This window comes from Streptomyces sp. NBC_00510 (assembly GCA_036013505.1).
Lineage (GTDB): Bacteria > Actinomycetota > Actinomycetes > Streptomycetales > Streptomycetaceae > Actinacidiphila.
In genome coordinates this window covers 2,756,657-2,984,807 of sequence record CP107851.1, presented here as the reverse complement: position 1 = coordinate 2,984,807, position 228,151 = coordinate 2,756,657, and the positions used below count along the sequence as shown (strand labels likewise).

Here is a 228,151-nt window from a genome sequence, read left to right as displayed (position 1 = left end):
CCGTGTCACCGGGCCCGACCCGCTGACCGCCGAGCAGCGCCCGGTGCGCAGGGTGACCGCCGCCCCGCAGGGCTTCGAGGGTGAGGGCTTCCCGGTGTACCGCGCCTTCGCAGGCGTGCCGACGCGGGAGCTCGACCCCTTCATCCACATGGACCAGATGGGTGAGGTCGAGTACGCGCCGGGCGAGCCCAAGGGCACGGCGTGGCACCCGCACCGCGGCTTCGAGACCGTCACGTACATGATCGACGGCCGCATGGAGCACCAGGACTCGCACGGCGGCGGAGGCACGATCACCGACGGCGCCACGCAGTGGATGACGGCCGGCAGCGGCATCCTCCACATCGAGGCGCCGCCGGAGGAACTGGTCGTCTCCGGCGGGCTGTTCCACGGCGTCCAGCTGTGGGTGAACCTGCCGCGGGCGAACAAGTGGAACGCGCCCCGCTACCAGAGCATCGAGGGCCCGGAGGCGGCGCTGCTGTCCTCGCCCGACGGAGGCGCGCTGGTCCGCGTCATCGCCGGCGAGGTCGCGGGCCACGCGGGACCGGGGAGCACCTTCACCCCGATCACGCTGGTCCACGCCACCGTCAGTCCCGGCGCGCGCCTGGTCCTGCCCTGGCGGCCGGACTTCAACGCCCTGGCCTACGTGCTGTCCGGGCGCGGTACCGCCGGAGCCGAACGGCGCCCGCTGGACGTGCACCAGCTGGCCGTGTTCGGCAGCGGCGACACCCTGACCCTGGAGGCCACCGACCACCCCGACAGCCGCACCCCCGCCCTGGACGTCCTGATCCTGGGCGGTCGCCCGATCCGCGAACCGGTCGCACACTTCGGCCCGTTCGTCATGAACACCAAGGCCGAGGTCATGCAGGCCGTCGAGGACTTCGAGCGGGGCCGGTTCGGACGGGAGCCGGCCGGCCGCATGCCGCACACCGCACCCGGAGAGGAGCTCGCGTGAACACCACCACCAACCACGGGTCCTACGCCTCCTACGAGGAGACCACGGCGGAGCGCTGGGCGCGCGCCGGGCTCTACTTCGAGGCCAAGGAGTACACCGAGGCGGCCCGGCTGCTCACGGCCGTCGTCGACGAGGTGCCCGAGCAGGTCGCCCCGCGCCTCCTGCTCGCCCGCGCCTACTACCACTCCGCCCAGCTCCGCCGTGCCGAGGAGCAGTTGCGCGTGGTCGTCGAGCGCGACCCGGTCGAGCACTACGCGCACCTGATGCTGGGCCGCACCCTCCAGCGGCAGGGTCGCGAGGCCGAGGCCGCGCCCTGGCTGCGGCTCGCCGCGGCCTTCGCCGGCGAGCTGCCCCCGGAGGACTGAGCCGGTGCCGGGCCCCGCTCCGGGGCCCGGTGGCACACGCGGCGCCGCCGTCCTAAAGCCTGGGCAAAGAGCCTGGCCGGGGCGGCGGCGCCGGGCGTATGTTCCCCTGCGGCTTCGGCAACTACTACGGGGGGAAAGCCGTGTCCGCACGTTCCGGCACGTCGTCCGCGCTCGGCTGGGCGCTCACCATCACCTTCAACATCGTCCTGCCCATCCTCACCTACGGCCGGCTCACCGACGCCGGCTGGAGCGAGTTCTCCGCCCTGCTCGTCTCCGGTGTGTGGCCGGTGCTCGACACCGCCATCACGCTCGCCTGGCGCCGCAAGGTGGACGAGTTCGCCGTCATCACCCTCGTGTTCCTGGTGATCACCGTGGTCGTCACCGTCGTGGGCCCGCACTCCACGCGCCTGCTGCTGGTCAAGGACTCCGCGGTCACCGGCCTGTTCGGGGTGGTCTGCCTGGCCAGCCTGCTCGCGCCGCGGCCGCTGATGTTCTACTTCGGGCGCAAGTTCGGCACCAACGGCACCAAGGAGGACGCCGAGCGGTTCGACGGCCTGTGGCAGTACGAGGGCTTCCGCCACGTCATCCGCACCATGACCGTCGCCTGGGGGGTCGGCTACATCCTCGAGGCACTCACCAGGATCGGCCTTTCGTACAAGCTGTCGACCGCCACCATGGTGACGGTCAACTCGGTGATGGCGTACGCCGTCACCGGTGTCCTCATCGCGTGGACGATCCTCTACGGTCGGCGCGCCGCCGCCCGCGGCCAGGAGCGGGAACGGCAGGCCGCGGAGGAGGAGGCAGCCGTCCGGGCCGGGGCCGGCGAGGCCGCAGGGGCGCCCGGCGTACCCGGGGCCTGACGGTAACCGCCGCGCGTCGCGCACGCCCGGCGGTCCGGGCGGCATCGGGGGCACTTGCCGCCGCGTCGGCCGGGCAGGTCGTGGCCGGCGGCCGGTCGTTGCCGGTAGACCGGCTGCCATGGACAGTGAGACCGAAGGACAGCGGCGGCCTGTGGTGGTCACGGAGCGGGGCTCCGTGCGCGGGGTGACCGGGGAGCGCGGCGTGGCGGCCTTCCGCGGGATCCCCTACGCGGCGTCGCCGGTGGACGCGTTGAGGTTCGCCCCGCCTGCACCGCACCCCGGCTGGTCCGGCGTGCGCGACGCGGCCCACGCCGGCCCCGAGGTGCCGCAGGCGCCGTCCCGGCTGGCGGTCGTCATGGGCCCGCGCGAGCCGCACGGGGACGAGGACGGCTGCCTCACCCTCAACGTGTGGGCGCCCGAGGGGGCGCTCGAGGCCGGTGCCGGTCCCCGGGCGGTGCTGGTGTGGTTCCACGGCGGCGGCTTCACCACCGGCTCGGGCGGCTGGGACTGGTACGACGGCACGCGGCTCGCCGCCCTCGGCGGCATCGTCGTCGTCACCGCCAACTACCGCGTCGGCCCGCTGGGCTGGCTGTACCTGCCGGAACTCGGCGCGGACAACCTCGGCAGCCGGGACCAGGCCGCGGTGCTGCGCTGGGTGCGCGACAACATCGCGTCCTTCGGCGGTGACCCCGCGCTGGTCACGGTGGGAGGGCAGTCGGCCGGCGCGTACTGCGCGCTCTGCCTCGCCCTCGACCCGGGCACGCACGGACCCGTCCGGCGGGTGCTCGCCGAGAGCGGGCCGTGGGGGCTCGCACCGCGGGAGCCCGCCGAGGCGGCCGAGGTCACCGCCGCCTATCTGCGGCTCCTGGGCGTCACGCACCCGCCGGAACTGCGGGAACTGCCCGCGGAGCGGCTCGTGTCGGCGTACGGGCGGCTGTCGGCCGAGCGCGCCCGGCCCGGCGACGTCGCCCCGCCGATGTACCCGGTCCTCGGCGGGGCGGGACTGCCCCGCGCCCCGATGGCGGCGGTGGCCGCTGGCGGCCTGGACGGCACGGACGTCCTGCTGGGCAGCACGCAGGACGAGATGACGGCCTTCCGTGCCGCCGCGCCCGCCGACTTCCCCGACGCGGCAGGCACCGAGCGGGTCTTCGGGGCCGGGGTCACCGCGATCGCGGCCCACTGCGCCGAGCAGGGCCGGCCCGCGTACGCCTACCGCTTCACGCGGCGCCCGCCCGGCGACGACGGCACCCTGGGCGCCACGCACTGCGCCGAACTCCCCTTCCTCTTCGGCGATTTCGCGGCGTACGCCGACGCCCCGATGCTGGGCCCGGTGGACGACGCCGACCGCGCCCTCGCCCGGGCCTTCGGCGGGGCGCTCGCCGCGTTCGTGGCGACCGGCCGCCCGGACGGCGCGGAGAACGGGGACGGGGACGGGGTCGGCGGGGAGGGGCGCGGGCCGTGGCGGCCGTACGAGCCGGGGACGGCCGCCTCGGTGAGGCGGTTCGGGCCGCCGGTTCGTTAACTCTTCCGGGGGATCGCACATACATTCGAACACGGGATACGCTGCGGGCATGTCGACTTCAGGCGATGAGCGAGACCTCTTCTCGGATCCCGACCGGACCGCGCCCCTCACGGCGCGCGGTCCGGCACCGGCCCTCGACCCGTTCCGGACCCCTGGCTCCGCGGGCGCGTCCACGGCCCCGGCCGCGCGCGCGGTGGACGGCCCGGGGCGCGGGGCCATAACCCCGCGCCCCGGCGCCGAGCGCTAGGCACGACCCCGCCGGGCGGGCTTGCGCGGGCTTACGGTGGGGGAGTGGCCGCCCGGTCACGCCGCCTCCGACGGGTCGGTGAGGAACATGGGCGAGGCACCGGCCGCCTGCCCGGCGCCGCGGCGCACGGTGCGGGACGAGTTGTTCGGCTCGCTGACCATCACCCTGCCGGGCGATGACGTGGCCCTGGCCCGGGTGGAGGGCCCGGGGCTGCCGACCGCGACGATCGTCCGCGAAGGGGAGGCACGGGACCACGCCCAGGCCCCGGTGGGCACCCGCGACGCGGGCCGGCTGACCATGACGGTCGGCGGCGACGCGCCCGGATTGGTCCTCGGGCCGGGGCGGTTGACCCGCTCCTCGTTCGGCGTCCGTGCCGAGCTTCCGGGCCGGGCCTACCGTTTCGAACCCGTCAGCTCCCACAGCAGTGTGCTGTGGCGCGACGGGCAGCAGGTGGCCGCGTTCGTGAGCGGCCAGGACGAACTGTCGGCGGCCTGGCGGCCCGAGGAGAACTCCCCGTCGCCGCTGGGCGCCGCCGTGGGCTACCTGCTGGCGACCGCCTTCGGCACGGGTGCCGCGAGCACGGGCACGCTCATCGTCGAGGCCCTCATGGGGATGTTCGGCGCCGGCGGGCCCTGAGGCGGGTGGCGGTACGCCGGGGCCCGGCCCCCGTGGCGACGGGGGCCGGGCCGGAGCGTCCGCGTGGCGTCCGCCGGTTCAGCGGCCCACGCCCGAGGGTTCGACCGGTGCCGGGGCGGTGACCGGCCGCACCGGGGCGGGCTCGACGCCGGCCTCGTCGTGGGTCATGTCCGGCAGCCAGCCGAGCCACTTGGGCAGGTACCAGTTGCGCTCGCCCAGCAGGGCCATCACCGCGGGGAGCAGCACACCGCGGATGACGGTGGCGTCGATGAGAACCGCCGCGGCCAGGCCCACGCCCATCTGCTTCATGCTCTGCATGGACAGCGTGCCGAAGATCGCGAAGACCGCCACCATGATGACCGCGGCGCTGGTCACCACACCGGCCGTCGTCGTGATGCCGTGCCGGATCGCGCCCTGCGTGGTCAGCCCCCGCATCCGCGCTTCCCTGATCCGGGAGACCACGAAGACGTGGTAGTCCATGCTCAGCCCGAAGAGGATCACGAACAGGAACAGCGGCAGCCAGGCCACGATCGCGCCCACGCCCTCGGCGCCCACCAGGCCCGCGCCCCAGCCGTGCTGGAAGACGATGGTGAGGATGCCGTAGGCGGCGCCCACCGACAGCAGGTTGAGCACGATCGAGGTGACCGCGATGGTCAGCGACCGGAAGGAGAGCAGCATCAACAGGAAGGCGAAGGCCACGACGAAGGCGAAGACCGGGGGAACCGCGTCGCCGATCTTGTCGGTGAAGTCCATCGAGGCAGCGGTCGAGCCGCCGATCGGCGCCGTGACGCCGGCCACCTCGCCCAGGGTGACCGGGCGCACCTCGTCGCGCAGGACCTTCAGCGAGGCCTCGGCCCTCTCCTCGTCCGTGCCGCCCGTCAGCGGCACCTTGAGGACGGCGACGCCCGCCTTCTCGTGGAGCTCCGTCTCCACCGGCCCGGGGGAGGCGCCCTTGGCCACGGCCTCCCGGGAGAAGGCGTCGATGGCCTGACGGACCTCGGGCGAGGTGATGTCCGCGGCCTTGACGACCACCCGGGCCGGCTCCGGGCCGCCCGGGAACGCCTTGTTGATGTCCTCGTACGCCCGCACGACCGGCAGACCGTCGCCCAACTCCTGGCTCAGCGTCAGGTTCGCGGTGTTCAGGCCGACCGCCGGGACGGCCAGCGCGACCAGTGCCCCGCCGGCGACCGCCGCCGCCACCACCGGGCGGCGCAGCACGCCCGCGAGGACCGCCCGCCAGATGCGGGACTCCCCGCTCGCCCCCTTGCCCCGGCGCCGCAGGAAGGGGATCCGGCCCTTCTCGACCCGCTCGCCCAGCAGGGACAGCAGCGCGGGCAGCACCGTCACCGAGCCGAACATCGCCACGGCCACCACCATCATCGTGGCCAGGCCCATCGCCTTGAAGTCGCCGATGCCGGTGAAGAGCATGCCCGCCATCGCCACGATCACCGTCACGCCGGAGACCAGCACCGCCCGGCCGCTGGTGGCCGCCGCGATCCGCAGCGCGGTCTGCGCGTCGTGTCCCGCCTCCCGCTCCTCGCGCTCACGCCGCAGGTAGAACAGGCAGTAGTCGACGCCGACCGCCAGGCCGACCAGCAGCATCACGGAGTTGGCGGTGTCGCTCATGTGCACCCCGTGGCTCACCACGGCCACCAGGCCGGTCGTCGCGAGGAAGGCCGTCATCGCCAGCGCCACCGGAAGCAGTGCCGCCACCAGCGCGCCGAAGGCGATCAGCAGGATGCCGAGCGCGACCGGCAGCGCCGAGTACTCGGCGCGCTGGAAGTCGCTGCCGAAGGCGTCGTTGAAGACCTTCTCCGAGCTGGCCTCGCCGAACTGCTCGACCTTCAGATCGCGGTGCTGGTCCTGGACGCCCTGCACGGCGTCGACGACCGGCTCGACCCGGTCGGGCGCAGTCTGCGGGTCGCCGCGCAGGTCGAACCTCACCAGTGCGGACCGGCCGTCCTCGGAGATCGCTCCGGCGTCGTACGGCGACTGGACGGAGGCGACCTCGCCGGTGCCCTTCACCGCGGCGACGACCTCCCCGACCACGGCCCGGAACGCCGGGTCGGTGGCCTTCAGGGAGCCCCCGGCCGCCTGGACCAGCACCATCTCACCGGCCGGTCCGTCGTTCAGCCCGGCGTCGTCCAGGATGGCCACCGCCTGCCCGAACTCCCCGGGCACCTCCTCCCGGTCCGTCAGGTCGACCCGCCCGGCCATCGAGCCGATGACCAGCGCGAGTACGACGAAGAGCAGCCAGCTCCCGACCGCCGTCCAGCGGTGCCGGGCGCTCCAGCCGCCCATGGCGGCGGCGATGCCCTGCCCGCGTACCGTCCCCGCGGTACGTACCCTGCCGTGTGCGCTTGCCACGGTTGCGAACCCCCTCGAAGCCGGGCGGTGGAACCTCACCACCGCCTCGCCCTCGACGCTATGGGTCCGCGGGACACCGCCCCATCCGGCTGACAGGTGAACCGGCGGAGGGTTTCTCCTCCCCAGGGAGTGGGGAAAACCCCCGCCCACGGGAGTGTTGCCCCCTACAACGACCGCCGTCGCGGTGCCCGGCGGCACGAAAACGGGATGCGCCGGCCCGGTGTCTCCCCGTTAGGGTGAGCGGCACGCGGGGGCGGCTCCGCGGGGCGCTTCCTTCTCTTCGCTCCTCTGTAAAAGGAATCCCAGCGCACCCACTTCCCGCCCCCGCTTCCCTTCCGGGGCGTCTCTTCCGGCCCCCCGGGCTACTGCCGGTAGCCCGCGAGGAAGCGGCCGATGCGGCTGATGGCGGCGTCCAGGTCGTCGGCGCGGGGGAGGGTCAGGATGCGGAAGTGGTCCGGGCGCGGCCAGCTGAAGCCGGTGCCCTGGACGACCTGGATCTTCTCGCGGAGCAGCAGGTCGAGCACGAACTTCTCGTCGTCGTGGATCCGGTGCACCTTCGGGTCCAGCCGTGGGAAGGCGTAGAGCGCGCCCTTGGGCTTGACGCAGCTGACGCCGGGGATCTCGTTCAGCTTCTCCCAGGCCTTGTCGCGCTGCTCGTGCAGCCGTCCGCCGGGCAGGATCAGGTCCTTGATGCTCTGCCGGCCGCCGAGCGCGGCCTGGATCGCCTGCTGGGCCGGGACGTTGGGGCACAGCCGCATCGAGGCCAGCATCGTCAGGCCCTCCAGGTAGCTCCTGGCGTGCTGCCGGGGCCCGGTGACGACCAGCCAGCCGGAGCGGAAGCCCGCCACGCGGTAGGCCTTGGACAGCCCGCTGAAGGTCAGGCACAGCACGTCGGGGGCGAACTGGGCCGCCGAGTGGTGGACGGAGTCGTCGTAGAGGATCTTGTCGTAGACCTCGTCGGCGAAGACGACCAGGTGGTGCCGCCGTGCCAGGTCGAGCATGCCCTCGAGCAGTTCGCGCGGGTAGACCGCGCCCGTGGGGTTGTTGGGGTTGATGATGACCAGCGCCCGCGTACGGCTGGTGATCTTGGAGGCGATGTCGTCGAGGTCGGGGAACCAGTCCGCCTGCTCGTCGCAGAGGTAGTGCACCGCCTTGCCGCCCGCCAGGTTCGTCACGGCCGTCCACAGCGGGAAGTCGGGGGCCGGGATCAGCACCTCGTCGCCGTCGTCGACGAGGGCCTGGACGGCCATCTGCACCAGCTCGGACACCCCGTTGCCGAGGAAGACGTCGTCCACGCCGACGTCGGCGAGCCCGCGCTCCTGGTAGTGCTGGGCCACCGCCCGGCGGGCCGACAGGATGCCGCGCGAGTCGCTGTAGCCGTGCGACGCGGGGAGCGTGCGGATGATGTCCTGCAGGATCTCCTCGGGCGCCTCGAACCCGAACAGCGCAGGATTGCCCGTGTTGAGGCGCAGGACGCTGTGCCCGGCCTCCTCCAGCGCGTTGGCGTGCTCGATCACCGGCCCGCGGATCTCGTAGCAGACGTCCGCCAGCTTGCCCGACTGCTTGTACTCCATGCGACGGCCTCCCGACCCGGTCCCGCGATCCTGCTCGGTACGCTGCTCTCCTTGGTTTTACCAAGTACGCGCTTGGAAAGTCCAACCACTTGTCTACACTGGGGATCATGCCGCGCCGAAGTTACGACCAGTACTGCGCCGTCGCCCGCGCCCTGGACACTGTCGGGGAGCGCTGGACGCTCCTGATCGTCCGGGAGCTGCTGGCGGGTCCCCGCCGGTACACCGACCTCCACGCCGACCTGCCCGGCGTCAGCACCGACGTCCTCGCCTCCCGGCTCAAGGAGATGGAGCGCGACGGCCTGGTCACCCGCCGCCGTCTCGCGCCGCCCGGTGCCGCGTACGTCTACGAACTCACCCGGCGCGGAGGTGAACTGCTCCCCGTGCTCGGCGCCCTCGCCGAATGGGGCGCGCCGGAACTGCAGGACCCCCGGCCCACCGACGCCGTCCGCGCGCACTGGGCGGCCGTGCCCCTCATGCGGCACCTCGCCGCGCTCCCCGGGGTCCCCGCGGGAGTGGTCGAGGTCCGCCTCGACGAGGGCGCCTTCCACATCGAACTCGGCGGTGAGACCCCCTCGTACGCCGACGGCCCCGCCAAGCGCCCCGACGCGGTGCTCGCCGTGCCCGCGGGCGCCGTCCGCGGCATCGCGGAGTCCCTGCGCGACGGCGGCGCCGAGGTCACCGGCGACGGCCCCCTCGCCGACGCCCTGCGCGGCGCCTGACCGCTGTACGGTGCGGGCATGGAACGTCGGCGCGTCGAACTCGGCCCGGTGCAGGAGACCCTGCTCATACCGCTGCACGCGAGGGCGGCCGAGACGCGCCGCAGGCGGCCGCTGACCTGCGACCCGCGGTCGGTCGAACTGGCCGGCGCCCTCGACTACGACGTCTCGCGCATCGGCGGCGGGCTGAGGCTGCTCGGCCCGGTCTTCCGGGGCGTCGTCCTCGACGGCTGGGTGCGCGAGTTCCTGGACGAGCACCCGTCCGGCACCGTCGTCGAGATCGGCGCCGGTCTGAACACCCGTTACGAGCGGGTCGACAACGGCACCGCCACCTGGGTCGAGGTCGACCTGCCGGACGTCATCGCGCTGCGCCGCGAGCTCTTCGCCGAGCACGCGCGCCGCCGCATGGTCGCCGGTTCGGCCGCGGAACCGGACTGGGCGGCCGCCGTCGCGGCGGCGCCCGGACCCTACCTCTTCGTCTCCGAGGCCGTGCTCATCTACCTCACCGAGGCCGGGGCCCGTTCCGCGGTGGCCGTCATCCGCGACCGGTTCCCCCGATCGGTCCTCCTGATGGACACCGTCGGCTCCGCCGAGGCGCGCCGCCCGCGCGCCGTCGACGTCGGCTGGAGCTGCGACGACCCCCGTGAACTGGCCTCGTGGGGCCTGCGGTTGCGGGACTCCCGCACGCTGTGGGACCTCCCGCCGCAGGCCCGCGCCCGGCTCACCCCGGGCCGCCGCGTCCTGAGCGCACTGCTCGACCGCGCCTCGCGCGCCGGGGGTTCCCGGCTCAACCGCTTCGACGTCGGGGGCTAGGACGCCGGCGGAGCGGTGCCCCAGACCGGCGGTACGGCCGGGCGCCGTTCGCGGAGCCGCGCGACCCGGGCGGTGATCCCCAGGACGAGGCCCGTGATCGCCAGCGTGAGGCCGAGCAGCGCCGCCAGGGCCGGCAGCAGCGCGCTGCCGCGGTCCTCCAGGACCCGGGCCCGCACCCCTGCGGCGGGGAGGGTGCCCGACTGCTCGCGGAGGAACCAGCGGGAGTCCATGGAGTCCGCGCGATGGTCGCCGAGCAGGAAGAGCCGCCCCTCGGGCACCGTGACGTCGAACGCGGGCGCGCCGCCCGACGGATCCCCGCCCTTCACGTACGGCTCGGACAGCTCCTTGCCGTTCACCGTCACCGGCCCGCCGCTCCGCTCCGCGACGTGGTCGCCGCCCGTGCCGATCACGCGCTCCAGCACCAGCCCGCCGTACCGGTTCTGCCCGTCGATCAGCACCACGTCGCCGCGCCGGACCTCGTCCCCGCCCACCCGCTCGAACAGGAGCCGCTCACCGGGGGAGTAGGTCGGCTCCATGGCCGCGCTCGAGACGGTGCCCGTCGTGTAGCCGGTCCGGGCCGTCACCACCGCACCGACCGCGAGCAGCAGCCCCACCGGTCCGAGCACCCACGCCGCGATGCGCCGTCGTCTTCCTGCCGCCTCTGCCATGACCCCTCCCGAATCCGTGCACGGCACACTAGACGACCGCCGTCCGGCCGGAACCGTGGCCCCCCGGGCACCGCCCCGGTACCGTCGTCCGGGAACACCGGGGGGTGGGGGATGTCCGCTACGCACGTCCGCGCGCAGGTGGCGTCCTTCGCCGCGACGCCCGTCCTGGCGGTCGCGGCCGCGGTCGCCGCCGTGCTGACCGCGCTGTCCGGCCGTTACGGCTTCCACCGCGACGAGTTGTACTTCCTCGTCGCCGGCGACCACCTCGCCTGGGGCTACGTGGACCAGCCCCCGCTGACCCCGCTCGCCGCCCGCCTGTCCACCGCGGTCTTCGGCGAGACGCCCGCCGGGCTGCGGGTGGTGGCCACCCTCGCCTGCGCCGCGACGGTCGTGGTCGTCGCCCTCGTCGCCAGGGAACTGGGCGGCGGGCGTTCGGCGCAGGTGCTCGCGGCGGTGTGCACGGCGGTCTCCGGCTTCGTCCTCGCCGTCGGCCACCTGGTCTCCACCGCCACCTTCGACGTGCTCGCGTGGGTGGTCGTCTGCTGGATCCTGCTGAGGCTGCTGCGCACCGGGGACGGCCGGCTGTGGCTCGCGGTGGGCGCGGCCCTGGGCGTCGGCTTGGAGAACAAGTACCTGGTCGCCCTGCTGGCCGTCGCCCTCCTCGCGGCGCTGCTCGCCACCGGCCCCCGGCAGGTGCTGCGCGGTTGGTGGCCGGTCGCCGGAGCCGCCGTCGCGCTCGCGGTGGCCCTGCCCGGCCTGTGGTGGCAGGCGGCGCACGGCTGGCCCCAGCTGACCGTCGCGGGCGGCATCAGCGCGGACGACGGCGCCGAGAACCGCGTCCTGTTCGTGCCCCAGCAGATCCTCTTCCTCTCACCGGTGTTCGTCCCGGTGTGGATCGCGGGCGGGCTGCGGCTGTGGCGCGATCCCGCGCTGCGGTGGGCCCGTGCCTTCGCCCCGGCGTACGTCCTGCTCGCCGTCCTGGTCGTCGCCTCCGGCGGGAAGCCGTACTACTGCCTGCCGTTGCTGCTCGTCCTGCTCGCCGCGGGCTGCGTCACGTCCGTCTCCCGGCCGCGCGCCATGTGGCCGGCCGTCGCGGTGACGGCGGTCATCAGCGCCCTGATCTCGCTGCCGGTGCTCCCGCCGCGCGGCGTGGCCGTCGTGAACGCCGTCAACAAGGAGCAGGGCGAGCAGATCGGCTGGCCGCAACTCGCCGACGCCGTCGCCGACGTCTGGTCGGACGTGCCCGCCGAGGACCGCTCCCGCGCCGTCGTCCTGGCGCAGAACTACGGCGAGGCGGGTGCCCTCGCCCATTACGGCCCCGCCCGGGGCCTGCCCGCCCCCTACTCCGCCCACATGAGCTTCGCCGACTGGGGCCCGCCACCTGACTCCGCCACCGGCCCGGTGCTGCTGGTGCGTCAGGAGGACGCCGACGGCGTCGAACGCCACTTCACCGGCTGCCGCCAGGTCGGCCGCGTCGACAACGGGCAGCACGTCGACAACGAGGAGCAGCACGCCGCGATCGTCCTGTGCACCGGCCCGGACGAACCGTGGTCACGGCTGTGGCCGTCGCTGCGCCACTACTACTAGGCCGGTCCGACACGGGAGAAATGAAGGGGCGGGGCGGGGGGGCGCCGGGTTACGGTGGCAGCACTCGACGCACACGCTCCCTGAAGGACGCCGCAGAACGGGAGCGGCCCGCACGGTCGGTCGTGCGGTCACGGAGGGGCGGCACCACTTGTCCCTGCCCTTCCGGAGGAGTTCCCCATGAAGATCGGTCTCGGCCTTCCCGTCGACGACCCCGCCGTGCTGACGACCTGGGCCCGCCGCGCCGACGACGGTCCGTTCAGCACCCTCGGCCTGCTCGACCGCCTCGTGTACGACAACCCCGAACCACTGGTCACCCTCGCCGTGCTCGCCGGGGCGACCCGCCGGATCCGGCTGCAGACCGAGGTCCTCATCACCCCGTTCCGCGACGGCGCCGTCCTGGCCAAGCAGGCCGCGACGCTGGACCGGCTGTCCGCAGGCCGCTTCACCCTCGGCATCGGCGTGGGCGCCCGCGAGGACGACTTCCGCGCGGCGGGAGCCGACTTCCGCCGCCGCGGCCGCCTGCTCGACGAGCAGATGACCGTGCTGCGCCGCCTCTGGGCGGGTGACCCGTACGGCGACGGGGCCGGGCCGATCGGCCCCGCCCCCGCGACCCCGGGCGGGCCCGAGGTGCTCTTCGGCGGCTTCGCCCCGGCGGCGGTCGACCGGGTCGGCCGCCACGGCGACGGCTTCCTCGGCGCCGGGCTGCCGCCCAAGGCGATGGACCGGCTCTTCCGCGAGGCGGAACGGAGCTGGGAACGGCACGCACGGCCCGGCCGGCCCCGCCTGGTCGCCCAGGCCAACGTCGCGCTCGGTCCGGACGCGGTGGTCACCGCCGCCCGCGGCAACATCCGCGCCTACTACGCCTTCACCGACTTCGCCGACCGTGTGGCGGAGGGCCTCCTGACCACTCCGGAGGAGATCCGCGACGCGGTCGCCGGGTACGCCGGCATCGGTGCCGACGAAGTGATGCTCTACTGCTGGTCGTCGGACCCCGCCCAGGTCGAACGCCTGGCGGACGCCGTGTCCTGACGACGCGCCGCCCGCGGCGCGCCGCGCCTCAGGCCAGCGCCAGCGCGAACCGGGGTCGCAGCGCCTCGTCGAAGCGCCGCAGCAGCAGCCGGGCGACCTCCGGGGCATCGCCGAGGACGTCGGCGAGGACGTCCGCCCCGGAGGCCACGGCGCCACGGGCGATGCGGTCGGGCAGGAAGCCCGGCGCGATGACGTACGGCGCGACGGCGACGTGCCGTACGCCCTCGGCGCGCAGTGCGCGCACCGCCTCGTCCGTGGTGGGAAGGGATGCGGAGGCGAACGCAGGCCGCACGGCGCACCAACCGGTACGCCGCCACTCCCGCGCGATTTCTGCGATCACTGCGATCGCCTCCGGGTCCGAGGAGCCCGCCGACGCCAGGACGATCCCGGTCGAGGGGCGGTCGCCGGGGCCGAGCCCGGCTTCGCGCAGCCGCCGCTCCAGCGCGGCCAGAAGCAGTGGTGAGGGGCCGAGCACGTCGGCCCGGTGCACGCGCATCCGGGCGTGCCGTGCCGCGGACTCGCGCAGCACCGCCGGGATGTCGGCCTTGGCGTGGAAGGCCCGGGTGAGCAGCAGCGGCAGCGCCACCACCTCGCGCACGCCCTCCGCGGCCAGCCGGTCCAGGACCCGCGGCACGCTCGGTGCGCAGTGGTCGAGGAAGGCCGTCTCCACGCGCAGCCCGGGACGGGCCGCCCGGACCCGCTCGGTCAGCGCGTGGACGGTCGCGGCGTGCCGCGGGTCGCGGCTGCCGTGGGCGACGACGAGGAGGACGGGATGCGCGGTCATGGTCAGCCCCGTGCGAACAGGCCGCGGCTGCGCAGCACCGAACGCTCCAGCGGCGCGAACACCAGCAGTTCGATGCCGATGCCGACGATCAGGATCAGCAGGATCGCCGCCAGCACGCTCGGCATGTCGGACAGTTCGCGCCCCTGCTCCAGCAGCTGGCCCAGGCCCACGCCGAGGTCGGGAGAGGTGGCGATGAGCTCGGCGGCCATCAGGGAGCGCCAGGAGAAGGCCCAGCCCTGCTTGAGGCCGGCGAGGTAACCCGGCAGGGCGGCCGGCAGCAGCACGTGCCGCACCGCGTGGATGCCGGTGGCGCCGATGGTGCGGCCGGCCCGCAGGAACAGCGGCGGGATCTGGTCGACGCCCGCGACCAGGCCGTTGGCGATCGAGGGCACCGCGCCCAGCAGCACCACGCAGTAGATCGTGGCGTCCGAGAGCCCGAACCAGATGATCGACGCGGGCACCCACGCCACCGACGGCAGGGACTGCAGGCCCGACAGGATCGGCCCGATCGCGGCCCGCACCACCCGGACCCGCGCCACGAGCAGGCCGAGCGGCGTGCCGATCGCGACGGAGGCCACGAAGCCCAGCGCGCCGCGCGACAGGCTCGTCCAGACGTAGCCGAGCAGCGTGCCGTCGAGCCACTTGTCCTGCAGGGCGCGCCCGACCTCCGCCGGGCTGGGCAGCTGGTAGTGCGGCTTGAGCTCGAAGTGGTACGCGAGCTGCCACACCACCAGCACCAGCGCGATGGCGACGAGCGGGGGAACGGCCTTCTGCAGCAGTACGCGGGCCAGCGGCACGCGGGTGGCGGACCGGGTCTCCAGGGCGTCGAGCCCGGCCTCCAGCCCCGCGAGGTCGCCGCCCGGCCCGACGTCCGCCTTCGTCTCAGTGCTGGCCATGGCGCCGGATCTCCCCCCGGAGGTGTTCGGTGATCTCCACGGAGAGCTCGGCGACCGCCGAGTCCTCGATGCGGCGCGGCTGCGGGATGCCGACCGTCCACTCCCGGGCGATCCGTCCCGGCCGCGAGGAGAGCAGCACGACCCGCTGCGCGAGCCGCACCGCCTCGCGGACGTTGTGGGTCACGAAGAGCACCGACAGGCGGGTCTCGGCCCAGATGCGGGTGAGCTCCTCGTGCAGGACGTCACGGGTGATGGCGTCGAGCGCCGCGAACGGCTCGTCCATCAGCAGCAACTGGCTGTCCTGCGCCAGCGCCCGGGCCAGCGCGACGCGCTGCCGCATGCCGCCGGACAGTTCGTGCACCCGCTTGCCGTACGCGCCCTTCAGACGGACGAGCTCCAGCAGCCGCTCGGCCTCCGGGCGCCGCTCGGCGCGCGGCACGCCGCGCATGCGCAGGGCGAGTTCGATGTTCCTGCCCGCGGTGAGCCACGGGAACAGGGCGTGGTCCTGGAACATCAGGGCCGGGCGGCCGCCGGGGGTCTCGATGCCCCCGGCGGACGGCCGGTCGAGTCCTGCGACCAGGTTGAGCAGTGTGGACTTGCCGCAGCCCGAGGCCCCCAGGAGGCAGACGAACTCGCCCGGGGCGACATCGATGCTGATGTCGTCCAGCACGTGCGTCTCCGCGCCGGGACGGCCGAAGGACTTCGAGACGTGCTCGAGCCGTGCGGCGTACGGGGCCGCGTCGACCGTCACGGCGGGCTGCTTGGTGAGTGCGGTGGCCATGGCGTCACCTCCTGAGGGCTGGGGCTGCGGTCTTCATCGGTGCTGCCGGGCCTCAGCCGCCGAGACCGGCGTCGTCGATCCCGGCCTTGCCCTCGCCCTTGAGGATCTTGTTGAGGATCGTCAGGTCGTAGATGCCCTTGAGCGAGGGCTTCTCCAGCAGGCCGGCGGTGACGGCGTGGTCGGCCTCGGTCTGCAGGGTGGACGCCAGCGGGTCGTCGATGACCTGGATGCTCTGCCACGCCGGGTCGATGACGTCGGCGGGCAGCGGCTTGCCGGAGAGCTTCTCCAACTGCGCGTTGGCGTCGGCCTTGGCCTTGTCGGGGTTGGCGCTGATCCAGGCGTTGGTCTTCACCGAGCCGCGCAGGACGGCTTCGACGACGTCCGGGTGGTCCTTGAGGAACGCCTGGGAGACGATCACGTTCGTGATGACGAACTTCTTGTCCGGCCACAGGTCACGCTCGTCCAGGAGCACCTTCGCGCCCTCGGCGACCAGCTTGGACGCGGTGGGCTCGGGCACCCACGCGCCGTCGATGGAGCCGGTCTTGTAGGCGTCGGGGGTGACCTTGTTGTCCGTGCGGACCACGGAGACATCGCCCTTGCCGCTGGTCGCGTCGACCTTCCAGCCCTGCTCGGCGATCCAGTTGAGGAACGCCACGTCCTGGGTGTTGCCGAGCTGCGGGGTGGCGATCTTCTTGCCCTTGACGTCCTTCAGGGTTTTGATCTTGTCCGGGTTGACGACCAGCTTGACGCCGCCGGAGGCCGAACCGGAGATGATCTTCAGGCTCTTGCCGCCGGACTTCGTCCAGCCGTTGACCGCGGGGGAGGGGCCGATCCAGCCGATGTCGATGGAACCGGCGTTGAGGGCCTCGATCTCGGCGGGCCCGGCGTTGAACACCGACTCCTTGATCGTGGTGCCCGAGCCCAGCTCGTCGGCGAAGAAGCCCTCCTTCAGGCCCACCAGCGGGGTGGCGTGGGTGAGGTTCGCGAAGTAGCCGATCTTCACCGTCGAGGCGGACAGCTTCTTGCTGGTGCCGCTGCTCGCGGCCGCGTTGGTGGTGTCGTCCTTCTTGTCGGAGCCGTAGCCGCAGGCGGCCAGGGCCAGCAGCGGCAGAAGGGCGGCGCCGGCTATGAGGCGGCGACGGGCGGACGTTCTCGGGGCGGTGGTGCGATCGGCAGTCACGGGAGGCGATCCTCTCGATGGCCCCGGCTCGCGCTCTCTACGGCGCGCCGGGGTGGTGGCTGTCTGGTGGTCGGTGGTGCGGTGCCGCGTGCGCGGCGCGGGTGCGGTGCTCGGACGGGGTCAGCGCGCACATCGCGTGACACCGCCCGTGCCGCTGCCCAGACAGCCGCTGCCGACGCGACCGCCCTCCTTGGCGAATCCGGCGAAGGCGTCGTCGAACGCCATCAGAAATCCCACCCCTCGTCGTCACCGGCCGCGTCGCCCGCGGCCGTGGCGGTGCGGGCGGCGAAGGCCTCGCCCGCCATGCCGGCGGTCAGCGTGGTGCCGTCCGCCGGGTCGATCAGCAGGAAGGAGCCGGTGAGCCGGGAGTCGGCGTACGCGTCCAGCGGCAGCGGCTCCGAGGTGCGCAGCACCACCGTGCCGATGTCGTTGACGCCGAACTCGCCCGGCTCGTCCTCGTGCTCCAGCCCCCGGGTCAGGTCGATCCGGTACGGCAGCCGCTTCACGACCGCCTTGACCGTGCGCGTGCTGTGCTTCAGCAGCACGCGCGCGCCCACCTTCAGCGGCCGCTCGTGCAGGTGGCACACGGTCGCCTCGACGTCCTGGGTGGTCGCCGGGGCGGCGTCGGACGGCGCGATCAGGTCGCCGCGCGAGACGTCCAGGTCGTCGCCGAGCAGCAGCGTCACCGACTGCGGCGCCCACGCCACGTCGACCGGGGTGCCGAGCACGTCGATACCGCTGATCGTGCTGGTCAGCCCGGACGGCAGGACCGTCACCGGGTCGCCGACGCGCAGCACGCCCGAGGCGATCTGCCCCGCGTAGCCGCGGTAGTCGGGGTGCTCCGCGGTCTGCGGGCGGATCACGTACTGCACGGGGAAGCGCGCCGGGTGCCCGCCGGGGTCGCTGCCGACGGGGACGGTCTCCAGGTGCTCCAGGATCGTCGGGCCGCCGTACCAGTCCATGTTCGCCGACGGGGACACGACGTTGTCGCCGACCAGGGCCGAGATGGGGATCGTGGTGATCTCCGGGACGCCGATGGAGGCCGCGTAGGCGGTGAACTCCTCGGCGATGGCCGCGAAGACCGGCTCCGACCAGTCGGCCAGGTCCATCTTGTTGACCGCGAGCACCACGTGCGGCACCCGCAGCAGCGCCGCCAGCGCCGCGTGCCGGCGGGTCTGCTCCACGACGCCGTTGCGGGCGTCCACCAGGATCACGGTCAGCTCGGCGGTCGAGGCGCCGGTCACCATGTTCCGCGTGTACTGCACGTGCCCCGGCGTGTCCGCCAGGATGAACCGCCGCCGCGGCGTGGCGAAGTAGCGGTACGCCACGTCGATGGTGATGCCCTGCTCGCGCTCGGCGCGCAGGCCGTCGGTGAGCAGCGCCAGGTCCGGCGCCTCCTGACCGCGGCGGGCGGAGGCCAGTTCGACGGCCTCCAGCTGGTCGGCGAGCACCGACTTGGAGTCGTGCAGCAGCCGGCCGACCAGCGTGGACTTGCCGTCGTCGACGGAACCCGCGGTGGCGAAGCGCAGCAGGGAGGTGGCCGAGAGCTGCTCGGCGGTGGTGCCGGTGGTCATGGCTAGAAGTACCCCTCGCGCTTGCGGTCTTCCATCGCGGCCTCGGAGAGCTTGTCGTCGGCCCGGGTGGCGCCCCGCTCGGTGAGCCGGGACGCGGCGATCTCGGCGATGACCGCGTCGATGGTGGCGGCGTCGGAGTCCACCGCGCCGGTGCAGGACATGTCGCCCACCGTGCGGTAGCGGATCAGCCGGGTCTCCACCGACTCGCCGTCCTTCGGGCCGCCCCAGTCGCCCGCGGTCAGCCACATGCCGCTGCGCCGGAACACCTCGCGCTCGTGGGCGTAGTAGATCTCCGGCAGCTCGATGCCCTCGCGGGCGATGTACTGCCACACGTCCAGCTCGGTCCAGTTGGACAGCGGGAAGACGCGCACGTGCTCGCCGGGGGCGTGCCGGCCGTTGTAGAGCTGCCACAGCTCGGGGCGCTGGCGGCGCGGGTCCCACTGGGAGAACTCGTCGCGCAGCGAGAACACCCGCTCCTTGGCGCGGGCCTTCTCCTCGTCACGGCGGCCGCCGCCGAAGACCGCGTCGAAGCGCAGCTCCTGGATGGCCTCGGTCAGCGGCACCGTCTGCAGCGGGTTGCGGGTGCCGTCGGGGCGCTCGCGCAGCCGGCCGTCGTCGATGTAGTCCTGAACCGAGGCGACGTGCAGCCGCAGGGAGTGCTCCGCGACGGTGCGGTCCCGGTACTCCAGCACCTCGGGGAAGTTGTGACCCGTGTCGACGTGCAGCAGCGAGAAGGGGACCGCCGCGGGGGCGAAGGCCTTCAGCGCCAGGTGGAGCATGACGATGGAGTCCTTGCCGCCGGAGAAGAGGATCACCGGCCGCTCGAACTCTCCCGCCACCTCACGGAAGATGTGCACCGCCTCGGACTCCAGAACGTCCAGGTGCGACAGCGCGAAAGGATTGCCGGTGCTCTCGTCGACCGCGACGACCGTGGTCACGCCAGTCCCCTCTCCATCAGCAACGCCGTGAGCAGCGCCGCTGAGTCCTCGACGGTGTGGTCCTGGGTCTCGATCCGCAGATCGGGGGTCTCGGGTGCCTCGTACGGGTCGTCGACGCCGGTCAGCCCGGATATCTCGCCCGCGGCCTGCTTGGCGTACAGGCCCTTCACGTCACGCACGGTGCAGACCTCCACCGGGGTGGCGACGTGCACCTCCAGGTACGTCGTGCCCCGCGCCTCGTGGCGCTTGCGGACAGCCTCCCGGCTGTCGGCGTACGGCGCGATGACCGGGACCAGCACCTTGACCCCGTTGGCGGCGAGGAGTTCGGCGACGAAACCGATCCGCTGCACATTGGTGTGCCGGTCCTCGCGGCCGAAGCCGAGGCCCGCGGAGAGGAACTCGCGGATCTCGTCGCCGTCCAGGACCTCCACCCGGTGCCCGTCGCCGCGCAGCCGCCCGGCCAGCGCCTGGGCGATCGTGGTCTTGCCCGCGCTCGGCAGACCCGTGAGCCACACCGTGGCCCCTGTGCCCGTCACGCCCATCCGCCCCTCCCGGGAGATCCGTTCCGTCGTCATCAGCCGTGCAGCCCGCACTCGGTCTTGGCCCGTCCCGCCCAGCGGCCGGCCCGGGCGTCCTCGCCCTGAAGCACCCGGCGGGTGCAGGGGGCGCAGCCGACCGAGGCGTAACCGTCCATGAGCAGCGGATTGGTGAGCACCCCGTGCTCCGTGACGTAGGAGTCCACGTCGTCCTGCGTCCAGCGGGCGATGGGGGAGACCTTGACCTTCCCGCGCCGCGCGTCCCAGCCCACGACCGGGGTGTTCGCGCGGGTGGGGGACTCGTCGCGGCGCAGGCCGGTCGCCCAGGCGTCGTAGCCGGTCAGGCCCTCCTCCAGCGGCGTGACCTTGCGCAGCGCGCAGCACAGGTCGGGGTCGCGGTCGTGGAGCTTCGGCCCGTACTCGGCGTCCTGCTCGGCCACGCTCTGACGCGGGGTCAGCGTGATGAGCTGCACGTCCATGACGGCGGCGACCGCGTCACGGGTGCCGATGGTCTCCGGGAAGTGGTAACCGGTGTCGAGGAAGACGACGTCGACACCCGGGGCGACGCGCGAGGCCAGGTGCGCCACGACCGCGTCCTCCATCGAGGAGGTGACGCAGAACCGGGACCCGAAGGTGCCGGTGGCCCAGCGCAGGACGTCGAGCGCGGTGGCGTCCTCCAGGTCCCGGCCCGCCTGCTCGGCCAGCGCCCGCAGTTCGTCCGCGGTGTGCTGCTGCGCGGTGGTCACGAAGGGCCTCCCTCACGGTGCTCGGTCCGCAGCCCCCGGGCCAGCAGGCCCAGGAACTTCAGCTGGAACGCGCGGTTGCACGACCGGCACTCCCAGGCGCCGTGGCCCTGCTCCGCGGGGTGCAGGTCCTCGTCCCCGCAGTAGGGGCAGTAGAACGGTGCGGCGCGTTCGCTCACGACAGCGCCTCCTCGCTCGCCCGCGTCACCCACTGCGCGAAGCGCTCGCCGTCCGTACGCTCGGCCTGGAAGCGCTTCAGGACGCGCTCGACGTAGTCGGGCAGCTCGTCCGCGGTGACCTTCAGCCCCCGGACCTTGCGGCCGAAGCCGGCCTCCAGGCCCAGTGCGCCGCCCAGGTGCACCTGGTAGCCCTCCACCTGGTTGCCCTCGTCGTCCAGCACGAGCTGGCCCTTGAGGCCGATGTCGGCGACCTGGATCCGGGCGCAGGCGTTCGGGCAGCCGTTGATGTTGATCGTGATCGGCTCCTCGAACTCCGGGAGCCGGCGCTCGAGTTCGTCGATCAGTGAGGAGCCGCGCGCCTTGGTCTCGACGATGGCCAGCTTGCAGAACTCGATGCCGGTGCAGGCCATCGTGCCGCGGCGGAACGGGGAGGGCCTCACCTGCAGGTCCAGCGCCTCCAGACCCGAGACGAGGGAGTCGACCCGGTCCTGCTCGACGTCCAGCACGATCATCTTCTGCTCGACGGTGGTCCGCAGCCGGCCGGAGCCGTGCGCCTCCGCCAGCTCGGCGATCTTGCTGAGCGTGGTGCCGTCCACCCGGCCGACGCGCGGCGCGAAGCCGACGTAGTAGCGGCCGTCCTTCTGGCGGTGCACGCCCACGTGGTCCCGCCACTGCTGGACCGGCTGGTCGGGGGCGGGGCCGTCGGCCAGCTCGCGCCCCAGGTACTCGTCCTCCAGCACCTGGCGGAACTTCTCCGCGCCCCAGTCGGCGACCAGGAACTTCAGCCGGGCGCGGGTCCGCAGCCGCCGGTAGCCGTAGTCGCGGAAGATCGAGATGACGCCCTCGAAGACGTCCGGGACCTCCTCCAGCGGCACCCACGCGCCCAGCCGGACGCCGATCTTGGGGTTGGTGGACAGACCGCCGCCGACCCACACGTCGAAGCCCGGCCCGTGCTCGGGGTGGCGGACGCCGACGAAGGCGACGTCGTTGATCTCGTGGGCCACGTCCAGCAGCGGGGAGCCGGAGATCGCCGACTTGAACTTGCGGGGGAGGTTGGAGAACTCCTTGTTGCCGACGATGCGGCGGTGGGCCTCGTCCACGGCCCAGGTGCCGTCGAGGATCTCGTCCTCGGCGATCCCGGCGACGGGGGAGCCGAGGATGACCCGCGGGGTGTCGCCGCACGCCTCGGTGGTGGACAGGCCCACGGCCTCCAGGCGCTGCCAGATCTCGGCGACGTCCTCGATGCGGATCCAGTGCAGCTGGATGTTCTGCCGGTCGGTGATGTCGGCGGTGCCGCGGGCGAACTCCTGGGAGACCTCGCCGATGACGCGCAGCTGCTCGGTGGTGAGCCGGCCGCCGTCGATGCGGACCCGGAGCATGAAGTACTTGTCGTCCAGCTCCTCCGGCTCCAGGATCGCGGTCTTGCCGCCGTCGATCCCGGGCTTGCGCTGGGTGTACAGACCCCACCAGCGCATGCGGCCGCGCAGGTCCGCGCCGTCGATCGCGTCGAAGCCGCGGTACCGGTAGATCGTCTCAATGCGTGTCCGCACGTTGAGACCGTCGTCGTCCCGCTTGAACTGCTCGTTGGCGTTGAGCGGCGTCATGTGGCCGACCGCCCACTGGCCCTCGCCGCGGTGGCGGCTCACCTTGCGGCGCGGCGCGGCGGCGTTCGGCTGGTCAGGGGTGGAAGCCATGGCGATGCGGTCCTTCTGGCAGGCTGGACAGAGTCGGTCGTAGCGCGAAGAGTCCCCTTGGCCTGCGGATACGCCACAGCACTACGAACGGTGCGGGGCGTTGGCGCGTGGTTGCGCCCGCGAGGCCGGGGACGGCCGGGTCAGTCCTGGACGGGACGGCGGCGAGTGCTCAGCACGCCTGACAGATGGCGCTGGACATGCGTCCGAGGTCGACGTGCAGCCGACCTACCAAGGCGATTCCAGTGCGAGACATGTCGAAAGCGTGTCACGCGGATCTCGGGCCAGTCCACCGTTATCCACCATGTGGACGCCTTCATCCCGCATGGCGAGATGCACGGATTGTCCGTCACCTGACAGGACTCGCCGGGCGCAGGAAATCGGCCGCGATGGCCCGGAACCCACCGTGCCCGCGGGTCCCCACATGACGCAGCTTGTGGCCCGCCAGCGCCGAACCCAGCCGCACCCCCGCACCGAGCGGGGCGCGGTCCGCGACCAGCGCCGCCAGCAGCCCCGCCGCGAAGACGTCGCCCGCCCCCGTCGCGTCCTCCACCTCGCGGTCGGGGAGCGGCCGGTGCGCGTAGCGCTCCACGGTGCCGGGCCGGTGCACCTCCACCCGGTCCGGGTACTTCACCACGGCCGCGCCCTCCGCCCGGGTCCGCACCCGGCCCAGCCGCTCGAACTCCCGCCCGTTGACCAGCAGGTAGTCGCTCATCGCCGCCATGGCCAGCACATCGGCGGTCGGCTCCGCCGACCAGACGTGCCCCGGGTCGAAGCTGATCAGCGTCCCCGGCGAACGCCGCCGCACCTCCACCAGCAGCCGGTGCAGCACCGCGCCGCCGTCCGGATCCAGGAACGAGGTGACGTGCACCGCCCGCGCCGCCGCCAGGTAGCCGGCGATCTCCTCGAACCGCTCCCGCACATGGGCGGCGATCCGCGTGTTCGCCCCGGTGTGGGTCAGCAGCGTGCGCTCCCCGCCGTCGTGCACGGACAGGCAGATCCCGCACAGCCGGTCCGGGTCCCGGGCCACCAGCCGCCGGTCGATGCCGAGACCGTCCAGGACGGCGAGGGGGCCGGCCGCGCCCAGCGGGTCGCGGCCCGCCACGCCCACGTACCCGAGCCGCAGCCCGCGGCCCAGACGGCCCAGCGCATGGAGGGTGTTGAAGGCCGAGCCGCCCGGTTCCGGCGTGAGCGGCACCCCCTCGGCCCGCAGCCACTCCAGGCCGGCGCGGACGGCGGGCTCGTCGACCATGCGTTCGCCGCCGCTCTCCGGCGGCGGGCGCAGCCGCATGTGCGCGCCGAGCCGGGCCAGCACCGGGCCGCCGTTCAGGGCGGACGCGCCCGTGATGAGGTCCAGGTTGAGCGCCCCGACCCCGACGACGTCCATGCCCGCCCCTTCCCGTCCGCCGGTCCCTACCGGGCTCCGGGCCAGGGCCCGGTGACGGGCCTCTCCTCCTCTTCCCCCGTCTCGGTGCGGAAGATGCGGAAGCCGCGGTTCTCGTAGTTGGCCAGCGCGTGCGGCCCGTCCAGGCTGCAGGTGTGCACCCACACCCGCTTCGTCGGGGTGCGGTCCGGCCGGCGCTCCGCCAGGTCCCAGGCGCGGGCGATGCCGACGGACAGCAGGTGCCCGCCGATCCGCCGCCCCCGGAAGGCGGGCAGCAGCCCGAAGTACGCGATCTCGACCTGGCCGTCGTCCTGCGGGTCCAGTTCGATGTAGCCGGCCGGGGTGTCCCGGTCGTACGCCACCCAGGTCTCCACGCCCGGGCGCTCCAGGAAGGCCCGCCACTGCTCGTAGGACCACGGCAGGCGGTCCGTCCAGGCGCAGTCCGCGCCCACCGACGTGTAGAGGAAGCGGCTGAACTCCGGGGACGGCACCTCGGCCCGCGCGATGCGGATGCCCGACGTCGCGGGGTCCGGCTCCAGGGAGGGCCGCAGATCGGCGTGGGAGGTCTGCTCCAGTGACCACGTGGTCACCGTGACGCTAGTGCTCATGCGCCACATTCTGCGGCCTCGCGGGCCCGGCGGGTTCCCGGCTCGCTGCCGCGGCCCGTCCGGGTCGCGGCCTCACTCCCCGAAGCGCGCTCCGCGCACCGCCGGCGCCGTCGAGTGCGGCAGCAGGTCAGCGGGGTGGGCGGGGCGGACCACCTCGACCTCGACGCCGTCCGCGAAGCGGTAGGGGCGGTGGTCGAGCACCCCGGCCAGGGTGCGGCGCAGGCGGGACATCTCGGCGCGCACCGTCACCGTGCGGGAGGGGTCGCCGAACAGGTCGCCGGCCAGTTCCGCGGCGGTGCGGCCGTCCCGGTGCAGGGCCAGCACGAAGAGCAGTTCGGCGTGGCGCGGGCTGAGCTCCTGCGACCAGCCGCCGGCCGCACCGGAGACGTTCACCGTCCACGTGCGGGGACGGCCGAGGTCCAGCACCACGTGCCCGGCCCCGGGCACCTCCTCCTCCGGCGTGGCGACCCGCACCAGCCAGCCGCCCGGCAGCGGCTCCAGGGTGCAGGTGCCCAGCGCGGGCACCCACGTACGTCCGGCGCTCGGCGCGGCGGGCAGCGTGATCCGCTCCACCGGCGGCATCCCGGTCACCGCCGCCGTCCAGCCGTTGGGGTCGACGACCGCCGCCCGGCCCGGCATCCGGGCGAGCAGCGGGGCGGAGACCGAGCGCAGCCGGTCCACGGCCGCCCAGTGCAGGCTGCGCAGTTCGGCCTCGGCGACCTTGGTCACCGCGGTCACCAGGGACAGCATCGCGGGGTGCATCCCGGCCGCGGGCCCGCTGACGTCCACCGCGCCCAGCAGCCGGCCGTCCCGCGGGTCGATGAGCGGGGCCGCGGCACAGGTCCACTGGTGGTGCACCCGGACGAAGTGCTCCGAGGAGTGCACCTGCACCGGCCGCCCGGTGACCAGGGCGGTGCCGATCGCGTTGGTGCCGACGGCCTCCTCCGACCACGAGGCGCCCTCGGCGAAGCCGAGCCGGTCCGCGCTCCTGCGGACGGCCAGGCTGCCGTCCCGCCACAGCACCCGGCCCTCGGGGTCGGTGACCACCATGATGTGCCGGGCCTCGTCGGCGACCGAGACCAGGCCGTCGCGCAGCGCGGACATCACGTCGTTCAGCGGGGTGCGGCGCCTGCGCACCTCGATCTCGTCGGCGGTCAGCATGCCGGCGTGGCTGCCGTTGTCCGGGTCGACACCGAGGTCCAGGGCGCGCCGCCAGGAGTCCTGGATCACCGGTCTGGGCACCGTGCCACCCGATCCGCCGCCGAGTGCGGCGTCCCGCATGTCGCCCAGCAGCCGTGCGGAACGGCGCGGTTCCTGGACGGACTGGACCGACAACGACCGTGCGTCGATCGGAACCTGGCTCATGGTGCTCCCCGCGTCCGTGTGCGCAGCGCTTTCTGCGCTCGGGCAGTGGCCGCGCCGGTTCTCCGCTGCCACACCATGTGCATATGGTGCCGCCGGGCCGGTCCCTCCGGTGGGATATCCGGCCAATACCTTGCAACTGTCTGCAACGGTTGCGAATATGCGCGCATTCGACGGACAGTGACGGCGCATCACGCTATTCGTACGGAACCCTGATTCCGTGCGACGGTGAGGCGAGACCGGGGGTGGTGCCGAGTCGGCGCGGCACCACCCTCAGTGCGGCGCGGCGGCGGAACGTTTCCCCGAAGGTCCCGGTCCTTCCGTCGGGACCTCGGGCGGACCGCCGCCGCACCCGCCCCTCACACCTGGGGGCGCGCCCGCTCCACGATCGCCGCCAGGTCCAGCCCGCGCGGCAGCGTGCCGAAGGTCGCGCCCCAGTCCCGGCCGAGCCGCGAGGCGCAGAACGCGTCCGAGACCTCGACCGGGGCGAACCGCACCAGCAACGAACCCTGCAGCACCAGCGCCATGCGCTCCACCACCCGGCGCGCCCGGGCCTCGACGCCCTCCAGATCGGCCAGTTCGGTCAGCAGCGACGTGATCGCGCCGTCCAGCCGGTGGTCCGCGCCGCGCGCCAGGCCGATCTCGCCGAGGAAGGCGTTCAGCGCGCGCGGCTCCCTCTGCAGCACCCGCAGCACGTCCAGGGCCTGCACATTGCCCGAGCCCTCCCACACCGAGTTCAGCGGCGACTCCCGGAACAGCCGCGGCAGCCCCGACTCCTCCACGTAGCCGTTGCCGCCCAGGCACTCCAGCGCCTCCGCCACCAGCGGCGGGCAGCGCTTGGTGACCCAGTACTTGGAGACCGCCACCGCCAGCCGCCGGAAGTGCCGCTCCTGCTCGTCGTCCGCGTCGTACGCCGCCGCCAGCCGCAGCACGGTCGTGGTGGCCGCCTCCGACTCCAGCGCCAGGTCCGCCAGGACGTTCCGCATCAGCGGCTTGTCGACCAGAAGCCCGCCGAACGCGCTGCGGTGCGCCGCGTGGTGCACCGCCTGCGCCACCGCCTGCCGCATCAGCGCGGCGGAACCGGTCGCGCAGTCCAGCCGGGTGGCCGCCACCATCTCGATGATGGTCGCCACCCCCCGCCCCTCCTCGCCGACCCGGCGCGCCCACGTGCCGTCGAACTCCACCTCCGCCGAGGCGTTGGAGCGGTTGCCCAGCTTGTCCTTGAGCCGCTGGATCAGGAAGACGTTGCGGGAGCCGTCCGGTAGCACCCGGGGCAGCAGGAAGCAGGTCAGGCCCCCCTTCCCCGAGGAGGGGGACGCCTGCGCCAGCACGAGGAAGGCGTCCGACATCGGTGCCGAGCAGAACCACTTGTGGCCGGTGAGCAGGTACGTGCCCTCCTCCGCCAGCGGCTCCGCCCGCGTGGTGGTGGCCCGCAGGTCCGAGCCGCCCTGCTTCTCGGTCATCCCCATGCCGAACAGCGCCCCGGGCTTGCCTCCCGGTGCCACCAGCTGCGGGTCGTACACCCGCGACCCCAGCCGGGGCTCCCACTCGGCGGCCAGCGCCGGGTCGGCCCGCAGCGCCGGCACCGCCGCGTGCGTCATCGACACCGGGCAGCCGTGCCCGGCCTCCGCCTGGGACCACACCAGGAAACCCGCCGCGCGCCGCAGATGTCCGCCGGGGCGCGACCAGGCGTCGGTGAGCCCCGACGAGACCGCCCGTCCCAGCAGTCGGTGCCAGGCCGGGTGGAACTCCACCTCGTCGATCCGGTGCCCGTAGCGGTCGTGGGTGCGCAGCACCGGCGGATGGGTGTCGGCGGCCTCCGCCCACCCCCGCGCCTGCGCGGAACCCGCGCCCCGGCCGATCTCGCCGAGCTCCCGGTGGACCTCCTCCCGGAGCCCGGGCGCCACGTGCCGTGCCACCCCCTCCACCAGGGCGGTGTCGGTGGCGTACACGTCATACCCGACCAGGGGCGGAGCCTGGTTGGTCACGGTGTGTGTGGGGGGACTCATGACGGTTACGGTAGGCGCGTGCAGGCAGCAGACGAAACACCCGAGCGGCCCAGGCGAGGCCGACTCCACCGGGCGCGGGCCCTCTACAGGAACGTATCCAAGCGCAAGGTGGGCTGGCTGCTGCTCAAGGACACGGTCGACTCCTGCATGGAGTACCGCGTCACCGGACTCGCCGCCGAGGCCGCCTTCTTCGTGCTGCTCTCCCTGCCGCCGCTGCTGCTGAGCCTCGTCGGCGCCATCGGCTACGTCGACGAGATCATCGGCACCGACACGATCGACAACATCCGCGGCAACATCCTCACGGCCGCCGCGACGGTCCTGTCGGACAAGGGCGTCGACCAGTTGATGCGGCCGCTCGTCGACGACGTCTTCGGCGGCGGACGGCCCGACGTGATCTCCATCGGCTTCGTCATCGCCCTGTGGTCCGGATCGCGGGCCCTCAACGTCTTCGTCGACACGATCACGATCATGTACGGGCTGGAGGGCAGGCGCGGCATCGTCAGGACGCGGCTGCTGGCGCTGCTGCTCTACATCGTCGCCCTGGTGATCGGCGCGGTCGTCATGCCGCTGATGGTCGTCGGTCCGGACGCGGTGGTGTCGTTCCTGCCGTGGAGCGAGGCCGTGATCCGGATACTGTACTGGCCGGTCGTCAGCGTGCTGTCGATCGCGTTCCTCACCACGCTGTACCACGTCTCCGTACCGGTGCGGTCGCCCTGGTACGAGGACATGCCCGGGGCGGCCGTCGCCCTGCTGATGTGGGTCCTCGGCAGCTTCGTGCTGCGCATCTACCTCACCCACACCGTCGAGGGCCCGACCATCTACGGATCGCTGGCGGCGCCCGTCGCCGTCCTGCTGTGGATCTTCGTGTCGGCCTTCGCGGTGCTCGTCGGAGCGGCCGTCAACGCGGCCATCGACCGGGTGTGGCCGTCGATCGAGACCGCGGCCGCCCGCGAGGAGAACGCCCGGGCCAGGGAACGCGCCGCCGCCGACCTCGTCGCGGAGGCCGCCGCCCGTCGCGCCGCGTTCGAGTCCGGCCCGGACGACGAGGTCGGTCCGGAGGACCCGCCCGCCGAATTCCCCGAGCGCTGGGCGGGCTTCCTGCCGCCGGAGGACGTGCGGTCCCGGCTGCGCGGGCGCCGGCCCTCGGGCAAGAACGGCGGCAAGCCCCCGCGCGACTGAGGCGCACCCGGCGCGCTGTCGGTGGCCGGTGCCATGCTGGAGCGGTGTACCGGGAACAGGCCTCGACGGTGCCCGGCGCCGTGCTGTGGACGAGGACAGCGGGTGCCGGGGCGGCCCGCGTGCTGCCCGACGGCTGCATCGACCTGATCTGGGGCGAGGACACCGGTCTGTTCGCGGCGGGCCCCGACACCGCCGCCCACCTCTCCGGCAGCCCGCCCGGCACGCGGTACGCGGGCCTGCGCTTCGCCCCCGGCGTCGGGCCCGCCGTGTTCGGGCTGCCCGCGCACGAACTGCGCGACCGCCGTGTTCCGCTGGACGCGCTGTGGCCCGGCGCGCAGGCACGCCGGGCCACCGAGCGCGTCGCCGCGGCCGCCGACCCCGGCGCCGTCCTGGAGGCCCTGGTGCTCGCACGGGACGTGCGGCGCGCGGCGCCCCCGTGGGGCCCGCGGATCGCCGCGCGCCTGGCGGCCGGCGCGCGCGTCGGCACCGTCGCCGAGGACACCGGGCTGAGCGAACGCCAGCTCCACCGCCGCTGCCTGGAGGCCTTCGGCTACGGGCCCAAGACCCTCGCCCGCATCCTGCGCCTCCAACGCGCACTGGGACTGGCCCGCCGCGGCCATCCCTTCGCCGACGTCGCCGCCCGCGCCGGTTACGCGGACCAGGCCCATCTGGCCCGCGACGTCCGCGCCCTCGCCGGCGTCCCGCTCGGCGACCTGCTCTCCTGACCCCGGCTACCCCTGCGGCAGCGCCGCGAAGAGGTCGACCGGGTTCCCGTCCGGGTCCAGGACCACGGCGTACCGCATCCCCCAGGGCGCGTCGAAGGGCTTCAGGTGTCCCGCGTACCCGGCCCCGGTCAGCTCGGCGAACGTCGCGTCCACCTCCTTCGGCCCGTCGCAGGTGAAGGCCAGCGCCATCCGGTGACCACCCTGCGGCGGCGCCCAGGAGGCGTCGAACGACCGGACGGTCTCCACGGTGTCCCACGCCATCCGCAGCCCCCCGGGCAGCGCCACCTCCACATGCGGGTCCGCCTCCACCCCGGCGGGGATCTCCAGCCCCAGCCTGCGGTAGAAGGCCAGCGAGGCGGCCATGTCGGCCACGACGATCTCGACGACATCCAAACGAAGAGTCATGCCGCAACCGTAGGGTCGCGCCGCCCGGCCCGTCTTGAACGAATCGGACACGCACCGCCCCGGCCTCACACGTCCTCCGTGGCGGAGCCGGTCAGCCGCGGGGGCGGGCCGGGGGGTCGTCCGTGGCACGGCCGAGAGGTGTGGCCGAGACGACGTCGGTCTGGCGGGCGGAGGAGGCTGCGCGGCGCGGATCGGGGGCGGCGGGGGAGCCGGTGCGGCGGTCCGGGCCGGGGGTCTCGGACGGCTCCGGGACGGGTGACGTGGTCGGGCGCGGCGAGGGCGGGGGGTCGGCCGCCGGGGGGACGGACACCGCGGGCACGGCCGGCCCGACCGTGGGGCCCTGCCCCGGGGCGGACAGCAGGTGCAGCGGCACGGCGACGACCGCCGCCACCGCCAGGGACACCCCGGCTCCCGCGGCCGCCCGCAGCAGCTTGCGCCGCGCCGCCACGCGGCGGACCTCCCGGAACCGGCCGGGCGGCGGCCCGAGCAGGACCGTGGCGGGCCGCAGCAGGGCGCTCAGCTCCGGGTCCCGCTCCTCGTCCGGGCCCTCAATGGGTGTGATCAAGGCTTCTCCTCAGTCCGGCTCGCAGCATTTCCCTGGCCGCGTGGAGGTCGGCCTTCACGGTTCCTTCCTTCCGCCCCGTCGCGGCCGCCACCTCCCGGACCGGCATGTCGGCGTAGTAGTACAGCAGGATGGGCACGCGCAGCCGCTCGGGCAGCGACTGGACGAGCATCCGCACCGAAGGGTCGGTCTGCCCGTCGCGTCCCTCGCCCTGCCCGTCGACGAGGACCTCCGCGGTGGCGCGGCGCATGGCCCGGCGTTCGCGCTCCAGCTTCCGCCAGTGGTCGCGCACGATGTTGGCCGCCGTGACGTAGAGGAAGCCGCGCGGTTCGTCCACGCTCGTCCAGCGCGCCCACAGCCGGGTGAAGGCCTCCGAGGCGATCTCGTGGGCCGTCTCGTCGTCGTCGACCAGCCGCCGGCACCAGCCGGCCAGGCGGGGGTAGAGGGCGGCGAACAGCTCGGACGCCGCTTCGTCCCGGGAAGACCGTTTCAACACTCTCCACATTCCGTCGTTCATCATGCCGCAGGCGTGCCACCGGACGGCCGGGCCGGGGGGCGTACCGCCACCCGGCCCGGCCGGCCGTCCCTAGCCGCGGTCCCGCGAGGTCAGGGAGGCGAATACCACGACGTTGTCGCGGTATCCGCTCCCGTCGGCGGTGCGGGGGCCGCCGCAGGTGATCAGGCGCAGCTCGGGGCGGTCCACGTCGCCGTAGACCTCCTGGGCCGGGAAGTGCGCCTTGGCCACCGTCCGCACCCGGTCCACGGTGAACTCCGCCGACGCGCCGTCCCGGAGCCCCGCCACGACCCGGTCGCCCGGGCGCAGCCGTGCCAGGTCGCGGAAGACCCCGTCGCCGAACCGGCCGACGGTGACGTGGGCCAGGAGCACGGACGGGCCGAGCTGCCCCGGCGTGGGGGAGTGGCGGTACCAGCCGGCGGGCGAGTGACGCGCCACCGGCGGGACCTCCACCGTGCCGTCCGGGGCCAGCCCCAGTTCCATGACCGGGGTGTCGACCCCGATCGCCGGGATCCGCAGCCGTACCGGGACCGAGCGGGCGAGCGGGGCCGGCGGGGACGGGCGCGTCGGTGCGGCCGCGGGCGGCGCGGAGACGACGGGCGGCGCGGCGACGGGACCGTCACCGGAGCCGTCCGCGCACCCGCCCGCCCAGGGCAGCACGACCAGGGCCGCCAGGACCGCGGCCCACCTCGCGCCCGGGGTCATCCGGCGGTGGTGCGCCTGCGCCGCGTCACCACGAACGTGCCGCCGGCCAGGAGCAGCAGGCCGCCCCCGGCCGCCGCCACCACCGTGCCGTCCGGCCCGTGCGCGCCGGCCGGGGACTGCACGCCGGTGTCGGGCGCACCCGCCGGCACCCGGTCGACCTGACGCGGGGACGGCACCGCGGACGGCGCTTCGCTCGGCGCGGCGCTGCGCGCCGGCGCGGGCTGCGCGCTCGGCCCGTCGGCGAACGCGGGCGCCGTCCCCGCCAGCACCGCGGCGCACGCGACGGCCGCGGCGATGAGAACACTGCTGCGCATGTATCGCTCTCCTTCGTCACCCCGCCCCGCCCCCGGTGGGGCACGGGCGGGTGGTGGCAACTGATCGCGCGGAGAGACGAGGCGGCCCGGAGGCGGGTTGTAAAGAACAGGCAAAGTCGTCCTCGGAGGCTCCTCGCGGGGCCCTCGGTGAACGGCGGGCGACGCGGCGGCGACCGGCCGGAGCCGCCGTCCGGCCGGGCGTCACGGTTGGGCAACACCCAGCTCACGGCCGTAGCCGCAGGCCCTGGCGAGCGCATCATGAGATCCGGGTGGGGACGTCAAAGGGGGCGGGGAATGGTGGAGTTCACGGTAGAGCGGACGCTCAGGAGACGGGGCCGGCGGTGGCTGATCGGAGGTCTGACCACGGTCGCGCTGGCGCTGGTGTGGCTGGTCGCCTCGCGGAGCGCGACGGGCCCCCTGTTCCTGGGGTTCCTGGGGGCCATGGGGGCCTGGAACGGGGCGAGGGACCTGCGAAGGGCGCGGAAGCCGTTCCGGCTGCGGGTCGACGCGTTCGGCATCACGCTGCACGACGCGGAACTCGCCTGGGAGCAGATCGAGGCGGTCTCCCTGTGGCACCTTCCCCACACCGGTGAGGACAGCGAGACCACCACACCGCCCAAGCCGCGGCTCACGCTCTGGACGGCGCCCGGCGTCACGTTCCCCCGCAAGCCCGACCGCACCTGGGACGGCCGGCTGCGGTACACGCTCGTCGACTGCGAGGACCTCGACCAGAGCGTCCCGGAGCTGACGGCCGCGCTCGCCGAGCACGGCGGCGCCGCCTTCGAGACCGCGCCACGGGCCGTACGCCCGCCGATCCCGGTGACCGTGTCGGGACCGGAACTGCGCGTGCCCGGCGGGGAGCGGCAGTTCGTCGACGCCCGGCAGGCCGGCGCCTGGACCCTGGTCTGGGCGGCGCTCGGCGTCGTCTTCAGCTACTCGTTCTGGGAACTCGTCCACGGCGGCTTCACCGGCCCCGAGCCCTTCGGCGCCTTCGGTCCGCTCGGCGCGATCGGCTGCTGGGTCCTCACGGGCCGCTCGTACCGGCGCTGGCGCAAGCCGCTGCGGCTGCGCGTCGGGCCCGCCGGGATCGGTATGCGCGAGGTCACCGGCGAGGAGTCGTTCTTCTCCTGGAAGGACGTCGCGGCCGTCACGGTCGGCCGCCCGCCGACCACCACCGACACCCGCCCCTGGCTGGTGGTGTGGCCGCTGCCGGGCAGCCGTCCGCACAGCAACCCCTCCTACCTGGTCGACGGTCACCAGGCCTTCGCCCTGGTGCGCCTCGACCGGCTGCCCGGCGGCGCGGAGGCCGTCGTCCCGGTGGTACGGGAGTACGCGGGGGAGCGTTACGCCGAGACGGCGTGAGCCGTCCGCGGAAAACCGGTTGCGGGGTCTCCCGGCACACCGGCTAAGGTGTCGCCGTCGGACCGAGAGCAAACCGGGAGGTGTTGGAACGATGACTGCCGTCGAGCTGGGCGCTGCCCGCATCCAGAAGATCATCACCCCCACCTCAGCGGTCGCCGGCTGACCCTGCCCGTCGCGAAGCACCCGACGGCACAACCGCGCGCGACCGCCCTCCCGAAGGGCTCTCCTCCGTTGACCAACGGATCCGTCCCGCAGCCGTCCACCGCGCTCACCGCCTACGGCTGGGACTCCTCACTCGACTCCGACTTCGCCGTCCACGCGGAGCGGGGACTCGCACCCGGCCGCATCGTCCGCGTCGACCGCGGGCTGTGCGACGTCGTCCTCCCCGACGGCTCCGGCGGCCTCAAGGCCGTCCGCGCCGACACCGAGGACGTCTTCACCCGCGACCCCATGGGGATCGCCTGCACCGGCGACTGGGCCGCCGTCGACGAGACCCCGGACACGGGTCCCGCCGTACGTGCCCTGCTGCCGCGCCGCACGACCTTCGTCCGCTCCACCTCCTCCAAGCGCTCCGAGGGACAGGTCCTGGCGGCCAACGTCGACCTGGCGGTCATCGCCGTGTCGATCGCCGCCGAACTCGACCTCGGACGGCTCGAACGCTTCGTGTCCCTGGCGTGGACCAGCGGCGCGCAGCCGCTGGTCGTCCTCACCAAGGCCGACCTCGTCGACGACCCCGGCCACCTGCTGGACGACGCCCGCGGCGCGGCGCCCGGCGTGGAGGTCCTGGTCGTCAGCGCCGCCACCGGCCAGGGCGTGCCGGAGGTGGCGAACGCGCTGGCCGGCACCACGTCCGTGCTGCTCGGGCAGTCGGGCGCGGGCAAGTCCACGCTCACCAACGCCCTGCTGGGCCGCGAGGTCCAGGAGGTGCAGGCCAACCGCGACAGCGACGGCAAGGGCCGGCACACCACGACCACCCGCGACCTGCTGCCGCTCCCCGGCGGCGGGGTGGTCATCGACACCCCGGGACTGCGCGGCGTCGGGCTGTGGGACGCCGACGCCGGTCTCACCCGGACGTTCTCCGACATCGAGGCGCTGGCCGGTGAATGCCGCTTCCCCGACTGCTCGCACGACTCCGAGCCCGGCTGTGCGGTCCTCGCCGCCCTGGAGGACGGCATCCTGACCCACCGCCGGCTGGACAGCTACCGCAAGCTGCTCCGTGAGAACGCGTGGATCGCCTCCCGCACCGACGCCCGGCTCCGCTCCGAGATGCGCCGGGAGTGGAAGCTGCGCTCCGCCGCGGGGCGCGAGATGTACGAGCGCAAGCGCGGCGGCGGCCACCGCAAGGTGTACTGACCGGACCCGGCCCGGCTCCCCGACGGGGAGCCGGGCCGGCGGTCATCCGGCGCCGTTGTGGCGCTCGCCGCCGCGGCGCAAGGTCAGCGGACTGCCCTCGTGCCAGAAGGTGTAGACGATGCTGCCGAGGCCGAGTGTGACGATGACGATGCCGAGGACGATCGAGTAGACCATGGCTCCTCCAGCCCGTTCGGGGCGCGTTTTACCGCACCTTCACCTTCGATGTCCGAACGTGACCTTCCCGTGGCCGTACCGTCTCACACGCGGTGCGACCCAACTCACCTTCACACGGCCCCAGTTGTCCACATGTGCGGCTCATGTCGACGGCAGGCCGCCCCGGGCGACGACCCCGGCGTACCAGCGGGCGCTGTCCTTCGGCGTACGGCGCTGGCTCGCGAAGTCCACGTGCACCACGCCGAACCGCTTGCCGTAGCCGTAGGCCCATTCGAAGTTGTCCAGCAGCGACCACAGGAAGTAGCCCTGGACGTCGGCACCGTCCGTGATCGCCCGGTGCACCGCGGCCAGGTGCGCGCGCAGGTACGCGATCCGCTCCGGGTCGTGGACCTCGCCCTCGGGATCGGCGTAGTCGTCGTACGCGGCGCCGTTCTCGGTGACCAGCAGCGGCGTGTCCGGCAGTTCGTCCCGCAGACGGAGCAGGAGTTCGTGCAGCCCGTCGGCGTCCACCGGCCAGTCCATCGCCGTCCGCGGCCCCGGCGCCGGCACGAACCGCACGTGCCCCTCGGCCCCCGGCCACGGCGACGGCCCCGCATGGCCGCCCGCGGCCACCACGGTCGGGGCGTAGTAGTTGAGGCCCAGCGCGTCCACCGGACGGGAGATCACCGCCAGGTCGCCGTCCTCCACGAACGACCAGTCCGTCAGCGCGGCCGTGTCCCGCAGCAGGTCCCGCGGGTAGGAGCCGCGGAACACCGGGTCCAGCCAGATCCGGTTGGCCAGCGCGTCGACCCGCCGGGCGGCGTCCCGGTCGGCGGCGCTCCCGGTGTGCGGACGCACCGCCGCGAGGTTCAGCGTTAGCGACACCTGGGCCGGCACGGGGAGCCGTTCACGCAGCACGCCCACCGCGAGGCCGTGCCCCAGCAGCAGGTGGTGCGCCGCCCGCAGCGCCGCCTCCGGCTCCGTCCGGCCCGGCGCGTGCACGCCCTGCGCGTACCCCAGGAACGCCGAGCACCACGGCTCGTTCAGCGTCGTCCACAACGGCACCCGGTCGCCGAGCGCGTCCGCGACGAGCCCCGCGTACTCCGCGAAGCGCTCCGCGGTGCCGCGCACGGGCCAGCCGCCGGCGTCCTCCAGCTCCTGCGGGAGGTCCCAGTGGTACAGCGTCAGGACGGGGCGGATGCGGTGGTCCAGCAGCTCGTCGACCAGGGCGCGGTAGAAGTCGAGCCCCTTCTGCACGGCCGGGCCCCGGCCGGTCGGCTGCACGCGGGGCCACGACACGGAGAAGCGGTAGTCCGTCAGGCCCAGCTCCGCCATCAGCGCGACGTCCTCACGCATGCGGTGGTAGTGGTCGGCGGCGATGTCCCCGGTGTCGCCGTTGCGCACCTTGCCGGGCGTGCGGCTGAAGGTGTCCCAGATCGAGGGGGTGCGGCCGTCCTCGGCGGCAGCGCCCTCGATCTGGTAGGCCGCGGTGGCGGCGCCCCACCGGAACCCTTCGGGGAAGGCCGGTGTCGTGTGCGGGGCGTTGGTGGTCCGGGCTGCGGTCGTGGTCATCGGGGCTCCTTGTGTGCGGTCCGTTGCTGTGTGCGGGTGCGTTGCGCCTGCGGCGGGCGGGTGGGGGAGAAACCCCAACCGCAACCACAACGGCGCCGCAGACGAGGACCTGTTAACCCTTCACCGCCCCCTGCATGATCCCGCCCACGATCTGCCGCCCCAGCACCCCGAAAACCACCAGCACCGGCACCGTCCCCAGCAGCGTGCCTGCCATGATCACCGACTGGTCGTGCACATACCCCCCACCCAGCTGCCGCAAGGCGACCTGCACCGTGGGCTCCTGCGACGTGAGCGCGATGATCGGCCAGAAGAAGTCGTTCCAGGACGCCATGAACGTGAGCATCCCCAGCACCGCCATCCCCGGCCGGGCGACGGGGACGACGATGCTCCAGAAGATCCGCGCCGTCGAGGCGCCGTCGACGCGGCCGGCCTCGATCAGCTCGTCCGGCAGCGACTGCGCGAGGTACTGCCGCATGAAGAAGACCCCGAAGGCCGAGACGAGCCCGGGGAGGATGACGGACTGGAGCTGGTTCACCCAGTGCAGCTCCGCGATGAGCATGAAGAGCGGGATGACGCCCAGCTGGGGCGGGATCATCATCGTCCCGACCGTGAGCGTGAGCAGCGCGTTGCGGCCCCGGAAGCGCAGTTTCGCGAAGGCGAACCCGGCGAGCGTGGAGCACAGGACGGTGCCGACCGTCACCGAACCGGACACGATCAGGGAGTTGAGCAGGGCCTTGCCGATGTCGGCCTGCTCCAGCACCTGCCGGAAGTTGTGCACGAGGTTGCCGCCGGGCAGCAGCGACGGCGGGCTCGCGGCCAGCTCCGCGTTGGACCGGGTCGCGGCGACGATCGTCCAGTAGAAGGGGAAGGCGGAGATCACCGCCGCGACGATCAGGAGGGCGTAGGCGAGGCGGCCGCCGTGGTGCTGCCGGCCCGCCCGGGCGGAACGCAGGCGGGGGAGGGGGCGTGCGGTCCCGGCGTCGCGGCCGGGCCGCGGCCGTGTGAGGAGCGCGCTCATCGACGGGTCCCCTTCCGTGAACGGCGCCGTGCCAGCGCGGTGTTGAGCAGCACGAGCAGGACGATGAGGACGAACATCACCCAGGCGATGGCGGCGGCGCGGCCCAGGTGGAAGTAGCCCCAGCCCTGCTCGTACATGTAGAGGCCGAGGGTCTGGTACTGGTGGGAGATGCCGCCCGAGATGCTCCCCTCGAACAGCAGCGGCTCGCCGAAGAGCTGGGTGGCGCCGATGGTGGAGACCACGATGGTGAAGAGGATCGTGGGCCGCAGGCCGGGCAGGGTGACGTGGAGGAACTGCCGCCACCGCGAGGCGCCGTCGAGTTCGGCGGCCTCGTACAGGTCCCCGGGGATGGACTGCATCCCGGCGAGGTAGATGAGCGCGTTGTACCCGGTCCACCGCCAGGTGACGATCGTGGACACCGCGATCTGCGAGGCGACGGTCCCGGACTGCCAGTCGACGGGCCCGATGCCGGCCAGTCCGAGCAGCCAGTTGACCAGGCCGAAGTCGCGGCCGAAGAGCTGGGCGAAGACCAGGGTCGCGGCGGCCACGGACGTGGCGTACGGCAGGAGCATCGTGACCCGGAAGAAGGTCCGGCCCCGCAGCTTGTAGTTGAGCAGGTGGGCGAGGCCGAGCGCCATGAGCAGCTGCGGCACGGTGGAGACGACCCCGATGGTGAAGGTGTTGCGCAGCGCGGTCCAGAAGAAGTCGTCGCGCAGGAGCGCGGTGTAGTTGTCCAGGCCCCGCCATTCCATCGCGCCGGGGGTCTGGAGCTCGACGCGGTAGAGGGAGACGTACGCGGTGTAGAGCAGCGGGAACAGCCCGAACGCGGCGAAGAGCGCGAAGAACGGCGCGACGTAGGCGTACGGCGACAGCCGGGCGAGCAGTCGCCGCGGGGGCGCCTGGGCTGCCGGGGGCCGGGCGGGGGGCACCGGCGCGGTGGCGGTCAGGGTCATGGGGCGGGACCTTCGGGTCGGGGGCGTACCGGGGCGGGGCGGCCGGGCGCGGAGGACCGGGGAACGGTCCGCCGCGCCCGGCGCCGGCGGGGCGGGGGCCGTCAGCCGACGGCGTTCTCGACGCCCTTCCTGGCGTGGCTCCACGCCGTCGCGGAGTCCGTGCCCTTGCGTTCGACCTCGCCGAGCGCGTTGGTGATCTGCTGGTTGACGTCGCCGTCGTGCACGCCGAGCACCTGCACCGGGGAAGCCTCGGCGGCGGCGCCGAAGATCTGCCCGATGGGCGCGTCGCTGAAGTACGGGTCGGTGACGTCCTTGACGGACTCGATCGCCCCGACGTTGGAGGGGAAGCTGCCCTGCTTCTTGAAGAGCTTGGCCTGCTGTTCCGCGGCCGTCAGCCACTTGACCAGCGCGAAGGCTTCCTTGGCGTGCGCGGAGCCCTTGGGGATGGCCAGGTAGGACCCGCCCCAGTTGCCCGCGGCGCCGCCCGGGAGCGGGGCGACGTCCCACTTGCCCTTGCCGGCGTCCCCGGCCTGGCCCTTGATGTAGCCCAGCATCCAGGCGGGGCAGCCGATGGTGGCGAAGGAGCCGCTGCTGAAGGCCTGGTTCCAGGCGGGGGTCCACTGGGCGAGTTTGGCGCTCAGCCCGTCCTGGGCGGCCTGCACGGACAGGTCCCAGGCCGAGGTGATGGCGGCGTTGTCGTCGTAGATCAACTTGCCGGAGGCGTCGTAGTAACGTTCCTTCTCCTGGCCGACGATGACGGAGTAGAGGCTGCCGACGCTGTCGACCCAGGCGCTCTTGGCCCCGGCCCTCGCCTTGTACTGCTTGCCGAGCTCCAGGTAGCCGTCCCACGTGGACCACTTCTGCGCCAGTTCGGCCCGGTCGGTGGGCAGGCCGGCCTGCCGGAACAGGTCGGTGCGGTAGCAGATCGCCTCGGGGCCGACGTCGGTGCCGAGCCCCAGGGTGCGGCCGTCGGAGGTGGTGGCGGCGGCCCACTTGGCGGCGGAGAAGTCGTCCTTGAGGTCCTTGGCACCCAGGGCGCCCAGGTCCTCGAACTTGTCGGCCTGCTGCTGGGTGACCGACGCGATGCGGCCCACCTCGATGCCCTGGACGTCGGCGAGGCCGCCGCCGCCCGCGAGCCGGGTCTGCAGGGCCTTCCAGTAGTCGGCCTCGTTCTCGGTGCTGCTCTCCTTGACGGTGACGCCGGGGTGGAGCTTCTCGTACTCGTCGTACAGGCCGGCTTCCTTGTAGCCGAAGGTGCCGAACAGGTCGACGGTGATCGTGACCTTGCCGTCCTTGTCCGCGGACGTGCCGGTCGAGCCGGATCCGCAGGCGGCGAGGAGCGCCCCGGCGAGCGCGACCGCCCCGAGTCGGAGGGTGGCGCGTCTGGCGGCTCGGGCGATGGGCATGGAAGCCTCCCATGGCTTCGGGACGGGTGAGAGGGCCCTTGTTCGCGGTTCTTGAGAGCGCTCTCAAGCGATGCCCAGGAGAGTGCCGCCGCACCCGGTGATTCGTCAAGAGTCGAATGGATAACGGCCGGTGGGGCGGCCCCGGGCCCTGCGCGGCTCCAGGTCCTGACGGCATCGCCGGCGTCCTGACCCTTCGCGAACCCCTCCGGGTGCCTCCACCCGTTGGCGCGGAAACGGTCGTGGAACGGCACGGAATTGACATCTGTAGGGCTCAAATACTCGTCCTCGGCCATGTCGTGCGATGGCCGGAGGAGCGTGTCGGAGGGCTGCTAGAAATTACCCGCCGGCGTGATTGTTCGTGCATGAGTACGGCATTTCCGCGCCTCCCGTCCCTATGTCCGCGAGCCCGCCCGCCCGTATGCCCGAATAACCGCAGCAAGGGGAGCGATGACCTCGGCACCATCGGGTTCCGTGCCCGCCCGGAATGCCGCTCACGGTCTGCTCGGCCGCGCGCTGTCCAGGTGCCGCGACGAACGGGCGACCGGGGTGCTGCGCGTGCAGGGCAGCCCCGGCGGGGCCTTCCATCTGCTCGACGGCGCGGTCGTGGCCGTGGAGAGCCCCGGGGCGCCGGGGGTGGGCACCTTGCTGGTGCGCTCCGGGCGCATCGACGCCGACGAGTGGAACGCCGCCCACGACGCCGCCGGGACGGGGCTGTGGCCGGGCGCGCCGATCGCCGCCGGCGGACGGCTGGGCACGGCCGAGTTCCAGGTGCTGCACATGATGGCCGTCCAGGACGCGGTCTTCGCCGTGCTGGCCGGACGTCTGGACAACTGCGCCTTCGACCCCGCCCCGCCGGGAGCGCCGCGCACCGTGCCGCCGCCCGGCCTGGGCAGTGGGGTGGAACCGGAGGAACTGCTGGTGGAGGCGGGGCGCCGGCTCGCCGCGCTGGCCGCCCTGCCGCGATCGGTCTCGCCCGACCGCGACCGGGTCGCCGCCGTGGGGCCGCCCGCGTGGGCGGACGAGCCCCTGGCACCGGTGCGCCGCGAGATCCTCGGCTGCGCCAACGGACGGCGCAGCCCCCGGGACATCGCGTTCCTGATCGGCCGCGGGGTCTACACGATCACCGTGGAGGTCGCCCGGATGTGCGCCGAGGGCCTCGTCGAGACCGTCCCGGCTCCGCCGGCGCACCCGTTGCCGCCGCCGGCCCGGGCGCCGCTGCCCGACCCGTTCGCCACGACACCGGCGGAGCCGGCGGGCCCTGCCGCGCCGAGCCCTCCGGTCGCGTTCCGGGAGGGCGCTGCGGACCCGGACCCGTACCCGCCCGTACCGGAGTGGGAACCGGGGGACGTCCCCGTCGCGGCCCCCGGCGCCGAGGGGCTGCCCCGCCGTGAACCGGGCGCCAGCGGTATTCGCGAGGCGCTCGACGCGAGCCGCCCGCAATCGGGCTGGAAAGGATTTCTCCGGCCGCGAGGACGGAGCCGGACCGATTCCCCGTGACCGAAATCCGCGGGGACCAACGGAACACCGACCGAAGGGAATTCAAGGAGGTGCACGTGCATGAATCATGACGCCCTGGTCGCCGAGATGCGCGCTTTGCGGGACCAGGTGGTCGGCGTCACCGACACGGCCGTGGCGGCCGTCGACGGCCTGCTGATCGCCGCCGACACCGAGGACGCCATCGACCCCAACGGGCTCGCCGCGCTGGCCGCCGCCAGCCTCGGGCTCGCCCGGCGGATCGCCATGGCGGCCCTGCGCGGCCCGCTCCGCAGGACCGTGACCTGCAGCAGCGGCGGCTACACCGCCGTCTACGCGGTCGGCGAGACCGCGCTCCTGGTCGTCGTGGGCGACGAGGGCATGAACGTCCCCCAGCTCCACGTCGAGGCCAGGTCCGCCGTCGAGCGCATCGGCGCGATCCTGCTGGCACCCGGTCCCGGACCGGGCGCCGTGCCCGCGCCGGAGTCCGCGCACGACCCCGAGGGAGTCCTCGGATGACGACCCAAGTCTCAGTGAAGACCGCAGAAGGAGTGCTGTGAGCACCACCGGAAAACGCCCGCACGGCAACCTGTCCGACCAGGTCATGGCCCTGGTGAAGAACCTGCGCCAGGAGGTCCCCGACTGTCTCGCCGCCGGTGTGGTCGACATGTCGACCGGCATGCTGCTCTCCGTCGACACCGTCGACAGCCATCCGCCGGAGGTCCTGGACCTGCTCGCCGCGGCGACCCTCGACCTGTTCCAGGGGCGCACGGTGGTGATGATCGAGGACGTCTTCAAGGAGCGCCGCGGGGTCACCAGTGACGCGCACTACTTCCAGGAGATCCTCGTCAACAGCGACAACCTGACCCACCTGTTCATGCGGAACAACCTGAACGAGGACGTCGTCGCCGTGGTCGTCTGCCGCCGCTCGGTCAACGTGGGCATGCTCTTCGCCCAGGCCCGCCGTGTGGTCAAGGAGCACAGCACGCTCTGAGGCCCGGCCGGTCAGGCGCTGGCGCGCCGCACCAGCCGGGTCGGGGTGACGAGCGAGGACAGCGGACGGCCGCCGCTGTCCTCCTCCGTCCGCCGCTCCAGGCCCCGGACGAGCAGCCTGACCATCAACCGGCCCATCTCCTCGATCTCCTGACGGACCGTCGTCAGCGGGGGGTCGGCCAGCTCCGCCACCGAGACCATGTCGTCGAAGCCGACCACGGCGACGTCCTCCGGCACCCGCCGGCCCCGCTCGCGCAGCACCCGCAGCGCACCGCAGGCCATCAGGTCGGAGGCGACGAAGACGGCGTCGACGTCCGGCGCCCGGTCCAGCAGCACGGCCATGGCACGCGCCCCGCCCGCCTCGGAGAAGTCGCCCTCGACGATCAGTCGCGGGTCGGCGTCCATCAGGATGTCGTGGTAGCCGTCGAGCCGGTCCACCGACGCGGTCTGGTCCAGCGGCCCGGTGACGGTCGCGATGCGTTCCCGCCCCAGCGAGAGCAGGTGGCGCACCGCCTCGCGGGCGCCGCCGCGGTTGTCCGAGTCCACGTAGAGCACGCTGCGGTCCCCCTCCGCCCCCGGCCAGCCGGGGCGCCCGCCGAAGACGGTGGGCAGCGCGATCCGGCGGATGATGCCGGGGAGCGGGTCCTCGGCGTGCAGCGAGAAGACCAGCGCGCCGTCCACGTGCCCGCCGGCCAGGTAGCGGCCCACCCGGTCGTAGTCGGCCGTGCCCTCCACCAGCAGCAGGACGAGCTGCGAGTCGTGCACCGCCAGCTCACGGCTGATGCCGAGCAGCTGCTGTGCGAAGAAGGGGTCCGCGAAGACCCGGCTCTCCGGCTCCGCGACGATGACGGCGACGGCCCCGGTGCGCCGGGTGACCAGCGAGCGGGCGGCCTGGTTGGGCACGTAGCCCAGCTCCTCGACGGCCTTGCGGACCTTGTCCACCAGTGCCTCGCGCACGCCGGTCCCGCCGTTCACGACCCGGGAGACGGTGGCCCGGGAGACCCCGGCCCGTTCGGCGACGGCTTCGAGCGTCGGGCGCGCTCCGGAGATCTGGTCGGACAAGGGGTGCTCCTCTCGGGACGGGAACAGCGTAGTCCCTCCAGGAAGCGTGGAGAGAGCGCTCTCCCCGCAGCTCGCGGGCCGTTTCTGAGAGCGCTCTCTCGCCTGTTCCCGGCCGCCCGCCCGGCGGTCAGCGCACCGGGAAGCCGAAGGTGCGGCCCTGCTGCTTCAGCCAGGGCAGGATCTCCCGCAGCGCCTCGACGGTCTGGCCGCGGTCCCCGCCCGCGTCGTGGAACAGCAGCGTCGGCCCGTTGGAGATCTCGTTCTTGACGGTGGACACCAGCGCGGCGGTGCCCGGCTGCTTGAAGTCCTCGGAGTCGACGTTCCAGCCCAGCGGGCGCATGCCGCGGGAGGCCGCCAGCTGGCGGCTGTACGGGGTGAACGCGCCGCCCGGAGCCCGGTAGTACAGCGGCCTGACGCCCCCCGAGGCCTGGGTGATCATGCGCTCGGCGTCCAGGATCTCCTTCGCCTGGTACGCGCGCGGCTTGCCGTTCATCGTCGTGTCGTGCGTGACGGAGTGGTCGCAGAGCCGGTGCCCGGCGGCCACCACCGCCTTCACCAGGTCGGGGTGGGCCCGGGCCTGCGGGCCCACCATGCAGAAGGTCGCCTTCACGCCGTTGTCCTGCAGCACCTGGAGGATCTGCGGGGTCCACTGCGGGTCGGGCCCGTCGTCGATGGTGATGTTGACACCCCGGGGGCCCTTGTCGGAGGCGTGGGCGATGTCCATGTTCACCACGGGGGCGGGCAGTTCGGCGTCCGGCACGGAGGTCTGCCCGGGTATGGGCCGGGGCTTGGCGGAGGCGGAGGGCTTCGCCGGACGTACCGCCGCCTGCGGCCCGTCGGGGGTGCCGGCCTGGGCGGTCCACACCGATGCCAGCGCGGCCACCCCCGCCACGCCCACTGCCGCCGCCAGCACCCGGCCGTTCGTCCCGCGCATCCCGCTCCACCCCATGTCCGCCCCGCTCCTCGTGTCCGGTGTCCCGTACCTGTGTTCCGTACCTGCACACGGGAGGACGGGGGAGGGGCACCGGGGGATCCGGCTGTTACGGAGCCCTGACAATTCCGCCGGAGGACGGCGACGGAGCGGCCCGAACGGCCGCCGCGCACCCGCCGCTTGCGCGCGGCCGGGCACCGGCGGGCACCGTGGGACCTACGAGGTGACGACGGCCCCCAGCCACGCCCCGGCGACCAGCAGGCACGCGAAGAGCTCGACCAGCAGCGCAGTTCCTGCGGCCCGCATGGCCGTACGGGTGGAGGACCAGGCCGCGCCGTGGCTGCCGAGCCGCATCCGCTCGCCGCCGTAGAGGGACAGCGTGAAACCGGCCGGCGCCCCCACCACCGGCAGCAGGAAGAAACCCGCGACGGCCCACAGCCCGGCGACGAGGAAGGCCCGCCGGGGGAGCCCCGCGTCCCGCACCGACCGGGTGGGCAGCAGCAGTTGGACGGCCTGGTTGAGCAGCAGCACACCGGTGGCCGCCGCCAGGACGCCCCGGGACACCGTGGTGTGCAGATGGGTCGCCCACCACAGGACCGCGGCCCAGCACATCAGCGGGCCCGGCGCGCCCGGTACGAGCACGCCCCACAGTCCGGACAGCATGACGGCACCGATCAGGCACAGCTGTCCGGTCCCCATGGGCCCAGCGTGCCCGAAGCCGGGCCCCGGCGCCCCCTGGTTTTCCGGCCTCGTCGGCGGCGCCCCAAGTCCCCGCGCCTCAGCCGGGGGTGCGCTCCACCCAGCCCCGCTCGTACGCGTGCCAGCCCAGCTGCAGCCGGGTCGACACCTCGGCGAGTTCCATCAGCCGCTTCACCCGGCGCTGCACCGTCCGCAGCCCCAGTTCGAGCTGCTTGGCGACGCTGGCGTCGGTGAGCCCGGCCAGCAGCAGCGACAGGATCTGCAGGTCGACGGCGTCGGGCGCGTCCGGGGGCTCCTCCCGCAGGGCGCCGCCGGTGTCCAGGCGGATCGGCAGGGCCTCGCGCCAGACGTTCTCGAAGAGGGCCATCAGCGAGTCCAGCAGCCCGCTGCCGTGGACGACCAGCGCCGCCGGGCCGGCCGCGTCCCGGGCCATGGGCACCATCGCCAGCGAACGGTCGGCCAGCACCAGCTTGGTCGGGACCCGGTCCACCACCCGCACCTGTTCCTCACGGCCGAGGGCCGCCGTGAGTTCTGCGATGCCGTTGGGCCCGCTGATGACCTCGCGCTCGATGACCACGCGGAAGGTCACCCCGCGTTCCACGGCGCGTTCCTCGGCGGTGTTCTCCATCCCCGACACCACCATCGGGGTGCCCGTCACCAGGGCGCAGACCTCCTTCTCCGCGCCCAGCTGGAGCTGGTTGAAGCGGTGCGCCACCGCGCTCGCCCCGGTCACCACCTCCACCAGGTCGTGCGCCGAGGGCTCCGCGGCCTCGCCCCGGTACTCCTGCGCCAGCACGGCGGCCGTGAGCTCGGCCTGTTCCAGATGGTGCCGCTGCTGGGTGAGCAGGGCGCCGAGCGCCACCGTGGGCGGGGCGGCCACCCAGCGGCCGGGCCGGGCGGAGGACTGCGCGACCAGCCCCTGCCGCTCCAGCAGGCGCAGTATCCTGGCCGCCTCGTCCTCGGGCATGCCGAGCCGGTGCGAGAGGTCGACGACCTCGGCGGCTCCCAGCCCCACGAGGGCGCGGTACGCCGCCTCCTGGGCATCGTCCAGCCCTATGGCACCGAGCACGGGCACCCCTTCCGGATCCGAGGAACGCAAGACGCGGGCATGGCGGAAATGAGCCATGGCGTAATCCCGCCGCCCGCCATCATCCCTGCTCGAACCCCTGTCCTGGCAAGGTGTCCCTACTGGATCGTCCGACGTGCGGCCCGAGGAGGGAGCCGGCCGCCCGTCGGACCATTCGCGTGTCCGAACCCTGTTTCGCCGCGGGCCCGCCGGTGGACAATAGGGGCATGAGTCAGCAGGGGGAGACGGACCGCCGCCAAGAGGACGAGTGGTGGCGGCAGTTGTACGGGCAGCCCGACCCCGCGGGCCGGGAGCCCGGCGACACGCTGGACGACCGCTACAGCTCGGCGCTCTCCGCGCTCGGCGAGGAGGCGGACGGCGAGGAATCGGACGGCGGCGGCACGGCGCCGTGGCGGACCGCCCCGCAGGACACGGCCGCGCCCGGTGACACCTGGTACGTCGGCACCGATGCGGGCACGGCCCCCGGCAGCGGTGCGGCAGGAGAGGCCGGCGGCGCCGCCGCGGACGACGCCGGCCCGCCCGACACCCTGCGGCTGCGCCGCCCCGCCCCGCCCCCGGCCGCCGCCCCGCGCCCCTGGCAGTACCAGGGCCCGCCCCACCCCCAGGCGCTGCCCGAACCGGCCCCGGAGCCGCCCGGCCTGCCTCCGGGCTGGGCCCCCGCCGAACCCGCCCCGGATCCCGCGCGGTCCGCGGCGCCCGCGGCACCCGCCGCCCCGGCCGTCCGGTCCGCACCGGCCGGCCTGCCGGAGCCCACCCTCGCCGAGGTGCCGTACGTCGGCGACGGCCCGCCCACGTACGACCCCGAGCCGACCGCCTGGCCGGCGGCCGACCCGGACGACCTCGACGACCTCGTCCCGGACACGGAGCTCGACGGGGCCCGCTACGGCCTGCTGACGATCCGTACGGCCTCGGTGCGCGGCGACTCCGCCCGCTACCGGGGCGAGCCGCGCCGTGACGCGGTCCTGACCGCCCGCTTCGGCAGCGGCGACGACGCCCTGCTGCTGATCGCCGCCGCCACCGGCCCGCGCACCTCGGACACCGCCCACCGCGCGGCCCGCGACGCCTGCACCTGGATGGCGGCGGCGGTGGGCCGCAGCCAGGCCCGGCTCGGCGAGGACATCCGCGCCTCCCGCCGGGGCTCCCTGAAGTCCGGCCTGCACCGGCTCACCGACCGCTGCTACGGACGGCTGCGCGCCCGCGGCGAGGACCTGGGCCTGGACCCGGCCGAGTACAGCGCCACCCTCCGCTGCCTGCTGCTGCCCGCCGATCCCGACTGCCGCATCCGTCTCTTCTTCGGCGTCGGCGACGGCGGGCTCTACCGCATCCGCGGCGGGGAGTGGCAGGACCTCGACCCCTGGCGGCCCGACGAGCGCGCCGAGACCGAGGACAGCCCGGCCGTACGCTTCCGCTTCCGCGCCTCCGTGGCCCGTTCCGGCGACACCCTGCTGCTGTGCAGTGGCGGACTGGCCGGGCCGCTGCGCGGCGAGCCCGCCCTGGTCGCCCGACTGACACAGCGGTGGGGTGCCGCCGAGCCCCCCGGCCTGCCGGCCTTCCTCGGCGACACCCAGACCCGGGTCAAGGGCTACGCGGACGACCGCACGGCGGTCGCCGTCTGGGACGCCTGACGCGGCCCCGGGGTGAGCCGCAGCGTCAGGATCTGGAACGGGCGGAGCGCGACGGCGACCGCGTCGCCCTCGCGTTCGGCGTCCTCCAGCGGCCGCTCCAGCAGGTCGGTGACCCGGGCGCGGGCGAGCGGGAAGCCCGTGGTGAGCACACCCGAGGCGCGGTCGCCCCGCGACTCGTACAGGCGCACCACCACGTCGCCGGAGCGGTCGTCGGCGAGCTTGACCGACTCCACGGTGATGCCGGGGTGACCGACCCGCAGCAGCGGCTGCAGCGGCGGCAGTGAATCCGCCCGCCGCAGCGGCAGGTTGAGCGCGAGCCCCGCCGCGACCGCGTCGCCCACCGCCGCTCCGGGCAGCAGGGCGTAGGTGAAGCGGTGCGTGCCCTGGTCGGTGTGCGGATCGGGGCTGTGCGGGGCGCGCAGCAGGGTGAGCCGGACGGTGGTGTCGGTGCCGGAACGGCCCGCGTCGTGGCCGTAGGTGGAGTCGTTGAGCAGCGCCACCCCGTAGCCGGGCTCGCCGACGTGCAGCCAGCGGTGGGCGCAGATCTCGAACCGGGCCGCGTCCCAGCCGGTGTTGGCGTGGGTGGGGCGGTGCACGTGCCCGAACTGGATCTCGGCGGTGGAGCGCTCGGCGAGCACGTCGAGCGGGAAGGACGCCTTCAGCACCTTCTCCGACTCGTGCCAGTCGGCTTCGGTGAGCACGTCCAGCCGGCGGCTGCCGGCGGTCAGCCGCAGCTCCTGGACGACCCGGCTGCCGCCGAAGGCCCGTACGACCCGGACGGCGGCCCGCAGCGGGCCCTCCTCGACGAGCTCGACGGACTCCGCCGACGTCAGGTCGGTGTGCTTGCGCCGGTAGTGGCGGTCGATGTCCCAGGCGTCCCACTTGGTGGGGTGGTCGGGGTGCAGCTGCAGCAGGTTGCCGCGCGCCCCCGGCGCCAGCACCTCCCGGCCGGCGGTCAGGTCGCGGACGGAGGTCAGCAGCCCGTCCGCGTCGACGGCGACCCGCAGCAGGCCGTTGCCGAGCACGATCAGCCCGCCCTCCCGCACCGCGCTCACCGGGTCCGCGGCAGCGGCTCCCGCGCGGTCCAGGGCGGCCGCCGTGCCCAGCGCCGGGACGCTCGCGGCCACCACCGCCCGGCCGTCCGCCAGGGGCTGCGCGCCGCTGCCCGCCGGCAGGGCGGCCACCGCGGCGGCGTCCAGCTCGACGACCTCCTCCCGCGCGTACGGCGAGGCGTTGAGCAGGGCGGGGGAGCCCTGGGACCCGTCGCAGGCCAGCGCCCGCACCGCCCCCGCGATCAGGTCCTCCAGCTCCTGCCGCACCACCGCGTAGGTGTCGCGCGCCTCGCGGTGCACCCAGGCGATGGAGCTGCCCGGCAGGATGTCGTGGAACTGGTGCAGCAGCACCGTCTTCCAGATCCGGTCCAGCTCCTCGTACGGGTAGGCGTACGAGGACGGAGCGCCCAGCGCGGCCGTCGTGCACCACAACTCGGCCTCACGCAGCAGGTGCTCGCTGCGCCGGTTGCCCTGCTTGGTCCTGGCCTGCGTGGTGTACGTCGCGCGGTGCAGCTCCAGGTAGAGCTCCCCGGACCACACCGGGGCCCGGTCGCCGTACTCGGCCTCGGCCGCCGTGAAGAAGGCGGCGGGCTTCTCGATCTCGACCCGGGGCGCCCCCTCCAGGGAACGCAGCCGGCGCGCCTTCTCCAGCATCTCCCGGGTGGGACCGCCGCCGCCGTCGCCCCAGCCGAACGGCACCAGGGAGCGGGTGGCGCGCCCCTTCTCGGCGAAGTTGCGCACCGCATGCGCCAGTTCGCGGCCCGCGAGCTGCGAGTTGTAGGTGTCGACGGGCGGGAAGTGGGTGAAGACGCGCGTGCCGTCGATGCCCTCCCACCAGAAGGTGTGGTGCGGCATCTTGTTGGACTGGTTCCAGGACAGCTTCTGGGTGAGGAACCAGCGGACCCCCGCGAGCTTCGCGAGCTGCGGGAAGGCGGCGGTGTAGCCGAAGGTGTCCGGCAGCCAGATCTCCTCGGTCTCCACGCCCAGTTCGTCCAGGAAGAAGCGCTTGCCGTGCACGAGCTGCCGGGCCAGCGCCTCGCCACCGGGCATGTTGGCGTCGGACTCGACCCACATGGAGCCGACGGGCACCCAGTTGCCGTTCCTGACGGCCTGCTGGATGCGCTGCCACACCACCGGCTGGTGCTCCTTCACCCAGGCGTACTGCTGGGCCTGCGAGCAGGAGAAGACCAGCTCGGGGTAGTCGCGGGCGAGCGCGGTGACGTTGGCGAAGGTGCGGGAGGCCTTGCGGACGGTCTCCCGCAGCGGCCACAGCCACGCCGAGTCGATGTGGGCGTGGCCGGTCGCCGAGACGCGGTGCGCGCTGGCGTGCGCGGGCCGGGACAGTGCCCCGGCCAGTTCGCGCCGGGCGTCCGCGGCGGTGCCGTGCACGTCGTGCAGGTCGAGCGCGTCCAGGGCGTCCTCCAGCGAGCGCAGGATCTCGTGGCGGCGCGGATCGTGGAAGTCCAGCTCGTGCATCAGTCCCTCGAGGACCTCGACGTCCAGGACGAGGTGCCAGACGTCCTCGTCCAGGACGGCCAGTTCGGCGGTGTCGAAGCGGTAGAGCGGCTCGGACCCCGCGGTCAGCACGTCGCCGAGCGGGGTCGGACGCCAGTCACGGAGCACGGCGGGGTTGGCCGCGGCCTCGAGCAGCAGGCTCACCCGTTCGCCCCCGGCGGCCGGAGCGGCCACCGGGACATGGCGGTTGAGCGGGTGGACGCCCTTGATCGGCACCCCCTCGGCGTCGTACACCATCCCCTCGGCCACGAAGCCCGGGCCGTCGTTCCCGAACCCCGGGTCGATCACGGCCTCGACCCGGCGGCCCGCCCAGGCCGCCGGCACCGTGCCCTCCAGCCGGAACCAGCTGGTCGACCACGGCGGCCCCCAGGGCGTGCCCACGGAGAACGGTTCGAACGCCCCGTCCGACGAGGCCTTCAGCGCCTCACCGACCGGCACGGGCCCTCCTTTCCCGTCCCCCACATGCCACACCGACATGCCCAGCGGCACCCGGTCGGCGTACCGGGCGGGCCGCACGAACTGGTTCATGGCCCTGGTCAGACGGCCCTCGACCAGCAGACGGTCGTCGTGCATCTCAGCTCCTCGGGTCGGCTCACCGGATGGATTCCCCGTCAATGCGGTGGTGTCCCGTAACGCCCGGAAGGCGGACGGGGTTTTCGGGGCATGAGAAAAATCGCGCGTCCCGGCGGGCTCTCCCGGCGCAGATTGCTCGGTGCCGCCGCACGGCTCGCCCCCCTCGCCGCCGTCCCCTCCGTGTCCCTGCCCGGGACGGCGGCGGCCGCCACCGACCCGTACGCGGCGCTCGCCCGCGCGTCCGTCACCGAGTTCCGCAGCGCCTGGGACGCCTACCGCAGACTCGCGTGGGGACGCGACGAGTTGCTGCCGCTCGCCGGCGCCGGCTCGGACTTCTTCATCCCGGGCAGCACCCTCGGCCTGACGATCGTCGAGGCGCTGGACACCCTCTACCTGATGGAGCTGGACGAGGAGCTGGACGCCGGCGTCCAGTGGGTGCGCGATGACCTCGCGCTCGGCCAGGACGCCCCCGTGCAGGTCTTCGAGACGATCATCCGCCTGGTGGGCGGACTGCTCTCGGGACACCTGGCCACCAAGGAACCGGTCCTGCTCGACCGCGCCCGGGAACTCGCGGACCGGTTGCTGCCCGCCTTCACCCGGTCGCCCACCGGGGCCCCCTACCGCTATGTGAACCTGGCCACCGGCGCGGTCTCCGGCAAGGAGAACTACCTCGCCGAGATCGGCACCTGCATCACCGAGTTCGGCGAGCTGTCCCGGCTCACCGGCGACCGGAAGTACTACGACGCCGCGAAGAAGGCCCTGCGCGCCGTCTACGACCGCCGCTCACGGCTGAACCTGCTCGGCACCGGCATGAACGTCGAGACCGGCGCGTGGACGGGCACCACCGCCACCCTCGACCCGCCCGTCGACTCCTTCTACGAGTACCTCTGGGACGGCTGGGAGCTGTACCGCGACGAGGAGCTGCGCACCTGGTACACCACCCTCACCGCGGCCGTCCTCGAGCACCTGACCGAGCGCCGCTCGGGACGGCTCTGGTTCCGCCAGGCCGACATGCGCACGGGCGCCGGAACCGGGCACGCGCAGTCCGAACTGACCGCCTTCTACGCCGGACTGCTCGCCCAGAGCGGACGCGTCGCCGAGGGCGAGGCCTACCACGACAGCTGGGCCGCCACCCTGCGCTCCTTCCGCCTGCCGCCCGAGAGCCTCGACTACCACGGCATGAGCGCCCTGGACGCCTCCTACCCGCTGCGTCCGGAGTACGTGGACTCCTGCCTCTTCCTGTGGCTCGCCACCGGCAAGGAGCTCTACCGGCAGCGGGCCGCCGAGATGTTCCGGCGGCAGAGGCAGTACTGCAGGGTGGCCAACGGGTACACCGTGGTACGTGACGTGACCGCCCGCCCCATGAAGCTGGGCGACCTGACCCCGGCCTACTGGTTCAGCGAGAACGCCAAGTACTACTACCTGCTGTTCGCCCGGGCGCGCCGCTTCGACTACCGCTCCCACTACCTCACCACCGAGGGCAACGTCCTGCGCGGACTGCGCTGACTGCGCTGACCCGGGCGCCGGACGGGGCGGCGGGCGGTCACGGCGGGCGGTCAGCCGCCCGCCGTGACCGTCACCTCCGCCTCGTGGTCCACGGGGAAGGCCACGGAGTTGGCGATGAAGCACAGCCGGTGGGCGTCCGCGTGCAGTGTGACGGCGGCGTCCACCATGGCGGCGGAGGCCACTTCCACCCGGGGCCGCAGCAGGGCCCGCGTGAAGTGGCCGCCGCCGTCGGCGGTCTCCTCCATCGTGCCCTCCGACCGGTCGGTGTAGGAGGTGACCACCACTCCGGCGACGGTGCACACGTGCAGGTACGACAGCATGTGGCACTGCGACAGCGCGGCCAGCAGCAGCTGTTCGGGGTTCCAGCGCGCCGGGTCGCCGCGGAAGGCGGGGTCGGAGCTGCCGGGTATCGGCGGTACGGGCAGACCGGGCGCGGCGATCTCGTGCTCCCGGCCGTACCCGCGGTACGTGCCGGTGCCCGTGCCCCGGTTCCCCGTCCATACGACCTCGGTGGTGTACGTGTGGCGCTTGCTGATGTCGGGCACGGCTAACGCTCCTCCTCCGCCCCGTCCCGCTCGTAGGCGGCACAGGTGTCCATGACGTGCTCACGGGCGGCCGCGTGGGCCTCCCCGGCGTGGCCGGCGGCGATCGCGGCGAGCAGCCGGCGGTGCTGCGCGGCGACCTGACCGGGGCGCTGCGGTGCGGCCAGCGACCGCCGGGTGGAGACCTGGATCTGGTCCCACAGCCGCTCCAGCGACCCGACGGCCACCGGGTTCGCCGACAGGGCGGCGATCCGGGCGTGGAAGCGCCGGTTGTGCCGGACGGCCTCGACCAGCCGGCCCGCGGCCGTGGCCTCCTCCGCGTCCGCCGCGAGCCGCTCCAGCGCGGTCAGTTCGGCGGGCGCTATCTCCCCGCGCCGCTGCCGCTCCGCGGCCAGCTCCGCCGTCAGGCCTTCCAGCACGCCCCGTACCTGGTACGCGTGACGCAGCGCCTCCGGCCCCATGTCGACCACGCTCACCCCGCGCCCCGCCGAGCGCACCAGCCCGTCGGCGACCAGCGCCCGGAACGCCTCCCGCACCGGCGTACGGCTCATGGCCAGCACCGCCGCGGCCTCGAGCTCGGTCAGGCGCTGGCCGGGCGCGTACACCCCGTCCAGGATCAGTTCCCGCAGCCGCGTGCGCGCGGCGTCCGTCTGCTGCACCCCACCACTGTATCCACTGTATGCATTGCATGCAATGCATACAGTGGATACAAGAGCGCTCCGTCTTCGGACCATGACTGGACGTGGTCACAGTGGGGCATGCATTGCGCGTAGATGTTCGAACCCGAAAGGGCGTCAGCGGCCGGAGCGGAGCCGATGGAACGTCAGCCTGTCCAGCCGGGCGGCAGGGAGGCCGGGGGGCCCGTCGAGGCGCGCCGGCTGCACCGGCCTGTCCAGCACGCCGACCTGCCGGCCGTCGCCGACGTCCGCAGGCTGCTGCGTGAGGCGTTACGGAGCTGGGGCGTGCCCGCCCTCGCCGACACCGCCGAACTCCTCACCACCGAACTCGTCACGAACGCCCTCCGCCACACCGACCGCGGCGCCGTCCTCACCGTGACGCTGCTGCCCGGGGCCGACCACCGCCTGCGCGTCGAGGTCCGTGACTTCACGACCCGTCACCCGCGCTTGCGCGCCCCCTCCGACCGTCGCACCTCCGGCCGCGGACTGCTGCTCGTCCAGTCGCTCGCCGACGCCTGGGGGGTGCGCCCCGACGGGGACGGCACCGGGAAGATCGTCTGGTTCGAACTCGACGCCGGGGCCTGCTGACCCGCAGCCGGCCGCGCCGGCGCCCCCGGACGCGCCGCTGCCCCGGCCGGAGGTCCGGGCCGGGGCAGCGAACTGACGAGACGTCACAGATGTTTCGGGTCAGCCGTACTGGCGCTCCAGGTCGGCGAGCTTGCGCTCCAGCGAGTCCAGCTTGGGGAGTGCCATGGTGTCGTCCTCGGCGGTGAGGTCGATCGTCGCACGGGCGACCTCCTCACGGACGGGCGAGAGGGCGGGCCGGGAGCGCGAGGGCAGTTCGGCCTTCTCCGGTTCTATGGCAGGCTCCGCGCCGGCCTGGGCGCCCGCCGCGGCCGAGGAGGGCAGTTCGTACTTGCTGCCGCCGCGGTTCCAGATCCGGTGCTGCCGGTTGATCGCCTTGATGCGGGCGCGCTCCAGACGCTCGTGCTCGCGGCGGCGCAGGGCTTCCTGCTCCTTGCGGGCGCGGTCGTCGCGGACCTCCTCGACGGCCTCGTCCAGGGTGCGGACGTTCTCGAGCAGCATCAGCGACCAGGCGCCGTACGTCTCGCGGGGCGCGCGCAGCCAGCGGACCATGCGGATCTGCGGCAGCGGCCGCGGGATCAGCCCCTGCTCGCGCAGGGCGGCCCGGCGGGTCTGCTTGAGGGCGCGGTCGAAGAGCACGGCCGCGGAGAGCGACATGCCCGCGAAGAACTCCGGGGCGCCGGCGTGGCCGCCGCCGCGGGGCGCGTGCACCCAGTTGAACCAGGCCGCCGCGCCCGCGAACAGCCACACCAGCAGGCGCGAGCCCAGCGCCGCGTCACCGTGGCTCGCCTCCCGCACGGCGAGCACCGAGCAGAACATGGCCGCGCCGTCGAGCCCGAAGGGCACCAGGTACTCCCAGCCGCCGGAGAGGCCGAGGTTCTGCTGGCCGAAACCGACCAGGCCGTGGAAGGACAGCGCCGCTGCGACCGAGGCGCACCCGAAGAGCAGGACGTAGGAGGCCGTGCCGTACAGGGCCTCCTTCTTGCGGCGCCGCTCCTCCGAGCGCTCCCAGGAATCGGCCTGACCCGTCTCCTCCTTGCGGGCCTTGCGGTTGCGCAGGAACACCGCCGCGGCGGCGAGGACCGCCAGACCCACGGCGCACGGGAGCGCCCAGTCCAGCGTTGTGTCCGTAAGTCTCATCGAGCGATTCCTTGCGTCGCAGTACCGTCGCGCTCGGGCCGCGAGACGGCGTCCGCGCGCCATCCTGGCGAACGCCTGGGGCGCGCGATGCGGTTTCAGGGCAAGAGAACGCCAACGGAGGGGTGGCGTGGGACGAGATCGTCAGAATACTCGAACTGGGGAGCGGGTTTGGTTCAGTTGATCGAGTTGAAACCTGTGACCTGACGGGCCATCGGATGACATGGACGAAAGATCCACACGAGATGTGGCAAGCCTCGGACGATCTTGCCGCGGGAGAGCCGTCGCCCAGGGGGCTCGAAGCCGGTCGCGGAGCGTGTTGCAATAGATGGCGGCGCACGTTCCCCGCGGGAGTGCGCCAGCGCACACGACTGTCCTAAGGAGCCCCTGTGGAGTACGCCCCCCGCGCCGTGCGGCGCCCCGCGGCGCCCGCCGCGGCGGCCCCCGGGCTGCGGCCCGGCCACGACGAACGTGTCCGGGGTGCCCACCCGCACGCCGAGCCCGGCACCGAGGCCGTCCCGGACCGCGCCGAAGGGCTCCCCCGGCCGCGCCGGCTGCCCGAGCGGCACACGGTGCGGGACCAGGTCCTGCGTGCCCTGCGCGGCGCCCTGCTCACCGGCGAGCTGCGCCCGGGGGCCGTGTACTCCGCGCCCGCGCTCGCCGAGCGCTTCGGGGTCTCCGCCACCCCGGTGCGCGAGGCGATGCAGCTGCTGGCCCGCGAGGGCGCGGTGGAGGCCATGCCGAACAAGGGCTTCCGGGTCGCCGAGCGGAGCAGCCGGGACCTCGCCGACCTCGCCGAGGTGCGCGCGCTCCTGGAGGTCCCCGTCGTGCTGCGGCTGGCCCGCACGCTCCCCGCGTCCCGCTGGGAGCAGCTGCGCCCGCTCGCCGAGGCCACGGTGGCCGCCGCGGCCCTGGGCGACCGCGCCGCCTACGCCGAGGCGGACCGCGCCTTCCACCGCGCCCTGCTGGAGCTCTCCGGCAATCGGCAGCTCGTGGCCGTCGCCGACGAGCTGCACCGCAGGTCGCAGTGGCCGGTCACCGAGGACCACGGCCACGCCCGCCCCGGGGCCGCCCCGGTGCGCGGCATCAGCGCCCGGTTGATCGCCGACGCCACGCAGCACGCGGCGCTGCTGGAGGCGCTGGTCTCCGGTGACCTGACCACCGTCGAGGCACTGGTGCGCGCGCACTTCTCCGGGGCGTGACGCTCAGCCGGCGTCCACGTCCAGCTCCCCGGCCAGCCACACGGGCACCCCGCCCAGCATCCGGAACAGCCGCGCCGCCTCGGCGCGCAGCCGCCGCGCCTCGGGGTCCGGCTCCACCCCGGCCAGCGCGGTCAGGGCCGGCGCGACCCCGACGGCGTGGCCGAGCTCCACACGGATCCGCAGCGACTCGGTGAAGCCGTGGCGCGCTTCGGCGAGGTCGCCGTCGCGGGCCGCCAGCCCGGCCAGGTGCCGCCAGGTGTACGAGGTCAGCAGCACGTCGTCGTGGGCCACCGCCCCCGCGTGCGCCCGGCGGTACGCCGCCTTCGCCGCTTCCGGGTCGTCGCCCAGGTTCTCCGCGATCAGGCCGCGCCGGAAGTCCAGCAGCGGCCGCCCCGCAGCACCGGGTGCCAGCAGCGCGGCGCTGCGCATCAGGGCGGCCCGCGCCTCGTCCGCCCGGTCGCGGATCCCGAAGAGCGTCGCCACATACGCGAGGTTGCCGCGTTCGCAGGCGGCCTCGCCGCGCTCGTCGTCCGTACGGGCCAGGGCCTCCGCCGAGCGCAGGGCGTCCTCGGCCTCCGCCCAGCCGTCCAGGGTGAACATGCAGCGCTCGATCAGCAGCGCCGCCCGCTGTGTCGCCGCCGCCGGCAACCGCTCCGCATGGGGCGCGAGCAACTGTGCGGCCTCCGCCCAGCACCCGCGGCCCCGCAGCCGCGACACGTCGGGCGGCGCACCGCCGCCCGGCCCCGTCGGTCCCACCTCTGCGTCCGACATGGCGGTGTCCGCCACTTGCCCTCCCCGAAGCGCGTCATCGAGCCGGTTGGGCCGAAGTCCAGCACGACACCGGGTGCCACGCCAAGAGGGCGGACGCCGCGTGATCGATTTCCTGCCCGCCGCTCCGCCCCCTTCGCCCGCAACCGCGGCGCAACTTCCGCGCATCCGCGCCGCATCCGGTGGGGCGCACGGTGTTCACCGGCCCCGCAGGGGCGCACGTCCGATGAGGTCGGGGAGGGACGCATCCTGCGGACGAACCGTGCCCGTGCGGGCGTCGTCGGCCGACCGGCGCGGCGGTCCGCTGGGCGCAGGACCGCAACGACACGACCGGGGGTGTGGACGGCGAGGTCGCCCGCTGCACCTGGCTCGATCTCGCCATCCCGAACCCCCCGTGCGAGATCGGGAAGTGACCCCGGCGCCACCGCGCACGGCCCTCACCGCCCCGCAGGCCCCGCAGGCCACGGGGACCCCGGGCGGCCACCCAGGGCGAAGGAGATCGCGTCCTCCAGGTCCAGCGCGCCGCCGGCCCCGAACGCCTCCTCGTACGCCGCGTCGCCGATCAGCTTGCGGGCCTGCTCGGCGCACAGGTCCTGGGCGGCACGCAGCTCCGCGGAGCCGAACTGCGCCGGGCCGAACGTCTCCCAGACCCGGCGGCTGACGGCCAGCAGACGGGCGGCGCCTTCGGCGTCGCCCGAGGCGAGCGCGGCGTGCGCCAGGGTGTCGACGCACATGGCCACGCCCAGGGTGTCGCCGAGCATCCGGCGCACCGTCAGGGAGGCCCGTGCGTGGGCGACGGCGGACCCGGTCTCCCCGCGGGCGAGGTCGACGGAGCTGCGCAGGCTGCTGCTCCAGGAGCGCGTCCAGATCTCCCCGCGGGAGGCCGACAGGGCCTGCTGTTCGTCGATGGCCTCGGCGGCCGCGTCCAGGTCGCCGTTCATCAGCAGGGCGAAGGCCTCGCCGACCAGCGCCATGGCCAGCCCGCGCTCCCGGTCGGCGGCCCCGGGCAGCGCGCGGCTGAGGCGGACGGCGTCGGCCGCGAGGGCGACGGCCGTGGTGGTGTCGCCCCGCTGGGCCGCGGCGGCACCGAGCAGATGGGCGGCGAAGGCCGCCGCGACGCCGTCGCCGTGTCCGGCGGCGAGCGACCGGCACTCGCCGGCCACCCGGTCGACGGTCTCGGTGTCGCCCTGACCCAGGGCCACGTGACCGCAGGCCCACAGCGCCTTGAGCCGTTCCCGGTCCGGCGCGCGCTCCAGCCGCAGCAGCCGGTCGAGGTAGTGCCGGCCCTCCGTGAACAGCCCGCAGGCCACCCAGAACACCCACAGCGTGCCCGCCAGTTCGAGGCCGGTGCGGTGCTCCTCGGGGCGGGACAGGCAGAAGTCCAAAGCAGAGCGGATGTTGGCGTGCTCGTGGAGCACCCGCCGGTGCCACATGAGCTGCCGCGGCCCGTACCAGTCGTCCTCGAACCGGTGGGCCAGGGCCAGGCAGTGGTCCCGGTGGCGGCGGCGCAACCGGTCCTCCTCGCCGTGTTCCCGCAGACGGTCGGCGCCGTACTCGCGGATCGTGTCGAGGATGCGGAGCCGGACCCCGGGGGCGTCCTCCTCGCGCAGCAGAACCGACTTGTCGACCAGGCCGGCGAGCAGCTCGGGGATCTCCGCGCCCGGAAGCTCAGCGTCGGCGCAGACGTCCCGGGCGGCTTCCGCGTCGAAGCTGCCGGAGAAGACCGACAGCCGCTCCCACAGCAGGCGTTCGGCGGGCGAGCAGAGCTGGTGGCTCCATTCGATGGCCGTCCTGAGCGTCTGGTGCCGGGACAGCGCCGTGCGCCGCCCGACGCCGAGGAACGCGAAGCGGTCGTCGAGGCGTTCCAGGACCTGGTCCACCGACAGGGACCGCAAGCGCACGGCGGCCAGTTCGATCGCCAGCGGGATGCCGTCGAGGAGCGCGCACAGCCGCCCGACCGCCCCCCGGTTGAGCGGGGTCAGCGCGAAGTGCCGGTCGACGGCCCGGGCCCGTTCGACGAACAGGGCCACCGCGTCCGCGACCTCGGCGTCGGTCTCCCCGGCGAGCGCGGCGCCCGGGCCGGGCGGCGGCACCGGCAGGGGCGGCACGACGTAGATCTGCTCCCCGGCGACCCCCAGCGACTCCCTGCTGGTGGCCAGCACGCGGATTCCCGGCGCGCCTTGCAGCAGGGCTTCGGTCAACAGGGCACAGGCGTCGGCCAGATGTTCACAGGTGTCCAGCACCAGCAGGAGCTTCCGGGCGGCCAGATGCTCGCGCAGCGCCTCCAGCGGCGTCCGGAGGGCCCAGTCGTGCAGGTCGAGGGCCTGGGCCACCGCGTGGGCGACCAGGTCGCCGTCCCGCACCGAGGAGAGTTCCACCAGCCACGCCCCGTCGGGGAACGCGGCACCCGCCTCGTCCGCCACCCGCAGGGCGAGCCGCGTCTTGCCGACCCCGCCGACGCCGGTCAGCGTCACCAGCCGTGCGCCGGTGAGCAGTGCGCCCACCGCGTCCACCTCGGCGCGGCGCCCGACGAAGCTGGTGGTCTGGGCCGGCAGGGCGCCCGGCCGGGGCGGCGGACCATCGGAGCGGTCGGACGCGTCGTACGGCCGTGACGGGGCCTCCAGGGCCTCGTCCGCGCGCAGCATCGCCTCGTGCAGCCGCCGCAGCGGTTCGCCGGGCTCGATGCCCAGGTGCTCCGCGAAGAGCGCGCGGGTCTCCCGGAACAGCTCCAGACCCTCCGCGCGGCGGCCGCTTCGGTACAGGGCCAGCATGAGGTGCGCCCGTAACTCCTCGCGGTAGGGGTGGTGCCGGACGAGTCCGGCCAGTTCGCCGACGAGTTCCGCGTGGCGGCCGAGCTCCAGCTCCGCGCCCGCGCACTCCTCGTGCACCCGGGTGCGCAGCTCCTCCAGCCGGGCGGCCTCGGCGGCCACCGGAGGTCCGCCCGGAGCGCCGTCGTAGGCCGGGCCCCGCCACAAGGCCAGTGCCTCGCGGAACAGGGCGGTGGCCCGGACCGGTTCGCCGCGCCGCCGCTCGTGCCGCCCCCGGTCCGTGAGGTCCGCGAAGCGCGCCGCGTCCAGCTCGCCGTCCAGGACCGTCAGCCCGTAGCCCTGCGGCCCGTGGTGCAGCCGCTCCTCCAGGCCCAGCTCACGGCGGAGCCGGTGCACGTGGACCTGCAGGGTCTTGCGCCAGCTCGGCGGGGGCCCGCCCTCCCACAAAGCGTCCCGCAACTGCCCGGCGGACACCGGCCGCCCGCCCCCCGCCAGCAGCAGGCACAACAGCCGGCGCAGCATCGGGGCCGGCAGCGCCACCGTCCGACCCTCCCGGCGCACACGCAACGACCCCAGGACGTCGAACTCGAACACCCGGCCCCCCGAGTTTCCGACCGAGCCTGCCCGAGCCGCGACCGCGGGTCAAGATCCACGGCGACCATGGCGCGACCGGCGTGCGGGCCCCTGCCGACCGGGCGTCCCGCCGTCAGCTCATCCGGAGGGCCAGGAAGAAGTCGAGCTTGTCCTCCAGACGCGACAGGTCGCGCCCCGTCAGTTGCTCGATCCTGCCGATGCGGTAGCGCAGAGTGTTGACGTGCAGATGCAGCCGGTTCGCACAGCGCGTCCAGGAGCCGTCGCACTCGAGGAAGGCCTCGAGCGTGGGGATGAGCTCCGCGCGGTGCCGCCGGTCGTAGGCGCGCAGCGGGTCGAGGAGCCGGGCGGTGAAGGCACGGCGGACGTCGTCGGGGACGAAGGGCAGCAGCAGGACGTGCGAGGCCAGTTCCTCGTGGCCGGCGACGCAGACCCGGCCCGGGCGGGCCGCGGCGACGCGGCGGGCGTGGCGGGCCTCCTCCAGGGCGCCGCGCAGCCCGTCGGCGGAGTGGACGGTGGCGCTGACGCCGATGGTGAGCCGTCCGTCGCCGTCGAGGCCCCGCGTGAGGGGCCCGCGCAGGACGGAGAGCAGCCCCTGGGCGGACAGTTCGGGGGCGGCGCCGTCGGACTCGAGCGACGACAGGGGGACCAGGGCCATCGCCTCCTCGCCCGCGTGGGCGACGGCGATGCGGTCGGCCGGGTCGGGGCCCACCGCGCCCGGGTCGACCAGGGCCTCCTCCAGCAGGGCCTGGGCGACCGGACCGGCGGCCGGCCCGCCACCCGCCCAGTCGACGCGGGCGACGACGACCTGCCAGTGCGGCGCGGTGCCGAGCCCCGGCACCAGTACGGGCGCGGCCACGCGCAGCCGCGCGGCGATCTCGCCCGGCGGCGCGCCGGTCTGCACGAGGTCCATCACCTCTGCGGCGAGGCGGCGGCGCACGGTGCGCGAGGCGTCCCGCCGGTCGCGCTCGACGGCGATGAGCTGGGTGACGCCGTCCAGCAGGTCCAGGCGTTCGGCCGGCCAGTCGCCCGTGTCGGCGTCGACCGCCAGGAACCAGTCCGAGAGCAGGGTGCCCCGTATGTCGTCGGCCGGGTCGCCGCTGCGGATGGGGAAGAGCGAGTAGTGGCGGCCCGCGGTGTAGGCGCGGTGCGGCGAAGGGCGGTCCGTCCGGGCGGCGGCCAGGTGCTCGCCGGCGAGTTCGGCCCGTACGCCGGCGGGCAGCGGGTGATCGGAGCCGGCGATCTGGCGGCCGGTCGTGGACAGCACCCAGGCGCGCAGGTCGAGGTCGCTGCCGAGCAGGTCCAGGACGGCGTCGGGCCCGCCGCCCTCGGGCCCGGAGGTCATCAGCCGGCGGTGCCGTTCCACCACGGCGGCCAGGTCCCCGGCCCGCTCGGTGGACACCTGGCGCACCACGTGCTCGGTGATGGAGGCGAAGGCGACGTCCTCGTCGACCGCGAACAGCGGCAGCCGGTGCCGGGCGCAGGCCAACACCAGGTCGTCCGGGACCGAGCCCAGCTCGGCCTCGCCGGCCGCGAGACCGGCGACACCGGCCGCGGCGAGGATCCGCACGAAGCGCTCGGAGTCGTCCGGCGCGCGGCGCCACGCCAGGCCGGTCAGCACCAGCTCGCCGCCGGAGAGGTAGCGGCTGGGGTCCTTCAGGTCGGTGGTCATCACGCCACGGACCGTGCGGTCCAGCTCCTCCTCGCCGCCGAGCAGCCGCAGGCCGAGGGCATCGGTGTCCAGCAGTGCGCGCAGCCGCATCGTCGTCGCCTTGTCTCGAACGCTTCCGTCTCTGAGGCGGTACCAGGGTGGCGCCCACTCGATTGCATCGGTGTTGCCGTGTCGATGCCGACAGGTTTCAGGTCCGCGTCTTTCGGAGGAATCTACAAGACCAGCTTACCGACCAGCGAAGTGCTTCATGCGTTCGGTGACTGCACCCGGCACGGTGCCCGGACGTGTACTGGGTCACACAGCGTGCACAGGACATGAAAAGCCATCCCGTCCCCCGAGGAAGAAGAGAGCGCTCATGGACTTCCTGCGTCCCGCGACCTGGGAGGAGGCCCTCGCCGCCAAGGCGGAGCACCCCACGGCCGTACCCATCGCGGGTGGCACCGACGTGATGGTCGAGATCAACTTCGACCACCGCCGGCCCGATGTCCTGCTGGACCTGAACCGCATCCGCGACCTGTACGAGTGGGAGGTGGGGGAGGAGACCGTACGGCTGGGCGCCGCGGTTCCCTACACCCGCGTCATCGAGGCCCTGGGCAGGGAACTGCCCGGCCTCGCGCTCGCCGCCCGCACCGTGGGCTCGCCGCAGATCCGCAACCGCGGCAGCGTCGGCGGCAACCTCGGCGCCGCGTCGCCTGCCGGGGACGCGCACCCTCCGCTGCTCGCCGCCGGCGCCGAGGTGGAGGCGGTGTCCGTACGCGGCACCCGGCTCATCCCGGTCGAGGAGTTCTACACCGGGGTGAAGCGCAACGCCCTCGCCCCGGACGAGCTGATCCGCGCCGTGCACATCGCCAAGGCCGACGGCCCCCAGCAGTTCTCCAAGGTCGGCACCCGCAACGCCATGGTCATCGCGGTCTGCGCCTTCGGCCTGGCCCTGCACCCGGCCACCCGCACGGTGCGCACGGGCATCGGCTCGGCGGCGCCCACGCCGGTCCGCGCCACCACCGCCGAGGAGTTCCTGACCGCGGCGCTGGAGGAGGAGGGCCTGTGGGACAGCGCGGGGACCGTCCCGCCGTCCGTGGCCCGCCAGTTCGGGGAGCTGGTCGCGGCCTGCGCCAGCCCCATCGACGACGTACGCGGCAGCGCCGCCTACCGCCGCCACGCCCTGCAGGTCATGGCCCGCCGCACCCTCGGCTGGACCTGGGACGAGTACTGCGGCAACGAGAGGAGCGCCCGATGCGCGTGACCTTCACCGTCAACGGACGGCGCCAGGACGCCGACGACGTGTGGGAGGGCGAGAGCCTGCTGTACGTCCTGCGCGAGCGCATGGGCCTGCCCGGCTCCAAGAACGCCTGCGAGCAGGGCGAATGCGGCTCCTGCACGGTCCGGCTGGACGGAGTGCCGGTGTGCGCGTGCCTGGTCGCCGCCGGCCAGGTGCAGGGCCGCGAGGTCGTGACCGTCGAGGGCCTGGCGGACTTCGCCAAGGAGCGTGACACGGGCGAGGCGGGCCCCGGCACCGACCCGGGCGCCGCACAGCAGTGGCAGGCGCGTCCCGCCGGCCCGGCCACGCAGCTGTCGCCGGTCCAGCAGGCCTTCATCGACGCCGGGGCCGTCCAGTGCGGCTTCTGCACCCCCGGGCTGCTGGTCGCCGCCGACGAACTGCTGGAGCGCAACGCCCAGCCCACCGACGGCGACATCCGCGAGGCCCTCTCCGGCAACCTGTGCCGCTGCACCGGCTACGAGAAGATCCTCGACGCGGTCCGCCTCGCGGCCGCCCGCACGGGGACGGAGGCCTGACGCCATGGGCGTGACCCGTACCCCCACCCCCACCACCCAGGGCAGCGAGACCCGCGGCGGCATCGGCGAGTCCACCCTGCGCCCGGACGGCGTCCTCAAGACCACCGGGGAGTTCGCCTACGCCTCCGACCTGTGGCACGAGGACATGCTCTGGGGCCACACGCTGCGCAGCCCGCACGCCCACGCCGAGATCGTCTCCCTGGACGTCTCGCAGGCGCTGGCGCAGGCCGGTGTGCACGCCGTGCTCACCTACGACGACCTGCCGACCGACGTGCGGCACTACGGGCTGGAGATCCAGGACACCCCCGTCCTCGCCCACGGCCGGGTCCGCCACCACGGCGAACCGGTGGCGCTGGTCGCCGCCGACCACCCGGAGACCGCACGCCGTGCCGCCGCCAAGATCCGGGTCACGTACCGGGAACTGCCCGTCGTCGTCGACGAGGCGACCGCCACCGCCCCCGGCGCGCCGCTGCTCCACGAGGACCGCACCGACCACCACAGCGGACACGTCCCGCACCCCAACATCGTCCACCGCCAGCCGATCGTCCGCGGCGACGCCGACGCGGCCGCCCGGCGCGCCGACGTGATCGTCACCGGCGACTACGAGGTCGGCATGCAGGACCAGGCGTTCCTGGGCCCCGAGTCGGGCCTCGCCGTCCCCGCCGAGGACGGCGGCGTCGACCTCTACATCGCCACCCAGTGGCTGCACGCCGACCTGCGCCAGATCGCCCCCGTCCTGGGCCTGCCCGAGGAGAAGGTCCGCATGACGCTCTCCGGCGTCGGCGGCGCCTTCGGCGGCCGCGAGGACCTGTCGATGCAGATCCACGCCTGCCTGCTGGCGCTGCGCACCGGCAAGCCCGTCAAGATGGTCTACAACCGCTTCGAGTCCTTCTTCGGGCACGTCCACCGGCACCCCGCCAAGCTGCACTACGAGCACGGCGCCACCCGCGACGGGAAGATCACCCACATGCGGTGCCGCATCGTGCTGGACGGCGGCGCCTACGCCTCCTCCTCGCCGGCCGTCGTCGGCAACGCCTCCTCCCTCAGCGCCGGCCCGTACGTCATCGACGACGTCGACATCGAGGCCCTCGCGCTCTACACCAACAACCCGCCCTGCGGCGCCATGCGCGGGTTCGGCGCGGTCCAGGCCTGCTTCGCCTACGAGGCGCAGATGGACAAGCTGGCCGCCGCCCTCGACATGGACCCGGTGGAGTTCCGGCAGATCAACGCCATGTCCCAGGGCAGCGTCATGCCCACCGGGCAGGTCGTCGACTCCCCGGCGCCCGTCGCGGAACTGCTGCGCCGGGTCAAGGCGATGCCGATGCCGCCCGAGCGGGAGTGGGAGAGCGCCGGCGGATCCGTGGACGTGCGCGCCCTTCCCGGCGGGCTGTCCAACACCACCCACGGCGAGGGCGTCGTCCGCGGCGTCGGCTACGCCGTCGGCATCAAGAACGTCGGCTTCTCCGAGGGCTTCGACGACTACTCCACCGCCCGCGTCCGCCTGGAGGTGATCGCCGGCGAGCCGGTGGCCACCGTGCACACCGCGATGGCCGAGGTCGGCCAGGGCGGCGTCACCGTCCACGCCCAGATCGCCCGCACCGAGCTCGGCGTCACCCAGGTCACCATCGACCCGGCCGACACGCGGGTCGGTTCGGCCGGCTCCACCTCCGCCTCCCGGCAGACATACGTCACCGGCGGCGCGGTGAAGCACACCTGCGAGGCCGTGCGCGAACGCGTCCTGGAGATGGGCCGGGCCAGGCTCGGCACCTACCACCCGGCCTGGGCCACCGCCGAACTCCTGCTGGAGGGCGGCAAGGTGGTCACCGACGGCGGCGAGGTGCTCGCCGGGCTGGCCGAGGTCCTCGGCGACGAGGCGATCGACATCGAACTGGAGTGGCGGCACCGCCCCACCGAGCCCTTCGACCTGCGCACCGGCCAGGGCCGCGGCCACGTCCAGTACTCCTTTGCCGCGCACCGCGCGGTCGTGGAGGTCGACACCGAACTCGGCCTGGTCAAGGTCGTCGAGCTGGCCTGCGCCCAGGACGTCGGCAAGGCCCTCAACCCGCTGTCGGTCGTCGGCCAGATCCAGGGCGGCACGACCCAGGGCCTGGGCCTGGCCGTCATGGAGGAGATCCTCGTCTCCGACAAGGCGAAGGTCCGCAACCCCTCCTTCACCGACTACCTGATCCCCACCATCCTCGACACGCCGCCCATCCCGGTCGACGTCCTCGAACTCGCCGACGACCACGCCCCGTACGGGCTCCGGGGCGCCGGCGAGGCCCCGACCCTGTCCTCCACCCCGGCCGTCGTCGCCGCCATCCGCGCGGCGACCGGTCTCGCCCTGGCCCGCGTACCGGTCCGGCCGGAGCACCTGACCGGTACGTGAGACAGCTCCGCCCGGCGCCGTCCGGCGCCGGGCGGTCGCCGCACCACTCTCGGGCCGTCCCCCGGGTCGTGCTGCGGACCATCCCAAATCCCGTACGGCGCAGGCCGTCCGGGTGTCCCTGTGAACCTTGGGAGTGGCACCGCATGACCCAGTCGACCCCGTCAGCCCTGCACGCAACCGCCCCGGACGGCCCCGGCGCGCAGCCGCGCCCGCCGGCCGGACGCGGCCGGCTCGACCGGTACTTCCACATATCCGCACGCGGCTCGACCGTCGCCCGCGAGCTCCGCGGAGGTCTGACGACCTTCATGGCGATGGCGTACATCCTGCTGCTCAACCCGCTGCTGCTGTCCGGGCCCGACGTGGACGGGCACCGGCTCGGCCAGACCGGGCTGATCACGGCGACCGCGCTGGCCGCCGCCGTCTCCACCCTCCTCATGGGCCTCGTCGGCAAGGTGCCGCTCGCCCTCGCCGCGGGGCTGTCCGTCTCCGGGGTGCTCGCCACGCAGGTCGCCCCGCACATGACCTGGCCCCAGGCGATGGGGATGTGCGTGCTGTACGGGCTGGTGATCGTGATCCTGGTGGTCTCCGGTCTGCGGGAGGCCATCATGAACGCGATCCCGCTGCCGCTCAAGCACGGGATCACCATCGGCATCGGCCTGTTCATCGCCCTCATCGGGCTGGTCAACGCCGGGTTCGTCGGCCGGGGCGAGGACAGCCCGCTCACCCTGGGCGCCGGCGGGCAGCTGGCCGGCTGGCCGGTGCTGATCTTCTGCGTCACCCTGCTGCTGATCTTCATGCTCCAGGCGCGCGGAACCCCCGGTGCCATCCTCATCGGCATCGTCACCGGCACCGTCCTCGCCGTGGCCGTCCACACGGCCGGCGGCACCGACGCGAAGGTGTGGGGACTGACCGTCCCCGAACTGCCCGGCCACGTGGTCTCCGCGCCTGACTTCGGGCTGTTCGGGCAGGTCGAGTTCGGCGGGTGGCAGCACATAGGGGCCCTGAGCGTCGGCATGATCGTCTTCACGCTCGTGCTGGCCGGCTTCTTCGACGCGATGGCCACCATCATCGGCGTCGGCACGGAGGCGAAGCTCGCCGACGACCGGGGACGCATGCCGGGGCTCGGCAAGGCCCTGTTCATCGACGGCGCGGGCGGCGCGATCGGCGGGTTCTCCGGGGCCTCCGGGCAGACCGTCTTCATCGAGTCCGCGACCGGTGTCGGCGAGGGCGCCCGTACGGGCCTGTCCTCCGTGGTCACCGGCGTGCTCTTCGCCGCCGGGCTGTTCTTCACCCCGCTGGCGCAGATCGTCCCCGGCCAGGTCGCCGCGGCGGCCCTGGTGGTGATCGGCGCCGTGATGATGGGCAACGCCCGGCACGTGGACTGGGGCGACCGCTCGGTGGCCGTGCCCGTCTTCCTCACCGTGGCCCTGATGCCCTTCACCTACTCCATCACCGCCGGGGTCGGCGCCGGAGTCATCGCGTACACCGCGATCACGTCGGCCCAGGGCAGGTTCCGTGAGCCCGGGGTCTTCATGTGGGTGCTCACGGCCGTCTTCGTCGTCTACTTCGCCCTGCACCCTCTCGAGGGCTGGCTCGGCGTCAGCTAGAAGGAGTCCCCGCCATGCTGGACATCGCCGACGAACTCGACCGCTGGTCCGCCCAGGGCAGGCCGTTCGCCGTCGCGACCGTCGTCGCGGTCGGCGGCAGCGCGCCCCGGCAGCCCGGCGCCGCGCTCGCCGTCGACGCCGAGGGCACCGCGGTCGGCAGCGTGTCCGGCGGGTGCGTGGAAGGCGCCGTCTACGAGCTCTGCCAGGAGGTGCTGGAGACCGGCGAGCCGGTCCTCCAGCGCTTCGGGTACTCCGACGACGACGCCTTCGCCGTGGGGCTGACCTGCGGCGGCGTCATCGACATCTTCGTCCAGCGGATCGTGCCCGGGGCGCAGCCGCAGCTCGCCGCGGCACTGGCCGCCGCCTCCCGCGGGGAGGCGGCGGCCGTGGCCAGGGTCGTGGCGGGCCCCGCCGGCCTGCCCGGCCGGACGCTCCTGGTGCGCCCTGGCGGATCGTACGAGGGCACCCTCGGCGACCCGGAACTGGACCGCACCGCCGCGGCCGAGGCCCACGCCCTGCTGGACGCGGGCCGCACCGCCACCGTCGGCATCGGCGCGGACGGCAGCCGCTGCGGCGAGCCGCTCACCCTGCTGGTCGAGTCCGGCACCCCGCCGCCGCGCCTGCTGGTGTTCGGGGCGATCGACTTCGCCGCCGCCCTGGTGCGGGTCGGCACGTTCCTCGGCTACCGGGTGACGGTCTGCGACGCGCGCCCGGTCTTCGCGACCGCCCGGCGCTTCCCGGAGGCCGACGAGGTCGTCGTCGAGTGGCCGCACCGCTACCTCGAGCGCACCACGGTGGACGGCCGCACCGTCGTCTGCGTCCTCACCCACGACGCCAAGTTCGACGTACCGCTGCTGGAGCGGGCCCTGCGCATGCCCGTCGCCTACGTCGGCGCGATGGGTTCGCGGCGCACCCACGAGCAGCGCCTGGCCCGGCTGCGCGAGACGGGCCTCGGCGCGTCCGAACTGGCCCGGCTGCACAGCCCGATCGGGCTCGACCTGGGCGCGCGCACGCCCGAGGAGACCGCGCTGTCCATCGCCGCGGAGATCGTGGCCCACCGCCACGGGGGGACGGGGCGTCCGCTTCGGGGCGTGGACGCCCCGATCCACGGTGCGCGCCCTCCGCGCCCTGCGCGCCCTGCGGGGCTGTGCGGGGTGTGAGGTTGCGGGTGCGTTGTGGTTGCGGTTGGGCGTTTCCCCGCCGCCCCCCCCGATTGCCCGGCGCGGTCAGTGACCGCCTCGCTGCGTACGTTGTGGGTCGGTGCCGCGCCGGGGTACGCCCCCAGCCTTCGGCCGGGGGGACCCCCACCTCGGCGCTCGCGGCGCTGCCCCACGTCCTTCGGCACCGCGCGCACCGCTCGTCGCCTGCGGGGTGCGCCCGGAAGCGACGAGCGGCGAACGCGGCGCCGAACGATGTAGGGGTAAACCGCGAGCGCTGAGGACGTGCGCCGGCGCGGCACCGACCCCGACCCAACGGAGCGCAGGCCCGCACTGACCGCGCCGGGCAATCGGGAGGGCGGGCAGGGGAGAAACCGCAACAGCAACCACAACGGCGCCGCACACGACAACCGGGCCCAACAGCACGCACCCCGGAGGGCTACCGCAGCTGCTGCTCGGCCCAGATCACTTTGCCCTCGGCGGTGTAGCGCGTGCCCCAGCGCTCGGCGAACTGCGAGACGAGGAACAGCCCCCGCCCGCCCTCATCCGTCGCGGCCGCGTAGCGCAGGTGCGGGGAGGTGCTGCCGGCGTCGGAGACCTCGCAGATCAGCGACTGGTCGAGGATCAGGCGGACCTGGATGGGTTCGGCCCCGTACCGGATGGCGTTGGTGATGAGCTCGCTCAGCAGCAGCTCCGTCGTGAAGGACAACTCCTCCAGCCCCCACGCCGCCAGCTGCCGCTGGACCGCCGCGCGCACCCCGGAGACCGCCGCGGGGTCGCTGGGCACGTCCCAGTCCGCGACGCGGTCGGCGGGCAGGACCCGCGTGCGGGCGACGAGGAGCGCGATGTCGTCGCCGGGCCGGGCGGGCAGCATGGTCTCGAAGACGTCCCGGCGGGTCTGCTCGGGGTCGCGGCCGGCCCGGGACAGGGAACGGCGCAGGAGCTCCAGGCCCTCGTCGATGTCCCGGTCGCGGTCCTCGACCAGGCCGTCGGTGTACAGCACCAGGCTGCTGCCCTCGGGCAGCGTCAGTTCCACGGCCTCGAAGGGCAGTCCGCCCAGGCCCAGTGGCGGTCCGGCCGGTACGTCGGGGAACTCCACGGTCCCGTCGGGGTGTACGACCGCGGGGAGCAGGTACCCGGCGCGGGCGGGCGCGGCCGGGGCGAGCGTTACCCCCGAGTTCTTCCGGGCCGTACGGTGTCCGCATGCGCAGGACGACATCGGGGCCCGTACTGGGCCGCCGTACGCTCAACCGTGCCCTGCTGGACCGGCAATTGCTGCTGGAGCGGTCGGGGATGGGCCCGCTGGAGGCGGTCGGGCATCTGGTGGGCCTTCAGTCCCAGGCCCCGCACGCGGCGTACGCCGCGCTGTGGACCCGGCTCGACGGCTTCGCCTTCGGCGACCTGTCCCGTCTGCTGCTGGACCGCGGGGTCGTCCGGATCGCGCTGCTGCGCGGCACCGTCCACCTGGTCACCGCGGACGACGCCCTGCGGCTGCGACCGGTGCTGCAGCCGCTGCTGGACCGGCAGATCGCCCAGGGCACCTGGGGCCCGGGGGTGCGCGGCGTGGACCGCGACGAGGCCGTCGCCGCCTGCCGGGCGCTGGTCGAGGAAGAGCCGCGCACCCCGGGCGAGCTGCGCGACCTGCTCGGCCCGCGCTGGCCGGACGCCGATCCGGCCTCCCTGGTCAACGCGCTGCGCAACTGGCTGCCGCTGGTGCAGGTGCCGCCGCGCGGCGTCTGGGGGGTGTCCGGACGGACCGCGTACACCACGGCCGGGTCCTGGCTCGGGCGTCCCCCCGCCGCGGCCTCCGACCCCCGGGCGCTGGTGCGCCGCTACCTGGCGGCCTTCGGCCCCGCCTCCGTCGCCGACGCGCAGAAGTGGTCGGGGCTCACCGGGCTGCGGGAGGTCTTCGCCTCGATGGAGCTGCGCGGCTACCGCGACGAGGACGGCCGGGTGCTCTACGACGACCCCGACGCCGGGCCGCTGCCCGACCCGGACCTGCCGGTGGGTGCCCGCTTCGTCGCCGACTTCGACAACCTCGTGCTCTCCCATGCGGACCGCTCACGGATCCTCGCCCGGGAGCACGTCCGCCGGGTGATGACGGCCAACGGCATCGTCCGCGGCACGGTCCTCGTCGACGGCTTCGTGGCCGGCACCTGGAGCACCGACCGGGCGCGTGGCTCCGCCGTCGTCACGGTGGCGTCGTTCGCGCCGCTCGCGGCCGCCGACCGCGACGCGCTGGAGGCCGAGGGCAGGCGGCTGCTCGCCGCCTCCGACCCGGAGGCGGACCACCACGACGTGCGCTTCGCCTGACCGGGGCGGGCAGCACGCGGGGGCCGGGCGGAGGATCGCTCCGCTCGGCCCCTGTGCTCGCGTGCCCTGCCCGGTCGCCGGACCGGTACGGGGTCAGCCGCGCAGCGGCGCCAGGGCGCGGCTCCACTCGAGGACCTCGTCGATCAGGGTCGACAGGCTCGCGGCCTGGTGCTCGCCGGGGGCGAACTCGCTGAAGTTGACGAAGTCGGTGAAGAGGGAGAGCGCGACCTGGCTGCGCACGTCGGCCATCTTCAGCTCGCCGGCGATCAGGCGCAGGTGCTCGGCGGCGCGGGCGCCGCCCACGGAGCCGTAGGACACGACGCCGAGCGCCTTGTGGTTCCACTCGGCGTGCAGGTAGTCGATGGCGTTCTTCAGCACGCCCGAGGTGGAGTGGTTGTACTCCGGGGTGACGAAGATGAAGCCGTCGAAGCCGGCGATCTTGGCGGCCCACTCCTTGGTGTGGGCGTTCTGGTACTGGCCCATGGCCGGCGGGATCGGCTCGTCGAGGTGGGGGAGCGGGTAGTCGGCGAGGTCCACGAGCTCGAAGGTGGCGTCGCCGGCGTGCTTGGCGGCCTGCTCGACGACCCAGTGGGCGACCTTCTCGCCGTTCCGGCCGGGGCGGGTGCTGCCGAGGATGATGCCGATCCTGGTCATGAGGCGTGATTCCCGATCTGTGCGGTGCTGGGGGTACGAATTGAAGCTTCAACTTGAAGCTTCAAGTGCACTGTAACAGATCAGCTTGAAGCTTCAAGCGGTCCGATAGCCTGGGGAGCATGACGAAGAACACAGCGGTACCGCCCGCCCCCGCCGCGATGGAGCCGCGCTGGCTGCAGGGCGGCGAGCTGACCGCGTGGATGTCGATGGCCCGGGTCATGGCACGGCTCCTGCCGGCCCTGGAGCGCGAGCTGGAGCGCGACGCGGACCTGAACTGGATGGAGTACCACGTCCTCGCGATGCTCTCCGAGCAGGAGCGGCACACCATCAGGATGAGTGTGCTCGCGGACCGCGCGAGCTCCTCCCTGTCGCGGCTGTCGCACGTGGTGCGGCGCCTGGAGCACCAGGGCTTCGTCCGCCGCGAGCCGGACCCCGGGGACGGCCGCTACACCCTGGCGATCCTCACGCCCGAGGGGTACGAGAAGCTCGTGGCCTCCGCGCCCGCGCACGTCGAGACGGTGCGCCGGATGGTCCTGGACCCGCTGGACCCGGGCGAGCTGGAGAGCCTGGGGCCCGTCTTCGACCGCATCTACGCCGCCGTCGACGCCGCCGACCGCGGCCGCTGACGTGGAGAGGGGTCGCTGCGGGCGGCTCGTGGCAGCCCGCAGCGACCCCTGGCGCAGCCTGACGCGTGGTCAGGAGTTCACTCGGGTGTCCGCGGTCGCCGCCGCGACCGCGGCGGTCCGCCTCGCACGGTTGAGCCGTGACATGGAGCTCCTCAGGGTGCCGGTGGGGGGAACGCGCGGGTCACCGGTGGGGCGGCGCTTCATCCCGCGCGTACGGCACGGCCTGGGCCGACGTCATCGTCGACGACCGTGGACGAGGGGCGAGTTGGCGCACGTGCACTCGTGGGACGGGTCAACCTGCTTGCTCTGTGCGGGACTCAGGCTAGGGTCGCGGCCCCCGCGCCCCAATGAGGGAACCCCCTAACCCCGGTCGCGTAGGGAAACCCCTCGGTCACGTCACGTGTCCGGCGGCGCGCGAGGAACGGTGCCCGCCGGGCCGGGGTTCGTCTCAGCCGGCCCGGCGGCCCGCGGCCAGTCGCACGATGTCCACCCGTGAGCGGATGCCGAGCTTGCGGTAGACCCGGGTCAGGGTCGCCTCGACCGTCTTGACGCTGATGAACAGCGTCGCGGCGATCTCCCGGTTGGTGGCGCCCTCCAGGACCAGCGCGGCCACCTGACGTTCCATCGAGGCCAGCCCGTCCAGCTCCGGCGGTGCCGCCGCCGAGGGGGCCGCCGGGGCCGGGCCCACCTGCCCCAGCCACGGCAGGGCCTTCGACCGCCGGAACAACCGGCCGGCCTCGTCCAGCGCCACCCGGGCCGCCGCGCGGTTGCGCCGGTCCGCCTCCACCTGGGCCAGCGCGAAGACGGCGCGCGCCTCCTCCAGCCCGTACCCGAGCGCGACCAGCCGCTGCCGGGCCCCGTTCAGCACCGCCACCGCCCCGTCGGTGTCGCCGCGGGCGGCGAGCAGCATCCCCTCGGCGCGCTCCAGGACGGCCAGGATGCTCTGCCGGCCGAGCCGCAGGGCGTGCCTGCGGGTCTCGTCGATGACCTCACGCGCCTCACCGAGCGCGCCGGTCAGCACCAGTGCCTCGGCCAGGTCGCCCTGCCAGCGGCCGCGCGCGGGCTCCGTCACGCCCATCTCGCGTTCCAGCGCGCGCACCCGGCGCAGCGCGTCCACCGCGCCCTGCGGGTCGGCGCCGACCAGCCGCGCGTGCCCGAGCGCGTACAACGCCCGTGTCATGTACGGCATGTCGCTGTCGGCCTCGGCCCGCCGCACCGCGTCCCCGGCCAGGGACAGGGCGCGTTCCACCGTGCCGCCCGCCGCCTCGGTCAGGGCCGCGATCTGCAGTGCGAAGCCCTCGCCGATGCCGGTGTCCTCGGCCAGCCGCAGGCTCTCGCGGGCCAGGTCCAGCGCCGTTCCGCAGCGGCCGGAGCGCAGCTCGATCTCGGCGAGGCTGCGCACCGAGTAGACCTCGCTCTCCACCGCGCCCCGCTGCCGAGCCTCACCGGCCAGCCAGGTCAGCGCGGTGCGCGCCTCGTCGAGCTGATCGCTCATCAGCAGGTAGCGGGAGCGGATGTAGACCGGGCCGTTGTGGTTCATGGCCACGTCCGGGTCCTGCGGCTCCGCGGAGGCCAGGGCCAGGGTCGCGGCGGCGTCGGGATGCCCTACCAAGGTCTCGTTGAGCGCCTTGAAGGACAGCGCCAGCAACTCGGTGCGCCGGTCGCCGGCCCGTGCGGCGAGCGCCGCCGAGCGGGCGGCCTCGGCGCGCGCCTCATGCATCTGGCCGTCCACCAGGGCCCGCCAGGCGAGCTGGTAGCGCACCAGGCCCTGCAGCCGCGGGTCGTCGCCCGCGTCCGCCAGGGCCTGCGGGAAGACGTCGTCGACCTCGGACAGGGCCTGCCCGACCGAGTCGATCACCACGCTCCACGCCCGCACCCGGTCCGCCGGGACCGTGGCCTGCGCCAGCACCTCGCGGGCGGTGGCCCGGGCGAGTTCGGGCTCGGCGGCGGTCAGCGCGTCCTCGGCGGCCCGCAGCCGCCGCTCGTCCGCGGTGGGCACCGCGCCCTCGGGGGTGTGCCGGGCGGCCAGCAGGCCGAGTTGGGCGGCGACCGAGGGGGCGCCGCGGGCCCGGGCCTCGTCCGCGGCCTCGGCCAGGCTCGCCGCGACCCGTTCGTCCTTGCCGCTCGTCGCCAGCGCCAGGTGCCGGGCCCGCTCGATCGGGTCGCCGGCCGCCGCCGCCAGCGCGGCGTGGGCGCTGCGCCGGTCCTCCGGGGTCGCCTCCGCGTACAGCGCGGCGGATATCAGCGGGTGCGCGAAACGCACCAGGCCGGTGCCGTCGTGGTGGTCCATCTCCACCAGGCCGAGTGAGGCGGCCACGCCCGTCTCGCTCTCGGCGTTGGCGCGGCCGGCGCTGCGCAGCGTCGCAAGGGTCGGGCGGGCCCCCGCGCTGGCGATGAGCAGGGTGCGGCGGGTGTCCGCGGAGAGCATCTCCAGCCGGTTGAGCACCAGGGTGCGCAGCGAGGTCGGCACCGGCAGCGGCTCGCCGGGGCGGGGCGGGGTGCGGCTCTCCGCGAGGGCGCGGCCGAGCTCCAGGGCGAAGAGCGGATTGCCGCCGCTGGTGCGGTGGATGTCCCGGACGACCGCCCGCGGCAGGCCGGTGTGACCGCGCCCGTCGAGGAGCTCGGAGACCTCCGGCCGGGACAGCGGCGTCACCCGCAGCGTGCGCACGTCCTGCGGGAAGGCGCGCAGATAGCGGTCGTGCTGGTCCTGCGGATCGGCCTCGGTGCGTACGGCGCCCAGCACCCGCACCGGCAGCTCGGCGACCCGGCGGGCCGCGAAGGCCAGCAGCTCGGCGCTTGCGGGGTCCATCCACTGCAGGTCGTCCACGACGATCAGCACCGGACCGTCGGCGGCCAGTGCCCGCAGCACCGACAGCACGGCCAGCCGCAGCGCGAGCCCGTCCCGTTGCAGCGAGGACTCCCCGCGGCCGGTGAGCGCCGACTCCAGGGCGGCCCGCTGCGGCGCGGGCAGGCTGTCGGACACCTGGTCGGCGACCAGGCCGAGCAGATCGACCAGGGCGAGGAAGGGCAGGTGCGATTCGGACTCCGTCGCGGAACAGCGCAGCACCGTCGGCTCGCCGCCGTATTCCTCGGCGAGCGTCCGCAATACGGTGGACTTCCCGATTCCGGCCGGTCCGTACAGCAGCAGGCTGCCCCCTTGGGCCAGATGCCCGCGGGCCCGCGCGAGGACGTCACCTCGCCCGATCACCTGGTCGGGTCGGGGTCTGGCCGGCACGTCGAAGACCTGCTCCACGGTCGCCGCTCCCCTCGTGTCGTGTCCGGGACAATGTTATGCAAAGAGCCGCGGAAATCCGCCGGTACGGGCGCGGCCCTTCGACTTCTGTCCGGTGTAGGGAAATTCACCGCCGTCGCCGAATGGATGTCGTGCAATGGGCGGCACATCGGGAAACGCACGGGGGCAACAGCCTGTTGAACACCGGACCATTCGTCAGGCCGGCCCCCGTCCCGCGCGTGCCGGTGGACACACCCCGAATGATCGGTCCGATCACGCCGGCGGTCAAACCCCAAAATAACCCCGGGTGAACCGAACATGGCGGCTTGTCCGGACTTCCGGTCCTGCCCCGCTCACGCTGCTTTGCGGGTGAACGTGCCGCCGGGGAGCGGCCGGCGCGGTCGCTTTGTCGTCAATGTCGCTCCGGGTCCGCACCGGGTCCGCACCGGTCCGCGCGGGCCGGCACCTCAGGGGAGCAGGCCGGCACGGCGGGCGGCGACGACCGCCTCGAGGCGGGTGTGGGCGCCGAGCTTGCGCATGGCCGAGCGCAGATAGCTCTTGACCGTCTCCGGGCGCAGCCCCAGCCGGTCGGCGGCGGCGGCGTTGGTGGCCCCCGTGGCCACGCACGCCAGTACGTCCAGCTCCCGGGAGGAGAGCGCCACCGGGCGCCCGGTGGGGGAGCGTTGCCCGGCACCGGCACCGGCACCGGCACCGGCGGCGCCGGTCGCCGCCGCCAGCCGGCCGCACGCGGCGAGCAATTCCTGCCGCAGCAGCGGATCGGCGACCCGGCCGGCCAGCGCCCGCAGCTCCCCGTGGGCCTCGCGGACCTCCTCCCAGGCCGCAGGGTCGCCCGTGGTCGGCTGCCGGCACGTCGACAGCAGGCGGTCGGCCTCGTCCCGGACCACCAGCCGCTGCTCCAGCTCGCGCGCGGCCTCCACCGCGGCGCTCACCGGGCGGTCGCCGAGCGCCAGCGGATGGCGCAGCGCACCGTAGAGCACCCCGCGCACCCGGCGCCGCACGACCACCGGCACCGCCAGGACCGAGCGCAGGCCCTCGGCGCCCACCGCCGCGTCGTACTCGTGGCTGATCACCCGCGACGTGCTGTAGTCGGTGACGGCCAGCGGCCGGGAGAGCGCGATCGTCTTGCCGCCCAGGCCGTTGCCCGCGGTGACGGTGAGCCCCTGGAGGGAGGCCGTGGCCGTGCCGGACAGCTCGGAGATCCGCAGCCGGCCAGGCTCCGGGAGCAGCCCTCCGAAGGCCACCGGCAGACCGCTGGTGCGCCTCATCCGCAGCAGCGCCGCCCTAAGCTCCGCCGCCTCGCCCGATCCCGTCACGCCCTCGCCGCTCCTTCACCCCCGTCCGGGGGTAGTGAGAGCCTCGTCACTGACAACAGGATGCTACTGAGCGGGCCGGCAACGAGGAGGACACATGACGGCAACCAGCCGGACGGAAGAGTTCCGGGAAGCCCGGGACTTCCTGCTGCGCCACCGCGAGGACTACAGGGCGGCGTACGAGGGCTTCCGCTGGCCGCGGCCCGAGCACTTCAACTGGGCGCTGGACTGGTTCGACGTCATCGCCCGTGACAACGACCGCACCGCCCTGCACATCGTCGAGGAGGACGGCACCGAGTCCGCCGTCTCCTTCGCCGCGATGTCCGAGCGCTCGGCCCGGGTCGCGAACGGGCTCCGCGGCCTCGGGGTGGGCGCAGGCGACCGGATCGTGGTCATGCTGGGCAACCAGACCGAGCTCTGGGAGACCGCCCTGGCCGCCATGAAGCTGCGGGCCGTGGTCATCCCGGCCACCCCGCTGCTCGGTCCCGCCGACCTCACCGACCGCGTGGAGCGCGGCCGGGCCCGGCACGTGATCGTCCGGGCGGCGGACGCGGCGAAGTTCGACCAGGTGCCGGGGGAGTACACCAGGATCGCCGTCGGCGGCGCGCCCGCGGGCTGGCACGCCTACGAGGACGCGTACGACGCCCCCGCGGACTTCGCGCCCGACGGGGACACCCGCGGCGACGACCCGCTGATGCTGTACTTCACCTCGGGCACCACCGCGAAGCCCAAGCTCGTCGAACACACCCACCTGTCCTACCCCGTGGGCCACCTGGCGACGATGTACTGGATCGGCCTGCGCCCCGGCGACGTCCACCTCAACATCTCCTCGCCCGGCTGGGCCAAGCACGCCTGGTCCAACCTCTTCGCGCCGTGGAACGCCGAGGCGACGGTCTTCATCCACAACTACACGCGCTTCGACGCGGGCCGCCTGATGTCCGAGATGGACCGGGCCGGTGTCACCAGCTTCTGCGCACCGCCCACCGTCTGGCGGATGCTGATCCAGGCCGACCTCGGCGCGCTGCGCACCCCGCCGCGCGAGGTCGTCGCCGCCGGGGAGCCGCTCAACCCGGAGGTCATCGAGCACGTGCGACGGGCCTGGGGCCTCTCCATCCGGGACGGCTTCGGCCAGACCGAGACGGCCGTCCAGGTCTCCAACCCGCCCGGGCAGCCGCTCAAGCCGGGCTCCATGGGCCGCCCCAGCCCCGGTTACGCGGTGGAACTCCTCGACCCGGTCACCGGCAAGCCCGGCGACGAGGGGGAGATCTGCCTCGACCTGTCCGCCCGCCCGGTGGGCCTGATGACCGGCTACGAGGGCGACCCGGAGCGCACCGCCGAGGCCATGGCCGGCGGTTGGTACCGCACCGGCGACATCGGCTCCCGCGACGCCGACGGCTACATCACCTACATCGGGCGCGCCGACGACGTCTTCAAGGCCTCCGACTACAAGATCTCCCCCTTCGAGCTGGAGAGCGCCCTGCTGGAGCACGAGTGCGTGGCGGAGGCCGCCGTCGTCCCGGCGCCCGACCCGCTGCGGCTGGCCGTGCCCAAGGCGTACGTCGTCCTCGCCGAGGGCTGGGAGCCGGGCCCGGAGACCGCCGCGGCGCTCTTCGCGCACTCGCGGGCCGTGCTCGCCCCGTACAAGCGGGTGCGGCGCATCGAGTTCGCCGAGCTGCCCAAGACCGTGTCCGGCAAGATCCGCCGCATCGAGCTGCGCCGGCGCACCGCCGAGGGTGCCGTCGGCGCCGAGTACCGCGAGGAGGACCACAGGTGAGCACCCCCGCGAGTCCCGTCGAGCCGTCGTACGCGAGCGGCACCGGCACCACCCCGCTGCTCGGCGACACCATCGGCCGCAACCTGGACCGGGCCGTCGCCGCCTGGCCGGACCGCGACGCGCTGGTCGACGTCCCCAGCGGCCGCCGCTGGACCTACGCCGCGTTCGGCGCCGCCGTCGACGACGTGGCGCGCGGCCTGCTCGCCAAGGGCGTCGGCAAGGGCGACCGGGTGGGCATCTGGGCCGTCAACTGCCCCGAGTGGGTGCTCGTCCAGTACGCCACCGCCCGCATCGGCGCGATCATGGTCAACATCAACCCGGCCTACCGCGTCCACGAGCTGGCGTTCGTGCTCGACCAGGCCGGCATCGAGGTGCTGGTCGCCTCCACCGCGTTCAAGTCCAGCGACTACCGCGCCATGGTGGAGCAGGTGCGCGGCGAGTGCCGCTCGCTGACCGAGGTCGTGTACATCGGCGACCCGACGTGGGACGCCCTCGTCGAGGCCGGGGCCCACGTCCCGCGCGGGCAGCTCGCCGAGCGCGGGGCGGAACTGTCCTGCGACGACCCGGTCAACATCCAGTACACCTCGGGCACGACCGGCTTCCCCAAGGGCGCGACCCTCTCCCACCACAACATCCTCAACAACGGCTACTTCGTGGGCGAGCAGGTGGGCTACAGCGAGCAGGACCGGGTCTGCCTGCCGGTGCCCTTCTACCACTGCTTCGGCATGGTCATGGGCAACCTGGGCGCCACCTCGCACGGCGCCTGCATCGTCATCCCGGCACCCGGCTTCGACCCGGTGGCGACGCTGCGCGCGGTCGAGCAGGAGCGCTGCACCTCGCTGTACGGGGTGCCGACGATGTTCATCGCCGAGCTCAACCTGCCGGACTTCGCGACGTACGACCTCTCCTCGCTGCGCACCGGCATCATGGCGGGCTCGCCCTGCCCGGTCGAGGTGATGAAGCGGGTCGTCGCCGAGATGCACATGGCCGAGGTGTCCATCTGCTACGGCATGACCGAGACCTCGCCGGTCTCCACCCAGACCCGCCGGGACGACGACCTCGAGCGCCGCACCGGCACCGTCGGCCGGGTGCTGCCGCACGTCGAGGTCAAGGTCGTCGGCCCGGACGGCGTGACGGTGCCGCGCGGCACGGCGGGCGAACTGTGCACCCGCGGCTACTCGGTGATGCTGGGCTACTGGGACGAGCCGGACAAGACCGCGGAGGCGATCGACGCCGGGCGCTGGATGCACACCGGCGACCTCGCCGTGATGCGGGAGGACGGCTACCTGCAGATCGTGGGCCGTATCAAGGACATGATCATCCGCGGCGGTGAGAACGTCTACCCGCGCGAGATCGAGGAGTTCCTCTACGCCCACCCCAAGATCGCGGACGTCCAGGTGGTCGGCGTCCCCGACGAGCGGTACGGCGAGGAGATCCTGGCCTGCGTCATCCTCAAGGACCCGGCCGCCGCGCTGACGGTGGAGGAGCTCGGCGAGTTCTGCCGCGGCCGGCTCGCCCACTACAAGGTGCCGCGCCACCTGCGGCTGATGGACGCCTTCCCGATGACCGTCAGCGGCAAGGTCCGCAAGGTCGAACTGCGGGAGTCCTTCAGGCCCGCGTGAGGTCCGCGACCCGCCGCGCGACCGCCTCCGGCGGCGCGGCGGTCGTGTCGAGCACCGTCGCCGCCGCCCGCAGCCAGGGCAGGGCGTTCGCGTACTCCTCCAGGTGCTCCAGCCGCCACTGCCGGGCGCCGGTCTCCACCGTGTCGTGCTCGATCCTGCGGGTGAGGGTGGCCGGGTCGGTGTGCAGCAGGAAGTGCCGCACGGGCAGCCCGGCCCGCTCCAGCCCCGCCTCGACCTCCCGCCAGTACTCCTCCACCAGCACGGTCTGCGGCACGATCAGCGTCCCGCCGAGGTACGCGTGCACCTGGGCGAGCGACGCCACGGTGAGCGCCCGCCAAGGGGGCCACTCCTGGAAGTCCCGCACGGGCACGGCCTCGTCGAGGACGTGCCGCAGCATGAAGCCGACGTGCTCGGTGTCGAAGACGTGGGCACCGGGAACGAGCCGCACCAGGTGCGAGCACGTCGTGGTCTTGCCCGCGCCGAAGGTGCCGTTCAGCCAGATGATCACGCGCCACTGTAGCCGCCGCCGTTACCCTGGCAACACGGCTGAGGCTTACGGGAGATGGGGGCGACGGGGATGGCTCACTGGGAGGACGTCCGGCCGGGTAGCGGTGACCAGTCCGCGATCCCGGAGCTGGTGTCCGCCGTGGTCGGTGCGGGCGGGGTGGTCCTGCTGAGCTCGTTCATGCAGGCGGTGGGGACCAGGCTCGGCGAGATCACGGCGGCGCGCATGGGCGGCCGGGGCTTCTGGCGGCGGCGCGGGGCCACCGAGGAGGAGCAGATGGCGGCCGCCTTCATCGCGGCGGTGCAGAAGCTCGGTTCGGTCCGGCGCGAGGGCGGCGGGGTGCTGCGGCTGGAGGACGAGGGCTCCCGCACCCGGGTGCAGGTGCACCCGTTGCTGCCGGTCGAGGCGGTCGCCCAGTTCCAGCGGCTGGACCTCGGCCATCCGGAGGTCGCCGGCCTGGAGATCGCCTGGACCGACACCCTCGGCGACCACCCGCAGGGCGTCTGGGCCACGACCGGCGGCGCCGAGGGCGCCGGTACCCGCTACCTGTGGAACGACGTCCGCCGCACCTGGGAACCCCACCGCCGCAGGCCCTGAGGGACACCGTCGCCCACAGGACGACCTCCGTTCACCGGGCGGCCACAGTGCCGTCATCAGGCGCGTCGTCACGGCCGGGAGCGGTTGCTAGGGTGCGAGCTGCGCTGCCGCGCAAGCCCTGTTCCGGGTGACCGCGCAGCACGGATGCCCCTGGGGGACGGTGTGCCGAAAGCAGCCCCGGCCCACGCGGCGGGGCTGTTTTATGCACATCTGGGTTTGGAAGGATTCATGACGGCTTCTCCCGACGGGCCGGCGCCGGCGGCCGACGAGACCCCGGCGGCGCCGTCCCCCGCCGGTACGGTGCTGCCACGGCGGACCCGGAGGACGTCCGCGATCGCCGACGCATCCGCCACCACCAGCCGGAACCCCCCGGACTGGACCGGCGGCGACGCCCCGACGCTGCGGGCCAGGCAGGCCGCCGCCCTTCCCGAACGCGTCCGGCCCGAGGAGGCCGCGGAACCGGAATCCTCCTACGCGGACGGCTTCGCGGCCGGGCTCGCCTTCGCGTCCCGTACCGTGCCCGCGCCCGCGCACGACGAGGAGCACCTGGCGGCGACGGCTGCGGGGGCGGCCCCGCAGGCGCCCGCCGCGGCGGAGCCCGCGCCGTCCCGTGCGCGCCGCGGGTGGTCCCGACCGCTCCTGCTGGTCGGCGCGGGTCTCGCGGTCGGCGTGCTGGTCTGCGTGCCGTTCCTCGTGCGGGGTCCGGGTGATCAGGACCGCGGCCCGGCCGCCGCCACCCTCGCGGACGAGGGCCCGGTCGACGAGGCACCCGGGGCCGGGCCGGTCACCGCGAGCCCCTCCGACGGACGGTCACCGTCCCCCGGGGACACCGGGCGGCGGTCGCCGGAGGCCGGTTCCCAAGGCGGCTCGACCGCCACCCCGAGCGCGACCGGGGGCAAGGCCACGGCCGGCGCCACGAGCGGGGGAGCGACGCAGCATCCCGCCGCCGGCCCGTCGCGTTCCGCGGCGGGCTCCGGCACGGCGATCCGGAGCCACGACTCGGGCCGCTGCATCGACGGCAGCCCCCCGTGGGGCTCGCCGCTGCAGATCTGGGACTGCACGGGCAGCGCGGCGCAGTCCTGGCAGATCGAGCCGGACGGCAGCATCCGCTCCCGGGGCAAGTGCATGGACGTCGCGGGCGGTTCGCGGGACGACGGCGCGGCCGTCCAGCTGGTGGACTGCAACGGCACCGGCGCCCAGCAGTTCCGCCTCAACGCCGCTCACGACCTGGTCAACGTCCAGGCCGACAAGTGCGTGGAGGCGGAGGACTCGCCGGGGGTCAACGGGACCAGGCTGCGGCTGTGGAGCTGCACCGGCGCGGACGACCAGAAGTGGAGCCGCGGCTGACGCCCGGTCCGGCGGCCCGTGCGGGCGGCGGTCAGGTGTTGTCGTTCCGCGCCAGGCACAGGACGTACTTGGTCGAGCCGTGCTCCGCCCGGAACGTGGCCACCGTGCGGGGGTAGGCGTCGCAGCGGCCGGTGTCGGTGGTGTCGTCGAAGCGGCCGACGACCTCGAACTCGGCCTTCGCGGAACCGCAGTCGACGACCGACACGTCCGGGAAGAGGACGTCCCCGCTGCTGTGGACGCAGTCGCCGACCTCGGCGTACTCGGCGTCGTCGTGGAGCACCAGCCAGCCGCCGCCGATGAGGATGACGGGTATCAGCAGGCCCAGGGCGGTGGGGCGGAGCAGGATCGGCCGGCCGGGGTCGGCGGGCGTGCCGGGGGCGCCGGGGACCGGCTCGGGCAGGCGGTTGATCTTCCAGCGCTGGAACAGGTTGACCAGCAGGGTGAGCGGGTTGAACAGCATCGAGGTGGGACTCCACCAGCCCTGCACCAGGCTGTTGGAGACCATCTCGCGGTGCTTGGCGATGCCGCAGCGCCGGCAGAACGGGGCCCGGACCTTCAGGAAGCGCATCATCACGACCATGCCCTGGTGGCCCCGGACGGTCGCCTGGACCGCAGGCACCGAGCCGCAGAACAGGCAGGAGCGTCCGTAGCCGGGCACCTCCTGCCCGAAGGGCGGCAGCGGCCTCGGCCGAGCGGCCGGCGGCACCGCCTGTGCCTGCGGCTGGGGTTGGGGCTGGGACGGGGGCTGGGACTGCGCGGGCGACGGCGTCGGCGTGGTCAAGGAGATCACCTGGGGTCCGTGTGAAGCCGATGTGAAGGGCGAGCGGAACCCTACTGGTTGGTACCGACATCGATCGACCCCATTACCGAACGGCTTTCGGGTCTCCTTCTTGACCCGCGCGCCAGGGGCGCCCTATGTTCACAGTAGTTCCGCATAACAAAACAAGACTTCCGTAATGTGGAATACAGAGCACCGGGCGCGACAACCTGGACCGCAGGACGACGCAGGAGTGACCGAATGCCTCGAATGACCGCCGCCCGAGCGGCAGTGGAGATCCTCAAGCGCGAGGGCGTGGACACCGCGTTCGGCGTGCCCGGCGCCGCGATCAACCCCTTCTACGCCGCCCTCAAGGCCTCCGGTGGCATCCAGCACACGCTGGCCCGGCACGTGGAGGGCGCCTCGCACATGGCCGAGGGCTACACGCGCACCGCCCCCGGCAACATCGGCGTCTGCATCGGCACGTCGGGGCCCGCGGGCACCGACATGATCACCGGCCTCTACTCCGCGACCGGCGACTCGATCCCGATCCTCTGCATCACCGGGCAGGCGCCCACCGCGGTGATCCACAAGGAGGACTTCCAGGCCGTGGACATCGCGGCCATCGCCGCGCCCGTGACCAAGGCGGCCACCACCGTCCTGGAGGCGGCCCAGGTCCCCGGCGTCTTCCAGAAGGCCTTCCACCTGATGCGCTCCGGGCGTCCCGGCCCGGTCCTGATCGACCTGCCGGTCGACGTCCAGCTCACCGAGATCGAGTTCGACCCCGAGACGTACGAGCCGCTGCCGGTCTGGAAGCCGGCCGCCACCCGCCGTCAGATCGAGAAGGCGCTCGCCATGATGACCGCCGCCGAGCGGCCGCTGATCGTCGCGGGCGGCGGGGTGATCAACGCCGACGCGGCCGGTCTGCTGGTGGAGTTCGCCGAACTGACCGGCACCCCGGTGGTGCCGACCCTGATGGGCTGGGGCGCCATCCCGGACGACCACGACCTCAACGCGGGCATGGTCGGCCTGCAGACCTCGCACCGCTACGGCAACGCGACCTTCCTGGAGTCCGACTTCGTCCTGGGCATCGGCAACCGCTGGGCCAACCGCCACACCGGCCGGATCGACGTCTACACCGAGGGCCGCACCTTCGTGCACGTCGACATCGAACCCACCCAGATCGGCAGGATCTTCGCGCCCGACTACGGGATCGCCTCCGACGCCGGCGCCGCGCTGCGGCTCTTCGTCGACGTGGCCGCCGAACTCAAGGCCGCCGGCGAACTGCCCGACCGCAGCGCCTGGGCCGCTTCGGCCCGGGAGCGCAAGGCGACCCTGCACCGCCGTACGCACTTCGACGACATCCCCATCAAGCCGCAGCGCGTGTACGAGGAGATGAACCGCGCCTTCGGCCCCGACACCCGCTACGTCACCACGATCGGCCTCTCCCAGATCGCGGGCGCGCAGATGCTGCACGTCTACCGGCCGCGCCACTGGATCAACTGCGGCCAGGCCGGCCCCCTCGGCTGGACCGTGCCGGCCGCCCTGGGCGTGGCCAAGGCCGACCCGGGGACGCCGGTGGTGGCTCTCTCGGGTGACTACGACTTCCAGTTCATGATCGAGGAGCTCGCGGTCGGCGCGCAGCACCGGATCCCGTACGTCCACGTCCTGGTGAACAACTCCTACCTGGGCCTGATCCGCCAGGCGCAGCGGGCGTTCGACATCGACTTCCAGGTCAACCTGGAGTTCGAGAACGTCAACTCGCCCGAGCTGGGCGTCTACGGCGTCGACCACGTCAAGGTCGCCGAGGGCCTGGGCTGCAAGGCGATCCGGGTCACCGACCCGGCCGGGCTCGGTGCGGCCTTCGAGCAGGCCAAGAAGCTCGCGGCCGAGTACCGGGTGCCGGTCGTCGTCGAGGCGATCCTGGAACGGGTCACCAACATCGCCATGAGCGTCACCAACGACATCGGCAACGTCGTGGAGTTCGAGGAGCTGGCCACCGAACCCGGTCACGCGCCCACCGAGATCATCCCGCTCACGAGCACCTGAACCCGGGCCCGACCGCGCCACCGGCCGCCCCGTCCTGACCTCCCGGGCGCGGCGGCCGGGCTCCACGACCACTCCGGGGAGGGCCCCGGCAGTTCGCTAGAGCGGCCCGAACAGCCAGTTGCCGGGGGCCTCGGGGTCGGTGCCGATGTAGTAGGCGCGGATGGCCGCGACCAGCTCGGCCGTGCTCACACACCCGTCGCCGTCGGTGTCGATGCGGTTGAAGGCGGCGGCGATGTCCGTGACGGGTGTGTTGAAGGCCCGCTGCAGGACCTCGAACTCCCCGCGCACGACGTGGCCGTCGCCGTCGGTGTCGCACAGATGGGCGACGGCCTCGGCCGCCGGGTGGAAGACCGGGTCGAAGGCCGGTCCCTCGATGAAGGCCTTGGTCATGCCGTGGTGGTACTCCGCGGAGGACAGCCGCCCGTCGCGGTCTCTGTCGGCGTACGCCGCCAGCTCCGCCCAGACGGCGTCGAGCCGTACCGCCACCGCCTTTCCCTTGGGCGAGGTGGGGGACATGCCGAAGCCGTGGATCAGCCGCGCGCCGACGTCCTGGAAGTCGGCGCGCTCGGCATATCCGTTGCCGTCCGTGTCCAGACGGCGGAAGGATTTGTCGAGCTTGCGCTTCAGAAGGGCCGTAGACATCGCTGCGTCCTTGACGTAGTCCTGGGGTTGCCGTACGGAGGGGGAACCTCTCGATACTCCCTCGGGAGCGGCGGACGCGCGACCCGAGTGACCACGGACGGTGAAGGGCGGGGCTGAGCTCGTCCCGGCTCAGGGCGTGGCGTGCGGGCCGGTCCTGATCAGGACGTCGGCGGCGTCGTTGACCGGCTGCGGCGTGCCGGTGAGGTCCATGACGAAGAGCGGCACCCCCAGCCGGTCCGCGCGCAGCCGTGCGTCATGGGCGTAGCCCGCCAGGGAGAAGAAGGCGCCGGTGGAGTCCTCGTTGAGGCAGTTGAGCCAGAGGGTCTCGACCTCCCGCAGCGGTGTCGGCCGCGTCGTCGGGTCGACCTGGGCCACGACACCCTCGCCGCGCAGGTCGATGCCGTTGGCCGAGCGGTCCTCCGCGGTGCGTACGCCCGCGAAGCCGAGCCACTTCAGGTACTGCGCGGCGGCGGTGACCGCGTCCCGCGCGGTTCGGATGGTCACCGGCCGGAACGGCGGCCGCGGCGCGGGCGCCACGGGCCCGGGGCCGGCCTGCCGCACCGGGGGGACGGGGCGCCGCTCGGGCATCCGCAGGGCCCGGGTGTCCACCGGGAGCCGGACCACCGCCCCGCAGTCGCAGCCGAGTTCGGGCTGCGGCCACTGCTCGTCGCGGCCGCAGTCCGGGCAGCGCATGGCCACCCAGGAGTCGTCCCAGGACCGGTGGCGGATCTGCAGCGGGACGCCGCCGCGCAGGATCGGCAGGGCCAGCGGTGTGCCGCAGGCGCAGGGGAAGGTGGGTGAGGTGTAGGCGTGCTCCCGGCGGCAGGCCGGACAGCGCACGGGCACGCTCTCTGCCATGGTTCGCGACTCCTGGGCGGTGCGGCGGTGCGGCGGTGCAGGGGTGCTCGCCGGGACGGTCCTGCCGTCCATGGTCCCGCACGGGGAGCCCGTCGCGCACCCGTCTTGCCGTCCCGGTCGCGCCGGTGCACGAAGCCGCCCGGGGACCCGTTCCGCGTCCGGCCCGGCCGCGGAACGGGTCCCCGGGCGGGGACCGGTCCGCGCCGCCTCGACCTACCCCTCAGAAGTTCTCGGCGGCGCGGACGTTCGTGGTTCCGGGCGGCGGCGCCCCATCGGGCGCGACAGGACAGGTCGGGGCGCCGCCGCCCGGAAGTCGGGGGTCAGTCGGTGACCGGGAGGCCGGAAAGGCGCTCCACGCCGCGCAGCAGGGCGGAGTGGTCCAGGCCGCCGTCGCCCTGGGCCCGCAGGGAGGCGACGAGGTTCGCCACGACCGAGCCGACGGGCAGGGCGGCGCCGACGTTCCTGGCGGCGTCGGTGACGATGCCCATGTCCTTGTGGTGCAGGTCGATGCGGAAGCCCGGGGCGTACGCGCGGTCGAGGAAGTTGCGCTTCTTGCGGGTCAGCACCGTGGATCCGGCGAGGCCGCCGCCCAGCACCTCCAGGGCCGCGGTGAGGTCGACCCCGGACTTCTCCAGGAAGACCACGGCCTCCGCGCACGCCTGGATGTTCACCGCGACGATCAGCTGGTTGGCCGCCTTGACGGTCTGGCCGGCGCCGTGCGGACCGCACAGGACGACGGTCTTGCCGAGGGCGTCGAAGAGGGGCCGCGCCTCGTCGAAGTCGGCCCGCGCGCCGCCGACCATGATCGACAGCACCGCCTCGACGGCTCCCGCCTCGCCTCCGGAGACGGGGGCGTCCAGGACCCGGATGTGCCTTTCGGCCGCGGCCTTCGCCAGGTCGACGGAGGTCTGCGGGGTGATCGACGACATGTCGATCAGGAGCGCGCCCGGCCGGGCGTTCGCCAGGATGCCGTCCTCGCCGTAGGCGACGGCCTCCACCTGGGGGGAGGCGGGGACCATGGTGACGACCACGTCGGCGTCCTTCACCGCCTCCGCGACCGAGGCGGCGGGCGTGCCGCCGGCCGCGGCCAGGCGGTCGAGCTTGTCCTGCTCCAGGGTGTGACCGGTGACGGAGTACCCGGCCTTGATGAGGTTCTCCGACATCGGGGAGCCCATGATGCCGAGGCCGATCCACGCGATCGCGGGAAGTGTGGTGGTCATGATGTCCTCTCCGGATTACTTGTCGGCGTCGGCGAGCCAGTCGAAGGAGGCGGCGCTGCCCCGCGGGCCCGGCTTGTACTCCAGCCCCACCCAGCCGTCGTAGCCCCGGTCGCGCAGCCGGTCCAGGAGGGCGGACAGCGGCAGGGAGCCCGTGCCGGGCGCGCCGCGGCCGGGGTCGTCGGCGATCTGGACGTGGCCGGTGCGGTCCGCGTAGGCGTCGATGACCGCGGGCAGGTCCTCGCCGTTCATCGACAGGTGGTACAGGTCCAGCAGGAACCTGGCGTTGCCCAGGCCGGTCTCGGCGTTGACCTTGTCGACCACTTCTACCGCGGCGGCCGCGCTCACCAGCGGATAGCGCGGCGACTCGGGCTTGTTGAGGGCCTCGACCAGCAGCACCGCGCCGACCCGGTCGGCCGCGTGCGCGGCCCGGACCAGGTTCTCCAGGGCGAGCTCGTCCTGCGCCTCGGGACTCACGCCGTCCACCCGGTTGCCGTACAGCGCGTTCAGCGCCGTACAGCCCACCGAGCGGGCGAAGTCGGCGGCGACGTCGATGTTGGCGCGGAAACGCGCGGACTCCTCGCCCGGCACGGACAGGGCGCCGCGGTCGGGGCCGGGCAGTTCGCCCGCGTAGAAGTTCAGCCCCACCAGCTGGGTGCCGGCCTCCTCCAGCGCGCCGCGCAGGGCGTCGAGTTCGGCCTGCGGAGGGGTCGGCATACGGGTCCACGGCCACCACAGCTCGACCGCGGAGAAGCCGGCCGCGGCGGCCGCCGCGGGGCGCTCCAGGAGCGGGAGTTCGGTGAAGAGGATCGAGAGGTTCACATCGAAGCGCGTGGAGTCGAAGCCCATCACATGCGCCCTTCCGTATTACGGAAACTAGTTTCTACTTAACGGAAGACTCCACGAGCCGGCGGGCGGCTGTCAAGAGGGATGTCCCGGAAAGCCCCTGACCAGCTAGGTTGTGGGCGTGCGCCTGAAACTCGAATTCACCACCGAGCCGTTCGACCTGGACGAGCCCCCGCGGCACGCCGTGGTGGGGCGTGAGGTCCTGGAGGCGGCCGGGCTGGACGCCGTCGACGTCGGGCCCTTCGGCAACTCGGCCGAGGGTGGTACCGAGCAGGTGGTCGCCGTGGTCGGCGATCTGCTGCGGCGCACCCTGGAAGCCGGTGCGACCCGGGTGTCGCTGCAGGTCAACGTCGTGGGGGAGGCGGACCGGTGACCGGGCCGGTCGAGCATCCGTTCAGCGCGGCGATCAAGCCGCTCGCCGACGCCATGGGCGCCGAACTGGTACCCCCGGGCGAGGCGCGCGGTGACGACGTCGTGCTCAGCTGGGAGGGCGCGGAGGTGGTCGCCGTACGGCTGCCGCACCTCGCGGACTCGCTCGACCACATCCTGGCCGACCTCGAGCGCCGGCACGGCAAGACGCTGTCCGAGCTCGGGCGCAAGGAGAAGCAGACGGTCGTCCGCATCCTGGAGGAGCGCGGCGCCTTCTCGGTGCGGCACGGGGTGGAGACGGTCGCGTCGGCGCTCGGCGTGAGCCGCTTCACCGTCTACAACTACCTCAACAGGGAGAACGCGGCGAAGGAAGGCCGCTAGCCGTCCCGAGGCGTCCGTCCGGGCGTCATCGGCGCCATTTTTCAACAAACTGTTGACGTCACGTGGTGGGGGCTCCTAGCGTGCCGTTGTGACTTCCAGCCCATCCCCGGGCCTGGCCCGGCTCAACGCCGCCGGCGGACCGGAGGCGGTCGCGCTGCTGCACGAGGTCTGCGCGAGCCGCTCCTGGGGTGCCGCCGTCATGGCGGCCCGCCCGTACGGCACCCTCGACGCGCTGCTCGCCGCCTCCGACACCGCGACGGCCGGCCTCACCGCCGGTGACCTGGCCGAGGCGATGGCGGGACATCCTCCGATCGGCCGCCCCCGGCCGGGCGACCCGGTCTCCGCCCGCGAACAGGGCGGGGTGCGGGACTCCGAGCGCGAGGAACTGCTCGCACTGAACCTCGCCTACCAGGAGCGGCACGGCCACGTCTTCCTCATCTGCGCCACCGGCAGGACCGGGGACCAGATGCTGGCCGCGCTCGAGGAACGCATCGGCAATGACACCGGCACCGAGCGCGAGATCGTCCGCACCGAACTGGGGAAGATCAACCGCATCAGGCTCACCCGGCTCGTCGAGACCGCCCCAGAGGACCCCTCATGACCTCCGTCTCCACGCACGTCCTGGACACCAGCGCCGGACGCCCCGCGCGGGGCGTCGCCGTCGCCCTGTCGGTGCGCACCGGGAGCGGGGCCCCCTGGGTGCCGCACGGCGCCTCGGCGACCGACGCCGACGGCCGCTGCAAGGACCTGCCCGACCCGCCGGAGGGCACGAGCCACGTACGGCTGGAGTTCGCCACCGAGCCCTACCTCTCCCGTCAGAGCACCGCCCACCGCAGTCGAGCCGAGGACCAGCAGGACGCCCCCCGCACGAGGGACAGCGGAGCCTTCTTCCCGGAGGTGGCGATCGTCTTCGCCGTCGAGCCGGGCGAGCACTACCACGTACCGCTGCTGCTCAACCCGTTCGGCTACTCCGTATACCGAGGGAGCTAGCACCGACATGTCGCCCACCCGACTCGGCCAGAACCAGTACGGCAAGGCGGAGACCCGCGTCGTCCGCGTCACCCGCGACGGCGGGACCCACCACGTCAGGGACCTCAACGTCTCGGTCGCCCTCTCCGGCGCCATGGACGACGTCCACACTTCCGGCAGCAACGCCGCCGTACTGCCCACCGACACCACCAAGAACACCGTCTTCGCCTTCGCCAAGCAGTACGGCATCGACTCCCCCGAGCAGTTCGGCATCCACCTCGCCCGGCACTTCGTCACGAGCCAGGGGTCCATCGAGCGGGCCAGGATCCGCATCGAGGAGTACGCCTGGGAGCGGATCACGCAGGAGCACTCCTTCGTCCGCGGCGGCCGCGAGACCCGCACCACCGAGGTCACCTTCGACGGCGGGCGGTGGCAGGTCGTCTCCGGCCTGAAGGACCTCGTGGTCATGAACACCACCGACTCCGAGTTCTGGGGCTTCGTCAAGGACCGCTACACCACGCTGCCGGAGACCCGTGACCGCGTCCTCGCCACCGAGGTCAGCGCCCGCTGGCGGTTCAGCTGGACCCGCGACGAGGACCCCGTCCCGCCCTGGGAGGAGTCCTGGGCCGAGGTCCGCCGCCACCTCCTCGACGCCTTCGCCGGCACCTACTCGCTCTCCCTGCAGCAGACGCTGTACGCGATGGGCGACCGGGTCGTCGAGCACCGCCCCGAGATCGACGAGGTGCGGCTCTCGCTCCCCAACAAGCACCACTTCCTCGTCGACCTCGAGCCGTTCGGCCTGAAGAACGACACCCCCGACAGCGCGGTGTACCTCGCGGCCGACCGCCCCTACGGCCTCATCGAGGGCACGGTCCTGCGCGACGGCGCCGAGCCCCGCATCCCGGTGACGGACTGAGAGGCCCCGCCATGACCGCCCCAGCAGAGCGCATCGTCATCGAGAACTGCGCCGTCGCCACCGTCGACGCGCACGGCACCGAGCACCCGGCCGGCCACGTCGTCGTCGCCGGCAACCGCATCGAGTCCGTCGGCGCGGGCCCCGCCCCCGCCGCACTCGACGGCGTCGTACGGAGGGTGGACGGCACCGGCCACCTGCTCACCCCCGGCCTGGTCAACACCCACCACCACTTCTACCAGTGGCTCACCCGGGGCCTGGCCACCGACCACAACCTCTTCGACTGGCTCGTCGCCCTCTACCCCGTCTGGGCCCGCATCGACGAGCGGATGACCCACGCCGCCGCCCAGGGCTCCCTGGCGATGATGGCCCGCGGCGGGGTCACCACCGCCATGGACCACCACTACGTCTTCCCGCGCGGCACCGGCGACCTGTCCGGCTCCATCATCAGGGCCGCCTCGGACATGGGTGTGCGCTTCACCCTCGCCCGCGGCTCGATGGACCGCGGCGAGTCCGACGGCGGCCTGCCCCCGGACTTCGCCGTCGAGACCCTCGACGAGGCACTCGCCGCCACCGAGGAGACGATCGACCGGCACCACGACGCCTCCCCCGACGCCATGACGCGGATCGCCGTCGCGCCCTGCTCGCCGTTCTCGGTCTCCACCGAACTGCTGCGCCAGGGCGCCGGACTCGCCCGGCGCAAGGGCGTGCGGCTGCACACCCACGGCAGCGAGACGGTGGAGGAGGAGCAGTTCTGCAAGGAGCTGTTCGGCATGGGGCCGACGGACTACTTCGAGTCCACCGGCTGGCTCGGCGAGGACGTGTGGATGGCGCACTGCGTCCACATGGGCGACTCCGACATCGCCGCCTTCGCCCGCACGCGGACCGGTGTCGCCCACTGCCCGTCCTCCAACGCCCGCCTGGCCGCCGGCATCGCCCGCGTCCCCGACATGCTCGCCGCCGGCGTCCCGGTCGGCCTCGGCGTGGACGGCACCGCGTCCAACGAATCGGGCGAGCTGCACACCGAGTTGCGCAACGCGCTGCTCATCAACCGCCTCGGCGCCCACCGCGAGGCCGCGCTGACCGCCCGCCAGGCCCTGCGGCTGGGTACGTACGGCGGCGCCCAGGTGCTCGGCCGGGCCGCGGAGATCGGTTCCCTGGAGCCGGGCAAACTCGCCGACCTCGTCCTGTGGCGGATGGACACCCTCGCCCACTCCTCGATCGCCGACCCGGTCACCGCGCTGGTCCTCGGCGCGGCGGCCCCCGTCACCCTCTCCCTGGTGAACGGCCGGCCGGTGGTGGAGGACGGCCGTCTCGTCACCGCCGACGAGGGGGCCATCGCGCGCGCCACCCGTGACGAGGCCCGGCGGCTCGCGCGGATCGCGGGCCTGGCGAGCTGACCGCCGCGGTCTTGCGCTGACCCCGGCCGGGGGAGGGACGGCCCCCCGGCCGGTGCCGGGCCCCGCCCTGCCCGGGGCGGGGCCCGGTGTTCGCCGTGCCCGGGCCGCTTGCGCCCCGGCCGTCGCTTGCGCCCCGGCCGCTCGTGCCCGGTCTAGCGGGCCGCCGGGCCGCGGCCCTGGGAGCGGCCCTGGGCCTCGCGCCGGACGGCGCCGCCGCGGGCGACGGTGTAGAGGTCCGTCGGCACCGGCCAGCCCTTCTGGCCGGCGTGGTCGCCGTTGAGCCTGCGGGCCCACTTGCTGTAGTCGGTCTCCAGACCGTTCCCGGTGATGCGGATGCCGGGCGGCACCATCCGGGCGGCGCCCGAGGCCGGTTCGGCCACGGTGTGCCGCAGGGTGACGAACAGGGCCTGGTTGGCGGGGTGGTCGGGTCCGGCGTCCAGGTGCAAGGCGACGACCTCCCGGCGCACCGGCAGCCAGAGCCGCAGCGCGGCCCGGGCCGACCGGGGAAGCGTGAACTCCTGCCGGGTCGCGGCGGTCCGGCCGGGCAGGTTCACGGTGAGCCGGATGCGGGACTCCTGCGCGGACAGGTCGGTGACGTCGGCGGCCACCAGGCCCTCGCGGGGCACCGCCGTCGCCCACAGCACCTCCAGCGCCGCCAGCAGCCGCAACCGGTACGGCTCGCGGCGCGGCTCCACGGGGGTGCTCAGCGCCCGGCGCAGCACGATGTGCCCGGTGAAGTCCAGGGGCTCCTTGGTGTGCTTGGACCACGGGCGCATCCCGCGGGCCTGCCAGCCGAACGCGGGGCGCCCGGCGGCCCGGTTGAGGTCGGCGATGCCGTCCATGATGTCGCGCTGGCTCGCGGGGGTGAGCTCCCTGCCCAGCTGCCCGGCCCGGGTGCGGTACCGGCCGGCCGCGATGCGGCCGAGCACGGTCTCGGGCCGGCCGGGGTGGCCGAGGACGGCGTCGTCGAACAGGTCGTCGAGGCTGCGCAGCGCCTGCGACGGTACGTCGGCCGCCGCCCGTTCCAGCACGGCGGTGGCCTTCCTCAGCCGATCCTCCCGGGAACGGGACGTGGCGATGTGCGGGTCGGCGAGGGCACGTTCCAGGGCGGCGCGGAGCTGGCGGAGGGCGGGCGCGTTCACGGCAGCAGGGTAGGGGCCGGCGGTGACACACGAGCGGAAAAGAGTAATGCGAGGGTCGAGACGACTCGCGCCGCGGGCGCCCCCACGCCACGGAGACGGGCGGTTCAGTCCCGGCAGACCGCCAGGAGTGCCATGTCGTCGCTGCGGGGGCCGCCGGTGTGCGCGTGGACGTCGTCCAGGAGGGCGTCGAGCAGTTCGGCGGGGCCGGTGAACGGCACCCCGGCCAGCCGGGTGACGGGGTCGTAGAAGGTGCCGCCGGCGTCGCGTGCCTCGGTGACGCCGTCGGTGTGCATCAGCAGGGCCGAGCCGGGCGGGAAGGGGACGGTGTGGGCCTCGTCGGTCACGTCGCCGAGGCCCATGCCCAGGGGCAGGGCGTGACCGGCGGGTTCGGCGTAGCGCACGGTGCCGTGGTGCAGCACCAGCGGGGGCGGGTGGCCGCGGTTGACCAGGCGCAGTGCGGTGCCGCCGGGCGGGAACTCGGCGAGGACGGCGGTGGCGAACCACTCCAGGCGGTCCATGCCCTCGCGGCGTTCGGCCTCGCGCCACAGCGCCCGGTCCATCCGTGTCGCCACCCCGGCGAGGGTGGGTTCCTCGTCGGCGGCCATGCGGAACGCGCCGAGCACCACGGTGGCCGCCTCCACGGCCGCCATGCCCTTGCCGCGTACGTCGCCCATGATGCAGCGCAGCCCGTAGGGCGTTTCCTGGACGGCGTAGAGGTCGCCGCCGATCTCCGCCTCGGCCTCCGCGGTCTCGTAGCGGGCGGCGATGCGGTACGGCCCGACGCGCCGCGGTGGCACGGGCAGCACGGCCCGTTGCACGGCGGCGGCGACGCTGCGGGCGGAGCGCAGCCGGACGTCGCGGATGTGGAGCAGGCGGTTGATGAACACGGCGACGACGGCGACCGCGCTGATCGACAGCAGTTCGCTGATGCCGCCGGGGCCGCTGAGGTAGCCGAAGTGGCTGAGGATGCCCGCGTCGGCGGCGACGGCGCCCAGACCGACCAGCACGGTGCCGGTCAGGGACATCAGGGGGGCCGCGAGCATGGGGGCCACGGAGTAGAAGGCGGTGGCGCTGAACTGGGCGGGGGTCAGGTAGTCGACCAGGAAGCCGCCGACGAGCAGCACGACGGGGAGCAGCCGGACGTACCGCAGTACGTCGCGTCCTTCGTCGGTGAGGTCCTCGCCCCCACTCGCCACGCGTGTGCTCCTGCCGTCGCTCTCGGGTCGCCGGACTGGATCCCAGGGTCCCCGTGGTCCCGTCGCCGGGCCAGCCGTGGCGGTCCCCGCGGGTGAACGGCGGGGTGGTCGCCGGGCTCCGGGTAGCGCGCCGCGGCCGCTCGGGCGAGGCTGGGGGCACGACCCGTGAGCACAGGGAGCAGCAGCGATGATCCGCACCGACGCCCTCAACGAGCCGGCCGTCCGCGCCTTCGTCTCGGCGGTGAACGCCGGGGACCGCGAGGCCTTCGAGGCCGCGCTCACCGAGAACGCGACGATGTCCGACGACGGCTCCGACCGCAACCTGAAGGAGTGGGCGGACCGCGAGATCTTCGAGTCCCACGGCCACATGGACGTGCAGTCCCAGGACTCGGCGGGGCTCACCCTGATCGCCGACTACCGCAATGACGCGTGGGGCGAGATGCGCACCAAGTGGCGCTTCACCGTGGACGACGGCAAGGTCAGCCGTTTCGACACCGGCCAGGCCTGAGCGGGCCGGCCGGGTGGCTCAGCCGCCCGTCCCTTCGCGGTGCGCCAGCAGGTAGCGCCAGAACAGCAGGCGTCTGATGCGGCTGCCCGGCAGCAGTTGCGCCGCTTCGGCGCGGATCTGCGGCAGGGGTGTGCCCGGTGGGTGTACGGGGGCCCGGACCGGTTGCGGTTCGCGGCCGCGGATCCGGTCGGCGGCGGCGACGGCGAGCCGGGCGGCGGCGTTGACGGGGACGGCGGCCAGGCTCACCACCCAGTCGGCGGGGGTGCGCTCGGGGTAGCAGCCCAGGACGAGCAGGGTCCCGCCGGGGGCGAGCGCGGCGCGCAGTGCGGTGACCGTGGCGAACGGCACGTGGTGCAGGCTGGCCAGGCAGGTGATGAGGTCGTAGTGGGCGGTGGGGAGGTCCACGCGGGTGATGTCGGCGACGCGGAAGGTGACGCCGGGCGCGGTCCCGGCCGCGGCAACGGCTTCCGGGGAGGCGTCGATCGCGTCGACCCGCAGTCCGCGGGCGGCCAGGCGCCGGGCGAAGCGGCCGGTGCCGCATCCGACGTCCAGGGCGGTGAGGGCGCCGGGCGGGACCTTGCGCAGGAGCAGTCGGTGGTAGTGGTCGTTGTGGTCAAAGGGCATGTGGCGTGCCCTTCCAGGCCATGAGGTTGGCGAAGAGTTCGGCCTGCTCGACGGCGTCGTCGAGGGCGTGGTGGGTGTGGCGGCGGCGGGAGAGTAGTTCGCGGGGCATCGTGCCCTTGGCGACGGCGCGCAGCGGGATGCCGGCCTTGGTCGCGTACAGCGTCTTCATGTCGAGGCAGCCGGAGTGCCCGAAGGGGCTGGAGCCGGTGAAGCGGATCAGGTACCAGTACAGGAACATCCAGTCGTACCCGGCGGGGTAGCCGGTCATGACGGGTTGGGCGCCCTCGCTGACGGTGTGCACCCATGTGGTGAACTCGGCCATCGCGGCGGCCGGTTCGCTGCCCTCGGCGGCCAGGCGTGCGCGGTCCAGGCCGCTGACGGCGAGTGCCCGCTGGTCGGTCTCGGTCCCGGCCGGGCGCAGTTCGCGGTAGAAGGTGTCCCGTTCGGGGTCGGCGGGGGTGAAGCCGTCGGCGTCCTGCCGCCCCGCGACGGCGGCCCCGAGGCTGAGCATGGAGTACGGGCCGGGGATGGGCCCGTCCGCCTCGACGTCCACCGAGATGTACAGGCTGGGCCTCACGGCGCGGGGTCGTGGTGCTGGCATGCCGACGATCATGCCAGCGCCCCCTGGCCCGGTGCGTGTGTTTTCCCGGGACGGCCGGCGGGTTCGGCGGGGGTGACGCGCGGGGCCCCGGCCGGTCGTGCCGGGGCCCCGCGCGGGAGGGTCAGTCGAGCAGTTCGTACGCGGGCAGGGTGAGGAAGTCGACGTAGGTCTCGTCGAGTGCCGTCTTCAGCAGCAGGTCGTGGGCCTGCTGCCAGCGGCCCGCAGCGAAGGCCTGTTCGCCGATGTCCTGGCGGATGGCGGCGAGTTCCCGGTCGGCGAGGGAGCGTACGAGGTCGGCGGTGGCCTTCTCGCCGTTGTCGGCGAAGACGACGCCCGCGTTGACCCACTGCCAGATCTGGGAGCGGGAGATCTCGGCGGTGGCGGCGTCCTCCATGAGGTTGAAGATGGCGACGGCGCCCAGGCCCCGCAGCCATGCCTCGATGTAGCGGGTGCCGACCTGGACGGCGTTGCGCAGTCCCTCGTGGGTGGGCTTCGCCTCCAGGGAGTCGACGGCCAGCAGGTCGGCGGCGGTGACGTGGACGTCCTCGCGCAGCCGGTCCTTCTGGTTCGGCCGGTCGCCGAGGACGGCGTCGAAACAGGCGCGGGCGATCGGCACCAGGTCGGGGTGGGCGACCCAGGAGCCGTCGAAGCCGTCGTGGGCCTCGCGGTCCTTGTCGGCCTTGACCTTCTCGAAGGCGACCGCGTTGACCTCGGCGTCGCGCCGGGAGGGGATGAAGGCGGCCATGCCGCCGATGGCGTGGGCGCCGCGCTTGTGGCAGGTGCGAACGAGCAGTTCGGTGTAGGCGCGCATGAAGGGCGCGGTCATCGTCACGGCGTTGCGGTCGGGCAGGACGAAGCGCTCGCCGGCGTCGCGGAAGTTCTTGACGATGGAGAACAGGTAGTCCCAGCGGCCCGCGTTGAGGCCGGAGGCGTGGTCGCGCAGCTCGTGGAGGATCTCGTCCATCTCGAAGGCCGCGGTGATCGTCTCGATGAGGACGGTGGCGCGGATGGTGCCCTGTGCGATGCCCAGGTGGTCCTGGGCGAAGACGAACACGTCGTTCCACAGGCGGGCTTCGAGGTGGGACTCGGTCTTGGGGAGGTAGAAGTAGGGGCCCTTGCCCTTGGCGAGCAGGCGCCGCGCGTTGTGGAAGAAGTACAGGCCGAAGTCGACGAGGGCGCCGGGGACGGGCTCGCCGTCGACGGTCAGGTGGCGCTCGTCGAGGTGCCAGCCGCGGGGGCGGGTGACGACGGTGGCGAGTTCCGACTCGTCCTTCAGGGCGTAGGTCTTGCCCTCGGGGGAGGTGAAGTCGATGCGGCGTTCGTAGGCGTCGATCAGGTTGACCTGGCCCCCGATGACGTTCTCCCAGGTGGGGGCGGAGGCGTCCTCGAAGTCGGCGAGCCAGATCCGCGCGCCGGAGTTGAGGGCGTTGATGGTCATCTTGCGGTCGGTGGGGCCGGTGATCTCCACCCGGCGGTCGTCGAGCGCGGCGGGGGCGTCGGCGACGCGCCAGTCGCCCTCGCGGATGTGGGCGGTCTCCGGGAGGAAGTCCAGGGTGCCGGTGCGGGCGATCTCGGCGCGGCGGTCCTTGCGCTTGGCGAGGAGTTCGGCGCGGCGGGGCGCGAACCGGCGGTGCAGTTCGGCGAGGAAGGCGAGCGCCGCGTCGGTGAGCACCTCCTCCGCGCGCTCGACGGGGGGCGCGGTGTCGGCGATGACGGCGTGCGGTGCGGTCCCTGGTGCGGACATGAACCTGACTCTCCTCTTGCCGATGAGGGGTGCCGTGCGGCCGGGGGAGCCGGGCGGCCACCGCGCTCCGGCCCTGGCACGGGGTGCCGGACGGGGCGGTTTTCGGCTGCGAGGCGCGCCGACCGTACGGGCGCTTCTGCTGGGTGGAGCATAGTTTTTGCATGGTGGAAGTTCAACGTTTTGTGGCACCCGGTGCAGGGGGCTCCGGCGGGTGCGCCAGCAGCCACAGGTCGTCCGGGGTGTCGATGTCGGCGGGGACCGCGACGTCCCCGCACTCGACGCGTGCGATCGCCTCCTCGTGCCGCCTCAGGTAGGAGCGTGCCCCCTGGTCCCCGACCGCACTCGCGGCGATCGCCGCCCAGTGGGCCGCGCCCAGCAGGATCGGGTGGCCCCGCCGGCCGCCGTACGTGGCGCAGGCGAGGGTGCGCGGCGAGGCGCAGGCGGCCACCACCCGGGCCACCGCCGTGGCGCCGATCCCGGGCTGGTCCACCAGTGCCACGACCACGGCCGGCGCGCCGGTGCCCGCCAGTGCCTCCAGGCCGGCGCGCAGCGAGGAGCCCATGCCCTGCTCCCAGTGCGGGTTCACGGTGACGGCGTAGTCGTCCAGGGCGGCCTGCCGGCGCACCTGTGCGGCGGCCGCGCCCAGCACGATGTGCACCGGGTCGCAGCCGCCGGCGCGCAGCGCCCGCGCCGTGTGCTCGACCAGCGGCCGGCCGTCGTACTCCAGCAGCGCCTTCGGGCGGCCGCCCAGCCGCCTGCCGCCGCCGGCCGCCAGCAGCAGCCCGGCGACGGCGCCCGTGCCCGCGTCGCGTTCCATGCCCCCTGGATACCGTGGACGGGGTGCGGGGGAAAGGACCGGCCATGACGCGCTGGATCATCGCCGTACGCCACGGCGAGAGCGAGGCGAACGCGGCCTTCGCCCGCGGCAGGTCCCTGGACGGGGTCAGGGACGCCGACGTGGCACTGACCGCGCTCGGGCGGGAGCAGTCGGCCCGGCTCGGCCGCGACCTGCTGGCCCTGCCCGGCGCCGAGGCACCCGGCCGCGTCCGCTGCTCGCCCTTCGAGCGGGCCCGGCAGACCCTGCGCGCCGTCGAGGAGGTCGGTACGGCCGCGGGCCGCGAACGGCCGCCCGTCACCTACGACGAACGCCTCCGGGACCGCGGCATGGGCCTGCTGGAACTGCTCACCCCGCAGGGGGTCCGCGAGCGCTTCCCCGAGGAGTCGCGGCGGCGTGAGCGTGAGGGTGAGGCCGACTACCGCCCGCCGGGCGGGGAGTCGTCGCGGGATGTCGAGGCCCGCGTCGGGGACTTCCTGGCGGACGCGGTCGCCCGCCCGGGGCCGCCCCTGCTGCTCGTCACGCACGACGCGGTGGTGCTGGCGCTGCGCCGGCTGCTCGGTCCCCCGCCGCCGGGCGACGCCCGCGTGGTCAACGCCTCGATGGCCCGCTGGCGGCGTGACGGCGCGGGGCACTGGGAACTCGTGGACTGGAACCGAACCGCGGCCCCCGGACGTTAATGTCGGCAAGTCGTCACGCGGGGCAGGAAGTTACGGCGGATTTCGCTCTCCGTATAGCGGGGGAAGCGCTCCGTCGCGTTTACTGTCCTCCCCGATACGGCGGACCGGATGGGGCCGGCCGTCCATGGGAATCACCGGGGGCCTACCTGTGGGGGACGTATCTGTGGTGAAGGACATGGCCGCCCGCGCGGCGGTCGACGACGAGGGGACCCTCGACCCGAGGGTGACCGCCCTGCGGGCCGCGGTCGCCCGTTGTCGCCGTGAACTCGCCGGGTACCGCGCCAACTTACCGGACCGGCACATCGCCGAGGACGAGCTCTCCGCGCTGGCCGCCGCCGCGGCCGCCGGCGTCCCGGACGTCCTGCGGCTGCGCCGCGGCCTGCTCGTGATCGCCGGGGCGCTCGGCTCCGTCAGCGCCCTGGCCGGTGCCCTCACCGAGGTCCGGCGGGCGATCGAGCTGTTCGGCACCCCGCGTCCCGAGTGACGTGGGGTGCCCGCGGGGCCGGTCAGCCGAGCTCGGCCAGCCGGGGGACGGCCGGCGCGCAGTGGCTGTCGATCCAGCCGGCCGGTTCGGCGTCCGGCGGCACCACGATGACCGTGTCGATGCCGAGTTCGGCGTAACCGGCCATCTCGGCGACGAAGGCGTCGGTGTCGCCGGTGCGGAGGGACTCGCCGACGAAGAGCATGGTCTTGCGGATCCGCGCGTAGTCGCGTCCGGCCTCGTCGCAGTGCGCGCGCAGCACGTCCAGCTTGTGCGCGACCTCGGCGGTCGAGGAGGCGAAGAGGTTGCAGGCGTCCGCGTACCGGGCGACCAGGCGGAGCGTCTTCCGCTCGCCGCCGCCCCCGATCATGATCTCGGGGTGGGGCGTGCTCACCGGGGGCGGGGTGCAGCGGGTCTCCGCCAGTGAGTAGTGCGCGCCCTTGAAGGGGCCGTCGTCGTCCTGGTCCCACATCTGCAGGCAGATCCGCAGCGTCTCCTCCAGCCGCTCGAAGCGCTCCGCGAGCGGCGGGAAGGGCACGCCCAGGCCCAGGTGCTCACGCTCGTACCAGGCCGCGCCGAGGCCCAGGGTCGCCCGGCCGCCGGACAGCACGTCGAGGGTGGTCGCGATCTTCGCCAGCAGGCCGGGGTGGCGGTAGGTGATCCCCGTGACGAGGACGCCCAGCCGTACGGAGGAGGTGCGGGCGGCGAGGAAGCCCAGCGTCGTGTAGGCCTCCAGCATCGCCGCCTCGGCGCCCCCGTTGTTCTCCATCTGGAAGTAGTGGTCCATCACCGACAGCCAGCCCGCGCCGGCCGACTCGGCGGCCTCGCCGGCCGCGGCGAGCGCGGGCGCGAGCCCGGCGGGTCCCTCGGGGTGGTCGAATTTCGTGAGGTGCAGGCCCAGTTGCATGGTTCTCCCCGTCCGGGGTCGTGGTCGCTACGGTGACGACCGTAGGCCTTGGAGTGCGCTCGAGGTCAAGCCGCCGTGAGGTGCCCCGAGCCACCCTGGGCCGCCCCTCACACCGCTGCCGCGCCGGCCTGGGCGTACCCCGACCCACGAGCGGCATCGTGATGCCCCGGGCTAGGCGGCGCCGTTGCTGGCCAGCGCGGACGACAGTTGCCGCGCCACGCCCTGCAGCACCGGCACGATCTTCTCCGTGGCCGCCTCGGTCACCCGTCCGGCGGGTCCGGAGATGGAGATGGCGGCGGCCGTGGGGGAGTCGGGGACGGTGACCGCCAGGCAGCGGACCCCCACCTCCTGCTCGTTGTCGTCCACGGCGTAGCCCTGGGCGCGGATGTGCTCCAGTTCCGCGAGGAAGGCGTCCGGGTCGACGATGGTCCGCTCGGTGGCCGCCGGCATCCCGGTGCGGGCCAGCAGGGCCCGTACCTCCTCCGGCGGGACGTGCGCCAGCAGGGCCTTGCCGACTCCCGTGGAGTGCGGCAGGACGCGCCGTCCGACCTCGGTGAACATCCGCATCGAGTGCCGTGAGGGGACCTGGGCGACGTAGACGACCTCGTCCCCGTCCAGGAGCGCCATGTTGGCGGTCTCGCCGGTCGCCTCGACCAGTTCCGCCAGGTAGGGGCGGGCCCAGGTGCCCAGGAGGCGGGCCGAGCTCTCGCCGAGGCGGATCAGCCGGGGTCCCAGCGCGTAGCGGCGGTTGGGCTGCTGGCGCACGTAGCCGCAGTCGACCAGGGTGCGCATCAGACGGTGGATCGTGGGCAGCGGCAGCCCGCTGCTCGCGGACAGTTCGCTGAGGCCCACCTCCCCGCCCGCGTCGGCCATCCGCTCCAGCAGGTCGAAGGCGCGTTCGAGGGACTGTACGCCCCCGGCGCGGTCTGACGCCACGTTTCCTCCCCAGGCGGACGGTGTAGTGGTGCAGCCTACCGACCCTGACCAGGCATGCGATCGCCGTTCGGGGCGGTCGTGGACGCGGCGGTGGCCGGTGGGCGCGGAAAACGCATTCCATTGGGTGGAATTCTCCAACTGTACTGCCGGAGCCTCCCGTGGTGCCCGGGCAGGGGTTGACGCAGGCTCGCGCGCGAGCGGAGGATGCATTTCAACAGAACGTTGAATTTCTGTGGGCGCCGGTGGAAGGGGAACGCGTGTCCGAGGCCGCTGACGGGATCGAACTGGTGCTGCGTTCACCACGGGTGGTCACACCGCAGGGCGAGCGCCCCGCCGACGTGGCCGTCGCCGGCGGCCGGATCGCCGCCGTGCTGCCGTACGGGACCGAGCCCCCGGCCGGCGCGCGCCTGGTCGACCTCGGCGCGGACGCCCTGCTCCCCGGCCTGGTCGACACCCACGTGCACGTCAACGACCCCGGCCGCAGCGAGTGGGAGGGCTTCGGGACCGCCACCCGGGCGGCCGCCGCCGGCGGCGTCACGACGCTGATCGACATGCCGCTCAACAGCGTCCCCCCGACCACCACCACCGCCCACCTGGAGGTCAAGCGCGCGACCGCCCGCGGCCGGATCCACACCGACGTCGGCTTCTGGGGCGGCGCCGTCCCCGGCAACACCAAGGACCTGCGCCCGCTCCACGACGCCGGGGTCTTCGGCTTCAAGTGCTTCCTGCTGCCCTCGGGCGTCGATGAGTTCCCGCAGCTCGCCCCGGCCGAACTGGAGGAGGCGATGCGCGAGATCGCCCGCTTCGACGGGCTGCTGATCGTCCACGCCGAGGACCCCCGGCTCATCGACGCCGCCCCGCAGCCCTCCGGGCCCGCGTACGCCGGTTTCCTCGCTTCCCGCCCCCGCGCCGCCGAGAACGCCGCCGTCGAGGCGCTGATCGCCCTCGCCCGCCGCCTGGACTGCCGGGTGCACATCCTGCACCTGTCCTCCGCCGAGGCCCTGCCCCTGATCGCCGCCGCCCGCCGCGACGGCGTACGCCTGACGGCCGAGACCTGCCCGCACTACCTGACGCTCACCGCCGAGGAGGTCCCCGACGGCGCGACCCAGTTCAAGTGCTGCCCGCCGATCCGCGAGGCGGGCAACCGGGAGGCCCTGTGGCAGGGCCTGCTCGACGGCACCCTGGACTGCGTCGTCTCCGACCACTCGCCCTCCACCGTCGACCTCAAGCACCTCGACACCGGCGACTTCGGCGCCGCCTGGGGCGGGATCTCCTCCCTCCAGCTCGGCCTGCCCGCGATCTGGACCGAGGCCCGCCGGCGTGGCGCCACGCTCGCCGACGTGGTCCGCTGGATGGCGCGGGGACCGGCGCGCCTGGCCGGACTCACCACCAAGGGCGCCGTCGCGCCCGGCCACGACGCCGACTTCGCCGTCCTGGCGCCCGACGAGAGCTTCACCGTGGACCCGGCGGCGCTCCACCACCGCAACCAGGTCACCGCCTACGCGGGCCGCACCCTCCAGGGGGTCGTACGGAGCACCTGGCTGCGCGGCGAGCGGATCGCCGACCACGGCACCCCGGCCCACCCCTCCGGCCGCCTCATCACAAGGGAGAACGCGTGACCGCCATACCCCGGTACACCGGCGCCGCCCAGCCGTACCCCGGAGGGGATCCCTACGCCGACTACCGCGGCGCCGACCTGCCCTTCACGGGCCTCGTCGACCTCGCCGACCGGCGCCTGGGCGCCGGGGTGATCGCCGCCAACGACGAGTTCTTCGCCGAGCGGGAGAACCTGCTCGTCCCCGGACGCCCCGAGTTCCGCGCCGAGCACTTCGGCCACAAGGGCCAGGTCATGGACGGCTGGGAGACCCGCCGCCGCCGTGGCAGCGACGCCGCCGACCCGCACCCCGCCGACGCCGACCACGACTGGGCGCTGATCCGCCTGGCCGCCCCCGGGGTCGTGCGCGGCCTGGTCGTGGACACCGCCCACTTCCGCGGCAACCACCCCCGGCAGATCGCCGTCGAGGCCACCTGCGCGCCCCTGGGCGCCGCGCCCGCGGACCTGCTCGCCGACGGCGTGCGGTGGACGGAACTCGTGCCCCGCACGGCCGTCGGCGGCCACGCCGCCAACGGCTTCGAGGTGGCCGTGGAGCGCCGCTTCACCCACCTGCGGCTCAGGCAGTTCCCCGACGGCGGCATCGCCCGGCTGCGCGTCCACGGCGAGGTCGTCCCCGACCCGGCGTGGCTGACCGCGCTCGGCACCTTCGACCTGGTCGCGCTGGAGAACGGCGGCACCGCCGAGGACGTCTCCGACCGCTTCTACTCCTCCCCGCTCAACCCGATCCTGCCGGGCACGTCCCGCCGCATGGGCGACGGCTGGGAGACCCGCCGCCGCCGCGACAAGGGCCACGACTGGGCGCGCTACCGCCTCGCCGGGCAGGGCGTCGTCCGCGCCGCCGAGATCGACACCGGCTACTACAAGGGCAACGCCGCCGGCTGGGCCGCCCTGCTCGGCCGCGACGGCGAGGACGGCGACTGGTTCGAGATCCTGAGCCGCACCCCCCTGCAGCCCGACACCGTCCACCGCTTCGTGGTCGACACCCCGCCCGCCACCCACGTGCGCCTGGAGACCTACCCCGACGGCGGCATCGCCCGGCTGCGCCTGTGGGGCTCGCTGACCGACGCGGGCGCCGACCGCCTCACCCGGCGGTGGGACACCCTGGCCTGACGGGCTTCAAGAGGCGGCGGGCACGAGCCGCACCAGACCGAGCGAGGTGCGGTCGCCGGCCCTCGCCTGGACGGCGCGTACCGCCCAGCGCCCGGGAGGCAGCGGGACGGGGGCCTGTTCGGGCATGCCGCCGCCGGGGTACCCGACGGCCGGCAGGCCCCCCGCCTCGGCGGAGTCCATGAGCACCGCGGGTCCGTCGGTCCGCCACGTCCCGGACGCCTCCCACCCGACGGCGGGATCGGCGAGAACCGCCTCGGCCGCCGCGACCAGTTCGGCCTCGGAGTCGGCGCCGCCCCCGCTAGGGAAGGCCCGGTGCGCGGGGAGGCAGCACGTCCTGGCGGGCAGGTCCCCCGGGGACCAGCCCCTGTCCGCCGTCGCGGCCGACGGGGATCACCCCCGCGAGGTCGTCCACGGCGCGCACCGCGACAGTGGTGCCCCCTCCGGGGCCCCGGTGCCCCGGAGGGGGGTTGGTGCCGCGCGGCGCCGGCGTCTCCCTCGTACGCCGGTGCCGCGCGGGGTCGGTCAGCCCGCCGGGGTCAGCCGGAAGGACTGGGCGGTGGTGCCGTTGCAGGTGTACTGCTGCAGCAGGGCGCCGTCGGCCGTCGAGGCCGCCGTGACGTCCAGGCACTTGCCGCTGTGCCGGGCCGTGAGGACGTACGAGCCGTCCGCCTGGAGCACCGGCTTCCACTGCTGGTTGACGCCCGAGGACCACTGCCAGGTCTGCACCGGCACGGAGTCACCCGTCGCCGACGCCCCGCCGGTGACGTCCCAGACCTGCTCGGTGGCGGTCGCGTTGCGGTTCACCACCCGGTAGTAGCCGCCGTCGGTCGGGCGGAACTGCCACTGCTGGTTGGCCTGCCCGGCGACGCAGCTCCACTGCTGCACCGCCGTGCCGTTGGCGGTGCCCCGGTCCTTGGCGTCCACGCACTTGCCGGAGCCGGCGCCGGCCACCTGGTACCAGGCGGAGCTGCTGATGCCGTCCCCGTCGCCGCCCCCGCCGCCGGTCGGCGCGCCGGACCAGGTGAACGTGGTCGTGGCGCGGGCGGGCAGGCTGTACGAGAAGTGCTGCCCGGCCTCGCGGACCGTGATCTGCTGGGCTGACGACGAGGAGTTGTGGGTGACCAGCACCCGCTGCCCGTCGGTGTTGACGAAGGCCGTGTTCCACACCGGGTCGGTGGCGTTGCTGCCGATCCGTACCCCGCCCGCGCGGACGAACTTCGTCAGCTGGCCCATCGTGTAGTACTCCACGGTGTAGTCGACCTGCCCGCTGCGCGCGTCCCCGTTGTGCACCGTGATCAGCCCGGTGCAGGTGCCGCAGCCGCCCGCGTGCGGGCCCATCGCCTGGTCCAGCGCCAGCGACCACTTCACATACGCGCGGGCCCAGTTGCGCGTGAAGCCGGTGATGTCCCGCAGGTCCTCAAGCTGCTGGTCGGTGACCCAGGTGCCGCCGGAGTGCTCGGTCTCGTACTGCGCCACGCCCGGGTACTGGCTCTGGACGGTGCTGCCCAGCGCGTAGTCCGGCGGGGTGGGCGCGTAGCCGTGCCAGGCGACGCCGCCGAAGAGCGGGTCGCCGCGCAGGGCGGCGTCGGCGAGCTGGCCGGCGCCGGTGGTGTTCCAGTCGCCGTGGTTCCAGTCGTGGATCAGCGCCTTGGTGGTGATCCCGGCCGAACGGAACGCCGGGAAGAGGTGGTTCTTGGTGAAGTCCAGCAGCGTGGCCGCCGTCCACTCCATCGTGGGGTAGCTGCTGTTCGCGCCGCAGCACTGCGGCTCGTTCTGCACCGACACGTAGTCGACGTGGACGCCGCGCTGCTCGTAGGCCTGCAGGTACTTCACGAAGTACTGCGCGTAGGTGTCGTAGAACTCCGGCTTCAGCTTGCCCATCTGGGTCAGCTTGCCGTTGTCCTTCATCCACGCCGGCGCCGACCACGGCACCGCCATGATCTTCAGTGCCGGGTTGAGCAGGCGCGCCTGCTGGGTCAGCGGCAGGACGTCGGCCAGGTCCCGGGAGATGGAGAAGTCCGACAGGTCGCAGCAGGTGTCGTCGTACGTGTAGTGGCTGCGCGCGATGTCCGAGGCGCCCATCGGGTTGCGCAGGAAGCCCAGGCCGATGCCCTCCGTGGGGGAGAACAGCTTGCGCAGGGTGGCGTCACGGGTGGCCGCCGACAGGGCGCCGGAGGAGTTCATCAGCCAGGCGGCGCTGTCGGTGAAGGACGCCCCGCCGCCCTCAAAGGGCTGGTAGCGGGCGGCGGGGTCCACCGTGATGACCGTGCCGCCGCTGCCATTGCCCGCCTCGAAGGCGGCCGGGGTCTGTGCCTGCAGGCCCTTGACCACGGTCCTGCCGTCGGAGGTGGTGGTCATGGTGACCTGGACGGCCGTGGCGGCGGCCGCTCCCGGTCCGGCGAGCACCAACCCGGCTAACGCCGCGGCGACCGCCGCGAGCACGGCGACCAGGCGTCCGACGTGGGGGGAGTGTGGCATCGCGGATCTCCTGTGTGGGGGGTGGAGACGGGATGGCGAGGGAGGTCAGGCCGCGCTGCGGGCGCGGCGCCGGTGGGCGGCGATGATGTCGGCGTAGCGGCGGCCGCTGCCCTTCACGGTCCGGCGCTGGGTCTCGTAGTCGACGTGGACGAGGCCGAAGCGCTTGTCGTAGCCGTACGCCCACTCGAAGTTGTCCAGCAGCGACCAGGCGAAGTAGCCGGCGAGCGGGGCGCCGCCGCGCACGGCACGGGCGCAGGCCGCCAGGTGCTCCTCCAGGTAGGCGGTGCGCTCGGGGTCGTGGACCTGGCCGTCGGGGCCGACGCGGTCCTCGTACGCCGAGCCGTTCTCGGTGACGTAGATCTTGCGGGCGCCGTACTCCTCGGTCAGCCGCAGCAGCAGCCGCTCCAGACCGCCGGCGTGCACCTCCCAGTCCATCGCGGTGCGGCGGACGTCCGGGACGCGTACGGCACGGGTGTGGGGGACCGGCCCCGACGGGTCGTCGGCAACGATGTCACGGAAGTAGTAGTTGAGGCCCAGCCAGTCCAGCGGCGCGGCGATGGTCTCCATGTCGCCCGTCTGCACCGGCAGTTCGACCCCGTACAGCTCCAGCATGTCCTCCGGGTAGCCGCGGCCGTGGATCGGGTCCAGCCACCAGCGGTTGGTGTGGCCGTCGGAGCGCAGCGCCGCGGCGACGTCCTCGGGACGGTCGGAGGCCGGTTCGCAGGGGCTGAGGTTGTTGACGATGCCGATCTGCGCGTGCGGGACCGCGGCGCGCAGCGCCTGCACCGCCAGGCCGTGGCCCAGGTGCAGGTGGTACGAGGCGCGGACGGCGGCCGTCAGGTCGGTGAGGCCGGGGGCCATCACGCCCTGCAGATGGCCGATCCAGGCCGAGCACAGCGGCTCGTTGAGCGTCGCCCAGTGGGTGACCCGGTCCCCGAGCCGCTCGGCCACCACGGCCGCGTAGTCGGCGAAGCGCAGCGCGGTCTCGCGCTCCGGCCAGCCGCCGCGGTCCTGCTGGGCCTGCGGCAGGTCCCAGTGGTACAGGGTGGGGAAGGGGGTGATGCCCGCCTCCAGCAGGCCGTCGACCAGGCGGTCGTAGAAGGCCAGGCCCGAGGGGTTGACCGGCCCGCCGCCCTGCGGCATCACGCGCGGCCAGGCGAGGGAGAAGCGGTACGCGTCCAGACCGAGCCGGCCCATCAGGCCGATGTCCTCCGGCACGCGGTGGTAGTGGTCGCAGGCGACGTCACCGGTGTCGCCGTTCGCGACCTTCCCCGGCGTACGGGAGAAGGTGTCCCAGATGGATGGTGCACGGCCGTCCTCGGCCACGGCTCCTTCGATCTGGTAAGCGGCCGTCGCGGCGCCCCACACGAATCCGTCGGGGAGGGCGCTGAGGTCGAGGGTCACGGACTGCCTTTCGTTCGGGGGACGCTGAGGGGCGGTGGAGCTCACTTGACGGCGCCGGCGGTCAGCCCGGCGACGAGGTAGCGCTGCAGGAGCAGGAACCCGGCGACCACGGGCACGCTCACCACGAGCGAGGCGGCCATGACCTGGTTCCAGTACACGTCGGTCTGGGTGGCGTAGCCCTGCAGGCCGACGGCGAGCGTGCGGGTGGTGTCGTTGGTCATGACGGAGGCGAAGAGGACCTCGCCCCAGGCCGTCATGAAGGCGTACACGCAGACCGCGACGATGCCGGGCACGGCGGCCGGGACGACCACCCGGAACAGCGCGCCCAGCGGCCCGCAGCCGTCGACCATGGCGGCCTCGTCCAGGTCCTTGGGGATCGAGTCGAAGTAGCCCGCCAGCATCCAGATGGAGAAGGGGAGCGAGAAGGTGAGGTAGGTCAGGATCAGGCCGCCGCGGCTGCCGTACAGGGCGATGCCCGTCGCGTTCCCGAGGTTGACGAAGATCAGGAAGAGCGGCAGCAGGAAGAGGATGCCGGGGAACATCTGGGTGGACAGGATCGTCACCGAGAAGAAGCGGCGCCCCTTGAAGTCGTAGCGGCTCACCGCGTACGCCGCGAAGATCGCCACCGCGACCGAGCACAGCGTCGCCCCGCCCGCCACGAGCAGCGAGTTCACGAAGTACCGGGCGAGCGGCACGGTGTGCCAGATGTCGGCGTAGGGGCGCAGGGTGAAGCCGCTGGGGAACCAGCGGAACGGGCCCTGCACGTCCTGCAGCGGCTTCAGCGACGAGACGACCATGACGAACACCGGCGCCAGCGCGAAGGCCGTCAGCACGGTCAGCACGATCCGGCGGGTCCACACGAAGGAGCGCGGCGCGGCCATGGGGCTGCGGACGTCAGGCATCCTTCCTCCTCAGGGAGGTCGCGAGCAGGTAGAGCACCGTCACGACGAGCAGGAACAGCAGCAGGAGCACGGACATCGCCGAGCCGGAGCCGAAGTTCCAGGTCACGAAGGACGACTGGTAGATGTGGATCGAGATCAGGTCCGCGGCGTCCGGCGCCGCCCGCCCGAACAGCACGTAGGGCGTGTTGAAGTCGTTGAACGTCCACAGGAACAGCACCAGCACCAGCACCTGGTTGACGGGGCGCAGCGACGGCAGGGTGATCCTGCGGATCTGCTGCCAGATCCCGGCACCGTCCATCGCCGCCGCCTCGTACAGCTCGCGCGGGATGTTCTGCAGACCGGCCATCAGGCACAGGAAGGCGAACGGCCACTGCCGCCACACCGACACCGTCACCAGCGCGTAGAAGCTGTTGTCGCCGATCAGCCAGAAGGGCCGGCCGTCGGTGAGGTGCAGCTGGTCGTGGATGACGTGGTTGATCATGCCGGTGTCCCGCTGGAACATGAACGACCAGGTGATCACCGCCGCGTAGACCGGCAGCGCGTACGGCACCAGGAAGACCGCGCGCAGCAGTCCGCGGCCGCGGAAGGCGTCCTGCATGAGGATCGCGGCGGCGGTGCCGAACAGCCAGGACAGCCCGACCGCCAGCACCGTGAACTCACAGGTGACGAGGAAGGACTTGAGCAGGTCCTCGCCGACCGGGGCGTTGAAGTCCACCGCCACGCGGTAGTTGTCCAGGCCCTTCCAGGGGGCGGCGGACCAGTCGCTGATGAAGAACTGCGTGAGCTCCTTGAAGCTCATCACGACGCCGACGACCATCGGCACCAGGTGGATGAGCAGTTCCAGCGCGAGGGCCGGCAGCAGCAGGACGTACGGGAGCGACGCGCGCCGCAGCCGCGCCGGCAGGCGCAGCCGCGACAGCGGGGCCCTCCCCCCGGCGGCCCGCCGGCCGCCGGGGGAAGGCGTCTTGGAGCTGTGCCGGACGGGCGGCACGGTGGCGGTCATCGGTTCCTTCACGCTCACGACGCCGGCATCTGCTGCTGGGCCTTTTCGAGGGCGGCCTTGACGCTCTCGGTGGTGACCGGCTTCCCGGCGGCGGCGTCGGCGAACAGGTCCTTCATCGCGGTGCCGACGGCGGTCTCGAACTGGCTCTCGTTGGCGACCTGCGGCAGCGGCGCCGCGCTGTTGGCGAGCGCGTCCGCGAGGACCTTCAGGTCCGGGGTGGCGAAGGCCGGGTCGGACTGGGCGGCCTTGACCGGCGGGAGCGAGCCGTAGGTGCCGTTGAGGAGCTTCTGCTCGTCGTCGCTGGTCATGAACTTCACGAACTTCAGCGCGCCGTCGACGTTGTCGGTCTTCTTGAAGACGGCCAGGTTGATGCCCGCGACCATCGAGTTCACGGCGGTGTCGCCGGAGGCGCCCGCGGCCTGGAACGGCACCTGGGCGACGCCGTAGTCCTCGGGCTTCATGCCGTGGGACTTCAGCGAGGAGCCGGCGGCCTGCCACAGCAGCATGGCGGCCTTGCCGGTGGCGAAGTCGGCGACGGACTGGTTGGCGGCGTACTCGGCGTTGCCGGGGGCCGCGATCTTGTCCTTGGCGATGAAGTCGATGTACTGCTTGACGGCCGCGACCGCCTCGGGGGTGGTGAACGTCGGCTTGCCCGAGGCGTCGAAGAAGTCGGCGCCGTGCTGCTTGCCGAAGACGAAGGCGTGGTGGACGTTCTCGGAGAGGTTGCCGCCCTCGACGGCGAGGCCGTACTTGCCGCCCTTGGTGAGCTTCTTGCCGTCGGCGACGAGCTCGTCCCAGGTGGCGGGCGGGTTGGCTATGCCCGCGTCGGCGAACATCTTCTTGTTGTAGTAGAGCCCGTACGCCAGCGAGTACAGCGGGACCGCGGCCGGGTCCTTGCCCTCGGCGCCCGTCGCGCCCAGGGCCGAGGAGACGAAGCGGTCCTTGCCGCCGATGGCGTCGAAGGCCTTGGCGTCGAAGGGGCGCAGCGCGCCGGTGGCCTGCAGCGAGGCGGACCAGGTGTTGCCGATGTTGAGGACGTCGGGGCCCTGGCCGGAGGTGGCCGCGGCGAGGATCCGGTTCAGCAGGTCGGACCACGGGATGACCTCGAGCTTGACCTTGATCCCGGTCTGCTTCTCGAACTTCTTGAGCTCGGGCGTCAGGGTCGCCTTGTCCGCCTCGAGGCTGGCGCCCTGGTTGCTGGCCCAGTAGGTGAGCTCCTTGGGGCTGCCGTTGCCGCTGCCGTCGGTCGAGGAGCCGCCGCCGCACGCGGTGGCGGAGGCGATGAGCGCGGCCGCGAGCGTCGCGGCGGCCGTGGTACGGGTGATGTGCATGACCGGGGATCCCTCTCCAGGGTGGGTGCCTTCGGGAAGTGAAGAACGTCACGCCTTAATTCAAGGCGTGATTTAACGTCTGAGAAAACCTGGCGTCAAGACTTGGCGCAGCGATAGATTCAGCCGGGGAGGGAGCACCATGGCAGAACGAGGCAAGCGGACCGTACGCGACCTGCGGCGGGGCAACCGTTCGGCGCTCTTGCGTCACCTGTACTTCGAAGGACCCCTCAGCCGTCAGGAGTTGGCCAGGGACACCGGACTGAGCACAGGTTCCATCAGCAACGTCGTGGCCGAGCTCATCGCCGACGGCGTCGTCGAGGAGGCCGGCTCCGTCGAGTCCGACGGCGGACGCCCCCGCGTCATGCTCAAGGTCGCCCCCCGCCACGGCTTCCTCATCGGCGTCGACGTCGGCGAGACCCGGGTCCGCGTCACCCTCTTCGACCTCGCCCTCACCGAACTCTCCTCCACCGACCGTCCGCTGGCCGACAGCGGCCACGACGTCGCCCTCGTCGTCCAGCTCATCCTCGACGGCCTCTCCGTCGTCCTGGAGGACAGCCGCGTCGATCCCGCCCTCGTGCTCGGCGTGGGCATCGGCGTGCCCGGCATCGTCGAGCAGGGCACCGGCGGCGTCGGCGCGGTCGTCCACGGCCAGACCATCGACTGGGACGCCGTCCCCCTCGGCGCGCTGCTCGCCGAGGGCACCGCCCTGCCGCTCCACATCGACAACGGCGCCAAGACCCTCGGCCAGGCCGAGATGTGGTTCGGCGCCGGGCGCGGCGCCCGCAACGCCGTGATCGCGCTGCTCGGCTCCGGGGTCGGCGCCTGCGTGGTCGCCGACGGCAAGCCGTACCGCGGCGCCAGCAGCAGCGCGGGGGAGTGGGGCCACACCACCCTCCAGGTCGGCGGGCGGCGCTGCCGCTGCGGCGCCCGCGGCTGCCTGGAGGCCTACGTGGGCGCCGAGGCGCTCATCGAACGCTGGGACGCGCCCACCGGGGTGAGCGAGGAGGCCGCGATCGCCGCCCTCCTCGACGCCGCCGAGGCCGGCGACGCCGCCGCCGTCGCGCTGCTCGACGAGACCGCCGAGTACCTCGGCGCGGGCATCGCCGACCTCGTCAACCTCTTCAACCCCGAGCGCATCGTGCTGTCCGGCTGGACCGGCCTGATGATCGGCCCCCGGCTGCTCGACGCGGTCCGTGAGGCCACCGCCGCCTACGCGCTGCACCATCCCTGCGCCCAGACCTCCATCGAGCTGGGCCGGCTCGGGACGGACGCGGTCACGGTCGGCGCCGCCACCCTGCCGCTCGCCCGTTTCCTCGACGCGGGCGGCCGCCCGACCGGCCACGCCGCGCGGCCCGAGGAGCAAGCGGAACCGAATCGTCCGGGTCGTTCGTTGTCGGGTACATCCGTCTGAACGAGGACGTCCCGAGACCACCCGGAGCACCGCAGTGACCCTGAAGCAGCAGATCGTCGGCAACGCCATGCAGATGGCCGTGTGCACCCTTGAGCCCGGCCAGACCGTCTACTGCGAGGCGGGGAAGTTCCTGTTCAAGACCGCGAACGTGAGCATGGACACCCGCCTGGCCGGTCCCGGCGCCCAGCGCGAGGCCCAGGGCGGCGCGGCGGGCGGCGGCATGGGCGGCATGCTCCGCCAGGCGATGGGCACGGCCATGCAGGTAGGCCAGCGGATGCTGGCGGGCGAGAGCATCGCCTTCCAGTACTTCACCGCGAGCGGCGGCGAGGGCACCGTCGGCTTCGCCGGCGTCCTGCCCGGCGAGATGCGCGCCCTGGAACTGGACGGGTCGCGCGCCTGGTACGCGGAGAAGGACGCCTTCGTGGCCGCCGAGTCGACCGTCGACTTCGGCATCGCCTTCCAGGGCGGCCGCACCGGCACCAGCGGCGGTGAGGGCTTCGTCCTGGAGAAGTTCACCGGCCGCGGCACGGTGATCATCGCAGGCGCGGGCAACTTCATCGACCTCAACCCCGCCGACTTCGGCGGTCGCATCGAGGTCGACACCGGCTGCATCGTCGCCTTCGAGGACGGGGTCCGCTACGGCGTGCAGCGCATCGGCGGGCTCAACCGGCAGGGGATCATGAACGCCGTCTTCGGCGGCGAGGGGCTGTCGCTGGCGACCCTGGAGGGCAACGGGCGCGTCATCCTGCAGTCCATGACCATCGAGGGCCTGGCCAACGCGCTGAAGAAGGCCCAGGGCGGCGACAAGCAGGGCCCCACCGGCGGCCTCTTCTCCACCCACGCCGGCTGACGCCGCCGTTCCGTACGTTCCCCCCAGCCCGAAGCCCGGCCCGGTACGCGCGGGCGCCGGTCCAGGCGCTCACGTCCGACGCGTCCCCGCGCGGCAGTGGCAGCGGCGGGGCACAGGCCGGGGCGCGGGTGCCGCGAGGGCGTGGCAGGGCCCCCTCAGACCACCCCGGCGGCCTCCAGCACGCGCCGCACCGCCCGGTCCAGCGAAGCCCGCACCGCATCCGGGTCGCCGAGCGCGGCGGTCATCACGGCGCCGTCGCGCAGCATCATCAGCGTCGCCGCGTCCTCCGCGGGCTCGGGGGCGCCCGCCTCCGCGAGCAGCCGGGCGACCAGTTCCCGCAGCCAGTCCCGGTGGGCCACGATCGCGCGCGAGACGGGGTCGGCCGGGTCCGGGTACTCCGCGGCCGCGTTGAGGAACGGGCAGCCGCGGAAGCCCGGTGAGCAGAGCTGGTCGCCGAGCGCTCCGGCCACCCCCGCCAGGGCCTCCCGTGCGCCCAGGCCCTCCAGCGAGGCCTCGGTGAAGGTGCGGATCTGCTCGTCGGTGGCCTGGATGTAGCTCAGGACGAGCTGCTCCTTGCCCAGGAAGTGCCGGTAGAGCGTCGCCCTGGTGGTGGACGCCTCCGTGACGATCCGGTCCATGCCCACCGCGTGGATCCCCTCGGCGTAGAACAGCCGGGCCGCGGTGGCCAGGATGCGGTCACGCGGCGGCGCGTCCGCGGCTGCGTACGTGACCAGGGGAACGGCGGGAGGGGCACTCATGTCCTTGACGGTAGCGGACGGCACCGCGTAGCGTCCGGCAAGAAAGAACGTTCTGTATCGTCACTCCCCGACGAGCCGAGCCCCCCTGCGAGAGGACCCCGCCATGCCCGTGCCCGAGACCGGTACCCCCGCCCCCGACTTCACCCTCCCGGGAGTCCTGCTCACCGGATCGGGCGACGCCGAGCGCGGCGAGTACTCCCTGTCCGCGCACCGCGGCGCCCCCGTCGTGCTCGCCTTCTACCCCGGGGACGACTCGGCGGTGTGCACCAAGCAGCTCTGCTCCTACACCTCCGACCTGGACCGCTTCCGCGACCTCGGGGCGACGGTGTGGGGCGTCAACTTCAGCGACCTCGACAGCCACGAGCACTTCGCCCGCAAGCGCGACCTGCGCTTCCCGCTGCTCGCCGACACCGAGCGCACGGTGGCGAAGGCCTACGGCATCACCATGCCCGGCCTCGGCCTGAAGCGCTCGGTCTTCATCGTGGACGCGGAGGGCATCGTGCGCTGGAAGCACGTCGCCCGCATCGGGCTGACCTTCCAGGACACCGACACCATCACTGCGCAGCTGGCCGCGCTCACCCCGCGCTGAGCCGCGGCGACGCCGGGCCGGAGCGGCCCGCGCCACCCTTCCGGCCGAGCGTGAAGCTGCGCTGTTGCCGAGCTTAAGAAAAGATCGATGGACTGAACGCTCGAAGCCGGGCAGATTGCTGTGTGCCCGGCGCATCGCGCGAGCCGGCGCCGACGGGCGCCGCCGCTCCGCCCGGGCTCCCTCGTGCCCGGTCCGCGTCCCCCCGCGCGGGCCGGGCCACATCGTCTGCCGGCAGGAGTCGCAAGAGTGAAGGCACTGGTGAAGGAGAAGGCCGAGCCCGGCCTGTGGCTGCGGGACGTCCCGGAGCCGGAGATCGGTCCCGGGGACGTCCTCATCAAGGTGCTGCGGACCGGCATCTGCGGCACCGACCTGCACATCCGTGCCTGGGACGGCTGGGCCCAGCAGGCCGTGGGCACCCCCCTGGTGCTCGGCCACGAGTTCGTCGGCGAGGTCGCCGCCGTGGGCTCGGACGTCGACGAGATCAAGCCCGGTGACCGCGTCAGCGGCGAGGGTCACCTCGTCTGCGGCAAGTGCCGCAACTGCCTGGCCGGCCGCCGCCACCTGTGCCGCAACACCATCGGCCTCGGAGTCGGCCGGGACGGCGCCTTCGCCGAGTACGTCGCGCTGCCCGCGTCGAACGTGTGGGTGCACCGGGTGCCCGTCGACCTCGACATCGCCGCGATCTTCGACCCCTTCGGCAACGCCGTCCACACCGCGCTGTCCTTCCCCCTGGTCGGCGAGGACGTGCTGATCACCGGGGCCGGCCCGATCGGCATCATGGCCGCCGCCGTCGCCAAGCACGCCGGCGCGCGCAACGTCGTCATCACCGACGTCAGCGAGTACCGCCTGGAACTCGCCCGCAAGGTCGGCGTCAGCCTCGCCCTCAACGTCGCCGAGACCACCATCGCCGACGGCCAGCGCGAGCTCGGCCTGCGCGAGGGCTTCGACATCGGCCTGGAGATGTCCGGCCGTCCCGAGGCCATGCGCGACATGATCGCCAACATGACGAACGGCGGCCGCATCGCGATGCTCGGCCTGCCCGCGGAGGACTTCTCCGTCGACTTCGCCAAGATCGTCACGTCGATGCTCACCATCAAGGGCATCTACGGCCGCGAGATGTTCGAGACCTGGTACGCCATGTCCGTGCTGCTGGAGGGCGGCCTCGACATCGCCCCCGTGGTCACCGGCCGCTACTCCTACCGCGACTTCGACGCCGCCTTCGACGACGCCGCGAGCGGCCGCTGCGGCAAGGTCGTCCTCGACTGGACCGCCTGACCCCTCCCGGCCCCCGAGGCACGGCCCACCGCACCACCCGCAGCTTCCCAGGGAGAACCCCGATGTTCGACTCCGTCCGCGACGACCTGCGCGGCACCCTCGACGAGATCCGCGAGGCCGGGCTCTTCAAGCCCGAGCGCGTGATCGGCACCCCGCAGAGCGCCTCCGTCTCCGTCACCGCCGGCGGCGTCCCCGGCGACGTCCTCAACTTCTGCGCCAACAACTACCTCGGCCTCGCCGACCACCCCGAGGTCACCGCCGCCGCCAAGGAGGCCCTGGACCGCTGGGGCTACGGCATGGCGTCCGTCCGCTTCATCTGCGGCACCCAGGAGGTCCACAAGGAGCTCGAGGCCCGGCTGTCCGCCTTCCTCGGCACCGAGGACACGATCCTCTACAGCTCCTGCTTCGACGCCAACGGCGGCGTCTTCGAGACCCTCCTCGACGAGAACGACGCCGTCATCTCCGACGCGCTCAACCACGCCAGCATCATCGACGGCATCCGGCTGTCCAAGGCCCGCCGCCTGCGCTACGCCAACCGCGACATGGCCGAGCTGGAGGCCCGCCTCAAGGAGGCGTCCGACGCCCGCCGCCGCCTCATCGTCACCGACGGCGTCTTCTCGATGGACGGCTACATCGCGCCGCTGGACGAGATCTGCGACCTCGCCGACCGCTACGACGCGATGGTCATGGTCGACGACTCCCACGCCGTCGGCTTCACCGGCCCCGGCGGCCGCGGCACCCACGCCCTGCACGGCGTGATGGACCGGGTCGACATCATCACCGGCACCCTCGGCAAGGCCCTCGGCGGCGCCTCCGGCGGCTACGTCGCGGCCCGCGCGGAGATCGTCGCGCTGCTGCGCCAGCGCTCGCGCCCCTACCTGTTCTCCAACTCCCTCGCGCCCGTCATCGCCGCGGCCTCCCTCAAGGTCCTGGACCTGATCGAGGACTCCGAGGACCTGCGCACCCGCCTCGCGGAGAACACCGCCCTCTTCCGCTCCCGCATGACCGAGGCCGGCTTCGAGATCCTGCCCGGCGAGCACCCCATCGCCCCGGTCATGATCGGCGACGCCTCGGAGGCGGGCCGCATGGCGGAGCTGCTGCTGGAGCGCGGCGTCTACGTCATCGGCTTCTCGTACCCCGTCGTGCCGCACGGCAAGGCCCGCATCCGGGTCCAGCTGTCGGCCGCCCACTCCACCGCGGACGTCGACAAGGCGGTGGACGCATTCATCGCCGCGCGCGCGGCCCTGGCAGGATGAATGGGTGATTGACGCACGACGGCTGCGGACCCTGCGGGCCGTGGCGGACCACCGTACGGTGACCGCCGCGGCCGCCGCGCTGTACCTGACCCCCTCCGCGGTCTCCCAGCAGCTCGCCGCCCTGGAGAACGAGACCGGCCACCGGCTGCTGGAACGCGGCGGCCGCGGCGTCCAGCTCACCCCCGTCGGCGAGATCCTGCTCGCCCACGCCAACACGGTCCTCGCCCAGCTCGAACGCGCCGAGGCCGAGCTGGCCGCCTACACTTCCGGCGCCGCCGGCCAGGTGACCGTGGCCTCCTTCGCGACCGGCATCGCGCTGGTGCTCGCCCCGGCCATCGCCGCGCTCGGCGGCACCGCCCCGGGGATCCGGGTCCGCGTCCGGGACGCCGAGGGCGACGAGTCGCTGCCCATGGTGCTCGACGGCCGCGCCGAGATCGCCGTCGCCGTCGAGTACCGCGGCGCCCCGCGCGCCGACGACCAGCGGCTCTCCCGCGTCCCCCTGTACGCCGAGCCCTTCGACGCGGTCCTCCCGGCCGGCCACCCCCTCGCCGACGCCGGGACCGGCACCGTGCGCGTCGCCGGCCTCGCCGACGAGACCTGGATCGGCCCCTACCCGGGCAACCCCTGCCACGACGTGGTCGTCCTCGCCTGCGAGTACGCCGGTTTCCAGCCCCGCCTCGAGCACTCCTCCGACGACTTCCGCGCCGTCGTCGCCCTCGCCGCCGCGGGCGCGGGCGTGGCCCTCGTCCCGCGCAGCGCCCTGCGCGACATGGACCTGTCCGGCGTCGCCGTCCGCGCCGTCGACGACGTCGTCGCCACCCGCCGCGTCTTCGCCGCCGTCCGCCGCGGCGCCGAGGACCACCCCCTGCTCCGCCCGGTCCTCGACGCCCTGCGCGACGCGGCGGACGGCGCGGGCGACGCCGACGGCACCGCGCGGTCCTGATGTCCCTCAGCGCCGGTCCGTGTCTGCGTCCGCCGACAGGAACCGCGCCCAGGGAAACCACGAATTCGGCCTTCTGTGCCGCTTTTTGACGAAAGCCCGCAGAAGGTCCTCTGCCATCACGTGATTGACCTTCTTCGCCATCTCCAACGGCGTATACCCTTCCGGGTCGGCGAACGCGGGGTCAGCCCCGTAGGCCAGGAGAATGGCGGTCGCGACGCAGGTCAACGGCTCACCGGACTGAATCGCCGAGTCACCCTCGAGATCGATCGCGTGGATCAGCAGGGATTGGCCCAGGCACACCTCATCGGGATCCGTGCCGTCGGCGAGCAGCCGCGACAATTCCCCGTGGTCGCTGAGTTCGACGGCCAGGTGCGCCGGTGTCCATTCATTCTCGGGCAGCCACTGGCTTGCGAGGTCGGCCTCGGACATTTCCGGGATCCCACTTTCACGATCGAGTCCGTCGGCAAGTCTGCGCGATCAGCGGGCAGGGCCGCCCGGCGGGGTGACCGGAAGGTGTGAACTCCCGGGGAACATCCCGTGATTGTCGTTGACATGACAGGCTCTACGCGCGTCATCCTGAATCCATGAGAATCCCCCCACGGATCCTTCGCCTCGGCGCCCTGGGCGCCCTCGCCTCGGCCCTTCTCGTCGGCGGCCCGGCCGTCGCGACCGCCGCACCGGCGCCCGCCGGCGCCGCTGCCGCGGCTGTCGTCCAGGCCGCGTCGGTCGGCGACATCTGCTACTCCGACCTGCCGTCCCAGGCCTACACCACGCTCCGGCTGATCGATCAGGGCGGCCCGTTCCCGTACCCCCAGGACGGGACGGTCTTCCAGAACCGCGAGGGTGTGCTGCCGGCCCACGCGAACGGCTACTACCACGAGTACACGGTCAAGACGCCCGGCTCCTCGACCCGGGGCGCCCGGCGGATCGTCACCGGCCAGGGAGCCGACGAGGACTACTACACCGCCGACCACTACGTGACCTTCGACCTGATCGACCACGGCTGCTGACGCGGCCCCGTCCACCGTCCTCGGGGCGGCGCCCGGTCGGTCCCACCGGGCGCCGCCCTTCGGTGCGTCAGTGGTCCCGTGCCCCTGTCCCGTAGAGCCGCTCCAGGACGCGGGCCACGCCGTCGTCCTCGTTGGAGGCCGTGCGGTGGGCGACCGAGGCGAGCACGGCCGGGTGCGCGTTGGCGACGGCGCAGCCCGTGCCCGCCCAGGTCAGGACGGGCAGGTCGTTGGGCATGTCGCCGAAGGCGATGACCTCCTCGGCGGTGATGCCGCGGGACGCGCACAGGGCCGCGAGGGCGGCCGCCTTGGTGACGCCCCGGGCGCTGACCTCCAGCAGCCCGTGGCCGCCGGAGTGGGTGAACTGGGCCCGGCCGCCCGCCGCGTGCTCCGCGACGGCGAGCAGGGCGTCCGCGTCGAGCGCGGGTGACCAGGCGAGCAGCTTCACGACCGGGCCGGGGGTCGCCCACAGCTCCGCGAGCGAGGTCACGGGGACCTCGGCGCCAGCGTCCTCGGGCAGGTGGTGCCCGTATCCCGGGGCCCAGTGCAGCCGGTGGCCCGTCTCGACGGCGAAGCCGACTCCGGGCGCCGCGTCCCGCAGGGCGGCGGCCACCCGTCGTGCGACGGGGACGGGGAGCGGGGTGGACCCCGTGACGGCGCGGCTGCCGATGTCGTACACGATCGCGCCGTTGGCGCACACCGCGGTCCCGGTGAGGCCGGTGTCGGCGGCGAGCGCGTCGAGGTAGCGGGGCGGCCGGGCGGTCACGAGGACGACCGCCGCGCCCGCGCCGGTCGTGGCGCGCAGGGCGTCCAGCGTGCGGGCGGAAAGCGTGCCGTCGTTCCGCAGGAGCGTGCCGTCGAGATCGGTGGCGACCAGGCGGGGGTGGGGCATCGCCGCATCCTACGGAAACCGGTGCGGCGACGCCGTCCAGGTCACCGAAAGATCGCGTTTTTAAGTTAATTAGCAATTAATATTGACAGGCTTCGGGGGCCCGGCCACAGTTTCCGCCGTGGCACCGGCGCCCGGCACGTCGCCCTCCGTGGGGTGGACGGCCGCGTCCGTCAGGCCGCGCTCCGAGCCCTGTGCGCGACCCGTCCGCTGCGTCTCGCAGCGCATCGCTCCACCCCGTTCCATCCCGTTCCACCTGCGTCAACCGATGCCATCCGGCGCCAACAGGGGTGCCCCCGGGCCTTGTTCGGCCGAGGTCACACCCCTCTCGAAAATAAATTACTAATTAATCTTGACGGGACGCTGACCCCTGCGACAGGCTGTGCCTGCCGCACCCAGAGCCGGGCCGTCAGGGGGCCTCAGCTCCGTTCCGTGGGCACTAAGGGAGTTCACAGATGACCGCCTTCAACGCCAGCCGCCGCCGGTTCCTCGCCGTGTCCGGCGCCGTCGGCGCCGGCGCGCTGCTCAGCAGCTGCGTCACCCAGAGCCCGTCCGCCTCCGGAGGAAAGTCCGGCGGCCCGGTGACCCTGCAGTCCAACCTCTCCTCCCCGCAGGCGAAGACCTCGATGCAGCAGCTCGTGGCCGCCTTCAACAAGCGCGGCGGCGCCGAGGCGGAGCTCAACACCGTCGCGTCGGAGACCTTCCGCACGCAGCTGCCGACGTACCTCACCTCGGCCACCCCGCCGGACATCTACACCTGGTACCCGGGCTCCGTCGCCGAGTCGTACGCCAAGAAGGACCTGCTCCTCGACCTGGACGACATCTGGGGCAAGCCCGAGCTGTCCGGCTACACCGACGCCCTGAAGAAGCTGTGCACCTCGGCCTCCAGCGGCAAGAAGGTCTTCGTGCCCACCAGCTACTACTGGTGGGGCATGTTCTACCGGAAGTCCAACTTCGCCAAGTGGGGCGTCCAGGAGCCGAAGAACTGGGACGAGTTCCTCGACCTGTGCGACAAGCTCAAGAGCAAGGGCGTCGCCCCGATCGGCCTCGGCGCCGGCGGCGACACCCCGTGGGTCGCCTCGGCCTGGTTCGACTACCTCAACATCCGCGTCAACGGTGCCACGTACCACCGCGAACTGCTCGCGGGCCAGCACCGCTTCGACGACCCCGAGGTCCGCAAGGTCTTCGACACGTGGGACCAGGCCCGGCCGTTCTTCGACCCCAACGGCACGGCGATACCGTTCCAGGACGCCACCACCGCCCTCCTCCAGGGCCGTACCGGCATGATGCTCATCGGCACCTTCTTCGCCGACGCCGCGCCGAAGGACGCCCTGGGCGACATCGACTTCTTCCAGTTCCCCATCATCGACCCCAAGGTGCCGGTCGCCGAGGAGGCGCCCACCGACGGCTACTTCGCCAGCGCCCGCAGCAAGCGCGCCGACGGTGTCAAGGAGTTGCTGAGCTACCTGGCGACCGCCGAGGCGCAGGAGCTCTACCTCAAGAACTCCTCCGGCACCGCGCTGCCCACCCACCCGGACGCCAAGGACGCCGGCACCCCGCTGGTGGTCAAGGGCCGCAAGCTCATCGAGAGCGCCGCCGACGTGACGCAGTTCTTCAACCGGGACTCCAGCGACGCGCTCCAGCCGACCGCCGACACGGCGCTGGTGCACTACCTGGCCAAGCCCAAGGAGATCGGCTCCATCCTCACCACCTGGCAGCGCAGCGCACAGAAGATCTGGAGCCAGTGACGATGGCGCTGATCGGCTCCACACGACGGTCCAGGGCCACTCGGGTGCCCCCGGTGGTCCTGGCCTTCGTCCTCATCCCGCTGCTCGCCGAGGCCTTCTGGGTCTTCTGGCCGGCCCTCCAGGGCTTCTACCTCTCCCTGACGTCGTGGGACGGCCTGGGAGCCCCGAAGTTCGTGGGCCTCGGCAACTTCAGCGAGATGCTGCACGACGAGGTCTTCCGCACCGCCGCGATCAACACGGTGCTGTGGCTTCTGCTCTTCGGCGGGCTGTCGGCCGGCCTTGGGCTCGGTGCCGCGCTGCTGCTCCAGCAGGAGCGGCGCGGCATCGGGTTCTACCGGGCGGCGCTCTTCCTGCCGGTGGTCTTCTCGCTGGTCGCGACCGCCCTGGTGTGGCAGGCCATGTACCAGCCGGACGGCCTGATCAACAACGTGCTGGAGGCCGTCGGCCTCGGCAGCTGGAAGCACGCCTGGCTGGCCGACCAGGACACCGCCTTCTACGCGGTCATCGTGCCCGCGCTGTGGCGCCAGGTCGGCTACGTGATGGTGCTGTACCTGGCCGGCCTCAAGGGCATCGACCCCGCGCTGTACGAGGCGGCCAAGGTCGACGGCGCCACCCCCCTGCAGCAGTTCCGGCACATCACGCTGCCGCAGCTGCGCAGCGTCAACGCCGTCGTCCTGTCGGTCATCGTGATCGACTCGCTGCGCTCGTTCGACGTGGTGTGGGCGCTCACCCGCGGCGGCCCGTACCACTCCTCCGAACTGCTGAGCACCTACATGTACTCCACCGCGTTCCAGTCCCTGCGCCTGGGATACGGCTCCGCGCTCGCCGTGGTCATCTTCGTGCTGGCCTTCGGCGTCATCGCGAGCTACCTCGTGCGCGCCTTCCGGGAGGCCGACTGATGACCGCCACCCACGCCTCCTCGCGCGTCGAGGACCCGGCCGGCCGCGACGGCGGGACCGCCAAGGTCCCGGCCGCGGCGCCGCGTCGGCCCGCGCTGCGCGGCCGCGCCCTGCGCACCACCGGGTTCCACCTCACCGCGGGTCTGCTGTCCGCGCTGTGGCTGCTGCCGATCGCCCTCGTCCTGGTCACCAGCACCCGGACCTTCGACGACATCGCCGCACACGGCGTCGGCAGCTGGCCGCACTCCTTCACCTTCGACAGCTTCCGTCAGGCGTGGGTGGACGGCGGCCAGCAGCGCGCGCTCATCAACAGCATGCTGGTCACCATCCCCACCGTGGCGCTCTCGCTCGGCCTCGCCTCCATGGCGGCCTTCGCGCTCAGCCGCTACGACCTGCCCTTCCGGCGCGTCCTGCTGCTGCTCATGCTCGGCGGCAACCTGCTGCCCCCGCAGATCCTGTTGATCCCCGTATCCAAGCTGAGCGAAGTGCTCGGCATCTACGACCAGCTGTACGCCCTGATCGGGGTGCAGGTCGGCTTCGGCGTCGGCTTCTACGTCTTCGTGCTGCACGGCTTCATGCGGTCGATCCCCGGCGAGATCCAGCAGGCCGCCGTCATCGACGGCGCGGGACCCTGGCAGATCTACTGGCGGATCATCCTGCCGCTGGCCCGGCCGGCACTGGCCGCACTGACCGCCCTGTCGTTCACCTGGATCTTCAACGACCTGCTGTGGGCCATCACGGTGCTGCGCACCGACAGCCAGATGCCCATCACCGCGTCCCTCATCGGTCTGCAGGGCCAGTACGTCTCCATGTGGAACGTCATCGCGGCCGGTTCGGTGATCGCCGCCGCCCCGACGGTGGCCGTCTTCCTCCGCTTCCAGCGCCACTTCGTGGCGGGACTCAACCTCGGAGCCGTCAAGTGACCACGCACGACCGGTGGCGGCTGCGCACCGACACCACCACCTATGCCGTCACCCTGGGCGGCGACGGCCGCTGGGCCGAACTCGCCGCCTGGGGGCCGCACGGCGCCGAGGACGGCCCGTCGCCCATGGACTGGTCGCGCCGCACCCACTTCATCACCCCCGCCGACGCCGCCCCGGCCGAGTACATCCCGTACGGGCTGCGGCCGTTCACCGGGGCCGACCTGGTCGCCTCCCGCCCCGGCGGCGACCGCGGGAGCTGGTGGCGGTTCGACGGCGCCACGCAGGACGGCGACCGGGCCCTGCGCCTGGACTTCGCCGACGACCTCCTCGGGCTGCGCACCACGCTGTGCTACGAGACGGTGCCCGGCACCGACGTCGTCCTGCGCTGGACGGAGCTGACCTGCACCGGCGAGGACGAGGTGCGGCTGGAGCGCTTCGACTCCGCCGCCGTCAACGTGCCCGTCCAGGGCGGCGCGCGGCTGACCTACCTGGCCGGCCAGTGGTCCCAGGAGTTCCAGCTCAAGGAGGTGGAACTGGACCGCGGGCGCTTCGAGATGGAGAGCACCCAGGGCTCCGCCGGGCACGCGTACCACCCGTGGCTCGCCGTCCAGGACGCCGCCGCCCCCGCCGAGGGCGCCACCCCCACCTACGGCATCGCCCTGGAGTGGTCCGGCAACTGGCGGATCACCGCCGACGCCGAGCCCGGCGGCGCGGTGCGCGTCCGAGCCGGCCGGGTGCCCCACGAGGGCGCGGTCCGCCTCGCCCCCGGCGCCACCCTCGTCACGCCCCGGCTGGCCTGCGCGTTCAGCCCGGACGGGCTCGACGGCCTGGCCCGCGTCTGGCACCGCTACGAGCGGCACCTGACCGGCGAGCGCATCGACCGGCCCCGCAAGGTCCTCTACAACTCGTGGGAGGCCACCGGCTTCGACGTCGACGCCGGGAACCAGCTGGAGCTCGCCAAGGTCGCCGCCGAACTCGGCGCCGAACTCTTCGTCGTCGACGACGGCTGGTTCACCGGACGGCCGGACGACACCGGCGGCCTCGGCGACTGGGACCCGGACCCGGCCGAATTCCCCGGCGGATTCGACCGGTTCGTGGAGGACGTGCGCGCCCTCGGCCTGGACTTCGGCCTGTGGGTCGAACCCGAGGGCATCAGCCCCCGCTCCACGCTCTACGCCGAGCACCCCGAGTGGGTGTACCGGATCGACGGCCGGCCCGCGACGCTCGTGCGCAACCAGCTGCTGCTCGACCTCGGCCGCGAGGACGTCCAGGAATTCGTCATCGGCACCCTGGACCGGTTGCTCGGCTCCCACGCCATCAGCTATCTCAAGTGGGACATGAACCGTCCGCCCACCGAGCGCGGCCGCCCCGGCCACCCGGCGGGCGCCGACCCCGAGCGCCAGGACCTCGACGCCGCGCACGTCGCCGGCTACCTCCGCGTCCTGGACCACCTGCGCGCCGCGCACCCGCACGTCACCGTCGAGGGCTGCGCGGGCGGCGGCGGCCGCGTCGAGCACGCCACCATCGCCCGCACCGACGTGGTGTGGCCCAGCGACAACACCGCGCCCATGGACCGGCTGCGCATCCAGTACGGCTACCTCCACGCGCACGCCCCGCACACCATGAGCTCCTGGGTCACCGACGCCCCCGGCGTCTTCGACCCGCGGCCCCGCTCGCTCGCCTTCCGCTTCGTCAACTCCATGGCGGGCGTGCTCGGCATCGGCGCCGACATCCGCCACTGGACGCCGGAACAGCGGGCCGAGGCCACGCGGTGGATCGCCCGCTACAAGGAGGTCCGCGACGTCGTCCACCACGGCGAGGTCCACCTGCTGGGCGGCCCCGCCGACCCGACCTGCGGCGTCCAGTACGAGGAACCGGGCGGCGACCGCCTGGTGGTGACGGCCTGGAACACCGGCCCCCTCGACGGGGCGCCGCTGGTGCCCGGCCGGGCCGCCCGGCTCCGCCTGCGCGGTCTGCGAGCGGACGCCGTCTACACCGACACCACCACCGGCACCCGCTACAGCGGCGCCCATCTGACCCATTCGGGCCTGCCGTTCGCGTGGACGGCGGAGTACGACGCGGAACTCGTCGTCCTGGCCCGGCAGTGACGACACGGCGAGAATCAGCACACCAGCGATGAAACAGGAGACGACCAGCACCATGAACCCAGCGGCCCGCTTCACCAACCGCGTCGCCGTCGTCACCGGCGCCGCCTCGGGCATCGGCGCCGCCACCGCGGCGCGCCTGGCCGCCGAGGGAGCGGCCGTCGTGCTCGTCGACATCGCCGCCGACCGGGGCGAGGAGACCGCCGCGCGGCTGCGCAAGGACGGCGCGCGCGCCGTCGTCGTCGCCGCCGACGTCGCGAGCGAGGACGACTGGCGGCGGGTCACGGACGCCGCCCACGCCTTCGGGCCCGTGGGCGTCCTGGTCAGCAACGCGTACACGGTGCAGGTCGCCCCCGCGCACGAGACGAGTCTCGCCTCCTGGGAACGGCAGCTGTCGGTCAACCTCACCGGCGCCTTCCTGGGCTTCAAGGCGGTGCTGCCCGACCTGCGCGAGCAGCGCGGCGCCGTGGTGCTCACCTCCTCCGTCCACGCCCACCGGGGCATCCCCGGTCACCCGGCCTACGCGGCCAGCAAGGGCGCGCTGCTGTCGCTGTGCGGCCAGCTCGCCGTCGAGTACGGACCGGAGGTCCGCGTCAACGCGGTGATCCCCGGGCCGATCCTGACCGCCGCCTGGGACCGGGTGCCGCAGGCCGAACGCGAACAGAGCGTCGCCGAGACCGCGGCCGGCCGCTTCGGCACCCCCGAGGAGGTCGCCGCCGCCGTCGCCTTCCTCACCGCCGAAGAAGCCTCGTACATCACCGGATCGAGCCTGCTCGTCGACGGTGGCTGGAGCGTCGTCAAAGCCTCCGCCTGACGGGTACGCCCTGACGGAGACGGCCGAGACGACGGTCCAGCCCCACCGACCAGCAAGAAAGGCATACACATGACGCCATACGCGCGCCGCGGAGTGCACGGCCAGACCGTGGAGACCCTCGCCCGCCGAGTGCTCAGCGGCGAGATCCCCGAGGGAGCGACGCTCGACATGGCGGCCCTGCAGAGCGAGTTGGACGTCAGTCTGACGGCCCTGCGCGAATCGCTGAAGGTCCTCGCGGCCAAGGGCATGGTCGACGCCCGGCAGAAGCGCGGCACCTTCGTGCGGCCCCGCTCGGACTGGAACCTGCTCGACGCCGACGTGCTGCGCTGGCAGTTCTCCGAGGGCAGCGACACCGGCGCCGACCTGGCGCTGTTGCGCAACCTCGGCGAGGTCCGCGGCATCATCGAACCCGCCGCTGTACGGCTGGCCGCGGCCCGCCGCACCGACGCGGATCTGGAGCTGCTGGAGACGGCACTGACGGCCATGGGCGAGGAGGGCGGCGCGACCCACGCCGTCGAGGCCGACCTCGCCTTCCACCGGGCGCTGCTCGCGGCCACCCACAACGAACTGCTGGAACGCATGGAGATGGTCATCGAGTCGGGCCTGGCCCAGCGCGACCAGCTCGTGCACAGCGCCCCGCACAGTGAGGACCCGGTGCCCAGTCACCGTGCCGTCCTCGACGCCGTGCGCGACCGGGACCCGGACGCCGCGGAACACGCCATGCGCGCCCTGCTCGACCAGGCGACGCGCGACCTCGACAAGGTCAGCGGCCCGCAGACGCCCGAGGGCGCGGACGGCTCCAACGAACAGAAAGACGGCCAGGCACAGTGAAGATCGCGCGCGTCGAGACCTTCCTCGTCCCGCCCCGCTGGCTGTTCTGCCGCATCGAGACCGACGACGGCGTCGTCGGCTGGGGCGAGCCGGTGGTGGAGGGCCGGGCCGAGGTGGTGCGGACCGCCGTGGAGGTGCTCGCCGAGCACCTCGTGGGCCAGGACCCCCTGCGGATCCAGGACCACTGGCAGGTGCTCACCAAGGGCGGCTTCTACCGGGGCGGGCCCGTGCTCTCCAGCGCCGTGGCCGGCATCGACCAGGCCCTGTGGGACATCGCGGGCAAGGCCCTCGGGGTACCGGTGCACACCCTGCTCGGCGGCCCCGTCCGCGACTCGGTCCGGGTGTACGCCTGGGTCGGCGGCGACGAGCCGGACCGGCTCAAGGAGGAGGTCACCGCCCAGGTGGAGGCGGGCTTCACGGCCGTCAAGATGAACGCCGCCGGGCGCACACCGCCGCTCGGCAGCCCCGCCGAGACGGCCGCCGTCGTGGAGCGCGTCGCCGCCGCCCGGGAGGCCCTCGGCCCGCACCGGGACGTCGCGGTGGACTTCCACGGACGGTTCAGCGCCGCCAACGCGCGGCGCGTGCTGCACGAGATAGCCCCGCTGCACCCGCTGTTCGTCGAGGAACCCGTCCTGCCCGAGCAGGCGCACCTGCTCCCGGGCCTGGTCGCGGCCTCGTCCGTACCGCTCGCCACCGGTGAACGGCTCTACGGGCGGGCCGACTTCCTCCCGGCGCTGACGGCCGGCATCGCCGTGGCCCAGCCGGACCTGTCGCACGCCGGCGGGATATCGGAGGTCACCCGGATCGCCTCGCTCGCCGAGACGTTCGGCGCGCACCTGGCACCGCACTGCCCGCTCGGACCGATCGCGCTGGCCGCGAGCCTGCAGGTCGCCTTCGCCACGCCGAACTTCCTGATCCAGGAGCAGAGCCGGGGCATCCACTACAACAAGGACGCCGACCTGCTGTCCTACCTGGTCGACACCGAGCCCTTCCGGTTCGTCGACGGCCAGGCGCGCCGCACCGAACTGCCGGGACTCGGCGTCGCCGTGGACGAGGACGCGGTCCGCGCCGCGGACCGTTCCGGCCACGCCTGGCGCAACCCGGTGTGGCGGCACGCCGACGGCTCCTTCGCCGAATGGTGACCGGGAACCGGATCCCGGTCTCCGTGGTCACCGACCTGGACCACGGCGGGCGCTGGACCTCGCTGACCGCGGGCGGCCGTGAATGGCTCTGGCACCGCGACGAGCCCCGCCGCCCCCGGGTCCGGCCCGGCGACCCCTTCGCCGACGCCGGCGGCCTGGAGGAGTGCGTACCCACCGTGCGCGGGCTGCCCGACCACGGGGACGCCTGGTCACGGCCCTGGCGCCGAGAGGCGGACGCGGAGGTCGTGGACTGCCCCGACTTCCGGCTGACCCGGCGCCTGAGCACGGAGGCGGGAGCCGCCGTCGTCGACTACACGCTCACCGCCGAGCCCGGCTACCGCTTCGTGTGGGCCGCCCACGCCCTGCTGGAACTCTCCCCGGACGCCTGGATCGGCATCGACGCGGCAGCGGAGACCCGGCTCTACCCGGACGAGGGCGCGGGGTGGATCACCGGTCGGTGGCCGCGCGTCGAGGGCATCCCCCTCGACCGGCTCGGCCCGGACGACGGGACCGCCGTCGGGGCCGTCGTCCTCACCCCGCGGGTGACCGTGCACGACGGCCCCGACGCGCTGCACCTGGCGGTCGAGGCCGGCGGCCGGCCCGTCGCGGTCGCGCTGTGGCGGAACCTCGGCGGCTTCCCCCAGGACGCGCCGTACCGCTCGATCGGCGTCGAGCCGATGCTCGGCCGCGTCTTCGACCGCACCGGGGCGGACGACGGCGACACGGTCGTCGTCCCGCCCTCCGGCGAGGTCGGCTGGCGGCTCACCGTCACCGCGACCCGCCGCCCCTGAACCCCCATCACCAGAAGGGATGTCGGATGGACCTGCTCGCCGCGCTGCGTGCCCACCGGCTGCTCGCCATCGTCCGCGGCAGCGACCCGGACGCCGCGCTGACCACCGTGCTCACCCTCGCCGAGGAGGGGATCACCCTCATCGAGGTGTCCCTCAGCGGACGTGACGCGCTCGACGTCATCGCCGGTGCGCGCGCCGCGCTCGGCCCGGACGCGACCCTCGGGGCCGGAACCGTGCTCAGCGCCGACGACGCACGGGACGCCCACAAGGCCGGCGCCGCCTTCCTCGTCACCCCCGCGGTCAGCGAGGGCATCGCCACCGGCCGGGAGCTCGGACTCCCGGTGCTCGCCGGGGTGATGACCCCCACCGACATCCTCCAGGCACTGCGGCTCGGCGCCGACGCCCTCAAGCTCTTCCCGGCCGGCAGCGCCGGTGGCCCCGGGTACCTGAAGGACCTGCGCGGCCCCTTCCCCGACCTGCCCTTCGTGCCCGTCGGGGGAGTGGACGCGCAGGCCGCCGCGGTGTACCTGCGGGGCGGTGCCGTCGCCGTCGGCGTCGGATCGCCCCTGATCGGCGACGCCGCCGAGGGCGGCAGCGTCACCGCGCTGCGCGAACGGGCCCGCACCTTCCTGGACGTCGTCCGCGCGGAGGACCGCCCGTGACCGCCACCGCGTCCCCGGCGGTCCTCGGGACCGACCGCCTCGAACTCGGCGAGGGCATCCGCTGGACGGACGGCCGTGCCGTGCTCACCGACATCCTCAGCGGCCGGCTGCTGGCCGCCTCCGGCGGCCCCGCCGCCCCGCACACCCTGATCGCCCAACTGCCTTGCCCGCTGGGTGCGGTGGCGCCGGTCCAGGGCCGCCCCGGCCACTGGGTCGCGGCCGCGGGCACCGGCATCTGCCGCATCGACCCCGCGGGCCGGGCCGAGTGGATCGCCCGCCCCGAGGACGACGCCCCGGCGCCGATGCGGATGAACGACGGCGTCGCCGACCCGCACGGCCGCTTCTGGGCGGGCAGCATGGCCTACGACACCACCGAGGACGCCGGCTCGCTCTACCGCCTGGACCGCGACGGGCGTGTCACCCGTGTGCTGCGGGACATCACGATCCCCAACGGGCCGGCCTTCACCGCCGACGGCACCGTCATGTACCTCGCCGACAGCGCCCGGGGCGTCATCCGTCGCTATCCGGTCGACCCCGCCAGTGGCGACCCCGGCACGCCGGAGACCTTCGTCACCCTCGCCGAGGGCAGCCCCGACGGGATGACCACCGACAGCGAGGGCGGGCTGTGGACCGCCGTCTGGGGCACCGGACAGGTCCACCGCTACCTCCCGGACGGCAGCCTCGACCGGATCGTCGACCTGCCCGCCGGACAGCCCGCCGGACTCTGCCTCGGCGGCGCCGACGGCCGGACCCTCCTCGTCACCAGTGCGCACATCGGCCTGGCCGCCCCGGGACCGCTCGACGGCGCCGTGTTCGCCGTCCGGGTGGACGTCCCCGGCACACCGGCCGCCCCGTACCGCCCGGCGGACCGCGCCGACACCCTCTAGGAAGCCCCCCATGAGCACCCCCCGGCCGCTGCGACCCGGACCCGTGGTCTGCGTCGGCGAGACCATGGCCGCCCTCGCCCCCGACCCCCTCGGGCCGCTGGACGACGCGGACCTTCTGCGCGTCGACATCGCGGGCGCCGAGTCCAACGTCGCGCTGTACCTCGCCGACCACGGCATCCCCGCCCGATGGGTCTCCGCGGTCGGCGACGACCCCTTCGGCCGGCGGATCCGCGCGCGGATCGCCGCGGGCGGCGTCGACGTCACCGGAGTGCGCACCGACCCCGCACGGCCCACCGGGCTCCTGCTCAAGGACCCGGGCGCGCACGGCACCCGCGTCCACTACCACCGCGCGGGGTCCGCCGCCTCGGCGCTCACCCCCGACGTGCTCGACGACCCGGCCCTGAGCGGAGCCGCGCTCGTCCACCTCAGCGGCATCACGCCCGCCCTCTCGCCCGGCTGCCACGCCCTCGTCGAACGGGCGCTGCGCCCCGACCGCCCGTGGCCCGTCAGCTTCGACGTCAACCACCGCCCCGCGCTGTGGACCGGCCGCTCCGCCGCCGACGTCCTGCGGCCGCTCGCCGACCGGGCCGACATCGTCCTGGTGGGTCTCGACGAGGCCCAGGCCCTGTGGGGCGAAGGGATCACCGATGCCCGTTCGGTCCGCGAGCTGCTGCCCGGGCCCGGTGTCCTCGTCGTCAAGGACGGGTCCCGTGCCGCCACGGCCTTCACCGGGACCGACGCGCACAGCGTGCCCGCCCTCACCGTCCGGGTGGCCGAGCCGGTCGGCGCCGGGGACGCCTTCGCCGCGGGCTTCCTCAGCGGTCTGCTGCGGGACCTGCCCGTGGAGCGTGCCCTGCGGCTCGGCCATCTGACCGCGGCCTCGGCCCTGCGTGTCCCGGCCGACCACGGGCCGCTGCCGGACCCCGCCGTCCTGGCCACGCTGCTGGAGGCGGACGAGGAGACCTGGCGCACCGCCACGATCGGCTGAACCCTTCGGATGAGACCGTCCGGGGTGTCTCGTCCCGCAGGGTGACGTGTCGCGGTGGACCCCCGGGTTACCGTGCGGCACATGGACACGGTCGATCTCACGGTCTACGGCGAGGAGTTCACCGCCGATCCCTATCCCGTCTACGCCAGGCTCCGCGAGAAGGGGCCCGTGCACCGCGTGCGCACCGCCGACGTCGGGGAGCTGTGGCTGATCGTCGGCCACGACCAGGCCCGGGCCGCGCTCGCCGACACCCGGTTCGCCAAGGACTCCCGCGCACTCGGATGGACCTCCTACGACGAGGAACTCCTCGGCCGCCACATGCTCGTCTCCGACCCGCCGGAGCACACCCGGCTGCGCAAGCTGGTGGCCCGGGAGTTCACCGGCCGTCGGGTCGAGGAACTGGCGCCGCGCGTGGAGGAGATCACGGCCGCCCTGCTCGACGCGATGCTGGCCCGCCCGGACGGCACCGCCGACCTCGTCGAGGCGCTCGCCTACCCGCTGCCCATCACGGTCATCTGCGAGCTGCTCGGGGTGCCCGACCTGGACCGGGCGGCCTTCCGCGCCTGGTCGAACGAGGTCGTCGCACCGACCGGGCCGGAGGCCGAGCGCACGGCCTTCGAGGAACTCGCGGCCTACCTCCACGAGCTGATCGAGGACAAGCGCTGCGCGCCCGGCGACGACCTGATGAGCGCGCTCATCCGCACCACCTCCGAGGACGGCGACCGGCTCTCGCGCTCCGAACTCGGCGGCATGGCCTTCCTGCTGCTGATCGCCGGACACGAGACGACGGTCAACCTGGTTTCCAACGGCGTCCGCGCCCTGCTCACCCATCCGGACCAACTGGCACTCCTGCGGGCCGACATGAGCCTCATCGACGGCGCGGTGGAGGAGATGCTCCGCTACGACGGCCCGGTCGAGACCGCCACCTTCCGCTTCACGACCGAACCGGTCGACGTCGCCGGCACCGTCATCCCGGCCCGCGAACCCGTCCTCGTCGCCCTGGCCTCCGCCGACCGCGACCCGGACCGCTTCACCGAGGCCGACCGCTTCGACATCCGCCGGGACACCCGGGGCCACGTCGCGTTCGGGCACGGCCTGCACTACTGCCTCGGCGCCCCGCTCGCCCGGCTCGAAGGACGCGTCGCCGTCCGCGCCCTCCTGGAACGCTGCCCCGACCTCGCGCTCGACGCCGATCCGGAGAAGCTGGACTGGCTGCCCGGCATGCTCATGCGCGGCGTGCGCCGGCTCCCCGTGCGCTTCACGCCCACGGTCCCCGGCTCGCCCGGCGCCTAGAATGTCGGTGCCCCTCACCAGGGCGTCCCCGCACGTCAGGCAGCACAGGAGAACACCGTGACCGTCGTCGCCGTCCCCGGTTCGAAGTCCGTCACCGCCCGGGCGCTGTTCCTGGCGGCGGCGGCCGAGGGGACGACCACACTGCGGCGGCCGCTGCTCTCCGACGACACCGACGGCTTCGCGGAGGGGTTGCTCCGGCTCGGCTACCGCGTGGACCGCGGCCCGGACGTATGGCGCGTCGAAGGACGCCCCGCCGGACCCGCGGTCCCCGAGGCCGACGTCTACTGCCGGGACGCCGCCACCGCGGCCCGGTTCCTGCCTGCGCTCGCCGCGGCCGGGCACGGCACCTACCGCTTCGACGCCTCCGCCCAGATGCGCCGCCGTCCCGTCGCCCCGCTCACCACCGCCCTGCGGAAGCTCGGTGTCGACCTGCGCCACGAGGAGGCGGAGGGCCACCTGCCGCTGACCGTCGCCGCCGACGGCATCGAGGGCGGCGCGCTCGACCTCGACGCGAGCCTGTCCTCGCAGTTCCTCACCGCGCTGCTCCTCGCCGGCCCGCTCATGCGCGAGGGACTGCGCGTCAACGTCACGGGGCTGGTCTCCGTCCCCTACGTCGAGATCACCATCGCCATGATGCGATCCTTCGGCGTCGAGGTCGGCCGCGAGGGCAGCGTGCTCGTCGTCCCGCCCGGCGGCTACCGTGCCGCGGACCACGCCGTCGAACCCGACGCCTCCACCGCGAGCTACTTCTTCGCCGCGGCCGCCCTGACCGGCCGTGAGGTCACCGTTCCCGGACTGGGCACCGGAGCGCTCCAGGGCGACCTGGGCTTCGTCGACGTCCTGCGCCGCATGGGGGCCCGCGTCGAGACCGGCGCCGACTCCACCACGGTCTCCGGCACCGGCACCCTGCGCGGGATCACCACGACCATGCGGGACATCTCCGACACGATGCCGACGCTCGCCGCGATCGCGCCGTTCGCCGACGGCCCGGTCCGCATCGAGGACGTCTACAACACCCGGGTGAAGGAGTGCGACCGCCTGGAGGTCTGCGCGGCCAACCTGCGCCGTCAGGGCATCCGGGTGGAGACCGGCCGCGACTGGATCGAGATCCACCCCGGCACCCCCGCCCCGGTCGAGATCGCCTGCCACGGCGACCACCGCATCGCGATGAGCTTCGCCGTCGCCGCGCTCCGCACGGAAGGGGTGACCTTCGACGAGCCCGGCTGCGTGAAGAAGACCTTCCCCGAGTTCCACCAGGTGTTCGGCGCGCTGCGCGAGGAGTGAGGCCTGTAGCCGCGGACCGCGCCGGCCCGCCGTCGTGACGGTCTTCCGGTCCGTCTTCCGGTCCGGCTTCGTGTCCGTCTTCCTGTCCATCTCGGTCGTCCTCTCCCCGTGACGGCCCTGACGGCCGCGATGGCCGTGCTCCCGTGACGGCCCTTCGAACCGGGAAACCGCCACCGCCGCGGATCGCGTTGCACGGCCACGCGGAATTAACCGGATGCGGTGAAGGGCCCGCCCTGCGAAGCTGCGCCGATGGACCGACGCCGCATCTCGCGCATCGCGCACACCCACCACCCCATCGCCGCACCGCTGGACGACGCGACCGTGCGCCGTCTGCTCGGCAGGGCGCTGCGCCGCGGCGACGAACGCGTCCTCGACCTCGGCTGCGGGGAGGGCGCCTGGCTGCTGCGGGCCCTCGACAGCCGCCCGGGCGTCACCGCGGAGGGCGTCGACCTGGACACCGGGGCACTGCGGAAGGCGGCCCGCGAGGCCGCCGCGCTGGACGTCGGCGACCGGCTGACGCTCCACGAACAGGACGCGGGCGCGTTCACCTCGCCGCACCCCTTCGACGTCGTGCTCAGCGTCGGCGCCGCGCACGCTTTCGGCGGTCTCCTGCCGACCCTCGCCGCGGCCCGCGCCCACCTCGCCCCCGGGGGCACCGTGATCGTCGGCGACGCATTCTGGGAGCGCGAACCCACCCCGGAACTCGTCGAGATGCTGGGGGAGTACGAGGACCTGGCGAGCACCGTGGACCGGATCGTCGCGGACGGCTGGACCCCGGTCCTCGCCCACGTCAGCACCGTCCGCGAGTGGGACGACTACGAGTGGTCCTGGACCGGCTCCCTCGCCGAGTGGGCCCTGGACCACCCCGCCGACCCCGACAGCGGCGCCGCCCTCGACGCCGCCGCCGTCCACCGCGCCGAGTGGCTGCACGGCTACCGGGGCACGCTCGGCTTCGTCACGCTGCTGCTGCGCCGCACGACCTCCTGAGCGTCACCGCTCAGAAGGCCTGCGCTTCCGCCGGCCGGGAGCGGAAACTCGCCACCACGATGTGGAGGCTGACGACCAGCGCCCACAGGGGGAAGACCAGTTCGGCCAACCGCACGTTCGGCACCACGAACAGCAGCGTGACGCCGACGAGGTACCCCAGCAGCACCAGCCAGCGCGGGAACGTCCCCAGCCGCAGCGCGACGGTGGAGGCCGACAGCACGAAGACCGCGGCCATCCGCATCGAGTACGTCGTCAGCAGGCTGTAGGTGAGGTGCTGCCCGAAGTACGACAACTCGGCCCGCGGGGGGCCGGGCGAGGCGACCTCCGTGGTGGCCAGCAGGCTGCCGGCCGCGGCGGCGGCGCCGAAGAGCGTCGCGACGAACACCAGGCCGCTGCCGAGGAACACCGTCGAGAGGAACTTGTCCTCGCCCGGGCCGACGTGCGCGCGCACCGCGCCCATGAACCAGAGGAAGAAGATGCCGGCGAAGGGGATGAGGGCCAGCGCCGTCTGGACCCCGCTGCGCGAGGAGAGGGTGAGGGGCGAGCTGGTCAGCGCGCCCTCACCGCTGGGGATGGAGGCCCGGACCAGGACGATGGCGGCGCCGATCAGCACCGCGAACGCGATCCCCACCAGCCCCGCCGCTCGAGGCGTGCGCAGCGCCTGGACCTTCATCGCCATGAAAGGTTCTTCCCTCGTGGACAGCCGGGACCGACTCATCCCAGGAAGCACCGGCGTACCTGATCACGCCACCCGGGGCGGACCGCGGGGGTGACGTGCCCGCGGCGCCCCGTGCGGTCACCCCGCGCGCTTGCGGGCGCGTTCCGCGACCTCGGTCATCTCGGCGATCGTGACCGGCCGCCGCTCCTTGCGCGAGACCTCGCACGCCTCCGCCACGAGCAGCGCGTCGAGCGCCTCGCGCCCCTCGCAGGGGTTCTCCGACCGGCCCGCCACCACCTGCACGAAGGCGTCGATCTCCGCCCGGTACGCGTCCCCGAAGCGGTCCACGAACCCCGTCCAGGGATCCGGCACGCCCGGCGCCGCGCCCGGTTCCACCGACGTGACCGGCGTACGGGGGCCGACGCCGACCGCGATCTGGTCCAGTGAACCGGCGAGTTCCATGCGGATGTCGTAGCCGGCGCCGTTGTAGCGGGTGGAGGTGGCGGTCGCGAGGGTGCCGTCGTCGAGGGTGAGGAGCGCCGCCGCGGTGTCCACGTCGCCCGCCTCACGGAAGAAGTCGGCCCCGCCGTTGGCGCCCATGGCGTACACCTCGACGACCTCACGGCCGGTGACCCACCGCACCGCGTCGAAGTCGTGGATCAGGCAGTCCCGGTAGAGCCCGCCGGACAGCGGTACGAACTCCGGTGGCGGGGGCGCCATGTCGGAGGTCAGGGCCCGTACGGTGTGCAGCCGTCCGAGGCGGCCGGCCCGGACCGCCTCGCGGGCGGCGCGGTAGCCGGGGTCGAAGCGGCGCTGGAATCCCATCTGGAGGACGGAGCCGGCCTCCTCGACCTCACGCAGGGCGGTGACCGTGGACTCCAGGTCGAGGGCGACCGGCTTCTCGCAGTACGCGGGGAGCCCGGCCCGCACGGCGCGGGTGATCAGCCCGGCGTGGGCGGAGGTCGCCGAGGCGATGACGACCGCGTCCGCGCCGCCCGCGAACGCCGCGTCGACCGAGGCCGCCGCCCGCGCACCGGCACCGAGCCGTGCGGCGGCCTCGGCGGCCCGCGCGGCGTCGGCGTCGGCGAGGACCAGCTCGGAGACCTCGGGGTGGGCGTGGAGGGTGGCCGCGTGGAAGGAACCGAGGCGCCCGACGCCGAAGAGGACAACGCGCATGTGCGGGGTGCCTTTCTCACGGGTGGGGTGGAGGCGCGGGCAGGGCGGCCAGGGAGTAACCGCCCCACCCGCGCCGGATCCGGGGTGACCGGGGACCTGCGTCCCTCAGTGGTAGAACGCCGGTCGGTCGACCAGCTCGACCTCGACGCGCCCGCCCGTGCTCTGCGAGCGGACACCGGCCTCGCAGATCGCCGCCGCGGCGTAGCCGTCCCACACGCTCGGGCCGGTGACCTCACCGCGCCGGGTGGCGTCGACCCATGCCTGGACCTCGCGGTCGTAGGCGTCGGCGAAGCGCTCCACGAAGTCCTGGGCGATCGTGCCGCCCCAGCGGCCCGCGGTGTTGACGAGCAGGTCGTGCGCGTCGCCGATGCGGGCGCTGCCGCGCTCGCAGACCGCCTCCGCCTGCACCTGGTAGCCGAAGCCGCAGTTGAGGAAGACCTCGACGTCGACGACGGCCCCGCCGTCGGTCTCGAAGACCACGAACTGCGGGTCGTCCAGGCCCTCGGGCGCGTTCGAGGACGGGCGCGGGCGCAGGACCGTCACGGCGGTGATCTCCTGGCCGAGCAGCCAGCGGGTCACGTCCATCTCGTGCACGAGCGAGTCGTTGACGAGGTTGGCGTTGGTGAAGCCGGGAGGGATGCTCGCGTTGCGGTGCCGGTTGTGCAGCATCAGCGTCCGGCCCAGCTCACCGCTGTCCAGCAGGGCCTTGAGCTTCGTGTACTCCGCGTCGTAGCGCCGCATGAAGCCGACCTGCACCCGCCGGTGCCCCAGCCTCTGCTCGGCCTCCATCACGCGCAGCGCCGAGGCGGCGTCCGGCGTGAGCGGCTTCTCGCACAGCACCGGCAGGTCGTGCTCGAAGGCGGTGAGCAGCGCCGCCTCGTGGGCGGGGCCGGGGGAGGCGATGAGGACGGCGTCCACGTCGGCCGCGGCCATCGCCGCGGCGGGGTCGGTGTAGGCCGTGCAGCCCTCGATGCCGTCGGCGACCGCCTTCACCCGCTCGGCGTCGACGTCGACGACGGCGGTCACCCGGGCGCCGCTCACGACGTCGTTGATGCGGCGTACGTGGTCGGCACCCATCTTGCCGGTGCCGATGACGGCGACCCCGAGCGGTCCGTGCTGCGTCATGATGCGTGTCTTCCCTTTCGTGGGCGGTGCGTCAGGCACCGCAGGAGCGCAGGAACTTCCGGGTGCGCTGCGCGATGGGCAGTGGCCGCTCCGGCTCGCAGGGGTACATGTCCTGCTCGACGATGGCGAAGAGGTCCACGCCCAGGCCCTGCGCGGCGGCCAGCACGGGCTCCAGGGCGGGCACCCCGGCCGGCGGCTCGCACATGACCCCGCGCTGCACGGCCGGGCCGAAGGGGATCCCGTTCTTGACGACGTCGGCGAGGATCTCCGGGTCGACCTGCTTCAGGTGCAGGTAGCCGATCCGCTCCCCGTAGGTCTCGATGAGCTTGACGCTGTCGCCGCCGCAGTAGGCGTAGTGGCCGGTGTCCAGGCAGAGGCTGACCAGACCGGGGTCGGTGGCGTCGAGGAAGCGCTCGACGTGCTCCTCGGTGTCGATGTGCGTGTCGGCGTGCGGGTGGACCACGATGTCCAGGCCGTACGTGTCGCGGACCTGGCGGCCCAGGCGCTCCATGCCGGTCGCGAGGTGTCCCCACTGCTCGGCGGTGAGCTCGCGCGGCTCGATGACCTCGGCGGTCTTGTCGTCGCGCCAGAAGGACGGGATGACCACCAGGTGCCGGGCGTCCATGGCCTGGGCGAGGGCGGCGACCTGGCCGACGTGCTCCCACGTGGCGTCCCACACCGAGGGCCCGCGGTGCAGGGAGGTGAAGACGGTGCCCGCGGAGACCTTCAGGCCGCGGCGCGCGGTCTCCTCGGTGAGCCGGGCTGGGTCGGTCGGCAGGTAGCCGTACGGGCCGAGCTCGATCCACTCGTAGCCCGACGCGGAGACCTCGTCCAGGAAGCGCCGCCAGGGCACCTGCTGCGGGTCGTCGGGGAACCAGACGCCCCACGAGTCGGGCGCGGAGCCGATCCGGATCCGGTCCAGAACGGGGGAGGGGGCAGTCATGAGGAGGGCTCCTCTCACCGGTCGCCGCGGACCGGTCGTGGTTCGGTAGGGCGGCCCGTCAGGGCGGTGGTACGGATGCCCGCGAAGCTCCGTGGTCCCGCTGGAAGCTTCGCCGTCCGGCCGGGCAGCCGTCAAGAGTTAGTCCTGACATACGGACGTCATGTCAGAGTGGAACCGGGGCCGGGCGGCCCCTCACGGGGAGGGACGGCCCTCGCCCAGGTCCTCGGGTCCGGGCAGTTCCTCCACGTCGACGCCGCGGACCTGGGCGAGTTCGTGCTTGAGCGCGGCCAGCTCGGCGCCGCCGGCCATGTGGTGGGTCAGCTCCTCCAGGGAGACCTCGTTCCGGCCCGCGCTCAACTCCAGGGTGCCCAGCCGCAGCACCGAGAAGTGGTCGCCCACCATGAAGGCGTGGTGCGGATTGTGGGTGATGAAGATGACGCCCAGACCCCGGTCGCGTGCGGCCGCGATGTACTTCAGGACGACACCCGACTGCTTGACGCCCAGCGCCGCGGTCGGCTCGTCCAGGATCAGCACCCGCGCGCCGAAGTGGACCGCGCGGGCGATGGCCACGGACTGCCGCTGGCCGCCGGAGAGGGTGCCGATGGGCTGTTCCAGGTCGTCCAGGACGATGCCCATCGCCCGTAGTTCCTCGTCCGCGGTCCGTTTCATCCGGGCGATGTCCAGGCGCCGTACGGGCCGGGGGCCGCGGGTCAGCTCGGAGCCGAGGAAGAAGTTCCGCCAGACCGGCATCAGCGGGACGGTCGCCAGGTCCTGGTAGACGGCGGCGATGCCGCGGTCCAGGGCCTCGCGCGGGGTGTTCAGCCGTACGGGTGCGCCGTCGATGCGGAACTCGCCCTCGGTGTGCTGGTGCAGTCCGGAGACGATCTTGATCAGGGTGGACTTGCCCGCGCCGTTGTCGCCGAGGACGCAGGTGACCTGCCCCGGCCGGACGGCCAGGTCGACCCCGTGGAGGGCGCGGACGTTGCCGTAGCTCTTGCCCACCCGGTCCAGTTCGACGACGGGCCCGGGGACGGCGGCTGTGCCGTCGGAGTCGGTGGTGGTGGCGGTGGTCATCGGGCTCACCTCCGGGTCGCCGTGCGGCGGACCCACAGATTGACGAGGGTCGCGATCAGGAGCATCACGCCGAGGAAGAACTTGAACCAGTCGGGGTTCCAGTTGGCGTACACGATGCCCTGGGAGACCATCCCGAAGATGAAGGCGCCGATCACCGAGCCGATCGCCGAACCGTAGCCGCCGGTGAGCAGGCAGCCGCCGATGACCGCCGCGATGATGTACAGGAACTCGTTGCCGACGCCTTCGCCCGACTGCACCGCGTTGAACGAGAACAGCAGGTGCATGCCGGTGAACCAGGCCCCGAAGCCCACAGCCATGAACAGCGCGATCTTGGTGAAGGCCACCGGTACGCCGACCGCCCGCGCGCTGTCCTTGTTGCCGCCGACCGCGAAGGTCCAGTTGCCGAACCTGGTGCGCAGCAGCACCCAGGTGGCGAGCGCCGCGAAGCCGAGCCACCACAGCACCGTCACCTTGAGCTGGACCCCGCCGATGCCGACCTCCGAGGCGAACAGCGCGCGCGCCTGGCCGAAGCCGTCCATGTCGCTGATGGAGTCGGTGGCGACGTTGCCGGTGAAGATCTTGGTGACCGCCAGGTTGAGGCCCTGCAGCATCAGGAAGGTGGCCAAGGTGATGAGGAAGCTGGGCAGGCCGGTCTTCACCAGCAGGTAGCCGTTGAGCGCCCCGATGCCCAGGGACACCACCAGGGCGACGGCCACGCCGGTCCACACGTTCATGCTCAACTGGAAGCTGAACATGCTCGCAGTCAGCGCCGACGCGGTGACCGCGACGCCGGCCGAGAGGTCGAACTCGCCGCCGATCATCAGCAGGGCCACCGGCAGCGCCATGATGCCCATGACCGACGCCTGGTAGAGCACGGTCGCCAGCGAGCCCGCCTCGCGGAAGGACGGCGCCACCGCGAAGAAGAAGAGGTAGACCGCGACGGCGGCGATCAGCGCGCCGATCTCCGGGCGGGCCAGCGTCCTGCGCAGCAGCGAGCGTTCGGCGGTGCGGCCGTCCGCCTTGGAGGCGGGTGCCGCGGGTGGCGAGGGGGACGCCGCTGGGGCGGCTGCCTGGGACACAGGGATCACCGGGTGCCCTTCGCGGCGAACGAGGCCACGGACTCGACGTTGTCCTTGTCGACGAAGGCCGGGCCGGTCAGCACCGGGGCGACGCCTCCGCCGCTGACGTTGCCGTTGGTCTTGTACAGCCACAGCGAGTCGACGGAGAGGTAGCCCTGCAGGTACGGCTGCTGGTCGACCGCGAACTGCACGCCACCGTCCTGGACGGCCTTGACCAGGTCCTTGTTGAGGTCGAACGTGCCGACCTTGGCCTTGCTCCCGGCGTCCGCGACCGACTGGACGGCCGTGAGGGCGAAGGGCGCGCCCAGGGTGACGACGTAGTCGATGCCGGAGTCCTGCTTGAGCTTCGCCGTGATCGTGGACTTCACCGACGGCATGTCCGTGCCGTTGACGTAGAGGTTCTCGGTCTTCCCCTTGAAGGTCTTCTTCACGCCGGCGCAGCGGGCCTCCAGGGCGACGTGGCCCTGTTCGTGGATCACGCAGACGTTGTGCCGGGCGCCGAGGTCGTTGAGCTTGTTCCCCAGCGCCTCGCCTGCGACGCTCTCGTCCTGCCCGAAGTACTCCAGCAGTCCCTGGTCCTTCCAGTCGTCCAGGCCCGCGTTGAAGCCGACCACCGGGATGCCCGCGGCCTCGGCCTTGGCGACGACGTCCTTCATGGCGTCGGGCTTGGCCAGGGTGACGGCTATCCCGTCGACCTTCTGGTCGATCGCGTTCTGGATCAGGTTGGCCTGGGTCGCGGCGTTGGGGTCGTTGGAGTAGATCAGCTCCACGTTGTCCTTGGCGGCGGCGGCCTGGGCGCCCTTGCGGATCAGGTCCCAGAAGGTGTCGCCGGGGGCGGCGTGGGTGACCATCGCGATCTTCATCCGCGGGGTGCCGGCCTTGCCCGCGGCGGGGGCGTCCGCCGACTCCTCGGCCTTCTTCCCGCCTGAGCTGCTGGAACAGCCCGCTGCGAGGAGGACCGCCGCGGCGGAGAGGGCCGCGACGGCGGAGATCCGACGGTTTCTGCGAGAGCGTTCCATGTTCCTGCACCTCACTGCGGTGGGAGGGAGAAGGGGACGGACGTGTTCACATGGCCGGGTGCTGCACGGGAGCAAACCCCTCCCCGGGGCCCCTGTCAAGACTTTGTCAAGACATCAATTCATCTCGACGTAACGACAAGATAACGACCCGGACTTCCGGCGGGCGGTACGTTCGTATGTAAGGACATAGTGTTGACATCGCGCGACCGGGCGGGCTAGACCTGACAGGGCCGCAGAGCGACCCCCCGGTGACGCACGACGAGGAGTCACGCCCATGACCGAGCCGTACGACCTGATCACGATGGGCCGGATCGGGGTGGACCTCTACCCTCTGCAGACCGGTGTGCCGCTGCCCCAGGTCGAGACGTTCGGCAAGTTCCTCGGCGGCTCCGCCACCAACGTCGCGGTCGCCGCGGCCCGGCTCGGCCGCAGCACCGCCGTCATCACCCGCACCGGCGACGACCCCTTCGGCGCCTACTGCCACCAGGCGCTCAAGGAGTTCGGCGTCGACGACCGCTACGTCACCCCCGTCGCCGCGTACCCGACGCCGGTCACCTTCTGCGAGATCTTCCCGCCGGACGACTTCCCGCTCTACTTCTACCGGCTCCCCAAGGCCCCCGACCTCGAGATCCACGCCGCCGAACTGGACCTCGACGCCGTCCGGTCCGCCCGCATCTTCTGGATGACCGGGACCGGCCTGTGCGCGGAGCCCAGCCGCACCGCCACCCTCGCCGCCCTCGAGGCCAGGGCGCGGCGCGGCACCACCGTCTTCGACCTCGACTGGCGTCCCATGTTCTGGAAGGACCCGGCCGAGGCCCGCCCCTACTACGCACGGGCGCTGGCCTCGGCCACCGTCGCCGTCGGCAACCTCGACGAGTGCGAGGTCGCCACCGGGGTGCGCGAACCACACGCTGCGGCCGAGGCGCTGCTGGCCGTCGGCGTCGAACTGGCCGTCGTCAAGCAGGGCCCCAAGGGCGTCCTCGCCGTCCACCGCGACGGCAGCACCGCGGAGGTCCCGCCGGTCCCCGTCGAGGTGGTCAACGGGCTCGGCGCGGGCGACGCCTTCGGCGGCTCCCTCTGCCACGGGCTGCTCGCCGGCTGGGACCTGGAGCGGATCATGCGCCACGCCAACGCCGCCGGCGCGATCGTGGCGTCCCGCCTGGCCTGCTCCTCCGCGATGCCCACCGCGTCGGAGGTCCAGGACCTCCTCGGCCGCGGCTGACGGTCCGTCCCCTGCCCGAAAGTGAGCTCCTGATGAGCATCAGCATCTCCGACCTGGTGAAGGTGCGGACCCACCACCCCGAGGCGATCGCCGAGGCCGCCGCCCGCCGCGTCCGCCGCCCGCTCGTCGGTGACAGCGGCCGGCTGATGATCGTGGCCGCGGACCACCCCGCGCGGGGCGCGTTCGCCGTGGGCGACCGGGAGTTCGCCATGGCCAACCGCGTCGACCTGCTGGAGCGGCTGTGCACCGCGCTCTCCCGCCCCGGCGTGGACGGGGTCCTCGGCACCGCGGACATCCTGGAGGACCTGCTGCTGCTCGGCGCGCTCGAGGGCAAGGTCGTCATGGGGTCGATGAACCGCGGGGGCCTGGCCGGGGCCTCCTTCGAGCTCGACGACCGCTTCACCGGCCACCGCGCCCAGGACATAGCCCGGCTCGGCTTCGACGCGGGCAAGCTGCTGCTGCGCATCAGCTACGAGGACAGCGGCTCGCTGAGCACCATGGTCGCCACCGCCCGCGCCATCGACGACATGGCCGAGCACCGGCTCCCGGTCTTCGTCGAACCCTTCATATCCCGCCGCGTCGACGGCAGGGTGCGCAACGACCTGAGCGCGGAGGCCGTCACCAAGTCCATCGCCATCGCCTCCGGGCTCGCCGGGACCTCCGCCTACACCTGGCTCAAGGTGCCCGTCACCGAGGACGTCGACGACATGGCCACCGTCATGGAGACCTCCACCCTCCCCGCCGTCCTGCTCGGGGGAGAGGTGGGCGGGGAACAGGACGCGGTCTACGAGAAGTGGCGCAAGGCGCTGCGCCTGCCCACCGTCCAGGGTCTGGTCGTCGGCCGCACGCTGCTCTACCCGGCGGAGGGCGGTGTGGAGACCGCCGTCGACACCGCCGTCGGCCTGCTGTGACGTCCCGGTCGAACCGCGAGAAGTGCGAGGCTCACGCCATGACCAGCACCGAGAACCACCTGGCCGCCGGGAAGGCCGCCGCCGGCCCGTACGCCGTCGACGTCGACCCCGGACGGGCCGGCTGGGACCACTCCTCGCTGCGGATCCTGGAACTCCCGCCCGGCGGACGGCACGAGTTCGCCACCGGTGACAGCGAGTGGATCGTGCTGCCGCTCTCCGGCGGCTGCGAGGTCTTCGCCGCAGGCGGGACGTTCCGGCTCACCGGGCGCGAGAGCGTCTTCGCCGGGGTCAGCGACTTCGCGTACGTACCGCGCGACGAGACGGTCACCGTCACCACCGCCTCCGGTGGCCGCTTCGCCCTGACCGGTGCCCGCTGCGACCGGCGGCTGCCCGCCCGCTACGGACCGGCCTCCGCCGTCCCCGTCGAGCTGCGGGGCAGCGGAAGCTGCAGCCGCCAGGTCAACAACTTCGGCGCCGCCGGGGTCTTCGAGTGCGACCGGCTGATCGCGGTCGAGGTGCTCACCCCGGCGGGCAACTGGTCGTCCTTCCCGCCGCACAAGCACGACGAGGACCGCGAGGGCGAATCGCGCCTGGAGGAGATCTACTACTTCGAGATCGCCCCGGCGCACGGCAAGGAGGGCATCGGCTACCAGCGGGTCTCACCCTCCGGCAACGGCCGCAACACCGACGTCCTCGCCGAGGTCCGGCACGGCGACGTCGTCCTCATCCCCGACGGCTGGCACGGCCCCTCGATGGCCGTCCCCGGCCACGACATGTACTACCTCAACGTCATGGCGGGCCCGGGGGAGGAGCGCGCCTGGCTGATCTGCGACCACCCCGACCACGCCTGGGTCCGCGCCACCTGGCCGGACCAGCCCGTCGACCCGCGCCTGCCGCTGTACACCGCCCCCGCCGCCACCGACGAAGCCCCCGAGAGGTCCTGATGAGCAGCCAGTCCGTACGACGCCTCACGGTCGCCCAGGCGCTGGTGCGGTTCCTGTCCGCGCAGTACACCGAGCGCGACGGGGTCCGCCGCCGGCTCGTCGCCGGCACGTGGGGCATCTTCGGCCACGGCAACGTCGCCGGCATCGGCCAGGCCCTGGTGGAGTACCGGCAGGAGATGCCCTACCACCAGGGCCGCAACGAGCAGGCCATGGTGCACGCCGCCGTCGGCTACGCCCGCCAGCTCAACCGGCTGTCCGCACAGGCCGTCACCACCTCCATCGGCCCCGGCGCCACCAACCTCGTCACCGGTGCCGCGCTCGCCACCGTCAACCGGCTGCCGGTGCTCCTGCTCCCCGGCGACTCCTTCGCCAACCGCCTCCCCGACCCGGTGCTGCAGCAGCTGGAGCACACCCAGTACGGCGACGTCTCCGTCAACGACGCGCTGCGCCCGGTCTCCCGCTGGTTCGACCGGGTCACTCGGCCCGAGGCCCTGATTCCGTCCGCGCTCCAGGCGATGCGGGTGCTCGCCGACCCCGCCGAGACCGGCGCCGTCACGCTCGCCCTCCCGCAGGACGTCCAGGCCGAGGCGTACGACTGGCCCGAGGAGTTCTTCGCCGAGCGCGTCTGGCACGTACGCCGCCCGGCCCCCGAGGCCGCCGAACTCGCCGCGGCCGCCGAGGCGGTGCGCGCCGCGCGGCGTCCGCTGATCATCGCGGGCGGCGGCGTCCACCACAGCGAGGCCGAGCCCGCCCTGGAGGCACTGGCCGCGGCCACCGGCATCCCGGTGGCGTCCACCCAGGCCGGCAAGGGCTCGCTGCGCCATGACCATCCGGCCGACCTCGGCGGCGTCGGGCACACCGGCACCGCCGTGGCCGACGACATCGCGCGCACCGCCGACCTGGTCATCGGCGTGGGCACCCGCTACACCGACTTCACCACCGCCTCCTCCACGCTCTTCGCCGCCCCCGGGGTGCGCTTCCTCAACCTCAACGTCACGGGCTTCGACGCCCACAAGCTCGGTGCCCGCACCCTGGTCGGCGACGCCCGCGCGAGCCTCGAAGCCCTTGCCGGGGCCGTGGCGGGACACCGCGTCGACCCGGCGTACGAGGCCGAGTACCGCGCGGGCAAGGAAAGCTGGGAGCGCGTGGTCGACGCCGCGTACGCCGCGGACGACACGGACCGCCCCACCCAGACCCAGGTGCTCGGCGCGCTCGACTCGGTGGTCGGCGACGACGACGTGGTCATCAACGCCGCCGGCTCCCTCCCCGGTGACCTGCACAAGCTGTGGCGCGCCCGCTCACCGCGGCAGTACCACCTGGAGTACGGCTACTCCTGCATGGGCTACGAGATCCCGGCCTCCATCGGCGTGCGGATGGCGGCGCCCGACCGGCCGGTGTGGGCGCTCGTCGGGGACGGCACCTACCTGATGATGCCGACGGAGATCGTGACCGCGGTCCAGGAGGGCGTAAACGTCAACCTCCTCCTCATCCAGAACCACGGCTACGCCTCCATCGGCGGACTGTCCTCCGAGGTCGGCGGCGAGCGCTTCGGCACCGCCTACCGCTACCGGGCCGCCGACGGCTCCTTCACCGGCGACCCGCTCCCGGTGGACCTCGCCGCCAACGCCGCCAGCCTCGGGATGGAGGTGCTGCGCGCCCAGACGGTGCGCGAACTGCGCGAGGCGCTGGCCGCCGCCCGTGCCTCCGACCGTCCGACCTGCGTGTACGTCGAGACCGACCCCACGCCGACGGCCCCCGCCGCCCAGGCCTGGTGGGACGTGCCGGTCGCCGAGACCGCCTCGCGGGAGGCGGCCGTCGAGGCCCGCAAGTCCTACGAGCGGCACCTGGGCGACCGCCGCCGCCACCTGTGAGGCGGCTCCCGCAATCCGGCACCATCGACCGCGCCACCGACCGCACCGGCCCGCCCGCGGGCCCTTCGAGAAGGGGTGGACCCAAATGTTCGGACAATGTGATGTCAGAGTTTCCTGAGATCGAGACCGGCGGATACGCTCCCCCTGTGTCCAAAGCAGAGTCCGCGCCGCTCGAGTTCGAGGTGGACCGCTCCAGCCCGGTGCCGCTGTACTACCAGCTCGCCCAGCAGCTGGAGGGCGCCATCGAGCACGGCAGGCTCGCCCCGGGCAGCCTCCTGGGCAACGAGATCGAACTCGCCGGACGGCTCGGCCTCTCCCGGCCGACCGTCCGGCAGGCCATCCAGTCCCTCGTGGACAAGGGACTGCTGGTGCGCCGTCGCGGCGTGGGCACCCAGGTCGTGCACAGCCAGGTCAAGCGGCCCCTGGAGCTGAGCAGCCTCTTCGACGACCTGCAGGCCGCCGGGCAGAGCCCCGCGACCCATGTGCTGCGCAACGAGACCGAGCCGGCCTCGGCCCAGGTCGCCGCCGCGCTCGGCCTCGCCGAGGGCAGCGACGTCGTCGTCCTGCAACGGCTGCGCTTCACCCACGGTGAGCCGATGGCCCACATGTGCAACTACCTGCCGCCCGGACTCCTGTCCCTGGACAACGCCAGGCTGGAGTCCACCGGCCTGTACCGCATGATGCGAGCCGCCGGGATCACCCTGCACAGCGCCCGTCAGTCGGTCGGCGCCCGGTGCGCCACCGAGGCGGAGGGCGAGCTGCTCGCCGAGGACCCCGGGGCCGCGCTGCTCACCATGAGCCGGACGACGTACGACGACACGGGACGGGCCGTCGAGTACGGCACGCACATCTACCGCGCCTCCCGCTACGCCTTCGAGTTCCAGCTCCTCGTACGGGCCTGAACGACCGCGGAACCCCCCCTTCCGCAAGCATCGCACCCTGTGACGGATACTTGGTCGGTTCCAAGACCTGCAGGGAAAGGCACGACGTGGAGAGCGCGAACAGGGGAAAGCGTGCGCTCGGTGCGCTACTGACAGTGGTCATCGGTGTGGCGCTGGCGGGTTGCAGCAGCACCGGGGGCCTGCGCGCGGAGCAGCGGGCCAAGGAGGCCCAGGCCAACGGATCGGCCGTCGACACACCGAAGTGGACGGTCGCCATGGTCACCCACGCCGGTGCCGGCGACAGCTTCTGGGACATCGTCCAGAAGGGCGCCCGGCAGGCCGCGGCCAAGGACAACATCACATTCCTGTACTCCAACAGCGACCAGGGCAAGGACCAGGCGCAGCTGGTGCAGACCGCCATCGACCAGAAGGTCGACGGCCTGGTCGTCACCCTCGCCAAGCCCGAGGCCATGAAGGACGTCGTCCTGAAGGCGGAGAAGGCCGGCATCCCGGTCGTCACCATCAACTCCGGGTCCGCCCAGTCCAAGGAGTACGGCGCCCTGGCGCACATCGGCCAGGACGAGACCGTCGCCGGCGAGGCCGTCGGCGACGAGCTCACGGCGCGCGGCAGGAAGCACGTCCTGTGCGTGCTCCACGAGCAGGGCAACGTCGGCCACGAGCAGCGCTGCGCGGGCGTGAAGAACACCTTCGAGGGCACGACGGAGAACCTGTACGTCAACGGCACCAACATGCCGGACGTCCAGTCCGCCCTCCAGGCCAAGCTGGCGGCCGACCGTTCCATCGACGCCGTCGTGACCCTGGGCGCGCCCTACGCCGCCACCGCCGCCAAGGCGAAGGACCAGGCGGGCAGCCAGGCCGAGGTCGACACCTTCGACCTCAACGGCCAGGTCGCGAGCGCGCTGGAGGACGGCACCATCGGCTTCGCCGTCGACCAGCAGCCTTACCTGCAGGGCTACGAGGCCGTCGACCTGCTGTGGCTCTACCGGTACAACGCCGACGTGCTCGGCGGTGGCAGGCCCGTGCTCACCGGCCCGCAGATCGTCACCAAGGACGACGCGGCCGCGCTGAAGGACTACGCGAAGCGGGGCACCCGATGACCGCGGACAGCCTCGCTCCCCCGAGACGGCTCGGGCACCGACTGCTCAGCCGCCCCGAGCTCGGGGCGGTCGTCGGCGCCGTGGCCGTCTTCGTCGTCTTCTCCGTGGCGGCCGACTCCTTCCTGCGGCCGGCGAGCCTGGGGACCATCCTCTACGCGGCGTCCACCATCGGGATCATGGCGGTGCCGGTGGCACTGCTGATGATCGGCGGCGAGTTCGACCTGTCGGCGGGCGTGCTGGTCACGTCCTCCGCCCTGGTGTCGTCGATGTTCAGCTACCAGATGACGGCGAACGTCTGGGTCGGCGTCGGCGTCTCGCTGCTCGTCACCCTCGCCATCGGCTTCTTCAACGGCATCATGCTGGCCCGCACGAAGCTGCCGAGCTTCATCATCACGCTGGGCACCTTCCTGATGCTCACCGGCCTCAACCTGGGCTTCACCAAGCTCATCGACGGCACGGTCAGCACCAAGTCCATCTCCGACATGGAGGGCTTCGCGTCGGCGCGGGCGCTGTTCGCCTCGCACCTGACGATCGGCGACGTCGACCTCCAGGTGACCATCCTGTGGTGGATCGCCCTGGTCGCCGTCGCCACGTGGGTCCTGCTGCGCACCCGCGCCGGCAACTGGATCTTCGCCTCCGGCGGCGGCCCCGACGCGGCCCGCGCGGTCGGCGTCCCCGTCACCCGTACGAAGACGGGCCTGTACATGGCCGTCGCCTTCTGCGCGTGGATCTCCGGGCAGCACCTGCTGTTCTCCTTCGACGTCGTGCAGTCGGGAGAGGGCATCGGCAACGAGTTCCTGTACATCATCGCCGCCGTGATCGGCGGCTGTCTGATGACCGGCGGCTACGGCTCCGCCATCGGTTCGGCGGTCGGTGCGTTCATCTTCGGCATGACCAGCAAGGGCATCGTCTACGCCGAGTGGAACCCGGACTGGTTCAAGTTCTTCCTGGGCGCCATGCTGCTGCTGGCGACGCTGCTCAACGCCTGGGTGCGCAAGCGGGCGGAGGCGGCGAAGTGACGGTCCTGGTGAAGCTGACCGACGTCAGCAAGGCGTACGGGCACGTACGCGCCCTGGAGGGCGTCTCCCTGGAGGTGCACGCGGGAGAGATCACCTGCGTCCTCGGCGACAACGGTGCCGGCAAGTCGACCCTGATCAAGATCATCGCCGGGCTGCACCAGCACGACGGCGGCGCTTACGAGATCGAGGGCGTGCCCGTACGCCACGTTTCCCCCCGCGAGGCCCTCGACCGCGGCATCGCCACGGTCTACCAGGACCTGGCCGTCGTCCCGCTGATGCCGGTGTGGCGGAACTTCTTCCTCGGCTCCGAGCCGAGGAAGGGCCGCGGCCCCTTCAAGCGCCTGGACGTCGCCATGATGCGGGAGACCACGCGCACGGCACTGCGCGACATGGGGATCGACCTGCGCGACGTGGACCAGCCCATCGGCACGCTGTCGGGCGGGCAGCGGCAGAGCGTCGCCATCGCACGGGCCGTGCACTTCGGCGCCAAGGTGCTCATCCTCGACGAGCCCACGGCGGCACTCGGCGTCCGGCAGTCCGGCGTCGTCCTGAAGTACGTCGCCGCGGCCCGGGACGCCGGGCTGGGTGTGGTCCTCATCACGCACAACCCCCACCACGCCCACCTCGTCGGCGACCGTTTCGTCCTGCTGCGCCGCGGCACGATGACCGGCTCCTACACCAGGGACGGGATCACGGTGGACGAGCTCACCCGGGAGATGGCCGGCGGCTCGGACCTCGAGGCCCTCGCGCACGAGCTGCGCCGCCCGGCGCCGTGAGGGCGGGTGGGCGGCCCCCGGCCGGCCACCCGCGCACCCGGTCCGCCGACGCCCGGGGCAGCGGGCCACGCCCCCGCGGGCCCCGGCACTTAGAATCACTCGGAGAAACGCCCCCGACCCCGGAGAGACGAGCCTTGCGAGCGACGACCGAGCAGCAGTTCGGGACCGAGTCCGGGATCGGATCCACGGGGGTGAACCGATGAGCATGTACCGAGGCGCCGCGCGCTCCTCCAGCAGTTCCACACTCCTGAGCACGGTGGGCCGCCGCGAGCGCCGCTCGCACCTCACCGCGCCCCGGGTCCCCACCGTCGGCATCGACATCGGCGGCACCAAGGTGATGGCCGGCGTCGTCGACGCGGACGGCACCATCCTGGAGAAGCTGCGCACCGAGACCCCGGACAAGAGCAAGAGCCCGAAGGTGGTCGAGGACACCATCACCGAGCTCGTCCTCGACCTGTCCGAGCGGCACGACGTGCACGCGGTGGGCATCGGCGCGGCCGGGTGGGTCGACGCGGACCGCTCCCGGGTGCTCTTCGCCCCCCACCTGTCCTGGCGTGACGAGCCGCTGAAAGCCCGCCTCACCGAGCGCCTGCGGGTCCCCGTCATGGTGGACAACGACGCGAACACCGCCGCGTGGGCGGAGTGGCGCTTCGGCGCCGGCCGCGGTGAGAACGACCTCGTCATGATCACGCTGGGCACCGGGATCGGCGGCGCCATCCTGGAGGACGGCCACGTCAAGCGGGGCCGCTACGGCGTCGCGGGCGAGTTCGGCCACATGCAGGTCGTGCCCGGCGGTCACCGCTGCGCCTGCGGCAACCGCGGCTGCTGGGAGCAGTACAGCTCGGGCAACGCCCTGGTGCGCGAGGCCCGCGAACTCGCGGCGGCGGAGTCCCCGGTCGCGTACGGGATCATCGACCGGGTCGACGGCCAGGTCCGGGAGATCACCGGACCGCTCATCACGGAGCTCGCCCGTGAGGGTGATCCGATGTGCGTCGAACTCTTCCAGGACATCGGCCAGTGGCTGGGCGTCGGCATCGCCAACCTCGCCGCCGCCCTGGATCCTTCCTGCTTCGTCATCGGCGGCGGCGTCAGCGCGGCCGACGACCTGCTGATCGCCCCGGCCCGCGACGCCTTCCGGCGCCATCTGACCGGCCGCGGCTACCGGCCGGAGGCGCGTATCGTCAAGGCGCAGCTCGGTCCCGAGGCCGGGATGGTCGGCGCCGCGGACCTGGCGCGGCTGGTCGCGCGCCGCTTCCGGCGGGCCAACCGGCGGCGGGTCGAGCGGTACGAGCGCTACGCGAAGGTCGTCGGCAAGTGAGTGCCATGCCCCCGAGGAAGCCGCCGCGCTGGGTGCAGTGGACGGTCGTCCCGCTGCTGATCCTGGTGCCGATCGGCTACGTGATCATCTCCGCCGAGCAGAGCCGGGACAGCGGCGAGGAGAAGCAGCAGCAGGCCGCCGCCACCACGCTCACCCACCTGTGGCCCACCAAGGTGCAGCGGCGCATCTACGAGGTGCCGATCCCGTCCGGGTCGACGCCGGTGGCGTACCTGGAGACCAACAACTGGGCCTCCAGCTCCTTCTACGTGCAGTTCCGCACCAACCAGGGCGGCCTGGACACCTTCCTCGCCCAGGTCGACACGAGCCGCTCCGCCCTCAAGGACGGCGACGTGACCGTGAGCCCGAAGCAGGCCCGCACGGTGCGCTGGACCTTCGGCACGGACCGCCGGTGGGCCGGTCTCAAGCTCAAGCAGCACGGCGACAAGCCGGACCACAACATCACGGTCGACCTCTCCGACACGGACCACCCCGTGGTCTATGTCGTGTCCACGATAAACTTCCGCTGACCGGCGCCCAGGCGCCGCAAGGGTCCCGCGCCGTCACGGGGCCCGGACGTCCGTGCCCGCGAACGCCTCGATAGCGTGGAGCGAGTGACCGACGAGCAGACCCCCAAGACCCTCCAGCACCGCATCGACGGCCCGCAGGACGCCCCGGTCCTGGTCCTCGGCCCCTCACTGGGCACGACGTGGCACATGTGGGACCGGCAGATACCCGAGCTGACCCGGCAGTGGAGAGTGCTGCGGTACGACCTCCCGGGGCACGGCGGTGCCCCCGCCGACCCCTCGGCCTCCACCGCCGACCTCGCCGACCGCCTGCTGCGCACCCTGGACGAGGCCGGCGTCGAGCGCTTCGGCTACGCGGGCTGCGCCTTCGGCGGCGCCGTCGGCACCCAACTCGCGCTGCGCGCCCCGCAGCGCGTCGCCTCGCTCGCGCTGGTCTCCTCGGCCGCCCGCTTCGGGACACCTGACGCATGGCGGCAGCTCGGCGTCGTCGTCCGTGCGAACGGCCTGGAGCAGATCGCACTGAGCACCCCCGAGCGCTGGTTCGCCCCCGCCTTCCGTGCCGCCCAGGCCGCCATCGTGGACTGGTCCGTGCAGATGGCCCGCGCCGTCGACCCCGAGTGCTACATCGCCGCCTGCGAGGCGCTGGCCGCCCATGACGTGCGTGCCGAGCTGGGCCTGATCACCGTGCCGACGCTGGTCCTGGGCGGCGCCGAGGACCAGGTGACGCCGCCCGCCGACGCCCGGGCCCTGGTCGCCGGGATACCGGACGCGCGGCTCGCGGTCGTCCCCGGGGCCTCGCACCTGGTGCCGGTCGAGCAACCCGCCGCCGTGGGCGAACTCCTCGTACACCACTTCGAGGCCACCTGGACCGAGCAGCCCGTCGCCGTGGCCCTCCCCGCGCAGCCCGCACCCGCGGCCCCCGAGCCCGTTCCGGCGGCGGCCCCCGTACGACCCGCGCCGCAGCACCGGGGCGGCACCGCGGGCGAACGCCCGGACGCCTACGCGGAGGGCGACCGCACCCGGCGTGAGCTCCTGGGCGACGCCCACGTCGACCAGGCGGCGGAGGAGGCCGAGGAGTCCGCCGGGGACTTCGAGGAGTTCGTCACCCGCTACGCCTGGGGCGAGGTCTGGAACCGGCCCGGGCTCGACCGGCGCACCCGCAGCGTCGTCACCCTGACCGCGCTCGTCGCCGGCGGCCACCACACGGAACTCGCCGCGCACACCCGGGCCGCGCTGCGCGGCGGCCTCAGCCCGGCCGAGATCGAGGAGGTGCTGCTGCACACCGCCGTCTACTGCGGGGTGCCCGCCGCCACCTCCGCCTTCGCGGTGGCGCGGCGTGTCATCCGGGAGGAGACTCGGCCACGGGAGTGAGTCCGCGCGCACGGCGGCCCGGTCGCCCCGTCAGCCCATTGCCATCTCCACCTGGATGCGGCGTGTGCGGTGCGCAGGGCCCCGGCCATGATGGCCATGCAAAGGATCACCGCTCCGGAGGAGAGCCATGAAGCTGACGAAGAGGGGCCATGCCTGCGTCCGCCTGGAGAAGGACGGGCGCGCGCTCGTCATCGACCCCGGAGCCTTCACCGAGCCGGAGGCCGCGACGGGGGCGGAGGCGGTGCTCATCACGCACGAGCACGCGGACCACTTCAGCGAACAGCAGCTGCGCGCCGCCCTGGAGGCCGACCCCGCCGCCGAGATCTGGACCCTGAAGAGCGTCGCCGACCAGGTGTCGGCCGCCTTCCCGGGCCGGGTCCACACCGTCGGCGAGGGCGACACCTTCAGCGCGGCCGGCTTCGACATCGAGGTGCACGGCCAGATGCACGCCGTGATCCACCCCGACATCCCGCGCATCACCAACGTGGGCTTCCTCGTCGACGGCTCCGTCTTCCACCCCGGTGACGCGCTCACCGTGCCCGGCCGGTCCGTGCAGACGCTGCTGCTGCCGGTGCACGCCCCCTGGAGCAAGGTCTCGGAGGTCATCGACTACCTCCGCGAGGTGAAGCCGGCCCGCGCCATCGACGTGCACGACGGGCTGCTCAGCGACCTCGCGCGTACCGTCTACGACCGGCTGCTCGGCCCCGACGGGCCCGGTGTCGGCGGCGCGGAGCACGGCAGGCTGGCCCCCGGCGACAGCGCCGACCTGGGCTGAGGACCCGCCGCGGACGGCCCTGGGGAACGCCGCGGGGCCGGTTGTCGGAGGCGGGCGGTAGATTCGGGTCCATGCGCATCGCCACCTGGAACGTCAACTCGATCACCGCCCGCCTGCCGCGGCTGCTGCCCTGGCTGGAGAAGAACAGCCCGGACGTGCTGTGCATCCAGGAGACCAAGTGCGCCGAGGCGCAGTTCCCCTTCGACGAGCTGCGCGCCCTCGGCTACGAGACCGCCGTCAACGCCACCGGCCGGTGGAACGGCGTCGCCCTGCTGTCCAAGGTGGGTCTCGAGGACGTCGTCGTCGGCCTGCCCGGCGGCCCGCTGTACGAGGAGGTCGACGAGCCCCGCGCGGTCTCGGCGACCTGCGGCCCGGTCCGGGTCTGGTCGGTGTACGTGCCCAACGGCCGTGAGGTAGGCCACCAGCACTACGCCTACAAGCTGCGCTGGTTCGAGGCGCTGCGCGCGGCGGTCGCGCAGGACGCCGCGGGCGAGCGCCCCTTCGCCGTCCTCGGCGACTACAACGTGGCGCCCACCGACGAGGACGTGTGGGACCCCTCGGTCTTCGAGGGGCTGACCCACGTGACCCCCGCGGAGCGGGAGGCGCTGGCGCACCTGCGCGAGGCCGGGCTCAGCGACGTGGTGCCCCGCCCGCTGAAGTACGACCGCCCCTACACCTACTGGGACTACCGCCAGCTGGCCTTCCCCAAGAACCGCGGCATGCGGATCGACCTGGTCTACGCGAACCAGGCCTTCGGCAAGGCGGTCTCCGACGCCTACGTCGACCGTGAGGAGCGGAAGGGCAAGGGCGCCTCCGACCACGCCCCCGTCGTGGTCGACCTCGACGTCTGACCGCTCCGGGGGAGGCCCACCGCGAAGCGCCCGCCGACCCTGCGCTGGAACTCGACGTAGCCGCGCAGGCCGGGCGGGCAGGGCAGGTGCAAGGTGGCCGGGTGCGCCACCTCGCGCAGGTCCACCACCAGAGCGTCGTCCGGCAGCCCGGCCAGCGCGCCGGCCAGCTCCGGGTCGGCGTCGGGCCGGGCCTGCCCCACCGGCGTGCCCCGCAGGTCGGGCCGGTAGGAGAAGACGTGCGAGGTCTCGGCGAGCCGCTCCAGCACGGCGGTGTGGTCCGGAACCGTCCCGTCCGCCCGTTCGGGATCCGGCTCCGGCTCCGGCTCCGGCGCCGTGCGCTCCAGGGCCGTGAGCCCCGCCCGGGCCAGCAGGGTGACCCAGTCGACCAGTGACGGCGCGACGTACGCCCAGGTGTCGAGGAAGACCCCGGTCGCGGCGAACACCCGGCCCCAGGCGCCGGTGCCCTCGTCCACGTCGACGAAGAGCGTGTCCCCGCCCGACTCGTGCAGCAGGTGCGCGGAGCCGGGCGGCCCCACCGCCCAACCACCGGGGTGCAGACCGCGCTCCGGGGCCAGCCGGTACTCCTCCAGCCCCCCGATGCGGATCGACCGCACCCTGCCGACCAGGTGCCGCACCTCGTCGGGCAGCGGCACGCCCCACGCCGCGATCTCGGCGTCGTCCGCGCCGGGTGCCAGCCGCACCGTCCCCGGTGCCCGCGCCGCCAGTTCCTCCAGCAGCCGCCAGGCGCGGTCCGCCGCCCGTGCCCCGGCTTCCCGTTCATCCCGCATTGCATGGCCCTTCTCGCGCGGGGCAGCCTTACGTTACGTATTGTGCGGCAACGGAACGTATACAACGTGTCGTTACCGTTGGCATACGCCCGCGCGTACGCTCCCGGCCATGAAGAGCTTCTCCGTCGACATCGCCGCCGCCGTGCTCGAACCCGAACCCCTGGACCCGGAGCAGATCGTCTCCGGCTCCCCGGAGGTCACCGGAACGGTGCTGTGGCAGTCGCCCGACGGCACCCGTACGAGGGGGATCTGGCAGATCACCCCGGGCGTGGTGACCGACACCGAGGCGGACGAGATGTTCGTGGTCGTCAGCGGGCGGGCCACCGTCGAGGTGGAGGGCGGACCGACCCTGGAGCTCGGCCCGGGCGACGTCTGCGTCCTCCGCGAAGGAGACCGCACGACATGGACCGTCCACGAGACACTCCGCAAGGCCTACGCCATAGGCTGATGCCCATGGACATCTCCTTCCTGGACAGGTGGCGCAAACGGTACGGCGAGGTCCGCGGCGCGGCCGTACCGGAGTCCCTCGCCGAGGACCCGGAAGGAGTCGCGGAACTGCTCTCCGAGTGCGAGCTGCTGCGCGCCAGGGCCGAGGCCGAGGGCGTGGAACTGGACGACACGGCCGTCTCTTTGGAGCGCCTGGACCAATTGGTGCCGCGCTGGCGCGACGACCCGGACGAGCTGTCCTGGCTCGGCAACGACGCCGGGCTCTACCTCGGCACGGTCGTCGTGCGCACCGTGCCGGGCGCGAGCTGGCAGATCTGGCCGAACGGCCGGCCCGTCATCCTGCTGGCCTCCGGCCGTGAACTCGACGTCGTCGAGGCCGGCCACGAGTGGGCGGAGAGCGGCACCCCGGAGCTGTCCCAGGTCCACGCGGAGGCGTCCGAGGCCTGAGCGCCGCCCGGCGTTCCTAGATGACGCGCTCGGCCTCGCCGAGCATGGCCTCGAACCAGCGGTCGAAGCCGTAGAGCACCGAGCCGGGCGGTGTGGCGGAGAGCCGGTAGACCAGCGAGCCCCGCGGGTCCGCCGGCGGTCCGATGACGGAGACGAAGGCGGCACCGTCGAGGCGCACCAACCGCCACACCGGCGCGGTGCGGTAGCGGTAGACCTCCAGCTGAATCGTTCCTTCTTCGGCGAGGGCGGCGAGCATGTCCTCCGCGAAGCGCAGGCTCGACGCGAAGAAGCGCGGTGTCTCGCCTACCTCCTCCGCGATCCGGGCGACCGCGGGGCTCTCCGGGTGCAGCAACAGCAGCCGCATGCGGGGGGCCCCGGTCCGGCCGTCGCGGGTCAGCGGCCCGCGCAGCAGCGAGTCGCCGAGCGCCACCAGGCCCAGGGCGCGCACGCCCACCACGTCCACCGCGTCGGCGCTCGCGGCCACCTCGCGGATCTCCGCGGCGGCCTCGGGCTTGGTCAGCGCGACCGCCGCGACCTGCGGATGGTCCATCAGGTCGCGGAAGCCGTACGAGCGCAGGCGGCGCGGCGCGAGCCCCATGAGCATCCGTGCGTGGTCCGGCATGCGCAGGCCCTGCGCGATCCGCTCGAACACGTCGAACCGCACCACCGAGCGGCGGCCCCGCACGATCTCGTTGACCCGACCCTGCAGCAGCCCCGTCGCGGCGGCGATGCGCGACTGGCTCGCGCCGCCGTACTGCTGTGCGAACCGCAGGATCGCCCCGGCGTCGCGGGCCCGCAGGGCCTCCCGTATCTCCTCGCGCTCCCAGGCCCACGCGGGGATCTCGACGGCATCGCCAGAAACCGGTCCCGACATCCACGACTCCCCTCCGTACCGGCGCCGGTTCCTTCCACCGGCGTTACCAGCGGGTATGTCGTGGTGAGAATAGCGCGGGGGTATCGCGTGCACGTGTGCTTCACGGAATGCTCGGCGCCACCTACGACACCTGTGAGGTGGTCACATGGGGGACAACCTGGCCGCACAGCCCCCGTTCCGGCGCGTCGCCCCCGGCGCCGACCGCGGTGCCGGAGACGAGTCCCCTCCGGATACCCTCCATACCCACGGTCCGGCGGCCGAACCCGTCCCGGCCCCACCCGCCACCGTCCTGCTGGGCGAGGTCTTCCTGCCCGCCGACGACCTGGCGCCCGCCCAGGCGCGCCGCATCCTGGCGGCGACCCTGGACGCGTGGGATCTCGGGTACCTGATGGACCCCGCGAGCATCGTCCTGGCCGAGCTCGTCTCCAACGCCGTGCGGCACGCCGGGGGCCGGCGTGTGGGCGTCACGCTGTCGCGGCGGCTGACGCTGGTGCACATGTCGGTCCGCGACGGCTCCCGCACTCCGCCCTGCCTGGTGCTGACCGGGCGGGTCCCCGACACGACGGGGAGCGCCCGCGGTCTTCAGGTGGTTTCCGCCCTCACCTACCGCTGGGGGACAGACCTCCTGCCGGGCGGCAAGCGTGTCTGGGCCGAGATCGCCGTCTGACGGGGCGTCGGGAGGTGCATGATGGGGTCATGGACTCCCTGCAGCAGATGCCCAACATCGGCGCGGTCCTGGCCGAGCGCCTCCGCAGCGCCGGTGTGCCGGACGCCGACGAGCTGCGCCGCCTCGGATCCGGAGGGGCCTTCGCGATGATCCGCGAGGGGCTTCCCGAGGACGCCTGCACCCACACCCTGCTCGCCCTCGAGGGCGCGATCCGCGGTACCCGCTGGACCGCCATCCCCAAGGCCGACCGCGACGCCCTGGTCGGCCGGGTACTGGGCGAGGGCCACGCGGGCGCCGCAGCCGGAGGCCGTTAGCGATCGCGCGCCACCACCCGGCCGAGGGGCGCGGCCCCGCCGGGCCCGGCCACGCGCCCGCCCGGCAGCCGGTCAGGACGAGAAGTCGATGCTGTACGCCACGCGCCAGCGGTCGGCGCGGATCACCGTGTCCGAGGTCTCCACGGCGCGGTCGTCGGCGTCGAAGTACGTCCGCTGGACCGCCGTCACGCACTGGCCGTGCGCACAGCCGAGGGTCTGCGCCTCCCAGCCGGTGGCAGGCCGCGACTCCAGGACCTCGCGGGCCCGCACCACGCGGACCCCGATCGCGGCCAGCCGTCCCCGCACCCCGCGGCGGGCGTAGGGGCCGCGCTCGGGGTGCGCGACGTCCGTGCCGTCGGTGATGGCCAGCGGTTCCCAACTGGTCGCGAGCTGGACGGGCCGGCGGTTCGCCAGGTACTCGTAACGGGTCATCACCACCGGGTCACCGGTGGCGATGTCGAGCCGCTCGGCGATGGCCGGCGGGGCGGTCGTGGTGACCGTCGAGGCCTCCCAGTCCACCGCCGCGGCGTCGCCGGCGACCCGTGTGGCGAAGGGTGAGTCGACGGCGCCGGTGCCGCGGTCGAGCGTCCCGCGGGCCGAACGGTCGATCACGAACACCCCGCGCCCGAACTGCCCTTCGACGTAGCCCGCCGCCTTCAGCACGCGCACCGCCCGGTCGACGGTCTGGTCGCTCGCCTTGTAGGCCTCCTTGAGCCGGGAACGGGAGGGGATGCGGGACTCGGGCTTGAGGAGTCCCTCGTCGATCCGCCGCATGAGGTCGTCGGCGATCCACTGGTACACCGGCGCCGGCTCGGCCATCCCCGCTGTCCTCTCTCCCGCTCCTGGCACGACGTTAGGTACGCAGGCCACAGCTGCGTACCGAGGTACGCACGCTACGGGAGTGACGGTCGGCGAAGCGGCACGGAGAGCCTTGACGGGTCCGCCGCCGGGGAGGAGAAGGCCAGCCCGGAGAAGGCCGGGTTGTGTTCGATGTAGAGGGGGTCGACGGTGTCCACGACCACGGCCAGGCGGTGGCCGGCCGGGACGTCGTAGGCGGTGGAGTACAGCTCCAGGTCCACCGCGAAGGGGCTTCCCGGGGTGCGGTCGGTGAAGGTGTAGGGGGCGTGCGTGATCAGCTCGCCGATGCCGAGGGAGTTCACGTCGTACAGGTAGGCCACGAAGGTGCCCCGGGAGGCCGAGGGCGTCACCGTGGTGTGCAGCACGGGGGTGCCGCGGACCTGCTGCGCGGTCTCGTCGCGGGGACTCTGCCAGACTGCGGCGAAGGCACGCGGCAACAGCGGCACGGAGACGACGGGCGGCGCCTTCGCGAGCTGGTCGGCGAGCGAGGAGAGGAAGATGATGCCGCCGTCCGCGCCCGAGTCGATGTTCGCGGCGATGCGACGGGTGCCGTCCAGCGGCAGCTCGCGGGTGGCCGAGGGCACGGCCGACCAGCTGCCGTACCCCTCGTAGCCGCCACCGCCGCGGGAGGCCAGGCGGACCGGCTGCTCCTTGTCGATGCCGTTGTCCACGCCCTTGAGGTGGTGGTCCAGCCAGCGCCGCGTGTCGGACCAGACGTCGTTGGGCAGCCCGAACAGCCCCGTGATCTCGGGTGTCGCGTGGTCGCCCGGGCGGAACTCCAGGCGCTTGGGGACGGTCAGCCGGTCGTAGAACGAGGCGAGCTGGTTGGGCGAGAAGATCGTGTCGCCCCAGGCGTTGGCGAGCATCACGGCGGTGCCGTTGGCGTTGATCCGGTCGAGGTGGGTGCCGGGGGAGCGCAGCCGGCTCCAGGCGATCAGCTCGTCCTCCCGGTCGTAGTCGGAGGCCAGGAAGTCGCCGAGCACCCGCTGGAACTCGGCGCTGGGCCGGCCCGTGAGGTATCCGGCGGCGCCCAGCAGCAGGGAGGACTGCAGGTGCTGGGTGCGGCCGCCGTAGATGGACTCGGTCAGGTCCGCCCAGCCGCTGAGTGCCGCCACCGCCTTGACGCGGGGGTCGTGCGCGGCGCCCATGAGGGTCAGCCCGGCACCGTAGGAGACGCCGGCCATGCCGATCCGGCCGGGGTCGGCGGGGGTGTTGGCGAGCGTCCAGTCGATGACCTTCGAGATGTCCGCGACGTCGAGCGGCCCGGCGACGTCGATCGTCCCGCCGGAGAGGTAGAAGCCGCGCGCGGTGTAACTCACCACGACGTAACCGGAGTCGGCGAGCTTCTGTGCCTGGGCCAGGTACTGCAGGTCGTTCAGGCCCCAGCTGCTGGGGAGGACGACGGCGGGATAGCGCGCACTTGCGTCGCGACTGCCGTTACCCGAAGGGGTGAAGACGTTCCCCTTGAGGGTGATCCCGCCGGCTCCCGGGATGTCGACGAAGCGGACGGAGGGGGCGGCGGAGGTGCCCGCCGCGCGGACCGCGCCGGCCGTGGTGCCCGGGTCTGCGACCGGGGTCGCGTGCGCGGCGGGGGTCGCGATGCCCAGTGCCGCGGTGGCGAGCAGGACGGCGGAAAACGTTCCCGCGGTGGTACGAGGCGCTCTCATGGCGGCTCCAGATGTCCCCGTGACAAAGTGACTGGAGAGTAACCAGAGCCGCTTACCGTTGGTAATACGTCTGCATGTTACGCGCCAGTAACGATTGCCTTGAGCTGAGGGAACGTCAGTCCATCGAGCGAACTTGCGACGCATCCATTGACTTCGGCCACGCGGGGCGCCGAATCTGAACCCGTCAGCGTCGACTGGGGGAGGGCCCGATGGGTGTCGGACGTGCATCGATCCTGGGAGCGGCCGCGGCGTCGGCCGCGCTCGTGCTCACCGCGGTGGGCGCGGTTCCGGCCACCGCGCACACGCGCGACGGACACCACCAAGGCAACGGTCACGGCAACGGCCACCGGGACGCGTACGTCGCGCTCGGGGACTCGTACACGTCGGGACCGCTCATCCCCGACCAGGTGGACGCCAATTGCGCCCGGTCGAACCGGAACTACCCCTCGCTGGTGGCTGGGCGGCTGAGAGGCACCACCCTGACCGACGTGAGCTGTGGCGGGGCCACCACCGCCGAGATGTGGAAGGCGCAGGGCAGCAACCCGCCGCAGCTGGACGCCCTGAGCCGGCGGACCTCCCTGGTCACCCTGCAGATCGGCGGCAACGACGTCGGCTTCGGCAGCATCATCCGCACCTGCGCCGGCGCCGCGGTCTCCGACCCGACCGGAAATCCCTGCGAGAAGTACTACACGGCCGGCGGAACCGACCAGTTGCGGGCCGCCGTGGAGCAGACCGCACCGAAGGTCGACGCCGTGCTGGACGCCATCCACCACCGCGCCCCGCGGGCCCGCGTCGTGGTCGTCGGCTACCCGGCGCTGCTCCCCGACAGCGGGGTCGGCTGCCGCCCGGCCGTGCCCTTCGCCGACAAGGACTTCGCCTACCTCCGGGACACCGAGAAGCGGCTCAACGCCATGCTGGCCCGTCGTGCCAAGGCCGCCCACGCGACCTACGTCGACACCTACACCCCGACCGTCGGCCACGACATGTGCACGGCCCCCGGGGTCCGCTGGATCGAGCCGCTCACGCCCGCCGCTCCGGCCGCGCCCGCCCATCCCAACGCGCTGGGCGAGCAGGCCATGGCCGCTGCCGTCCTGGACCAGCTCTGCGTGCGCGGCCGCATATGACGGGGCCGCGGGGGCCCGTGCCCCCGCGGCCGCCCGCCCGGTCCCGGGCCGTCACTCCGCGGTGACGGTCACCGGCCGGCTGGCGGGGGTCTTGGCCTCGCGGGTGACGTCGGCGACGACCTCCACCACGTCGGGTCCGTAGGCGTCGGAGTTGACGACCTTCAGCAGCAGGCAGAAGGTGCCGTCCACCCCGTACTTGCGGGACAGTCGCTGGTAGTGGCGGGCGAGGTAGCGCACGGCGGCCTGGTTGGTCACCCCGCGCTGGCCGGAGGCGAGGAAGACCGGGCGGTTGTTCCCGGTGTTCTCGTCGGCGGCCAGCCGGGCCAGGAAGACGTACTCCACCTTGCCCTTCTCCATGCGGTAGGTCTCGCCGCCCACGGTCAGCGCGCCCTGGTCCTCGACGGGCCCGGTGAAGTCGTTGACCTGGAAACCGGGCAGCATGGAGCGCAGGTGCGCCGCCATGCGGTGGTTGGATATCGGACCGCCGACGCAGAACTCGGTGCGCGCGCCGAAGCCCTGCCAGGCGGTGTCGTGGGGCAGGATCTCGGCGTGCGCCCCGCACTCCTTGATCAGCGCTGACAGTTCGATCAGCGCGAAGACGTCATGGCGCGCCACGCTCCATCCCCGAGTCGAGCCCGGATCGCGGTTGATCACCAGCAGGCACTCCGAGCCGGTGGGCAGCCCGAAGAAGCGCTGTTTGCGCCGCAGCTTGCGCCGCCACAGGTACGTGCGGACGAACCAGCCCAGCGCGGCGCTGATACCGCTCGCGGCCAGTCCCAGGACGAAGTTGCGCACGTCGTCGCTCATGGGCCGGGATCGTAGTTGAGGCGTTCCTGACGAGGAAGGCAGGGTGGGGTTAGGCTGCCCGGACGGTCGCCCCAGTGGAGGTCCACGTATGCGTCGTCACGCTGTACGGAGTCTGTCGCTGCTCGCCGTAACCGCCACCGCCGCGCTGTCGGTGGCCGCGGCCCCGCCGGGGGCGGACGCCCGGGCCCGGGACGCCACGCCCGCCAAGGTCCCGCTCGCCGTCGGCTACGGGGGCGCGGTCTCCAGCGTCGACGCCGACGCCTCCGCCGCCGGCATCGAGGTGCTGCGGCGCGGAGGGAACGCCGTGGACGCCGCGGTCGCCACCGCGGCCGCCCTGGGCGTCACCGAGCCGTACTCCTCGGGCATCGGCGGCGGCGGTTACTTCGTCTACTACGACGCGAGGCAGCGCAAGGTCCACACCATCGACGGCCGCGAGACGGCCCCCAAGAGCGCCACCGACAAGCTCTTCGTCGAGAACGGCCAGCCGCTGCCCTTCAACGACGCCGTCACCAGCGGTCTGGGCGTCGGCGTCCCCGGTACCCCCGCGACCTGGGACACCGCCCTGAGATCCTGGGGCAGCCGCAGCCTGGGTGACGTGCTGCGACCCGCCGAGCGCCTCGCGCACGACGGGTTCACCGTGGACGCCACCTTCCGCAGCCAGACGGAAGCCAACCAGGCGCGCTTCAAGGACTTCCCGGCCACCGCCGCGCTCTTCCTGCCCGGCGGGCAGCCGCCCGCGGTGGGCTCCACGCTCAAGAACCCCGACCTCGCCCGCACCTACGACGAGCTGGGCCGCAAAGGCGTCTCCGCCGTCTACAGCGGCGGCATAGGCGCCGACATCGTGAACACCGTGCGCAAGCCGCCGGTGGACCCGGCCGCGACGCGGGTCGTCCGCCCCGGCGACCTCACGACGGCGGACCTGAAGGCCTACAAGGCCAAGCCGCAGAACCCGACCCGGGTCTCCTACCGCGGCCTGGACGTCTACGGCATGGCGCCCTCCTCCTCCGGCGGCACCACCGTCGGCGAGGCGCTGAACATCCTGGAGCGGACCGGCAGGCTCTCCCGGCTCTCCGATGCCCAGTACCTGCACCGCTTCCTCGAGGCGAGCCGGATCTCCTTCGCCGACCGCGGCCGCTGGGTCGGCGACCCGGCCTTCGAGAAGGTCCCGACCGCGGGACTGCTGTCGCAGTCGTTCGCGGACTCCCGGGCCTGCCTGATCAAGGACGACGCGGTACTGACCAGCCCGGTCGCCCCGGGCGACCCGGCCCACCCGGCGCGCTGCGACCGCGGCGGCAAGGCCGCCCCGACGACGTACGAGGGCGAGAACACCACGCACCTCACGGTCGCCGACAAATGGGGCAACGTCGTCGCGTACACGCTGACCATCGAGCAGACCGGTGGCAGCGCCATCACCGTCCCCGGGCGCGGTTTCCTGCTCAACAACGAGCTGACCGACTTCTCGTTCGTCCCGGCGAGCGCCTCGGTGCACGACCCCAACCTGCCGGGCCCCGGGAAGCGGCCGCGCTCCTCGATGTCGCCGACGATCGTGCTGAAGGACGGCCGCGTCGACTTCGCGCTCGGCTCGCCCGGCGGCGCCACGATCATCACCACCGTGCTGCAGGTGCTGACCGAGCACGTCGACCGCGGGATGCCGCTGGTGGACGCGATCGCCGCGCCGCGCGCCAGCCAGCGCAACGCCGCGACCACGCAGGTCGAGCCGGCCTTCCTCGCGAGCGACGTGGCGGCGGAGCTGAAGGACATCGGGCACAGCTTCGCCGACGCGGGTGAGATCGGTGCGACGACGGGCGTCCAGCGGCTGCCGGACGGCCGCTGGCTCGCCGCCGCCGAGACGGTGCGCCGCGGCGGCGGCTCGGCGATGGTGGTTCAGAGCACCACGCGGTAGTGGGTCGTCAGGCGCCGCTCGTCGTCCAGCACGTGGAAGGCGACGCCGGGCGGCGCCGAACGGTCGGCGACCGAGCCGTCCTGTTCGCCCTCCCACGGCATGCGCAGCGTCCACGTCACCCCGGGCGCGGCGATCAGCGGCCGCCCGGCGAAGGTGGTGGCGGCGGGCGTGTGCGCGTGCCCGGTAAGGACGGCGATCACTTCGGGGTGCGCGGCCAGCAGTTCCTCCAGTGCCCCGGGCCCGCCCAGCCGGTAGCCGTCGGGCAGCGGATGGTGGAGCGCGACGGGCGGGTGGTGGAAGGCCACCAGCGCGGGTGTACCGGGGACCAGCCCGTCCAGCGTCGCCGACAGCCACCGCAGGGTCTCCTCGTCCAGGAGGCCGTCGTCCTCCTCCGGGATCGTCGAGTCGCACATCAGCACCGCGGTCCCGGCGACGAGGTGCGCCCGGTTCACCGGTCCCGCCGCCCCGGCCTCGCCCAGCAGCGCCTTGCGGTAGGCGGCCCGCCGGTCGTGGTTGCCCGGGCAGGGGAACACCGGGAAGGGTGCTTCCAGGATCCGGGCCGCCTCCTCGTACTCGCCGGGGGCGCCGTGGTCGGCGATGTCCCCGGTGACCAGCAGCGCGTCCGGCGGCCGGGGCAGCCCGCGCAGGTAGGCCATGACGCGGGTGGCGCGCTCCGTCGAGCGTTCGGTGCCGTCGAGATGCAGGTCGCTGATGTGAGCCAGCAGCAGCATGGGCCGTTCCCCTCCAGGCTTAATGCTTAATCCGAGTCCTAACATTAGAACGGTAGGGTGCGACCGGCGGACGATCAAGAGGAGGGGCGCTGTGGAGCGCTACCTGGCCCTGGAACTGGTGAGCACCATCCGGCACGACGGCGACGGAGGGGTCGCCGACGACCTCGGCGACCCGTCCGCGCTGACGGCGTGGGCCCGCGAACACCTTCCCGGGCCCGACGGCTTCACCGCCGACGACGCCGCCCTCGCCGACGTCCTCGCCCTCCGCCGCGCCGTCCGGGCGCTGTTCGCCCGCGCCGTGGCGCCCGGGCCGTCCAGCTCGGCCGACGCAGGGCGTCTGATGCCCGCGGAGGAGGCCCTCGCGCACCTCAACGCCGCCGCGGCGCGGGTCCCCGTCGTCCCCCGGCTCGTGTGGGAGGTGGAGGAGGCTCCCGTGGCCCGTCTCGTGCCCGCGGCGGAGTGCGATGACCCCGCCGCCCGGATCGTCGCCGAACTGGCCCGCGCGGCCGTCGACTTCCTGGCCGGACCCGAGCGGGAACGGCTGCGTGCCTGCACCGCGCCCCGGTGCGTCCGGTACTTCGTCAAGTCCCACGGCCGTCAGGAGTGGTGCAAGCCGCCCTGCGGCAACCGGGCCCGTGTCGCGCGCCATTACCGCCGTCACCATCCGGAGTCGGCCGGGTCCTGAGGACCGGCGACGCCTTGGTGGCGCCCCCGGCCGGGGGGCGCGCCGCCGTGCCTCCGCGCGGGGCCCGGGCGCTCGTGCAGCCTCTGCCCCTTCCGTGAAAACTCTCCGTAGCACCCCCGTAACACAGCGGGTGTCGAATGCCGTGCGGACCACACGCTTCCGCCGCCAGGCGGCGGACAGGGAGGAGCGACAGTGGAGCGCGGGGCGCACAGCCAGGTCATCGAGCAGGTCGGCGAGTTCGCCGGGTACCTCCGGGGGCTCGTCGGCGCGGCGGGCGACACGCCCGGCTGGTACGCGGTCTTCGCCGAACGTGATCCCGACGGCGTGCGGGCCTGGCTCGACGGCACCGACGTCCCGCCGTGGGACGTCGTCCTCGCCCTCCTCCAGGACGTCGCCACCGCCCGTGGTACCCACCCGGCGCAGGAGGCGGCCGAGCGCGCCCGCAGGCTGCATGCCGCCGCCGTCGCCGCCCACGACGCCGTGCCGGGCGGCGAGGCGGCGCTGAGTTCACGGCTGGACGTCTTACTCCGGGAACGCCAGTACGCGGTGCTGCACGAGCGTGACGTCGCCGCCGCGCTGCGCGGCGCCCCCACCCATGCCGAGGCGGAGCGCCTGGGCAACGAGCTTGCCTGGGCCCGCGACGACCGCGAACGGGCCGTCGCGCGCTGCGCGGAGGTGCAGGCGCGCCTCGACGCGGTCCGCTCCCGCCCCGCCGTGCCCGACGGGTGGTTCCGCCCGGAGGCGGACCGGACGCCCCGGGTGCCGCCGCCCCGCGCCCCGGCCGCGCCCCCGGCCGACGCCGGCCCGGCCGCCGCACCCGCACCCGGCGACGGCGCCCCCGCGCAGGCCCGGACGGACCACCGGCCCTCCGGGCGTGGGCGCAAGGAACGCCCCCGCGGCGGAGCACGGTACGGCGGGGCCCGCTTCGCCGGGGCGCCCGAGGCCGAGGTGGTCGTGCCGCCCGTCGGGGCGGCTCCGCAGGACGATGCCGCCCCTGGCCCCCGCGGGGCACGCTTCGCCGGCGCGGCGGGCCATGACACCCCCCACGCCCGCGAGGCCGCGCACGGGCACATCGACGTCCGGGAGGCGCACGTCCGCAGGGAGGCCGCGCGGGCGACCGCGGCGCGCATGGCGGAGCTGCGCCGCACCGGCCGCACCGGCGAGGCGTACGTGCTGATGAGTGAGGCCGTAGCCGGCCCGCCCGAGGACGCCCCCGAGCTCGCGGCCGCGCTGGAGCGCTCGGGACTGGCCGCCGACGTGGCCACCCTGCTGTGGGAGCTGGCCGCGCAGCCCCCGCACCGTCTGGCGGCCGCCGCGACCGCCCTGGACTCGGCCGGCCGCGGTGACGACTGCCGGACCCTGCTGCACCAGGCGGCCGCCCGGCCCGCCGCCGAGATCGCCGCGACCGCCGGGGCCCTCCTCGACGCCGGCCACCGGGACGCGGCGCTGAGCCTGCTGGTCGCCCTCGTGCGCGCCCGCAGCCCGGAGGCGGCGGCCGGCATCGCCCACGAGGGCGCCGGGCTCGTCGGCCCGCTCCTGGACGCGGCGGGTCTGGTGTCGGTGTCCAAGCGCCGCGACGTGGCCGCCGCACTGCGCCGAGCGGGTCTGCCCGGCCGCGAAATCTGATCGGCTTCGTTGAGTAACGGCGCCGGTATTGCCACAGTGGGCTGTGGGCTCTTACGTTCGTCCCAGCGCCGGATCTACGTGCGTAGACCTGCCCGCCGTTCCGGCGTGACCTCGCGTCAAAGGAGCTGTCATGCCCAATGTCGTACGCGCCGCGCTCGTCCAGGCGACGTGGACCGGTGACACCGAGTCGATGATCGCGAAGCACGAGGAGCACGCCCGCGAGGCGGCCGCGAGGGGCGCCCAGGTGATCGGCTTCCAGGAGGTGTTCAACTCCCCGTACTTCTGCCAGGTGCAGGAGGCCGAGAACTACCGGTGGGCCGAGCGGGTGCCGGACGGCCCGACCGTGCAGCGCATGCAGGCGCTCGCCCGGGAGACGGGCATGGTGATGGTGGTGCCGGTCTACGAGATCGAGCAGGACGGCTTCTACTACAACACCGCCGCCGTGATCGACGCCGACGGCAGCTACCTCGGCAAGTACCGCAAGCACCACATCCCGCAGGTCAAGGGCTTCTGGGAGAAGTACTACTTCAAGCCCGGCAACCTGGGCTGGCCGGTCTTCGACACGGCCGTCGGCAAGGTCGGCGTCTACATCTGCTATGACCGCCACTTCCCCGAGGGCTGGCGGGCACTCGGCCTCGCCGGCGCGCAACTGGTCTACAACCCCTCGGCGACGCACCGCGGGCTCTCCTCGTACCTGTGGCAGCTGGAGCAGCCGGCCGCGGCCGTCGCCAACGAGTACTTCGTCGCCGCCATCAACCGGGTCGGACAGGAACCGGACTACGGCGACAACGACTTCTACGGCACGTCCTACTTCGTCGACCCGCGCGGCCAGTTCGTGGGCGACGTCGCCTCCGACAAGGAGGAGCAACTGATCGTGCGCGACCTGGACCTCGACCTGATCCCCGCGGTGCGCCAGCAGTGGGCCTTCTACCGGGACCGCCGCCCTGACGCCTACGGCACCCTGACGGAGGCGTGAACACGTCCATGACCATCACCGAGAACCCGCACGCCGCGCTCCACTCCCGCCACCAGGCCGTGATGCCGCAGTGGCTGGCGACGTACTACCGGGAGCCGATCGAGATCACCCACGGCGAGGGTCGCCACGTCTGGGACGCCGAGGGCCGGCAGTACCTGGACTTCTTCGGCGGCATCCTCACCACCATGACCGCGCACGCCCTGCCCGAGGTCACCGCCGCGGTCCGCGAGCAGGCCGGGAGGATCCTGCACTCCTCCACGCTCTACCTGAGCTCCCAGGCGGTCGACCTCGCCGAGCGCATCGCCCGCCTGTCGGGCATCCCGGACGCCCGGGTCTTCTTCACCACCTCCGGCACGGAGGCGAACGACACCGCGCTGCTGCTCGCCACCACGTACCGCAGGTCCAACCAGATCCTGGCGCTGCGCAACAGCTACCACGGCCGCTCCTTCTCGGCGATCGGCATCACCGGCAACACCTCCTGGTCGCCGACGAGCCTGTCGCCGCTGCAGACGCTGTACGTGCACGGCGGCGTCCGGCACCGCGGCCCGTACGCGCACCTGTCCGACGCCGAGTTCACGGCCGCGTGCGTGGCGGACCTGGAGGACATGCTCGGCCAGGCCAACGGCCAGGTCGCCGCCCTGATCGCCGAGCCGATCCAGGGCGTCGGGGGCTTCACCTCGGGCCCGGACGGGCTGCTGGCGGCCTTCAAGGAGGTCCTCGACCGGCACGGCATCCTCTGGATCACCGACGAGGTGCAGACCGGCTGGGGCCGCACCGGTGAGCACTTCTGGGGCTGGCAGGCCCACGAGGGCTCCGGCCCGCCGGACGTCCTGACCTTCGCCAAGGGCGTCGGCAACGGCCTGTCCATGGGAGGCGTCGTCGCCCGCGCCGAGGTGATGAACTGCCTCACCGCCAACTCCATCTCCACGTTCGGCGGCAGCCCCATCACCACGGCCGGCGCGCTGGCCAACCTCCAGTACCTCCTCGACCACGACCTGCAGGGCAACGCCCGGCGCGTGGGCGGCCTGCTCAAGTCGCGGCTGGAGGCCATCTCCGCCGGGCTCCCGGTGGTCCGGGAGGTGCGCGGCCGCGGGCTCATGCTCGGCGTCGAACTGGCCTCGTCGGCCGCGGCGGGCGTGGTCCTCGAAGCGGCCCGCGAGGGGGGCCTGCTGATCGGCAAGGGTGGTCGGGCCGGCGACGCGCTGCGCATCGCGCCGCCGCTCTCGCTGACCGTCGCCGAGGCGGAGGAAGGCGCCTCGATCCTGGAGTCCGCGCTCAAGCAGGCGCAGAGCGAGCTGGGCGACGGCCCGGCCTGACGGTACGTCACAAGGCCGGGGCCGCGGGCCCCGGCCCGCGCCGCCGCGGTCAGAGCTCCAGGTCGACGACGAGCGGCCGGTGGTCGGAGACCGGCACGGCCGGCGCCCACGCGGAGCGCACGGCGGCCCGCCCGACCCCTGCCGCCAGCACGTGGTCGAACTGCACCACGGGACGGTGCGAGGGGTAGGTACGCGTACGGGCCAGCGCCCGCCAGGCCCCGCCCAACGCCATCGGCGGCACCGGGCCCACCAGGTTGAGGTCGCCCAGCAGCAGATGGGGCCGGGGCAGGCCGGCGATCCAGCGGCGGACCGCGGTCAACTGGCCCACGTTCCAGCCGGGGACGAACGACAGGTGCACGGCGACCACCGTGAACGGGCCGCGCGCGCCCTCCAGGACGGCGGCCAGCGCGCAGCGCGGCTGGTCGGCCATCATCCGGAGTCCGGCGAGCCCGGGCACCCGCAGGGGCATGCCCACGGGCGAGGGGGACAGCCGCCGGGCCCGCCATTCCCGTACGGGGAGCCGGGTGACCAGGGCGATCCCGTGGGACGGCGGACCCTCGCCCCGGTCCGCGTCCTTGGGCCCGTACACCCGCATCCCGGGCACGGCCGGATCGGGCACCCACCCGGTGCCCGGTACCGAGCGCCCGTGGACCGCCGACGCGTAGCGCCAGTCCCGGGCGCCCGACGCCGCGGCGGCGGCCGCGGCCTGGTCGACCCGGCCGGACCGTTCCTGGAAGCGGTCGAGCTCCTGCAGCGCGAGGACGTCGGCGTCCAGGGACGCGACGGCGCGGGCGAGCGGCTCCCCGGCGGCGGCACCGCCGGGGAAGGGGGCCGGTCTGCCGTCCCTGATCGGCAGGCCGTGCAGCACGTTGAACGTCGCGAGCCTCATGGGCGCCCCACCGGCGGTGCGGAGGCGGGCGAGGGCGACGGGGCGTCGGCCCGGCGTCGCGGACGGCCCGGTCTGCGGAAGTGGGCGCACGGCGGGTACGCCTTGAAGGCGACGTCGAGCTCTGGCCCGCGTCGCCGGCCTCCGGGCTCCAGCGGCGGGGCGAACTGCTCGACCAGGGCCATGTGCCCGTTCAGCACGCCCTTCTGACGTGGCCCCTGGCCGGCCGCCCACGCCAACTGCGTGGCGGCGAAGGAAAACGTGCCGCGGCCGCCGACGAGGAACAGCGTCCGCGCGTGGCCGACCGGCCGCAGCCGGTCGCGGGAGTCCGCGTGACCGAACGGCTGCCACCATGCGTCGGCGTCGCGCGCCGTGCGCGCCTCGTCCGTGCGGGCCGTCAGCGGCACCCCGCCCGTCAGCCGGTGGCGCAGCCGGAGGCACCGGCTCACCCGCAGGCCCGGCGAGTGGCGGACCAGGACGAGGTCGACGCGGCCGCCGCGCGGCGGGACGTGGACCGCGAGGGAGAACGGTCCGGCCGGTGTCGAGAGCCCGGCGTGGTCGCCGACGGGGAAGCCGTACGCGGCGGGGTCGGTGAGCGCCGTGTGGCGCGGGGATGCCACGGCTGCGCGACGCGGTGCTCCACCGGGCCGGCGCGCGGGCGGAAGTGACGCAGCCTCAGCCGCATGCGGGATCCTCCATCCGCCCATCGTCGCCGTGCCGCCGCGGCCGGGGCAACGCGATTTCGCACCTCGTCACCTACAGACCAACACGCCCGGTTCATGGCATATTGTGAGCGTTCGCCGTACGGGGGTGCGGAGGAGGAGCGGGCGCCCCCGCCGATGGAGAGCAGCGGTATTGCCACCGTGGGTGACCGGTCATACGTTTTCCACCATGGCGGGGTCTACGTGCGTAGAGCCTTTCCGACATGGCATCGAGGTTTCCGGGGACCCCGCCCTCAGCCAGTGGAAGGAGTGGGAGCATGAGCCGCATCGTCATCCGGGGCGGACTGGTCGTCACCGCCGCGGAGGAGGTCCACGCCGACGTCCTCGTCGAGAGGGGCAGGGTCGCCGCCCTCGCGTCGCACGACTCCGACGCGGCGCAGGGCTGGACCGCGTCCGCCGACCGCGTCATCAACGCGACCGGGAAGTACGTCATCCCGGGCGGTGTCGACGCGCACACCCACATGGAGCTGCCCTTCGGCGGCACCCACGCCTCGGACACCTTCGAGACCGGCACCCGGGCCGCCGCCTGGGGCGGTACGACGACGATCGTGGACTTCGCCGTCCAGTCGGTAGGCGAGTCGCTGCGCGCCGGACTCGACGCCTGGCACGCCAAGGCCGACGCCCAGTGCGCCGTCGACTACGGCTTCCACATGATCCTCTCCGACGTGAACGAGGACACCCTCAAGGAGATGGACATCCTCGTCGAGGAGGGCGTCACCAGCTTCAAGCTGTTCATGGCCTACCCCGGCGTCTTCTACAGCGACGACGGCCGCATCCTGCGCGCCATGCAGCGCGGTGCCGACAACGGCGGCCTGATCATGATGCACGCGGAGAACGGCATCGCCATCGACGTGCTCGTCGAGCAGGCGCTGGCCGCGGGCAAGACCGACCCCCGCTACCACGGCGAGGTGCGCCACGCGCTCCTCGAGGCCGAGGCGACCCACCGTGCCATCCGGCTCGCCCAGGTCGCGGGCTCCCCGCTCTACGTCGTCCACGTCTCGGCGCAACAGGCCGTCGAGCAGATCGCCCTCGCCAGGGACGAGGGGCTGAACGTGTTCGGGGAGACGTGCCCGCAGTACCTGTTCCTGTCCACGGACAACCTGGCCGAGCCGGACTTCGAGGGCGCCAAGTACGTCTGTTCCACGCCGCTGCGGCCCAGGGAGCACCAGGCGGTGCTCTGGCGGGCCCTGCGGACCAACGACCTGCAGGTGGTGTCCACGGACCACTGCCCGTTCTGCTTCGTGGGGCAGAAGGAGCTGGGCCGGGGTGACTTCTCCAAGATCCCCAACGGTCTGCCGGGGGTGGAGAACCGGATGGACCTGCTCCATCAGGCGGTGGTGGACGGGCACATCAGCCGGCGCCGGTGGATCGAGATCGCCTGCGCGACCCCGGCGCGGATGTTCGGGCTGTATCCGCGCAAGGGCACCATCGCGCCGGGCGCGGACGCCGACATCGTCATCTACGACCCCGATGCGGAGCAGGTCATGTCCGCCTCCACGCACCACATGAACGTCGACTACTCGGCCTACGAGGGCCGGCGGATCACCGGCCGGGTCGAGACCGTGCTCTCCCGCGGCGAGCCCGTCATCGACGGCCGGGAGTACGTCGGACGGGCGGGCCACGGCCAGTACACCCCGCGCGGAACCTGCCAGTACCTCATCTGAGAAAGGCGCGTGGACCCATGGACTTCGGACTCGTCCTGCAGACGGACCCGCCCGCGTCGGGGGTCGTGGAGCTGATGCGGCGCGCCGAGCGCAACGGCTTCACCCACGGCTGGACGTTCGACTCCACGGTGCTGTGGCAGGAGCCGTTCGTCATCTACAGCCAGATCCTGGCGCGGACGGAGCGGATGGTCGTCGGCTCCATGGTCACCAATCCGGGCACCCGTACCTGGGAGGTGACCGCCTCGACCTTCGCCACGCTGAACGAGATGTTCGGCAACCGGACGATCTGCGGCATCGGCCGGGGCGACTCGGCGATGCGAGTGGCGGGCCGCAAGCCCAACACCCTCGCCCGCATCGAGGAGGCGATGCACGTCATCCGCGAGCTCGCCGAGGGCCGCGAGGCCGACCTCGGCGGCACCGTCATCCGCATCCCCTGGATCAAGGAGGGGGCGGAACTGCCGGTGTGGATGGCGGCGTACGGGCCGAAGGCGCTGGCGATCGCCGGGGCGAAGGCGGACGGGTTCATCCTGCAGCTCGCCGACGTGTACCTGACCGAGTGGATGGTCAAGTCGGTCAGGGACGCCGCGGTCGCCGCCGGCCGGGACCCCTCGCAGGTGAAGGTCTGCGTGGCGGCCCCCGCGTACGTCACCGAGGACGACTCCCCGCACGCGCTGGCCCACGCCCGCGACCAGTGCCGCTGGTTCGGCGGCATGGTCGGCAACCACGTCGCCGACCTGGTGACCAGGTACGGCGAGCACTCCGCCTCCGTCCCCGACGAACTCACCGACTACATCAAGGCCCGTCAGGGGTACGACTACTCGCACCACGGCCGTTCCGGGAACCCCGACACCGCGTTCGTCCCCGACGAGATCGTCGACCGCTTCTGCCTCCTGGGCACCCCGGAGCGCCACATCGAGAAGCTGCGCGCCCTGAAGGCCCTCGGCGTCGACCAGTTCGCGGTCTACGACATGCACGACGCCAGGGAATCCACCATCGACGCCTACGGCTCCACCGTCATCCCCGCACTGCGCGGCTGAGGGGGAGCACCGCACCCATGCCGGCCCCCACGCCGCCCGCCCAGATCACGCACCCCGACGGCCGCGTCGAGCTCCGCCTCGACGCGGCCGTGCCGCACGGTCCGTACGCCAACGAGGACCTGCTGCCGATCCCCATCGCCCAACGGCACTGGACCACCTACAACTTCACCGCGCTGTGGATCGGGATGGCGCACAACATCCCGTCGTGGACGCTCGCCTCCGGCCTGGTCGCCCTCGGCATGGACTGGAAGCAGGCGGTGTTCACCATCGCCCTGGCCAACGTCATCGTGCTCGCGCCGATGCTGCTCACCGGCCACGCGGGCCCCAAGTACGGCATCCCCTTCCCGGTGCTGGCCCGTTCCTCCTTCGGGGTGCGCGGGGCCAACCTCCCGGCGATGCTGCGCGCCGCCGTGGCCTGCGCCTGGTTCGGCATCCAGACCTGGATCGGCGGCCAGGGCATCTTCGTCCTCCTCGGCAAGATCTGGGGCGGCTGGGCGGGCGCCGCGCACGTGGCGGGCTACCCGTGGACGCTGTGGCTGTGCTTCCTCGCCTTCTGGGCGCTGGAACTCGCGATCATCTACCGGGGTATGGAGACGCTCCGCCGCTTCGAGAACTGGGCCGCGCCTTTCGTCCTCGTCGGCGCCGTCGTCCTGCTGGTCTGGATCACGAACAAGGCGGGCGGCCTCGGCCACCTGCTGGACCAGCCCTCCGCCCTCGGCTGGGGCGGGGACTTCTGGAAGGTCTTCTTCCCCGCCCTCATGGGCATGATCGGCTTCTGGTCGACCCTCTCCCTCAACATCCCCGACTTCACCCGCTTCGGGGCCGGGCAGCGCGCCCAGGTCTGGGGCCAGTCGCTCGGGCTGCCGACCACGATGACCCTCTTCGCCGTCCTGTCGGTGCTGGTCACCTCCGGCTCCCAGGCGGTCTACGGCGAGGCCATCTGGGACCCGGTCGAGCTGGCCGGCAAGACCGACAACGTCATCGGCCTGCTGTACGCCCTGGTCACGGTGCTGGTCGCCACCATCAGCGTCAACATCGCGGCCAACGTGGTCTCCCCGGCGTACGACCTGTCCAACCTCGCGCCCCGGCACGTCGACTTCCGTACCGGCGCGCTGATCACCGGCGTCGTCGGGGTGCTGATCTTCCCCTGGAAACTGACCTCCACCCCCGAGCTGTACATCTTCACCTGGCTGGGCGTGGTCGGCGGTGTCCTCGGCACCGTGGCCGGCGTCCTCATCGCCGACTACTGGGGCGTCCGGCGCACCCACTTGGCGCTGCCCGAGCTGTACGAGGCAGGTGGCGGACGCTACTGGTACCACCGCGGCTGGAACTGGCGGGCGGTGCTCGCCCTCTTCGTGGGCGGCCTGCTGGCGGTCGGCGGCTCGTACTCCACCGTCGACGCCGAGGGCCGCAAGCAGGGCCCGTTCCCCGTCGACGGCCTGATCCCGCTGCTGAAGCCGCTCGCGGACTACGGCTGGGCGGTCGGCCTGGTCAGCTCGTTCGTGCTGTACAGCGCCCTGATGCGGAAGGCGGGACCCGCCGCACGGACGGCGTGAACCCGCCAAAGCCACCACGGGTGCGCGGCGCCGCGGACGATCTGGTCTGATGGAGGAGTGATCGATGACGCACTCTTCAAGGCGGTCGAGGACACGGTGCGCGCGGCCGCCGAGGCGGAGGTCGTGCCGCGCTGGCGCCGGCTGAGCGCAGCCGACATCAGCCACAAGACCGGACCGGGGGACCTGGTCACCGTCGCCGACCGCGAGGCGGAGCTGCGGCTCGCCGAGGAACTGCCGGCGTTGCTGCCCGGTTCGGTCGTGGTGGGGGAGGAGGCCGTGCACGCCGACCCGGGCATCCTGCGCCGCATCGGCGGGGTCGACCCGGTGTGGATCGTCGACCCCGTCGACGGCACCGCCAACTTCGTCGCCGGTAGGCCCGAGTTCGCCACGCTCGTCGCACTCGCCCGCGGCGGCGAGGTCCACGCCTCCTGGACGTACGTGCCGAGGCTGGCCCTCATGGCCACCGCCCGGCGCGGCGGGGGCGCCCTGCTCAACGGCGAGCCGATCCGCACCGCCCGCGACTCCGGTGGGTCCGCGCTCACCGTCGCCACCTCGCAGTTCGCCTTCCTCGACGAACAGGAGCGGCGCCGGTTCGAGGGGCTCGGCACCGACGGCGTCGAGTCCCGTCAGTGCACCTGCGCCGGGCTGGACTACCTGGAGGTCGCCCGGGGCGCCATCGACGCCGTCGCCTTCACCTGGGAGTCGCCCTGGGACCACGCGGCCGGACTGCTGCTGGTCACCGAGGCCGGCGGCGCCAGCATCACCGCGGAGGGCGTGCCCTTCCGCATCGGCGGCGGCAACGCCTTCCCCTTCTCCGTGGCGCGCGACGAGGCGACCGCGCGACGGGTCGTCGACCTCATGGCAGGTGACCGATGAGCAGGGCACACGTCACGGACGTCATCGTCGTCGGAGCCGGGCCCAACGGCCTGACCGCCGCGGTCGAACTCGCCCGCGCCGGACACTCCGTGGAGCTCTTCGAGGCCGGCGACCACGTCGGCGGCGGCGCGCGCACCGAGGAACTGACCCTGCCGGGCTTCCACCACGACCCCTGCTCGGCCGTGCACCCGTTCGGCGCCGGCTCGCCCGCGTTCAACGCGATGCCGCTCGCCGACCACGGCCTGCGGTGGCTCCACCCCGAGCTGCCGCTCGCGCACCCCTTCGACGACGGCACCGCGGCGGTGCTGGACCGCACCGTCGGCGCGACCGCCGCCTCGCTCGGACCGCGCGACGCGGGCACCTACCGCAGGCTCCTGGCCCCTTACATCGGCCGCTGGAAGACCCTCGCCCACGACTTCCTGCGCCCCCAGTGGCGGGGACTGCCCCGCGACCCGCTGCGCTTCGCGAGCTTCGGACTGACCGGGCTGCCGCCGGTGGCCGTGCTCGCCCGGCTGTTCCGCGACGAGAAGGCCCGCGGGCTGCTGGCCGGTCTCGCCGCCCACGCGATCGCCCCGCTGACCAGCCCGCTCACCGGTGCGACGGCGCTGATGTTCGCCGTCTCCGGCCACGAGGTCGGCTGGCCGGTCCCGCGCGGCGGCTCGCAGTCGCTCGCCGACGCCCTCGCGTCCTACCTGCGGCTGCTCGGCGGCACCGTCCACACCGGCGTCATGGTCCGCAAGCTCGACGAGCTGCCGCCGGCGCGCGCGTACGTCTTCGACACCTCGCCGACCGCGCTGGCGCGCATCGCCGGGCTCGGCGACGCGTACCGGAACTACCGCTACGGACCCGCGGTCTGGAAGATCGACTACGCCCTGGACGGTCCCGTGCCCTGGACCGCCGCCGAGGCCCGCCGGGCCGGCACCGTGCACATCGGGCCGACCTTCGGCGAGATCGGCGACGCGCTGAACCGGGCGGTGCGCGGCCGCCCGCCGCGGACCCCGTTCCTCATCACCGCCCAGCCCACCGTCGTCGACCCCGGGCGGGCCCCCGAGGGCAAGCACGTCTTCTGGGCGTACGGGCACGTGCCCAACGGCTGGCGCGGCGACGCCACCGAGGCCGTCGAGCGGCAGATCGAGCGCTTCGCCCCCGGCTTCCGGGACCTCGTCCTCGCCCGGGCGGTCAGCGGACCGGCCGAACTCGCCGCTCGCAACGCCAACTACGTCGGCGGCGACATCGGCAGCGGGGCCTTCGCCGGCCTGCAGATGGCATTCCGCCCCAAATTGCAGTGGAACCCGTACACCACCTCGCGCCCCGGGGTGTTCCTCTGCTCCTCCGCCAGCCCGCCCGGCCCCGGCGTCCACGGCATGCCCGGCCACCACGCGGCCCGCGCCGTGCGCCGCCACCTGGAGGGGGCCGCCCGCCGGTAGCGCCCGCCCCGTCGGCCGCGGCCGGCGGGGCAGCGACTAGCATCGCAGGCATGGAGCAGCGCGTATTGGGCAGGACGGGCCGCAAGGTGTCCGTCGTGGGTCTCGGCACCTGGCAGCTGGGCGCCGACTGGGGCGAGGTCCGCGAGGAGGACGCACTCGCCGTCCTGGACGCGGCCGTGGCGGAGGGCGTGACCCTCTTCGACACGGCGGACGTCTACGGCGACGGACGCAGCGAGCAGCTGATCGGCCGCTACCTCCGGGAGCGCCCGGACGCCGGGATCTTCGTCGCCACGAAGATGGGCCGCCGGGTCGCCCAGGTCCCCGAGAACTACGTCCTGGACAACTTCCGCGCCTGGAACGACCGGTCCCGGGCCAATCTCGGCGTCGACACCCTCGACCTGGTGCAGCTGCACTGCCCGCCGACCGCCGTCTACTCCTCGGACGCGGTCTTCGACGCCCTCGACACCCTCGTCGAGGAGGAGCGCATCGCGGCCTACGCCGTCAGCGTCGAGACCTGCGAGGAGGCGCTGACCGCGATCGCCCGGCCGGGCGTCGCGAGCGTACAGATCATCCTCAACGCCTTCCGCCTCAAGCCGCTGGAGCAGGTCCTGCCGGCCGCCGCCGAGGCCGGGGTGGGCATCATCGCCCGCGTGCCCCTCGCCTCCGGTCTGCTGTCCGGCCGCTACACCAAGGACACGGTCTTCCCGGCCGACGACCACCGCACCTACAACCGGCACGGCGAGTCCTTCGACCAGGGCGAGACCTTCTCCGGCGTCGACTACGCGACCGGCCTGGAGGCCGCCGCCGAGTTCACCGCCCTCTCCCAGGAGGGCGCGACCCCGGCCCAGACGGCGCTCCGCTGGATCATCCAGCAGCCTGGCGTCACCACTGTGATCCCCGGCGCCCGCTCCGTCGAGCAGGCCCGCGCCAACGCCGAGGCCGCCGCCCTGCCGCCGCTGCCGCAGAGCACGCTGGACGCCGTGCGGGACCTGTACGACCGGCGCATCCGCGCCCAGGTCCACCACCGCTGGTGACCGCCGCAGCGAACCTGCCCTGAGCCGTGCCCCCGGACGATCCGTCCGGGGCACCGCCGTCAGCCCGCGGCGGCCTCCCGGGCGATCCCGTCCAGGAGCGCGGGCAGCGAGGTCCCGATCGGCTCGCGCACCAACTCGTCCGCGATCTCGTCGTACGGCGTCGGCTCGGCGTTGACGATCACCAGCCGCGCCCCGTGCTCCGCCGCGATCCCGGCGAGTGACGCGGCCGGCTGCACCTGCAGGCTGGTGCCGACCGCGATGAAGACCGTGCAGCCCTTGGCGATGGCCATCGCGTTGCCCAGCACCACCGGATCCAGCCGCTGCCCGAACATGACGGTCGCCGACTTCAGGATCCCGCCGCACTTCCCGCACGCCGGGTCCGGCTCGCCCGCCCGGACCCGCGCCAGCGCGTCGTCCATCGGCGCCCGGTCGTGGCACCGCGTGCAGACGACGGCGCGGGCCGTGCCGTGCAGCTCCAGCACCTTGCGCTCGGGCAGCCCCGCCATCTGGTGCAGCCCGTCCACGTTCTGCGTGATCACGCGCACCGCCACACCCGACCGCTCCAGCCGGACGATCGCGTCGTGCGCCGCGTTGGGCCGCGCCTCCAGCGTCGGGCTCTCCACGCGCATCCGCCACGACCTGCGGCGCACATCGGGATCGGCCATGTAGTGCTCGTACGTCACGAGCTTCTCGGCCTCCGGATCGCGCCGCCACAGCCCGTTCGGACCGCGGTAGTCCGGGATGCCGGAGTCGGTGGAGATACCTGCGCCACTGAGGACGGCTACGAGAGGCCTGGCCATGGGCCGAGGGTAGGACGGCTGCCGGCCCGGCGCGAACGTATATCGGGGGGTGCCCCTCGCCCACCGGCCACACCCTCGTTCACCTGCGATTTTGTCTCGACTAACAGCAGTTGTGAACAGTCTCGTACCACTGGACCAAGCAGGGAAAGGTGACCATGAAGCAGTCAGCAGAGGTCTCGCGAGCTCCCCGATCCTTGAGCATCCGCCGGGGGGACTCCCTGGAGTTCGTCGAGTCGCATCCGAGTGAGCCGGGCAAGGGCGTCAGCGTGGCGCATTTCCTCGGCCCGGACAGTGGCGCCAGCCATTTGTCGATCGCGATCGTCGAACTCGAGCCCGGTGGCCACGTCATCGGTCACCGGCACCCGTTCGAGGAGTCGTTCTTCGTCCTGGAGGGCAACCCGCTGCTCGCGGTGGCCGACCACCAGTACGCCCTGCGTCCCCATGACTTCGGCCTCGTGCCCTACGCCGTCGGTCACGCGTGGAGCAACCCCACGGATCAGCGCGTGCGCATGTTGCGCGTGCACGCTCCCCAGCCGCGCCCCATCGACGGCAGGGGGACGTGGGGGGTGTTCGAAGCGCCCGAGACCCGGGTGCCGACGCAGGGCGTGGCCGTCGACGAACTCGACCCGGCCAAGCCGTACGTCGGTCACTTCGATCAGACGGACATGGCGCCGCCCGGGTCGATCTCCATGCCCGGCTACCACGGGGCGAACGTGCAGAACGTCCAGATCCGCATGATGGTGGACGATCTCCTCGGGGCGCGGCACCACGCGATGTTCATCGTGCAGTTCACCCCGGGCGTGGTGGACAACGTCCCGCTCAAGACCGCGAAGGAGCACTTCCATCCGTTCGAGGAGATCTACTACCTGATCTCCGGCCGGACGCGGTCCTTCTGCGACGGTGCGCAGGACCTGGCCGGGGCCGGCGACCTCGTCTTCGCGCCGGTCGGCGCGTCGCACGGATTCGCGGCCCTCGGCACGGAGCCGCTGTGCTGGATCGAGGTCCAGTCGCCGATGCCGCCGGCGAGCGGCGGATTCACCTTCCACAACGACTGGGCGCAGCACACCAACATCGGTTGATCCGCTCGTCCGGCACCGGGGCCCGCGCGTTTCCGCCCGCGGTCAGCCCAGCGCCGCGCGTACGTCCGCGACGAGGGCGGCGGCGTCCTCCACCGCCGTCACCGGGTCGCCGAGGCCGGACAGCACCGCTTCGGCGCGGGACCGGAAGCCGGGCGGGGTGTCGGGGAGGGCGCCCGCGGCGGCGAGGGCGCCCTTCTCGTTGAGGCACCACACGCGGTGGTGGGCGTGGAGCGACTGCGTCAGCACCCCGACCGCCCGCGAAAGGCACAGGGCGGCGTGCAGGACGTCCCCGGCGCCCGCGGACTTGCGGGCGTTCACGATCAGGAAGTCCGCCTCCCAGGAGGCCCCGACGAGGGCCTCGCGCAGCGGCTCCGGGTAGACCAGCGTCCGCTCGCGCAGTGCGGTCAGCTCACCCGCCGGGTCGGACAGGACGCGGCCGAGGGCGACCTCACCGGCGTACACGGGGGACCAGAAGCCCAGCGGATGGCCGGCCTGGACACCCACCTCGTATCGGCCGGTGAGGCAGTCGTCCCACACCCGCCCCACCCGGTCCAGGTCCCGCAGGATCCAGTCGACCTGGACGCCGTCCACGCGCAGCCACGCCCCGCCGTTCACCCAGGGACCCCAGCCGCCGGGGCCGGCGATCTCCACCGGTCCGCCCGTCGCCTCGGCGGCGAGCGTGGCGAGCGCCTCCAGGTCCGGCTCGCCGCGGTAGTACACGCCGAGGTCCCAGTCTGAGTCGGGGCGGTGCGTTCCGCGCGCCCGGCTGCCGCCCAGCATCACCGCGACCACACCGGGGACCCGGGCGAGCGACCGTGCCATGGAGGAGACAGGGGGTACGTGTTCGGGCTCGTGGGGCACCGTGCGAGTGTAGGTGCACCCCCGGCGCGAGGAGTACGGAATTGTTCACGACCCGGCCCACCCTCCAAGGCACCTTCGGCATGGCCTCCTCCACGCACTGGCTCGCCTCGCAGTCGGCGATGGCCGTGCTGGAGAGCGGCGGCAACGCCTATGACGCGGCGGTGGCCGCCGGGTTCGTCCTGCACGTGGTGGAGCCGCACCTCAACGGACCCGCGGGCGAGGTGCCGATCATCGTCGCGCCCGCGGGCGGTCCCGTGCGCGTGCTCTGCGGCCAGGGCCCCGCCCCGGCCGGGGCGAGCATCGACCACTACCGCGCGCTGGGCCTGGACTTCGTCCCCGGCACCGGTCCGCTCGCGGCCGCCGTGCCCGGTGCCTTCGACGCCTGGATGGTGCTGCTGCGCGACCACGGCACCAAGCCGCTCGCGGACGTGCTCTCCTACGCCATCGGCTACGCCGAGCACGGCCACCCCGCGGTGGACGCGGTCGGCGCCACGGTCGGCTCCATCCAGGCGCTGTTCGAGACGGAGTGGACGACCTCGGCCGAGCTCTACCTGGCCGGCGGCCGCCCGCCCCGGCCGGGGGATCTGCTGCGCAACCCCGATCTCGCCGCCACCTGGCGGCGGTTGCTTCGGGAGGCGGAGGCCGCCGGCGGCGACCGGGAGGCGCAGATCGAGGCGGCCCGGCGGGTGTGGCGCGAGGGCTTCATCGGCGAGGCGCTGGCCGCCTTCGCCGCCCGTCCCGCGATGGACACCACGGGCGAGCGCCACGCCTCCACCCTGACCGGGGACGACCTCGTCGCGTACGAGGCACGCCACGAGGACCCGGTGACCTTCGACTGGAACGGCTGGACGGTCTGCAAGGCCGGACCGTGGAGCCAGGGCCCGGCCTTCCTGCAGCAACTGGCCCTGCTGCCGCCGGATCCCGAGGACCTGGAGTACGGCTCCGCCGCCTACGTGCACACCCTGGTCGAGGGCACCAAGCTCGCGATGGCCGACCGCGAGGCCTGGTACGGCGACGCCCAGGACGACGTCCCCCTCGCCGAACTGCTGTCACCCGCCTACAACGACGCACGGCGCGCCCTGGTCGACCAGGCGAAGGCCTCCCACGAGCTGCGCCCCGGCAGCCCGGGCGGCCGCACGCCGCGGCTGCCGCACTTTCCGCTCCACGACGCCGCCGCGGCAGCGGGATTCGACGCCATGGGCGTCGGCGAGCCGACGGTCGCCCACAACGGCGCGACCCGCGGCGACACGTGCCACCTCGACGTCGTCGACCGCTGGGGCAACATGGTCGCCGCCACCCCCAGCGGCGGCTGGCTCCAGTCCAACCCGGTGGTCCCGGGGCTCGGCTTCCCGCTCGGCACCCGTCTGCAGATGACCTGGCTGGAGCCCGGGCTGCCGAACTCCCTCACCCCGGGACGCCGTCCGCGCACCACGCTCACCCCGTCGCTCGCGCTGCGCGACGGCGTGCCGGTGATGGCCTTCGGCACCCCCGGCGGCGACCAGCAGGACCAGTGGTCGCTGCACTTCTTCCTGGGCGTCGCCCTGCGCGCCCCCGTCCGGGGCGGCCTCGACCTCCAGGGCGCCATCGACGCGCCCAACTGGCACAACGACAGCTTCCCGAGCTCCTTCCACCCCCGGGAGATGCGGCCCGGCAGCCTCACCGTGGAGAGCCGCTTCGAGGAGTCCGTCATCGCCGGGCTCCGCGGCCGCGGCCACGACGTCACCGTCGGTGCCCCCTGGTCCGAGGGCCGTCTGTGCGCGGTGGCCCGCGATCCGGAGACCGGCGTGCTGTCCTCCGCGGCCAACCCCCGCGGCATGCAGGGTTACGCGGTGGGGCGCTGACCCGTCGCCCGGGCAGGCGCCGTCCGCCGGCGCGGCAGGGCGGCGCTGACCCGGGGTGGAGGCCGGTGGGCGACTGCTCCTCGGCCTCCTGGGGCGTTGCCATGCGGCGGGCGGACAGCCCGTGGCCCGCGACCCGGCGACCGGTGCGGCCGACCCCGCGGTATCCCGGGTTACGCGGTGGGCCGCTGACTGACCACCGGGGGGCGGCCGTTGACCAGTTCGACGGGGCAGGCGCCGTCCGCCTGTGCGGCCAGGGCGGCGCGGACCCGGCGGTAGAGGCCGGGGGAGAGGTACTCCTCGGCCTCCTCGGGCGTCGCCATCCGCCAGGCGGACAGCTCCTCCTCCTGCAGCACGATCGCGCCGAGCGCGGCCTCGTCGAGCACCCCGCCGTCGTACAGGTAGGAGGTCAGCGGCGGGCGGCCCGGCCACTGCACCCAGTCGACGGCGAGCAGGGCGCCCGGCTCGACGTCCAGACCGACCTCCTCCAGGGTCTCCCGGCGCGCCGCCTCGCGGGGGGTCTCCCCGTCGGCCGACTCGATGGTGCCGCCGGGCAGCACCCACTTGCCGTCCTGGCGGTAGGTGGTCTCGGCGATCAGGATCCGGCCGTCGGCGTCGCGGAAGAGCGTGCTGGCCCCGGCGAGGATCTTCGGCAGGCTGTCGATGTAGGCGTCGAAATCGGTGGTCGTCACGCGCCCCAACCTACGGGTTCGCGACCCTCGACGGCGGCGGCCACCTGCGCCGGGTCCAGGCTTCCGGGGGCGCGGCGGTCGCGTGCCGCACGGTTCGCGAGCCGGCGCAGCGTCTCGTTGACCGGGACGGGTATCCCGTGGAGCCGTCCCAGCAGCACGATCTCGCCGTTGAGCCAGTCCGCCTCGACGCTCCCGGTGCCCCGGGTCAGGCTCTGCCAGGACGAGCCGCCGCCCCGGGCGAAGCCGTCGACCGGCCGCAGGCTCACCCGGTCGCCGCGGACCGCCGCCTGCTCCTCCTCGCCCGCGTACGGGATGCCGGCGGCGTCGAGCACCGCGGCGCCCTCGGCCCGCGCCCGCTTGACGAGGCCGGCGGCCGTGTCGTCCCAGCCGCCGCAGAGCGCCTCGACGGCGTTGCCGAGGTTCGACAGGAGCTTGGCGTACTTCCAGCGCATCACGTCGGCCACGACCGGGGCGGCGAAGGAGGACTTCTCCAGGTCCGCGGAGACGGCCCGCGCGAGCTCGTCCGTTCCGTGCGGGTAGCGGCCCAGGTGGAGGATGCCGGTCAGCGGACCGCAGGGGGCGACCACCTCGCCGGGCTCCAGGTGGGTCGACGGCAGCCACACGCACAGGCCGTACACGTCGCGGAAGCGGCGCAGTGCCATGCGTTCGTTGGCGACGCCGTTCTGGGCGCAGACCAGCGGCAGATGGTCCGCGACCGGGGCCCAGGCGGCGAGCGCGGCCTCCGTGTCCTGCGTCTTCACGGCCAGCACCAGCACGTCGTCCTCGCGCAGCGTCAGCCCCTCCGGGCCGCCGGCCACCGGGACGGGCAGCGACAGCGTCCCGTCCGGCGTCCGCAGTGTCAGCCCCCGCTCGCGCAGCGCCTCCAGGTGCGCTCCCCGCGCGACCAGGACGACCTCGTGACCGCTCTCGTACAGCCGGCCGCCGATCGTCGCGCCGACCGCGCCCGCTCCCACAACGATGTATCGCACACGCGGACCCTACGGCACGAGCAGCGCCGTGCGACGGGCGAGTTCGCTGATCGCCACGCCGTCGAAGCCGAACACCGCGCTGCGCACCCGGTCCTCCAGCGGCTCGGTCCACTGCGGCGGGATCGCTGCCGCGCCGCAGAACACCCCGGCCACCGAACCCGCCGTCGCGCCGCCGGAGTCGGTGTCCAGGCCGCCGCGCACCGTCAGCGCGATCGTGGCGGTGAAGTCGCCCGCGCCGTAGAGCAGCCCGGCGGTGACCAGCGCGGCGTTGGGGACGGTGTGGATCCAGTGCAGCCCGCGGGTCTCCTCGTCCAGCTCCGCCATCGTCCCGGCCCAGTCCAGCCCCGCCGCGTGCAGCGCCATGGTCTGGCGCACCGTGCGGGCCAGCCGGCAGCCCGGCGGGACGTGCTGCAGCGCCGACTCCAGCGCGGCCCGAGCGTCGGGCGCGGTGAACGCAGCCGCGATCAGCGCCGCTGCCCACATCGCGCCGTACACCCCGTTGCCCGTGTGGGACAGCACCGCGTCCCGGCGGGCGAGCGACGCGGCCCGCCGGGGGTCGCCGGGGGAGGTCCAGCCGTGGACGTCGGCGCGGATCAGCGCCCCGATCCACTCCTGGTACGGGTTGTCGGCCGTGGCCGTCAGCGGCGGCTTCATCCCGCTCGCGAGGTTGCGGTACGCCGCCCGCTCGGCGGTGAAGGTCTGCAGGTAGGGAAGGCGCAGCAGCCACAGCTCGCCGACCTGCTCGGTGGTGAAGTCCGGGCCGTACGTTTCCAGCAGGTCGAGCCCGAGGATCGCGTAGTCGACGTCGTCGTCCCGCGCGCTGCCGTGGATGTTGCCGCGGGTGCACTGCGGCCACTCCGGGCGCAACTCGAACTCCGCCGGATCCGCAGGCGGGTCCAGCGCCGGGATGTAGTCGGTCAGCGGCAGCGCCCCGGCCCGGCGCAGGTAGCGGTCGATGCGCTCCCGGGTCCAGTGGTCGCCGCGCTCGACGGGCTTGCCGAGCATGTTGCCGGCGATCCGGCCGAGCCAGCCGCCCAGGATGCGGTCTTCGAGAGAGAGGGCCATGGCTCCGGTGTACCGCCCGGGCACCCCGGGATAGGGTCCAAGCGGCGCGACCTGCCGTAAGGGAGATCAATGTGACGGACGCACGGCCCGCGCGGGTGCTCATCGCCGCGGACAAGTTCAAGGGCTCGCTCACCGCCGTCGAGGTGGCGGAGCGGCTCGGGGCGGGGCTGCGGAGCGCCGCCCCCGATCTCGTCGTCGAGTCCGTGCCGGTGGCCGACGGCGGGGACGGAACGGTGGACGCCGCCGTCGCCGCGGGATTCGAGCGGCGCCTGGTGGAGGTCACCGGGCCGCTGGGGGAGCCGGTCACAGCCGCGTACGCGCTGCGCGACGGCACCGCCGTGGTGGAGATGGCCGAGGCCTCGGGACTGCGGCACCTGCCGCCCGGCGTCTTCGCGCCGCTGACGGCGACCACCCGCGGCACCGGTGAGCTGCTGCTGGCCGTACTCGACGCGGGAGCGCGGTCCATCGTTCTCGGCGTCGGCGGCAGCGCGACCAACGACGGGGGCGCGGGCATGCTCGTCGCGCTCGGCGCCCGCCTGCTGGACGGCCGGGGCGAGCCGGTGGGCCCGGGCGGCGCGGCGCTCGCCGGACTGGCCTCGGCGGACCTGTCCGGCCTCGACCCGCGGCTCGCTGCGACCGAGGTCGTCCTCGCCAGCGACGTCGACAACCCGCTGCTCGGCCCGAAGGGCGCCGCCGCCGTCTACGGCCCCCAGAAGGGTGCCACGCAGGAGGACGTCGCCACGCTGGACGCGGCGCTCGCCCATTACGCGGAGGTGCTGGAGGCCGGTGCGGCCGCCGAGGCCCCGGGGGCGGGTGCGGCCGGCGGGGTCGGGTTCGGGGCGCTGGTGGGCCTGCGTGCCTCCTTCCGGCCCGGCGTCCAGGTGCTCCTGGACATGCTCGGCTTCGCGGCGGCCCTGGAGCGGGCCGACCTGGTGATCACGGGCGAGGGCTCGCTGGACGAACAGACCCTGCACGGCAAGGCCCCGGCCGGTGTCGCGGCCGCCGCCCGTGCCCGGGACGTGGACGTGGTCGCCGTCTGCGGCCGCCTCGCGCTGTCCGGCGCCGCCCTGGGCGCGGCCGGCATCCGGCGGGCGTACGCACTGACCGACCTCGAGCCGGACCCGGCGCGCTGCATGGCCGAGGCCGGGCCGCTGCTGGAGCGCCTCGCCGAGGACATCGCGCGCGACCTGCCGGCCTGACCCGGGAACGCCAGGGGCCCCGAGCCTTCCCGGCTCGGGGCCCCTGTCACGTACGTCGTACGCCGTACGGCTACGGAAGCTGTGCCGTACGCGCCTCGCGGCGGTTGTTGCGGATCGTGTTGACCCGGCGGGTCGTCGCGAAGAGCGGGATCACCGCCGCGGCGCAGATCTGCAGGGCCGCGCCCGTCTGCAGGAGCACGTCGCCGCCGGGGACGGCGAACGCCCAGCAGACCAGGCAGCCCATGCTCAGCACGATCCAGGCCAGCGTGATCGTGGCGAGCCGGCCGCGGGGCTTGGGGTACTCGACCCGGCTGACCATCAGCCACGCCACACCGACGATGGCCAGCACCGTCGGGATGAAGGGCAGCTCCAGCAGCACGACCGAGATGACCGTCATCGCCCCGAAGGGGCTCGGCATGCCCTGGAAGATCCCCTCCCGCACCGTCGTGCAGGAGAAGCGGGCCAGGCGCAGGACGACCGCGAGCAGCACCACGACCGCCGCCACCGCCGACAGCTTGCCGTAGGCGTCGTCCGAGATCAGACCCCAGACGACCACGAAGTAGGCGGGGGCCAGGCCGAAGCTGATCAGGTCGGACAGGTTGTCCAGCTCCGCGCCCATCGCCGAGCTGCGCAGCTTGCGCGCCACGAGGCCGTCGAAGAGGTCGAAGACCGAGGCCATGAGCATCAGCAGCACGGCGGTGGCGGCGCTGTGCCGCGTCATGCCGCCGTCCGTGTTGCCCATCAGGTGCGGGACGAGCACCCCGGTGGTGGTGAAGTACACCGCCATGAATCCGCAGATCGCGTTGCCGAGGGTGAGGCCGTCCGCTATCGACAGCCGCGTAGACAGCGGCATGTCATCGTCGTCGTCCTCGTCCACCGAGGCGACCCACGGTGCCTGGGTGTCGGGATCAATCACGGTCAAGGCGCGTCACCCCAGCCACGGTGGTCTTGCCGACCTCGACGGCGGGCTCGACGCCCTCCGGCAGGTAGATGTCCACACGGGAGCCGAAGCGGATCAGGCCGATGCGCTCGCCCTGCTCCACCTTGGTGCCCTGCGGCACGTAAGGGACGATGCGGCGCGCCACGGCTCCGGCGATCTGCACCATCTCGATGTCGCCGAGCTCGGTGTCGAAGTGCCAGACGACGCGCTCGTTGTTCTCGCTCTCCTTGTTGAACGCCGGAACGAAACCGCCGGGGATGTGCTCGACGGACGTGACGGTGCCGGCGAGCGGCGCGCGGTTCACGTGGACGTTCAGCGGGCTCATGAAGATCGCGACGCGGGTGCGCCCGTCCTTCCACGGCATGATGCTCTGCACCACACCGTCGGCCGGCGAGATGACGCGGCCCTGGGTGATCTCACGCTCGGGGTCGCGGAAGAACCACAGCATGCCCGCCGCGAGGGCGGTGGTGGGGACGGCCACGGCCGCCCAGCGCCCGGAGCGGCGGGCGCGGACGAGGCTGATCGCGGCGGTGGCCACGGTCGGGAGGAGCCACGGCGACGCTCCGCGCGCGAGGCGTACGCCGGCCCGGCTGTCGCGTTGTGCAGAGGAATGGCTGTGGGGCATGGAAGACCTTCGTAGCGGAGGGTGCCGCAATGATGGTGCAGGGGACGGCGGCTTTCCGTGAATGGTATCGGGAGTGACCGGCAACTGGGCAAGCCAGCAGTCGAGTCAGTGGCCGGTATTTGATGACTGGGTGTGACCTTTGGCTCGCACAAAGTGTCACAACCCAGACATTCACCCCTGGATTCGGTACTCCTCGAGCAGCCGGCGCCCGATGATCATTTTCTGGATCTCGGCGGTGCCCTCACCGATGAGCAGCATCGGGGCCTCGCGGTAGAGGCGCTCGATCTCGTACTCCTTGGAGAAGCCGTAGCCGCCGTGGATGCGGAAGGCGTCCTCAACGACCTCCTTGCAGTACTCCGCGGCCAGGTACTTCGCCATGCCGGCCTCGAGGTCGTTGCGCTGGCCGGAGTCCTTCTTGCGGGCCGCGTTCACCATCAGCGCGTGGGCCGCCTCGACCTTGGTGGCCATCTCGGAGAGCTTGAACTGGATCGCCTGGTGCTGCGCGATCGGCTTGCCGAAGGTCTGCCGCTGCTGGGCGTACGCGATCCCCAGTTCGAAGGCGCGCTGTGCGACACCGCAGCCGCGGGCGGCCACGTTGACCCGGCCGACTTCGACCCCGTCCATCATTTGGTAAAAACCGCGGCCGCTCTGACCGCCCAGGACGCGATTTGACGGAATCTTCACATCCTCGAGGATGAGTTCGGTCGTGTCGACGCCCTTGTACCCCATCTTCTCGATCTTGCCGGGCACGGTGAGACCCTTCACCGTCGGGTTCGGCCCGAAGCCCGGCTCCTTCTCGATGAGGAAGGTCGTCATCGACTTGTGCGGGGCCGCGCTCTCCGGCTGGCCCTCGTCGGTCCGGCACAGCACCGCGACGAGGTTGGAGGTGCCGCCGTTGGTCAGCCACATCTTCTGGCCGTTGATGACGTAGTCGTCACCGTCCCGGACCGCCTTGGTGCGGATCGCCGAGACGTCGGAGCCGAGGCCCGGCTCGGACATCGAGAAGGCGCCGCGCACGTCGCCGGCGGCCATGCGGGGCAGGAAGTGGTCCTTCTGCTCCTGGGTGCCGTGCTGCTTGAGCATGTAGGCGACGATGAAGTGCGTGTTGATGATGCCCGACACGCTCATCCAGCCGCGGGCGATCTCCTCGACCGTCAGGGCGTAGGTGAGCAGGGACTCGCCCAGGCCGCCGTACTCCTCGGGGATCATCAGACCGAAGATGCCGAGTTCCTTGAGGCCCTCAACGATGTCGGTGGGGTACTCGTCCTTGTGCTCCAGCTCGTTGGCGACCGGGATGATCTCCTTGTCGACGAAGCTGCGGACGGTGGAGAGGATCTCCTGCTGGACGTCGGTCAGCCCGTCGGTCTGCGCGAGGCGGCTCATGTCTGCTGTCTCCTAGGCGTTCAGCTCGGGGCGGCCGGGCTGCTCGCCGCCGCGCTCCTTGATGTACGTGGCGGTGGGGACCATCACCTTGCGGCGGAAGACGCACACCAGGGTGCCGTCCTGCTTGTAGCCCTTGGTCTCCACGTGGACGATCCCGCGGTCGTCCTTCGACTTCGACGGCCACTTGTCCAGCACGGTCGTCTCGCCGTAGATGGTGTCGCCGTGGAAGGTGGGCGCCACGTGCTTGAGCGACTCGACCTCCAGGTTGGCGATCGCCTTGCCGGAGACGTCCGGCACCGACATGCCGAGCAGCAGGGAGTAGACGTAGTTCCCCACGACCACGTTCTTCCCGAAGTCGGTGGTCCTCTCGGCGTAGTTCGCGTCCATGTGGAGCGGGTGGTGGTTCATGGTCAGGAGGCAGAAGAGGTGGTCGTCGTATTCGGTGACCGTCTTCCCGGGCCAGTGCTTGTAGACGGCGCCGACCTCGAACTCTTCATACGTACGGCCGAACTGCATCTCTCCTACGCCTCCGGGGTGTCGAACGTGTTCGTACGGGTGTTCGCTGCGGGGGTCACGCGGCGACCTCCAGCGGCTCCAGCTTGTTGGCCCTGCGGATCTCGTCCACGATCCTGCCGATGATCTCGGTGATCCCGAAGTCCTTCGGCGTGAACACGGCCGCGACGCCGGACTCGACCAGCTTGGCAGCGTCCGCCGGCGGGATGATGCCGCCGGCGATGACCGGCACGTCGTCCACCCCGGCCCTGCGGAGCCGGTCCAGCACGTCCGGGACCAGTTCGGCGTGCGAGCCGGAGAGGATCGACAGGCCCACGCAGTGGACGTCCTCGGCGACCGCCGCCGACACGATCTGCTCGGGCGTCAGCCGGATGCCCTGGTAGACCACCTCGAAGCCGGCGTCGCGCGCCCTTACGGCTATCTGCTCGGCGCCGTTGGAGTGACCGTCCAGGCCCGGCTTGCCCACCAGCAGCCGCAGCTTGCCGGTGCCCAGCTCCTCGGCGGTCAGCGCCGCCTTGCGGCGCACCGCGGCCAGCGGCGTGCCCGGCTCGGCGGTGACCGCGACGGGGGCGCTGCTCACGCCCGTCGGCGCGCGGAACTCGCCGAAGACGTCGCGCAGCGCCCAGGACCACTCGCCGGTGGTGACACCCGCCCGGGCGCACTCCAGGGTGGCCTCCATCAGGTTGCCGGTCCCGGCGGCCGCGGCCTTGAGGGTCTCCAGCGACCGCTGCGCCCGTACTTCGTCCCGGTTGTCGCGCCAGTCGTGGAGGGCGGCGACGACCCGTGCCTCGTTCTCCGGGTCGACGGTCATGATGGCGCCGTCCAGGTCGGAGGTGAGGGGGCTGGGCTCGGTGCCCTCGTAGCAGTTGACACCGATGATCTTCTCCTGGCCGGACTCGATCCGCGCCCGGCGCTCGGCGTGCGAGGAGACCAGCTGCGACTTCAGGTAGCCGGACTCCACGGCGGCCATGGCACCGCCCATCTCCTGGATGTGCTCGATCTCGGCCAGGGACTGCCCGACGAGCTCGGTGACCTTCGCCTCCACGACGTGGCTGCCCTCGAAGATGTCGCCGTACTCCAGCAGGTCGCTCTCGTGGGCCAGCACCTGCTGGATGCGCAGGGACCACTGCTGGTCCCAGGGGCGCGGCAGGCCGAGCGCCTCGTTCCAGGCCGGCAGCTGCACGGCGCGGGCCCGGGCGTCCTTGGAGAGCGTCACCGCCAGCATCTCCAGCACGATGCGCTGGACGTTGTTCTCCGGCTGGGCCTCCGTCAGGCCGAGCGAGTTGACCTGGACCCCGTACCGGAAGCGGCGCTGCTTGGGGTCCTCGATGCCGTAGCGCTCGCGGGTGATCCTGTCCCAGATGCGGGTGAAGGCCCGCATCTTGCACATCTCCTCGACGAAGCGCACGCCCGCGTTCACGAAGAAGGAGATGCGCGCGACGACGTCGCCCATCCGCTCCTGCGGCACCTGGCCGGAGTCGCGGACCGCGTCGAGGACGGCGATCGCGGTGGACATGGAGTACGCGATCTCCTGCACCGGCGTGGCCCCGGCCTCCTGCAGGTGGTAACTGCAGATGTTGATGGGGTTCCACTTGGGGATGTGGTTGACCGTGTACGCGATCATGTCCGTCGTCAGCCGGAGCGACGGGCCGGGCGGGAAGACGTACGTCCCGCGCGACAGGTACTCCTTGACGATGTCGTTCTGCGTCGTCCCCTGGAGCCTGGTGACGTCGGCGCCCTGCTCCTCGGCGACCACCTGGTAGAGCGCGAGCAGCCACATGGCGCTGGCGTTGATGGTCATCGAGGTGTTCATCTCCTCCAGGGGGATGTCCTGGAAGAGCCGGCGCATGTCGCCGAGGTGGGCGACCGGGACCCCGACCCGGCCCACCTCGCCGCGGGCCAGGATGTGGTCGGGGTCGTACCCGGTCTGCGTCGGGAGGTCGAACGCGACCGACAGCCCGGTCTGGCCCTTGGCGAGGTTGCGCCGGTACAGGGCGTTGGACGCCTCGGCGGTGGAGTGCCCCGCGTACGTCCGCATCAGCCACGGACGATCCTTCTGACGCTCGCTCATGCTCGTTCCCGTTCTCAGACGTTCCGGAAGCGGTTGATGGCGTCGAGGTGCTCGGCGCGCAGCTCCGCGTCGCGGACGCCGAGGCCCTCCTCGGGGGCGAGCGCGAGCACGCCGACCTTGCCCTGGTGCACGTTGCGGTGCACGTCGTGCGCTGCCTGGCCGGTCTCCTCCAGGCGGTACGTCTTCGACAGCGTGGGGTGGATCTTGCCCTTGGCGATGAGGCGGTTGGCCTCCCACGCCTCGCGGTAGTTCGCGAAGTGGGAGCCGACGATGCGCTTGAGCGACATCCACAGGTAGCGGTTGTCGTACTCGTGGTTGTAGCCCGAGGTCGACGCGCAGGTGACGATCGTGCCGCCCTTGCGGGTGACGTAGACCGAGGCGCCGAAGGTCTCGCGGCCGGGGTGCTCGAAGACGATGTCGACGTCCTCGCCGTCGGTCAGCTCGCGGATGCGCTTGCCGAGGCGCTTCCACTCCTTCGGGTCCTGGGTGTGCTCGTCCTTCCAGAACCGGTAGTCCTCGGCGGTGCGGTCGATGATGGCCTCGGCGCCCATGCGGCGGCAGATCTCCGCCTTCTGCGGCGAGGAGACCACGCAGATCGGGTTGGCGCCGCCGGCCAGCGCGAACTGGGTGGCGTAGCTGCCCAGGCCGCCGCTGGCGCCCCAGATCAGGACGTTGTCGCCCTGCTTCATGCCGGCGCCGTTGCGGGAGACCAGCTGGCGGTAGGCGGTGGAGTTCACCAGACCCGGGGCCGCGGCCTCCTCCCAGCTGAGGTGCTTGGGCTTGGGCATCAGCTGGTTGGACTTGACCAGCGCGATCTCGGCGAGGCCGCCGAAGTTGGTCTCGAAGCCCCAGATGCGCTGCTCGGGGTCGAGCATCGTGTCGTTGTGGCCGTCCGCGGACTCCAGTTCGACGGACAGGCAGTGCGCGACGACCTCGTCGCCCGGCTTCCAGAGGTTCACGCCGGGGCCGGTGCGCAGCACGACGCCCGCCAGGTCGGAGCCGATGACGTGGTAGGGCAGGTCGTGGCGCTTGGTGAGCGGGGAGAGCCTGCCGTACCGCTCGAGGAAACCGAACGTCGACACCGGCTCGAAGATCGACGTCCACACCGAGTTGTAGTTGACCGAGCTGGCCATGACGGCCACCAGGGCCTCGCCCGGGCCGAGCTCGGGCACGGGCACCTCGTCCAGGTGCAGCGACTTGCGCGGGTCCTTCGCGCGGCTGTCCACGCCCTCGAACATGCCGGCCTCGTCCTTGTGGACGGTGATGGCGCGGTACGACTCGGGGAGCGGCAGCGCGGCGAAGTCCGCGGCCGTGCTTTCGGACGCCATGATTGCGTCGAGGATGTCCTTCACGGTGATGCCTCCGGCGAAGCGCGACGTAGGGACGCTTGAGGGAACGTCGGGGGTTGCTGTGGGTGGTGCCGTCGGTTCGGCGGTGGTGCTGCTGTCCGTGGCGGTCGCACGGATGGAGCGGGGGCGCTTGGTGGCGCGGTGAATGCCTGTGACGCAGGCGTCCGGGCCTTTGGGGACAGACGGCGTGCGACGGATCCCAGCACGCCGCCCGCCCGGACAGTTCTCACGTTATGGCACCGCGTGCCACCCTGCAAGACACTGCGTGCCAACAATTTTTCTCAGATGGCACCACGGCTTCACGTTTGAGCAACGCGCGAAGGCGCCCCCGGCACGAGGGCCTGGGGGCGCTGGTGGGATGCCGGGGGCGCCGGAGGACGCCGGGGGCGCGAACGGGCGGCTACGCGCCCTTCAGGGCTTTTTCGATCGTCCGCATGACCTCGGCGGGCGAGGCGTCCGTACGGGCCACCGCAACGATGACCTCGCCCTGCTCGGAGGTGAGGACCGGGGCGGGGGCGGGGCTGGGACGCCGGCCGATGCCGGTGCCGAAGGTCTGCTTGATCACCTCGAAGGCGTGGTCGAGCTGGGCCTCGACGTCGCCCTTGCCGCCGGCGCGCAGCCAGCGCCGCAGCACGTGGTTGTGGGCGGCGACGACGGCGGACGCGGCGACCTCCGCCAGCAGCGGGTCGTCGTCCCCGTCGTGGTGGGCGCCCTCGTCGAAGTGGCCCAGCAGGTAGCGGGTGAACAGCCGCTCGTAGCGGGCCACCGAGGCGATCTCGCGCTCCCGCAGGATCGGGATCTCACGGGTCAGGCGGTAGCGCTCCACCGAGACCTCGGGAGCCTCGGCGTACATGCGCAGCACCTCGGTGATGCCACGGCACACCGTGTCGAGCGGGTGCTCGTGCGGTTCGGCGGAGTCCAGCACCTGTCCCACGCGCACGAGGGTGTCGTCGTGGTCGGGGAAGATCGCCTCTTCCTTGGAGCGGAAGTGCCGGAAGAACGTCCTGCGCGCGACCCCCGCGGCCGCGGCGATCTCGTCGACCGTCGTCGCCTCGTAGCCCTGGCTCGCGAACAGGTGCATCGCCGCGGCGGCCAGTTCCTGGCGGACACGATGGCGCTGGGCGGTGGTGGAGGACGCACGGGCGGGCTTCACGGGCTGGGGCATACCGCGAACGTACTGCATTCCCGCTGCACCGTGGGCCGGGCCCGGTTTCCGGAGGCGGTGGGGCGGCCCCAGGAGACCGCCCCAGCCACCGGGATCGTCCCGGCCGCTGCCCGCGTAGTCAGCGGCGGGCATACTCGCGGAAGCCGCGGCCGGTCTTGCGGCCGAGGCAGCCCGCGGACACCAGGTGCTCGAGCAGCGGCGCCGGCGCCAGGCCCGGGTCGCGGAACTCCTTGTGCAGCACCTGCTCGATCGCGAGCGAGACGTCCAGCCCGACGACGTCGAGCAGTTCGAAGGGCCCCATCGGGTAGCCCCCGCCGAGCTTCATCGCCGAGTCGATGTCCTCGACCGTCGCGTAGTGCTCCTGGACCATCTTCACGGCGTTGTTGAGGTACGGGAACAGCAGCGCGTTGACGATGAAGCCGGCCCGGTCGCCGCAGTCCACGGCGTGCTTCCTGATCTTGCCGCAGACCTCGTGGACGGTGGCGTGCACGTCCTCGGCGGTCAGCACGGTGCGGACCACCTCGACCAGCTTCATGGCGGGGGCCGGGTTGAAGAAGTGCATGCCGATCACGTCCCGCGGACGGGACGTGGCGGTGGCGACGGCCACCACGGGCAGCGAGGACGTCGTCGTGGCCAGCACCGCGCCCGGCTTGCAGACCTTGTCCAGGGTCGCGAAGAGCTGCTGCTTGACCGGCAGGTCCTCGGCGACCGCCTCGACGGCCAGGTCCACGTCCGCGAAGGCGTCCAGCGATCCGGCCGCGGTCACCCGCGCCACGGCGGCGTCGCGCTGCTCCTGGCTGAGCCGGCCCTTGGCCACCGACCGGTCCAGGGACTTGGCCAGCGCCGCGACCGCCTTGTCGGCCTTCTCCTGGCCACGGGCGGCCAGCACGACCTCGTACCCGGCCTTGGCGAAGACCTCCGCGATGCCGGCGGCCATGGTGCCCGAGCCCGCGACGCCCACGCTGCGCACGGGGCGCCCGCCGGTGGCACCGGCGGCCTCGGCCGGCGTCTCGGCGTCCGGGACGACGCTCGCGCTGCCGGGGACCTCGTAGGTGTAGAAGCCGCGTCCCGCCTTGCGGCCCTTGAGGCCGGCGGCGGAGAGCTGCTTCAGGATGGGCGCGGGGGCGTGCAGCCGGTCGCGCGAGGCCTCGTACATCGCCTCCAGGACGGTCTGCGCGGTGTCGATGCCGATCAGGTCCAGCAGGGCGAGCGGGCCCATGGGCAGGCCGCAGCCGAGCCGCATGGCGGCGTCGATGTCCTCGCGGGTGGCGTACCGGGCCTCGTACATGGCCGCGGCCTGGTTGAGGTAGCCGAAGAGCAGCCCGTCGGCGATGAAGCCCGGACGGTCGCCGACCGCCACCGGCTCCTTGCCGAGCGAGCGGACCAGCTCGGTCACGGAGTCCGTGGTCTCGGGGGAGGTGAGCACGGTGGAGACCACCTCGACCAGCTTCATGGCCGGTGCGGGGGCGAAGAAGTGCAGGCCGAGGACGCGGTCGGGGCGCGAGGTGTGCGAGGCCAGCTGGGTCACCGACAGCGCGTTGGTGCCGGTCGCCAGGACGGCGCCCGGCTTCAGGAGGGCGTCCAGGGCCGTGAGGACCTCGCGCTTGATCTCGAAGTGCTCGGTGACGACCTCGATCACCAGGTCGGCGTCGGCCGCCGCCTGGAGGTCGGAGAAGGTGCGGAAACGGGCCAGGACGTCGCCGCGCTCGGCCTCCGTGATCCGCTCGCGCTGCACGGCGCGGGCGGTGGAGGCCTCCAGGGCGGCGACGGCGCGGTGGGCGGCCGCGTCGTCGATCTCGATGCCGATCACTTCGTGGCCGGCACGGGCGACGACCTCGGCGATGCCGGTGCCCATGGTGCCGAGACCGATGACGGCGACGGTGGGGAAGGGTCGTGGACGGTCCATCGCGGAACTCCGAATGCTGAGGGTCCGCGCCGTGCGTCTCTGCTGCGCAGGCGCGGGGGCGGGAGAGTCGAGGAGCCGCGGGGTGCGTACGCGTGTGTGGGCGTACCCGCGTGAGAACCGGCGAGCCCTGTCCCGGGGCTGCGCCGCGATGGTGCCGAACCGACAACGGCTGCACGCGGCGGCTGCGTCACCAGGCCGATGCGTGCGTTGGTTAGAGGGTAACCGGTGAGTAACCTCGGCGCCAGCCCTCCCGCCCATGTGATTTGCGTCGCCCACAGATGAGCGCGCCATTAGGGTGAGCGCACGGGGGAGAGGGGGGACCGTGGAACGGGAGCACGCGGGCGCCGGTCACTCGGCGCGGCGCGCGGCCGAACTTTACGGGGCCGTGCGGGCGGGGGAGACGGACATCGCGCGGCTGCGCGGGCGCGGGGAACCACGCCGCGTCCTGGGGCTGCTGGAGTTCGCCGGCCAGGGGCGGTGCGAGGAACGCGGTGCCTATCTGCGGCGGCTTGCCGCCTCACCGGACGCCGCCGCCATGGTGCGGCCCTGGCTCGGTCCCGCCGAACGCGCGCGCCTCGACGTGGCGGGCGGGTGGGCCCCCGCCGTCCCGCCGCTGCTGGCCATGCTTCCCCATGGCACGGAGGAGGAGCGCCGCTACGCCCTGGAGGCGCTGGCGGTGAAGCGCCCCATGGAGGCGACGGGACCCCTCTTCGGCCTGCTCGGCGTACTCGGGCCGGACGAGCACTCCTGGTACCCCGGGTTGATCGAGAACACCGTCAGCCGCATCGTCATCGGTCGTCACCTGCCCTTCTGGCGCTGGGCAGCCAGGAACGGCCCCGTTCCGCCCGCCACCTGCGTGCCGCTGCTGCTGCGCCAGGCCCGCCAGTTGGCACCCCGGGCCCGGCGGCTGGCCCTGGCCCTGCTCGGCTACGACCGCGACCCGGCGCATCTCGACCTGTTCCTCGCGGCCGCGGGCGACCCGGACGAGTTGGTGGCCGAGCAGGCGCTCGTCGCTCTGTGGCGGCTGGACGTTCCCGAGGCCCGGGACCGCCTCGCCGCCGTGCTGACCGAGCCGTCGCGCTCCCCGCAGGAGCGTCTCGCCGCCTCCGTCCTGCTGGGGCGGGCCGGTGACAGGCGGGCCTTCGAGACCCTTGTGCTGTTCCTCAACCACCGCGACGCCTGGAACACCCTTGCCGCGGCCGAGGCCCTGACCCGGCTCGGCGACCCGCGGACCGCCCGTGCCGCCGCCGCGCTCGCCACCAACCGGCTGCGGATCGGCTACGCGCTGGCCGCCGTGCGCCTGCTGGGGCGGTTGCGGGCGCCCGAGTCACGGCCCGCGCTGACCTCCACCCTCACGTGGCTCCTGGACGAGGACCGCACGGATTACCAGGCCGCCGCCGGCTGCGTCGAGGAACTGGGACGGCTCGGCGACGCGCGGGCGGTGCCCGTCCTGACCCGGGCCGTCGCTGATCCCCGCCTGCGCGCCGCGGCCGTGGACTCCCTCGGCCGGATCGGGGGCCCCGAGGTGCTCGGGACGCTGCTCGGGGCCGCCTCGGACGAGGACGGGGAGGTGCGCGCCGCCGCGGCGCGCGGACTGGCCCGCTACTCGGAGGAGCCCCGCGCGACCGCCGCCCTCGTGGGGCTGTGCGCGCCGCCGTACCCCAGGCGGATCGTGCGCGCCCTGGTGCGGTCGGGCGACCCGGTTGCCGGGGCGGTGCTGGCCGCGGCGCGGGAGAAGGCACCGAGTGCCACGACGCGCCGTCTCGCCGGGCGCTTCAGGCCAGATCCGTCGCGTACCGCAGCTCCTTGAGCGGGACGCCGTCGTACATCTCGATCTGGTCGGTGCCGTCCGGTGCGAGACCGGACCGTTCGTAGAAGCGCAGCGCCCGCGCGTTGTCCGCGAGCACCCACAGGCGCAGGCTCCGGAAGCCGCGTTCACCGGCGCGGGCCCGTACGGCGTCCATGAGCGCGCGGCCGGCGCCGCGGCCGATCCGGTCGGGGTGTACGTAGATCGCGTACAGCTCGCCGACCTCCGCGTCGTCGGGTTCACCCCGGTAGGGGCCGAGCGCGGCCCAGCCCGTCACCTCGCCGCCGTCCGCGGCGACCAGGTTGTCCACCCGGCTGCCGCCCGCGTCGAACCACTCCCGGCGACGCTCCGCGTCCGCCCCGACGTCCATCGCTTCGAGGTACGCCTGCGGCACGATCCCCGCGTAGGCAGCCTGCCATCCCCTTACGCGGATCGCCGCCACGGCGTCGATGTCGTCGCGGGTCATCACCCTCACAACCGTCATGCCGCGACGTTAAGGGGGGCGGAGCGCCGTGGGCACCCGCTTTTCGTGAGCTCAGATCAGGGTCAGCTGGGTCGGCGGGGCCGGCTGGGCGGGCTGGGCCGGATCGGGTGCGGCGGGCGGGCCGGGGGTCTCCTCCTCGGGTGCGGATATCCGGCGCGCGGTCCCGGAACGGCTGGGCCCGATCCCGAACTCGGCGGCGAACTCGTGCACTTGGCGTGTGATGCGCCGCTGGTACCAGGTGGGCGCGTAGGCGCCGTCCGCGTAGAGCGCCTTGTAGCGGGAGATCAGCCGCGGGTGGTGCACCGAGAGCCAGGCCATGAACCACTCCCTCGCCCCGGGGCGCAGGTGCAGCACCAGCGGGGTGACGGACGTGGCGCCGGTCCCGGCGATCGCGCGGACGGTCTCGCGCAACTGCTCCGGGGAGTCGCTGAGGTACGGCAGCACCGGCGCCATCAGGACGCCCGAGGGGATGCCGTGCTCGTTGAGCGTGCGGCAGACCTCCAGACGCTTCGCCGGCGACGGCGTGCCCGGTTCCACGGTGCGCCACAGGTCCCGGTCGGTGAAGCCGACGGAGACCGCGGTCGAGACGTCGGTGACCTGGGAGGCCTGCACCAGGAGGTCCAGGTCGCGCAGGATCAGCGACCCCTTGGTGAGGATCGAGAAGGGATTGGCGTGGTCGCGCAGCGCGGCCAGGATGCCGGGCATGAGCCGGTAGCGGCCCTCCGCGCGCTGGTAGCAGTCGACGTTGGTGCCCATCGCGATGTGCTCGCCCTGCCAGCGGGGCGAGGCGAGCTCGCGGCGCAGCAGCTCGGGCGCGTTGACCTTCACGACGATCTGGGAGTCGAAGTCCAGGCCGCTGTCGAGGTCCAGGTAGGTGTGCGTCTTGCGTGCGAAGCAGTACACGCAGGCGTGACTGCAGCCGCGGTAGGGGTTGATCGTCCACTCGAACGGCATCCGGGACGCTCCGGGCACGCGGTTGACGATCGTGCGGGCGCGCACCTCGTGGAAGGTGATCCCGCGGAACTCGGGGGTGTCGAACGTACGGGTCACGGCGTCCACGCCGAACAGCGCGGGTGTGGTCGCCGCCGTGTCGCGGCTCAGGTTGTCCCACCTCATGCCGCCTCCTTCGTTGCTCTCCTCCCGAGAATAGAACATCTGAGCGAATAGCGTCGAGGGGGGATCCATGGGATTCCCGTGACCACTGTGCGTGACCGCGCGTGACGCAGGGCCCCGGGCGTGCCGTCGGCACGTCGGCACCGCCCGGGGCCCTGACGGGGCCGTCCACCGTCACTGCGGCCGCAGGCTCAGGACGAGGTCGCGCGGCAGGCCGTGGGTGTCGTGGAGGTAGTGGAAGTCCTCCTCGTCCAGCGGGCCCCGGAACCGGGGGCGGGCCAGCACCTGACGGCCGCGCTCCAGGAGCCGCCCGAACCGGCGCTCCTCCTCCAGCAGCACCCGGCGCGGCTCGTCGGGGTCCACGCCCTGGCGGAAGTGGTCCAGGGTGTGCCGGACCAACTCTTCCGGCAGATCGCCGAGGCCACGGGACGGGTCGTCCCGCCACAAGGTGGTGAGGACCCGCCGCACCAGCCGGCGCAGCACGTACCCGCGGCCGGTGTTGGACGGGCGCACCCCGTCCCCGATCACCACCACGGCCGAGCGCAGGTGGTCGCAGACCAGGCGCAGCGACGGTTCGTCCAGCGGCCACAGGGACGGTACGAGACGGCGCCAGGGTGTGAAGACGTCGCACTCGAACACCGACGTGCGGCCCTGCAGCAGCGAGGCCAGGCGTTCCAGGCCGAGTCCGGTGTCGACGTTGCGCTGGGGGAGCGGCACGAGCGAGCCGTCCTCGAGCCGCCGGTGGCGCATCATCACGTGGTTCCAGACCTCGACCCAGCGGTCGTCGCGGGTGGGCGTGGACCGCGGCGGGGTGTCGCCGGTCCACAGGAAGATCTCCGAGTCGGGGCCGCACGGGCCGGTCGGCCCGTTGGACCACCAGTTGTCCTCGACCGTGAGTTCCACCGGGACCCCGTGCTTCTCCCACAGCTCCAGGGAGTCGGTGTCCGGACCCGTGCGGTCGTCGCCGCCGAACACCGTGACGTGCAGCCTCCCCGGGTCGATGCCGAAGCCCTCGGTGAGCAGTCCGTAGCCCCAGTCGAGGCTCTGCGGGCCCTCGTAGTCGCCGAGCGACCAGGTGCCGAGCATCTCGAAGACCGTCAGATGGGTGGGATCGCCGACCTCCTCCAGGTCGGTGGTGCGCAGACAGCGCTGCACGTTGACCAGCCGGCTGCCGAGCGGGTGCGGGCGCCCCTCCAGGTACGGGGTGAGCGGATGCATGCCCGAGGTCGTGAACAGCACCGGGTCACCGGGCGGCGGCAGCAGCGTCGATCCGGTGATCCTGCGGTGGCCGCGCTCCTCGTAGTACTCGACGAACGTGCGGACGATCTCTTCGGTGTTCATGGGGGGTGGCTCCTTCGCGTGGAGGGCGGGGAGGCACCGGGCGACGGCCGCACGATCACCGGGATCGGGGCGGGAACCACGAAACCACCGGCGGGCCGTTCCCGGTCGCCGGTGGTGAGGAAGGGGGTACGTCAGGCGGCGGCAACCGGCGAGCTGGTCGCTCGCGCGGTCGCGGTGGTGCTGTGGCCGGTGACGTTCATGGAGCCGACGATAACGCGCCAGGACCGGCGGGGCACGTGATTTCCCGCGAGGCGGCGGCAGGGCCCCGTGGGGCCGTCGTACGGAGGTGCCCCACTGGGAGGGCGGCCCGATTTCGCGGGCACGCGGCCGTGGTGATTGGCTTGTCGGCGACGGCACACGGATCGACGGAGGACGGCGCATGGCACAGGTCGAGGCCACCACTCAGCGTGAGATCGCGGCGAGCCCGGAGAGCGTCTTCGCGGCGCTCGCCGACTACGCGGGCACCCGGCAGCGACTGCTTCCCGAGCAGTACAGCGAGTACGAGGTGCGCGAGGGCGGCAGCGGCGCGGGCACCCTGGTGCACTGGAAGCTGCAGGCGACCGAGAAGCGCGTGCGGGACTGCCTCCTCGCGGTGACCGAGCCGACCCCGGGGCAGCTGGTCGAGAGCGACCGCAACTCCACCATGGTCACCACCTGGACGGTCACCCCGGCCGGCGAGGGCCGCGCCAAGGCGGTCGTCACCAGCACGTGGACCGGCGCCGGCGGCATCGGCGGCTTCTTCGAGCGCACCTTCGCCCCCAAGGGCCTGAACCGCATCCACGACGCGGTGCTCGCGCGCCTCGCCGCGGAGACCGAGAAGTAGCAGGCGGCACAAGGGAGGCGGCCGGAGCCGGGTGACGCCCGGTCGCCTCCCTTGACGCGCCGCACGTCTACGCGCCCTATGTGCCGGGCAGGCGCCCGATGGGCGCACGCCGGTGGGCACGTCACTTGAAAGGGTGGATCTGCCGCGCTCCGGCGCATCCCCGGCGCCCCAGATCGTTGTCGCAGGGCAGGCGCGACGAGGGGAGCGGTACGCAGATGGGCGGCACCACCGGGACGACCCTGTCCGAGGAGACCGGCACCCTCACGGACCTGACCGGCGCCGGCACGGGCCCCGAGGACCGACCCGCAGCCGTGCCGCAGGAACAGGGCGCGCCCGTCGGCGGACTGAGCCCGCGCAGGGTGCGTCTGGTCTTCCTCGGGCTCATGCTGACCCTGCTGCTGGCCGCGCTCGACCAGATGATCGTGGCGACCGCGCTCCCCAAGATCGTCGGCGAGCTGCACGGCCTGGACAAGATGTCCTGGGCCGTCACCGCCTACCTGCTCGCCTCCACCGTCGGGCTGCCGATCTACGGCAAGCTCGGCGACCTCTTCGGGCGCAAGAGCGTCTTCCAGTTCGCCATCGTCGTCTTCGTCATCGGCTCGGCGCTCGCCGGCTGGTCGCGCTCCATGAACGAGCTGATCGCCTTCCGCACCGTCCAGGGTGTCGGCGGCGGCGGGCTGATGATCGGCGTCCAGGCGATCATCGCGGACATCGTCCCGCCCCGGGAACGCGGCCGGTACATGGGCCTGATCGGCGCATCCTTCGGCCTGGCCTCCGTCGCGGGACCGCTGCTCGGCGGCTTCTTCACCGACCACGCCTCATGGCGCTGGTGCTTCTACATCAACGTGCCCTTCGGGCTGCTGACCCTGGCCGTCATCGCCGTCGTCCTGAAACTGCCGCGGCCGGCCGTGCGCCCCCGGCTGGACGTGGTGGGCGCACTGTTGCTGGCAGCCGGCTCCACCTGCCTGGTGCTGCTGACCAGTTGGGGCGGCACGACGTACGCCTGGCGCTCGGACGTGATCATCGGGCTGGGCGCGGCATCGATCGGCTGCGCCGTGCTGTTCGTCGTGGTGGAACGGTTCGCCGTCGAACCCATCATCCCGCTGCGGCTCTTCCGCGACGGCATCTTCACCGTCTCCGCCCTCATCGGGGCCGTCGTCGGCGTCGGCCTCTTCGGCGCCGCCAGCTACCTGCCCACGTTCCTGCAGATGGTGAACGGCGTCAGCGCCACCGAGTCCGGGCTGCTGATGCTGCCCATGATGCTCGGCGTCGTCCTGGCCTCCGTGGTCTCCGGCCACATGATCAGCCGTACCGGGCGCTACCGGGTGTTCCCGCTGGCCGGCGGGGCGCTCTCGGTGGCCGGCATGTGGCTGCTGTCGCTGCTGGAGACCGACACCCCGCGCGTGGAGTACAGCGTCTACATGGGCGTGCTGGGGCTGGGCATCGGCCTCGTCCTGCCGGTGCTGATCCTCGCCGTGCAGAACTCCGTGCGGCCCGCCGACCTCGGCGCCGCCACCAGCGCCAACAACTACTTCCGGCAGATCGGCGGTTCCGTCGGGGCGGCCGTCTTCGGCACCCTGTTCGCCAACCGGCTCGCCGACGGGCTCGCCGACCGGCTGCCGCGGGGCGTCGACCTGCCGGACCCCCAGTCGATCACGCCGCAAATGGTGCACGCGATGCCGGCACCGCTGCGCGAGGCCTATGTGCGGGCGTACGCCGAGGCCATGCCGCGCATCTTCCTCTACCTGGTGCCGGTACTCGCCCTCGGCTTCCTGCTCGCCTTCCTGCTCAAGGAGAAACCCCTGGTGACCCAGCACGTCCCCACCGCCCGCAAGGCCGACGCCGTCGGCGTCGGCGTCCCCGTGTGCGGCACCGTCCAGCACGCCGACGGCAGCACCGTAGGCCGGGCGGCCCTCACTCTCATCGATGTGACCGGCCGCCAGATCGGGCGTGGCGCCACAGGTGAGGACGGACGTTACGCGTTGAGCACCCCGGGCAGCGGCAGTTACGTCCTGATCGCCGCCGCCGGAGGGCACCAGCCGCAGGCCGTCAGCGTGACCGTCGGGGAACGCCCGGTCGAGCTCGACGTGGTGCTCGGCGGCGCCGGGCGGCTCGCCGGCACGGTGCGCACCGCCGACGGCACGGCCGTACGGGAGGCCACCGTCACCCTCACCGACTCCCGCGGCGACGTGGTGGCCACCACCCGCACCGGCAGGGAGGGCGACTACGTCCTGAGCGACCTCGTCGCGGGGGAGTACACGCTCGCCGCCAACGCCCCCGCCTACCGGCCCGCGGCGCTCCCCGTGTCGGTGCACGCGGCCCGGGAGACCCGGCAGGACGTCGAACTCGCGGGCGGCGCGATGCTGCGCGGCACCGTGCGCGGCCCGGGCGGCAGCCCCGTCGAGGACGCGCGGGTCACCCTGCTGGACGCGGCGGGCAACGTCCTGGACACCGTGACGACCGGCCCTGACGGCGTCTTCCGCTTCGTCGACCTGGCCGCGGGCGAGTACACCGTCGTGGCCTCGGGGTATCCGCCGGTGGCCACCGTGCTGCGGCTCAGCGGCGGTGAGCGCACCGAGCGCGACGTGCACCTGGGTCACGAGGACTGACCTGCCCCCGACGGCCCTTGAGTGCCGGGGCGTGCGCCCGCGCATGCCCCGGCGTATCCACGGCCCGCCGCGGGCGCACACCGGATTCGGCCAATGCCCAACGCGGCACCCGGTGTCGGTCGTACCGTGGTTGCGGAGCCGCAGATCTTGCGCCGGGGGCCGACCACCTCCGCGCCTCGGTCGGGATCCGGGCGCCGCAGGGGAAGGAGCCGCTCGCGTCATGCAACGTCGCACTCCGCCGGGGGAGGGGAGCCGCGCCGCGCTGCCGGAGCAGCGGACCGGGCTCTCCGGACGCGTCCCGCTCGCCGTGGTCGTGGTCGACGGCGAGGGGCTCGTCTCGCACTGGAGCACGGGCGCCCGCAAGCTCTTCGGGCCCACCCGGGAGGAGGCCGTCGGCCGCCCGGCCGTGGACCTGCTGCCGGTCTCCGGCGCGCTCGGCGAGGAGTCCGGCCCGGACGGATCCGAGGCGCCGGACGGAGCCGACCTCGACGCCACGCTCAGCGGCGGGACCTCCTACCCGACCGCGGGCCTTGCCCGGCTCAACCAGGGGCCCCACCCCGACCCCGGCGGCCTCCCGGGCGACGTCCTGTGGTGGGCCTACCCGCTGGTCGGCCCGGGTCCCGAACGCCTGCTCGTGCTGGCCGCCGACGCCGCCCTGGTGCACGGCGAGGACGACGCCCCTCCGGGGGAGTCCGAGAGGGTCGCGCCCAGCTTCGCCCTGCACACCGAGTTCCCCGGGGCGGACGGGCTCGCCAAGCGGCTCCCCGAGATCCTGCCCAGCATGAGCGTCGCCGAGAGCGGGCGCATCGTCTCCCAGGTGCTGGAACTCGGCTACCCCGTCCTGGAGATCAGCCGGCACGACCGGGTGCCCGTCACCCCCGACTGGGGCGTGCCCCGACGGGACGAGCGCAGGGCCCGCAGGCGGCGTGCCGTCCGTGCGTCCGCCGCCGACCCGCGCGCCATCGTGCCCGAGGAGCCCGAACCCGACCTGGAGTACGCAGCCGTCCGCGAGCGCCTGGAGTTCCTCAACGAGGTCAGCGGGCGCATCGGCAGCTCCCTGGACCTGACCCGCACGATCCGGGAGGTCAGCGCCGCCGTCGTACCGCGCTTCACCGACGTCGCGGGCACCTACCTGCGCGGACAGGTGCTGGCGGGGGAGGGCTTCCCCGACGGCCCGCCCGACGTCACCACCATGTGGTACCGAGTCGCCCTGGAGCACACCGACGAGCCCGGCCGCTGGGACGACGTCGTACCGGTCGGCGAGTCCATGCCGTTCCCCGAGCACACGCCGTTCTTCCGGTGCATGACGAGCGGTCAGCCGGTGCTGGTGCCCAGGATCACCGAACCCATGGGCGAGGCGATCGCCTCGCAGTTCGAGAAGCGCGACATCCGACCGCTGATCACCGGGCGGTCGATGCTGGTCGTGCCGCTGAAGGCGCGCAACGTCGTCCTCGGCTTCATGATCCTGCTACGGCACGGCGAGCGCCCGCCGTTCAACGACATGGACCGCGTGACGGGCGCCGAACTGGCCGCCCGCGCCGGGCTCGTCCTGGACAACGCCCGCATGTACACGTACCAGGAGACCGTCGCCGACACGCTGCAGGAGAGCATGCTGCCGCAGATCACCCCGCGCATGCCGGGGTGCGACGTGGCGACCCGCTACCTGCCCGGCACCCGGCTGGGCCGGGTCGGCGGCGACTGGTTCGACACCATCAAGCTGCCCGGTTCCCGGCTCGCCCTCGTCGTGGGCGACGTCATGGGGCACGGGCTCAACGCCGCCGCCATGATGGGCCAGTTACGCACCGCCGTGCAGACCATGGCCGCGCTGGACATGCCGCCGGCGCAACTGCTGCGCAACCTCGACGACCTGGCGCAGCGCCTCGGCGAGCACTACCTCGCGACCTGCCTGTACGCCGTGTACGACCCGATCCGGTCCGAGCTGCTCATCGCCAACGCGGGCCACATCCCGCCCGTGCTGGTGCGCGCGGAGGACGGCCGCAGCGTGCTGCTCGACGTCCCGACGGGTGCCCCGATCGGCATCGGAGGGGTGCCCTTCGAGACGGTCAAGGTCGCCGTCGGTCCCGGCGACCGGCTCGTGCTGTGCACGGACGGGCTGGTCGAGGTGCGCGGCCAGGACATCGGGGCCGGTCTCGCCGCGCTGTGCGAGAGCGCCGCGCATCCCGCGGCCTCGATGGACGACGCCTGCGACACGATCATCCGCGCCCTCAACCCGCCGGGCGGCCGCAAGGACGACGTCGCCCTGCTGATGGCGCGGCTCAACGGCATCGCCCGTGAGGACGTCGTCTCCTGGCAGCTCGCCCTCGACCCCCGCGAAGTGGGCAGGGCCCGGATCCTGACCCGGGGCGCCCTGGAGGGCTGGGGGCTGGAGGAGGCGGCGGAGGCGGCCGAGCTGATGGTCGGCGAGGTGGTCACCAACGCCGTCCGGCACGCGCACTCCCGGCACGTCGAGCTGCGCCTGGTGCGTACCGACGCGCTGCTGTGCGAGGTCTCGGACGACGACCACGCCGTACCCGTCCTGCTCGGCGCCGGGCCCGAGGACGAGTCGGGGCGGGGACTGCGGATCGTGAGCCGGCTGGCGCGGGAGTGGGGCGCGAGCCGTACGGCGCAGGGCAAGACGGTCTGGTTCGAACAGGCGCTGCCGTGGCGGCGGACCGGCGGACGCGGCGGCGGGGCCCCGGCCGGGCCTCGAACGTAGCGAACACGAGGTCACGACTTCCCCCGGACGCTTGCCCTCGCCGACGCCCACCGGTAGCACGGACGCTGACGGGGCTTCTGCCGCGCGGCCGGACACGGTCCGCGGCGACGGACACGTGGACCTGGGGAGATCGCATGGACGTCACCGGCACGAACCTGCAGGCGTGGGAGGGCTTCTGGCGCGACGCCCCCGCAGAGCCGGGCGCGGTGTTCTGGGACGCGGAGGCGGAGGTCACCGCGGCAGCCCACCTCCCGTTCTTCGAGGCGCACTTCGACCCGTCGCTGCCGGTCGTCGACCTCGGCTGCGGCAACGGCACCCAGACCCGCTTCCTGGCCAAGCACTACGGCCGGGCCGTCGGGGTGGACCTCGCGGCGGCCGCGATCGGCCACGCGCGGCACCAGGACCCGGGCGGCATCGCCGAGTACCGGCAGCTCAACGCGGCCGACCCCGAGGCGGTCCGGCGGCTGAGCGAGGAGCTGGGCGAGGCGAACGTGTATATGCGCGGAGTGCTCCACCAGTGCCTGCCCGAGGAACGCGCACCGCTGGTCGAGGGCATCGCCGTGCTGACCGGCCGGCGCGGCCGGGCGTTCGCGGACGAACTCGCGGCGTCCGCGCGGGACGTGCTGGCGGGGTTCGCGCAGGGGCCGGGCGGGCCGCCCGCCAAGCTCGCGGCGGTCTTCTCGCACGGCATCGCGCCGGCCGCGATGCCCGACGAGACCGTCCCGGAGCTCTTCCGCGCGGCGGGGATGGAGGTGCTCGCACGCGGTGAGGTCGCGCTCGTGACGACGGAGCGGCGGGCGGACGGCACGCGGCTCGAGGTACCGACGAACTGGCTGGTGGCAGGGGGTGCCGGCTGACCGCCACCGGTCTGGGCCACTGAAGTTTTCCACAGGCGGGGCGGGGGCCTGGTGTGCGGCGGTGACTTTGCGTAACGTTCCATGCCATGAAGATCCTGATCAGCGCGGACATGGAGGGCGCCACCGGGGTGACCTGGCCCGGTGACGTCCTGCCCGGCACGGAGGGCTGGCAGCGGTTCCGGCATCTGTTCACCTCGGACGTGAACGCCGCGATCGCCGGCTTCTTCGACGGCGGTGCCGACGAGGTCCTGGTCAACGAGGCCCACTGGTCCATGCGGAACCTGCTGCTGGAGCAGCTGGACGAGCGGGCCCGGATGGTCACCGGGCGGCACAAGGACCTGTCCATGGTCGAGGGCGTGCAGCACGGCGACGTGGACGGCATCGCCTTCGTCGGCTTCCACACGGGCGCGGGGACGGAAGGGGTGCTCGCCCACACCTACCTCCCCAACTCGATCACCGGCGTGTGGGTCAACGGCAGTCCGCCGGCGAGCGAGGGCCGGCTGAACGCGCTGGTGGCCGCCGAGTACGGGGTGCCCGTCGTGCTGGTCACGGGGGACGACCGGACCGGCCTCGACGCCCGCGACTACGCGCCTGCGGCGCGCACGGTCGCCGTCAAGGACTACGTGTCGCGGTACGCGGCCGTGTGCCGGCCGCCGGCCCGCACGGCGGCGGACATCCGCTCCGCCGCGAAGGACGCGACCTCGCTCGCCGTGCGCCACGAGCCGGCGCGGGGCGGGCCGTTCACGATCGAGGTCGAGTTCGACGCGGCCCACCTGGCGGGGGCCGCCGCGGTCGTGCCTGGTGTGGAGCGCACGGGCGAGCGCCGCGTCACGTACACCTCACCGACCATGTACGAGGGGATCCGCTGCTACAAGGCCGTGACCACCCTCGTCTCGGCAGCTGTGGAGGAGCAGTATGGCTGACACCCGGGCACTGGACGAGGCGGTCCGCTTCACCTCGGAACTGATCCGGATCGACACCACCAACCGCGGCGGAGGGGACGGCAACGAGCGTCCCGCGGCGGAGTACGCGGCGATGCTGCTCGACGAGGCCGGGATCGAGGCCCGCATCCTGGAGTCAGCACCGGGCCGGGCCAACGTCGTGGCGCGGATCGAGGGTGCCCCACGCGCCGGGAACGGACAGGGCGCGCTGCTGGTCCACGGCCACCTGGACGTCGTGCCCGCCCAGGCGGAGGACTGGAGCGTGCACCCCTTCTCCGGCGAGGTACGGGACGGAGTGGTCTGGGGCCGCGGCGCGGTCGACATGAAGGGCACGGTGGCGATGGTGCTCGCCACCGTCCGCTCCTGGGCCCGCAGGGGCCTGCGCCCCGAGCGGGACATCGTGCTCGCGCTGACGGCCGACGAGGAGGACAGCGCCACCTACGGGGCGACCTACCTCGTCGAGCGGCACGCCGAACTGTTCCGCGACTGCACCGAGGGCATCAGCGAGTCCGGCGGCTTCAGCTTCCACGCTGGCCCCGGGCTGCGGCTGTACCCCGTGGCGGCCGGGGAACGCGGCACCGCATGGCTGAAGCTCACGGCGCACGGCAGGGCGGGGCACGGCTCCAAGGTCAACCGGACCAACGCGGTGACCCGGCTCGCCGCGGCCGTCTCCCGCATCGGCGAGCACCGCTGGCCGGTGCGGATCGTCCCCACGGTGCGGGCGGCGCTGACCGAACTGGCCGCGCTGCACGAGGTCGAGCCCGACTTCGACGACGTGGACACCCTGCTCACCAAACTGGGCACCGCCGCCGCCCTGGTGGAACCGGTGATCCGCAACAGCGCCAACCCGACCGTGCTCGAAGCCGGCTACAAGGTCAACGTCATCCCGGGCAGTGCGGTCGCCTACGTCGACGGCCGGGTCCTGCCCGGCGGTGACGAGGAGTTCACGACCACCATGGACGAGCTCACCGGCCCGGACGTCGAGTGGGAGTTCCACCACCGCGAGATCCCGCTGGAGGCCCCCCTGGACGCGCCGGTCTACGCCGCGATGCGGGAGGCCCTGATCCACTTCGACCCGGATGCCCACGTCGTGCCCTACGTGATGGGCGGCGGCACCGACGCCAAGCAGTTCTCACGGCTGGGCATCACGGGATACGGCTTCTCTCCGCTGAAGCTCCCCGAGGGCTACGACTACGCGGGGATGTACCACGGCGTCGACGAGCGGGTCCCGGTGGAGGGACTGCACTTCGGCGTCCGCGTACTCGACCGGTTCATGCTGGGCCGGCAGGACACGACCGACGGAGTTGCCCGATGACGCGTGCCCCGATCATCGCCCCCTACGGTGCCTGGGAGTCGCCGGTCGACGCCCGCACCGCCGCCTCCCACGACGGGCGCCCCGAGTTCCCCGGGTTCGTCGGTGACGAGGTGTGGTGGACCGAACCACGGCCGGCGGAGGGCGGTCGCCGCGCCCTCGTCCGCCGCCGCGCGGACGGCACGGTCGACGGCCCGCTGCCCGCGCCGTGGAACGTCCGCACCCGCGTCATCGAGTACGGCGGCCGGGCCTGGACGGGTACGGCACGGCCCGGGGGAGGACCGATGATCGTCTTCTCGCATTTCCCGGACCAGCGGCTCTACGCGTACGAGCCCGACGCGCCGGGCGCCGTGCCGCGGCCGCTGACCCCGCTCTCCCCCATCGGTGACGGGCTGCGCTGGGCCGATCCGCAGATCCATCCGGACCGCGGTGAAGTGTGGTGCGTACTGGAGGAGTTCACCGGGGAGGGCCCGAGCGACGTACGACGGGTACTCGCCGCCGTTCCGCTCGACGGCTCGGCCGCCGAGGACCGCTCCGCCGTGCGTGAACTCTCCGACGACGCCCACCACTTCGTGACCTCACCCCGGCTCTCCCCGGACGGCCGGCAGGCCGTGTGGATCGCCTGGGACCACCCCCGGATGCCGTGGGACGGCACGGAGCTCAAGCACGCCGCCGTCGGCGCGGACGGCACCTTCGGCGCCGCCCGGACGATCCTCGGCGGCCCCGCCGAGTCGGTGGCCCAGGTGGAGTGGACACCGGACGGCACCCTGATCGCCGCCACCGACCGCGACGGCTGGTGGAACCTGCACCGTGTCGACCCGGCCACCGGTGACGCGGTCAACCTGCGGCCGGCGCAGGAGGAGTTCGCCGGCCCCGGCTGGCAGATGGGCGCCCGCTGGTTCGCCCCGCTTGCCGCCGGGACACTGGCGGTGCTGCACGGCAAGGGGGCGCAGCGCCTGGGGATATTCGACCCGGCGACCGGCGAGCTGGTCGACGCGCCGGGACCGTGGACCGAGTGGACGGCCGCGCTGTCCGTCGAGGGCACCCGGGTGGTCGCCGTGGCCGCCTCGGCCCGCAGCTCATTCGAGGTCCTCGAACTCGACACCTGCACCGGCCGTACCCGCGTCATCGGTGCCGCCCACCACGACACCGTGCCACCGGAGTTCCTGCCCGAGCCCGTGGAACGCACCTTCACCGGGCCCGGCGGACGGGAGATCCACGCCCAGCTCTACCCGCCGGCGAACCCCTACTTCGCCGCGCCCGAGGGAGAGCTGCCGCCCTACGTCGTCTGGGTGCACGGCGGCCCCACCAGCCGGGCCCCGCTCGTGCTCGACCTGGAGATCGCCTACTTCACCTCACGGGGGATCGGTGTCGTCGAGGTCAACCACGGCGGCTCCACCGGCTACGGGCGCGCCTACCGCGAGCGGCTGCGCGAGCAGTGGGGCGTCGTCGACGTCGAGGACTGCGCCGCCGTCGCGAGGGCGCTGGCGGAGGAGGGCACCGCGGACGGGCAGCGGTTCGCGATCCGCGGCGGCAGCGCCGGCGGCTGGACGAGCGCGGCCTCCCTCACCGGCACCGACGTCTACGCCTGCGGCGTGATCAAGTACCCGCTCCTCGACCTCACCGGCTGGGCCGAGGGCGGTGAGACCCATGACTTCGAGTCCCGCTACCTCGACTCGCTCGTCGGGCCCCACGCCGACGTCCCCGAGCGCTACCGCGACCGTTCGCCGGTCACCCGGGCCGACCGGCTCACCGTGCCCTTCCTGCTGCTGCAGGGGCTGGAGGACGTGATCTGCCGGCCCGTGCAGTGCGAGCGGTTCCTGGAGCGGATCACGGGACGCGGTGTCCCCCACGCCTACCTCACCTTCGAGGGCGAGGGGCACGGCTTCCGCCGTGAGGACACGATGATCACCTGTCTCGAGTCCGAACTCGCCCTCTACGGTCAGGTCTTCGGCTTCACCCCGCCCTCCGTTCCCCCTCTGGAGCTCACCAAGTGACACCGCTCGTCCCGCTCACCCGCCCCCGCCGCCTCGTCCCCGGGGACCGGGTCGCCGTCGTCGCCCCCAGCGGACCCGTCCCCCGGGAGCGGCTCGACGCGGGGCTCGACATCCTCCGCGGCTGGGACCTCGACCCGGTGGTGGCGCCGCACGTCCTGGACCGGCACCCCACGTTCGACTACCTGGCCGGACAGGACGCGGCGCGTGCCCGCGACTTCCAGGAGGCGTGGTGCGACCCGTCGGTGGCCGCCGTGCTCTGCGCGCGCGGCGGCTACGGCGCCCAGCGCATGACCGACCTCCTGGACTGGGAGGCGCTGCGGGCGGCCGGGCCCAAGACCCTCCTCGGCTTCAGCGACATCACCGCGCTGCACGAGGCCTTCGCGGTCCGGCTGGGCCTGGCCACCCTGCACGGCACGATGACCGCGGCGGAGGGCTTCCTCAAGGACGAGCCCACGCGTGCACAGCTGAGGGACACCCTCTTCGCGCCCGAGCGGACGCGGGTGCTCGGCGCGCCGACCGCCCGCCCGCTCGTCCCCGGCACGGCACGCGGTGTCACCGTCGGCGGCTGCCTGGCACTGCTCGCCTCCGGCCTCGGCACGCCGGACGGACGGCCCGGGGTGCCCGGCGGCATCCTCCTGCTGGAGGACATCGGAGAGGAGCCCTACCGGATCGACCGGATGCTGACCCAGCTGCTGCGTGCCGGCTGGCTGGACGGCGTGGCGGGCATCGCCCTCGGCTCCTGGCGGGACTGCGGCCCCTACGAGGAGGTGCGGGCGGTGCTGCTGGACCGGCTGGGCGGACTCGGCATCCCGGTCGTCGAGGAACTGGGCTTCGGCCACTGCGAGACCAGCCTGACCGTGCCGCTCGGCGTCCCCGCCGTCCTGGACGCGGACGCGGGCACCCTCACGGTGGAGGCGCCCGCACCCGCGAGCTGACCTGGGGGCCTGCCTCCTCAGGACGGCTGGTCCGCCGACAGCGCGGTGACGGCGACGACACCGTCGCACTCGGCGAACACCCCGTCGTCCAGGGCGACCTGGTGCCTGCCCGCCCCGCCGGGCAGGCCCAGGACCATCGTCGGGTACTGCACCGGCGCCTCCTTGGAGATGCAGTAGCCGTCGCCCTCGCCCTGGACCTGGTGGAACGTCAGCTTCACCCATGCGCGGCCGCCCGGCGCCAGCCTGACCGGCGCGGCCGCACCGGTGTGCTGGACCGTCAGCGGCACGTTCATCTCCGGGGAGCCGTTGGCCGCCCCGGCCACCGTCGGGAAGCCCTCGACGACGCAGGGCGCGCCCGAGGTGTTGGTGAATCCGACCACCGCCGCCCCGGTGCCCGTGCCCTGGGGACGTACGGCGGCCTGGTGCGCCGAGGTCGCCTCCAGGTCCTCCGCGCCGCAGCGGTCCGCGGAGCCTCCCGTGGAACCTGACGAGGCGGCGGAGGATCCGGTGCCCCCGGGCTCCGGGGACGTGCTGGAGACCGGGAGGGTGTCACCCGGGGTCCCTGACGGCGCGCCGGTCGACGGAGCGGTCGACGGAGCGGTCGACGGAGCGGTCGGCGAGGGCGCGCCGCCCGCGACGTCGTCATCTCCCCGGCACCCCGTCAGCAGCACCGCCGCCGTCGCCGCCAGAGCCACCGCGATCGTGGCCCGCCTCGTGTTCCTGCGCTCCATGCCGTCCCCCTGGTCGTTCCGCTGTTCCGCTGTTCCCTGTTCCGCTGTTCGCCTGTCCCGTTGTCCACCCCGGCCCACGACCGGCGTTCGCCGCGGAACACGAGGCCGTGCCGCGCCCGGGTTCCGTGCGTACACGCCTGGTACGGAACGGTGACGCCACGGAGTCGTCCTGGCCGCGGAGTTCCGGTCGCCGGAATGCGGTGGACCGCCCCGAGTCCGGGCAGGAGCAGAGGTACGACTCGACAGGGGAGGAGAGCCGTCACATGACCAACGACCGCACCCGGAACCGGAGGACGACCCTGCGCGCACGTGCTGCGACGCTCGCCCTGGCCGTCGCCGCGTCGCTGTCGGCGTGCAGCGGCTCCGGCGGCGGGCCACACGCCGCGGAGCCACGGCCGGCGATCGCCGTCGCCCCCGCCTCCGGCGGGCGTGCCGTGCCCGTCGACCGCAAGGTCACCGTGCGGACCACCGCCGCGCGGATCGACTCCGTACGCGTCACCGCCGCCGGCCCCGGGCCGTTGCGCGGCACGCTCGCGTCCTCCAAGGAGAGCTGGACCTCGGCAGGCCGGCTGGCCCCCGGCGTGACGTACGACGTCCTCGTCCGTGCCACCGCCTCCGACGGCAAGCGGCTGACGGAGCACACCATCTTCACCACCGCCGAGCCCCAGCGCACCTTCGTGGGGGAGTACCACCCGGACAAGGGCACCACGGTCGGCGTCGCCATGCCCGTGTCGATCGTCTTCAACAAGCCGATACGCGACCGCGCGGCCGTCGAGCGCAAGCTCGGCGTCACCGCGAGCCCGGCCGTGGACGGGGCCTGGAGCTGGATGAAGGACTGGAGCGGCCGCGACCGCGTCGACTACCGCCCGCGCACCTACTGGAAGCCCGGCACCGAGGTCACGCTCCGCATGGACCTCGACGGCGTCGACGCGGGCGGCGGTCTCTACGGCACGCAGAACCGGGTCGTCCGCTTCCGGATAGGGCACTCGGTCGTGACCACGGTCGACACCGCCCGCAAGACCCTCACCCTGCGACGCGACGGCGCTGTCCTGCGCACCCTCCCCGTCTCCACCGGCAAGTCCGGTTTCGAGACGTGGAACGGCACCATGGTCGTCCTGGAGAAGACGCCCAGCATCACCATGAACTCCCGCACCGTGCGCATCTTCGGTCCCGAGGCGTACAACCTGAAGGACGTGAAGTGGGACGTCCGGCTCACCACGTCGGGCACCTTCGCTCACGCCGCGCCCTGGAACGAGGGCAAGTTCGGCCGCGTCAACGGCAGTCACGGCTGCATAGGGCTGAGCACGGCCGACGCCAAGTGGTTCTACGAGCACGTGTCACCGGGCGACCCGGTGACCGTCGTCCACTCCACCGACACCGTCCAGGTCAACAACGGCTACGGCGCCTGGAACGCGAGCTGGGCGGACTGGCGGGCGGGGAGCGCCCTGTGACGGCCGCCCGCTGAGGTCAGGGCGTCACCCACCCCGCCACGAGGACCGCCGGGAAGAGCCGGTGGACGGCGAGGAAGCCGAACGGGCGCAGGAACCCGACGCGTACGCGCCTGGCCTGCTGGGCCTGCCCGGGAGCGTTGCCGGCGATCAGGGAGACGGCCGTGACGGCTGCGGCGCGGAAGCCCTTCGCGCTGAAGGTCGCCGTGGCCGCCTGCTTCGCCGCGCCGACGGCCAGGGGCTGCGTGCTGATGCCGGGGAAGTGCCCGGCGCCGCTGTCCCGGGCCGTGGCGAGCCCGAACAGCGCGGCGCGGTCGAGGAGGTCGTGCTCGGCGCCGACGGTGAACGGCACCGTGGTCAGGTCGAGCGCGGGTGCCGGGTCGAAGCTCGTGACGTCCTCGACCACGACCCCCGGTCCGGGACGCCCGTACGGAAGCAGGTTGCCGGGCAGCACCGGGTACGTCCCGCCGAGGGCGGCCACGCCGGCGGCGATCACCTCGCCGGGGGCGACGTGGTCGGGGCCGAGCAGGAGGTGGACCTCGATCCCGTTGGTGCCGTTCACCTTGGCCATGGTCAGCGGGCCGAAGGGGGTGGTCGCGACCCCGGCCATGTCCAGGTGCGGCGAGCTGCGGAAGAGCGTCCCCGTGTGGTGGTCCTGGAAGGGCTCGGCCCAGTCGGTGCGCAGGGCCAGGGCGTTCGCGAGCAGCAGGAGGGTGTTCCGGTCGACGGCGACCGGCATCCTGGGGACCATGCCGTGGGTGCGGTCCGCCGCCCAGGTGTCCAGGGTCTTGCGGTCGGTCTCGGTGTCGCCGCTGAAGTGCCCGTGGGCGCCGGCCGGGAGCAGCGAGAGCCAGCCGGGCGCGAGCGGCAGGGAGGCGCGGGTCCACAGGCCGACGGCGGTGTCGACGCCGTCCATCGCGTCCAGCCGCGCGAGCAGCCGTCCCGAGGCACCGGCCGCCGTCGTGGCGTCCGCGCCGAGGACCTGTTCCAGTTCGGTGCGGGCGGGGCCCGCGGCACCCGCGGCGAGCAGGGCCAGCAGCGGCCAGACTCCCGCGGCGGAGAGGACCGTCGCCCCGGCCGGGCCGGCGCCCAGGGTCTCGCGGGCCCATCGCGCGGTCAGTGCGTTGACCGCGCCCACCAGCATCCGGTCGTCCATGTCCCCCACCCCGTCCACCCCGTCGGCCTCGTCCCCGTCAGGCGATCATCCCAGCGAACGGGTGGGGCGGCCAAGTGACCGGCGGGACCCCGCGCGACCCGATGCGGCGCGCACAAGTGAGCCCGCGCTCACCGCGCGGGCTCGTCGGCTACAGTTCCACGACCTACGAGGTGGGACTCCCTTCGCCGGCATGGTCCGGATCAGGTGCTAGGGGTCGCTTTCCGGTCTCAAAACCTCTTCCCGGACCTTCAAGCCTCTCAGCCCGGCCGTTGTACCCGGTTCCGGTGGAAGCCGCTGCTTCCTGCTCCGGCTCCGGTGCTACCAGACTCCCTCGCTCGCCCCGCAGGCCACATTCCAATGTACTCAGGGCGGAAGCGGACCACCAGGGGCAAAAGCCTTCAATTCATGATTTTTTCCATGTAATTCCACCTCTCGCGCCTCCTGTGCCCCTGCTCTCCCGTCCGTGACACGACTGTCAGCGAGGAGCCGTTGTGCGATCCGTTGACGCGGCCGCGCGGCGCCCCTACCGTCACTTGGCGCACCACCCAATGAACGACAGTTCACTGTGCGAACGGAACTGATCAGATCAGGGAGTGCCCATGCGTCGCACCTTTCCCCTGCTCCTGTCGGCGGCAGCGCTCCTCGCCGCCGGACTCACCGCTTGTGGCGACTCCGACGACTCCGCCGGCAAGGGCGGTCCCTCCGGTTCCGGCGGAGGCACGCGGAGCGTCACGGTCGGCGCCATCGCCATCGTCGACACCGCACCGGTGTACCTCGCCCAGAGCCAGGGCTTCTTCAAGAAGCACGGCATCGACGCGAAGATCACCTCGGTGCAGGGCGGCGCCGCCAGCATCACCGGCGTGATGGGCGGCCAGTTCGCCTTCGGCTTCGCCAACACCACCTCCCTGCTCACCGCCCAGCAGCAGGGCCTGCCGCTCAAGGTCGTCGCCAACGGCGTCGCCTCCACCGGCGAGCGGGACACCGACTACAGCGCCGTCCTCGTCCCGGCCGGCAGCCCGGTCAAGTCCGCCAAGGACCTCGCGGGCAAGACCGTCGCGGTCAACCAGCTGAAGAACATCGGCGACACGACCGTGCGCGCCGCCGTGCGCAAGGACGGCGGTGACGCCTCCAAGGTGGAGTTCGTCGAGATCCCCTTCCCCGACATGCCGGCCGCCCTGTCCAAGGGCCGGGTCGACGCGGTCTGGGAGGTCGAGCCCTTCGTCACCCAGGCCACGGGCCAGGGGGCCCGCGCCGTCGCGTGGCCCTACGCCGATGCCGCGCCGGACCTCACCGTGGCCATGTACTTCACCACCCGGCAGACCGTCCAGAAGGACCCGGAGCTGGTGAAGGACTTCACCGCCGCCATGAACGAGGCCCTCGCCTACGCCGACGCCCACCCCGACGCGGTGCGGGAGACACTGAAGTCCTACACCTCGATCCCCGCCGAGGCCATCGCCAAGATCAAGCTCCCCAAGTGGCCGACCGAGATCAACCGGGAGTCCGTCCGGACCGTCGCCGACGACGCCCGCCAGGACGGCACGCTCACCAAGGACGCCGACCTCTCGGCCCTCCTGCCATGAGGGGACGCGACGCCGCGTACGGAGCGGCCGGCCTCGCGGTGCTGTTCGGCATCGCCGAGGCCGTCCCGCGGCTCGGCTGGGTCTCCCGGGACTTCCTGCCCCCGGCGAGCGAGATCCTGCGCACCCTCGGCCACGAATTGACCACCCGTCAACTCTGGTCGGCGCTCGGCGACACCATGAGCGCCTGGGCCATGGGCCTGGCCATCGCCTTCGTCCTCGCCGTCGCGCTCGGCACCCTCATCGACGCCGTTCCCGGCGCCCGTGCCGCCACCGCGTCCACCGTCGAGTTCCTCCGCCCCATCCCCTCCGTGGCGCTCATCCCGCTCGCCACCCTGCTCTTCGGCGCCGACCTCGGCTCCAGTCTCCTGCTGGTCGTGTACGCCGCCTTCTGGCAGGTGCTCATCCAAGTGCTGTACGGCGTCGCCGACGTCGACCCGGTCGCCCGCGAGACCGCCCGCTCCTACCGCCTCGGCCACTGGACGACGCTGCGCCGCCTCGTCTGGCCCACCGCGCTCCCGTACGTCATGACCGGGCTGCGGCTCGCCGCCTCGGTCGCCTTCATCCTCGCCGTCACCGCCGAACTGGTCATCGGCAGCCCCGGGCTCGGACTGCGCATCCAGCTCGCCCAGTCCGGCGGCGCCGTCGCCACCGTGTACGCCCTGATCACCCTCGCCGGGATCATCGGTGTCGTCGTCAACCTCGCCGTACGCAGCCTGGAGCGGTGGCTGCTGGCCTGGCACCCCTCCGTGCGCGGGGAGGCCGCCGCATGAGCCGCCTCGCGCGCCTCCTGCCCGGGGCCCTGCGGGTGCTGGGACTGCCCGCCCTCCTCGTCCTCGGCTGGTGGGCGTGGAGCGTGTGGCGGCCCAGCTTCTACGTTCCCTCGCCGCAGCGCATCGCCGCCGTCTTCGGCGACGTGTGGCTCACCGCGCGCCTGACCGACGACGTCCTGCCCAGCCTCGCCCGGCTCCTCGCCGGGTACGCGCTCGCCGCGCTGCTCGGCGTCGCCCTCGGCACCGCCGTCGGCCTCTCGGCCCGGCTGCGCGCCGCCACCGAACCCGCGCTGGAGTTCTTCCGGGCGATACCGCCGCCCGTGCTCGTGCCGCTGATCATGCTCGTCGCAGGGCTCGACACCACCATGAAGGTCCTCGTCATCGTCTCCGGCGCGATCTGGCCCGTGCTGCTCAACACCATCGAGGGCGTCCGCGCCGTGGACGAGGTGCTCGCCGACACCGCCCGCGTCTACGGCCTGCGCGGCCCCGCCCGGCTGCGGCGCCTCGTGCTGCCCGCCGCGAGCCCGCAGATCATGGCGGGCCTGCGGCAGGCGCTGTCGCTGGCCATCATCCTCATGGTCATCGCGGAGATGTTCGCCAGCACCTCGGGCATCGGCCACTCCGTCGTGCTGTTCCAGCGGCAGTTCCAGATCCCCGAGATGTGGAGCGGCATCGTGCTGCTCGGCCTGGTCGGCTTCCTGCTCTCGCTCGCCTTCCGCGCCCTCGAGCGCCGGGTCCTGCACTGGCACCAACGGGAGACACATGCTTGAGATCACCGGACTGCGCAAGGTGTACGAGGGCCGCGGCCGCGTCGTCGAGGCGCTGCGCGGCATCGACCTCACCGTCGACCGCGGCGAACTCGTCTGCGTCGTGGGCCCGTCCGGCTGCGGCAAGACCACCCTGCTCAAATGCGTCGCCGGACTCCTGACGCCCACCGCGGGCCAGGTCCGGCTCGCCGGGCGCGTCGTCGACGGGCCGCCGCCCGGCATGGCGGTGGTCTTCCAGGAGTACGGCCGCAGCCTCTTCCCCTGGCTGACGGTCAGTCAGAACGTCGAACTCCCGCTCCGCGAGAAGCGCGTGCCCCGCCCGCGCCGCACCGCCCTCGTCCAGCAGGCGCTCGCCGCCGTCGGGCTGGCCGACGCGGGCGCCGCCCACCCCTGGCAGCTGTCCGGAGGCATGCAGCAACGCGTCGCCATCGCCCGCGCCGTCGCCTACGAGCCCCAGGTCCTGCTCATGGACGAGCCCTTCGCCGCCGTGGACGCCCAGACCCGCGCCGACCTCGAGGACCTCCTCCTCGGGCTCTGGCACCGTCTGGGCATCACCACGATGCTCGTCACCCACGACATCGACGAGGCCGTCTACCTCGCCCGCCGTGTCGTCGTCCTCTCCGCCGCGCCCACCGTCGTCCAGGAGGACCTGCACGTCGACCTCCCCCACGACCGCGACCAGATCATCACCCGCTCCGACCCCCGCTTCGCCGAACTGCGCGCCCACGTCTACGGGCACATCCGCGCCGCCAAGACGGATCCGGGACGGCCGCCCGCGGGCACGATGAAGACATGAGACGGTCCACGGCCGCGCTCGGCAGCGCGGTCTTCCTCCTCGCGGCGCCCGGCGTCGTGGCGGGGCTCGTGCCCTGGTGGCTGACCGGGTACGCGTCCGGCGACGGCCCCTGGCCGCTACGGGCCGCCGGCGGCCTGCTCGCCCTCGCCGGCGCGATGGTGCTCCTGCACGGCTTCGCCCGCTTCGTACGCGAGGGGCGCGGCACGCCCGCGCCCGTGGCCCCCACCGAACGCCTCGTCACCGGCGGCGCGTACGCCCGGGTCCGCAACCCCATGTACCTGGCCGTCGTGGCGCTCGTCGCCGGGCAGGGACTGCTGCTCCTGCGGCCGGTGCTGTTCCTCTACGCCGCCGCCGTGTGGCTGACGGTCGCCGCGTTCGTCCGCTGGTACGAGGAGCCGACGCTGCGCGCGGCCCACGGCGAGGCCTACGAGGCGTACCGCCGGGCCGTGCCCGCGTGGCTGCCGCGGTTCCCTCAGACCCGGTCGAAGGGCTCCGCGTAGCGGAACGCCCCGCTGACCGAAGGGGTGTAGGCGGACAGCGGGCGCACCTGGAAGTACGGCCCCCAAGCCGGCTCGGGCGGCGTGATCCGGTAGTCCGTGCTCGCCCGGAAGCCGTACCGGCCGTAGTAGTCAGGGCTTCCCAGCAGGGCCACGAGCGGTTCCCCGAGGGCGTCCGCCGCGCCCAGCACGGTGTGTACCAGCGCCAGGCCGACACCCTTGCGCTGGTATTCCGGCGCGACGCTCAGCGGGCCCAGACCGAGCACGGGCGTGCCGCCGGCGTGCGCCCGCGTGCAGACGACATGGCCGACGACGCTCTCGCCGTCGGCGTCCACGGCGACCAGGGACAGCTCCGGCAGCCAGGCGTCGCACTTCCGCAACTCGGCCAGCAGCGTGACCTCGACGGGGACGGGATGCTCCGCCGAGGCGAACGCCTCCGCGGTGAGTGCCTGTACGGCCGGGACGTCGTCGGGGGTCTCACGTCGAATCAGCACCCGGGCAGTCTGGACGCCCCGCCCTTGCCCGGCAAGCGCATTTCGAGCGCGGCCACCCCGTTGGCCGTCCTTCCGGGGTGCCCACGGCGGTTCGCGGCGGCCCGGCGCGCGGACGGCCGCGCATACCGCGTGGTTACGGGGGTGGTGCCGCGGCGGTCGTCGTCGACCGGGCCGCGCGACGCCCCCGCCCGGTCGGCGAGTTGACGCATGTGCACGCCGTCGCAAGCCAGTTCGGGAAGGGGTGCCCCGGCTGCGGCGCGGAGGGACTTGTGCGCCGGGCCACGGTGGCGAAGAGGTTTGGGTGGTCGACGGCTCCGGTGACGCCGCGAGCGGACCGGGTGTTGAGGGCGCCGTCGTGCCCTGACGGCATCGCGCCGCCATCCGCCGCACCGGACCGGCCGACGGCCGGGGCCGGGTGGGCGGTCCGGCTCATGCCGTGGTCATTGCGGACCCCCGCGCCCGCGCCGCCGTCGCGCGCGCCGGTCGGCGCGCAGCCGCGGTCGACGGCTGGGCCCAGGAGCGCCGCGCCGCGGCGAGGCGGGGCTGTGCGGCCGTTTCTCGCTGCCCCGGGCCGGTCTGGTCCCGCAGCGGCCGTGCCGTGCCGGGGTCATCACCGCCCCGGCACGAGTGTGCCGGGCCGCCGCGTCGGACCGGCTCCGTGCCGGCCCGGGCGGATACGCGGGTGCGGGGGAGGGACCGCGCGGCAACGAGGCCCGGTCGTGGGGTACATCCCTTGCCGCCCCGGGCGGCACGCGGCCCGCAGCGGCCGGGCCGTGCCGGGGTCATCACGGCCCCGGCACGAGTGTGCCGGGCCGCCGCGTCGGACCGGCTCCGTGTCGGCCCGGGCGGATACGCGGGTGCGGGGGAGGGACCGCGCGGCAACGAGGCCCGGTCGTGGGGTACATCCCTTGCCGCCCCGGGCGGCACGCGGCCCGCAGCGGCCGGGCCGTGCCGGGGTCATCACGGCCCCGGCACGAGTGTGCCGTGCCGCCGCGTCAGACCGGTTCCGTGTCGACCGGGGCCGATACGCGGGGGCCGGGGAGGGTGCCCGGGAAGGGGCCGCGCAGCAACGAGGCGAGGCCGTGGGCGAGTTCCTCGCGCCAGCACAGGTAGTCGTGACCGCCGTTGTACTCGTGGTGCGCCACCTCGTACCCCTGGGCCAGCAGGGTGTCCCGCAGCCGCCGGACCACGGCCGTCAGGCCCCATTCCTGCAGGCCCGCCGACAGGTGGAACCGCACCGGTCTTCGCGCCAGCGACGCCACGCGCCCGGTCAGCCACTCCTCGGGCAGGGCTCCCGCGCGGCGCCCGGCCGGCCACCAGAAGGCGCCGGACTGGGCGAGCACGTTCCCGAACCGCTCGGGCCGGCGCAACGCCGTGTACGCGGCGGCCAGTCCGCCGAGGCCCTGGCCGGCGACGACCGTGCGCGCAGGGTCGCCGCTGACCGGCCACCGACGCGCGGCCCAGGGCAGCAGTTCACGGGTCAGGAAGGCCACGAAGCGGTCGTCGCAGGTGAGTTCGCGGCGCCGAGTGTCGCTGTCCAGCGCGTCCGGCATCAGCGCG

207 protein-coding genes and 4 pseudogenes (2 of these 211 cut by a window edge) are annotated in these 228,151 nt (G+C 73.3%); 111 read left to right on the top strand and 100 right to left on the bottom strand.

The annotated features are described in order from the left end of the window. The 5 genes from OG937_13170 to OG937_13150 form a co-directional block, all read left to right on the top strand. Window positions 1-952: the 3' portion of a pirin family protein gene (locus OG937_13170; GenBank protein WUD72568.1), read on the top strand. The gene continues 38 nt to the left of window position 1, outside the view; only the last 952 of its 990 coding nucleotides appear in the window; the start codon falls outside the window, past its left edge; it ends in the stop codon at window positions 950-952. Next, on the top strand, window positions 949-1,317 hold the full coding sequence (locus OG937_13165; GenBank protein ID WUD72567.1) for a tetratricopeptide repeat protein: 369 nt from the start codon (window positions 949-951) through the stop codon (window positions 1,315-1,317). The genes OG937_13170 and OG937_13165 overlap by 4 nt, the downstream gene beginning before the upstream one ends. 140 nt (window positions 1,318-1,457) lie before the next feature. Further along, a complete protein-coding gene (locus OG937_13160; protein WUD72566.1) occupies window positions 1,458-2,177 on the top strand; it encodes a hypothetical protein in 720 nt (239 codons plus the stop codon). A gap of 118 nt (window positions 2,178-2,295) precedes the next feature. Next, entirely contained in the window at window positions 2,296-3,699 is a 1,404-nt protein-coding gene (locus OG937_13155; protein ID WUD72565.1) for a carboxylesterase family protein, read from the top strand. A 334-nt stretch (window positions 3,700-4,033) separates the two neighbouring features. After that, window positions 4,034-4,582, top strand: coding sequence for a hypothetical protein (locus tag OG937_13150; GenBank protein WUD72564.1), 549 nt, complete (start codon window positions 4,034-4,036; stop codon window positions 4,580-4,582). 78 nt (window positions 4,583-4,660) lie between these two features. On the opposite strand, the gene OG937_13145 is transcribed toward OG937_13150, so the two are convergent. Continuing rightward, window positions 4,661-6,883: an MMPL family transporter gene (locus OG937_13145; protein ID WUD78727.1), complete on the bottom strand. Its 2,223-nt coding sequence runs from the start codon at window positions 6,881-6,883 to the stop codon at window positions 4,661-4,663. 428 nt (window positions 6,884-7,311) lie between these two features. Beyond that, on the bottom strand, window positions 7,312-8,523 hold the full coding sequence (locus OG937_13140) for a pyridoxal phosphate-dependent aminotransferase (GenBank protein WUD72563.1): 1,212 nt from the start codon (window positions 8,521-8,523) through the stop codon (window positions 7,312-7,314). A gap of 104 nt (window positions 8,524-8,627) precedes the next feature. Between OG937_13140 and OG937_13135 the strand changes: the two genes are divergently transcribed. Both OG937_13135 and OG937_13130 read left to right on the top strand, forming a co-directional pair. Further along, the gene (locus OG937_13135) at window positions 8,628-9,242 is read left to right on the top strand and encodes a helix-turn-helix transcriptional regulator (protein ID WUD78726.1); all 615 of its coding nucleotides are present in this window, start codon (window positions 8,628-8,630) and stop codon (window positions 9,240-9,242) included. An 18-nt stretch (window positions 9,243-9,260) separates the two neighbouring features. Further along, window positions 9,261-10,052, top strand: a complete 792-nt coding sequence (locus tag OG937_13130; GenBank protein WUD72562.1) for a class I SAM-dependent methyltransferase — start codon at window positions 9,261-9,263, stop codon at window positions 10,050-10,052. Here OG937_13130 and lepB read toward each other — a convergent pair. Beyond that, entirely contained in the window at window positions 10,049-10,720 is a 672-nt protein-coding gene (gene lepB / locus OG937_13125; GenBank protein WUD72561.1) for a signal peptidase I, read from the bottom strand. The genes OG937_13130 and lepB overlap by 4 nt on opposite strands. 111 nt (window positions 10,721-10,831) lie before the next feature. Here lepB and OG937_13120 point away from each other — a divergent pair, with 111 nt between their 5' ends. Together OG937_13120 and OG937_13115 are read left to right on the top strand one after the other, a co-directional pair. Beyond that, window positions 10,832-12,307, top strand: a complete 1,476-nt coding sequence (locus OG937_13120; GenBank protein ID WUD72560.1) for a glycosyltransferase family 39 protein — start codon at window positions 10,832-10,834, stop codon at window positions 12,305-12,307. A gap of 177 nt (window positions 12,308-12,484) precedes the next feature. Next, the gene (locus OG937_13115) at window positions 12,485-13,336 is read left to right on the top strand and encodes an LLM class flavin-dependent oxidoreductase (GenBank protein ID WUD72559.1); all 852 of its coding nucleotides are present in this window, start codon (window positions 12,485-12,487) and stop codon (window positions 13,334-13,336) included. Window positions 13,337-13,364: 28 nt separating this feature from the next. Here the strand turns inward: OG937_13115 and OG937_13110 are convergent, their stop codons facing one another. The 14 genes from OG937_13110 to OG937_13045 all read right to left on the bottom strand — a co-directional run bounded on the left by OG937_13110 (window position 13,365) and on the right by OG937_13045 (window position 28,001). Continuing rightward, complete coding sequence (locus OG937_13110) at window positions 13,365-14,120, bottom strand: sirohydrochlorin chelatase (protein WUD72558.1); 756 nt, start codon at window positions 14,118-14,120, stop codon at window positions 13,365-13,367. Between the two features lie 2 nt (window positions 14,121-14,122). After that, on the bottom strand, window positions 14,123-15,016 hold the full coding sequence (locus OG937_13105) for an ABC transporter permease (protein WUD72557.1): 894 nt from the start codon (window positions 15,014-15,016) through the stop codon (window positions 14,123-14,125). Continuing rightward, a complete protein-coding gene (locus tag OG937_13100; GenBank protein ID WUD72556.1) occupies window positions 15,003-15,797 on the bottom strand; it encodes an ABC transporter ATP-binding protein in 795 nt (264 codons plus the stop codon). The genes OG937_13105 and OG937_13100 overlap by 14 nt, the downstream gene beginning before the upstream one ends. 52 nt (window positions 15,798-15,849) lie before the next feature. Continuing rightward, window positions 15,850-16,977 carry an ABC transporter substrate-binding protein gene (locus OG937_13095; protein WUD72555.1) on the bottom strand — a complete coding sequence of 376 codons (1,128 nt, stop codon included), beginning with the start codon at window positions 16,975-16,977 and terminating at the stop codon, window positions 15,850-15,852. A 224-nt stretch (window positions 16,978-17,201) separates the two neighbouring features. Then, entirely contained in the window at window positions 17,202-18,551 is a 1,350-nt protein-coding gene (locus OG937_13090) for a GTP-binding protein (protein WUD72554.1), read from the bottom strand. Between the two features lie 2 nt (window positions 18,552-18,553). Then, on the bottom strand, window positions 18,554-19,489 hold the full coding sequence (gene cysD / locus OG937_13085; GenBank protein ID WUD72553.1) for a sulfate adenylyltransferase subunit CysD: 936 nt from the start codon (window positions 19,487-19,489) through the stop codon (window positions 18,554-18,556). Next, window positions 19,486-20,031, bottom strand: a complete 546-nt coding sequence (gene cysC, locus OG937_13080; GenBank protein WUD78725.1) for an adenylyl-sulfate kinase — start codon at window positions 20,029-20,031, stop codon at window positions 19,486-19,488. Before cysC ends, cysD begins: the two co-directional genes overlap by 4 nt. 32 nt (window positions 20,032-20,063) lie before the next feature. Further along, a complete protein-coding gene (locus tag OG937_13075; GenBank protein WUD72552.1) occupies window positions 20,064-20,771 on the bottom strand; it encodes a phosphoadenylyl-sulfate reductase in 708 nt (235 codons plus the stop codon). After that, a complete protein-coding gene (locus tag OG937_13070; GenBank protein WUD72551.1) occupies window positions 20,768-20,947 on the bottom strand; it encodes a DpnI domain-containing protein in 180 nt (59 codons plus the stop codon). The genes OG937_13075 and OG937_13070 overlap by 4 nt, the downstream gene beginning before the upstream one ends. Then, window positions 20,944-22,641, bottom strand: a complete 1,698-nt coding sequence (locus tag OG937_13065; protein WUD72550.1) for a nitrite/sulfite reductase — start codon at window positions 22,639-22,641, stop codon at window positions 20,944-20,946. Before OG937_13065 ends, OG937_13070 begins: the two co-directional genes overlap by 4 nt. A gap of 346 nt (window positions 22,642-22,987) precedes the next feature. Next, a complete protein-coding gene (locus OG937_13060; GenBank protein ID WUD72549.1) occupies window positions 22,988-24,025 on the bottom strand; it encodes a PfkB family carbohydrate kinase in 1,038 nt (345 codons plus the stop codon). Between the two features lie 26 nt (window positions 24,026-24,051). Then, window positions 24,052-24,630: a GNAT family N-acetyltransferase gene (locus OG937_13055; GenBank protein ID WUD72548.1), complete on the bottom strand. Its 579-nt coding sequence runs from the start codon at window positions 24,628-24,630 to the stop codon at window positions 24,052-24,054. Window positions 24,631-24,702: 72 nt separating this feature from the next. Next, complete coding sequence (locus OG937_13050; protein WUD72547.1) at window positions 24,703-25,995, bottom strand: GAF domain-containing protein; 1,293 nt, start codon at window positions 25,993-25,995, stop codon at window positions 24,703-24,705. A 356-nt stretch (window positions 25,996-26,351) separates the two neighbouring features. After that, the gene (locus OG937_13045; GenBank protein ID WUD72546.1) at window positions 26,352-28,001 is read right to left on the bottom strand and encodes an acyl-CoA dehydrogenase family protein; all 1,650 of its coding nucleotides are present in this window, start codon (window positions 27,999-28,001) and stop codon (window positions 26,352-26,354) included. 18 nt (window positions 28,002-28,019) lie between these two features. Here OG937_13045 and OG937_13040 point away from each other — a divergent pair, with 18 nt between their 5' ends. Continuing rightward, window positions 28,020-29,180, top strand: a complete 1,161-nt coding sequence (locus OG937_13040; GenBank protein ID WUD72545.1) for a YihY/virulence factor BrkB family protein — start codon at window positions 28,020-28,022, stop codon at window positions 29,178-29,180. A gap of 44 nt (window positions 29,181-29,224) precedes the next feature. After that, complete coding sequence (locus tag OG937_13035; GenBank protein WUD72544.1) at window positions 29,225-29,905, top strand: helix-turn-helix transcriptional regulator; 681 nt, start codon at window positions 29,225-29,227, stop codon at window positions 29,903-29,905. Window positions 29,906-29,911: 6 nt separating this feature from the next. Here the strand turns inward: OG937_13035 and OG937_13030 are convergent, their stop codons facing one another. From OG937_13030 to OG937_13010, 5 genes are all read right to left on the bottom strand, one after another. Then, window positions 29,912-30,310, bottom strand: a complete 399-nt coding sequence (locus tag OG937_13030; protein ID WUD72543.1) for a VOC family protein — start codon at window positions 30,308-30,310, stop codon at window positions 29,912-29,914. Between the two features lie 91 nt (window positions 30,311-30,401). After that, window positions 30,402-30,875, bottom strand: coding sequence for a hypothetical protein (locus tag OG937_13025; protein WUD72542.1), 474 nt, complete (start codon window positions 30,873-30,875; stop codon window positions 30,402-30,404). After that, on the bottom strand, window positions 30,859-31,365 hold the full coding sequence (locus OG937_13020) for a sigma-70 family RNA polymerase sigma factor (GenBank protein WUD72541.1): 507 nt from the start codon (window positions 31,363-31,365) through the stop codon (window positions 30,859-30,861). Before OG937_13020 ends, OG937_13025 begins: the two co-directional genes overlap by 17 nt. A 93-nt stretch (window positions 31,366-31,458) precedes the next feature. Next, entirely contained in the window at window positions 31,459-32,091 is a 633-nt protein-coding gene (locus tag OG937_13015; GenBank protein WUD72540.1) for a class F sortase, read from the bottom strand. Then, complete coding sequence (locus tag OG937_13010; GenBank protein ID WUD72539.1) at window positions 32,088-32,405, bottom strand: LPXTG cell wall anchor domain-containing protein; 318 nt, start codon at window positions 32,403-32,405, stop codon at window positions 32,088-32,090. Before OG937_13010 ends, OG937_13015 begins: the two co-directional genes overlap by 4 nt. Window positions 32,406-32,699: 294 nt before the next feature. Between OG937_13010 and OG937_13005 the strand changes: the two genes are divergently transcribed. Then, window positions 32,700-33,767, top strand: coding sequence for a hypothetical protein (locus tag OG937_13005; protein ID WUD72538.1), 1,068 nt, complete (start codon window positions 32,700-32,702; stop codon window positions 33,765-33,767). Window positions 33,768-33,998: 231 nt separating this feature from the next. After that, window positions 33,999-35,120: a ribosome small subunit-dependent GTPase A gene (gene rsgA / locus OG937_13000; GenBank protein ID WUD72537.1), complete on the top strand. Its 1,122-nt coding sequence runs from the start codon at window positions 33,999-34,001 to the stop codon at window positions 35,118-35,120. A 42-nt stretch (window positions 35,121-35,162) separates the two neighbouring features. Here rsgA and OG937_12995 read toward each other — a convergent pair whose 3' ends face one another. The 5 genes from OG937_12995 to OG937_12975 form a co-directional block, all read right to left on the bottom strand. Continuing rightward, on the bottom strand, window positions 35,163-35,294 hold the full coding sequence (locus tag OG937_12995; protein WUD72536.1) for a hypothetical protein: 132 nt from the start codon (window positions 35,292-35,294) through the stop codon (window positions 35,163-35,165). Window positions 35,295-35,435: 141 nt separating this feature from the next. Further along, window positions 35,436-36,845 carry a GH1 family beta-glucosidase gene (locus tag OG937_12990; GenBank protein WUD72535.1) on the bottom strand — a complete coding sequence of 470 codons (1,410 nt, stop codon included), beginning with the start codon at window positions 36,843-36,845 and terminating at the stop codon, window positions 35,436-35,438. A 112-nt stretch (window positions 36,846-36,957) separates the two neighbouring features. Beyond that, entirely contained in the window at window positions 36,958-37,863 is a 906-nt protein-coding gene (locus tag OG937_12985; GenBank protein WUD72534.1) for a carbohydrate ABC transporter permease, read from the bottom strand. Then, window positions 37,860-38,816, bottom strand: a complete 957-nt coding sequence (locus OG937_12980) for a sugar ABC transporter permease (protein ID WUD72533.1) — start codon at window positions 38,814-38,816, stop codon at window positions 37,860-37,862. Before OG937_12980 ends, OG937_12985 begins: the two co-directional genes overlap by 4 nt. A gap of 101 nt (window positions 38,817-38,917) precedes the next feature. Then, window positions 38,918-40,222: an extracellular solute-binding protein gene (locus OG937_12975; GenBank protein WUD72532.1), complete on the bottom strand. Its 1,305-nt coding sequence runs from the start codon at window positions 40,220-40,222 to the stop codon at window positions 38,918-38,920. 471 nt (window positions 40,223-40,693) lie between these two features. Between OG937_12975 and OG937_12970 the strand changes: the two genes are divergently transcribed. From OG937_12970 to OG937_12960, 3 genes are all read left to right on the top strand, one after another. Beyond that, window positions 40,694-41,719 carry a MarR family transcriptional regulator gene (locus tag OG937_12970; protein WUD72531.1) on the top strand — a complete coding sequence of 342 codons (1,026 nt, stop codon included), beginning with the start codon at window positions 40,694-40,696 and terminating at the stop codon, window positions 41,717-41,719. Between the two features lie 60 nt (window positions 41,720-41,779). Further along, window positions 41,780-42,214 carry a roadblock/LC7 domain-containing protein gene (locus OG937_12965; protein WUD72530.1) on the top strand — a complete coding sequence of 145 codons (435 nt, stop codon included), beginning with the start codon at window positions 41,780-41,782 and terminating at the stop codon, window positions 42,212-42,214. Window positions 42,215-42,299: 85 nt separating this feature from the next. Then, entirely contained in the window at window positions 42,300-42,689 is a 390-nt protein-coding gene (locus OG937_12960; GenBank protein ID WUD78724.1) for a hypothetical protein, read from the top strand. Window positions 42,690-42,700: 11 nt separating this feature from the next. Here OG937_12960 and OG937_12955 read toward each other — a convergent pair whose 3' ends face one another. The 4 genes from OG937_12955 to OG937_12940 all read right to left on the bottom strand — a co-directional run bounded on the left by OG937_12955 (window position 42,701) and on the right by OG937_12940 (window position 46,449). After that, a complete protein-coding gene (locus OG937_12955; GenBank protein ID WUD72529.1) occupies window positions 42,701-43,750 on the bottom strand; it encodes a LacI family transcriptional regulator in 1,050 nt (349 codons plus the stop codon). A gap of 127 nt (window positions 43,751-43,877) precedes the next feature. Next, window positions 43,878-44,699 (bottom strand): polysaccharide deacetylase family protein, encoded by an 822-nt coding sequence (locus OG937_12950; GenBank protein WUD72528.1) that lies wholly within the window; start codon window positions 44,697-44,699, stop codon window positions 43,878-43,880. Window positions 44,700-44,897: 198 nt separating this feature from the next. Next, window positions 44,898-45,380: a DUF456 domain-containing protein gene (locus OG937_12945; GenBank protein WUD72527.1), complete on the bottom strand. Its 483-nt coding sequence runs from the start codon at window positions 45,378-45,380 to the stop codon at window positions 44,898-44,900. A gap of 79 nt (window positions 45,381-45,459) precedes the next feature. After that, entirely contained in the window at window positions 45,460-46,449 is a 990-nt protein-coding gene (locus tag OG937_12940; protein WUD72526.1) for a helix-turn-helix transcriptional regulator, read from the bottom strand. 224 nt (window positions 46,450-46,673) lie between these two features. Between OG937_12940 and OG937_12935 the strand changes: the two genes are divergently transcribed. Further along, window positions 46,674-48,092: a protein phosphatase 2C domain-containing protein gene (locus OG937_12935; GenBank protein WUD72525.1), complete on the top strand. Its 1,419-nt coding sequence runs from the start codon at window positions 46,674-46,676 to the stop codon at window positions 48,090-48,092. On the opposite strand, the gene OG937_12930 is transcribed toward OG937_12935, so the two are convergent. Beyond that, window positions 48,050-51,232, bottom strand: a complete 3,183-nt coding sequence (locus tag OG937_12930; GenBank protein WUD72524.1) for a glycosyl hydrolase-related protein — start codon at window positions 51,230-51,232, stop codon at window positions 48,050-48,052. The genes OG937_12935 and OG937_12930 overlap by 43 nt on opposite strands. Window positions 51,233-51,322: 90 nt before the next feature. Between OG937_12930 and OG937_12925 the strand changes: the two genes are divergently transcribed. After that, a complete protein-coding gene (locus OG937_12925; protein WUD72523.1) occupies window positions 51,323-52,738 on the top strand; it encodes a glycoside hydrolase family 47 protein in 1,416 nt (471 codons plus the stop codon). Between the two features lie 50 nt (window positions 52,739-52,788). On the opposite strand, the gene OG937_12920 is transcribed toward OG937_12925, so the two are convergent. Beyond that, window positions 52,789-53,283, bottom strand: coding sequence for an OsmC family protein (locus OG937_12920; protein WUD72522.1), 495 nt, complete (start codon window positions 53,281-53,283; stop codon window positions 52,789-52,791). Between the two features lie 2 nt (window positions 53,284-53,285). After that, on the bottom strand, window positions 53,286-53,939 hold the full coding sequence (locus tag OG937_12915) for a GntR family transcriptional regulator (protein WUD72521.1): 654 nt from the start codon (window positions 53,937-53,939) through the stop codon (window positions 53,286-53,288). Between the two features lie 156 nt (window positions 53,940-54,095). On the opposite strand from OG937_12915, the gene OG937_12910 reads away from it, so the two are divergent. Then, window positions 54,096-54,545, top strand: a complete 450-nt coding sequence (locus tag OG937_12910; GenBank protein WUD72520.1) for an ATP-binding protein — start codon at window positions 54,096-54,098, stop codon at window positions 54,543-54,545. A gap of 99 nt (window positions 54,546-54,644) precedes the next feature. On the opposite strand, the gene OG937_12905 is transcribed toward OG937_12910, so the two are convergent. Beyond that, the gene (locus tag OG937_12905) at window positions 54,645-55,682 is read right to left on the bottom strand and encodes a DUF2637 domain-containing protein (protein WUD72519.1); all 1,038 of its coding nucleotides are present in this window, start codon (window positions 55,680-55,682) and stop codon (window positions 54,645-54,647) included. A gap of 386 nt (window positions 55,683-56,068) precedes the next feature. Between OG937_12905 and OG937_12900 the strand changes: the two genes are divergently transcribed. Continuing rightward, window positions 56,069-56,881 carry a GntR family transcriptional regulator gene (locus OG937_12900; protein WUD72518.1) on the top strand — a complete coding sequence of 271 codons (813 nt, stop codon included), beginning with the start codon at window positions 56,069-56,071 and terminating at the stop codon, window positions 56,879-56,881. A gap of 3 nt (window positions 56,882-56,884) precedes the next feature. Here OG937_12900 and OG937_12895 read toward each other — a convergent pair whose 3' ends face one another. The 3 genes from OG937_12895 to OG937_12885 form a co-directional block, all read right to left on the bottom strand. Then, window positions 56,885-57,652 carry a hypothetical protein gene (locus tag OG937_12895; GenBank protein ID WUD72517.1) on the bottom strand — a complete coding sequence of 256 codons (768 nt, stop codon included), beginning with the start codon at window positions 57,650-57,652 and terminating at the stop codon, window positions 56,885-56,887. A gap of 434 nt (window positions 57,653-58,086) precedes the next feature. Continuing rightward, window positions 58,087-60,957, bottom strand: coding sequence for a winged helix-turn-helix domain-containing protein (locus OG937_12890; protein WUD72516.1), 2,871 nt, complete (start codon window positions 60,955-60,957; stop codon window positions 58,087-58,089). Between the two features lie 166 nt (window positions 60,958-61,123). Next, complete coding sequence (locus OG937_12885) at window positions 61,124-62,770, bottom strand: PucR family transcriptional regulator ligand-binding domain-containing protein (GenBank protein WUD72515.1); 1,647 nt, start codon at window positions 62,768-62,770, stop codon at window positions 61,124-61,126. Window positions 62,771-63,035: 265 nt separating this feature from the next. Between OG937_12885 and OG937_12880 the strand changes: the two genes are divergently transcribed. The 5 genes from OG937_12880 (at window position 63,036) to OG937_12860 (ending at window position 69,627) form a co-directional block, all read left to right on the top strand. Next, a complete protein-coding gene (locus OG937_12880; protein ID WUD72514.1) occupies window positions 63,036-63,923 on the top strand; it encodes an FAD binding domain-containing protein in 888 nt (295 codons plus the stop codon). Further along, on the top strand, window positions 63,914-64,474 hold the full coding sequence (locus OG937_12875; protein WUD72513.1) for a (2Fe-2S)-binding protein: 561 nt from the start codon (window positions 63,914-63,916) through the stop codon (window positions 64,472-64,474). The genes OG937_12880 and OG937_12875 overlap by 10 nt, the downstream gene beginning before the upstream one ends. A 4-nt stretch (window positions 64,475-64,478) precedes the next feature. After that, the gene (locus tag OG937_12870) at window positions 64,479-66,860 is read left to right on the top strand and encodes a molybdopterin-dependent oxidoreductase (GenBank protein ID WUD72512.1); all 2,382 of its coding nucleotides are present in this window, start codon (window positions 64,479-64,481) and stop codon (window positions 66,858-66,860) included. 143 nt (window positions 66,861-67,003) lie between these two features. Continuing rightward, a complete protein-coding gene (locus tag OG937_12865) occupies window positions 67,004-68,467 on the top strand; it encodes an NCS2 family permease (protein ID WUD72511.1) in 1,464 nt (487 codons plus the stop codon). A 14-nt stretch (window positions 68,468-68,481) separates the two neighbouring features. Then, on the top strand, window positions 68,482-69,627 hold the full coding sequence (locus OG937_12860) for an XdhC family protein (GenBank protein WUD72510.1): 1,146 nt from the start codon (window positions 68,482-68,484) through the stop codon (window positions 69,625-69,627). Between the two features lie 436 nt (window positions 69,628-70,063). On the opposite strand, the pseudogene OG937_12855 reads toward OG937_12860, so the two are convergent. After that, a pseudogene (locus tag OG937_12855) lies at window positions 70,064-70,771 on the bottom strand (serine/threonine-protein phosphatase). A gap of 56 nt (window positions 70,772-70,827) precedes the next feature. On the opposite strand from OG937_12855, the gene OG937_12850 reads away from it, so the two are divergent. Further along, window positions 70,828-71,937: a winged helix DNA-binding domain-containing protein gene (locus tag OG937_12850; protein ID WUD72509.1), complete on the top strand. Its 1,110-nt coding sequence runs from the start codon at window positions 70,828-70,830 to the stop codon at window positions 71,935-71,937. 93 nt (window positions 71,938-72,030) lie between these two features. Here OG937_12850 and OG937_12845 read toward each other — a convergent pair whose 3' ends face one another. Continuing rightward, window positions 72,031-72,591, bottom strand: coding sequence for an NAD(P)H-dependent oxidoreductase (locus OG937_12845; GenBank protein ID WUD72508.1), 561 nt, complete (start codon window positions 72,589-72,591; stop codon window positions 72,031-72,033). Window positions 72,592-72,710: 119 nt separating this feature from the next. Between OG937_12845 and OG937_12840 the strand changes: the two genes are divergently transcribed. Next, window positions 72,711-73,217 (top strand): MarR family transcriptional regulator, encoded by a 507-nt coding sequence (locus OG937_12840; GenBank protein ID WUD72507.1) that lies wholly within the window; start codon window positions 72,711-72,713, stop codon window positions 73,215-73,217. A gap of 448 nt (window positions 73,218-73,665) precedes the next feature. On the opposite strand, the gene OG937_12835 is transcribed toward OG937_12840, so the two are convergent. Both OG937_12835 and OG937_12830 read right to left on the bottom strand, forming a co-directional pair. After that, window positions 73,666-76,470: an AAA family ATPase gene (locus tag OG937_12835; protein WUD72506.1), complete on the bottom strand. Its 2,805-nt coding sequence runs from the start codon at window positions 76,468-76,470 to the stop codon at window positions 73,666-73,668. Between the two features lie 446 nt (window positions 76,471-76,916). Further along, window positions 76,917-77,783: a helix-turn-helix transcriptional regulator gene (locus OG937_12830; GenBank protein WUD72505.1), complete on the bottom strand. Its 867-nt coding sequence runs from the start codon at window positions 77,781-77,783 to the stop codon at window positions 76,917-76,919. A 94-nt stretch (window positions 77,784-77,877) separates the two neighbouring features. Here OG937_12830 and OG937_12825 point away from each other — a divergent pair, with 94 nt between their 5' ends. Both OG937_12825 and OG937_12820 read left to right on the top strand, forming a co-directional pair. After that, on the top strand, window positions 77,878-79,554 hold the full coding sequence (locus tag OG937_12825) for an AMP-binding protein (GenBank protein WUD72504.1): 1,677 nt from the start codon (window positions 77,878-77,880) through the stop codon (window positions 79,552-79,554). Further along, window positions 79,551-81,176: an AMP-binding protein gene (locus OG937_12820; protein ID WUD72503.1), complete on the top strand. Its 1,626-nt coding sequence runs from the start codon at window positions 79,551-79,553 to the stop codon at window positions 81,174-81,176. The genes OG937_12825 and OG937_12820 overlap by 4 nt, the downstream gene beginning before the upstream one ends. Here OG937_12820 and OG937_12815 read toward each other — a convergent pair. Further along, on the bottom strand, window positions 81,163-81,684 hold the full coding sequence (locus tag OG937_12815; protein ID WUD72502.1) for an AAA family ATPase: 522 nt from the start codon (window positions 81,682-81,684) through the stop codon (window positions 81,163-81,165). The two genes, OG937_12820 and OG937_12815, sit on opposite strands and share 14 nt — an antisense overlap. A 69-nt stretch (window positions 81,685-81,753) precedes the next feature. On the opposite strand from OG937_12815, the gene OG937_12810 reads away from it, so the two are divergent. Both OG937_12810 and OG937_12805 read left to right on the top strand, forming a co-directional pair. Beyond that, the gene (locus OG937_12810) at window positions 81,754-82,278 is read left to right on the top strand and encodes a hypothetical protein (GenBank protein WUD72501.1); all 525 of its coding nucleotides are present in this window, start codon (window positions 81,754-81,756) and stop codon (window positions 82,276-82,278) included. A gap of 228 nt (window positions 82,279-82,506) precedes the next feature. After that, window positions 82,507-83,625 carry a ricin-type beta-trefoil lectin domain protein gene (locus OG937_12805; protein ID WUD72500.1) on the top strand — a complete coding sequence of 373 codons (1,119 nt, stop codon included), beginning with the start codon at window positions 82,507-82,509 and terminating at the stop codon, window positions 83,623-83,625. A 31-nt stretch (window positions 83,626-83,656) separates the two neighbouring features. On the opposite strand, the gene OG937_12800 is transcribed toward OG937_12805, so the two are convergent. Further along, a complete protein-coding gene (locus OG937_12800) occupies window positions 83,657-84,406 on the bottom strand; it encodes a hypothetical protein (GenBank protein WUD72499.1) in 750 nt (249 codons plus the stop codon). A 237-nt stretch (window positions 84,407-84,643) separates the two neighbouring features. Here OG937_12800 and gcl point away from each other — a divergent pair, with 237 nt between their 5' ends. Next, a complete protein-coding gene (gene gcl, locus OG937_12795; protein WUD72498.1) occupies window positions 84,644-86,431 on the top strand; it encodes a glyoxylate carboligase in 1,788 nt (595 codons plus the stop codon). A gap of 96 nt (window positions 86,432-86,527) precedes the next feature. On the opposite strand, the gene OG937_12790 is transcribed toward gcl, so the two are convergent. The 4 genes from OG937_12790 to OG937_12775 all read right to left on the bottom strand — a co-directional run bounded on the left by OG937_12790 (window position 86,528) and on the right by OG937_12775 (window position 89,997). After that, the gene (locus OG937_12790; GenBank protein WUD72497.1) at window positions 86,528-87,073 is read right to left on the bottom strand and encodes an EF-hand domain-containing protein; all 546 of its coding nucleotides are present in this window, start codon (window positions 87,071-87,073) and stop codon (window positions 86,528-86,530) included. 129 nt (window positions 87,074-87,202) lie between these two features. Next, window positions 87,203-87,931 carry a hypothetical protein gene (locus OG937_12785; protein WUD72496.1) on the bottom strand — a complete coding sequence of 243 codons (729 nt, stop codon included), beginning with the start codon at window positions 87,929-87,931 and terminating at the stop codon, window positions 87,203-87,205. Between the two features lie 320 nt (window positions 87,932-88,251). Then, on the bottom strand, window positions 88,252-89,151 hold the full coding sequence (locus tag OG937_12780; protein ID WUD72495.1) for a 2-hydroxy-3-oxopropionate reductase: 900 nt from the start codon (window positions 89,149-89,151) through the stop codon (window positions 88,252-88,254). 15 nt (window positions 89,152-89,166) lie between these two features. Beyond that, on the bottom strand, window positions 89,167-89,997 hold the full coding sequence (locus tag OG937_12775; GenBank protein WUD72494.1) for a TIM barrel protein: 831 nt from the start codon (window positions 89,995-89,997) through the stop codon (window positions 89,167-89,169). A 118-nt stretch (window positions 89,998-90,115) separates the two neighbouring features. On the opposite strand from OG937_12775, the gene OG937_12770 reads away from it, so the two are divergent. The 6 genes from OG937_12770 (at window position 90,116) to OG937_12745 (ending at window position 94,026) form a co-directional block, all read left to right on the top strand. Next, window positions 90,116-90,367, top strand: coding sequence for a hypothetical protein (locus tag OG937_12770; GenBank protein ID WUD72493.1), 252 nt, complete (start codon window positions 90,116-90,118; stop codon window positions 90,365-90,367). Beyond that, a complete protein-coding gene (locus OG937_12765) occupies window positions 90,364-90,744 on the top strand; it encodes a helix-turn-helix domain-containing protein (protein ID WUD72492.1) in 381 nt (126 codons plus the stop codon). The genes OG937_12770 and OG937_12765 overlap by 4 nt, the downstream gene beginning before the upstream one ends. An 88-nt stretch (window positions 90,745-90,832) precedes the next feature. Next, window positions 90,833-91,345, top strand: a complete 513-nt coding sequence (gene uraD / locus OG937_12760) for a 2-oxo-4-hydroxy-4-carboxy-5-ureidoimidazoline decarboxylase (protein WUD72491.1) — start codon at window positions 90,833-90,835, stop codon at window positions 91,343-91,345. Continuing rightward, window positions 91,342-91,734: a hydroxyisourate hydrolase gene (gene uraH / locus OG937_12755; protein WUD72490.1), complete on the top strand. Its 393-nt coding sequence runs from the start codon at window positions 91,342-91,344 to the stop codon at window positions 91,732-91,734. The genes uraD and uraH overlap by 4 nt, the downstream gene beginning before the upstream one ends. A 7-nt stretch (window positions 91,735-91,741) precedes the next feature. Beyond that, the gene (gene pucL, locus OG937_12750) at window positions 91,742-92,629 is read left to right on the top strand and encodes a urate oxidase (GenBank protein WUD72489.1); all 888 of its coding nucleotides are present in this window, start codon (window positions 91,742-91,744) and stop codon (window positions 92,627-92,629) included. A gap of 11 nt (window positions 92,630-92,640) precedes the next feature. After that, window positions 92,641-94,026 (top strand): 8-oxoguanine deaminase, encoded by a 1,386-nt coding sequence (locus tag OG937_12745; protein ID WUD72488.1) that lies wholly within the window; start codon window positions 92,641-92,643, stop codon window positions 94,024-94,026. 152 nt (window positions 94,027-94,178) lie between these two features. Here the strand turns inward: OG937_12745 and OG937_12740 are convergent, their stop codons facing one another. Together OG937_12740 and OG937_12735 are read right to left on the bottom strand one after the other, a co-directional pair. After that, complete coding sequence (locus OG937_12740) at window positions 94,179-95,168, bottom strand: hypothetical protein (GenBank protein ID WUD72487.1); 990 nt, start codon at window positions 95,166-95,168, stop codon at window positions 94,179-94,181. Between the two features lie 104 nt (window positions 95,169-95,272). After that, complete coding sequence (locus OG937_12735) at window positions 95,273-96,364, bottom strand: serine/threonine-protein phosphatase (protein WUD72486.1); 1,092 nt, start codon at window positions 96,362-96,364, stop codon at window positions 95,273-95,275. Between the two features lie 187 nt (window positions 96,365-96,551). Here OG937_12735 and OG937_12730 point away from each other — a divergent pair, with 187 nt between their 5' ends. After that, window positions 96,552-96,872: a nuclear transport factor 2 family protein gene (locus tag OG937_12730; GenBank protein ID WUD72485.1), complete on the top strand. Its 321-nt coding sequence runs from the start codon at window positions 96,552-96,554 to the stop codon at window positions 96,870-96,872. Window positions 96,873-96,890: 18 nt separating this feature from the next. Here OG937_12730 and OG937_12725 read toward each other — a convergent pair whose 3' ends face one another. The 4 genes from OG937_12725 to OG937_12710 all read right to left on the bottom strand — a co-directional run bounded on the left by OG937_12725 (window position 96,891) and on the right by OG937_12710 (window position 100,658). Next, window positions 96,891-97,496 carry a class I SAM-dependent methyltransferase gene (locus OG937_12725; GenBank protein ID WUD72484.1) on the bottom strand — a complete coding sequence of 202 codons (606 nt, stop codon included), beginning with the start codon at window positions 97,494-97,496 and terminating at the stop codon, window positions 96,891-96,893. Continuing rightward, window positions 97,486-98,097, bottom strand: a complete 612-nt coding sequence (locus OG937_12720) for an exonuclease (GenBank protein WUD72483.1) — start codon at window positions 98,095-98,097, stop codon at window positions 97,486-97,488. Before OG937_12720 ends, OG937_12725 begins: the two co-directional genes overlap by 11 nt. Before the next feature lie 121 nt (window positions 98,098-98,218). Beyond that, on the bottom strand, window positions 98,219-99,841 hold the full coding sequence (gene aceB / locus OG937_12715) for a malate synthase A (GenBank protein WUD72482.1): 1,623 nt from the start codon (window positions 99,839-99,841) through the stop codon (window positions 98,219-98,221). Window positions 99,842-100,013: 172 nt separating this feature from the next. Further along, window positions 100,014-100,658, bottom strand: a complete 645-nt coding sequence (locus OG937_12710) for a nucleotidyltransferase family protein (GenBank protein ID WUD72481.1) — start codon at window positions 100,656-100,658, stop codon at window positions 100,014-100,016. Window positions 100,659-100,702: 44 nt separating this feature from the next. Between OG937_12710 and OG937_12705 the strand changes: the two genes are divergently transcribed. Beyond that, the gene (locus OG937_12705) at window positions 100,703-101,356 is read left to right on the top strand and encodes a histidine phosphatase family protein (protein WUD72480.1); all 654 of its coding nucleotides are present in this window, start codon (window positions 100,703-100,705) and stop codon (window positions 101,354-101,356) included. A gap of 175 nt (window positions 101,357-101,531) precedes the next feature. Then, window positions 101,532-101,840: a DUF5955 family protein gene (locus OG937_12700; protein ID WUD78723.1), complete on the top strand. Its 309-nt coding sequence runs from the start codon at window positions 101,532-101,534 to the stop codon at window positions 101,838-101,840. A gap of 22 nt (window positions 101,841-101,862) precedes the next feature. Here the strand turns inward: OG937_12700 and OG937_12695 are convergent, their stop codons facing one another. Both OG937_12695 and OG937_12690 read right to left on the bottom strand, forming a co-directional pair. Beyond that, window positions 101,863-102,744 (bottom strand): LLM class F420-dependent oxidoreductase, encoded by an 882-nt coding sequence (locus tag OG937_12695; GenBank protein WUD72479.1) that lies wholly within the window; start codon window positions 102,742-102,744, stop codon window positions 101,863-101,865. Between the two features lie 171 nt (window positions 102,745-102,915). After that, window positions 102,916-103,680: an IclR family transcriptional regulator gene (locus tag OG937_12690; GenBank protein ID WUD72478.1), complete on the bottom strand. Its 765-nt coding sequence runs from the start codon at window positions 103,678-103,680 to the stop codon at window positions 102,916-102,918. Between the two features lie 257 nt (window positions 103,681-103,937). Between OG937_12690 and allB the strand changes: the two genes are divergently transcribed. Beyond that, window positions 103,938-105,299: an allantoinase AllB gene (gene allB / locus OG937_12685; GenBank protein ID WUD72477.1), complete on the top strand. Its 1,362-nt coding sequence runs from the start codon at window positions 103,938-103,940 to the stop codon at window positions 105,297-105,299. Continuing rightward, window positions 105,296-106,405, top strand: coding sequence for an allantoicase (gene alc, locus OG937_12680; protein ID WUD72476.1), 1,110 nt, complete (start codon window positions 105,296-105,298; stop codon window positions 106,403-106,405). The genes allB and alc overlap by 4 nt, the downstream gene beginning before the upstream one ends. A gap of 6 nt (window positions 106,406-106,411) precedes the next feature. Here the strand turns inward: alc and OG937_12675 are convergent, their stop codons facing one another. The 6 genes from OG937_12675 to OG937_12650 all read right to left on the bottom strand — a co-directional run bounded on the left by OG937_12675 (window position 106,412) and on the right by OG937_12650 (window position 113,523). Beyond that, entirely contained in the window at window positions 106,412-106,750 is a 339-nt protein-coding gene (locus OG937_12675; GenBank protein ID WUD78722.1) for an immunity 21 family protein, read from the bottom strand. A gap of 177 nt (window positions 106,751-106,927) precedes the next feature. Further along, entirely contained in the window at window positions 106,928-108,883 is a 1,956-nt protein-coding gene (locus OG937_12670; GenBank protein WUD72475.1) for an RICIN domain-containing protein, read from the bottom strand. A 45-nt stretch (window positions 108,884-108,928) separates the two neighbouring features. Next, window positions 108,929-110,287 (bottom strand): GH1 family beta-glucosidase, encoded by a 1,359-nt coding sequence (locus tag OG937_12665; protein ID WUD72474.1) that lies wholly within the window; start codon window positions 110,285-110,287, stop codon window positions 108,929-108,931. A 41-nt stretch (window positions 110,288-110,328) separates the two neighbouring features. Continuing rightward, window positions 110,329-111,189 carry a carbohydrate ABC transporter permease gene (locus tag OG937_12660; GenBank protein ID WUD72473.1) on the bottom strand — a complete coding sequence of 287 codons (861 nt, stop codon included), beginning with the start codon at window positions 111,187-111,189 and terminating at the stop codon, window positions 110,329-110,331. Then, window positions 111,182-112,192: a sugar ABC transporter permease gene (locus OG937_12655; protein ID WUD72472.1), complete on the bottom strand. Its 1,011-nt coding sequence runs from the start codon at window positions 112,190-112,192 to the stop codon at window positions 111,182-111,184. Before OG937_12655 ends, OG937_12660 begins: the two co-directional genes overlap by 8 nt. 14 nt (window positions 112,193-112,206) lie before the next feature. Continuing rightward, window positions 112,207-113,523: a sugar ABC transporter substrate-binding protein gene (locus tag OG937_12650; protein WUD72471.1), complete on the bottom strand. Its 1,317-nt coding sequence runs from the start codon at window positions 113,521-113,523 to the stop codon at window positions 112,207-112,209. Between the two features lie 139 nt (window positions 113,524-113,662). Between OG937_12650 and OG937_12645 the strand changes: the two genes are divergently transcribed. Both OG937_12645 and OG937_12640 read left to right on the top strand, forming a co-directional pair. Then, window positions 113,663-114,934 carry an ROK family transcriptional regulator gene (locus OG937_12645; protein ID WUD72470.1) on the top strand — a complete coding sequence of 424 codons (1,272 nt, stop codon included), beginning with the start codon at window positions 113,663-113,665 and terminating at the stop codon, window positions 114,932-114,934. Between the two features lie 34 nt (window positions 114,935-114,968). Further along, complete coding sequence (locus OG937_12640) at window positions 114,969-115,784, top strand: AIM24 family protein (protein ID WUD72469.1); 816 nt, start codon at window positions 114,969-114,971, stop codon at window positions 115,782-115,784. Between the two features lie 155 nt (window positions 115,785-115,939). Here the strand turns inward: OG937_12640 and OG937_12635 are convergent, their stop codons facing one another. Then, the gene (locus OG937_12635; protein WUD72468.1) at window positions 115,940-116,542 is read right to left on the bottom strand and encodes a TetR/AcrR family transcriptional regulator; all 603 of its coding nucleotides are present in this window, start codon (window positions 116,540-116,542) and stop codon (window positions 115,940-115,942) included. A 103-nt stretch (window positions 116,543-116,645) separates the two neighbouring features. Here OG937_12635 and OG937_12630 point away from each other — a divergent pair, with 103 nt between their 5' ends. The 4 genes from OG937_12630 (at window position 116,646) to OG937_12615 (ending at window position 120,605) form a co-directional block, all read left to right on the top strand. After that, entirely contained in the window at window positions 116,646-117,131 is a 486-nt protein-coding gene (locus OG937_12630; GenBank protein ID WUD72467.1) for a peroxiredoxin, read from the top strand. A 246-nt stretch (window positions 117,132-117,377) separates the two neighbouring features. Further along, window positions 117,378-118,406, top strand: coding sequence for an L-threonine 3-dehydrogenase (gene tdh, locus OG937_12625; protein ID WUD72466.1), 1,029 nt, complete (start codon window positions 117,378-117,380; stop codon window positions 118,404-118,406). Window positions 118,407-118,468: 62 nt separating this feature from the next. After that, complete coding sequence (locus tag OG937_12620; protein ID WUD72465.1) at window positions 118,469-119,662, top strand: glycine C-acetyltransferase; 1,194 nt, start codon at window positions 118,469-118,471, stop codon at window positions 119,660-119,662. Between the two features lie 4 nt (window positions 119,663-119,666). Further along, window positions 119,667-120,605, top strand: a complete 939-nt coding sequence (locus OG937_12615) for a LysR substrate-binding domain-containing protein (GenBank protein ID WUD72464.1) — start codon at window positions 119,667-119,669, stop codon at window positions 120,603-120,605. A 6-nt stretch (window positions 120,606-120,611) separates the two neighbouring features. Here the strand turns inward: OG937_12615 and OG937_12610 are convergent, their stop codons facing one another. Further along, window positions 120,612-121,034, bottom strand: coding sequence for an ankyrin repeat domain-containing protein (locus OG937_12610; protein WUD72463.1), 423 nt, complete (start codon window positions 121,032-121,034; stop codon window positions 120,612-120,614). Between the two features lie 155 nt (window positions 121,035-121,189). On the opposite strand from OG937_12610, the gene OG937_12605 reads away from it, so the two are divergent. Then, window positions 121,190-121,615 (top strand): ribonuclease, encoded by a 426-nt coding sequence (locus tag OG937_12605; protein ID WUD72462.1) that lies wholly within the window; start codon window positions 121,190-121,192, stop codon window positions 121,613-121,615. Between the two features lie 67 nt (window positions 121,616-121,682). Here the strand turns inward: OG937_12605 and OG937_12600 are convergent, their stop codons facing one another. Next, window positions 121,683-122,504: an HAD hydrolase family protein gene (locus tag OG937_12600; GenBank protein WUD72461.1), complete on the bottom strand. Its 822-nt coding sequence runs from the start codon at window positions 122,502-122,504 to the stop codon at window positions 121,683-121,685. A gap of 452 nt (window positions 122,505-122,956) precedes the next feature. On the opposite strand from OG937_12600, the gene OG937_12595 reads away from it, so the two are divergent. The 14 genes from OG937_12595 to OG937_12530 all read left to right on the top strand — a co-directional run bounded on the left by OG937_12595 (window position 122,957) and on the right by OG937_12530 (window position 137,855). Further along, window positions 122,957-124,249 carry an ABC transporter substrate-binding protein gene (locus OG937_12595; GenBank protein WUD72460.1) on the top strand — a complete coding sequence of 431 codons (1,293 nt, stop codon included), beginning with the start codon at window positions 122,957-122,959 and terminating at the stop codon, window positions 124,247-124,249. A 2-nt stretch (window positions 124,250-124,251) separates the two neighbouring features. Continuing rightward, the gene (locus OG937_12590; GenBank protein WUD78721.1) at window positions 124,252-125,148 is read left to right on the top strand and encodes a sugar ABC transporter permease; all 897 of its coding nucleotides are present in this window, start codon (window positions 124,252-124,254) and stop codon (window positions 125,146-125,148) included. Next, a complete protein-coding gene (locus tag OG937_12585; GenBank protein WUD72459.1) occupies window positions 125,148-126,071 on the top strand; it encodes a carbohydrate ABC transporter permease in 924 nt (307 codons plus the stop codon). Before OG937_12590 ends, OG937_12585 begins: the two co-directional genes overlap by 1 nt. Continuing rightward, window positions 126,068-128,179: an alpha-galactosidase gene (locus OG937_12580; GenBank protein WUD72458.1), complete on the top strand. Its 2,112-nt coding sequence runs from the start codon at window positions 126,068-126,070 to the stop codon at window positions 128,177-128,179. The genes OG937_12585 and OG937_12580 overlap by 4 nt, the downstream gene beginning before the upstream one ends. A gap of 52 nt (window positions 128,180-128,231) precedes the next feature. Further along, window positions 128,232-128,990, top strand: coding sequence for a glucose 1-dehydrogenase (locus tag OG937_12575; protein ID WUD72457.1), 759 nt, complete (start codon window positions 128,232-128,234; stop codon window positions 128,988-128,990). A gap of 69 nt (window positions 128,991-129,059) precedes the next feature. Then, window positions 129,060-129,821 (top strand): FadR family transcriptional regulator, encoded by a 762-nt coding sequence (locus OG937_12570; GenBank protein ID WUD72456.1) that lies wholly within the window; start codon window positions 129,060-129,062, stop codon window positions 129,819-129,821. After that, the gene (dgoD, locus tag OG937_12565) at window positions 129,818-130,963 is read left to right on the top strand and encodes a galactonate dehydratase (GenBank protein ID WUD72455.1); all 1,146 of its coding nucleotides are present in this window, start codon (window positions 129,818-129,820) and stop codon (window positions 130,961-130,963) included. Before OG937_12570 ends, dgoD begins: the two co-directional genes overlap by 4 nt. Next, window positions 130,957-131,754, top strand: coding sequence for a hypothetical protein (locus tag OG937_12560; protein ID WUD72454.1), 798 nt, complete (start codon window positions 130,957-130,959; stop codon window positions 131,752-131,754). The genes dgoD and OG937_12560 overlap by 7 nt, the downstream gene beginning before the upstream one ends. 26 nt (window positions 131,755-131,780) lie before the next feature. Then, window positions 131,781-132,416: a bifunctional 4-hydroxy-2-oxoglutarate aldolase/2-dehydro-3-deoxy-phosphogluconate aldolase gene (locus OG937_12555; GenBank protein ID WUD72453.1), complete on the top strand. Its 636-nt coding sequence runs from the start codon at window positions 131,781-131,783 to the stop codon at window positions 132,414-132,416. Further along, the gene (locus OG937_12550; protein ID WUD72452.1) at window positions 132,413-133,303 is read left to right on the top strand and encodes an SMP-30/gluconolactonase/LRE family protein; all 891 of its coding nucleotides are present in this window, start codon (window positions 132,413-132,415) and stop codon (window positions 133,301-133,303) included. The genes OG937_12555 and OG937_12550 overlap by 4 nt, the downstream gene beginning before the upstream one ends. A gap of 10 nt (window positions 133,304-133,313) precedes the next feature. Then, on the top strand, window positions 133,314-134,291 hold the full coding sequence (locus OG937_12545) for a sugar kinase (GenBank protein WUD72451.1): 978 nt from the start codon (window positions 133,314-133,316) through the stop codon (window positions 134,289-134,291). Between the two features lie 81 nt (window positions 134,292-134,372). Continuing rightward, a complete protein-coding gene (locus tag OG937_12540; GenBank protein WUD72450.1) occupies window positions 134,373-135,584 on the top strand; it encodes a cytochrome P450 in 1,212 nt (403 codons plus the stop codon). A gap of 57 nt (window positions 135,585-135,641) precedes the next feature. After that, window positions 135,642-136,868 carry a 3-phosphoshikimate 1-carboxyvinyltransferase gene (gene aroA, locus OG937_12535; protein ID WUD72449.1) on the top strand — a complete coding sequence of 409 codons (1,227 nt, stop codon included), beginning with the start codon at window positions 135,642-135,644 and terminating at the stop codon, window positions 136,866-136,868. Window positions 136,869-137,117: 249 nt separating this feature from the next. Beyond that, entirely contained in the window at window positions 137,118-137,855 is a 738-nt protein-coding gene (locus tag OG937_12530; GenBank protein ID WUD72448.1) for a class I SAM-dependent methyltransferase, read from the top strand. A 10-nt stretch (window positions 137,856-137,865) separates the two neighbouring features. Here the strand turns inward: OG937_12530 and OG937_12525 are convergent, their stop codons facing one another. The 7 genes from OG937_12525 to OG937_12495 form a co-directional block, all read right to left on the bottom strand. Beyond that, a complete protein-coding gene (locus OG937_12525; GenBank protein WUD72447.1) occupies window positions 137,866-138,534 on the bottom strand; it encodes a hypothetical protein in 669 nt (222 codons plus the stop codon). A 117-nt stretch (window positions 138,535-138,651) separates the two neighbouring features. Beyond that, entirely contained in the window at window positions 138,652-139,689 is a 1,038-nt protein-coding gene (locus tag OG937_12520; GenBank protein WUD72446.1) for a Gfo/Idh/MocA family oxidoreductase, read from the bottom strand. Window positions 139,690-139,794: 105 nt separating this feature from the next. Further along, the gene (locus OG937_12515) at window positions 139,795-140,814 is read right to left on the bottom strand and encodes a Gfo/Idh/MocA family oxidoreductase (protein ID WUD72445.1); all 1,020 of its coding nucleotides are present in this window, start codon (window positions 140,812-140,814) and stop codon (window positions 139,795-139,797) included. Between the two features lie 31 nt (window positions 140,815-140,845). After that, window positions 140,846-141,757 carry a sugar phosphate isomerase/epimerase gene (locus tag OG937_12510; protein ID WUD72444.1) on the bottom strand — a complete coding sequence of 304 codons (912 nt, stop codon included), beginning with the start codon at window positions 141,755-141,757 and terminating at the stop codon, window positions 140,846-140,848. A 192-nt stretch (window positions 141,758-141,949) separates the two neighbouring features. Next, window positions 141,950-142,831 carry an ATP-binding cassette domain-containing protein gene (locus OG937_12505; protein WUD72443.1) on the bottom strand — a complete coding sequence of 294 codons (882 nt, stop codon included), beginning with the start codon at window positions 142,829-142,831 and terminating at the stop codon, window positions 141,950-141,952. Between the two features lie 5 nt (window positions 142,832-142,836). After that, complete coding sequence (locus OG937_12500) at window positions 142,837-143,919, bottom strand: ABC transporter permease (GenBank protein ID WUD72442.1); 1,083 nt, start codon at window positions 143,917-143,919, stop codon at window positions 142,837-142,839. Further along, a complete protein-coding gene (locus OG937_12495) occupies window positions 143,916-144,929 on the bottom strand; it encodes a sugar ABC transporter substrate-binding protein (protein ID WUD72441.1) in 1,014 nt (337 codons plus the stop codon). The genes OG937_12500 and OG937_12495 overlap by 4 nt, the downstream gene beginning before the upstream one ends. A gap of 274 nt (window positions 144,930-145,203) precedes the next feature. Here OG937_12495 and iolC point away from each other — a divergent pair, with 274 nt between their 5' ends. The 13 genes from iolC to OG937_12430 all read left to right on the top strand — a co-directional run bounded on the left by iolC (window position 145,204) and on the right by OG937_12430 (window position 158,510). After that, a complete protein-coding gene (gene iolC, locus OG937_12490) occupies window positions 145,204-146,151 on the top strand; it encodes a 5-dehydro-2-deoxygluconokinase (protein ID WUD72440.1) in 948 nt (315 codons plus the stop codon). 32 nt (window positions 146,152-146,183) lie between these two features. After that, complete coding sequence (locus tag OG937_12485) at window positions 146,184-147,062, top strand: deoxyribose-phosphate aldolase (protein ID WUD72439.1); 879 nt, start codon at window positions 146,184-146,186, stop codon at window positions 147,060-147,062. 38 nt (window positions 147,063-147,100) lie between these two features. Then, window positions 147,101-148,006 carry a 5-deoxy-glucuronate isomerase gene (iolB, locus tag OG937_12480; protein ID WUD72438.1) on the top strand — a complete coding sequence of 302 codons (906 nt, stop codon included), beginning with the start codon at window positions 147,101-147,103 and terminating at the stop codon, window positions 148,004-148,006. Then, window positions 148,006-149,877: a 3D-(3,5/4)-trihydroxycyclohexane-1,2-dione acylhydrolase (decyclizing) gene (iolD, locus tag OG937_12475; protein WUD72437.1), complete on the top strand. Its 1,872-nt coding sequence runs from the start codon at window positions 148,006-148,008 to the stop codon at window positions 149,875-149,877. The genes iolB and iolD overlap by 1 nt, the downstream gene beginning before the upstream one ends. 146 nt (window positions 149,878-150,023) lie before the next feature. Continuing rightward, window positions 150,024-150,779: a GntR family transcriptional regulator gene (locus OG937_12470; GenBank protein WUD72436.1), complete on the top strand. Its 756-nt coding sequence runs from the start codon at window positions 150,024-150,026 to the stop codon at window positions 150,777-150,779. An 86-nt stretch (window positions 150,780-150,865) separates the two neighbouring features. Then, on the top strand, window positions 150,866-151,876 hold the full coding sequence (locus tag OG937_12465) for a sugar ABC transporter substrate-binding protein (GenBank protein ID WUD72435.1): 1,011 nt from the start codon (window positions 150,866-150,868) through the stop codon (window positions 151,874-151,876). Beyond that, the gene (locus tag OG937_12460) at window positions 151,873-152,895 is read left to right on the top strand and encodes an ABC transporter permease (protein WUD72434.1); all 1,023 of its coding nucleotides are present in this window, start codon (window positions 151,873-151,875) and stop codon (window positions 152,893-152,895) included. The genes OG937_12465 and OG937_12460 overlap by 4 nt, the downstream gene beginning before the upstream one ends. Beyond that, window positions 152,892-153,671: an ATP-binding cassette domain-containing protein gene (locus OG937_12455; GenBank protein WUD72433.1), complete on the top strand. Its 780-nt coding sequence runs from the start codon at window positions 152,892-152,894 to the stop codon at window positions 153,669-153,671. The genes OG937_12460 and OG937_12455 overlap by 4 nt, the downstream gene beginning before the upstream one ends. Window positions 153,672-153,870: 199 nt before the next feature. After that, entirely contained in the window at window positions 153,871-154,989 is a 1,119-nt protein-coding gene (locus tag OG937_12450) for an ROK family glucokinase (GenBank protein ID WUD72432.1), read from the top strand. 5 nt (window positions 154,990-154,994) lie between these two features. Then, a complete protein-coding gene (locus OG937_12445) occupies window positions 154,995-155,516 on the top strand; it encodes a hypothetical protein (GenBank protein WUD72431.1) in 522 nt (173 codons plus the stop codon). A gap of 84 nt (window positions 155,517-155,600) precedes the next feature. Continuing rightward, window positions 155,601-156,884, top strand: a complete 1,284-nt coding sequence (locus OG937_12440) for an alpha/beta fold hydrolase (GenBank protein ID WUD72430.1) — start codon at window positions 155,601-155,603, stop codon at window positions 156,882-156,884. Between the two features lie 127 nt (window positions 156,885-157,011). Beyond that, window positions 157,012-157,659: an MBL fold metallo-hydrolase gene (locus tag OG937_12435; protein WUD72429.1), complete on the top strand. Its 648-nt coding sequence runs from the start codon at window positions 157,012-157,014 to the stop codon at window positions 157,657-157,659. Window positions 157,660-157,730: 71 nt separating this feature from the next. After that, window positions 157,731-158,510 carry an exodeoxyribonuclease III gene (locus tag OG937_12430; protein WUD72428.1) on the top strand — a complete coding sequence of 260 codons (780 nt, stop codon included), beginning with the start codon at window positions 157,731-157,733 and terminating at the stop codon, window positions 158,508-158,510. Here OG937_12430 and OG937_12425 read toward each other — a convergent pair. Continuing rightward, entirely contained in the window at window positions 158,435-159,298 is an 864-nt protein-coding gene (locus tag OG937_12425) for a hypothetical protein (GenBank protein WUD72427.1), read from the bottom strand. The two genes, OG937_12430 and OG937_12425, sit on opposite strands and share 76 nt — an antisense overlap. Window positions 159,299-159,407: 109 nt before the next feature. Here OG937_12425 and OG937_12420 point away from each other — a divergent pair, with 109 nt between their 5' ends. Both OG937_12420 and OG937_12415 read left to right on the top strand, forming a co-directional pair. After that, a complete protein-coding gene (locus tag OG937_12420) occupies window positions 159,408-159,746 on the top strand; it encodes a cupin domain-containing protein (protein WUD72426.1) in 339 nt (112 codons plus the stop codon). A gap of 5 nt (window positions 159,747-159,751) precedes the next feature. Further along, window positions 159,752-160,192, top strand: a complete 441-nt coding sequence (locus OG937_12415; protein WUD72425.1) for a DUF6278 family protein — start codon at window positions 159,752-159,754, stop codon at window positions 160,190-160,192. Window positions 160,193-160,208: 16 nt separating this feature from the next. Here OG937_12415 and OG937_12410 read toward each other — a convergent pair whose 3' ends face one another. Beyond that, entirely contained in the window at window positions 160,209-161,066 is an 858-nt protein-coding gene (locus tag OG937_12410) for an XRE family transcriptional regulator (GenBank protein ID WUD72424.1), read from the bottom strand. 145 nt (window positions 161,067-161,211) lie between these two features. Here OG937_12410 and OG937_12405 point away from each other — a divergent pair, with 145 nt between their 5' ends. Next, complete coding sequence (locus tag OG937_12405; GenBank protein WUD72423.1) at window positions 161,212-161,733, top strand: ATP-binding protein; 522 nt, start codon at window positions 161,212-161,214, stop codon at window positions 161,731-161,733. A 29-nt stretch (window positions 161,734-161,762) separates the two neighbouring features. Next, a complete protein-coding gene (locus OG937_12400) occupies window positions 161,763-162,047 on the top strand; it encodes a TfoX/Sxy family protein (protein ID WUD72422.1) in 285 nt (94 codons plus the stop codon). Window positions 162,048-162,119: 72 nt separating this feature from the next. Here OG937_12400 and OG937_12395 read toward each other — a convergent pair whose 3' ends face one another. Both OG937_12395 and OG937_12390 read right to left on the bottom strand, forming a co-directional pair. Beyond that, window positions 162,120-162,866 carry a GntR family transcriptional regulator gene (locus OG937_12395; GenBank protein ID WUD72421.1) on the bottom strand — a complete coding sequence of 249 codons (747 nt, stop codon included), beginning with the start codon at window positions 162,864-162,866 and terminating at the stop codon, window positions 162,120-162,122. A 74-nt stretch (window positions 162,867-162,940) separates the two neighbouring features. Then, window positions 162,941-164,572: a prolyl oligopeptidase family serine peptidase gene (locus OG937_12390; protein ID WUD72420.1), complete on the bottom strand. Its 1,632-nt coding sequence runs from the start codon at window positions 164,570-164,572 to the stop codon at window positions 162,941-162,943. A 209-nt stretch (window positions 164,573-164,781) separates the two neighbouring features. On the opposite strand from OG937_12390, the gene OG937_12385 reads away from it, so the two are divergent. Continuing rightward, complete coding sequence (locus OG937_12385; protein ID WUD72419.1) at window positions 164,782-165,696, top strand: SGNH/GDSL hydrolase family protein; 915 nt, start codon at window positions 164,782-164,784, stop codon at window positions 165,694-165,696. A 51-nt stretch (window positions 165,697-165,747) separates the two neighbouring features. On the opposite strand, the gene OG937_12380 is transcribed toward OG937_12385, so the two are convergent. Next, complete coding sequence (locus OG937_12380) at window positions 165,748-166,503, bottom strand: hypothetical protein (protein ID WUD72418.1); 756 nt, start codon at window positions 166,501-166,503, stop codon at window positions 165,748-165,750. 88 nt (window positions 166,504-166,591) lie between these two features. Between OG937_12380 and ggt the strand changes: the two genes are divergently transcribed. Beyond that, window positions 166,592-168,406, top strand: a complete 1,815-nt coding sequence (gene ggt, locus OG937_12375) for a gamma-glutamyltransferase (protein ID WUD72417.1) — start codon at window positions 166,592-166,594, stop codon at window positions 168,404-168,406. On the opposite strand, the gene OG937_12370 is transcribed toward ggt, so the two are convergent. Continuing rightward, window positions 168,388-169,137: a metallophosphoesterase gene (locus OG937_12370; protein WUD72416.1), complete on the bottom strand. Its 750-nt coding sequence runs from the start codon at window positions 169,135-169,137 to the stop codon at window positions 168,388-168,390. The genes ggt and OG937_12370 overlap by 19 nt on opposite strands. A 91-nt stretch (window positions 169,138-169,228) precedes the next feature. Here OG937_12370 and OG937_12365 point away from each other — a divergent pair, with 91 nt between their 5' ends. From OG937_12365 to OG937_12350, 4 genes are all read left to right on the top strand, one after another. After that, entirely contained in the window at window positions 169,229-169,822 is a 594-nt protein-coding gene (locus OG937_12365; protein WUD72415.1) for a CGNR zinc finger domain-containing protein, read from the top strand. A 192-nt stretch (window positions 169,823-170,014) separates the two neighbouring features. Next, window positions 170,015-171,448, top strand: coding sequence for a hypothetical protein (locus tag OG937_12360; GenBank protein WUD72414.1), 1,434 nt, complete (start codon window positions 170,015-170,017; stop codon window positions 171,446-171,448). A 130-nt stretch (window positions 171,449-171,578) separates the two neighbouring features. Further along, window positions 171,579-172,424, top strand: a complete 846-nt coding sequence (locus OG937_12355; protein WUD72413.1) for an acyltransferase — start codon at window positions 171,579-171,581, stop codon at window positions 172,422-172,424. 8 nt (window positions 172,425-172,432) lie between these two features. After that, window positions 172,433-173,740 (top strand): aspartate aminotransferase family protein, encoded by a 1,308-nt coding sequence (locus tag OG937_12350; GenBank protein WUD72412.1) that lies wholly within the window; start codon window positions 172,433-172,435, stop codon window positions 173,738-173,740. Window positions 173,741-173,789: 49 nt separating this feature from the next. Here OG937_12350 and OG937_12345 read toward each other — a convergent pair whose 3' ends face one another. Further along, on the bottom strand, window positions 173,790-174,629 hold the full coding sequence (locus OG937_12345; protein WUD72411.1) for an endonuclease/exonuclease/phosphatase family protein: 840 nt from the start codon (window positions 174,627-174,629) through the stop codon (window positions 173,790-173,792). Then, window positions 174,626-175,311 (bottom strand): annotated as a pseudogene (locus tag OG937_12340) (hypothetical protein). Before OG937_12340 ends, OG937_12345 begins: the two are co-directional and overlap by 4 nt. Window positions 175,312-175,605: 294 nt before the next feature. On the opposite strand from OG937_12340, the gene hydA reads away from it, so the two are divergent. From hydA to OG937_12310, 6 genes are read left to right on the top strand one after another with little or no spacing between them, the layout of a single operon-like run. Next, complete coding sequence (gene hydA / locus OG937_12335; protein ID WUD72410.1) at window positions 175,606-177,012, top strand: dihydropyrimidinase; 1,407 nt, start codon at window positions 175,606-175,608, stop codon at window positions 177,010-177,012. Window positions 177,013-177,029: 17 nt separating this feature from the next. Beyond that, window positions 177,030-178,049 carry a TIGR03842 family LLM class F420-dependent oxidoreductase gene (locus tag OG937_12330; protein WUD72409.1) on the top strand — a complete coding sequence of 340 codons (1,020 nt, stop codon included), beginning with the start codon at window positions 177,030-177,032 and terminating at the stop codon, window positions 178,047-178,049. Between the two features lie 17 nt (window positions 178,050-178,066). Next, on the top strand, window positions 178,067-179,605 hold the full coding sequence (locus OG937_12325; protein WUD72408.1) for an NCS1 family nucleobase:cation symporter-1: 1,539 nt from the start codon (window positions 178,067-178,069) through the stop codon (window positions 179,603-179,605). Window positions 179,606-179,662: 57 nt separating this feature from the next. Continuing rightward, window positions 179,663-180,481, top strand: coding sequence for an inositol monophosphatase (locus OG937_12320; protein WUD72407.1), 819 nt, complete (start codon window positions 179,663-179,665; stop codon window positions 180,479-180,481). Next, a complete protein-coding gene (locus OG937_12315) occupies window positions 180,478-181,908 on the top strand; it encodes an NAD(P)/FAD-dependent oxidoreductase (GenBank protein ID WUD72406.1) in 1,431 nt (476 codons plus the stop codon). The genes OG937_12320 and OG937_12315 overlap by 4 nt, the downstream gene beginning before the upstream one ends. A gap of 50 nt (window positions 181,909-181,958) precedes the next feature. Next, the gene (locus OG937_12310) at window positions 181,959-182,942 is read left to right on the top strand and encodes an aldo/keto reductase (GenBank protein ID WUD72405.1); all 984 of its coding nucleotides are present in this window, start codon (window positions 181,959-181,961) and stop codon (window positions 182,940-182,942) included. Window positions 182,943-183,001: 59 nt separating this feature from the next. Here OG937_12310 and OG937_12305 read toward each other — a convergent pair whose 3' ends face one another. After that, window positions 183,002-183,742: an NAD-dependent deacetylase gene (locus OG937_12305; GenBank protein ID WUD72404.1), complete on the bottom strand. Its 741-nt coding sequence runs from the start codon at window positions 183,740-183,742 to the stop codon at window positions 183,002-183,004. A 194-nt stretch (window positions 183,743-183,936) separates the two neighbouring features. On the opposite strand from OG937_12305, the gene OG937_12300 reads away from it, so the two are divergent. Further along, window positions 183,937-184,821, top strand: a complete 885-nt coding sequence (locus OG937_12300) for a cupin domain-containing protein (GenBank protein ID WUD72403.1) — start codon at window positions 183,937-183,939, stop codon at window positions 184,819-184,821. 42 nt (window positions 184,822-184,863) lie between these two features. On the opposite strand, the gene OG937_12295 is transcribed toward OG937_12300, so the two are convergent. Further along, the gene (locus OG937_12295; protein ID WUD78720.1) at window positions 184,864-185,643 is read right to left on the bottom strand and encodes a nucleotidyltransferase domain-containing protein; all 780 of its coding nucleotides are present in this window, start codon (window positions 185,641-185,643) and stop codon (window positions 184,864-184,866) included. Between the two features lie 80 nt (window positions 185,644-185,723). Here OG937_12295 and OG937_12290 point away from each other — a divergent pair, with 80 nt between their 5' ends. Beyond that, complete coding sequence (locus OG937_12290) at window positions 185,724-187,523, top strand: gamma-glutamyltransferase (protein WUD72402.1); 1,800 nt, start codon at window positions 185,724-185,726, stop codon at window positions 187,521-187,523. A gap of 170 nt (window positions 187,524-187,693) precedes the next feature. Here the strand turns inward: OG937_12290 and OG937_12285 are convergent, their stop codons facing one another. Genes OG937_12285 through OG937_12275 form a run of 3 tightly spaced genes read right to left on the bottom strand, consistent with a single transcriptional unit; the run spans window position 187,694 to window position 190,266 of the window. Next, the gene (locus OG937_12285) at window positions 187,694-188,212 is read right to left on the bottom strand and encodes an NUDIX hydrolase (GenBank protein WUD72401.1); all 519 of its coding nucleotides are present in this window, start codon (window positions 188,210-188,212) and stop codon (window positions 187,694-187,696) included. Further along, complete coding sequence (locus OG937_12280; GenBank protein WUD72400.1) at window positions 188,209-189,201, bottom strand: NAD(P)-binding domain-containing protein; 993 nt, start codon at window positions 189,199-189,201, stop codon at window positions 188,209-188,211. Before OG937_12280 ends, OG937_12285 begins: the two co-directional genes overlap by 4 nt. Window positions 189,202-189,210: 9 nt before the next feature. After that, complete coding sequence (locus tag OG937_12275) at window positions 189,211-190,266, bottom strand: ADP-ribosylglycohydrolase family protein (protein ID WUD72399.1); 1,056 nt, start codon at window positions 190,264-190,266, stop codon at window positions 189,211-189,213. Between the two features lie 95 nt (window positions 190,267-190,361). Between OG937_12275 and OG937_12270 the strand changes: the two genes are divergently transcribed. After that, a complete protein-coding gene (locus OG937_12270; GenBank protein ID WUD78719.1) occupies window positions 190,362-191,465 on the top strand; it encodes a glycerate kinase in 1,104 nt (367 codons plus the stop codon). A gap of 70 nt (window positions 191,466-191,535) precedes the next feature. Here OG937_12270 and pssA read toward each other — a convergent pair whose 3' ends face one another. From pssA to OG937_12230, 8 genes are all read right to left on the bottom strand, one after another. Beyond that, on the bottom strand, window positions 191,536-192,387 hold the full coding sequence (pssA, locus tag OG937_12265) for a CDP-diacylglycerol--serine O-phosphatidyltransferase (protein ID WUD72398.1): 852 nt from the start codon (window positions 192,385-192,387) through the stop codon (window positions 191,536-191,538). Beyond that, window positions 192,374-193,030 carry a phosphatidylserine decarboxylase gene (locus OG937_12260; protein WUD72397.1) on the bottom strand — a complete coding sequence of 219 codons (657 nt, stop codon included), beginning with the start codon at window positions 193,028-193,030 and terminating at the stop codon, window positions 192,374-192,376. Before OG937_12260 ends, pssA begins: the two co-directional genes overlap by 14 nt. Window positions 193,031-193,201: 171 nt before the next feature. After that, window positions 193,202-194,413, bottom strand: a complete 1,212-nt coding sequence (locus OG937_12255; GenBank protein ID WUD72396.1) for an acyl-CoA dehydrogenase family protein — start codon at window positions 194,411-194,413, stop codon at window positions 193,202-193,204. Between the two features lie 12 nt (window positions 194,414-194,425). Beyond that, on the bottom strand, window positions 194,426-194,929 hold the full coding sequence (locus tag OG937_12250; protein ID WUD72395.1) for a MaoC family dehydratase: 504 nt from the start codon (window positions 194,927-194,929) through the stop codon (window positions 194,426-194,428). A gap of 55 nt (window positions 194,930-194,984) precedes the next feature. Next, the gene (locus OG937_12245) at window positions 194,985-196,997 is read right to left on the bottom strand and encodes a protein meaA (GenBank protein WUD72394.1); all 2,013 of its coding nucleotides are present in this window, start codon (window positions 196,995-196,997) and stop codon (window positions 194,985-194,987) included. 14 nt (window positions 196,998-197,011) lie between these two features. Next, window positions 197,012-198,349, bottom strand: a complete 1,338-nt coding sequence (gene ccrA, locus OG937_12240; protein WUD72393.1) for a crotonyl-CoA carboxylase/reductase — start codon at window positions 198,347-198,349, stop codon at window positions 197,012-197,014. A gap of 397 nt (window positions 198,350-198,746) precedes the next feature. Further along, a complete protein-coding gene (locus OG937_12235; protein ID WUD72392.1) occupies window positions 198,747-199,511 on the bottom strand; it encodes a TetR family transcriptional regulator in 765 nt (254 codons plus the stop codon). 118 nt (window positions 199,512-199,629) lie between these two features. Then, complete coding sequence (locus tag OG937_12230; protein ID WUD72391.1) at window positions 199,630-201,417, bottom strand: 3-hydroxybutyryl-CoA dehydrogenase; 1,788 nt, start codon at window positions 201,415-201,417, stop codon at window positions 199,630-199,632. A gap of 322 nt (window positions 201,418-201,739) precedes the next feature. On the opposite strand from OG937_12230, the gene OG937_12225 reads away from it, so the two are divergent. Next, a complete protein-coding gene (locus OG937_12225; protein ID WUD72390.1) occupies window positions 201,740-203,227 on the top strand; it encodes a HEAT repeat domain-containing protein in 1,488 nt (495 codons plus the stop codon). On the opposite strand, the gene OG937_12220 is transcribed toward OG937_12225, so the two are convergent. The 3 genes from OG937_12220 to OG937_12210 form a co-directional block, all read right to left on the bottom strand. Then, entirely contained in the window at window positions 203,193-203,708 is a 516-nt protein-coding gene (locus OG937_12220) for a GNAT family N-acetyltransferase (protein WUD72389.1), read from the bottom strand. The genes OG937_12225 and OG937_12220 overlap by 35 nt on opposite strands. Window positions 203,709-203,759: 51 nt before the next feature. Beyond that, window positions 203,760-204,824 (bottom strand): Rv2578c family radical SAM protein, encoded by a 1,065-nt coding sequence (locus OG937_12215; GenBank protein WUD72388.1) that lies wholly within the window; start codon window positions 204,822-204,824, stop codon window positions 203,760-203,762. A 171-nt stretch (window positions 204,825-204,995) separates the two neighbouring features. Further along, on the bottom strand, window positions 204,996-206,162 hold the full coding sequence (locus OG937_12210) for an alanine--tRNA ligase-related protein (GenBank protein ID WUD72387.1): 1,167 nt from the start codon (window positions 206,160-206,162) through the stop codon (window positions 204,996-204,998). Between the two features lie 379 nt (window positions 206,163-206,541). On the opposite strand from OG937_12210, the gene OG937_12205 reads away from it, so the two are divergent. The 8 genes from OG937_12205 (at window position 206,542) to OG937_12170 (ending at window position 218,352) form a co-directional block, all read left to right on the top strand. Beyond that, window positions 206,542-206,985, top strand: a complete 444-nt coding sequence (locus OG937_12205) for an SRPBCC family protein (GenBank protein WUD72386.1) — start codon at window positions 206,542-206,544, stop codon at window positions 206,983-206,985. A gap of 215 nt (window positions 206,986-207,200) precedes the next feature. Further along, window positions 207,201-209,594 (top strand): MFS transporter, encoded by a 2,394-nt coding sequence (locus OG937_12200; GenBank protein ID WUD72385.1) that lies wholly within the window; start codon window positions 207,201-207,203, stop codon window positions 209,592-209,594. A 220-nt stretch (window positions 209,595-209,814) separates the two neighbouring features. Then, on the top strand, window positions 209,815-212,310 hold the full coding sequence (locus OG937_12195) for a SpoIIE family protein phosphatase (protein ID WUD72384.1): 2,496 nt from the start codon (window positions 209,815-209,817) through the stop codon (window positions 212,308-212,310). Window positions 212,311-212,444: 134 nt separating this feature from the next. After that, on the top strand, window positions 212,445-213,167 hold the full coding sequence (locus OG937_12190; GenBank protein ID WUD72383.1) for a class I SAM-dependent methyltransferase: 723 nt from the start codon (window positions 212,445-212,447) through the stop codon (window positions 213,165-213,167). An 86-nt stretch (window positions 213,168-213,253) separates the two neighbouring features. Continuing rightward, window positions 213,254-214,090: a M55 family metallopeptidase gene (locus OG937_12185; protein WUD72382.1), complete on the top strand. Its 837-nt coding sequence runs from the start codon at window positions 213,254-213,256 to the stop codon at window positions 214,088-214,090. Then, the gene (locus OG937_12180; GenBank protein WUD72381.1) at window positions 214,083-215,423 is read left to right on the top strand and encodes a M20/M25/M40 family metallo-hydrolase; all 1,341 of its coding nucleotides are present in this window, start codon (window positions 214,083-214,085) and stop codon (window positions 215,421-215,423) included. Before OG937_12185 ends, OG937_12180 begins: the two co-directional genes overlap by 8 nt. Then, window positions 215,420-217,417, top strand: coding sequence for a prolyl oligopeptidase family serine peptidase (locus OG937_12175; GenBank protein ID WUD72380.1), 1,998 nt, complete (start codon window positions 215,420-215,422; stop codon window positions 217,415-217,417). Before OG937_12180 ends, OG937_12175 begins: the two co-directional genes overlap by 4 nt. After that, window positions 217,414-218,352: an LD-carboxypeptidase gene (locus OG937_12170; GenBank protein ID WUD72379.1), complete on the top strand. Its 939-nt coding sequence runs from the start codon at window positions 217,414-217,416 to the stop codon at window positions 218,350-218,352. Before OG937_12175 ends, OG937_12170 begins: the two co-directional genes overlap by 4 nt. A gap of 17 nt (window positions 218,353-218,369) precedes the next feature. Here the strand turns inward: OG937_12170 and OG937_12165 are convergent, their stop codons facing one another. Then, complete coding sequence (locus OG937_12165) at window positions 218,370-219,083, bottom strand: DUF4232 domain-containing protein (protein ID WUD72378.1); 714 nt, start codon at window positions 219,081-219,083, stop codon at window positions 218,370-218,372. A gap of 263 nt (window positions 219,084-219,346) precedes the next feature. Between OG937_12165 and OG937_12160 the strand changes: the two genes are divergently transcribed. Then, window positions 219,347-220,534, top strand: coding sequence for an Ig-like domain-containing protein (locus OG937_12160; protein ID WUD72377.1), 1,188 nt, complete (start codon window positions 219,347-219,349; stop codon window positions 220,532-220,534). A 16-nt stretch (window positions 220,535-220,550) separates the two neighbouring features. Here the strand turns inward: OG937_12160 and OG937_12155 are convergent, their stop codons facing one another. Next, a complete protein-coding gene (locus OG937_12155) occupies window positions 220,551-221,687 on the bottom strand; it encodes a serpin family protein (protein WUD72376.1) in 1,137 nt (378 codons plus the stop codon). Between the two features lie 599 nt (window positions 221,688-222,286). Here OG937_12155 and OG937_12150 point away from each other — a divergent pair. From OG937_12150 to OG937_12130, 5 genes and pseudogenes are all read left to right on the top strand, one after another. Beyond that, window positions 222,287-223,093: pseudogene (locus tag OG937_12150) on the top strand (ABC transporter substrate-binding protein). Between the two features lie 170 nt (window positions 223,094-223,263). After that, a pseudogene (locus tag OG937_12145) lies at window positions 223,264-224,037 on the top strand (ABC transporter permease). Continuing rightward, a complete protein-coding gene (locus OG937_12140) occupies window positions 224,034-224,807 on the top strand; it encodes an ABC transporter permease (protein ID WUD72375.1) in 774 nt (257 codons plus the stop codon). The pseudogene OG937_12145 and the gene OG937_12140 overlap by 4 nt, the downstream one beginning before the upstream one ends. Then, window positions 224,800-225,600, top strand: a complete 801-nt coding sequence (locus tag OG937_12135; protein ID WUD72374.1) for an ABC transporter ATP-binding protein — start codon at window positions 224,800-224,802, stop codon at window positions 225,598-225,600. Before OG937_12140 ends, OG937_12135 begins: the two co-directional genes overlap by 8 nt. After that, window positions 225,597-226,100 carry an isoprenylcysteine carboxylmethyltransferase family protein gene (locus OG937_12130; protein WUD72373.1) on the top strand — a complete coding sequence of 168 codons (504 nt, stop codon included), beginning with the start codon at window positions 225,597-225,599 and terminating at the stop codon, window positions 226,098-226,100. Before OG937_12135 ends, OG937_12130 begins: the two co-directional genes overlap by 4 nt. Here the strand turns inward: OG937_12130 and OG937_12125 are convergent. Then, window positions 226,073-226,591, bottom strand: coding sequence for an N-acetyltransferase (locus OG937_12125; protein WUD72372.1), 519 nt, complete (start codon window positions 226,589-226,591; stop codon window positions 226,073-226,075). The two genes, OG937_12130 and OG937_12125, sit on opposite strands and share 28 nt — an antisense overlap. A 995-nt stretch (window positions 226,592-227,586) precedes the next feature. After that, a protein-coding gene (fes, locus tag OG937_12120; protein ID WUD72371.1) for an enterochelin esterase crosses the window boundary here: on the bottom strand, window positions 227,587-228,151 show its end. 788 nt of this gene lie beyond the right edge of the window; the window shows 565 of its 1,353 coding nt (coding positions 789-1,353); its start codon lies beyond the right edge, outside the window — the gene reads right to left on this strand; it ends in the stop codon at window positions 227,587-227,589.

What these genes read in the sequence shown, in the direction of transcription:
- OG937_12215 (WUD72388.1), bottom strand. Translation starts at nt 204,824, where the DNA reads ATGAGGTGGGACAACCTGAGCCGCGACACGGCGGCGACCACACCCGCG.
- OG937_12745 (WUD72488.1), top strand. Translation starts at nt 92,641, where the DNA reads ATGACCGCCCCAGCAGAGCGCATCGTCATCGAGAACTGCGCCGTCGCC.
- OG937_12995 (WUD72536.1), bottom strand. Translation starts at nt 35,294, where the DNA reads ATGGTCTACTCGATCGTCCTCGGCATCGTCATCGTCACACTCGGCCTC.
- OG937_12810 (WUD72501.1), top strand. Translation starts at nt 81,754, where the DNA reads ATGGCTCACTGGGAGGACGTCCGGCCGGGTAGCGGTGACCAGTCCGCG.
- OG937_12700 (WUD78723.1), top strand. Translation starts at nt 101,532, where the DNA reads ATGGCCGCCCGCGCGGCGGTCGACGACGAGGGGACCCTCGACCCGAGG.
- OG937_13065 (WUD72550.1), bottom strand. Translation starts at nt 22,641, where the DNA reads ATGGCTTCCACCCCTGACCAGCCGAACGCCGCCGCGCCGCGCCGCAAG.
- OG937_12840 (WUD72507.1), top strand. Translation starts at nt 72,711, where the DNA reads ATGACGAAGAACACAGCGGTACCGCCCGCCCCCGCCGCGATGGAGCCG.
- OG937_12705 (WUD72480.1), top strand. Translation starts at nt 100,703, where the DNA reads ATGACGCGCTGGATCATCGCCGTACGCCACGGCGAGAGCGAGGCGAAC.
- OG937_12825 (WUD72504.1), top strand. Translation starts at nt 77,878, where the DNA reads ATGACGGCAACCAGCCGGACGGAAGAGTTCCGGGAAGCCCGGGACTTC.
- gcl (WUD72498.1), top strand. Translation starts at nt 84,644, where the DNA reads ATGCCTCGAATGACCGCCGCCCGAGCGGCAGTGGAGATCCTCAAGCGC.
- OG937_12390 (WUD72420.1), bottom strand. Translation starts at nt 164,572, where the DNA reads ATGAGAGCGCCTCGTACCACCGCGGGAACGTTTTCCGCCGTCCTGCTC.
- OG937_12985 (WUD72534.1), bottom strand. Translation starts at nt 37,863, where the DNA reads ATGAGCGCGCTCCTCACACGGCCGCGGCCCGGCCGCGACGCCGGGACC.
- OG937_12135 (WUD72374.1), top strand. Translation starts at nt 224,800, where the DNA reads ATGCTTGAGATCACCGGACTGCGCAAGGTGTACGAGGGCCGCGGCCGC.
- OG937_12965 (WUD72530.1), top strand. Translation starts at nt 41,780, where the DNA reads ATGAATCATGACGCCCTGGTCGCCGAGATGCGCGCTTTGCGGGACCAG.
- OG937_12445 (WUD72431.1), top strand. Translation starts at nt 154,995, where the DNA reads ATGCCCCCGAGGAAGCCGCCGCGCTGGGTGCAGTGGACGGTCGTCCCG.
- OG937_12950 (WUD72528.1), bottom strand. Translation starts at nt 44,699, where the DNA reads ATGGGGTGGAGCGGGATGCGCGGGACGAACGGCCGGGTGCTGGCGGCG.
- OG937_12670 (WUD72475.1), bottom strand. Translation starts at nt 108,883, where the DNA reads ATGCCACACTCCCCCCACGTCGGACGCCTGGTCGCCGTGCTCGCGGCG.
- OG937_12205 (WUD72386.1), top strand. Translation starts at nt 206,542, where the DNA reads ATGGCACAGGTCGAGGCCACCACTCAGCGTGAGATCGCGGCGAGCCCG.
- OG937_12495 (WUD72441.1), bottom strand. Translation starts at nt 144,929, where the DNA reads ATGGAACGCTCTCGCAGAAACCGTCGGATCTCCGCCGTCGCGGCCCTC.
- OG937_12860 (WUD72510.1), top strand. Translation starts at nt 68,482, where the DNA reads ATGCTGGACATCGCCGACGAACTCGACCGCTGGTCCGCCCAGGGCAGG.
- OG937_12520 (WUD72446.1), bottom strand. Translation starts at nt 139,689, where the DNA reads ATGCGCGTTGTCCTCTTCGGCGTCGGGCGCCTCGGTTCCTTCCACGCG.
- OG937_12560 (WUD72454.1), top strand. Translation starts at nt 130,957, where the DNA reads ATGGTGACCGGGAACCGGATCCCGGTCTCCGTGGTCACCGACCTGGAC.
- OG937_12655 (WUD72472.1), bottom strand. Translation starts at nt 112,192, where the DNA reads ATGACCGCCACCGTGCCGCCCGTCCGGCACAGCTCCAAGACGCCTTCC.
- OG937_12305 (WUD72404.1), bottom strand. Translation starts at nt 183,742, where the DNA reads ATGGCCAGGCCTCTCGTAGCCGTCCTCAGTGGCGCAGGTATCTCCACC.
- OG937_12960 (WUD78724.1), top strand. Translation starts at nt 42,300, where the DNA reads ATGGCCCTGGTGAAGAACCTGCGCCAGGAGGTCCCCGACTGTCTCGCC.
- OG937_12555 (WUD72453.1), top strand. Translation starts at nt 131,781, where the DNA reads ATGGACCTGCTCGCCGCGCTGCGTGCCCACCGGCTGCTCGCCATCGTC.
- OG937_12140 (WUD72375.1), top strand. Translation starts at nt 224,034, where the DNA reads ATGAGCCGCCTCGCGCGCCTCCTGCCCGGGGCCCTGCGGGTGCTGGGA.
- OG937_12185 (WUD72382.1), top strand. Translation starts at nt 213,254, where the DNA reads ATGAAGATCCTGATCAGCGCGGACATGGAGGGCGCCACCGGGGTGACC.
- OG937_12790 (WUD72497.1), bottom strand. Translation starts at nt 87,073, where the DNA reads ATGTCTACGGCCCTTCTGAAGCGCAAGCTCGACAAATCCTTCCGCCGT.
- hydA (WUD72410.1), top strand. Translation starts at nt 175,606, where the DNA reads ATGAGCCGCATCGTCATCCGGGGCGGACTGGTCGTCACCGCCGCGGAG.
- ggt (WUD72417.1), top strand. Translation starts at nt 166,592, where the DNA reads ATGCGTCGTCACGCTGTACGGAGTCTGTCGCTGCTCGCCGTAACCGCC.
- OG937_12160 (WUD72377.1), top strand. Translation starts at nt 219,347, where the DNA reads ATGACCAACGACCGCACCCGGAACCGGAGGACGACCCTGCGCGCACGT.
- OG937_12590 (WUD78721.1), top strand. Translation starts at nt 124,252, where the DNA reads ATGGCGCTGATCGGCTCCACACGACGGTCCAGGGCCACTCGGGTGCCC.
- OG937_12585 (WUD72459.1), top strand. Translation starts at nt 125,148, where the DNA reads ATGACCGCCACCCACGCCTCCTCGCGCGTCGAGGACCCGGCCGGCCGC.
- OG937_12605 (WUD72462.1), top strand. Translation starts at nt 121,190, where the DNA reads ATGAGAATCCCCCCACGGATCCTTCGCCTCGGCGCCCTGGGCGCCCTC.
- iolC (WUD72440.1), top strand. Translation starts at nt 145,204, where the DNA reads ATGACCGAGCCGTACGACCTGATCACGATGGGCCGGATCGGGGTGGAC.
- OG937_12275 (WUD72399.1), bottom strand. Translation starts at nt 190,266, where the DNA reads ATGGCCCTCTCTCTCGAAGACCGCATCCTGGGCGGCTGGCTCGGCCGG.
- OG937_12505 (WUD72443.1), bottom strand. Translation starts at nt 142,831, where the DNA reads ATGACCACCGCCACCACCACCGACTCCGACGGCACAGCCGCCGTCCCC.
- OG937_12155 (WUD72376.1), bottom strand. Translation starts at nt 221,687, where the DNA reads ATGGACGACCGGATGCTGGTGGGCGCGGTCAACGCACTGACCGCGCGA.
- OG937_12660 (WUD72473.1), bottom strand. Translation starts at nt 111,189, where the DNA reads ATGCCTGACGTCCGCAGCCCCATGGCCGCGCCGCGCTCCTTCGTGTGG.
- OG937_12885 (WUD72515.1), bottom strand. Translation starts at nt 62,770, where the DNA reads ATGCGGCTGCGCGCACTGCTGGACACCGATGCCCTCGGCCTGCGGCTG.
- OG937_12435 (WUD72429.1), top strand. Translation starts at nt 157,012, where the DNA reads ATGAAGCTGACGAAGAGGGGCCATGCCTGCGTCCGCCTGGAGAAGGAC.
- OG937_13140 (WUD72563.1), bottom strand. Translation starts at nt 8,523, where the DNA reads ATGGAGTACAAGCAGTCGGGCAAGCTGGCGGACGTCTGCTACGAGATC.
- OG937_12630 (WUD72467.1), top strand. Translation starts at nt 116,646, where the DNA reads ATGCCCGTGCCCGAGACCGGTACCCCCGCCCCCGACTTCACCCTCCCG.
- OG937_12780 (WUD72495.1), bottom strand. Translation starts at nt 89,151, where the DNA reads ATGACCACCACACTTCCCGCGATCGCGTGGATCGGCCTCGGCATCATG.
- OG937_12845 (WUD72508.1), bottom strand. Translation starts at nt 72,591, where the DNA reads ATGACCAGGATCGGCATCATCCTCGGCAGCACCCGCCCCGGCCGGAAC.
- OG937_12710 (WUD72481.1), bottom strand. Translation starts at nt 100,658, where the DNA reads ATGGAACGCGACGCGGGCACGGGCGCCGTCGCCGGGCTGCTGCTGGCG.
- iolD (WUD72437.1), top strand. Translation starts at nt 148,006, where the DNA reads ATGAGCAGCCAGTCCGTACGACGCCTCACGGTCGCCCAGGCGCTGGTG.
- OG937_12315 (WUD72406.1), top strand. Translation starts at nt 180,478, where the DNA reads ATGAGCAGGGCACACGTCACGGACGTCATCGTCGTCGGAGCCGGGCCC.
- OG937_12975 (WUD72532.1), bottom strand. Translation starts at nt 40,222, where the DNA reads ATGCCCATCGCCCGAGCCGCCAGACGCGCCACCCTCCGACTCGGGGCG.
- OG937_12345 (WUD72411.1), bottom strand. Translation starts at nt 174,629, where the DNA reads ATGAGGCTCGCGACGTTCAACGTGCTGCACGGCCTGCCGATCAGGGAC.
- OG937_13050 (WUD72547.1), bottom strand. Translation starts at nt 25,995, where the DNA reads ATGAGCCAGGTTCCGATCGACGCACGGTCGTTGTCGGTCCAGTCCGTC.
- OG937_12235 (WUD72392.1), bottom strand. Translation starts at nt 199,511, where the DNA reads ATGCCCCAGCCCGTGAAGCCCGCCCGTGCGTCCTCCACCACCGCCCAG.
- OG937_12980 (WUD72533.1), bottom strand. Translation starts at nt 38,816, where the DNA reads ATGACCCTGACCGCCACCGCGCCGGTGCCCCCCGCCCGGCCCCCGGCA.
- OG937_12775 (WUD72494.1), bottom strand. Translation starts at nt 89,997, where the DNA reads ATGGGCTTCGACTCCACGCGCTTCGATGTGAACCTCTCGATCCTCTTC.
- OG937_12595 (WUD72460.1), top strand. Translation starts at nt 122,957, where the DNA reads ATGACCGCCTTCAACGCCAGCCGCCGCCGGTTCCTCGCCGTGTCCGGC.
- OG937_12575 (WUD72457.1), top strand. Translation starts at nt 128,232, where the DNA reads ATGAACCCAGCGGCCCGCTTCACCAACCGCGTCGCCGTCGTCACCGGC.
- OG937_12180 (WUD72381.1), top strand. Translation starts at nt 214,083, where the DNA reads ATGGCTGACACCCGGGCACTGGACGAGGCGGTCCGCTTCACCTCGGAA.
- OG937_12310 (WUD72405.1), top strand. Translation starts at nt 181,959, where the DNA reads ATGGAGCAGCGCGTATTGGGCAGGACGGGCCGCAAGGTGTCCGTCGTG.
- OG937_12720 (WUD72483.1), bottom strand. Translation starts at nt 98,097, where the DNA reads ATGCCAGCACCACGACCCCGCGCCGTGAGGCCCAGCCTGTACATCTCG.
- OG937_12425 (WUD72427.1), bottom strand. Translation starts at nt 159,298, where the DNA reads ATGCGGGATGAACGGGAAGCCGGGGCACGGGCGGCGGACCGCGCCTGG.
- OG937_12895 (WUD72517.1), bottom strand. Translation starts at nt 57,652, where the DNA reads ATGTCGGACGCAGAGGTGGGACCGACGGGGCCGGGCGGCGGTGCGCCG.
- OG937_13030 (WUD72543.1), bottom strand. Translation starts at nt 30,310, where the DNA reads ATGACTCTTCGTTTGGATGTCGTCGAGATCGTCGTGGCCGACATGGCC.
- OG937_12230 (WUD72391.1), bottom strand. Translation starts at nt 201,417, where the DNA reads ATGGACCGTCCACGACCCTTCCCCACCGTCGCCGTCATCGGTCTCGGC.
- OG937_12645 (WUD72470.1), top strand. Translation starts at nt 113,663, where the DNA reads ATGGCAGAACGAGGCAAGCGGACCGTACGCGACCTGCGGCGGGGCAAC.
- OG937_12410 (WUD72424.1), bottom strand. Translation starts at nt 161,066, where the DNA reads ATGTCGGGACCGGTTTCTGGCGATGCCGTCGAGATCCCCGCGTGGGCC.
- OG937_13090 (WUD72554.1), bottom strand. Translation starts at nt 18,551, where the DNA reads ATGACCACCGGCACCACCGCCGAGCAGCTCTCGGCCACCTCCCTGCTG.
- OG937_12935 (WUD72525.1), top strand. Translation starts at nt 46,674, where the DNA reads ATGAGTCAGCAGGGGGAGACGGACCGCCGCCAAGAGGACGAGTGGTGG.
- OG937_13005 (WUD72538.1), top strand. Translation starts at nt 32,700, where the DNA reads ATGGTGGAGTTCACGGTAGAGCGGACGCTCAGGAGACGGGGCCGGCGG.
- OG937_12515 (WUD72445.1), bottom strand. Translation starts at nt 140,814, where the DNA reads ATGACGCAGCACGGACCGCTCGGGGTCGCCGTCATCGGCACCGGCAAG.
- OG937_13110 (WUD72558.1), bottom strand. Translation starts at nt 14,120, where the DNA reads ATGACCGCGCATCCCGTCCTCCTCGTCGTCGCCCACGGCAGCCGCGAC.
- OG937_13130 (WUD72562.1), top strand. Translation starts at nt 9,261, where the DNA reads ATGGAACGTCGGCGCGTCGAACTCGGCCCGGTGCAGGAGACCCTGCTC.
- OG937_12405 (WUD72423.1), top strand. Translation starts at nt 161,212, where the DNA reads ATGGGGGACAACCTGGCCGCACAGCCCCCGTTCCGGCGCGTCGCCCCC.
- OG937_12525 (WUD72447.1), bottom strand. Translation starts at nt 138,534, where the DNA reads ATGGCGATGAAGGTCCAGGCGCTGCGCACGCCTCGAGCGGCGGGGCTG.
- OG937_12650 (WUD72471.1), bottom strand. Translation starts at nt 113,523, where the DNA reads ATGCACATCACCCGTACCACGGCCGCCGCGACGCTCGCGGCCGCGCTC.
- OG937_12865 (WUD72511.1), top strand. Translation starts at nt 67,004, where the DNA reads ATGACCCAGTCGACCCCGTCAGCCCTGCACGCAACCGCCCCGGACGGC.
- OG937_12355 (WUD72413.1), top strand. Translation starts at nt 171,579, where the DNA reads ATGCCCAATGTCGTACGCGCCGCGCTCGTCCAGGCGACGTGGACCGGT.
- pucL (WUD72489.1), top strand. Translation starts at nt 91,742, where the DNA reads ATGTCGCCCACCCGACTCGGCCAGAACCAGTACGGCAAGGCGGAGACC.
- uraH (WUD72490.1), top strand. Translation starts at nt 91,342, where the DNA reads ATGACCTCCGTCTCCACGCACGTCCTGGACACCAGCGCCGGACGCCCC.
- OG937_12370 (WUD72416.1), bottom strand. Translation starts at nt 169,137, where the DNA reads ATGCTGCTGCTGGCTCACATCAGCGACCTGCATCTCGACGGCACCGAA.
- OG937_12255 (WUD72396.1), bottom strand. Translation starts at nt 194,413, where the DNA reads ATGAGCCGCCTCGCGCAGACCGACGGGCTGACCGACGTCCAGCAGGAG.
- OG937_12330 (WUD72409.1), top strand. Translation starts at nt 177,030, where the DNA reads ATGGACTTCGGACTCGTCCTGCAGACGGACCCGCCCGCGTCGGGGGTC.
- OG937_12695 (WUD72479.1), bottom strand. Translation starts at nt 102,744, where the DNA reads ATGCAACTGGGCCTGCACCTCACGAAATTCGACCACCCCGAGGGACCC.
- OG937_12570 (WUD72456.1), top strand. Translation starts at nt 129,060, where the DNA reads ATGACGCCATACGCGCGCCGCGGAGTGCACGGCCAGACCGTGGAGACC.
- OG937_12850 (WUD72509.1), top strand. Translation starts at nt 70,828, where the DNA reads ATGCGCAGGACGACATCGGGGCCCGTACTGGGCCGCCGTACGCTCAAC.
- OG937_12725 (WUD72484.1), bottom strand. Translation starts at nt 97,496, where the DNA reads ATGCCCTTTGACCACAACGACCACTACCACCGACTGCTCCTGCGCAAG.
- OG937_12485 (WUD72439.1), top strand. Translation starts at nt 146,184, where the DNA reads ATGAGCATCAGCATCTCCGACCTGGTGAAGGTGCGGACCCACCACCCC.
- aceB (WUD72482.1), bottom strand. Translation starts at nt 99,841, where the DNA reads ATGTCCGCACCAGGGACCGCACCGCACGCCGTCATCGCCGACACCGCG.
- OG937_12415 (WUD72425.1), top strand. Translation starts at nt 159,752, where the DNA reads ATGGACATCTCCTTCCTGGACAGGTGGCGCAAACGGTACGGCGAGGTC.
- OG937_13150 (WUD72564.1), top strand. Translation starts at nt 4,034, where the DNA reads ATGGGCGAGGCACCGGCCGCCTGCCCGGCGCCGCGGCGCACGGTGCGG.
- OG937_12325 (WUD72408.1), top strand. Translation starts at nt 178,067, where the DNA reads ATGCCGGCCCCCACGCCGCCCGCCCAGATCACGCACCCCGACGGCCGC.
- OG937_13155 (WUD72565.1), top strand. Translation starts at nt 2,296, where the DNA reads ATGGACAGTGAGACCGAAGGACAGCGGCGGCCTGTGGTGGTCACGGAG.
- OG937_12945 (WUD72527.1), bottom strand. Translation starts at nt 45,380, where the DNA reads ATGGGGACCGGACAGCTGTGCCTGATCGGTGCCGTCATGCTGTCCGGA.
- OG937_12420 (WUD72426.1), top strand. Translation starts at nt 159,408, where the DNA reads ATGAAGAGCTTCTCCGTCGACATCGCCGCCGCCGTGCTCGAACCCGAA.
- OG937_13145 (WUD78727.1), bottom strand. Translation starts at nt 6,883, where the DNA reads ATGGGCGGCTGGAGCGCCCGGCACCGCTGGACGGCGGTCGGGAGCTGG.
- cysC (WUD78725.1), bottom strand. Translation starts at nt 20,031, where the DNA reads ATGGGCGTGACGGGCACAGGGGCCACGGTGTGGCTCACGGGTCTGCCG.
- OG937_12460 (WUD72434.1), top strand. Translation starts at nt 151,873, where the DNA reads ATGACCGCGGACAGCCTCGCTCCCCCGAGACGGCTCGGGCACCGACTG.
- OG937_12925 (WUD72523.1), top strand. Translation starts at nt 51,323, where the DNA reads ATGAGAAAAATCGCGCGTCCCGGCGGGCTCTCCCGGCGCAGATTGCTC.
- OG937_12600 (WUD72461.1), bottom strand. Translation starts at nt 122,504, where the DNA reads ATGCCCCACCCCCGCCTGGTCGCCACCGATCTCGACGGCACGCTCCTG.
- iolB (WUD72438.1), top strand. Translation starts at nt 147,101, where the DNA reads ATGACCAGCACCGAGAACCACCTGGCCGCCGGGAAGGCCGCCGCCGGC.
- OG937_13115 (WUD72559.1), top strand. Translation starts at nt 12,485, where the DNA reads ATGAAGATCGGTCTCGGCCTTCCCGTCGACGACCCCGCCGTGCTGACG.
- OG937_12805 (WUD72500.1), top strand. Translation starts at nt 82,507, where the DNA reads ATGACGGCTTCTCCCGACGGGCCGGCGCCGGCGGCCGACGAGACCCCG.
- OG937_12400 (WUD72422.1), top strand. Translation starts at nt 161,763, where the DNA reads ATGGACTCCCTGCAGCAGATGCCCAACATCGGCGCGGTCCTGGCCGAG.
- OG937_12195 (WUD72384.1), top strand. Translation starts at nt 209,815, where the DNA reads ATGCAACGTCGCACTCCGCCGGGGGAGGGGAGCCGCGCCGCGCTGCCG.
- OG937_13045 (WUD72546.1), bottom strand. Translation starts at nt 28,001, where the DNA reads ATGAGTCCCCCCACACACACCGTGACCAACCAGGCTCCGCCCCTGGTC.
- OG937_12165 (WUD72378.1), bottom strand. Translation starts at nt 219,083, where the DNA reads ATGGAGCGCAGGAACACGAGGCGGGCCACGATCGCGGTGGCTCTGGCG.
- OG937_12175 (WUD72380.1), top strand. Translation starts at nt 215,420, where the DNA reads ATGACGCGTGCCCCGATCATCGCCCCCTACGGTGCCTGGGAGTCGCCG.
- OG937_13055 (WUD72548.1), bottom strand. Translation starts at nt 24,630, where the DNA reads ATGAGCACTAGCGTCACGGTGACCACGTGGTCACTGGAGCAGACCTCC.
- OG937_12245 (WUD72394.1), bottom strand. Translation starts at nt 196,997, where the DNA reads ATGAGCGAGCGTCAGAAGGATCGTCCGTGGCTGATGCGGACGTACGCG.
- OG937_12510 (WUD72444.1), bottom strand. Translation starts at nt 141,757, where the DNA reads ATGACTGCCCCCTCCCCCGTTCTGGACCGGATCCGGATCGGCTCCGCG.
- OG937_13010 (WUD72539.1), bottom strand. Translation starts at nt 32,405, where the DNA reads ATGCGCAGCAGTGTTCTCATCGCCGCGGCCGTCGCGTGCGCCGCGGTG.
- OG937_13105 (WUD72557.1), bottom strand. Translation starts at nt 15,016, where the DNA reads ATGGCCAGCACTGAGACGAAGGCGGACGTCGGGCCGGGCGGCGACCTC.
- OG937_12210 (WUD72387.1), bottom strand. Translation starts at nt 206,162, where the DNA reads ATGAACACCGAAGAGATCGTCCGCACGTTCGTCGAGTACTACGAGGAG.
- OG937_12530 (WUD72448.1), top strand. Translation starts at nt 137,118, where the DNA reads ATGGACCGACGCCGCATCTCGCGCATCGCGCACACCCACCACCCCATC.
- OG937_12220 (WUD72389.1), bottom strand. Translation starts at nt 203,708, where the DNA reads ATGACGGTTGTGAGGGTGATGACCCGCGACGACATCGACGCCGTGGCG.
- OG937_13015 (WUD72540.1), bottom strand. Translation starts at nt 32,091, where the DNA reads ATGACCCCGGGCGCGAGGTGGGCCGCGGTCCTGGCGGCCCTGGTCGTG.
- OG937_12295 (WUD78720.1), bottom strand. Translation starts at nt 185,643, where the DNA reads ATGGCACGGTCGCTCGCCCGGGTCCCCGGTGTGGTCGCGGTGATGCTG.
- OG937_13100 (WUD72556.1), bottom strand. Translation starts at nt 15,797, where the DNA reads ATGGCCACCGCACTCACCAAGCAGCCCGCCGTGACGGTCGACGCGGCC.
- OG937_12730 (WUD72485.1), top strand. Translation starts at nt 96,552, where the DNA reads ATGATCCGCACCGACGCCCTCAACGAGCCGGCCGTCCGCGCCTTCGTC.
- OG937_12190 (WUD72383.1), top strand. Translation starts at nt 212,445, where the DNA reads ATGGACGTCACCGGCACGAACCTGCAGGCGTGGGAGGGCTTCTGGCGC.
- OG937_12250 (WUD72395.1), bottom strand. Translation starts at nt 194,929, where the DNA reads ATGCAGTTCGGCCGTACGTATGAAGAGTTCGAGGTCGGCGCCGTCTAC.
- OG937_12540 (WUD72450.1), top strand. Translation starts at nt 134,373, where the DNA reads ATGGACACGGTCGATCTCACGGTCTACGGCGAGGAGTTCACCGCCGAT.
- OG937_12620 (WUD72465.1), top strand. Translation starts at nt 118,469, where the DNA reads ATGTTCGACTCCGTCCGCGACGACCTGCGCGGCACCCTCGACGAGATC.
- OG937_12905 (WUD72519.1), bottom strand. Translation starts at nt 55,682, where the DNA reads ATGAGACTTACGGACACAACGCTGGACTGGGCGCTCCCGTGCGCCGTG.
- OG937_12990 (WUD72535.1), bottom strand. Translation starts at nt 36,845, where the DNA reads ATGACCACGACCGCAGCCCGGACCACCAACGCCCCGCACACGACACCG.
- OG937_12635 (WUD72468.1), bottom strand. Translation starts at nt 116,542, where the DNA reads ATGAGTGCCCCTCCCGCCGTTCCCCTGGTCACGTACGCAGCCGCGGAC.
- lepB (WUD72561.1), bottom strand. Translation starts at nt 10,720, where the DNA reads ATGGCAGAGGCGGCAGGAAGACGACGGCGCATCGCGGCGTGGGTGCTC.
- OG937_12430 (WUD72428.1), top strand. Translation starts at nt 157,731, where the DNA reads ATGCGCATCGCCACCTGGAACGTCAACTCGATCACCGCCCGCCTGCCG.
- OG937_12880 (WUD72514.1), top strand. Translation starts at nt 63,036, where the DNA reads ATGGACTTCCTGCGTCCCGCGACCTGGGAGGAGGCCCTCGCCGCCAAG.
- OG937_12395 (WUD72421.1), bottom strand. Translation starts at nt 162,866, where the DNA reads ATGGCCGAGCCGGCGCCGGTGTACCAGTGGATCGCCGACGACCTCATG.
- OG937_12545 (WUD72451.1), top strand. Translation starts at nt 133,314, where the DNA reads ATGAGCACCCCCCGGCCGCTGCGACCCGGACCCGTGGTCTGCGTCGGC.
- OG937_12870 (WUD72512.1), top strand. Translation starts at nt 64,479, where the DNA reads ATGGGCGTGACCCGTACCCCCACCCCCACCACCCAGGGCAGCGAGACC.
- OG937_12785 (WUD72496.1), bottom strand. Translation starts at nt 87,931, where the DNA reads ATGGCAGAGAGCGTGCCCGTGCGCTGTCCGGCCTGCCGCCGGGAGCAC.
- OG937_12200 (WUD72385.1), top strand. Translation starts at nt 207,201, where the DNA reads ATGGGCGGCACCACCGGGACGACCCTGTCCGAGGAGACCGGCACCCTC.
- OG937_12910 (WUD72520.1), top strand. Translation starts at nt 54,096, where the DNA reads ATGGAACGTCAGCCTGTCCAGCCGGGCGGCAGGGAGGCCGGGGGGCCC.
- OG937_12875 (WUD72513.1), top strand. Translation starts at nt 63,914, where the DNA reads ATGCGCGTGACCTTCACCGTCAACGGACGGCGCCAGGACGCCGACGAC.
- OG937_12260 (WUD72397.1), bottom strand. Translation starts at nt 193,030, where the DNA reads ATGCCCCACAGCCATTCCTCTGCACAACGCGACAGCCGGGCCGGCGTA.
- OG937_12350 (WUD72412.1), top strand. Translation starts at nt 172,433, where the DNA reads ATGACCATCACCGAGAACCCGCACGCCGCGCTCCACTCCCGCCACCAG.
- OG937_13120 (WUD72560.1), top strand. Translation starts at nt 10,832, where the DNA reads ATGTCCGCTACGCACGTCCGCGCGCAGGTGGCGTCCTTCGCCGCGACG.
- OG937_12930 (WUD72524.1), bottom strand. Translation starts at nt 51,232, where the DNA reads ATGCACGACGACCGTCTGCTGGTCGAGGGCCGTCTGACCAGGGCCATG.
- OG937_13060 (WUD72549.1), bottom strand. Translation starts at nt 24,025, where the DNA reads ATGGACGTCGTCGGGGTCGGGGCGCTCAACCTGGACCTCATCACGGGC.
- OG937_12450 (WUD72432.1), top strand. Translation starts at nt 153,871, where the DNA reads ATGAGCATGTACCGAGGCGCCGCGCGCTCCTCCAGCAGTTCCACACTC.
- OG937_12610 (WUD72463.1), bottom strand. Translation starts at nt 121,034, where the DNA reads ATGTCCGAGGCCGACCTCGCAAGCCAGTGGCTGCCCGAGAATGAATGG.
- OG937_12385 (WUD72419.1), top strand. Translation starts at nt 164,782, where the DNA reads ATGGGTGTCGGACGTGCATCGATCCTGGGAGCGGCCGCGGCGTCGGCC.
- OG937_12130 (WUD72373.1), top strand. Translation starts at nt 225,597, where the DNA reads ATGAGACGGTCCACGGCCGCGCTCGGCAGCGCGGTCTTCCTCCTCGCG.
- OG937_12380 (WUD72418.1), bottom strand. Translation starts at nt 166,503, where the DNA reads ATGAGCGACGACGTGCGCAACTTCGTCCTGGGACTGGCCGCGAGCGGT.